This is a genomic window from Shinella daejeonensis (genome assembly GCF_024281235.1).
GTDB classification, from domain to species: domain Bacteria; phylum Pseudomonadota; class Alphaproteobacteria; order Rhizobiales; family Rhizobiaceae; genus Shinella; species Shinella daejeonensis.
On sequence record NZ_JAHWXY010000001.1, the window covers coordinates 224,503 to 450,313 of the forward strand.

At 65.0% G+C, this 225,811-nt stretch carries 216 protein-coding genes, 1 tRNA gene and 3 riboswitches (1 of these 220 cut by a window edge); of the genes, 96 read left to right on the forward strand and 121 right to left on the reverse strand.

Annotated elements, in window-relative coordinates:
• Window positions 1-86: 86 nt before the first annotated feature.
• Entirely contained in the window at window positions 87-326 is a 240-nt protein-coding gene (locus tag KYK29_RS01115; protein WP_254689009.1) for a PepSY domain-containing protein, read from the forward strand.
• A gap of 3 nt (window positions 327-329) precedes the next feature.
• Window positions 330-815 carry an MgtC/SapB family protein gene (locus KYK29_RS01120; protein WP_254689010.1) on the forward strand — a complete coding sequence of 162 codons (486 nt, stop codon included), beginning with the start codon at window positions 330-332 and terminating at the stop codon, window positions 813-815.
• A gap of 77 nt (window positions 816-892) precedes the next feature.
• Here the strand turns inward: KYK29_RS01120 and KYK29_RS01125 are convergent.
• Window positions 893-977: transfer RNA gene (locus KYK29_RS01125), tRNA-Leu, on the reverse strand.
• A gap of 196 nt (window positions 978-1,173) precedes the next feature.
• Here KYK29_RS01125 and lipB point away from each other — a divergent pair.
• Window positions 1,174-1,893 carry a lipoyl(octanoyl) transferase LipB gene (gene lipB, locus KYK29_RS01130; RefSeq protein WP_254689011.1) on the forward strand — a complete coding sequence of 240 codons (720 nt, stop codon included), beginning with the start codon at window positions 1,174-1,176 and terminating at the stop codon, window positions 1,891-1,893.
• An 18-nt stretch (window positions 1,894-1,911) separates the two neighbouring features.
• On the opposite strand, the gene KYK29_RS01135 is transcribed toward lipB, so the two are convergent.
• Window positions 1,912-2,817, reverse strand: coding sequence for a DMT family transporter (locus KYK29_RS01135; RefSeq protein ID WP_437437222.1), 906 nt, complete (start codon window positions 2,815-2,817; stop codon window positions 1,912-1,914).
• Window positions 2,818-3,027: 210 nt separating this feature from the next.
• On the opposite strand from KYK29_RS01135, the gene KYK29_RS01140 reads away from it, so the two are divergent.
• From KYK29_RS01140 to KYK29_RS01165, 6 genes are all read left to right on the forward strand, one after another.
• On the forward strand, window positions 3,028-3,432 hold the full coding sequence (locus tag KYK29_RS01140) for a helix-turn-helix domain-containing protein (RefSeq protein WP_254689013.1): 405 nt from the start codon (window positions 3,028-3,030) through the stop codon (window positions 3,430-3,432).
• A gap of 81 nt (window positions 3,433-3,513) precedes the next feature.
• Entirely contained in the window at window positions 3,514-4,641 is a 1,128-nt protein-coding gene (locus KYK29_RS01145; protein ID WP_254689014.1) for an S-(hydroxymethyl)glutathione dehydrogenase/class III alcohol dehydrogenase, read from the forward strand.
• Window positions 4,642-4,750: 109 nt separating this feature from the next.
• Window positions 4,751-5,206, forward strand: coding sequence for a YaiI/YqxD family protein (locus tag KYK29_RS01150; RefSeq protein WP_254689015.1), 456 nt, complete (start codon window positions 4,751-4,753; stop codon window positions 5,204-5,206).
• Window positions 5,203-5,862, forward strand: coding sequence for a DUF1345 domain-containing protein (locus KYK29_RS01155; protein ID WP_437437206.1), 660 nt, complete (start codon window positions 5,203-5,205; stop codon window positions 5,860-5,862). Before KYK29_RS01150 ends, KYK29_RS01155 begins: the two co-directional genes overlap by 4 nt.
• 19 nt (window positions 5,863-5,881) lie before the next feature.
• The gene (gene fghA, locus KYK29_RS01160) at window positions 5,882-6,715 is read left to right on the forward strand and encodes an S-formylglutathione hydrolase (protein WP_254689016.1); all 834 of its coding nucleotides are present in this window, start codon (window positions 5,882-5,884) and stop codon (window positions 6,713-6,715) included.
• 165 nt (window positions 6,716-6,880) lie between these two features.
• A complete protein-coding gene (locus tag KYK29_RS01165; protein WP_254689017.1) occupies window positions 6,881-7,195 on the forward strand; it encodes a DMT family transporter in 315 nt (104 codons plus the stop codon).
• A gap of 63 nt (window positions 7,196-7,258) precedes the next feature.
• Here the strand turns inward: KYK29_RS01165 and KYK29_RS01170 are convergent, their stop codons facing one another.
• From KYK29_RS01170 to KYK29_RS01185, 4 genes are all read right to left on the reverse strand, one after another.
• Complete coding sequence (locus tag KYK29_RS01170) at window positions 7,259-8,044, reverse strand: ATP12 family chaperone protein (protein WP_254689018.1); 786 nt, start codon at window positions 8,042-8,044, stop codon at window positions 7,259-7,261.
• Entirely contained in the window at window positions 8,037-8,702 is a 666-nt protein-coding gene (locus KYK29_RS01175) for an HAD-IA family hydrolase (protein ID WP_254689019.1), read from the reverse strand. The genes KYK29_RS01170 and KYK29_RS01175 overlap by 8 nt, the downstream gene beginning before the upstream one ends.
• Complete coding sequence (locus KYK29_RS01180; protein ID WP_254689020.1) at window positions 8,702-9,697, reverse strand: RluA family pseudouridine synthase; 996 nt, start codon at window positions 9,695-9,697, stop codon at window positions 8,702-8,704. Before KYK29_RS01180 ends, KYK29_RS01175 begins: the two co-directional genes overlap by 1 nt.
• A gap of 81 nt (window positions 9,698-9,778) precedes the next feature.
• Window positions 9,779-10,015: an Lrp/AsnC ligand binding domain-containing protein gene (locus KYK29_RS01185; protein ID WP_254689021.1), complete on the reverse strand. Its 237-nt coding sequence runs from the start codon at window positions 10,013-10,015 to the stop codon at window positions 9,779-9,781.
• 212 nt (window positions 10,016-10,227) lie between these two features.
• On the opposite strand from KYK29_RS01185, the gene KYK29_RS01190 reads away from it, so the two are divergent.
• From KYK29_RS01190 to gcvP, 4 genes are all read left to right on the forward strand, one after another.
• Entirely contained in the window at window positions 10,228-10,515 is a 288-nt protein-coding gene (locus KYK29_RS01190; RefSeq protein WP_254689022.1) for a hypothetical protein, read from the forward strand.
• A 134-nt stretch (window positions 10,516-10,649) separates the two neighbouring features.
• A riboswitch (glycine riboswitch) is annotated at window positions 10,650-10,745 on the forward strand.
• Window positions 10,746-10,748: 3 nt separating this feature from the next.
• A riboswitch (glycine riboswitch) is annotated at window positions 10,749-10,826 on the forward strand.
• Between the two features lie 94 nt (window positions 10,827-10,920).
• Window positions 10,921-12,060, forward strand: coding sequence for a glycine cleavage system aminomethyltransferase GcvT (gene gcvT / locus KYK29_RS01195; protein ID WP_254689023.1), 1,140 nt, complete (start codon window positions 10,921-10,923; stop codon window positions 12,058-12,060).
• A gap of 83 nt (window positions 12,061-12,143) precedes the next feature.
• Window positions 12,144-12,506 (forward strand): glycine cleavage system protein GcvH, encoded by a 363-nt coding sequence (gene gcvH / locus KYK29_RS01200; protein WP_254689024.1) that lies wholly within the window; start codon window positions 12,144-12,146, stop codon window positions 12,504-12,506.
• Window positions 12,506-15,376, forward strand: a complete 2,871-nt coding sequence (gene gcvP, locus KYK29_RS01205) for an aminomethyl-transferring glycine dehydrogenase (protein WP_254689025.1) — start codon at window positions 12,506-12,508, stop codon at window positions 15,374-15,376. The genes gcvH and gcvP overlap by 1 nt, the downstream gene beginning before the upstream one ends.
• A gap of 113 nt (window positions 15,377-15,489) precedes the next feature.
• Here gcvP and sufA read toward each other — a convergent pair whose 3' ends face one another.
• The 7 genes from sufA to KYK29_RS01240 form a co-directional block, all read right to left on the reverse strand.
• Window positions 15,490-15,882, reverse strand: a complete 393-nt coding sequence (gene sufA / locus KYK29_RS01210) for a Fe-S cluster assembly scaffold SufA (protein WP_254689026.1) — start codon at window positions 15,880-15,882, stop codon at window positions 15,490-15,492.
• Window positions 15,883-16,014: 132 nt separating this feature from the next.
• The gene (locus KYK29_RS01215; RefSeq protein WP_254689027.1) at window positions 16,015-16,395 is read right to left on the reverse strand and encodes an SUF system Fe-S cluster assembly protein; all 381 of its coding nucleotides are present in this window, start codon (window positions 16,393-16,395) and stop codon (window positions 16,015-16,017) included.
• A gap of 11 nt (window positions 16,396-16,406) precedes the next feature.
• Entirely contained in the window at window positions 16,407-17,654 is a 1,248-nt protein-coding gene (locus tag KYK29_RS01220; protein WP_254689028.1) for a cysteine desulfurase, read from the reverse strand.
• Between the two features lie 21 nt (window positions 17,655-17,675).
• Window positions 17,676-18,950 carry a Fe-S cluster assembly protein SufD gene (gene sufD / locus KYK29_RS01225; protein ID WP_254689029.1) on the reverse strand — a complete coding sequence of 425 codons (1,275 nt, stop codon included), beginning with the start codon at window positions 18,948-18,950 and terminating at the stop codon, window positions 17,676-17,678.
• A gap of 22 nt (window positions 18,951-18,972) precedes the next feature.
• The gene (sufC, locus tag KYK29_RS01230; RefSeq protein WP_254689030.1) at window positions 18,973-19,728 is read right to left on the reverse strand and encodes a Fe-S cluster assembly ATPase SufC; all 756 of its coding nucleotides are present in this window, start codon (window positions 19,726-19,728) and stop codon (window positions 18,973-18,975) included.
• A gap of 77 nt (window positions 19,729-19,805) precedes the next feature.
• Window positions 19,806-21,275 carry a Fe-S cluster assembly protein SufB gene (gene sufB / locus KYK29_RS01235; protein WP_254689031.1) on the reverse strand — a complete coding sequence of 490 codons (1,470 nt, stop codon included), beginning with the start codon at window positions 21,273-21,275 and terminating at the stop codon, window positions 19,806-19,808.
• A 137-nt stretch (window positions 21,276-21,412) separates the two neighbouring features.
• The gene (locus KYK29_RS01240) at window positions 21,413-22,582 is read right to left on the reverse strand and encodes a cysteine desulfurase family protein (protein WP_254689032.1); all 1,170 of its coding nucleotides are present in this window, start codon (window positions 22,580-22,582) and stop codon (window positions 21,413-21,415) included.
• Window positions 22,583-22,797: 215 nt separating this feature from the next.
• Between KYK29_RS01240 and KYK29_RS01245 the strand changes: the two genes are divergently transcribed.
• Window positions 22,798-23,475 (forward strand): alpha/beta hydrolase, encoded by a 678-nt coding sequence (locus KYK29_RS01245; protein WP_254689033.1) that lies wholly within the window; start codon window positions 22,798-22,800, stop codon window positions 23,473-23,475.
• Between the two features lie 63 nt (window positions 23,476-23,538).
• Here KYK29_RS01245 and KYK29_RS01250 read toward each other — a convergent pair whose 3' ends face one another.
• Together KYK29_RS01250 and KYK29_RS01255 are read right to left on the reverse strand one after the other, a co-directional pair.
• Window positions 23,539-24,711: a GGDEF domain-containing protein gene (locus tag KYK29_RS01250; protein WP_254689034.1), complete on the reverse strand. Its 1,173-nt coding sequence runs from the start codon at window positions 24,709-24,711 to the stop codon at window positions 23,539-23,541.
• 83 nt (window positions 24,712-24,794) lie between these two features.
• Window positions 24,795-25,928 carry an anhydro-N-acetylmuramic acid kinase gene (locus KYK29_RS01255; RefSeq protein ID WP_254689035.1) on the reverse strand — a complete coding sequence of 378 codons (1,134 nt, stop codon included), beginning with the start codon at window positions 25,926-25,928 and terminating at the stop codon, window positions 24,795-24,797.
• A gap of 134 nt (window positions 25,929-26,062) precedes the next feature.
• Here KYK29_RS01255 and tyrS point away from each other — a divergent pair, with 134 nt between their 5' ends.
• Entirely contained in the window at window positions 26,063-27,316 is a 1,254-nt protein-coding gene (tyrS, locus tag KYK29_RS01260) for a tyrosine--tRNA ligase (RefSeq protein ID WP_254689036.1), read from the forward strand.
• 44 nt (window positions 27,317-27,360) lie between these two features.
• On the opposite strand, the gene KYK29_RS01265 is transcribed toward tyrS, so the two are convergent.
• Entirely contained in the window at window positions 27,361-30,750 is a 3,390-nt protein-coding gene (locus KYK29_RS01265; RefSeq protein WP_254689037.1) for a DUF3971 domain-containing protein, read from the reverse strand.
• 149 nt (window positions 30,751-30,899) lie between these two features.
• Between KYK29_RS01265 and KYK29_RS01270 the strand changes: the two genes are divergently transcribed.
• From KYK29_RS01270 to KYK29_RS01285, 4 genes are all read left to right on the forward strand, one after another.
• Window positions 30,900-31,367 (forward strand): peroxiredoxin, encoded by a 468-nt coding sequence (locus KYK29_RS01270; RefSeq protein ID WP_254689038.1) that lies wholly within the window; start codon window positions 30,900-30,902, stop codon window positions 31,365-31,367.
• A gap of 22 nt (window positions 31,368-31,389) precedes the next feature.
• Window positions 31,390-32,217, forward strand: a complete 828-nt coding sequence (locus KYK29_RS01275; protein WP_254689039.1) for a ferritin-like domain-containing protein — start codon at window positions 31,390-31,392, stop codon at window positions 32,215-32,217.
• An 87-nt stretch (window positions 32,218-32,304) separates the two neighbouring features.
• Complete coding sequence (locus tag KYK29_RS01280) at window positions 32,305-33,603, forward strand: M23 family metallopeptidase (protein WP_254689040.1); 1,299 nt, start codon at window positions 32,305-32,307, stop codon at window positions 33,601-33,603.
• 166 nt (window positions 33,604-33,769) lie between these two features.
• Window positions 33,770-35,257, forward strand: coding sequence for a DEAD/DEAH box helicase (locus KYK29_RS01285; protein ID WP_254689041.1), 1,488 nt, complete (start codon window positions 33,770-33,772; stop codon window positions 35,255-35,257).
• Between the two features lie 79 nt (window positions 35,258-35,336).
• On the opposite strand, the gene KYK29_RS01290 is transcribed toward KYK29_RS01285, so the two are convergent.
• From KYK29_RS01290 to KYK29_RS01320, 7 genes are all read right to left on the reverse strand, one after another.
• Window positions 35,337-35,672, reverse strand: coding sequence for a TfoX/Sxy family protein (locus KYK29_RS01290; protein ID WP_254689042.1), 336 nt, complete (start codon window positions 35,670-35,672; stop codon window positions 35,337-35,339).
• A gap of 3 nt (window positions 35,673-35,675) precedes the next feature.
• Window positions 35,676-37,292, reverse strand: a complete 1,617-nt coding sequence (locus KYK29_RS01295; RefSeq protein WP_254689043.1) for an NTP transferase domain-containing protein — start codon at window positions 37,290-37,292, stop codon at window positions 35,676-35,678.
• Window positions 37,289-37,987 (reverse strand): XdhC family protein, encoded by a 699-nt coding sequence (locus tag KYK29_RS01300; RefSeq protein ID WP_254689044.1) that lies wholly within the window; start codon window positions 37,985-37,987, stop codon window positions 37,289-37,291. Before KYK29_RS01300 ends, KYK29_RS01295 begins: the two co-directional genes overlap by 4 nt.
• The gene (locus tag KYK29_RS01305) at window positions 37,987-38,319 is read right to left on the reverse strand and encodes an XdhC family protein (protein ID WP_254689045.1); all 333 of its coding nucleotides are present in this window, start codon (window positions 38,317-38,319) and stop codon (window positions 37,987-37,989) included. The genes KYK29_RS01300 and KYK29_RS01305 overlap by 1 nt, the downstream gene beginning before the upstream one ends.
• Before the next feature lie 10 nt (window positions 38,320-38,329).
• Window positions 38,330-39,589, reverse strand: a complete 1,260-nt coding sequence (locus KYK29_RS01310) for a vWA domain-containing protein (protein ID WP_254689046.1) — start codon at window positions 39,587-39,589, stop codon at window positions 38,330-38,332.
• A gap of 3 nt (window positions 39,590-39,592) precedes the next feature.
• A complete protein-coding gene (locus tag KYK29_RS01315) occupies window positions 39,593-40,468 on the reverse strand; it encodes an AAA family ATPase (RefSeq protein ID WP_254690045.1) in 876 nt (291 codons plus the stop codon).
• 79 nt (window positions 40,469-40,547) lie between these two features.
• Window positions 40,548-41,045 carry a flavin reductase family protein gene (locus tag KYK29_RS01320; RefSeq protein ID WP_254689047.1) on the reverse strand — a complete coding sequence of 166 codons (498 nt, stop codon included), beginning with the start codon at window positions 41,043-41,045 and terminating at the stop codon, window positions 40,548-40,550.
• A 166-nt stretch (window positions 41,046-41,211) separates the two neighbouring features.
• Here KYK29_RS01320 and KYK29_RS01325 point away from each other — a divergent pair, with 166 nt between their 5' ends.
• From KYK29_RS01325 to purB, 5 genes are all read left to right on the forward strand, one after another.
• Window positions 41,212-42,285, forward strand: coding sequence for an ABC transporter substrate-binding protein (locus KYK29_RS01325; protein ID WP_254689048.1), 1,074 nt, complete (start codon window positions 41,212-41,214; stop codon window positions 42,283-42,285).
• Complete coding sequence (locus KYK29_RS01330) at window positions 42,231-43,295, forward strand: P1 family peptidase (protein WP_254689049.1); 1,065 nt, start codon at window positions 42,231-42,233, stop codon at window positions 43,293-43,295. Before KYK29_RS01325 ends, KYK29_RS01330 begins: the two co-directional genes overlap by 55 nt.
• 69 nt (window positions 43,296-43,364) lie before the next feature.
• A complete protein-coding gene (gene rpe, locus KYK29_RS01335) occupies window positions 43,365-44,042 on the forward strand; it encodes a ribulose-phosphate 3-epimerase (RefSeq protein WP_254689050.1) in 678 nt (225 codons plus the stop codon).
• Entirely contained in the window at window positions 44,039-44,773 is a 735-nt protein-coding gene (locus KYK29_RS01340) for a DUF2259 domain-containing protein (RefSeq protein ID WP_254689051.1), read from the forward strand. The genes rpe and KYK29_RS01340 overlap by 4 nt, the downstream gene beginning before the upstream one ends.
• A gap of 129 nt (window positions 44,774-44,902) precedes the next feature.
• On the forward strand, window positions 44,903-46,210 hold the full coding sequence (gene purB / locus KYK29_RS01345; RefSeq protein ID WP_254689052.1) for an adenylosuccinate lyase: 1,308 nt from the start codon (window positions 44,903-44,905) through the stop codon (window positions 46,208-46,210).
• A gap of 45 nt (window positions 46,211-46,255) precedes the next feature.
• Here the strand turns inward: purB and KYK29_RS01350 are convergent, their stop codons facing one another.
• On the reverse strand, window positions 46,256-47,062 hold the full coding sequence (locus tag KYK29_RS01350; protein ID WP_254689053.1) for a DUF2189 domain-containing protein: 807 nt from the start codon (window positions 47,060-47,062) through the stop codon (window positions 46,256-46,258).
• A 164-nt stretch (window positions 47,063-47,226) separates the two neighbouring features.
• Here KYK29_RS01350 and KYK29_RS01355 point away from each other — a divergent pair, with 164 nt between their 5' ends.
• Both KYK29_RS01355 and KYK29_RS01360 read left to right on the forward strand, forming a co-directional pair.
• Window positions 47,227-47,784 (forward strand): RBBP9/YdeN family alpha/beta hydrolase, encoded by a 558-nt coding sequence (locus KYK29_RS01355; protein WP_254689054.1) that lies wholly within the window; start codon window positions 47,227-47,229, stop codon window positions 47,782-47,784.
• Between the two features lie 83 nt (window positions 47,785-47,867).
• A complete protein-coding gene (locus KYK29_RS01360; protein WP_254689055.1) occupies window positions 47,868-50,453 on the forward strand; it encodes a sensor domain-containing protein in 2,586 nt (861 codons plus the stop codon).
• An 81-nt stretch (window positions 50,454-50,534) separates the two neighbouring features.
• Here KYK29_RS01360 and KYK29_RS01365 read toward each other — a convergent pair whose 3' ends face one another.
• Entirely contained in the window at window positions 50,535-50,855 is a 321-nt protein-coding gene (locus tag KYK29_RS01365) for a DUF1476 domain-containing protein (RefSeq protein WP_254689056.1), read from the reverse strand.
• Window positions 50,856-51,080: 225 nt separating this feature from the next.
• Here KYK29_RS01365 and purC point away from each other — a divergent pair, with 225 nt between their 5' ends.
• From purC to KYK29_RS01415, 10 genes are all read left to right on the forward strand, one after another.
• Window positions 51,081-51,845: a phosphoribosylaminoimidazolesuccinocarboxamide synthase gene (purC, locus tag KYK29_RS01370; RefSeq protein WP_254689057.1), complete on the forward strand. Its 765-nt coding sequence runs from the start codon at window positions 51,081-51,083 to the stop codon at window positions 51,843-51,845.
• A gap of 26 nt (window positions 51,846-51,871) precedes the next feature.
• Entirely contained in the window at window positions 51,872-52,114 is a 243-nt protein-coding gene (gene purS / locus KYK29_RS01375; protein WP_254689058.1) for a phosphoribosylformylglycinamidine synthase subunit PurS, read from the forward strand.
• Window positions 52,115-52,227: 113 nt separating this feature from the next.
• Complete coding sequence (gene purQ / locus KYK29_RS01380) at window positions 52,228-52,899, forward strand: phosphoribosylformylglycinamidine synthase subunit PurQ (RefSeq protein WP_254689059.1); 672 nt, start codon at window positions 52,228-52,230, stop codon at window positions 52,897-52,899.
• A gap of 65 nt (window positions 52,900-52,964) precedes the next feature.
• A complete protein-coding gene (locus KYK29_RS01385) occupies window positions 52,965-53,351 on the forward strand; it encodes a hypothetical protein (RefSeq protein WP_254689060.1) in 387 nt (128 codons plus the stop codon).
• 16 nt (window positions 53,352-53,367) lie between these two features.
• The gene (gene arsC, locus KYK29_RS01390; RefSeq protein ID WP_254690046.1) at window positions 53,368-53,715 is read left to right on the forward strand and encodes an arsenate reductase (glutaredoxin); all 348 of its coding nucleotides are present in this window, start codon (window positions 53,368-53,370) and stop codon (window positions 53,713-53,715) included.
• Window positions 53,716-53,817: 102 nt separating this feature from the next.
• Window positions 53,818-56,037, forward strand: coding sequence for a phosphoribosylformylglycinamidine synthase subunit PurL (purL, locus tag KYK29_RS01395; protein WP_254689061.1), 2,220 nt, complete (start codon window positions 53,818-53,820; stop codon window positions 56,035-56,037).
• Window positions 56,038-56,177: 140 nt separating this feature from the next.
• Window positions 56,178-56,411: a BolA/IbaG family iron-sulfur metabolism protein gene (locus tag KYK29_RS01400; protein WP_254689062.1), complete on the forward strand. Its 234-nt coding sequence runs from the start codon at window positions 56,178-56,180 to the stop codon at window positions 56,409-56,411.
• 7 nt (window positions 56,412-56,418) lie between these two features.
• The gene (locus KYK29_RS01405) at window positions 56,419-56,631 is read left to right on the forward strand and encodes a hypothetical protein (protein ID WP_254689063.1); all 213 of its coding nucleotides are present in this window, start codon (window positions 56,419-56,421) and stop codon (window positions 56,629-56,631) included.
• Window positions 56,632-56,812: 181 nt separating this feature from the next.
• Complete coding sequence (grxD, locus tag KYK29_RS01410; protein ID WP_254689064.1) at window positions 56,813-57,148, forward strand: Grx4 family monothiol glutaredoxin; 336 nt, start codon at window positions 56,813-56,815, stop codon at window positions 57,146-57,148.
• Window positions 57,149-57,273: 125 nt separating this feature from the next.
• Window positions 57,274-58,479 carry a multidrug effflux MFS transporter gene (locus KYK29_RS01415; RefSeq protein WP_254690047.1) on the forward strand — a complete coding sequence of 402 codons (1,206 nt, stop codon included), beginning with the start codon at window positions 57,274-57,276 and terminating at the stop codon, window positions 58,477-58,479.
• Window positions 58,480-58,545: 66 nt separating this feature from the next.
• On the opposite strand, the gene KYK29_RS01420 is transcribed toward KYK29_RS01415, so the two are convergent.
• The 8 genes from KYK29_RS01420 to KYK29_RS01455 all read right to left on the reverse strand — a co-directional run bounded on the left by KYK29_RS01420 (window position 58,546) and on the right by KYK29_RS01455 (window position 66,034).
• Window positions 58,546-59,367 carry an inositol monophosphatase family protein gene (locus KYK29_RS01420; protein WP_254689065.1) on the reverse strand — a complete coding sequence of 274 codons (822 nt, stop codon included), beginning with the start codon at window positions 59,365-59,367 and terminating at the stop codon, window positions 58,546-58,548.
• Complete coding sequence (ttcA, locus tag KYK29_RS01425; protein WP_254689066.1) at window positions 59,354-60,226, reverse strand: tRNA 2-thiocytidine(32) synthetase TtcA; 873 nt, start codon at window positions 60,224-60,226, stop codon at window positions 59,354-59,356. Before ttcA ends, KYK29_RS01420 begins: the two co-directional genes overlap by 14 nt.
• Before the next feature lie 53 nt (window positions 60,227-60,279).
• A complete protein-coding gene (locus tag KYK29_RS01430) occupies window positions 60,280-61,209 on the reverse strand; it encodes a glutaminase (RefSeq protein WP_254689067.1) in 930 nt (309 codons plus the stop codon).
• Window positions 61,210-61,296: 87 nt separating this feature from the next.
• Window positions 61,297-61,914 (reverse strand): 30S ribosomal protein S4, encoded by a 618-nt coding sequence (rpsD, locus tag KYK29_RS01435; RefSeq protein ID WP_254689068.1) that lies wholly within the window; start codon window positions 61,912-61,914, stop codon window positions 61,297-61,299.
• Window positions 61,915-62,139: 225 nt separating this feature from the next.
• On the reverse strand, window positions 62,140-63,651 hold the full coding sequence (locus KYK29_RS01440; protein WP_254689069.1) for an ATP-binding protein: 1,512 nt from the start codon (window positions 63,649-63,651) through the stop codon (window positions 62,140-62,142).
• A gap of 112 nt (window positions 63,652-63,763) precedes the next feature.
• Window positions 63,764-64,555, reverse strand: coding sequence for a glutamate racemase (gene murI, locus KYK29_RS01445; protein WP_254689070.1), 792 nt, complete (start codon window positions 64,553-64,555; stop codon window positions 63,764-63,766).
• Complete coding sequence (locus KYK29_RS01450) at window positions 64,542-65,375, reverse strand: RNA methyltransferase (protein ID WP_254689071.1); 834 nt, start codon at window positions 65,373-65,375, stop codon at window positions 64,542-64,544. The genes murI and KYK29_RS01450 overlap by 14 nt, the downstream gene beginning before the upstream one ends.
• A 74-nt stretch (window positions 65,376-65,449) precedes the next feature.
• Complete coding sequence (locus KYK29_RS01455) at window positions 65,450-66,034, reverse strand: hypothetical protein (RefSeq protein ID WP_254689072.1); 585 nt, start codon at window positions 66,032-66,034, stop codon at window positions 65,450-65,452.
• 219 nt (window positions 66,035-66,253) lie between these two features.
• On the opposite strand from KYK29_RS01455, the gene KYK29_RS01460 reads away from it, so the two are divergent.
• The 3 genes from KYK29_RS01460 (at window position 66,254) to KYK29_RS01470 (ending at window position 70,015) form a co-directional block, all read left to right on the forward strand.
• Window positions 66,254-67,468 carry an NADP-dependent isocitrate dehydrogenase gene (locus KYK29_RS01460; protein ID WP_254689073.1) on the forward strand — a complete coding sequence of 405 codons (1,215 nt, stop codon included), beginning with the start codon at window positions 66,254-66,256 and terminating at the stop codon, window positions 67,466-67,468.
• A 114-nt stretch (window positions 67,469-67,582) separates the two neighbouring features.
• The gene (locus KYK29_RS01465; protein WP_254689074.1) at window positions 67,583-68,212 is read left to right on the forward strand and encodes a glutathione S-transferase family protein; all 630 of its coding nucleotides are present in this window, start codon (window positions 67,583-67,585) and stop codon (window positions 68,210-68,212) included.
• A 132-nt stretch (window positions 68,213-68,344) separates the two neighbouring features.
• Window positions 68,345-70,015: a SulP family inorganic anion transporter gene (locus KYK29_RS01470; protein WP_254689075.1), complete on the forward strand. Its 1,671-nt coding sequence runs from the start codon at window positions 68,345-68,347 to the stop codon at window positions 70,013-70,015.
• A 137-nt stretch (window positions 70,016-70,152) separates the two neighbouring features.
• Here the strand turns inward: KYK29_RS01470 and alaS are convergent, their stop codons facing one another.
• On the reverse strand, window positions 70,153-72,813 hold the full coding sequence (gene alaS, locus KYK29_RS01475) for an alanine--tRNA ligase (RefSeq protein ID WP_254690048.1): 2,661 nt from the start codon (window positions 72,811-72,813) through the stop codon (window positions 70,153-70,155).
• A gap of 313 nt (window positions 72,814-73,126) precedes the next feature.
• Window positions 73,127-74,215: a recombinase RecA gene (gene recA / locus KYK29_RS01480; RefSeq protein WP_254689076.1), complete on the reverse strand. Its 1,089-nt coding sequence runs from the start codon at window positions 74,213-74,215 to the stop codon at window positions 73,127-73,129.
• 241 nt (window positions 74,216-74,456) lie between these two features.
• Between recA and KYK29_RS01485 the strand changes: the two genes are divergently transcribed.
• Window positions 74,457-75,404: a carbohydrate kinase family protein gene (locus tag KYK29_RS01485; RefSeq protein ID WP_254689077.1), complete on the forward strand. Its 948-nt coding sequence runs from the start codon at window positions 74,457-74,459 to the stop codon at window positions 75,402-75,404.
• 33 nt (window positions 75,405-75,437) lie between these two features.
• Window positions 75,438-76,364 (forward strand): pseudouridine-5'-phosphate glycosidase, encoded by a 927-nt coding sequence (locus KYK29_RS01490; protein WP_254689078.1) that lies wholly within the window; start codon window positions 75,438-75,440, stop codon window positions 76,362-76,364.
• Window positions 76,365-76,490: 126 nt separating this feature from the next.
• On the opposite strand, the gene KYK29_RS01495 is transcribed toward KYK29_RS01490, so the two are convergent.
• On the reverse strand, window positions 76,491-79,040 hold the full coding sequence (locus KYK29_RS01495) for a methyl-accepting chemotaxis protein (protein ID WP_254689079.1): 2,550 nt from the start codon (window positions 79,038-79,040) through the stop codon (window positions 76,491-76,493).
• Between the two features lie 266 nt (window positions 79,041-79,306).
• On the opposite strand from KYK29_RS01495, the gene KYK29_RS01500 reads away from it, so the two are divergent.
• A complete protein-coding gene (locus KYK29_RS01500) occupies window positions 79,307-80,212 on the forward strand; it encodes a DMT family transporter (protein WP_254689080.1) in 906 nt (301 codons plus the stop codon).
• Between the two features lie 87 nt (window positions 80,213-80,299).
• Entirely contained in the window at window positions 80,300-80,818 is a 519-nt protein-coding gene (gene mobB, locus KYK29_RS01505; protein WP_254689081.1) for a molybdopterin-guanine dinucleotide biosynthesis protein B, read from the forward strand.
• A gap of 48 nt (window positions 80,819-80,866) precedes the next feature.
• Here the strand turns inward: mobB and cckA are convergent, their stop codons facing one another.
• The gene (cckA, locus tag KYK29_RS01510; RefSeq protein WP_254689082.1) at window positions 80,867-83,494 is read right to left on the reverse strand and encodes a cell cycle histidine kinase CckA; all 2,628 of its coding nucleotides are present in this window, start codon (window positions 83,492-83,494) and stop codon (window positions 80,867-80,869) included.
• Between the two features lie 281 nt (window positions 83,495-83,775).
• Between cckA and KYK29_RS01515 the strand changes: the two genes are divergently transcribed.
• Window positions 83,776-84,780 (forward strand): flagellar biosynthetic protein FliO, encoded by a 1,005-nt coding sequence (locus KYK29_RS01515; RefSeq protein ID WP_254689083.1) that lies wholly within the window; start codon window positions 83,776-83,778, stop codon window positions 84,778-84,780.
• Between the two features lie 153 nt (window positions 84,781-84,933).
• Here the strand turns inward: KYK29_RS01515 and dksA are convergent, their stop codons facing one another.
• Window positions 84,934-85,353, reverse strand: coding sequence for an RNA polymerase-binding protein DksA (gene dksA / locus KYK29_RS01520; protein ID WP_437437207.1), 420 nt, complete (start codon window positions 85,351-85,353; stop codon window positions 84,934-84,936).
• 324 nt (window positions 85,354-85,677) lie between these two features.
• Here dksA and KYK29_RS01525 point away from each other — a divergent pair, with 324 nt between their 5' ends.
• The 4 genes from KYK29_RS01525 to KYK29_RS01540 all read left to right on the forward strand — a co-directional run bounded on the left by KYK29_RS01525 (window position 85,678) and on the right by KYK29_RS01540 (window position 89,515).
• Entirely contained in the window at window positions 85,678-86,202 is a 525-nt protein-coding gene (locus tag KYK29_RS01525) for a SixA phosphatase family protein (RefSeq protein ID WP_254689084.1), read from the forward strand.
• Between the two features lie 81 nt (window positions 86,203-86,283).
• On the forward strand, window positions 86,284-87,759 hold the full coding sequence (locus KYK29_RS01530; RefSeq protein ID WP_254689085.1) for a YcjX family GTP-binding protein: 1,476 nt from the start codon (window positions 86,284-86,286) through the stop codon (window positions 87,757-87,759).
• Window positions 87,756-88,820, forward strand: a complete 1,065-nt coding sequence (locus KYK29_RS01535; RefSeq protein ID WP_254689086.1) for a YcjF family protein — start codon at window positions 87,756-87,758, stop codon at window positions 88,818-88,820. The genes KYK29_RS01530 and KYK29_RS01535 overlap by 4 nt, the downstream gene beginning before the upstream one ends.
• Window positions 88,821-88,969: 149 nt before the next feature.
• Window positions 88,970-89,515, forward strand: coding sequence for a hypothetical protein (locus KYK29_RS01540; RefSeq protein WP_254689087.1), 546 nt, complete (start codon window positions 88,970-88,972; stop codon window positions 89,513-89,515).
• Between the two features lie 36 nt (window positions 89,516-89,551).
• On the opposite strand, the gene folK is transcribed toward KYK29_RS01540, so the two are convergent.
• From folK to folP, 3 genes are read right to left on the reverse strand one after another with little or no spacing between them, the layout of a single operon-like run.
• Window positions 89,552-90,070, reverse strand: coding sequence for a 2-amino-4-hydroxy-6-hydroxymethyldihydropteridine diphosphokinase (gene folK, locus KYK29_RS01545; protein ID WP_437437223.1), 519 nt, complete (start codon window positions 90,068-90,070; stop codon window positions 89,552-89,554).
• Window positions 90,057-90,425, reverse strand: a complete 369-nt coding sequence (gene folB / locus KYK29_RS01550; RefSeq protein ID WP_254689089.1) for a dihydroneopterin aldolase — start codon at window positions 90,423-90,425, stop codon at window positions 90,057-90,059. The genes folK and folB overlap by 14 nt, the downstream gene beginning before the upstream one ends.
• Before the next feature lie 19 nt (window positions 90,426-90,444).
• Window positions 90,445-91,317, reverse strand: coding sequence for a dihydropteroate synthase (gene folP / locus KYK29_RS01555; protein ID WP_254689090.1), 873 nt, complete (start codon window positions 91,315-91,317; stop codon window positions 90,445-90,447).
• Between the two features lie 128 nt (window positions 91,318-91,445).
• On the opposite strand from folP, the gene KYK29_RS01560 reads away from it, so the two are divergent.
• Window positions 91,446-92,057, forward strand: a complete 612-nt coding sequence (locus KYK29_RS01560; RefSeq protein WP_254689091.1) for a DUF922 domain-containing Zn-dependent protease — start codon at window positions 91,446-91,448, stop codon at window positions 92,055-92,057.
• 372 nt (window positions 92,058-92,429) lie between these two features.
• Here KYK29_RS01560 and KYK29_RS01565 read toward each other — a convergent pair whose 3' ends face one another.
• From KYK29_RS01565 to KYK29_RS01575, 3 genes are all read right to left on the reverse strand, one after another.
• Window positions 92,430-93,110 carry an NAD(P)/FAD-dependent oxidoreductase gene (locus tag KYK29_RS01565; protein ID WP_254689092.1) on the reverse strand — a complete coding sequence of 227 codons (681 nt, stop codon included), beginning with the start codon at window positions 93,108-93,110 and terminating at the stop codon, window positions 92,430-92,432.
• Window positions 93,111-93,135: 25 nt separating this feature from the next.
• On the reverse strand, window positions 93,136-93,456 hold the full coding sequence (locus KYK29_RS01570; RefSeq protein ID WP_254689093.1) for a 2Fe-2S iron-sulfur cluster-binding protein: 321 nt from the start codon (window positions 93,454-93,456) through the stop codon (window positions 93,136-93,138).
• Window positions 93,457-93,659: 203 nt separating this feature from the next.
• Window positions 93,660-94,028, reverse strand: coding sequence for an Hpt domain-containing protein (locus tag KYK29_RS01575; RefSeq protein ID WP_254689094.1), 369 nt, complete (start codon window positions 94,026-94,028; stop codon window positions 93,660-93,662).
• A gap of 512 nt (window positions 94,029-94,540) precedes the next feature.
• On the opposite strand from KYK29_RS01575, the gene KYK29_RS01580 reads away from it, so the two are divergent.
• Together KYK29_RS01580 and KYK29_RS01585 are read left to right on the forward strand one after the other, a co-directional pair.
• The gene (locus tag KYK29_RS01580) at window positions 94,541-100,288 is read left to right on the forward strand and encodes an apolipoprotein A-IV repeat region-like domain-containing protein (RefSeq protein WP_254689095.1); all 5,748 of its coding nucleotides are present in this window, start codon (window positions 94,541-94,543) and stop codon (window positions 100,286-100,288) included.
• Between the two features lie 216 nt (window positions 100,289-100,504).
• Window positions 100,505-101,491: a Tim44 domain-containing protein gene (locus KYK29_RS01585; RefSeq protein WP_254689096.1), complete on the forward strand. Its 987-nt coding sequence runs from the start codon at window positions 100,505-100,507 to the stop codon at window positions 101,489-101,491.
• Window positions 101,492-101,606: 115 nt separating this feature from the next.
• On the opposite strand, the gene KYK29_RS01590 is transcribed toward KYK29_RS01585, so the two are convergent.
• The 5 genes from KYK29_RS01590 to KYK29_RS01610 form a co-directional block, all read right to left on the reverse strand.
• On the reverse strand, window positions 101,607-102,185 hold the full coding sequence (locus tag KYK29_RS01590; protein WP_254689097.1) for an ABC-type transport auxiliary lipoprotein family protein: 579 nt from the start codon (window positions 102,183-102,185) through the stop codon (window positions 101,607-101,609).
• Between the two features lie 177 nt (window positions 102,186-102,362).
• Window positions 102,363-103,733, reverse strand: coding sequence for an MlaD family protein (locus KYK29_RS01595; protein WP_254689098.1), 1,371 nt, complete (start codon window positions 103,731-103,733; stop codon window positions 102,363-102,365).
• 8 nt (window positions 103,734-103,741) lie between these two features.
• Complete coding sequence (locus KYK29_RS01600; RefSeq protein WP_254689099.1) at window positions 103,742-104,578, reverse strand: ABC transporter ATP-binding protein; 837 nt, start codon at window positions 104,576-104,578, stop codon at window positions 103,742-103,744.
• Window positions 104,579-104,588: 10 nt separating this feature from the next.
• Window positions 104,589-105,740, reverse strand: coding sequence for an ABC transporter permease (locus tag KYK29_RS01605; protein ID WP_437437208.1), 1,152 nt, complete (start codon window positions 105,738-105,740; stop codon window positions 104,589-104,591).
• Between the two features lie 127 nt (window positions 105,741-105,867).
• On the reverse strand, window positions 105,868-106,698 hold the full coding sequence (locus KYK29_RS01610) for a UDP-2,3-diacylglucosamine diphosphatase (protein WP_367880961.1): 831 nt from the start codon (window positions 106,696-106,698) through the stop codon (window positions 105,868-105,870).
• A gap of 215 nt (window positions 106,699-106,913) precedes the next feature.
• Between KYK29_RS01610 and KYK29_RS01615 the strand changes: the two genes are divergently transcribed.
• Together KYK29_RS01615 and KYK29_RS22525 are read left to right on the forward strand one after the other, a co-directional pair.
• On the forward strand, window positions 106,914-109,229 hold the full coding sequence (locus tag KYK29_RS01615) for an NADP-dependent malic enzyme (protein WP_254689100.1): 2,316 nt from the start codon (window positions 106,914-106,916) through the stop codon (window positions 109,227-109,229).
• A 110-nt stretch (window positions 109,230-109,339) separates the two neighbouring features.
• A complete protein-coding gene (locus KYK29_RS22525; RefSeq protein WP_254689101.1) occupies window positions 109,340-110,443 on the forward strand; it encodes a DUF2865 domain-containing protein in 1,104 nt (367 codons plus the stop codon).
• 27 nt (window positions 110,444-110,470) lie between these two features.
• Here KYK29_RS22525 and KYK29_RS01625 read toward each other — a convergent pair whose 3' ends face one another.
• Window positions 110,471-111,301 carry a TolB family protein gene (locus KYK29_RS01625; protein ID WP_254689102.1) on the reverse strand — a complete coding sequence of 277 codons (831 nt, stop codon included), beginning with the start codon at window positions 111,299-111,301 and terminating at the stop codon, window positions 110,471-110,473.
• Between the two features lie 3 nt (window positions 111,302-111,304).
• Window positions 111,305-112,984: an NAD+ synthase gene (locus tag KYK29_RS01630; protein ID WP_254689103.1), complete on the reverse strand. Its 1,680-nt coding sequence runs from the start codon at window positions 112,982-112,984 to the stop codon at window positions 111,305-111,307.
• A gap of 286 nt (window positions 112,985-113,270) precedes the next feature.
• On the opposite strand from KYK29_RS01630, the gene KYK29_RS01635 reads away from it, so the two are divergent.
• From KYK29_RS01635 to KYK29_RS01645, 3 genes are all read left to right on the forward strand, one after another.
• Window positions 113,271-115,163 (forward strand): LTA synthase family protein, encoded by a 1,893-nt coding sequence (locus KYK29_RS01635; protein ID WP_254690051.1) that lies wholly within the window; start codon window positions 113,271-113,273, stop codon window positions 115,161-115,163.
• Window positions 115,164-115,335: 172 nt separating this feature from the next.
• Window positions 115,336-115,758 carry a TadE/TadG family type IV pilus assembly protein gene (locus KYK29_RS01640; RefSeq protein ID WP_254689104.1) on the forward strand — a complete coding sequence of 141 codons (423 nt, stop codon included), beginning with the start codon at window positions 115,336-115,338 and terminating at the stop codon, window positions 115,756-115,758.
• Window positions 115,759-115,760: 2 nt separating this feature from the next.
• The gene (locus KYK29_RS01645; RefSeq protein ID WP_254689105.1) at window positions 115,761-117,497 is read left to right on the forward strand and encodes a pilus assembly protein TadG-related protein; all 1,737 of its coding nucleotides are present in this window, start codon (window positions 115,761-115,763) and stop codon (window positions 117,495-117,497) included.
• An 83-nt stretch (window positions 117,498-117,580) separates the two neighbouring features.
• Here the strand turns inward: KYK29_RS01645 and KYK29_RS01650 are convergent, their stop codons facing one another.
• The 3 genes from KYK29_RS01650 to gor all read right to left on the reverse strand — a co-directional run bounded on the left by KYK29_RS01650 (window position 117,581) and on the right by gor (window position 120,976).
• Entirely contained in the window at window positions 117,581-117,976 is a 396-nt protein-coding gene (locus KYK29_RS01650) for a GFA family protein (RefSeq protein WP_254689106.1), read from the reverse strand.
• A gap of 121 nt (window positions 117,977-118,097) precedes the next feature.
• Window positions 118,098-119,471 carry a class II 3-deoxy-7-phosphoheptulonate synthase gene (locus tag KYK29_RS01655; RefSeq protein ID WP_254689107.1) on the reverse strand — a complete coding sequence of 458 codons (1,374 nt, stop codon included), beginning with the start codon at window positions 119,469-119,471 and terminating at the stop codon, window positions 118,098-118,100.
• 116 nt (window positions 119,472-119,587) lie between these two features.
• Entirely contained in the window at window positions 119,588-120,976 is a 1,389-nt protein-coding gene (gene gor, locus KYK29_RS01660) for a glutathione-disulfide reductase (protein ID WP_254689108.1), read from the reverse strand.
• Between the two features lie 247 nt (window positions 120,977-121,223).
• Here gor and KYK29_RS01665 point away from each other — a divergent pair, with 247 nt between their 5' ends.
• Window positions 121,224-121,559, forward strand: coding sequence for a hypothetical protein (locus KYK29_RS01665; protein WP_254689109.1), 336 nt, complete (start codon window positions 121,224-121,226; stop codon window positions 121,557-121,559).
• A gap of 31 nt (window positions 121,560-121,590) precedes the next feature.
• Here the strand turns inward: KYK29_RS01665 and KYK29_RS01670 are convergent, their stop codons facing one another.
• From KYK29_RS01670 to rpiA, 3 genes are all read right to left on the reverse strand, one after another.
• Window positions 121,591-122,481: a hypothetical protein gene (locus tag KYK29_RS01670; RefSeq protein WP_254689110.1), complete on the reverse strand. Its 891-nt coding sequence runs from the start codon at window positions 122,479-122,481 to the stop codon at window positions 121,591-121,593.
• Window positions 122,482-122,562: 81 nt separating this feature from the next.
• On the reverse strand, window positions 122,563-123,096 hold the full coding sequence (locus KYK29_RS01675) for a DUF2059 domain-containing protein (RefSeq protein ID WP_254689111.1): 534 nt from the start codon (window positions 123,094-123,096) through the stop codon (window positions 122,563-122,565).
• 17 nt (window positions 123,097-123,113) lie between these two features.
• On the reverse strand, window positions 123,114-123,812 hold the full coding sequence (gene rpiA, locus KYK29_RS01680) for a ribose-5-phosphate isomerase RpiA (RefSeq protein ID WP_254689112.1): 699 nt from the start codon (window positions 123,810-123,812) through the stop codon (window positions 123,114-123,116).
• A gap of 200 nt (window positions 123,813-124,012) precedes the next feature.
• On the opposite strand from rpiA, the gene KYK29_RS01685 reads away from it, so the two are divergent.
• Window positions 124,013-124,696 carry an HAD family hydrolase gene (locus tag KYK29_RS01685; protein ID WP_254689113.1) on the forward strand — a complete coding sequence of 228 codons (684 nt, stop codon included), beginning with the start codon at window positions 124,013-124,015 and terminating at the stop codon, window positions 124,694-124,696.
• A 91-nt stretch (window positions 124,697-124,787) separates the two neighbouring features.
• Here KYK29_RS01685 and KYK29_RS01690 read toward each other — a convergent pair whose 3' ends face one another.
• A complete protein-coding gene (locus KYK29_RS01690) occupies window positions 124,788-126,665 on the reverse strand; it encodes a L,D-transpeptidase family protein (protein WP_254689114.1) in 1,878 nt (625 codons plus the stop codon).
• A gap of 505 nt (window positions 126,666-127,170) precedes the next feature.
• Between KYK29_RS01690 and fumC the strand changes: the two genes are divergently transcribed.
• Together fumC and KYK29_RS01700 are read left to right on the forward strand one after the other, a co-directional pair.
• Window positions 127,171-128,562 carry a class II fumarate hydratase gene (fumC, locus tag KYK29_RS01695; RefSeq protein WP_254689115.1) on the forward strand — a complete coding sequence of 464 codons (1,392 nt, stop codon included), beginning with the start codon at window positions 127,171-127,173 and terminating at the stop codon, window positions 128,560-128,562.
• 149 nt (window positions 128,563-128,711) lie between these two features.
• Window positions 128,712-129,779: a GGDEF domain-containing protein gene (locus tag KYK29_RS01700; RefSeq protein ID WP_254689116.1), complete on the forward strand. Its 1,068-nt coding sequence runs from the start codon at window positions 128,712-128,714 to the stop codon at window positions 129,777-129,779.
• A gap of 15 nt (window positions 129,780-129,794) precedes the next feature.
• Here KYK29_RS01700 and KYK29_RS01705 read toward each other — a convergent pair whose 3' ends face one another.
• Window positions 129,795-130,169, reverse strand: a complete 375-nt coding sequence (locus KYK29_RS01705) for a gamma-butyrobetaine hydroxylase family protein (protein WP_254689117.1) — start codon at window positions 130,167-130,169, stop codon at window positions 129,795-129,797.
• Between the two features lie 207 nt (window positions 130,170-130,376).
• Here KYK29_RS01705 and moaA point away from each other — a divergent pair, with 207 nt between their 5' ends.
• Entirely contained in the window at window positions 130,377-131,363 is a 987-nt protein-coding gene (gene moaA, locus KYK29_RS01710) for a GTP 3',8-cyclase MoaA (protein WP_254690052.1), read from the forward strand.
• Between the two features lie 141 nt (window positions 131,364-131,504).
• Here moaA and KYK29_RS01715 read toward each other — a convergent pair whose 3' ends face one another.
• Window positions 131,505-133,481, reverse strand: a complete 1,977-nt coding sequence (locus KYK29_RS01715; RefSeq protein ID WP_254689118.1) for an OmpA family protein — start codon at window positions 133,479-133,481, stop codon at window positions 131,505-131,507.
• A 166-nt stretch (window positions 133,482-133,647) separates the two neighbouring features.
• Window positions 133,648-135,666, reverse strand: a complete 2,019-nt coding sequence (locus tag KYK29_RS01720) for an OmpA family protein (protein ID WP_254689119.1) — start codon at window positions 135,664-135,666, stop codon at window positions 133,648-133,650.
• Window positions 135,667-135,930: 264 nt separating this feature from the next.
• Here KYK29_RS01720 and KYK29_RS01725 point away from each other — a divergent pair, with 264 nt between their 5' ends.
• From KYK29_RS01725 to KYK29_RS01740, 4 genes are all read left to right on the forward strand, one after another.
• Window positions 135,931-136,707 (forward strand): ABC transporter substrate-binding protein, encoded by a 777-nt coding sequence (locus KYK29_RS01725; protein ID WP_254689120.1) that lies wholly within the window; start codon window positions 135,931-135,933, stop codon window positions 136,705-136,707.
• A 161-nt stretch (window positions 136,708-136,868) separates the two neighbouring features.
• On the forward strand, window positions 136,869-137,672 hold the full coding sequence (locus tag KYK29_RS01730; protein WP_254689121.1) for an ABC transporter permease: 804 nt from the start codon (window positions 136,869-136,871) through the stop codon (window positions 137,670-137,672).
• Window positions 137,669-138,499 carry an ABC transporter permease gene (locus KYK29_RS01735; RefSeq protein ID WP_254689122.1) on the forward strand — a complete coding sequence of 277 codons (831 nt, stop codon included), beginning with the start codon at window positions 137,669-137,671 and terminating at the stop codon, window positions 138,497-138,499. Before KYK29_RS01730 ends, KYK29_RS01735 begins: the two co-directional genes overlap by 4 nt.
• A gap of 161 nt (window positions 138,500-138,660) precedes the next feature.
• Window positions 138,661-138,927, forward strand: coding sequence for an usg protein (locus tag KYK29_RS01740; RefSeq protein WP_254689123.1), 267 nt, complete (start codon window positions 138,661-138,663; stop codon window positions 138,925-138,927).
• A 16-nt stretch (window positions 138,928-138,943) separates the two neighbouring features.
• On the opposite strand, the gene KYK29_RS01745 is transcribed toward KYK29_RS01740, so the two are convergent.
• Window positions 138,944-139,672, reverse strand: coding sequence for a DUF2270 domain-containing protein (locus tag KYK29_RS01745; protein WP_254689124.1), 729 nt, complete (start codon window positions 139,670-139,672; stop codon window positions 138,944-138,946).
• 148 nt (window positions 139,673-139,820) lie between these two features.
• On the opposite strand from KYK29_RS01745, the gene KYK29_RS01750 reads away from it, so the two are divergent.
• Window positions 139,821-140,636 carry a class I SAM-dependent DNA methyltransferase gene (locus KYK29_RS01750; RefSeq protein ID WP_254689125.1) on the forward strand — a complete coding sequence of 272 codons (816 nt, stop codon included), beginning with the start codon at window positions 139,821-139,823 and terminating at the stop codon, window positions 140,634-140,636.
• Between the two features lie 88 nt (window positions 140,637-140,724).
• Window positions 140,725-141,597, forward strand: a complete 873-nt coding sequence (locus KYK29_RS01755; protein ID WP_254689126.1) for an NAD(P)-dependent oxidoreductase — start codon at window positions 140,725-140,727, stop codon at window positions 141,595-141,597.
• 78 nt (window positions 141,598-141,675) lie between these two features.
• Here KYK29_RS01755 and KYK29_RS01760 read toward each other — a convergent pair whose 3' ends face one another.
• From KYK29_RS01760 to KYK29_RS01770, 3 genes are all read right to left on the reverse strand, one after another.
• A complete protein-coding gene (locus KYK29_RS01760; RefSeq protein ID WP_254689127.1) occupies window positions 141,676-142,161 on the reverse strand; it encodes an Lrp/AsnC family transcriptional regulator in 486 nt (161 codons plus the stop codon).
• A gap of 66 nt (window positions 142,162-142,227) precedes the next feature.
• Window positions 142,228-142,869 carry a uracil-DNA glycosylase family protein gene (locus KYK29_RS01765; protein ID WP_254689128.1) on the reverse strand — a complete coding sequence of 214 codons (642 nt, stop codon included), beginning with the start codon at window positions 142,867-142,869 and terminating at the stop codon, window positions 142,228-142,230.
• A 13-nt stretch (window positions 142,870-142,882) separates the two neighbouring features.
• Window positions 142,883-143,473, reverse strand: a complete 591-nt coding sequence (locus KYK29_RS01770; RefSeq protein ID WP_254689129.1) for a thermonuclease family protein — start codon at window positions 143,471-143,473, stop codon at window positions 142,883-142,885.
• A gap of 148 nt (window positions 143,474-143,621) precedes the next feature.
• Here KYK29_RS01770 and KYK29_RS01775 point away from each other — a divergent pair, with 148 nt between their 5' ends.
• On the forward strand, window positions 143,622-145,157 hold the full coding sequence (locus tag KYK29_RS01775) for a sensor histidine kinase (RefSeq protein ID WP_254689130.1): 1,536 nt from the start codon (window positions 143,622-143,624) through the stop codon (window positions 145,155-145,157).
• Window positions 145,158-145,165: 8 nt separating this feature from the next.
• Here KYK29_RS01775 and KYK29_RS01780 read toward each other — a convergent pair whose 3' ends face one another.
• Both KYK29_RS01780 and cobT read right to left on the reverse strand, forming a co-directional pair.
• A complete protein-coding gene (locus tag KYK29_RS01780) occupies window positions 145,166-145,555 on the reverse strand; it encodes a diacylglycerol kinase (RefSeq protein ID WP_254689131.1) in 390 nt (129 codons plus the stop codon).
• Between the two features lie 71 nt (window positions 145,556-145,626).
• The gene (gene cobT, locus KYK29_RS01785; RefSeq protein ID WP_254689132.1) at window positions 145,627-146,643 is read right to left on the reverse strand and encodes a nicotinate-nucleotide--dimethylbenzimidazole phosphoribosyltransferase; all 1,017 of its coding nucleotides are present in this window, start codon (window positions 146,641-146,643) and stop codon (window positions 145,627-145,629) included.
• 145 nt (window positions 146,644-146,788) lie between these two features.
• Between cobT and KYK29_RS01790 the strand changes: the two genes are divergently transcribed.
• The 3 genes from KYK29_RS01790 to KYK29_RS01800 are packed head-to-tail and all read left to right on the forward strand — an operon-like array spanning window position 146,789 to window position 148,532.
• On the forward strand, window positions 146,789-147,574 hold the full coding sequence (locus KYK29_RS01790) for an adenosylcobinamide-GDP ribazoletransferase (RefSeq protein WP_254689133.1): 786 nt from the start codon (window positions 146,789-146,791) through the stop codon (window positions 147,572-147,574).
• Between the two features lie 38 nt (window positions 147,575-147,612).
• Window positions 147,613-147,834, forward strand: a complete 222-nt coding sequence (locus KYK29_RS01795) for a DUF1289 domain-containing protein (RefSeq protein WP_254689134.1) — start codon at window positions 147,613-147,615, stop codon at window positions 147,832-147,834.
• Window positions 147,831-148,532 (forward strand): TIGR02281 family clan AA aspartic protease, encoded by a 702-nt coding sequence (locus tag KYK29_RS01800; protein ID WP_254689135.1) that lies wholly within the window; start codon window positions 147,831-147,833, stop codon window positions 148,530-148,532. The genes KYK29_RS01795 and KYK29_RS01800 overlap by 4 nt, the downstream gene beginning before the upstream one ends.
• 12 nt (window positions 148,533-148,544) lie before the next feature.
• Here KYK29_RS01800 and KYK29_RS01805 read toward each other — a convergent pair whose 3' ends face one another.
• From KYK29_RS01805 to KYK29_RS01820, 4 genes are all read right to left on the reverse strand, one after another.
• Window positions 148,545-149,306, reverse strand: a complete 762-nt coding sequence (locus tag KYK29_RS01805; RefSeq protein WP_254689136.1) for an ABC transporter permease — start codon at window positions 149,304-149,306, stop codon at window positions 148,545-148,547.
• Window positions 149,303-150,229 carry an ABC transporter ATP-binding protein gene (locus KYK29_RS01810; RefSeq protein WP_254689137.1) on the reverse strand — a complete coding sequence of 309 codons (927 nt, stop codon included), beginning with the start codon at window positions 150,227-150,229 and terminating at the stop codon, window positions 149,303-149,305. The genes KYK29_RS01805 and KYK29_RS01810 overlap by 4 nt, the downstream gene beginning before the upstream one ends.
• A gap of 93 nt (window positions 150,230-150,322) precedes the next feature.
• The gene (locus KYK29_RS01815; protein WP_254689138.1) at window positions 150,323-151,144 is read right to left on the reverse strand and encodes a sulfite exporter TauE/SafE family protein; all 822 of its coding nucleotides are present in this window, start codon (window positions 151,142-151,144) and stop codon (window positions 150,323-150,325) included.
• 372 nt (window positions 151,145-151,516) lie between these two features.
• Entirely contained in the window at window positions 151,517-152,608 is a 1,092-nt protein-coding gene (locus KYK29_RS01820; RefSeq protein WP_437437224.1) for an extensin-like domain-containing protein, read from the reverse strand.
• Between the two features lie 258 nt (window positions 152,609-152,866).
• On the opposite strand from KYK29_RS01820, the gene KYK29_RS01825 reads away from it, so the two are divergent.
• Window positions 152,867-153,253, forward strand: coding sequence for an acyl-CoA thioesterase (locus tag KYK29_RS01825; RefSeq protein WP_254689140.1), 387 nt, complete (start codon window positions 152,867-152,869; stop codon window positions 153,251-153,253).
• 12 nt (window positions 153,254-153,265) lie between these two features.
• On the opposite strand, the gene KYK29_RS01830 is transcribed toward KYK29_RS01825, so the two are convergent.
• Window positions 153,266-153,616 (reverse strand): DMT family protein, encoded by a 351-nt coding sequence (locus KYK29_RS01830; RefSeq protein WP_254689141.1) that lies wholly within the window; start codon window positions 153,614-153,616, stop codon window positions 153,266-153,268.
• Between the two features lie 170 nt (window positions 153,617-153,786).
• Between KYK29_RS01830 and uvrB the strand changes: the two genes are divergently transcribed.
• Complete coding sequence (gene uvrB, locus KYK29_RS01835) at window positions 153,787-156,684, forward strand: excinuclease ABC subunit UvrB (RefSeq protein ID WP_254689142.1); 2,898 nt, start codon at window positions 153,787-153,789, stop codon at window positions 156,682-156,684.
• Window positions 156,685-156,945: 261 nt separating this feature from the next.
• Here the strand turns inward: uvrB and KYK29_RS01840 are convergent, their stop codons facing one another.
• From KYK29_RS01840 to dusA, 4 genes are all read right to left on the reverse strand, one after another.
• Complete coding sequence (locus KYK29_RS01840; RefSeq protein ID WP_254689143.1) at window positions 156,946-157,158, reverse strand: hypothetical protein; 213 nt, start codon at window positions 157,156-157,158, stop codon at window positions 156,946-156,948.
• A gap of 367 nt (window positions 157,159-157,525) precedes the next feature.
• Window positions 157,526-157,735 (reverse strand): cold-shock protein, encoded by a 210-nt coding sequence (locus KYK29_RS01845; protein ID WP_254689144.1) that lies wholly within the window; start codon window positions 157,733-157,735, stop codon window positions 157,526-157,528.
• A gap of 372 nt (window positions 157,736-158,107) precedes the next feature.
• Window positions 158,108-158,722 (reverse strand): J domain-containing protein, encoded by a 615-nt coding sequence (locus KYK29_RS01850; protein WP_254689145.1) that lies wholly within the window; start codon window positions 158,720-158,722, stop codon window positions 158,108-158,110.
• A gap of 138 nt (window positions 158,723-158,860) precedes the next feature.
• Entirely contained in the window at window positions 158,861-159,946 is a 1,086-nt protein-coding gene (gene dusA / locus KYK29_RS01855) for a tRNA dihydrouridine(20/20a) synthase DusA (RefSeq protein WP_254689146.1), read from the reverse strand.
• Between the two features lie 108 nt (window positions 159,947-160,054).
• Here dusA and KYK29_RS01860 point away from each other — a divergent pair, with 108 nt between their 5' ends.
• The gene (locus tag KYK29_RS01860; RefSeq protein WP_254689147.1) at window positions 160,055-160,585 is read left to right on the forward strand and encodes a gamma carbonic anhydrase family protein; all 531 of its coding nucleotides are present in this window, start codon (window positions 160,055-160,057) and stop codon (window positions 160,583-160,585) included.
• A gap of 7 nt (window positions 160,586-160,592) precedes the next feature.
• Here KYK29_RS01860 and KYK29_RS01865 read toward each other — a convergent pair whose 3' ends face one another.
• The 3 genes from KYK29_RS01865 to KYK29_RS01875 are packed head-to-tail and all read right to left on the reverse strand — an operon-like array spanning window position 160,593 to window position 162,743.
• Complete coding sequence (locus KYK29_RS01865; RefSeq protein WP_254689148.1) at window positions 160,593-160,988, reverse strand: Fur family transcriptional regulator; 396 nt, start codon at window positions 160,986-160,988, stop codon at window positions 160,593-160,595.
• Window positions 160,985-161,815, reverse strand: coding sequence for a metal ABC transporter permease (locus KYK29_RS01870; protein ID WP_254689149.1), 831 nt, complete (start codon window positions 161,813-161,815; stop codon window positions 160,985-160,987). Before KYK29_RS01870 ends, KYK29_RS01865 begins: the two co-directional genes overlap by 4 nt.
• On the reverse strand, window positions 161,808-162,743 hold the full coding sequence (locus KYK29_RS01875) for an ATP-binding cassette domain-containing protein (RefSeq protein ID WP_254689150.1): 936 nt from the start codon (window positions 162,741-162,743) through the stop codon (window positions 161,808-161,810). The genes KYK29_RS01870 and KYK29_RS01875 overlap by 8 nt, the downstream gene beginning before the upstream one ends.
• 101 nt (window positions 162,744-162,844) lie before the next feature.
• Between KYK29_RS01875 and KYK29_RS01880 the strand changes: the two genes are divergently transcribed.
• A complete protein-coding gene (locus KYK29_RS01880) occupies window positions 162,845-163,948 on the forward strand; it encodes a zinc ABC transporter substrate-binding protein (protein WP_254689151.1) in 1,104 nt (367 codons plus the stop codon).
• 75 nt (window positions 163,949-164,023) lie between these two features.
• Here KYK29_RS01880 and mgrA read toward each other — a convergent pair whose 3' ends face one another.
• The 6 genes from mgrA to ccoG form a co-directional block, all read right to left on the reverse strand.
• Window positions 164,024-165,055, reverse strand: coding sequence for an L-glyceraldehyde 3-phosphate reductase (gene mgrA / locus KYK29_RS01885; RefSeq protein WP_254689152.1), 1,032 nt, complete (start codon window positions 165,053-165,055; stop codon window positions 164,024-164,026).
• Between the two features lie 223 nt (window positions 165,056-165,278).
• The gene (gnd, locus tag KYK29_RS01890; protein ID WP_254689153.1) at window positions 165,279-166,709 is read right to left on the reverse strand and encodes an NADP-dependent phosphogluconate dehydrogenase; all 1,431 of its coding nucleotides are present in this window, start codon (window positions 166,707-166,709) and stop codon (window positions 165,279-165,281) included.
• Window positions 166,710-166,908: 199 nt separating this feature from the next.
• The gene (gene ccoS / locus KYK29_RS01895) at window positions 166,909-167,064 is read right to left on the reverse strand and encodes a cbb3-type cytochrome oxidase assembly protein CcoS (protein WP_254689154.1); all 156 of its coding nucleotides are present in this window, start codon (window positions 167,062-167,064) and stop codon (window positions 166,909-166,911) included.
• Window positions 167,061-169,352 carry a cation-translocating P-type ATPase gene (locus tag KYK29_RS01900; RefSeq protein ID WP_254689155.1) on the reverse strand — a complete coding sequence of 764 codons (2,292 nt, stop codon included), beginning with the start codon at window positions 169,350-169,352 and terminating at the stop codon, window positions 167,061-167,063. The genes ccoS and KYK29_RS01900 overlap by 4 nt, the downstream gene beginning before the upstream one ends.
• A complete protein-coding gene (locus KYK29_RS01905) occupies window positions 169,349-169,849 on the reverse strand; it encodes a FixH family protein (RefSeq protein WP_254689156.1) in 501 nt (166 codons plus the stop codon). The genes KYK29_RS01900 and KYK29_RS01905 overlap by 4 nt, the downstream gene beginning before the upstream one ends.
• The gene (gene ccoG / locus KYK29_RS01910) at window positions 169,849-171,420 is read right to left on the reverse strand and encodes a cytochrome c oxidase accessory protein CcoG (protein ID WP_254689157.1); all 1,572 of its coding nucleotides are present in this window, start codon (window positions 171,418-171,420) and stop codon (window positions 169,849-169,851) included. Before ccoG ends, KYK29_RS01905 begins: the two co-directional genes overlap by 1 nt.
• A 199-nt stretch (window positions 171,421-171,619) precedes the next feature.
• Here ccoG and KYK29_RS01915 point away from each other — a divergent pair, with 199 nt between their 5' ends.
• Together KYK29_RS01915 and KYK29_RS01920 are read left to right on the forward strand one after the other, a co-directional pair.
• Window positions 171,620-172,039, forward strand: a complete 420-nt coding sequence (locus tag KYK29_RS01915; protein ID WP_254689158.1) for an SRPBCC family protein — start codon at window positions 171,620-171,622, stop codon at window positions 172,037-172,039.
• 141 nt (window positions 172,040-172,180) lie between these two features.
• The gene (locus KYK29_RS01920) at window positions 172,181-172,918 is read left to right on the forward strand and encodes a GGDEF domain-containing protein (protein WP_254689159.1); all 738 of its coding nucleotides are present in this window, start codon (window positions 172,181-172,183) and stop codon (window positions 172,916-172,918) included.
• Between the two features lie 81 nt (window positions 172,919-172,999).
• On the opposite strand, the gene ccoP is transcribed toward KYK29_RS01920, so the two are convergent.
• Genes ccoP through ccoN form a run of 4 tightly spaced genes read right to left on the reverse strand, consistent with a single transcriptional unit; the run spans window position 173,000 to window position 176,394 of the window.
• Complete coding sequence (gene ccoP / locus KYK29_RS01925) at window positions 173,000-173,863, reverse strand: cytochrome-c oxidase, cbb3-type subunit III (RefSeq protein ID WP_254689160.1); 864 nt, start codon at window positions 173,861-173,863, stop codon at window positions 173,000-173,002.
• Between the two features lie 2 nt (window positions 173,864-173,865).
• Window positions 173,866-174,018: a cbb3-type cytochrome c oxidase subunit 3 gene (locus KYK29_RS01930; protein WP_254689161.1), complete on the reverse strand. Its 153-nt coding sequence runs from the start codon at window positions 174,016-174,018 to the stop codon at window positions 173,866-173,868.
• A gap of 10 nt (window positions 174,019-174,028) precedes the next feature.
• Window positions 174,029-174,760 carry a cytochrome-c oxidase, cbb3-type subunit II gene (gene ccoO, locus KYK29_RS01935; protein ID WP_254689162.1) on the reverse strand — a complete coding sequence of 244 codons (732 nt, stop codon included), beginning with the start codon at window positions 174,758-174,760 and terminating at the stop codon, window positions 174,029-174,031.
• An 11-nt stretch (window positions 174,761-174,771) separates the two neighbouring features.
• Window positions 174,772-176,394, reverse strand: coding sequence for a cytochrome-c oxidase, cbb3-type subunit I (ccoN, locus tag KYK29_RS01940; RefSeq protein WP_254689163.1), 1,623 nt, complete (start codon window positions 176,392-176,394; stop codon window positions 174,772-174,774).
• 192 nt (window positions 176,395-176,586) lie between these two features.
• Between ccoN and KYK29_RS01945 the strand changes: the two genes are divergently transcribed.
• Window positions 176,587-177,066, forward strand: a complete 480-nt coding sequence (locus KYK29_RS01945) for a hemerythrin domain-containing protein (RefSeq protein ID WP_254689164.1) — start codon at window positions 176,587-176,589, stop codon at window positions 177,064-177,066.
• A 24-nt stretch (window positions 177,067-177,090) separates the two neighbouring features.
• Here the strand turns inward: KYK29_RS01945 and KYK29_RS01950 are convergent, their stop codons facing one another.
• The 6 genes from KYK29_RS01950 to KYK29_RS01975 all read right to left on the reverse strand — a co-directional run bounded on the left by KYK29_RS01950 (window position 177,091) and on the right by KYK29_RS01975 (window position 182,476).
• A complete protein-coding gene (locus tag KYK29_RS01950; RefSeq protein ID WP_254689165.1) occupies window positions 177,091-178,032 on the reverse strand; it encodes a lipid A biosynthesis lauroyl acyltransferase in 942 nt (313 codons plus the stop codon).
• 10 nt (window positions 178,033-178,042) lie between these two features.
• Window positions 178,043-179,071 carry a zinc-binding dehydrogenase gene (locus tag KYK29_RS01955; protein WP_254689166.1) on the reverse strand — a complete coding sequence of 343 codons (1,029 nt, stop codon included), beginning with the start codon at window positions 179,069-179,071 and terminating at the stop codon, window positions 178,043-178,045.
• A 13-nt stretch (window positions 179,072-179,084) separates the two neighbouring features.
• The gene (locus KYK29_RS01960) at window positions 179,085-180,371 is read right to left on the reverse strand and encodes a beta-ketoacyl-ACP synthase (RefSeq protein WP_254689167.1); all 1,287 of its coding nucleotides are present in this window, start codon (window positions 180,369-180,371) and stop codon (window positions 179,085-179,087) included.
• Window positions 180,372-180,381: 10 nt separating this feature from the next.
• The gene (locus KYK29_RS01965) at window positions 180,382-181,584 is read right to left on the reverse strand and encodes a beta-ketoacyl-ACP synthase (protein WP_254689168.1); all 1,203 of its coding nucleotides are present in this window, start codon (window positions 181,582-181,584) and stop codon (window positions 180,382-180,384) included.
• A gap of 2 nt (window positions 181,585-181,586) precedes the next feature.
• The gene (locus tag KYK29_RS01970; RefSeq protein ID WP_254689169.1) at window positions 181,587-182,069 is read right to left on the reverse strand and encodes a 3-hydroxyacyl-ACP dehydratase FabZ family protein; all 483 of its coding nucleotides are present in this window, start codon (window positions 182,067-182,069) and stop codon (window positions 181,587-181,589) included.
• A 122-nt stretch (window positions 182,070-182,191) separates the two neighbouring features.
• A complete protein-coding gene (locus KYK29_RS01975) occupies window positions 182,192-182,476 on the reverse strand; it encodes an acyl carrier protein (RefSeq protein ID WP_254689170.1) in 285 nt (94 codons plus the stop codon).
• A gap of 431 nt (window positions 182,477-182,907) precedes the next feature.
• Here KYK29_RS01975 and KYK29_RS01980 point away from each other — a divergent pair, with 431 nt between their 5' ends.
• Entirely contained in the window at window positions 182,908-183,636 is a 729-nt protein-coding gene (locus KYK29_RS01980) for a Crp/Fnr family transcriptional regulator (protein ID WP_254689171.1), read from the forward strand.
• Between the two features lie 9 nt (window positions 183,637-183,645).
• Here KYK29_RS01980 and KYK29_RS01985 read toward each other — a convergent pair whose 3' ends face one another.
• The 6 genes from KYK29_RS01985 to KYK29_RS02010 form a co-directional block, all read right to left on the reverse strand.
• The gene (locus tag KYK29_RS01985; RefSeq protein ID WP_254689172.1) at window positions 183,646-184,074 is read right to left on the reverse strand and encodes a L,D-transpeptidase; all 429 of its coding nucleotides are present in this window, start codon (window positions 184,072-184,074) and stop codon (window positions 183,646-183,648) included.
• 103 nt (window positions 184,075-184,177) lie between these two features.
• Entirely contained in the window at window positions 184,178-185,158 is a 981-nt protein-coding gene (gene cbiB / locus KYK29_RS01990; RefSeq protein WP_254689173.1) for an adenosylcobinamide-phosphate synthase CbiB, read from the reverse strand.
• A gap of 2 nt (window positions 185,159-185,160) precedes the next feature.
• Window positions 185,161-186,186 (reverse strand): threonine-phosphate decarboxylase CobD, encoded by a 1,026-nt coding sequence (cobD, locus tag KYK29_RS01995; protein WP_254690053.1) that lies wholly within the window; start codon window positions 186,184-186,186, stop codon window positions 185,161-185,163.
• Window positions 186,186-187,496, reverse strand: a complete 1,311-nt coding sequence (locus tag KYK29_RS02000) for a cobyrinic acid a,c-diamide synthase CobB (protein ID WP_254689174.1) — start codon at window positions 187,494-187,496, stop codon at window positions 186,186-186,188. Before KYK29_RS02000 ends, cobD begins: the two co-directional genes overlap by 1 nt.
• Window positions 187,493-188,332, reverse strand: a complete 840-nt coding sequence (gene cobA, locus KYK29_RS02005) for a uroporphyrinogen-III C-methyltransferase (protein ID WP_302795373.1) — start codon at window positions 188,330-188,332, stop codon at window positions 187,493-187,495. The genes KYK29_RS02000 and cobA overlap by 4 nt, the downstream gene beginning before the upstream one ends.
• Window positions 188,332-188,820 (reverse strand): cobalamin biosynthesis protein, encoded by a 489-nt coding sequence (locus KYK29_RS02010; protein WP_254689176.1) that lies wholly within the window; start codon window positions 188,818-188,820, stop codon window positions 188,332-188,334. Before KYK29_RS02010 ends, cobA begins: the two co-directional genes overlap by 1 nt.
• 269 nt (window positions 188,821-189,089) lie before the next feature.
• Between KYK29_RS02010 and KYK29_RS02015 the strand changes: the two genes are divergently transcribed.
• A complete protein-coding gene (locus KYK29_RS02015) occupies window positions 189,090-189,875 on the forward strand; it encodes a TSUP family transporter (protein WP_254689177.1) in 786 nt (261 codons plus the stop codon).
• 19 nt (window positions 189,876-189,894) lie between these two features.
• On the opposite strand, the gene cobO is transcribed toward KYK29_RS02015, so the two are convergent.
• The 8 genes from cobO to KYK29_RS02055 form a co-directional block, all read right to left on the reverse strand.
• Entirely contained in the window at window positions 189,895-190,536 is a 642-nt protein-coding gene (gene cobO / locus KYK29_RS02020) for a cob(I)yrinic acid a,c-diamide adenosyltransferase (RefSeq protein ID WP_254689178.1), read from the reverse strand.
• Between the two features lie 29 nt (window positions 190,537-190,565).
• Complete coding sequence (gene cobN, locus KYK29_RS02025; RefSeq protein ID WP_254689179.1) at window positions 190,566-194,315, reverse strand: cobaltochelatase subunit CobN; 3,750 nt, start codon at window positions 194,313-194,315, stop codon at window positions 190,566-190,568.
• A 109-nt stretch (window positions 194,316-194,424) separates the two neighbouring features.
• Window positions 194,425-195,474, reverse strand: a complete 1,050-nt coding sequence (gene cobW, locus KYK29_RS02030) for a cobalamin biosynthesis protein CobW (protein ID WP_254689180.1) — start codon at window positions 195,472-195,474, stop codon at window positions 194,425-194,427.
• A 4-nt stretch (window positions 195,475-195,478) separates the two neighbouring features.
• On the reverse strand, window positions 195,479-196,003 hold the full coding sequence (cobU, locus tag KYK29_RS02035; protein ID WP_254689181.1) for a bifunctional adenosylcobinamide kinase/adenosylcobinamide-phosphate guanylyltransferase: 525 nt from the start codon (window positions 196,001-196,003) through the stop codon (window positions 195,479-195,481).
• On the reverse strand, window positions 196,003-196,782 hold the full coding sequence (locus tag KYK29_RS02040; protein WP_254689182.1) for a CbtA family protein: 780 nt from the start codon (window positions 196,780-196,782) through the stop codon (window positions 196,003-196,005). Before KYK29_RS02040 ends, cobU begins: the two co-directional genes overlap by 1 nt.
• A gap of 11 nt (window positions 196,783-196,793) precedes the next feature.
• The gene (locus KYK29_RS02045) at window positions 196,794-196,970 is read right to left on the reverse strand and encodes a CbtB domain-containing protein (protein ID WP_254689183.1); all 177 of its coding nucleotides are present in this window, start codon (window positions 196,968-196,970) and stop codon (window positions 196,794-196,796) included.
• A gap of 43 nt (window positions 196,971-197,013) precedes the next feature.
• A riboswitch (cobalamin riboswitch) is annotated at window positions 197,014-197,380 on the reverse strand.
• A 91-nt stretch (window positions 197,381-197,471) separates the two neighbouring features.
• Entirely contained in the window at window positions 197,472-199,043 is a 1,572-nt protein-coding gene (locus KYK29_RS02050) for a peptidoglycan-binding domain-containing protein (RefSeq protein ID WP_254689184.1), read from the reverse strand.
• Window positions 199,044-199,158: 115 nt separating this feature from the next.
• On the reverse strand, window positions 199,159-200,619 hold the full coding sequence (locus KYK29_RS02055; protein WP_254689185.1) for a cobyric acid synthase: 1,461 nt from the start codon (window positions 200,617-200,619) through the stop codon (window positions 199,159-199,161).
• 244 nt (window positions 200,620-200,863) lie between these two features.
• On the opposite strand from KYK29_RS02055, the gene KYK29_RS02060 reads away from it, so the two are divergent.
• From KYK29_RS02060 to bmt, 4 genes are all read left to right on the forward strand, one after another.
• Window positions 200,864-201,007, forward strand: coding sequence for a hypothetical protein (locus KYK29_RS02060; protein ID WP_254689186.1), 144 nt, complete (start codon window positions 200,864-200,866; stop codon window positions 201,005-201,007).
• Window positions 201,008-201,523: 516 nt separating this feature from the next.
• A complete protein-coding gene (locus KYK29_RS02065; protein ID WP_254689187.1) occupies window positions 201,524-202,552 on the forward strand; it encodes a glycine betaine ABC transporter substrate-binding protein in 1,029 nt (342 codons plus the stop codon).
• 130 nt (window positions 202,553-202,682) lie between these two features.
• Window positions 202,683-203,726 (forward strand): quaternary amine ABC transporter ATP-binding protein, encoded by a 1,044-nt coding sequence (locus KYK29_RS02070; RefSeq protein WP_254689188.1) that lies wholly within the window; start codon window positions 202,683-202,685, stop codon window positions 203,724-203,726.
• Window positions 203,727-203,852: 126 nt separating this feature from the next.
• On the forward strand, window positions 203,853-204,872 hold the full coding sequence (gene bmt, locus KYK29_RS02075; protein ID WP_254689189.1) for a betaine--homocysteine S-methyltransferase: 1,020 nt from the start codon (window positions 203,853-203,855) through the stop codon (window positions 204,870-204,872).
• A gap of 27 nt (window positions 204,873-204,899) precedes the next feature.
• On the opposite strand, the gene KYK29_RS02080 is transcribed toward bmt, so the two are convergent.
• Both KYK29_RS02080 and KYK29_RS02085 read right to left on the reverse strand, forming a co-directional pair.
• On the reverse strand, window positions 204,900-206,033 hold the full coding sequence (locus KYK29_RS02080; protein ID WP_254689190.1) for an aminotransferase class I/II-fold pyridoxal phosphate-dependent enzyme: 1,134 nt from the start codon (window positions 206,031-206,033) through the stop codon (window positions 204,900-204,902).
• Window positions 206,030-206,668, reverse strand: a complete 639-nt coding sequence (locus KYK29_RS02085) for a helix-turn-helix transcriptional regulator (protein ID WP_254689191.1) — start codon at window positions 206,666-206,668, stop codon at window positions 206,030-206,032. The genes KYK29_RS02080 and KYK29_RS02085 overlap by 4 nt, the downstream gene beginning before the upstream one ends.
• A gap of 129 nt (window positions 206,669-206,797) precedes the next feature.
• On the opposite strand from KYK29_RS02085, the gene KYK29_RS02090 reads away from it, so the two are divergent.
• On the forward strand, window positions 206,798-207,145 hold the full coding sequence (locus tag KYK29_RS02090; protein WP_254689192.1) for a hypothetical protein: 348 nt from the start codon (window positions 206,798-206,800) through the stop codon (window positions 207,143-207,145).
• Here the strand turns inward: KYK29_RS02090 and KYK29_RS02095 are convergent.
• Complete coding sequence (locus KYK29_RS02095) at window positions 207,130-208,017, reverse strand: LysR family transcriptional regulator (RefSeq protein WP_254689193.1); 888 nt, start codon at window positions 208,015-208,017, stop codon at window positions 207,130-207,132. The genes KYK29_RS02090 and KYK29_RS02095 overlap by 16 nt on opposite strands.
• 122 nt (window positions 208,018-208,139) lie before the next feature.
• Between KYK29_RS02095 and KYK29_RS02100 the strand changes: the two genes are divergently transcribed.
• Entirely contained in the window at window positions 208,140-208,445 is a 306-nt protein-coding gene (locus tag KYK29_RS02100; protein ID WP_254689194.1) for a hypothetical protein, read from the forward strand.
• Here KYK29_RS02100 and KYK29_RS02105 read toward each other — a convergent pair.
• From KYK29_RS02105 to KYK29_RS02125, 5 genes are all read right to left on the reverse strand, one after another.
• Window positions 208,402-210,354 (reverse strand): vWA domain-containing protein, encoded by a 1,953-nt coding sequence (locus tag KYK29_RS02105; RefSeq protein ID WP_254689195.1) that lies wholly within the window; start codon window positions 210,352-210,354, stop codon window positions 208,402-208,404. The genes KYK29_RS02100 and KYK29_RS02105 overlap by 44 nt on opposite strands.
• A gap of 5 nt (window positions 210,355-210,359) precedes the next feature.
• The gene (locus tag KYK29_RS02110; protein ID WP_254689196.1) at window positions 210,360-210,896 is read right to left on the reverse strand and encodes an RNA polymerase sigma factor; all 537 of its coding nucleotides are present in this window, start codon (window positions 210,894-210,896) and stop codon (window positions 210,360-210,362) included.
• A 75-nt stretch (window positions 210,897-210,971) separates the two neighbouring features.
• Complete coding sequence (locus KYK29_RS02115; protein ID WP_254689197.1) at window positions 210,972-211,724, reverse strand: phosphodiester glycosidase family protein; 753 nt, start codon at window positions 211,722-211,724, stop codon at window positions 210,972-210,974.
• Between the two features lie 53 nt (window positions 211,725-211,777).
• Window positions 211,778-212,470 (reverse strand): ferredoxin, encoded by a 693-nt coding sequence (locus KYK29_RS02120; RefSeq protein WP_254689198.1) that lies wholly within the window; start codon window positions 212,468-212,470, stop codon window positions 211,778-211,780.
• A 107-nt stretch (window positions 212,471-212,577) separates the two neighbouring features.
• Window positions 212,578-214,149 (reverse strand): trimethylamine methyltransferase family protein, encoded by a 1,572-nt coding sequence (locus KYK29_RS02125; RefSeq protein WP_254689199.1) that lies wholly within the window; start codon window positions 214,147-214,149, stop codon window positions 212,578-212,580.
• A 340-nt stretch (window positions 214,150-214,489) separates the two neighbouring features.
• Between KYK29_RS02125 and KYK29_RS02130 the strand changes: the two genes are divergently transcribed.
• Window positions 214,490-215,188, forward strand: a complete 699-nt coding sequence (locus tag KYK29_RS02130) for a corrinoid protein (protein ID WP_254689200.1) — start codon at window positions 214,490-214,492, stop codon at window positions 215,186-215,188.
• 54 nt (window positions 215,189-215,242) lie between these two features.
• Here KYK29_RS02130 and KYK29_RS02135 read toward each other — a convergent pair whose 3' ends face one another.
• Window positions 215,243-215,401, reverse strand: a complete 159-nt coding sequence (locus KYK29_RS02135; RefSeq protein ID WP_254689201.1) for an entericidin domain-containing protein — start codon at window positions 215,399-215,401, stop codon at window positions 215,243-215,245.
• Between the two features lie 17 nt (window positions 215,402-215,418).
• Between KYK29_RS02135 and KYK29_RS02140 the strand changes: the two genes are divergently transcribed.
• The 6 genes from KYK29_RS02140 (at window position 215,419) to KYK29_RS02165 (ending at window position 221,691) form a co-directional block, all read left to right on the forward strand.
• Window positions 215,419-216,060, forward strand: coding sequence for a DUF1638 domain-containing protein (locus KYK29_RS02140; protein ID WP_254689202.1), 642 nt, complete (start codon window positions 215,419-215,421; stop codon window positions 216,058-216,060).
• A 263-nt stretch (window positions 216,061-216,323) separates the two neighbouring features.
• The gene (locus KYK29_RS02145) at window positions 216,324-216,626 is read left to right on the forward strand and encodes a virulence factor (RefSeq protein WP_254689203.1); all 303 of its coding nucleotides are present in this window, start codon (window positions 216,324-216,326) and stop codon (window positions 216,624-216,626) included.
• Complete coding sequence (locus KYK29_RS02150) at window positions 216,619-217,194, forward strand: methylenetetrahydrofolate reductase C-terminal domain-containing protein (RefSeq protein WP_254689204.1); 576 nt, start codon at window positions 216,619-216,621, stop codon at window positions 217,192-217,194. Before KYK29_RS02145 ends, KYK29_RS02150 begins: the two co-directional genes overlap by 8 nt.
• 3 nt (window positions 217,195-217,197) lie before the next feature.
• On the forward strand, window positions 217,198-218,292 hold the full coding sequence (locus KYK29_RS02155) for a methylenetetrahydrofolate reductase (RefSeq protein WP_254689205.1): 1,095 nt from the start codon (window positions 217,198-217,200) through the stop codon (window positions 218,290-218,292).
• A gap of 182 nt (window positions 218,293-218,474) precedes the next feature.
• Window positions 218,475-219,431 carry a methyltetrahydrofolate cobalamin methyltransferase gene (locus tag KYK29_RS02160; RefSeq protein ID WP_254689206.1) on the forward strand — a complete coding sequence of 319 codons (957 nt, stop codon included), beginning with the start codon at window positions 218,475-218,477 and terminating at the stop codon, window positions 219,429-219,431.
• A gap of 181 nt (window positions 219,432-219,612) precedes the next feature.
• On the forward strand, window positions 219,613-221,691 hold the full coding sequence (locus KYK29_RS02165; protein WP_254689207.1) for an ASKHA domain-containing protein: 2,079 nt from the start codon (window positions 219,613-219,615) through the stop codon (window positions 221,689-221,691).
• A gap of 119 nt (window positions 221,692-221,810) precedes the next feature.
• Here KYK29_RS02165 and KYK29_RS02170 read toward each other — a convergent pair whose 3' ends face one another.
• Window positions 221,811-222,728: a LysR family transcriptional regulator gene (locus KYK29_RS02170; RefSeq protein WP_254689208.1), complete on the reverse strand. Its 918-nt coding sequence runs from the start codon at window positions 222,726-222,728 to the stop codon at window positions 221,811-221,813.
• A gap of 115 nt (window positions 222,729-222,843) precedes the next feature.
• Here KYK29_RS02170 and KYK29_RS02175 point away from each other — a divergent pair, with 115 nt between their 5' ends.
• The 3 genes from KYK29_RS02175 (at window position 222,844) to KYK29_RS02185 (ending at window position 224,669) form a co-directional block, all read left to right on the forward strand.
• Window positions 222,844-223,089 (forward strand): YjiS-like domain-containing protein, encoded by a 246-nt coding sequence (locus KYK29_RS02175; RefSeq protein WP_254689209.1) that lies wholly within the window; start codon window positions 222,844-222,846, stop codon window positions 223,087-223,089.
• 62 nt (window positions 223,090-223,151) lie between these two features.
• Complete coding sequence (locus KYK29_RS02180) at window positions 223,152-223,346, forward strand: hypothetical protein (protein WP_254689210.1); 195 nt, start codon at window positions 223,152-223,154, stop codon at window positions 223,344-223,346.
• 312 nt (window positions 223,347-223,658) lie between these two features.
• A complete protein-coding gene (locus tag KYK29_RS02185; protein ID WP_254689211.1) occupies window positions 223,659-224,669 on the forward strand; it encodes a GlxA family transcriptional regulator in 1,011 nt (336 codons plus the stop codon).
• 33 nt (window positions 224,670-224,702) lie between these two features.
• On the opposite strand, the gene KYK29_RS02190 is transcribed toward KYK29_RS02185, so the two are convergent.
• Together KYK29_RS02190 and KYK29_RS02195 are read right to left on the reverse strand one after the other, a co-directional pair.
• Window positions 224,703-225,530: a response regulator gene (locus KYK29_RS02190; RefSeq protein ID WP_254689212.1), complete on the reverse strand. Its 828-nt coding sequence runs from the start codon at window positions 225,528-225,530 to the stop codon at window positions 224,703-224,705.
• Window positions 225,531-225,635: 105 nt separating this feature from the next.
• On the reverse strand, window positions 225,636-225,811 hold the 3' portion of the coding sequence (locus KYK29_RS02195) for a hypothetical protein (RefSeq protein ID WP_254689213.1). It continues 85 nt past the right edge of the window; only the last 176 of its 261 coding nucleotides appear in the window; its start codon lies beyond the right edge, outside the window — the gene reads right to left on this strand; it ends in the stop codon at window positions 225,636-225,638.

The window sequence follows — 225,811 nt, forward strand, 5'->3', positions numbered from 1 at the left end:
CTCCCCGCCGCCCTTGCGGCTTGTCGGTCGGCCCCCATGTATGATTACTTCAACCTCAGTCCTCAACCCCGATCCGGGAGATCACTATGCGCCCCATCCTAGCGTCCGCACTTTTGATACTGGCATCGACCGCCGCCCACGCTGCCGCGCCTGAGGGCGCGAAGCTCTCCGAGATCATCGCCAAGATCGAGCAAAATCCCGACGTCGAATATATCGATGAAGTCGATTGGAATGATCGTGGCTATTATGAAATCGAATACGTCATGAAGAACGGCGCGGAGGCCGAGATCAAGATCGATCCCAAGACCGGAGAAGCGGTAAGGTAGCGGATGGAAGAGTTCCTGGAGCGCTTCGGACAACAGACATGGCTGCCCTTTTCCGTCATCGCCGCAAGATTGTTCCTCGCGGCCCTGCTCGGCTCGCTGGTCGGCATGGAACGCGAATGGCGTAAACGGCCGGCGGGCCTCAGAACGCATATCCTCATTTGCGTCGCAACCGCCCTGATCTCGATCCTGGCCATCGAAATCACCCATGTCGACGTGTTCGCCGGGCAGGAGATCAGGATCGACCCGCTCCGCCTCATCGAAGCGACCACCGCGGGCGTCGCCTTCCTCGCCGCCGGACTCATTTTCTTCGCCAAGGGCGAGGTGCACGGCCTCACCACCGGCGCCGGCATGTGGCTGGCCGGGGCGATCGGCCTGGCGGTGGGCCTGGGATTCTGGCAGATCGCCGTTCTGGGGACGATCCTTGCCCTCGTCGTCCTCGGCCTGCTGCATATTTTCGTGGGCGACAGCGTCGAGCACGATTCCCGCTAGGTCCGACGCAAAGCGCGCCCCCCGCAACCGCAAGGAACGGTAATGAAAACAAAAAACCCGGCTCATGGCCGGGTTTTTGGTGCGGTCGAGAAGACTCGAACTTCCACGGGTTGCCCCACAGCGACCTCAACGCTGCGCGTCTACCAATTCCGCCACGACCGCATCGTGGTAGGCGCCGAATTGCTCCGGCGCGGCTGCATGTAGCAAAAGCCTCTGGGGTACACAAGGCCGGCCCGAAAGAAAAATGCGGAAAAGCGGAACAATTTCAGACGCTCTTTCAACGCCTTGGGGAACACCCTGAAATCCTTGCATCTTTGCCCCCATATCTGGCAGAACGGATGTAAAAAGGACCCTTTCCATGCAACGGCAGGACATCGATACATCGCTCTTTCCGGTTGCCGGCTTTCCGCCGGTGCGCTGGCGCGTCGCGCGCCATCTCGTACCCTATGATAGCGCCGTCGAAACCATGGAACGCGAGGCGGGCGCGATCGCGCGCGGCGAGGCCGACGAACTCGTCTGGCTGGTCGAACACCCCCCGCTCTACACGGCCGGCACCAGCGCCGATCCGGCGGACCTCGTGTCTCCCTACCGCTTCCCGGTGTTTTCCACCGGCCGGGGTGGGGAATACACCTATCACGGGCCCGGCCAGCGCGTCGTCTATGTGATGCTCGATCTCAAACGCCGCCGGCCGGACGTTCGCGCTTTCGTCGCCGGGCTGGAGGCCGTGGTGATCGATGCGCTCGCGTCGATGAATGTCCGTGGCGAACGGCGCGAGGATCGCGTCGGCGTATGGGTGCGGCGGCCGGACCGTCCGCCGCTGCCCGACGGTTCGCCGGCGGAAGACAAGATCGCCGCCATCGGCATCCGCCTGCGGCGCTGGGTGAGCTTCCACGGCTTTTCGCTCAACGTCGATCCCGACCTGGAGCATTTCTCCGGCATCGTGCCTTGCGGCATTCGCGGCTACGGCGTGACGAGCCTCGTCGATCTCGGCCTGCCGGTCATGACGAGCGATGTCGATATGCGCATCCGCACCGCCTTCGAACGAACCTTCGGCCCGACGATCCCGGACCGCGACTGAGCGCAAGCGGAAACGGCGTCAGTCGAAGGCCATGTCGGCCGAAGCCCGGCGGCGCGTCTTGTGCTCGCGCCAGATGATGAAAAGGCCGGAGGCGACGATGACGGCGATCCCCAGCCATTTCGAGGCGGTCGGGAAATCGCCGAAGATCGCATAGCCGAGCACCGTCGCCGAGATGATCTCGAAATACTGGAAAGGCGCCAGCAGCGACAGGGGCGCAAGACGAAAGGCGCGCACCACGAGAAGATGCGCGTAACCGGACAGCGCGCCGAGGATCAGCAGCAGGAGAAGACCGAGCCCTGTCGCCGGCAGCGAGGGCTCGAAATCGCCCACACCCGCCGAATGGCCGGCAAAGATGGCGCCTGCCATGAAGACCGTCCCTCCGACGCCGGCGATCGTCTGCATGGTCAGCGGCGAATCGGCATCGCCGAGCGCGCGGTTCATGAACAGATAGAGCGAATAGAGAAACGCACAGGCGACCGGCAACAGCGCCATCCAGCCGAACAGCAGGAAACTCGGCTGGATGACGATGAGCGCGCCGCCGAAGCCGACGAGAATCGCCAGCCAGCGTCGCCAGCCGACCTTCTCCCCAAGGAAGGCGGCCGACATCGCCGTGAGGATGAAGGGCTCGACGAAATAGATCGCGAAGACATCGGCAAGCGGCATGTATTTGACGGCGGTGAAGAACAGGAGGCTCGCCGCGCCGTGGATCACCCCGCGCAGGAGATTGAGCCAGGGCTGCCGCGCCCGGAACATCGCCGTTCCCGCGACCACCACCAGCGGCAGGGTACCGGCGACCTGGAAGAAGAAGCGATAGAAGGTGACCTGCGCCGGCGACATGTTCTCGAATGTCGCCATATATTTCGCAATGGCGTCCATGCCCGGCAGCATCAGCATTGCGAAAGCCATCAGGACAATGCCCTGCATGATGCCGCTATCCGCCGGATTGCGGCCTGCCGAAGATGCATTGCCCGTCATGATGTCTCCTCTTCCCGCCGTTCTGCTTAGCTCTTTTACAATTTCTGGCAATGTAGAAATTTTCATCGTCCTCACCCGCCACGCCATGCCACGACGCATTCCGGTCATCGCCCGCCGAAGACCGGCTGTAAGCTCGGCGGGAAGGAAAAGGAGCAAGCGATGACCCTTCCCGGCGATGGCAACACCATTCCCTTCCCCAGGCTTCGTCCCGACACGGACACGCTGGGCGGCCGGATCTGGCGCGCCCGCGATGCGCTCGGCCTGTCGTTGTGCGATCTCGCCGCCCGGCTGCACCTTCCCGAAGATCTGGTCAGCGGCTGGGAGCGGGACCGGGCCGAACCGCCCGTCGATGCGCTCTCGACGCTTGCCGGCGTTCTTTCGGTCTCGCCGGACTGGTTGGCGGCCGGCATCGGCAAGGCGCCCGCCGAACCCGTCACCCCGGAGGAGCAGACCCGGCTGTGGCTGAAACTGGCGCGCGTGCGCGAGTTGCACGCGGAGACGACGCGCGCCATCGCCGCGCTCGAATCCGAGATCACCCGCCTCGCCCGCCGTGGAAGAGCCTGATTTCTTCAACCGCGAGGCTTGAGACCTCAGGCCTGCTCTGCAATGGTCTGCCCGACGAGAATCCATTCAGGGAGTAAGGATATGGACGTACGCGCCGCCGTTGCGGTTCAGGCCGGAAAGCCGCTGGAACTCATGACCGTTCAGCTCGAAGGCCCGCGGGCCGGCGAGGTGCTGATCGAGGTCAAGGCGACCGGCATCTGCCATACCGACGAATTCACGCTGTCGGGCGCCGACCCGGAAGGTATCTTTCCGGCGATCCTCGGCCACGAGGGCGCAGGCGTCGTCGTCGACATCGGCCCGGGCGTCACCTCGCTGAAGAAGGGCGACCACGTCATTCCGCTCTATACGCCGGAATGCCGCTCCTGCCCGTCGTGTCTGTCCCGCAAGACCAACCTGTGCACGGCGATCCGCGCCACGCAGGGCCAGGGCCTGATGCCGGATGGCAGCAGCCGCTTCTCCATCGGCAAGGACAAGATCTTCCACTATATGGGCTGCTCGACCTTCGCCAACTACACGGTCCTGCCGGAGATCGCCGTCGCCAAGGTCAACCCGGACGCCCCCTTCGACAAGATCTGCTACATCGGCTGCGGGGTCACGACCGGCATCGGCGCGGTCATCAACACGGCGAAGGTGGAGATCGGCGCGACGGCCATCGTCTTCGGCCTCGGCGGCATCGGTCTCAACGTCATCCAGGGCCTGCGCCTTGCCGGCGCCGACATGATCATCGGCGTCGACCTCAACAACGACAAGAAGGAATGGGGCGAGCGCTTCGGCATGACCCATTTCGTCAACCCGTCGGAAGTGGACGGCGACATCGTGGCCTATCTCGTCAATATGACGAAGCGCGGCGCCGACCAGATCGGCGGCGCGGACTACACGTTCGACTGCACGGGCAACACCAAGGTGATGCGCCAGGCGCTCGAATCCTCCCATCGCGGCTGGGGCAAGTCGGTCATCATCGGCGTCGCCGGCGCGGGACAGGAAATCTCGACCCGTCCGTTCCAGCTCGTCACCGGGCGGACCTGGATGGGAACGGCCTTCGGCGGCGCGCGCGGCCGCACCGACGTGCCGCAGATCGTCGACTGGTACATGGAGGGCAAGATCGAGATCGACCCGATGATCACCCACACCATGCCGCTCGAAGACATCAACAAGGGCTTCGACCTGATGAACCAGGGCAAGTCCATCCGCAGCGTCGTCGTTTATTGACGACGCTTCCGGCTCCGGCCGATACGAGGAAAGGGCGGGGAGCGCATGCACTCCCCGCCGTCATGTTTCTGCCGTCGGGCCACTTGATGTCACGGGGAGCCGAAGCGTCATGATCTACGTCGATGCCGACGCCTGCCCTGTCAAGGCGGAGGTCCTGAAAGTGGCCGAGCGCCACGCGATCGGGGTGACCTTCGTCGCCAATTCCGGGCTTCGTCCCTCCCGCGATCCGATGGTCCGGAACGTCATCGTGCCGGGCTCCTTCGACGCCGCCGACGACTGGATCGCCGAGCGGGCCGGCGACGGTGACATCGTGGTGACCGCGGACGTTCCGCTTGCCGGGCGCTGCGTGGCTGGCGGCGCATTGGTGACCGGCCCGTCCGGCCGTATCTTCGACAGGACGAATATCGGCATGGCAACGGCCATGCGCGATCTCGGCGCGCATCTTCGCGAGACCGGAGAGAGCAAGGGCTACAACGCCGCCTTCACGCCGCGCGACCGGTCCGCCTTCCTGGAAACACTCGAAAGGCTTTGCCGGCGGGCCAAAGGCGGAGGCCCGAACGCGTGATGCGCAAGGCGGGGCGGCAGATGGCCACGATGGGGCGGCATACCCCCTTCTACGTGGGTGCGGTCGCCGCCGCCCTCGTCGTGCCGCCGGTCCTGTGGCTTGCGCCGGCCTATGGGGTCGAGGCTCCGGCCATCGTCTTCTTCCTGTGCTATCTCGTCCTGACCGCCTGCCGTTTTCCACGCCTGACAGCCGATCGTCTCGAAAGGCATATCTCCGAGGCGGATGAGCCGGTCTGGAGCATCTTCGCCGTAACGCTTGCGGCCGCCACGGCATCGATCGCCTCGCTGTTCATCGTCCTCAACCAGAAAAACACCGCTCCGGGCCTGCAAATCGCGCTTGCCTTTGCGCCCGTGGCGCTTGGCTGGATGACCATTCATGTCATGGCGGCCATGCATTACGCCCATCTCTACTGGAGCCCCTCGCCCCATGGCGGCGGCGCCGGCAAGGGTCTCGATTTCCCGCAGACCGAACGGCCGGCCGTTTATGACTTCCTCTATTTCTCCTTCGTCATCGGCATGACCGCCCAGACATCCGATGTCGCCATCACCGCGACGGCGATGCGCAAGGTGAACCTTCTGCACGCTATCGTCTCCTTCTTCTTCAATACGGTGCTGGTCGCCGCCGCCGTCAACACGGCGGTGACGCTCGCCACCTGAGCTTCCAGGAGTTTTCCTCATGAAAGTGATTTCCCAAAATCGCGCCTTCGGCGGTACGCAGGGCGTCTATGCCCATGACTCCGAGGCCTGCGGCTGCGAGATGACCTTCGCGGTCTTCGTGCCGCCGCAGGCGGCCGATGGGCCAAGACCGGTGTTGTGGTATCTCTCCGGCCTGACCTGCACTCACGCCAACGTCATGGATAAAGGCGAATACCGCCGCATGGCCGCCGAACTGGGCCTCATCATCGTCTGCCCGGACACCAGCCCGCGCGGCGATGCCGTCGCCGACGAGGCAACGAACTGGCAGATGGGCAAGGGCGCCGGCTTCTATCTCGACGCCACCGAAAAGCCCTGGGCGGATCATTACCGCATGTACAGCTACATCACCGGGGAACTGCCCGCGCTGATCGCCGAGAATTTCCCGGTCGACATGGCGCGCCAGGGCATTTTCGGTCATTCCATGGGCGGCCACGGCGCCATGACCATCGCGCTCCGGAACCCGGATCGCTTCAAGAGCTGCTCCGCCTTCGCGCCCATCGTCGAGCCCTCGACGGCGGACTGGTCCGCACCGGCTCTGGAAAAATATCTCGGCACGGATCAGGCGGCCTGGCGGCCCTACGACGCCTGCGCGCTGGTGGCCGACGGCGCGCGCTTCCCCGAATTCCTGATCGACCAGGGCAAGGCGGACGGCTTCCTCGAAAACGGCCTGCGCCCGTGGCTCTTCGAAAAGGCGGTGGAAGGCACCGGCATCGCGCTGACGCTGCGCATGCACGAAGGCTATGACCACTCCTATTATTTCATCTCCACCTTCATGGACGACCATCTGCGGTGGCACGCCGAACGGCTGGGATAACCGCGGCTTCCGACAGGACGCGGGTGCATGGCTGCCATGCACCCTTAGCCTTGCCTGCCGAAACGACTTTTGAAATAATGCGCGCGGCAGACGGCTGCCGCCGGGCGTTTCATCCGGTCACGATCGCGGGGACGGCCTCGCTCCCTTGAAACGGAGTCTGCCGTCATGTCCTGGATCCTTCTCACCCTTGCGGGCATTTTTGAAATCGGCTGGGCCGTCGGTCTCAAATACACCGAGGGTTTCACAAGGCCGCTTCCCACCGCCCTCACCGCCTTTTCGATGCTGATCAGCGTCGTGCTGCTCGGCCTGGCCGTGAAATCGCTGCCGATGGGCACCGCCTATGCGGTCTGGACCGGTATCGGAACGGTCGGAACCGTGATCCTGAGCATCTTCCTCTTTGCAGAACCCGCGACGGCCTTGCGCCTCGGCTGCATCGCGCTCATCGTCACGGGTATCGTCGGCCTGAAATTCGTCGGCTGAGGATCAGCCGGAGGGGAACGGTTCCCGGCGGGCAGCACTGCGCAATGTCACCGGGCGCCGCTCTCAGTTGCGGATTTCCGCGAGAATCCGGGCGGCGATCTCCATCTCCTCGCGCCGCATTTCGCGCCGGCGGAAAGCCTCCTCATCCGTGCCCCAATGCTCGATCTGCCAATCCTCGTCGATATGGGCGAGCGTCCAGGCGCGCTCGACATCGATAAAGCCCTCGGCCAGCGCCAGCGCCACGATGGCCGACCCGGTCAGCGTGGTGACCGTATGCAGGCAGGCGAGCGTCAGCGGCTCGCGATGGGAGGACAGCGCCGTCGCGAAGGCCTGAAGGGCGAGCACAGGCTGCTCCTGATGCATCACCCCTTCCACCAGGATAAAATGCGCGCCGTTCACATCCGCCGCCCAGCGGATCAGCGGATCCCAGCTCTCACGCTGACGGACGACGAGTTCGGCCGGCGAATCCGCCCGGTAGCAGAGAAGATCCGTGCCGGCAAAGCGCACGATCTCGTCGAACACCGCGTCCATATTGGTCGAAACGCCATCGATGGCGCTATTGACGAGCCGGGTCACCGGCATTTTTCCGGGATCGACCTCCTCGGCCTGCGCCTGCCATTCGGCACTGAGCCTTTCGGCGATCGCCCGCGAGGAAACGGCGAGCAGGTTCCTGGCCGGCGTGCGGACCGGACGGCCATCCAGAAGCACGCCGAAGCCGCCTTCCAGCGGACCGACGGCCGCTTCCTTGTAGAAACGCTTCGGCAGCGCCCGCTTCATCTGGATCTGTGCGCGGCGCACGGGATCAGCATCGCTCATCGCATCGGAAAGGTCGTCCAGAATGTCACGCATCGGAAATCTCCAGCCATTCGATGAGGTCGGCGGGCGTGCGCAGGATATGGTCCGCGCCCGCCTCCGCCAGTTCGGGAACCGTGGCGTAGCCCCAGGAAACGCCGACAGCCGTCGCGCCGGCCGCCTTGGCCATCTGCATGTCGTAGATCGCGTCGCCCACGACCACCGTGCGCACCGCGTCGATCCCGGCTTCGTTGCAGCATTCCGAAACCATGGCCGGATGCGGCTTGGATGGACAGTCGTCCGCCGTCCGAGACACGAAGAATGTACGCTCGAACCCGTGCGACTCGCGGATCAGGTCGAGCCCCCGCCGCGATTTCCCGGTCACCGCGCCCAGAATCAGCGCGTCCTCGCGCTCAAGCCGGTCCATCATGGTCGTAATGCCGGGAAACAGCGGCTCGCGGAAACCGGGCTCGGCGCGCACGCCGCCGTAGATCGCCTTGTAATGGGCGGTCATGGCGCTCGCCTCGTCGTCGACATGCGGCCGGCCGAGCAGCCGGGCGATGGCGATGTCGAGCGTCAGGCCGATGATCGATTTGGTCGCTTCGAGCGCCGGACGCGCATGGCCGTGATCGACGAAGGTACGGGCCATGACCTCGTGGATCAGCCCGGCGCTGTCGACCAGCGTACCGTCACAATCGAAAAGCACCAGTCGCATCACGTATCCTCTTCATCCGCGGCGTTCTGATCGAAGCCGAAGAGATTCCAGGTCTGCACCATGTGCGGCGACAGCGGCGCGGTCACCCGCAGCCGCCCGCCCGAAGGGTGCGGAATATCGATATGGCGGGCATGGAGATGCAGGCGGTTCTGGACGCCGCCCGGAAAATTCCAGTTCGGATCGGCCTCGAAATATTTCGGGTCGCCGAGGATCGGGTGGCCGATATGAGCGGCATGGACGCGCAATTGGTGCGTGCGCCCCGTATAGGGCTCCATCTCCAGCCAGGCGAAGGTCTGGCCCGCCTGTTCCACGATCCGGTAGTAGGAGACGGCATGATCGGCCCCCTCCTCGCCATGCCGCGCGATGCGCATGCGGTCGCCGTCCGGCGTCTGCTCCTTCACCAGCCAGGTGGAGATCTTGTCTTCGCGCTTGCGCGGCACGCCGGTCACCAGCGCCCAATAGGTCTTCTTCGTATCGCGCTCGCGGAAGGCGGCGGTGAGCTTCTGGGCTGCGCCGCGCGTACGCGCGATGACGAGGACCCCGGAGGTGTCGCGGTCGAGACGGTGCACCAGCCGCGGCTTCTCGCCCTTCTGGCTCGTCCAGGCCTCCAGCATCTTGTCGATATGCCGCGTGACGCCGGAGCCGCCCTGCACGGCGATGCCGGCCGGCTTGTTCAGCACGAAGACCTTGTCGTCCTCATGCAGCAGCATGCGCGAAAGCAGTTCCCCGTCCGGAGAGTGGCGAAGGTCCCGCCCGCCGATCGGTCCGCTTTTCACGCTCTTGGGATCCACGTCCATCGGCGGTATGCGAATGGTCTGCCCCAGTTGCACGCGGGTGTCGCTCTTGACGCGGCCGCCGTCGACCCGGACCTGGCCGGAGCGCAACAGCTTCTGCAACTGACCGAAGCCGAGGCCCGGATAATGCACCTTGAACCAGCGGTCGAGACGCATGCCCGCCTCGTCGCCGTCAACTGTCCTGTGTTCGATCCCTGCCATTGCCGCCTTCTTTCGTTGCGCCGTGCTTTAGCGCAAGTCGGACCGAAGGGGAAGTTTGCAAGGGTTGCGGAGCGGAATTGTTCAGAAGGCCCGGAAGGTGAGCGTCGTCAGCGACCGCACGATGCCCGGAATCGAGGCGACGTGATCGTTGATGAGCTTGCCGACGTCCTCGTCGCTTCCGACATAGATCTTCAGCAGCAAATCATACTCGCCGCTCGTCGAATAAAGCTCGGAAATCAATTCGGTAGCATAAAGAGCGTCAGCGACGTCGTAAGTCTTTCCGGGAGCACATTGCAGTTGAACGAAAATCGGCTTCATAAGACCCTCCGGCACCATGGCCGCACGCGTTGCGCCACCCGATTCCGCAGGCAGCCCGTATCCCTTCTTATGACGATATTCCGGCAGCATTGGCAAGCAAGCACCGAAACCGGCCATCTCGTTAAAATATCGCTAAAATACAACCTGAAATATTAGCACCAGGAAAACACACAGCGGCTAGATTGTGACGGAAGAGTAACAAAGCCGTCGCCATGACCCAGATCGTAACCGTATCGCCGCCGACCGCCGCCTATGTCGCGCAAGGGCTGAAGACCCATGTCCGCCCCGGCGCGTCCTCGCTCTTCGAGCAGCATATCGAAGTCTGGAGCGAGAAGGCCCGCCGCGCCGACGATGCCCATATCCGCAATCTCGTGACGGTGATCCAGCCGCCGGCGCTGGTTCTCGCCTTCATCACCGCCGCCCGGGAAAATCCGGCAGTGACGGTTGGCGAGGCCCTGCGCCGCTATGGCGAGAACGTGGCCCCACCCGGGCGGCCCTGAACCTCTCCCGATGCCGGAAACCGGCTTTTCAGGCTCCTTGCGGGGCCTTTTTTCGCGTAGGATAGCTACGACAAAAATTTGCTTTCAGGCGACACTTGGCTCTTGCCAAAGTTGCGCCGAGACCGTTATCTGGAACGACCTCGCTGGGAGAAACCGGCCGTCCGCAAGGAACCGGCCGGTGCCGAAGGAGCAACCGCCCCGGAAACTCTCAGGCAAAAGGACCAGCAAGGTGCCGACAGAACTCTGGAGAGAGGCGCGCAAGCGCCCGCCGAAGGGATAACAATCTCAGGCGAAAGGACAGGGGGGGCTCGAATATGCGACGCGCGATTAGGAAGATCGATTGCGTTGCTGGAGTGAGCCGGCGCCATCGTCTTTCAGGGGCGCCACAGGACTGGAGGGCGCCTTTTGGACGAAACGTCTGAACTCAAGAAAACCCCGCTTCATACGCTGCATCTGTCGCTTGGCGCACGTATGGTGCCGTTCGCCGGCTACGACATGCCGGTGCAATATCCGGCCGGCGTGCTGAAGGAACATCTTCACACCCGCAGCCAGGCCGGACTGTTCGATGTGTCCCATATGGGGCAGATCGTCCTGCGCGCCCGTTCCGGCGACAACGCCGACGCCGCCCGTGCCCTTGAAACGCTGGTGCCGGTCGATGTGCTCGGCCTTGGCGAGGGCCGCCAGCGTTATGCGCTCTTCACCAACGACCGGGGCGGCATCCTCGACGATCTGATGATCGCCAATCGCGGCGACCATTTCTACATCGTCGTCAACGCCGCCTGCAAGGATGCGGATTTCGCCCATATGCAGGCCGCCATCGGCGACCGCTGCGAGATCAAGATGCATGACGACCGTGCGCTGGTCGCGCTTCAGGGTCCCCGTGCCGAAGCCGTGCTGGGCGAATTCTGGTCCGACGTGACGGAAATGCGCTTCATGGACGTGCGCGCCTGCGATCTGCACGACGCCGACTGTATCGTCTCGCGTTCGGGCTATACGGGCGAAGACGGTTTCGAAATCTCCATTCCCGCCGATCAGGCGCATATCGTGTGCAGCCGCCTGCTCGATCATCCGGATGTGATGCCCATCGGTCTCGGCGCGCGCGATTCGCTGCGGCTGGAGGCCGGTCTCTGCCTCTATGGCAACGAGATCGATGCGCAGACGACGCCCGTGGAAGCCGCCCTCGAATGGGCGATCCAGAAGGTGCGCCGCAAGGGCGGCGAACGGGCCGGCGGGTTCCCCGGTGCGGACGTCATCCTCGGGCAGCTGGAAAACGGCGCGACACGCCGGCGCGTTGGTCTTCGGCCGGAAGGCCGCGCGCCCGTGCGCGGCGGCGTGGTCCTTTCCACCGACCCGGCCGGCGAGAACGCGGTCGGCACGGTGACGTCCGGCGGCTTCGGCCCGAGCGTCGAGGGTCCGGTCGCCATGGGATACGTCACGACGGACCAGGCCGTGATCGGCACGCAGCTTCACGCCGATGTGCGCGGCAAGGCCCTGCCCGTCACGATCGCCCCCCTGCCCTTCGTCAAAAGCACCGTCAAGCGCTGACAGGCCCCGCCTGCCCGCCGGAAACGGCGGGCATGATCACGGCACGAATACGAACGAAAACCTTCCCGGAGAGAGGAACCACCATGCTGAAATTTACCGAAGAACACGAATGGCTCCAGATCGACGGCGACATCGCGACCGTCGGCATCACCACGCACGCCGCCGAACAGCTCGGCGATCTCGTCTTCGTCGAACTGCCGGAAGTCGGCGGCACCCACGCCAAGGGCGGCGATGCGGCAACCGTCGAATCGGTCAAGGCGGCCTCAGACGTGTTTTGTCCCCTCGACGGCGAGATCGTCGAGATCAACGAGGCGATCGTCACCGATCCGTCGCTCGTCAATTCCGATCCGCAGGGCGCCGGCTGGTTCTTCAAACTGAAGCTCGCCAATCGGTCGGATGCTGACGCCCTGCTCGATGAAGCCGCCTACAAGGAGCTCGTGGGCTGATGACGCTGTCCAAGGATTTCGCCTTCACCGACTACCAGCCCTACGACTTCGCCAACCGCCGTCATATCGGTCCGTCCCCGGAAGAGATGGCGGCCATGCTGAAGACGGTCGGCTACGACAGTCTCGATGCGCTGATCGATGATACGGTGCCGCAATCGATCCGCCAGAAGACGGCGCTTTCCTGGGGGCCGGCGATGAGCGAACGCGAAGCCCTCGACATGCTGCACGAAACGGCGCGCCGCAACGTCAAGCACGTCTCGCTGATCGGCCAGGGCTATTACGGCACCATCACGCCGCCGGTCATCCAGCGCAACATCCTGGAGAACCCCGCCTGGTACACGGCCTATACGCCCTACCAGCCGGAAATCAGCCAGGGACGCCTCGAGGCCCTGCTCAACTATCAGACGATGATCTGCGACCTGACGGGCCTCGACGTCGCCAACGCCTCGCTGCTCGACGAGGCGACGGCCGCCGCCGAAGGCATGGCGATGGCGCAACGTGTCGCCAAGTCGAAGGCAACCGCCTTCTTCGTCGATGAGAACTGCCATCCACAGACCATCGCGCTGCTGAAGACCCGGGCCGAACCGCTCGGCTGGACCGTCATCGTCGGCGATCCTTTCGCCGATCTCGATCCCGTCGACGTCTTCGGCGCGGTCTTCCAGTATCCGGGCACCTACGGTCACGTCCGCGATTTTACCGGCCTGATCGCCCGCCTGCACCAGACCGGGGCGATCGCCGTCATGGCCGCCGATCCCATGGCGCTGGCATTGCTGAAATCGCCGGGCGAGATGAACGCCGACATCGCCGTCGGCTCGACGCAGCGCTTCGGCGTTCCGATGGGATACGGCGGGCCGCACGCCGCCTATATGGCGGTGAAGGACGCCTACAAGCGCTCCATGCCGGGTCGCCTTGTCGGGGTCTCCATCGACGCGCGCGGCAACCGCGCCTATCGTCTGGCGCTCCAGACGCGCGAGCAGCATATCCGCCGCGAGAAGGCGACCTCGAACATCTGCACCGCCCAGGTGCTGCTGGCCGTCATGGCCTCGATGTATGTCGTCTTCCACGGGCCGCAGGGCCTCAAGGCGATTGCCGAAGGCATTCACCGCAAGGCCGTTCGCCTTGCCGCCGGCCTCGAAAAGCTCGGCTACGCGGTGGAACCCGCCGCCTTCTTCGATACAATCACCATTCACGTCGGCAAGTTGCAGGCCGTCATCCTGAAGACAGCGGTCTCCGAGGGCGTGAACCTGCGCAAGATCGGCGACGACCGTATCGGCATCAGCCTCGACGAGCGGTCGCGCCCCTCCACGCTGGAAGCCGTCCTGCGCGCCTTCGGCGGCGATGAACAGGTGACGGATTTCTCCCCCGCCTCCCGCCTGCCGCAAGACCTGCTGCGTACCACCGACTATCTCACCCACCCGATCTTCCACATGAACCGGGCGGAAAGCGAGATGGTGCGCTACATCCGCCGCCTCTCGGATCGCGACCTCGCGCTCGACCGGGCGATGATCCCGCTCGGCTCCTGCACGATGAAGCTGAACGCCACTGCCGAGATGCTGCCGATCACCTGGCCGGAATTCTCGGAGATCCATCCCTTCGTTCCGGCCGATCAGGCGGAGGGCTACCGCTATCTGGTCGAGGATCTGTCGCGAAAACTCTGCGACATCACCGGCTACGACGCCTTCTCCATGCAGCCGAATTCCGGCGCGCAGGGTGAATACGCTGGGCTCCTGACGATCCGCGCCTATCACCGCGCCAACGGTCAGGCGCATCGCGACGTCTGCCTCATCCCCACTTCGGCGCATGGGACCAATCCGGCGTCCGCCCAGATGGCCGGCATGAAGGTCGTGGTCGTCAAGGTCTCGGATAACGGCGACATCGACATGGAGGATTTCCGCGCGAAAGCAGAGCGATATGCGGAAAACCTCTCGTGCTGCATGATCACCTATCCCTCAACCCACGGCGTTTTCGAGGAGAATGTCCGCGAGGTCTGCGAGATCGTGCACCGGCATGGCGGCCAGGTCTATCTGGACGGCGCCAACATGAACGCCATGGTGGGGCTTGCCCGGCCTGGCGACATCGGCTCCGACGTCAGCCATCTCAACCTGCACAAGACCTTCTGCATTCCCCACGGCGGCGGCGGCCCCGGCATGGGACCGATCGGCGTCAAGGCCCATCTGGCTCCCTACCTGCCGGGCCATCCGGAAGTTTCCGACCTCGGCGGCGCAGGCGCGGTTTCGGCCGCTCCCTTCGGCTCGACCTCGATCCTGCCGATCTCCTGGAGCTATTGCCTGATGATGGGCGGCGAAGGACTGACGCAGGCGACGAAGGTGGCGATCCTCAGCGCCAACTACATCGCCGCCCGGCTGAAGGGCGCTTACGACGTGCTCTACGCCTCCGCCAGGGGGCGCGTGGCGCATGAATGCATCATCGACACCCGCCCGCTCGTCGAAAGCGCGGGCGTGACCGTCGATGACATCGCCAAGCGGCTGATCGATTGCGGCTTCCACGCGCCGACCATGAGCTGGCCGGTTGCCGGAACGCTGATGGTCGAGCCGACCGAATCGGAAACCAAGGCGGAGATCGACCGCTTCTGCGATGCGATGCTGGCGATCCGCGAGGAGGCCCGCGCCATCGAGGAAGGCCGGATGGACCGGGAGAACAACCCGCTCAAGAACGCCCCGCATACGGTGGAGGATCTGGTCGGCGAATGGGACCGGCCGTATTCGCGCGAACAGGCCTGCTTCCCGCCGGGCGCGTTCCGGGTGGACAAATACTGGTCCCCGGTCAACCGCGTCGACAATGTCTATGGCGACCGCAATCTCGTCTGCTCCTGCCCGCCGCTGGAAGATTATGCGGAGGCTGCGGAATAGCCGCAAGCCTCTCGGACACGACGTCGCCCCGGCCGGTTTCATCCTACCGGGGCGTTCATCCGGCGCGGATTACGCGCGGGGAAAGTACACGGTGAAACGGCAGCCGGCGATATTCAGCCGACGCGGACGGTCGGGGCTCCGGACGCCGCAAGGGCCGCCAGATCGGCGGGCTTCAGTTCCACGGATTCGCCACAGCCGCAGGCCGACGTCTGATTGGGATTGTTGAAGGTGAATCCGGAACGCAGCGTCGTCACCTCGAAATCCATCTGCGTGCCGAGCAGATAAAGCACCGCTTCCGGCGCGATCCACACGCTCGCTCCGGCACGCTCGATCAGGTCGTCCTTGGGATTGGGATCCGTCACCAGGTCGATGGCGTATTCCATACCCGCGCATCCGCCCTTCTTGATGGCGATGCGGATACCTCTTGCCGTCCCGCCGGCATTCCCGACGATCGCCTTGACGCGATCGGCCGCCGCATCAGTCAGTGTCATCACAGCAAAGGCCATGGGTCCGTTCTCCTTCACCGGCCGGGTTGAAGGCCCGGCGGTTTCCGAATCCGAATTTAGTAACGACGGGTCGACGGATCAAGCCGTGACGGCGTCGGAAGACGGCCGCTCGCGCTGCCTTCGGGCCGCCCGTCAGTACCAGCCGACGGCCACCTGCGCTTCTTCCGACATGCGGTCGGGTGTCCACGGCGGATCGAATGTCATGCTGACCTCGACGCCGGAAACGCCTTCCACCGCGCCGACGGCATTTTCCACCCATCCCGGCATTTCGCCGGCCACCGGGCAACCCGGCGCGGTCAGCGTCATGTCGATCTTCACCATCCGGTCGTCCTCGATGTCGATCTTGTAGATCAGGCCGAGTTCGAAGATGTCGGCGGGGATTTCCGGGTCGTAGACCGTCTTCAGCGCTGCGATAATATCATCGCTCAGGCGCGCCACCTCGTCGGCCGGGATCGCCGAAGTGACGATGCCTTCGCGGGTGTCGTGATTGTTTTCCGTGGCTTCGGCAGACATGGAAGCACTCCTCAGGAAAAGAACTTGCGGGCATGATCGAGCGCATCGGCGAGAATGTCGACCTCCGCGCGCGTATTATACATGCCGAAGGATGCCCGGCATGTGGAGGTGACGCCGAAGCGCTTCAGAAGCGGCTGGGCGCAATGGGTGCCGGCCCGCACCGCGACGCCCGCCCGGTCGATGACCATGGAGACGTCATGGGCGTGGATCCCCTCCAGTTCGAAGGAGAAGATCGCTCCCTTGCCGGGCGCGGTGCCGAAAAGACGCAGCGCGTTGATCGCCGACAGGCGTTCATGGGCGTAGGCGGCCACATCGGCCTCATGCGCCGCGATCGCCGCGCGCCCGACGCTTTCCATATAGTCGAGCGCATAGCCGAGCCCGATCGCCTGGACGATCGGCGGCGTGCCGGCCTCGAAGCGGTGCGGCGGATCGTTATAGGTGACCATGTCTTCGGCCACGTCGACGATCATTTCACCACCGCCCTGGAAGGGGCGCATCTCGCGAAGGCGATCCGCCTTTCCGTAAAGGACGCCGATGCCGGATGGACCGTAAAGCTTGTGACCGGTCATCACATACCAGTCGCAGTCGATATCGCGCACGTCGACCGGCATGTGAACCGCGGCCTGCGACCCGTCGACCAGCACCGGGATGCCCCGCTCACGGGCGATGCGGCAGACGTCCTTGATCGGAACCACGGTTCCGAGCGCATTCGACATATGGGTGATGGCGACGAGCTTCGTGCGCTCGCTGAGGCACTTCTCGAAATCCTCGATGCGGAAGGCGCCGCTGTCGTCGACCGGCGCCCAAACGATCTTTGCGCCCTGACGTTCGCGAATGAAGTGCCAAGGCACGATGTTGGAATGGTGCTCCATGATCGACACGACGATCTCGTCGCCCTCGCCGATCTTCGGCATGCCGTAGCCGTAAGCGACCGTGTTGATCGCCTCGGTCGAGGATTTCGTGAAGATGATCTCGTCCACCGAGGCGGCGTTCAGGAAGCGGCGCACCTTCTCGCGCGCCGCCTCATAGGCATCCGTCGCCGCATTGGACAGGAAGTGAAGGCCGCGATGCACATTGGCGTATTCATCCGAATAGGCCCTGGCGATCGCATCGATCACCGCCTGCGGCTTCTGCGCCGACGCTCCGTTGTCGAGATAGACCAGCGGTTTGCCGTAGACGGTCCTCGACAGGATCGGAAAATCCCGGCGGATCGCCTCCACGTCATAGTCCTGCAAGGGTGTCGGCACTACGTGTTCCATCTCTGCATCCTCGTCGTTTCGTCAGGCGTGCTTTTCCAGCCAGCGGTCGATAACCGCCTCCAGCGCCTCGACGAGCGGCTCGTCTTCCAGTTCCTCGACGATTTCCGCCACGAAGGCGTTGACCAGCATCGCCCGCGCCCGGTTTTCGGGAATACCGCGCGCCATCAGGTAGAAGAGCTGCGTGTGATCGATGTCGATCACCGTCGCGCCATGGCCGCACTGGACGTCGTCCGCGAAGATCTCCAGTTCGGGCTTGGCCGAAAAATCGGCGTCGTCCGACAGGAGAAGCGTGTTGCAGGACATTTTCGCATCGGTCTTCTGGGCGTCCTGCGCAACGCAGATCTGCCCCTGGAAAACACCGTGCGCCCGGTCGAACACCACATTGCGGATGATTTCCGACGACGTCGTGTGCGGAACGTTATGGGCCGCGGTGAAGGTCAGGTCGTTATGCGTGTCGCCGCCGAGCAGGTTGATGCCACGCAGGATGAAGTCGGCTTCCTCGCCGGCCACCTCCACATGGACCTCCTGCCGCACCAGCTTGCCGCCGGCATTGACGACATAGAGACGAAGCTTCGATCCCGCCCCGAGCCGGATACGGACCTGGCCGAAATGGGTATCCGTCACGCCCTGCGCCTGGAGGATAATCCAGGTCACATCGGCATTGTCGTCCAGCGTCACGTCGCTGAGCGTGGTGACGAAGGCCGCGCCCTCGCCAAGCGCCAGATGGCGCTCGATGACGGTCGCCGTCGACCCCGCCCCGAAGGCGACGGGAAAGCGCGCATGGGTCTGTCCGCCGTTCTGAACCGTCTGCAACTCGATCGGCTTTTCCAGGGCCGCACCGGCCGGGACGTCGAGTGCGAAACCGCCACGAACGAAGGCGCCGTTGATTTTCCCGATAAGATCGTCGCGATTGCGGGCGGAAAGGCCCGCTGCCGCCGAACCGTCTGCCAGCGTCTCCGCGAGGGCGCGAACCTCGACGCCCGGCAAGGAAAAATCGCCCGCGACAAGACCGTTCTCGACCGAAAGCACCGTCGATCCCTCGACCAGCGGCTCCACCCTTGCGGCGGAGGCCACGGGCGCCCTGTCCGGCAGCGTGCGCAACAGCGCCTTGAGGTCGGTATAATGCCAGTCCTCGATCCGCCGGGTCGGCAGACCGCCGGCCTTGAATTCGCTGATGAGGCCATCGCGCGCCGTCAGCACCGCGGCGTCGCCCGGCAATTCCCCGACCGCATGGTCATAGGCCTCGCAGAGCGCCATTTCGGCGACGGATAGTTTCATGCCTGTTTGCATGTTCATGAAATCACTCCTTCACCACAAGTCAGGCGGCGTCGCCGATGATGTCCGCATAGCCATTCGCTTCCAGGTCGTGCGCCAGCGTCTTGTCGCCCGACTTGATCACCTGCCCCTTGTAGAGCACATGGACCGCGTCCGGCACGATGTAGTCGAGCAGGCGCTGATAGTGGGTGATGACGACGATGGCGCGATCCGGCGAACGCAACGCATTGACGCCGTCGGCGACGATCTTCAGCGCATCGATGTCGAGTCCGGAATCGGTTTCGTCGAGAATGCAAAGCTTCGGCTCAAGCAGCGACATCTGGAGGATTTCCGCCCGCTTCTTTTCACCGCCGGAAAAACCGACGTTGAGCGGACGGCGCAGCATGCTCTGCTCGATCTTCAGTTCCGCTGCGGCTTCCTTGACGCGGCGCATGAACTCCGGCGTCGTCAACTCGTCCTCGCCGCGCGCCTTGCGCTGCTCGTTCATCGCCACCTTCAGGAACTGCATCGTGGCGACGCCGGGGATCTCCACCGGATACTGGAAGGCGAGGAAGATGCCCTTGGCCGCACGCTCGGACGGATCGAGTTCGAGAATGCTTTCGCCGTTGTAGAGAATTTCGCCCTCGGTGACCTCGTAGTCCTCGCGCCCCGAGAGGATATAGGAAAGCGTCGACTTTCCGGAGCCGTTCGGCCCCATGATGGCGGCGACCTCGCCGGCCTTGACGGTAAGGTTCAGCCCGCGAATGATTTCGGTGCCGTCTTCGGCGATGCGAGCGTGCAGGTTCTTGATTTCAAGCATGAAGATATCCTTTTCGGACGTATTCCAACAATTGGCGCGCGAGCGACCGCGCGGCCGGATTTATTTGCAGCCGAACCTCAGCCGACCGAGCCTTCCAGCGAGATGCCGATCAGCTTCTGCGCCTCGACGGCGAACTCCATCGGCAGTTCCTGAATGACCTCCTTGACGAAGCCGTTGACGATCAGCGCAATCGCCGCTTCTTCGGGAATGCCCCGCTGGAGGCAGTAGAAGAGCTGGTCCTCGGAGATCTTCGAGGTGGTCGCCTCGTGCTCGAAATGCGCGGTGGCGTTCTTCGCCTCGATATAGGGCACGGTATGCGCGCCGCACTTGTCCCCGATCAGCAGCGAATCGCACTGGGTGAAATTGCGCGCGTTCTCCGCCTTGCGGTGGGCCGAAACCTGGCCGCGATAGGTGTTGCTGGAGAAGCCCGCGGAAATCCCCTTCGAGATGATGCGGCTCGACGTGTTCTTGCCGAGGTGGATCATCTTGGTGCCCGAGTCGATCTGCTGATGGCCGTTCGACACGGCGATCGAGTAGAATTCGCCCTGCGAGCCGTCGCCGCGCAGGATGCAGGACGGGTATTTCCAGGTGATCGCCGAACCGGTTTCGACCTGCGTCCAGGAAATCTTCGAGTTCCGGCCGCGGCAGTCGCCGCGCTTGGTGACGAAGTTATAGACGCCGCCCTTGCCTTCCTTGTCGCCCGGATACCAGTTCTGGACGGTGGAATATTTGATCTCGGCATCGTCGAGCGCGATCAGTTCGACAACGGCGGCGTGAAGCTGGTTCTCGTCGCGCTGCGGCGCGGTGCACCCTTCGAGATAGGAGACGTAAGCGCTGTCTTCCGCGATGATCAGCGTGCGCTCGAACTGGCCGGTGCCCTTCTCGTTGATGCGGAAATAGGTCGACAGTTCCATCGGGCAGCGAACGCCCTTCGGCACATAGACGAAGGAGCCGTCGGTGAAGACCGCGGAGTTCAGCGTCGCATAATAGTTATCGGTGGTCGGGACGACGGTGCCGAGATATTTCTTCACGAGGTCGGGATATTCGCGGATCGCCTCCGAGATCGACATGAAGATCACGCCGGCCTTCTTCAGCTCTTCCTTGAAGGTGGTCACGACCGAAACCGAATCGAAGACGGCGTCGACGGCGATCTTCGAGGTCTGGACGCCCGCCAGAATCTCCTGCTCGCGCAGCGGAATGCCGAGCTTCTCGTAGGTTCGCAGCAATTCCGGATCGACGTCGTCGATGGATTGCGGCCCGACATGATTCTTCGGAGCGGCGTAATAGTAAAGATCGTTGAAATCGATCTTCGGATAATCGACGCGGGCCCAGCCGGGCTCTTCCATCGTCAGCCAGCGGCGATAGGCGTCGAGGCGCCATTCGAGCATCCACTCCGGCTCGTTCTTTTTGTCCGAAATGAAGCGGATGATGTCCTCGGACAGCCCCTTGGGGGCCTTCTCCATCTCGATGTTCGTTTCGAAACCGTATTTATACTGGTCCACGTCAATCTGGCGGACCTGATCGATCGTTTCCTGCACCGCAGGCATAGCGTTCTCCAATCTTGCCGGAGACAAGGTCCGGCAGTTTGTCAACGTCTGGCGGTATCACCGCCGGTTATGTAAGCCTCAAAGGTGGCTTTTCCCACCTTCTGGCAAGGGAAAACTTGCATTCGCGCAAAATTCCCTCAGGCTGCGTCGGCTCTCCCGCGTCGGCGCGCAACGATCCGCGCGAAAGCCGCGAGGAATCGCTCCACGTCGGTTTCCGTCGTCGACGGGCCGATGGACACGCGAAGCCCTCCCGTCGAGGCGTCGAACCCCATCGCCGTCAGCACATGGCTCTGCCCCACCTTGCCGGAAGAACAGGCCGAGCCGGCCGAAAGCGCGATCCCTTCCAGGTCGAAGGCGATCTGCCCGGTCTCCGATTTCAGGCCCGGCAGGCTGAAGAAGACCGTATTGGAAAGCCGTTCCGTCCCGCTGCCGTAGACGATCGCCCCGTTGGCCACCCGCCGCATGCCGGCCTCCAGCCGGTCACGCAGCGCGGCGATGCGCGCATTGCGCTCCGCAAGACCGTCGAGCGCAAACCGGGCCGCGGCCGCAAAGCCTGCAAGCGCGGCCGGGTTTTCCGTGCCGGAGCGATGACCTTTTTCCTGCCCGCCACCGCGCACCAGCGCGGCCGGCATCAGCACCTCCCCGCGCGAGACCAGCGCGCCGGCTCCCTTGGGACCGCCGAGCTTGTGCGAGGACAGGATCAGGAAGTCCGCATCGAGAGCGGAAATGGCGATGGGCAGCCGCCCCGCCGCCTGCACCGCATCGATCACCAGAAGCCCGCCGTACCGGCGAACGATCTCCGCCACGGCGGCGACGGGCTGGACGATCCCCGTCTCGTTATTGGCGAGCATCACGGCGACCATGGGCATGCCGGCGGCCGTGTCGTGCGCCGCCAGAAGCGCATCGAGCGCGCCGGTATCCACGATACCGTCCGGCGTCACCGGCACGCCGGTAACGCTTTCGCGCGGAAAACGCCCCCCTTCGCGCACGGCCGGATGCTCGATCTCCGAGACGAAGAGCCGGCCGATCGACAGCGGCGTGCGCCCCATGCGGAAATCCGGTGTCAGCACCATGTTCGCGGCCTCTGTCGCGCCGCTGGTGAAGACCACATGCGCCGGCTCCGCCCCGACAAGCGCCGCCACATCCCGTCGCGCCGCCTCGACCAGCATGCGCAGCGCCCTGCCCTCGCCATGCACCGACGAGGGATTGCCGGTCATGCCGAGCGCGGCAAGCATGGCCTCACGCGCCTGCGGCAACAATGGCGCCGTCGCGTTCCAGTCCAGATATGTGCGCTCGAGTCTCGTCATTCCTCGCCTGTGATCGCTTCCGCCTGCCCCGGGTTTCACGGTCCGGACGCATTTTCCTTGTCTTTTCCGCCGGGCTTGTCTTATGACACAGGCACGCGGCCGTGTAGCCCGCAAAGTTTCGAATGGTTCTAAAGTAGGTTCTAGAAAAGCTGACTTGTTTAGTCAAGACTGCAATTGACAAGAACCCGTTCCAGAACTGAACATCCGGAGTGAGAATGCCCGAAATCATCTTCAACGGACCCGCCGGTCGCCTCGAAGGCCGTTACCAGCCGTCCAAGCAGAAGAACGCCCCGATCGCCATCGTCCTGCATCCGCATCCGCAATTCGGCGGCACGATGAACAATCAGATTGTCTACCAGCTCTTTTACATGTTCCAGAAGCGCGGCTTCACGACGCTGCGCTTCAATTTCCGCAGCATCGGCCGCAGCCAGGGCGAATTCGACCATGGCGCGGGCGAACTGTCCGATGCCGCCTCCGCGCTCGACTGGGTGCAGAGCCTGCATCCCGATTCCAAGAGCTGCTGGGTCGCCGGCTATTCCTTCGGCGCCTGGATCGGCATGCAGCTTCTCATGCGCCGGCCGGAAATCGAAGGCTTCATGTCCATCGCGCCACAGCCGAACATCTATGACTTCTCCTTCCTCGCGCCCTGCCCGTCCTCCGGCCTGATCATCAATGGCGACGCCGACAAGGTCGCACCGGAAAAGGACGTCAACGGCCTGGTCGAGAAGTTGAAGACCCAGAAGGGCATCCTCATCACCCATCGCACCTTGCCGGGCGCCAACCATTTCTTCAACGGCCATGTGGAAACGCTGATGGCCGAATGCGAGGATTATCTCGACCGGCGCCTCGCCGGCGAACTGGTCCCCGAGCCGGCCGCCAAGCGTATCCGCTGACGGCGCCAACGTCGGCATGAATCGAAAAAGCCCGGTGACACCCGTCGCCGGGCTTTTTCCGTCTCAGGCCTGCCTCAGGATTTCAACGACCGCCGGGCCGCCTGCCTCCCGCACGCAATTGCGTCCGGCATTCTTGGCCGCATAAAGGGCTTCATCGCAGCGCGCCATCGCGAAATGCAACGGCTCTCCCCGGCTGATCGCGGCAACGCCGAAGCTTGCCGAAACGCGGGCCTCCACCGGCAGGCCGCAAATGGAGGTCAACGCATGGCTCGCCCGCAGCGCCTGTGCGAAAAGTGCGGCGGCGGCCTGTTCCGTCTGCGGCAGGATAAGCGCGAATTCCTCGCCGCCGATCCTGGCGGCCAGCGCGCCTTCCGGCGCTGCCTCCCGCAACCGGGTCGAGAAGGCGCGAATGACCTGGTCGCCCGCCTGATGGCCATAGCGATCGTTGACGGACTTGAAGTTGTCGAGATCGCACAGGACGAGACTGTGGGAGCCCGGCTGCGCCAGCAGCATGTCGGCGCGACTGTCAAAGCCGCGACGGTTGAGAAGACCCGACAGCGGATCGATCTCCGCATTCCTGCGTTCCTGCGCCAGCACGTCGAGCACGAGCACCCAGAGGAGCGCCAGCCCGAGCGCCACGACCATGACGGCGGTCGTGCTCTGGGAGAAGAGTGCAAACCGGCTGGCGATATAGCCGCTCGCCGTGCCGCCGGCGCCGGCCAGAACGGCGAGAAAGGCCTTGGCGATGAAATGCAGGCTCGTCAGCGCCAGCATGACGACGAGCGCGCGGTCGACGCCGTGGCATTTTTCTGCCCGGCGCACCGCATCCATGCTCCAGGCCACCGCCACGGCGAAAGGCAGCTGATAAAGAATGGCATGCGGAAACGCCCCGCGCGGCAGATCGTAGATCGCGCAATCGAGCGCGACGAAAGCGACGAAGAGCAGCGCCAGAACGGCGAGGTTGGTCGAGGTCCCGTAAAGACGTCCGATGCCGACGCGCAGCAAAAGCAGGCCCGCAAGCAGGCTGGCGAAAGCGAGGATCGCCCAAACCCGGGTGAACGGCAGTATGGCGACCAGAAGTTCACAGATCGCCGACAGCGATGCGACGCTGAAAGCGGCGGCCAGCCAGCGCGCGGCAATACGATTACGGCTACGAACGGAAACCGCAAGAAAGGAAAGACAGAAACACTGGGCAATGAAAAAATTCACCGCCAGCAGGAAAGCCGCGCCACTCATGGACCATCCCAGGCAAGGCCGCCGGCCCGGACGATTCCGGTCCGCATCCGAACGATGCTAGCGGAGCTGAAACGAAAAAACCGTTAATCCTGCCGCGCCGGCTTTTTCGCCTGCAGGCCGCCCGTCACCGGCTTTTCGACGCCGGTCGTGCCGGGAAAGGTCAGCGGCAGGCCGGTGAGCGAGCGAACGGCGAGATAGGCCCAGGCCTCCGCCTCCATGCTGTCGCCATCGAACCCCGCGACTTCGGCGGACACCACCCGCGCGCCCTCCATCCCGGCCAGCCGGGCAAGGTCGCCCATGATCGTCCGGTTGAGCCTGCCGCCGCCGCTGACGACATAGAGCGACGGTCGCGCCGGCAGATGGCGCGCCGACAGGACGATCGCCGACGCCGTGACATGGGCAAGGGTCCGCGCGCCATCCTCAAGGGTTGCAGCGCTTCCCGCAGGCGGACGAAAATCGTTTCGGTCGAGCGAGCGCCTGACCGGATCGGTAAAGAACGAATGGGCGAGATAGCGCTCCGCCAGCGCCGTATCGACACGGCCTTCGGATGCGATCATGCCGTCCTGGTCGAAGGGAACGCCGGCATGGGCCTCCACCCATTGGTCGATCAGCGTGTTGCCCGGCCCGCTGTCAAAAGCGAGTATCTCGCCCGAGGCGCCGATGAAGGTCAGATTGGAAATTCCGCCGATGTTCACGAAGGCGACGCCCGCTTGCGGCCTCTCCGTCAGTCCGGCCGCCAGCGCCGCATGATAGACGGGGATCAGCGGCGCGCCCTGCCCGCCGTGGCGCATGTCGTTCGCCCGCATGTCGTAGACGACGTCGATCCCGGTCTTGCGGGCGAGCAGCGCCCCGTCGCCCAGTTGCACCGTCAGCCCTTCCATCGGCCTGTGCAGCACCGTCTGGCCGTGAAAGCCGATCACCGCCACGGCCTCCGCCGTCAGCTCGTTTTCTGCAAGGAAGCTCCGCACCGCCTCCGCATGGCGCAACGTCAGCTCCCGTTCGATTTCGGCAAGGTCGCCCGGACGTTCCTCGCGCCGCCCGATGGCCTTTGCGGTTTCCAGAGCCGCCTGCAACCGACGGCGGAAGGCGGCGTCATAGGCAAAGCTCGTCGCCGGCCCCCGCTCGACCATCCGCTCGCCGTCCGTGCGCAGCAACGCGATATCGATGCCGTCGAGGCTCGTGCCGCTCATCAGACCGATCGCCGTCCGCATCGTCATGGATTTCGCTCCCGAATCGTTCCAGCGCACTTTTAAAGTGATTATGCGCGGGAAGGATGCTAAACGCCCGGCGGTCCCGGCGGAAACATTTCCCAGCAGGCATTCCACAGGAAGCATCCCGAGAAAGACAGGCCATGTCCGAATTCAAGTCAGATTTTCTTCGCACGCTGAAAGAGCGCGGCTTCATCCATCAGATCTCCGATGAAACCGGCCTCGATGATCTTCTCGCCAGGGAAACCGTGACCGCCTATATCGGCTTCGACCCGACGGCGCCCAGCCTTCACGCCGGCGGCCTCATCCAGATCATGATGCTGCACTGGCTCCAGCAGACCGGCCACCGGCCGATATCGCTGATGGGCGGCGGCACGGGCATGGTCGGCGATCCTTCCTTCAAGGACGAGGCGCGCCAGTTGATGACGCCGGCGACCATCACCGACAATATCGCCGGCATCAAGAAGGTCTTCTCCCGGTATCTGACCTATGGCGACGGCCCCCGGGATGCGCAGATGGTCAACAACGCCGACTGGCTCATGACCATCAATTATCTGGAATTCCTGCGCGATGTCGGGCGACACTTCTCGGTCAACCGAATGCTTTCTTTCGACAGCGTGAAGCTGCGGCTCGAACGGGAACAGTCGCTCTCCTTCCTGGAATTCAATTACATGATCCTCCAGGCCTACGATTTCGTCGAACTGAACAAGCGCTACGACGTGCGGCTGCAAATGGGCGGCTCCGACCAGTGGGGCAACATCATCAACGGCATCGACCTCGGCCATCGCATGGGCACGCCCCAACTCCACGCGCTGACCTCGCCGCTGCTGACGACCGCCTCCGGCGCGAAAATGGGCAAATCACTCTCCGGCGCTGTCTGGCTGAATCCGGAAATGCTGTCCGCCTACGACTTCTGGCAATACTGGCGCAACACGGAAGACGCCGACGTCTCGCGCTTCCTGAAGCTCTACACGACGCTGCCGATGGACGAGATCGCGCGCCTCTCGGCGCTCGGCGGCTCCGAAATCAACGAAGTGAAGAAGATCCTCGCCACCGAGGTCACCGCCATGCTGCATGGCCGCGACGCCGCCGAACAGGCGGCCGAAACCGCCCGCAAGACCTTCGAGGAAGGGGCGATCGCCGAGAACCTGCCCTCCATCGACATCGCCGGGAGCGAGCTTGAGGCGGGCCTCGGTCTTCTCACGCTTCTGGTGCGCGCCGGCCTTGCCGGCTCGAACGGCGAGGCGCGGCGGCATGTGCAGGGCGGCGCCGTGCGCATCAACGACACGCCGGTTTCCGACGAGCGGCGCACGGTCGGTTCCGTCGACCTGACCGGCGACGGCGTGATCAAGCTCTCGCTCGGCCGCAAGAAGCACATCCTCGTGCGTCCCGCCTGAAGCAAAAACAGCAGGATCATGGAAAGTCGCCTTCGGGCGGCTTTTCACTGGAACTCGAAAATACCGCGAAAGACCCCTGGAGCGATGATCGACAGGGGATTGATCGCCAGTTGCGGCTTGTGCAACGCGCCGGTGAGCTTGAAGGTGATGCCGATCAGGCCGCGGTCGCGACCGTTGCCGAGAATGACGCCGATCAGCGGCAGTTCGGCAAAAAGCCGGTTGAGCCCGTAGGCGGGCATGAAGGTGCCGGTCATGTCGATCCGGCCATTGGCGTCGCGCACCGTGCCCTGGAAGGTCGCACCGACCGTCTGGCCCCGCAGGACGCCGCCGTCCAGGCTGAGCGCGCCCCCGCTGACGCGCAGCCGCGCAAACCCGCGCTGGAAACTGACGGCGCTCACATCGATATCGCGACGCACCGCATCGTTGAGGCTTTTTCCGCCCTCTCCGGCCGGTGTCGAGACGAGCGACCGCAGCCGCTCTTCCCCGACCAGCGAGAAACGGCGGATGTCCACGGAACCGATCCAGTCGTCGGCGGTGGTTTCCCGCAGACGCAGGTTGAGAAGCCCGCCCCGCATGTGACCATAGATGTCGGCGAAGCGGGCAAGCGCTCCTGCGTCGCCGCTGGTCAGTTCGATCACTTCCCCGTTACCGCGTCGCACAAGCGAGGCGATAACCGGCGCATTGCCGTCTGTAACGGCCGAAAGATCAAGGGCGGAGATCCGCCGGCCGGCGCTTTCGTAGCGAAGCTGCACGTTTGAAAGTCCCTCGCCATTGAAGCCGAGGGCGCGTTTGAGATCGAGGCGCACGGCCAGCGCCTGCGCCTTTCCGCCCGGCTTGCCATCGCCCGTGCTGTCCTTGATTTGCGCCAGCACGGGCCGCAGGTCGGCCGCCTCCCCCTCGGCCACCGCAAGATAGCCGCCCTTGTCCCGCGTCAGCCGCAAGCGGAAATTATCCTGCGCCGACAGCTTGACGGTCGAAAAACCGGCGCTGTCGAGCACGCCGCCGCGCAATGCAAGATCGCCCCCGATGCTGAAGCCGTCGCCGGAGAAGCTGAACTGCGACACTTTCGTGAGATCATTCTCCGTGGTGGCCGTAAAGGACGCGCGGGCGGCGATCCCCGCACCTTTCGTCCAGCCGATCCATGGCAGCGTGACCACCGCCTTGCCGAGGTCCGCCTCGATCAGGCTCACCCCGTCGCCTTCCTGCTCCATCCGCACCGCCATCGGTCCCCGGACGATATCCGCAAGTCCCGGCAGCAGCCTGCGGCGCGCCGCGTCGTCCAATGTGCCCGAAAGCGTGATCTGCCGCTCAGCGCCGGCTTCCCGGTCGACGGGCTCCGTCAGCGCGATATCCATGGCGACGCCGTCGATGCTTCCCCTGGCCTTGAGTTCGGCGCGGGCCGGCGTGATGGCGAGCGTTCCATCGATCCCGGCGACCGCGCGGCCGTCGATGGGCTTGTTGACATCGACCCCGTCGAGAACCAGATCCACCGTCCATTCGGGCGGCGGCGGATGATGCGCGGCGATCAGGCCGAAATGCGCCTTCACGTCCGCCTTGACCGTTCCGGAAAAATCATCCGGCGCAAAACCCGTCGAGGGCAGGACACGGATCGGGCGATAGGTCACCAGTTCGGCGACCGCGTCGGCATCCCCGGAAACGTCGATGTCCATATCCGCCATGAGGGGTTTGCGATAGCCGTCCGGCAGGACGAAGGTGCCTTCCTCCAGCGCCACCGTGCGGCCGGAGGGAAGATAGGCGGTGCCGCCACTGATCATAATTTCGGTGCGCGCGCCGCGCAGCCGGAACCGGCCTGAGGTATCGCGTATCGGCGGGATCTCGCCGGCCACATTCATGCGCGCGCCCTCGATATCGAAATCGATCTTCAACTCGTCGGCGTCGAGTTCGAGCTGCGTTCCCGGCTCGTACTCCCGGTCGGCGGACAGAAAAACCTCGATGCGGCCATTTGTGACCGTGCCGCCGAAAATATTCTTCGCCACCCAGCTGCGCGCGGTTTTCGCCATCCAGTAGGGCCAGAACTGCTTGACCGCCGCCGATTGCAGCCGGTCGGCGATCATCACGAAGCTGACCTGCGGATTGGCGTCGCCGAAATGGGTGGCGAGCGAGCCGGCGAAGGCTCCCTTTTCACTGGAAACCGCCAGTTCCTCGAAGAACAGGTCGCGGCTTGCCGGCAGATAGTAGCCGCTCACCTTCGCATCGAAACGGATCGGCGCTTCATCCGTATCGACGGGGCGGCTCACCGCATCGCGGAATACGAGGTCGATGGCGAAGCCCTTGTCGCGGCGATCCGATACCCGATCGAGATCGATCAGCCCGCCCGTGAAGGGGAAAAGCGATTGGCCGATCCCGACGGTCTTCGAGGCAAGCTCGATCGATCCCTTGTCGAAACTGTAGCTCGCGCGAACGGTGGCGGGCTTCACCTCGGCAGCGATACCGTCGGCGTAGAGCGTTCCCAACGACAGCGCGATATCCAGGCCGAGCGAAGGATCGCCCTTGCCCTTCCGGGCAGCATGGATACGGATATCGGCCATGCTGCTGAGGCCGATATGCGGTTCTCCCTCCGCATCGCGCATCAGCAGAAATGTATCGAGCGCCACACCGCGGACCGTCCCGTCCAGCATCGCCAGCGAGGCGTCGCGCTCCGAAGCCGTCAGGTCGATCTCGCCCGCACGGCCGTCGAGCGTGAAGCGGCCCTTGATCGCCATCGTGCCATTGCCGTCGCGCGTGAAGTCCACGCGTGGAACGGCCAGCGTCACCGGCCGGCCGCCGGGCGCCCGCATGGCGATGCTGAAATCGGAGATGCGCACGCGCTGCATGCCGTTGCCGACGATCAGCCGCCGCATGCCGTCGAGACGCTCGAAAGCCTGTTCCAGATAATCCGGCACGTCGGAAATCCGTATGGCCTCCAGATCGACCGGATCGCCACCGGGCAACAGCGCCGTATCGAATCGCGCTCCGTCGAGATCGAGCCGCGTGACGGCTATCCGGCCGGAGGCGAGCGCCAGCGGGTTGAACACCAGCGCCACGGACGCGGTGGTCGCCAGTTCCTGTCCCGTCTCCACATCGACGATGCGGGCGTTCTCGGCCTTGAGCGCCAGGCACCCGAGGCTTGAAAAACGCAGCACCGTGTGGTCGACCGAAGCGCTGTAGCGCGGGCCAAGAGCGGTGTTGAGCGCTGCGACCGCCCGCGCGTTCAGCGGACGGTCGAGAAAGCCCGTTTCGACGAGGCCGACCAGCAGCCCGCCAAAGAGGACGACGACCGCGACAAGGGCCGCCAAAACGCGGCAGACGATCCCCGTGCGGGAGCGTGTCGCGTGCAGCACGATCGGATCGATCGCTTGCGCGGACGGCAATTCATGCAAGGCGACCACGTCCTCCTTGCGGAACACCACCTTCTCGCCGCGGATTTCTCCCATGCCCTGACTGCGCCCTTTAAACCTTGCGTAAGCCGCATTCGCGCGAAATCGGCCCTTTGCATCGCTCGCCGCTAGACGATTCTGCCTGTCACTATATATGCGGGATGCCGGCCCATGACTCAAAAAGCCGGCCAAAGAAAGGAAATCCGATGGCGGTACTGGTTCCGGGCGCTGAAGCGCCCGATTTTACGCTTCCCCGTGACGGCGGCGGAACGATTTCGCTGGCCGGCTTTCGCGGCCGTCCGGTCGTACTGTTCTTCTACCCGAAGGACGACACCCAGGGCTGCACGCTGGAAGCCCGCGACTTCACCGCGCTGATGCCCGCCTTCGAAGCCGCCGGCGTCGGCCTGCTCGGGCTGTCCCCCGATCCGGTCACGAAACACGACCGCTTCATAGCCAAGCATGACCTTGCCGTCCCGCTCGCCTCCGACGAAACCCACGAGGTTCTGGAAGCCTACGGCGTCTGGAAGGAAAAGAGCATGTACGGCCGCCGCTATATGGGCGTGGAGCGCACCACCGTTCTCATCGACGCGGAAGGCCGCATCGCCAGGATCTGGCCGAAGGTGAAGGTCAAGGGCCATGCCGAGGCCGTTCTCGAAGCCGCTAAAACGCTTTAAATAAAGTCAGCAAAGAAATGGAATGCCTGAAAATTTAAAGATTGAAAGCCTGCGGGGCGGCGCCACGGCGGCCATCGCCGCATCCGACCTCGATTTCAAGACCGCGCTGACGCAGGAGACCGCGCGGCGATGGTTCGCCCGCACCCTTTCGATCCGGTCACCGCGCGATCCGGCCCTCGCCGATCGGCCGGGCCGGCCGGAAAGACCCGTCCTGATTCCGCCGAAACACATGGAAAAGCGCTCGCTGCACACCCTCAAGGGCCGCATCGCCCTGTTGCACGCGCTCGCCCATATCGAATTGAATGCGGTCGATCTGGCGCTCGATATCGTCGCCCGCTTCACGATGGAGCGGGTGCCCCATTCCTTTTTCGACGGCTGGATGCAGGTGGCCTTCGAAGAGGCCAAGCATTTCCGCCTCGTCCGCGACCGGCTGCGGGAACTCGGCGCGGACTACGGCGACCTGCCCGCCCACGACGGACTGTGGCAGGCGGCACAGGACACCCGCAACGACCTGACCGCGCGGCTCGCCGTCGTGCCGCTCATCCTGGAGGCCCGTGGCCTCGACGTGACGCCGGCCCTCCAGGCCAAGATGCGCGAGACGGGCGATCATGCCAGCGCCGCCGTCCTCGACATCATCTACAACGACGAGAAGGGCCATGTCGCCGTCGGCGCCAAATGGTTCCGGTTTCTCTGCGCGCGCGAGAAGAAAGACCCTTCGGCGACGTTCAAGGCGCTGGTGCGCGCAAATTTCCGTGGCCCGCTGAAGCCGCCCTTCAACGATGTCGCCCGTGCCGAGGCCGGCCTGACGCCGTCCTTCTATCGCGCTCTGGTTTCCGTCAGCCAGAGCTGAGGTGCGTGCGCAAGCAATGCTTTATTAACCCTAACGATGTGTAATTCCCCTCAGGGAGACCAGCAAGAATCGGTCGGGGAGTTCCTTGTGTCTGAGCGTTCTGAAAACCGCGTCTTCGGAAAACGCAAGCAACAGCATGTCGTGATCCTCGCAAGCGGTGACCGGATCCGCCACATGACCATCCGTCCGTGGATGACCGCGGTGGCCTTCTGCTGCACCGGCATGTTCGCCGTGGGCTATTTGGCCGCCACCTCCTATCTCGTGCTGCGCGACGACCTGATCGGAGCCACCATGGCCCGGCAGGCCCGCATGCAGCACGATTACGAGGATCGCATTTCCGCCTTGCGGGCGCAGGTCGACCGTGTCACCAGCCGCCAGCTTCTCGATCAGCAGGTGGTAGAGGAGAAAGTGGAGAAGCTGATGCGTCAGCAGCTTGCCCTTTCGGCCCGCCACGGCAAACTGGACGCCCTGCTCAACCGCGCGGAAAACGCCGGCCTCCCGACAACCGCCAGCGTGCCGGACCCGGAACGAAAGCCGGTCATCGGCGAACGGCAGGCCGATGCCGGCGGCGCGCTTCGCGCCATCGAGGTGATCACGGCAACGACATCGCCATCCGCGCGCAAGACCGCAAAGCTCGCCTATGCGGCCGAACCCCAGACCGTCGCCGATCGCGCCGACCGCCTGTTCTCCCGGGTCACGCTTTCGCTGAAAGACATCGAAAGCGAGCAGATCGTCCGCATCCAGTCGCTGGCCGCCGACGCCTCCGAAACCGCCGACGCGATCCGCACCATTCTGCGCCGCACCGGCGTCGAAGTGACGGAGCCCGACCAGAAGGACCCGGATGCCGATATCGAGGCGATGGGCGGCCCCTTCGTGGAGCCGGTGGCGCAGGAGACCTTCGAAGAATCCATCAATGACCTCGACATGGCGCTCGCACGCCTCGATACGGCCCGCAGGACCGCCCGGCAGCTGCCCTTCGGCAATCCCTCACCGGGCAGCGACATCAGCAGCCGCTTCGGCAACCGGACGGATCCGTTCCTCAAGCGGCTGGCGCTGCATGCCGGCATCGACTTCCGCGTGCGCAGCGGCACAAAGGTTCGCTCCGCCGGGGCCGGCACGGTGACCGTCGCCGGCCGCACCGGCGGCTATGGCAACATGGTCGAGATCGACCACGGCAACGGCCTGACCAGCCGCTACGCGCACCTTAAGCGCGTTCTCGTCAAGATCGGCGATTCCATCGACACCTCCGACATCGTCGGCCTGTCCGGCACGACGGGGCGTTCCACCGGTCCGCATCTTCATTACGAGGTTCGCCGCAACGGCAAGGCCATCGATCCCATGCGCTTCCTGACGGCCGGCATGAAGCTGACGACCTATATGGAGTGATCCGCGTTCGGCAGCCCGGATGCGCCCTTTCGCGAAAGAATTTCTGCTTTTCGCCGTTTTTCTTGACTTTCCGGCGCTTTGGGCATATGTGCGCTGCAACCCGTGGCGTCACGCCCTCGGAACTCCCCAATGTGTTCGCAAGAACCGGAACGGAACAGTTTTCCCTTTGACCACTTTTGCTGATCTTGGCCTGAGCCCGAAAGTTCTTTCTGCCGTCACCGACGCAGGCTATACGATCCCGACGCCGATCCAGGCAGGGGCCATTCCACTAGCCCTTTCGCGGCGCGATATTCTCGGCATCGCCCAGACCGGAACCGGCAAGACGGCCTCCTTCGTCCTGCCTATGCTGACCCTTCTGGAGAAGGGACGCGCCCGGGCCCGCATGCCGCGCACGCTGATTCTCGAACCGACGCGCGAACTGGCGGCCCAGGTGGCGGAAAACTTCGAGAAATACGGCAAGAATCACAAGCTCAACGTCGCGCTGCTGATCGGTGGCGTTTCCTTCGACGAGCAGGACCGCAAGCTGGAACGCGGCGCCGACGTGCTGATCTGCACCCCCGGCCGCCTGCTCGATCATAGCGAACGCGGCAAGCTCCTGATGACCGGCGTCGAAATCCTCGTCATCGACGAGGCCGACCGGATGCTCGACATGGGCTTCATCCCCGATATCGAGCGGATCGCCAAGCTCATTCCCTTCACGCGCCAGACCCTGTTCTTCTCGGCGACGATGCCGCCGGAAATCCAGAAACTCGCCGACCGCTTCCTCCAGAACCCCGAGCGGATCGAGGTGGCTCCGCCCTCCTCCACCGCCAAGACGGTCACCCAGCGCCTCCTCGCCGCCCACGGCAAGGATTACGAGAAGCGCGCCGCCCTGCGCGATCTCATCCGCGCCCAGGAGAACCTGAAGAACGCGATCATCTTCTGCAATCGCAAGGTCGATGTCGCCGATCTTTTCCGCTCCCTGAGCCGCCACGGCTTTTCGGTCGGCGCCCTGCATGGCGACATGGATCAACGCTCCCGCACGACCATGCTGGCCAACTTCAAGGACGGCAACATCCAGTTGCTCGTCGCCTCGGATGTTGCCGCCCGTGGTCTCGACATCCCGGACGTGAGCCACGTCTTCAACTTCGACGTTCCCATCCATGCGGAAGACTATGTCCACCGCATCGGCCGCACCGGCCGTGCCGGCCGCTCCGGCGCCGCCTTCACACTCGTCTGCAAGCGCGACACGAAATATGTCGATGCGATCGAAAAGCTGATCGACCAGAAGATCGAATGGCTGAATGGAAGCATCGACGCGCTGCCGCCGCAGGCCGAAAGTGAGGAGCACGAGCCCTCCCGCCGCGGACGGGGACGCGATCGCGACCGTTCGGGTAGCCGCCGGGGAGAAAGCCGCACGGCGACACCCCGCACCGGACAGAATGCAGCCGAAGAAAAGGTGGACGCCGTGAAAGCGGAACGCAAGCCGGAAAACCGCTCGCAGGAGCCCGCACGCAACCCGCGCGCCGTCAACCACAATGCGCCGCGCCCGGCCAATGACGATCATCTTCGCGACAGACGCAACCGCTATCGTCGCGACGAGGACGACGGCCCGACTCCCGTCGGTTTCGGCGACGAGATCCCGGCCTTCATGCTGGTTGCCGGCAAGGCCTGACAGGGGCCGGTGCAAGGCCGGCGAGAAACCGATGGCGGGATAGCCGCCGCCGGATTCCATGACGAACACGCGTCTGACCTTATCGCAATCCGCCCGATGCCGTCCGCAAGGCGGCCTCCCAGGCCCGCCGCACCCATAGTGCCATGATGTCGGGATCGTCGAACGCTTCCTCCGGAACGGACCAATAGGGCATGCGCACCGGCGCGCCGCCTTGCCGGCGGCAATAGGCCCATTGCCGGCAGCCGGCGGCGGAAAACGCCGGCGCGCTTCGGTCATCCGCCTTGAGCAGCATCTCCCCGTCGACCTCCAGCGCGAGGATGCGTCCCGCGTGATAGATTCCCTTGCCGCCGAACATACGTCTCACGGTCACGGGACCAAGCACCTGAAACATCTCCGCGATTGCCACCTCGTCCATCGCTCAGTCCTTCAGGATCCCGCCGGCCGCCAGAACGGCCTCCGGCGTGTCCACATCGATGCGCGCCGCCTCACCGATCTCCACATCGATGACCTCAAGGCCGGCGCTTTCGACGATATGACGCGCACCGACATCTCCCTCCAGCTGTAGAACCGCCGGAAAGACACGGCGCGGCAGGACCACGGGATTGCCCCGCTGCCCACCCGCAACCGCCCGGACGACGGCATGGCCGCCCGCCTGCCGGAAAGCCTCGATCAGCCGGAAGATATCCTTGCCGGTGACATTCGGCATATCGGCCAGCAGGATCACCGCGCCATGATAGTCCGGCGCCAATGCGGCGACGCCCGCTCCAAGCGAGGCCGACATGCCGAGCGCATGATCGCGATTACGGACGATTTCGACGGGAAGTCCGGAAAGCGCGGCCTCGATTTCCTCCGCCCGATGGCCGGTGACGACGACGACCTGTCCGGGCCGGGCGGCAAGCGCCGCCTCCGCCGCGCGGCGCACAAGTGCGATACCGTCGAATTCGGCAAGCAGTTTATGCCGTCCGTCCATCCGGCTCGCCGCGCCGGCGGCAAGCAGGATCACCGCGACCGGCAGCGGTTCCTGCGCGTCCGCCTTGCGCATGTCGCGTGGTTGCGGCCGGCCCGGAATTTCGGCAAGCAGCCCGCCGACCCCCATGCCGGCGATTTCATGGGCGCCCGGATTTTCGCCGGCGAAGATGCGCGCCAGAACCCAGTCGAAACCGTTTTCCCGCGGACTGCGGGCACAGCCGGGCGCACCGACGACCGGCACCCCTCCAAGCCGGCCGAGGACCAGAAGATTGCCGGGATCGACGGGCATTCCCACCCGCTCCACCGCACCGCCCGCCGCCCGGATCGCCGCCGGGATCACGTCGTTCGGATCGGAAGCCGCGGAAGCGCCGAAAATGACGACGAGGTCGCTTGCCGACACCGCGCCGGAGATCGCCGCAGCCACATCGGCCGTACGATGCGGCACCCGCGTTTCGCCGACCAGCCGGCTACCGGAGGGCTGGAGCCGCTGCTCGAAAAGCCGCCGCGTCTTGTCCATGACCGACGGCTTCAGCGACCGCAGTTCGGTGGCGATCATCGCGACGCGGCGGGGCGCGAAGGGCTTGACGCACAGGGCGTCGCTTCCCGCCACGACCGCCGCCGCCCGGCGCACCAGTTCGCCCGGCACCGCCAGAGGGATGATCTTGATCGTCGCCACCATGTCGCCTGCCGCCACGCTCGCATGATCCGCGACGGTGGCGATGGTGATCGCCGGATCGAGGCGATTGAAGCGGTCGACGAGCGCACGGTCCACCACGAACAGGCCGTTGGCGGCGGCATGCAGGTTGAGACGTCCCGTCGATGGCGGCGCAAGAACGAGGTGGTCCGGTGCAATCGCCTCGGCAATCGCCGCCGCTGCGGCATCCTCGTCGATATCGCCCGGTTCGAGGCGAACGGCGATGACGCTTTCGATGCCGGCCGCCGCCAGGGCGGCGCGGTCCGCAGCCGTTACCGCATGGCCCTTGCGCAAGGTCAGGCCCGCTGCGCGGATGCTGTGCGCAAGCCGCGTACCCTCGCTTTGCGAAACCGAAACCTCGCCGTAGATCATGGCGCGTCCTCCCGCAACGGCCGCCGGCGCAGCGACCGGATGATATCGGCAAGAATGGCCACGGCAATCTCCGGCGGGTTCGCCGCGCCGATATCGAGGCCGATCGGCGCGGAAATACGCGCGATGTCGGCAGCGTCAATACCGAGGGCCGTGAGCCTCTCCACCCGCCGGGCATGGGTTTTCCGGCTGCCGAGCGCTCCGACGTAGAAGCAGCCGGCGCGCAGCGCCTCGGCCAGCGGATGGTCGTCGATCTTCGGATCGTGCGTCACGGCGACAAGCGCCGTATAGCTATCGAGCGGACGGAGCTTCAATACGTCCTCCGGCCACTCCGCGACAAGATCGACGCCCGAGAACCGCTCTGCGGTGGCGAAGGCGCTGCGCGGATCCACGATCGTCACCGCAAAGCCGGTGCTCTCCGCCATGCCCGCCAGCGTCTGGCTGATATGGACGGCGCCGATGATGACGATTTTGGGAGGCGGCAGATGGATATTCAGGAAGAACGACCGCCCCTCGACCTCGGCCACGCCGGATTTTCCCGAGCGGAATGCCGCCGCCACGGCCTCGCCAAGCGCCCCGGCCACCGGATCGCCCTCACGGATCACCCGGTCGCGGCCCCCCTCTAGCTCGGTCAGGTGGAGGACGGCGCGCCGCGCGCGCCGCTCCCGGTTCAGCTTGCGCAGGAGATGCGGATCCATCAGCCCAGCCGCTCCACATAGACACGGATGCGCCCGCCGCAGGAGAGCCCGACCCGCCAGGCCGTCTCGTCGACGACACCGAAATCCAGCATACGCGGTTCCCCCGTCCCGATCACCTCCATCGCCTCGCCGATCACCGCCCCCTCGACGCAACCGCCCGATACCGAGCCATGGAAATTGCCGTTTTCATCGACCACCAGATGGCTACCGGCCGGACGGGGGGCCGAACCCCATGTGTCGACGACGGTGGCGATCGCCACCATGCGTCCATCATCCATCCATCGTTCGGCAATCGACAGCGGATCGAGATCGTCGTCTGCAATGCCCTCCATCGCCTCCTCCCTATCTCCGTGGCGCGAATCGTCGCGGATCGCCGCTCTCGCGCGCCGCCTTTCCCGAAAGCGCCGACACCAGATCGCCCATGGCTTCCAGATTGTGAACCGGGCGCAACTCGTCCACATGCCGCAGCATCGTCCGCACGCCGCGTGCCCGCGGCTCGAAGCCGTCGAAACGCAACAGCGGATTGAGCCAGACGAGCCTGCGGCAGGAGCGATGCAGCCGATCGATCTCCTTCTCCAGCAAAGCGACACCGTCGCGCTCCAGACCGTCCGTGATGACGAGAACCACCGCGCCCTGCCCGAGAACCCGACGGGACCAGAGCCGGTTGAACGTCTCCAGCGCCTCTCCGATACGCGTGCCGCCGGACCAGTCGCTGACGGCGCGGCTGCATGCGTCCACCGCTGCATCCGGATCGCGGCTTCGCATCTGGCGGGTGACATTGGTGAGCCGGGTGCCGAACAGGAAGGCATGCACGCGCCGCCGGCTTTCGCCGAGCGCATGCAGGAAATGCAGGAAAACCCGAGTATACTGGCTCATCGAGCCGGAAATATCGGCCAGCACGACAAGCGGCGGATGAACGGTCTTCGGCGCACGATAGCGCGGCACGATCAGGTCGCCGCCCGTGCGCAACGCCTGGCGCATGGTGGCGCGCGCATCGATCGCCGCCGGCCGGTTGGCGCGGCGAAAGCGGCGCGTCGGAACCTCGTCCATGGGCAACACGAGGCCGGCGATCGCCCGCTTCGCCGCCTCCAGTTCCGCCGCCGTCATCTGGGCGAAATCCCTGCGGCGCAGCGCCTCGCTGGCGGAAGTGGTGAAACGGGCGTCGATTTCGATATCCGGCTCCTCACGCGGCGGCCGCACATCAGGACGATTGCCGAACAATGCATCGGAAACCCGGGTCTCGCCGGCCTTCTTCTCCCGCTCCACAGGACGCGTCACCACCGGCGACATCATGGCGATCATCTTGCCGACGAAATCGCGCGGGCGCCAGAACAGCCGGAACGCCTCGTCGAAAACGGCGTCGTCTTCGTGGCGCTTCACCAGCGTGGCATGAAGGGCGGTGTAGAATTCCTCGCGGTCGCCGATGCCGATGGCCTCCACCGCCGCTATGGCGTCCGTCACGGCGGCAGGGCCGAGGCGCAGCCCCGCATTACGCAGGACCCGGGCGAAATAGACGATATTGTCGGCAAGCCGGCCCGCTCCCGCGGGCGTATCGGGAGAAAGCGCATCCGGTTTTCCATCAGGCAACGGTGCGCTCGCCATGGCTCACTCCGCCGCCGCCAGATCGGCCTTGACGGTCTCCAGCAGTTTGCGCCCTTCCGCCCCTTCGATCCGCGCGATGTCGTCCTGATATTTCAGGAGCGCGCCGAGCGTATCGGACACGGTCTCGGGATCGAGCGCCGTACGGTCGAGTTCCGTCAGCGCCGTCGCCCAGTCGATGGTTTCGGCAACCCCCGGATTCTTGAAGAGATCGAATGTCCTCAGCTTCTGGACATAGGCCACCACCTGCCGCGACAGCACGTCGTTGCAGTTCGGCACCTTGCGGCGGATGATTTCCAGTTCCTGCCCGGCCTGCGGATAATCGACCCAGTGGTAGAGACAGCGGCGCTTCAGCGCATCATGCACCTCGCGCGTGCGATTGGTGGTGATGATGACGATCGGCGGTTCGGCGGCGCGTATGGTTCCCAGTTCCGGAACGGTCACCTGGAAATCCGACAGAACCTCCAGCAGGAACGCCTCGAATGCCTCGTCGGTGCGATCGAGTTCATCGATCAGGAAGACCGGCGCGCGCCCGCCCGGAGCGGACAGCGCCTGCAACACCGGACGGCGGATCAGATACCGCTCGGAAAAGATATCCGCCTCGATACTGTCCCGATCCGTCGTTCCGGCCGCCTCCGCAAGACGGATTTCCAGCATCTGCGCCGGATAGTTCCATTCATAGACCGCCGAAGCGACATCCAGCCCTTCGTAGCATTGCAGCCGGATCAGCGGCCGGTCGAGGACGGCGGCGAGAACCTTGGCGATCTCCGTCTTGCCGACGCCCGCCTCCCCTTCGAGAAACAGCGGCCGCTTCATGCGCAGGCAAAGAAAGACCACGGTCGCAAGCGCGCGTCCGGCGAGATAGTTCCCGGCCGCGAGCATTTCCGCGGTTTCCGCGATCGTCGTCGGTTGACGGCCCGTTTCGTAAGCCACGCTGCGCCTCCGTCCTCAAGCCGGAAACTTACAGCGCGCGATAGCTCCGGTCCATATAGAGAAGCGCGGGTTTGTGTTCCCCGAAGGTCAGGCTCATCACTTCCCCGATGAGAATCATATGCGTGGCCACGACCTTCAGCTCGATCAGCCGGCAATCGAAGCTCGCAAGCGTTCCCTTCAGCACCGGCGCTCCGGTCACCAGCTCCTGCCAGTCGCCGATGGCGAAGCGCTGTTCGGACGTCAGCGACGGGTTGCGGCCCGAAAAGGTATTGGCAAGCTCGATCTGGTCGTCGGCAAGCGCATTGAGCGCGAAATTGCCGCTTTTGCGGAAGATCGCATTGCTCGGGTTGGAGACGTTGAGGCAGGCAAGCACGGTCGCCGGATTGTCGGATACCGAGCAGGCGGCGGTGATGGTCACACCGCGCCTTTCGCCCTCATGCGCCGTCGTCACGATTTGCACATGGCCGGCATAACGGCTCATCGCATCCCGATAGAGCGACGGTTCCGGCATCAGTCTGTCCAACACGGCAGTCTCCTTTTACACTGGAGATACAAGGGGAAAATGAAGAAAAATGTAACCCCTGCGACGGAATTTTCCGGTTCGGCGAAAATGCTGCGCCATAGCGGCCGATCTTTTGCTTTGACGGCGCGGATGCGATCCTTACAAGGAACGGGATGATTACGGAATAGCGATGAAGACCGCCCTCCTTTTGCCGGTTGCCCTTTGCCTGCTTGCCGCTCCGGCCTTCGCCGACGGGCTGACGCTCGCCGTCGTCGCACCGGTCGAGGGGCCGCTGGCGATCCTCGGCCGGCAGATCCTCGACGGCGCACGCTTTGCGGCCGAGGCGAACGGCGACCGGATCGCCGTGATCCCCGAAGCCTGCGACGAGGAAAGGGACAGCGGCCTTGCCGCGCAAATCCGCGCCACGGGCGCCGACGCGGCCATCGGCTTTCTCTGCACCGAAGGGCTTGCGCACGCCCTGCCCGCCCTTGCCGAAGCGAAGGTGCCGGCGATCACGCTCTCGGTGCGCTCCGGCATCCTCATGGAGGACGCGCTCAAGAAGGGCAGGCCGCTCTTTCGCATGGCCCCCGATCCGAAGGCGGAAGCGACGAGGGCCATCGAGGTCATCGCAAGGGACTGGGCGGCCGAGCCTTTCGCCCTGATCGACGACGGCACCATCCACGCCCGCGAACTGGTTGAGGCGATCCGGCTCCGGCTGGAGGAACGCGGCCTGAAGGCGACCTTCGTCGACACCTTCCGGCCGGGACAGGAGCAGCAGATCGCGCTGGTGCGGCGTCTTGCCAAAACCGGGGTGACCCGCGTCTTCATCGGCGGCGACCGCGCCGACACCGCCGTCATCGCCCGCGACGCGGCCGCCGAGAAGAGCAGACTGCGCCTTCTGGGTTCGGAAGCGCTGATGGCGCCCGATCAGGGCGTTCCGCTTGCCGACGGCGTCGAGGCCATCGCGCTTCCGGATCATGCGGCGCTGCCGGAAGGCGAAGCGGTCGCGCGCGCCATGCGCGAAAGCCGGATCGTTGCCGAAGGCTATGTGCTGCCGGCCCATGCCGCCGCGACGCTGGTCGCCGCGGCGGCGGCGAAAGGCGGCGACCTCGTCGAGGCCATCACCGGCGGCCGCTTCGAAACCGCTATCGGACCGGTCGCTTTCGACGCCGATCACGAATTGCGCGACAATCCCTATCGCCTGCTGCAATGGCGGGGGACCGCCTTCGTCCCGGTCGACGACCGGCCGGAGGACACGCCGTGAAGCCCGGAGCCCGCAACAGCATCACCGATGTCGCGGGGCTTCTGGTCGGCAACGCCGGCGATACCGCCCTGAAATCCGGCGTCACGGTCATCGTCGCGGAAGAACCGGCGACCGCCGCCGTGCAGGTGATGGGCGGAGCTCCCGGCACGCGGGAAACCGACCTGCTCGAACCGCATAACACCGTCGCGGCCGTGGATGCGGTGGCGCTGTCCGGCGGCTCCGCCTTCGGCCTCGATGCCGCCTCCGGCGTGCAGGCGGCGCTGCGCGAGGCCGGCCGCGGCTTTGCCGTCGGCCCGGTCCGCGTCCCGATCGTCCCTGCGGCGATCCTCTTCGACCTCATCAACGGCGGCGACAAGGCCTGGGGCCGCTATCCGCCCTATCGCGATCTCGGCCATGCCGCGACCCGGGCCGCCGCCCGGGATTTCGCGACGGGAAGCGCCGGCGCGGGCCTGGGCGCGCTCACCGCCACCTTCAAGGGCGGGCTCGGCACCGCCTCCGCCGTGCTCGAATGCGGTTTCACGGTCGGCGCGCTCGTCGCCGTCAATGCGCTCGGTTCGGCGACCGTCGGCAGGACCCGCCATTTCTGGGCCGCCCCCTTCGAGGAGAACCGCGAATTCGGCGGCCTCGGCCTTCCGCATCCCTTTCCGTCCGAGGCGCGCAATCCGCTCACCAAGATGTCGCAACAGCCGACATCGGTGGAAAACACCACCATCGCGGTGATCGCCACCGACGCGCCCCTGACCAAGGCGGAAGCCAAACGGCTCGCCATCGCCGCCCACGACGGTTTTTCCCGCGCGCTGTGGCCGTCCCATACGCCGCTGGACGGCGATCTCGTCTTCGCGCTTGCCACCGGCCGCCAGCCGCACCCGCCGGAGGCCGCCGACTTCATCGCGCTCTGCGCAGCGGCGGCGGCGACCATGGCGCGGGCGATCGCGCGCGGCGTCCACGACGCCGTCCCGCAGCAAGGCGATCTCCTGCCCGCCTGGTCGCAAGCGCCCGCCCTGCGGTGATTTCGTCCGTTGTTCCCCTTTGCCGGGGATGATATGCCCACGGCAAACCCACCCTGAACGGAGCCTGCCATGACCCGTCCCATCCGGATCGCCCCCTCCATCCTCGCCGCCGACTACGCCCGGCTCGGAGAAGACGTCCGCGACGTGGTCGCCGCCGGCGCGGACTGGATCCATCTCGACATCATGGACGGTCATTTCGTTCCCAACATCTCCTTCGGCCCCGACGTGGTGAAGGCGCTGCGCCCGCATACGGACGCATTCTTCGACTGCCATCTGATGATCGCGCCGGCCGACCCCTATCTGGAGGCTTTCGCCAAGGCGGGCTGCGACGGCATCACCGTCCACGCCGAGGCCGGTCCGCATCTCGACCGCTCGCTCCAGGCGATCCGGGCGCTCGGCAAGCGCGCCGGCGTCGCCATCAATCCCGCGACCCCGGAAAGCGTGCTCGATTATCTCCTCGACAAGATCGACCTCATCCTCGTCATGACCGTCAACCCCGGGTTCGGCGGTCAGAAGTTCATTCCCGCCATGGCGGAGAAGCTCCGCCGCGTGCGGGCGCTCGTCGGCGACCGGCCCATCGATATCCAGGTGGACGGCGGCATCGCGCTCGACACCATCGCCACGCCGGCCGGCGCGGGTGCGAATGTCTTCGTCGCCGGATCGGCGATCTTCGGCGGCGGCGATGTCGACGCCTATCGCAAGACGATCGCGACGCTGCGCGCCAATGCCGAAGGCGCTGTCCCGTGACGGCCCCGGTCAGGGCGTTCGCCGGCCTCGTCCTGTTGCTGCTCCTTGCCGGAGGGGCGACGGCGGGCGATTTCTCGACCTTCCGGCCGATCGGCTTTTCCGATGACGGTTCGGTCTTCGCCTTCGAGGAATTCGGCATCCAGGACGGATCCGGCTTCCCCTACTCCAATATCTATTTCATCGACACGGAAAAGGACGCTTTTCTGGCCGGCACCCCGATCCGCATACGCCTCGACGACGAGGCCGCCGGCCTTGATGACGCCCGCGCCGAAAGCCGGGAAAAGGCCCGGCCGCTCGTCGAGCGCCATCGGCTGTTTTCCAATCCCGGCGTGCTCGCGGCCTTCAATCCGATGGGCGAGATCACCGCTGACCGTCACAGGATAGAATATCTGCCGCATGCCGTTGAGCCCACGCCCGGCGGCAGCTATGCGCTCGCGCTGGACGAAATCGCGCTCGATCTGCCGGAAAAATGCACCAACCTCACCCCGGAAGGCGGCAAGGGATTTCGCCTGCGCCTCGTCCGGCGTGACGGCGAAGACATCGACCGGACGATCCACGAGGACGCGCGCATTCCCGACAGCCGCCATTGCCCGCTTTCCTACCAGATCGCCGGCGCGATGACCCATCACGCCTTCGGCAGCGATCCGGTGCATATCGCGCTGGTGCTCGTGCGCAGCTTCGGCTTCGAAGGCAGCGACGGCCGCTGGATCGCCGTACCGTTCAAACCCTGAGCGCAAGGCCCGGGCGCCGGCTGCTTCCGGCAGCCGCAAGCCTGTGGCTTGCCCGGCCAATGCGTTGAGCTTGGCGGCCATCTTTGCTAAAGCGGCGCAACATCCACCCCCAAGGAAAGTCTAGAACCGATGATCCCTCGCTATTCCCGACCCGACATGGTCGCGATCTGGTCGCCCGAAACGAAGTTCCGCATCTGGTTCGAAATCGAGGCGCACGCCTGCGACGCGCTGGCCGAACTGGGCGTCATCCCGAAGGACGCGGCCCGAAACATCTGGGAAAAGGGCGGCGCAGCCACCTTCGACGTCGCCCGCATCGACGAGATCGAGGCGGTCACCAAGCATGACGTCATCGCCTTCCTGACGCATCTGGCCGAGATCGTCGGTCCCGACGCCCGCTTCGTGCATCAGGGCATGACCTCTTCCGACGTGCTCGACACCTGCTTCAATATCCAGCTCGTCCGCGCCACCGATATCCTGCTTGCCGATCTGGACCGGCTTCTGGCGGCGCTGAAGCGCCGCGCCTTCGAGCACAAGGACACCATCACCATCGGCCGCTCGCACGCCATCCATGCCGAACCCACGACCTTCGGCGTGAAGATGGCGCTGGCCTATGCCGAGTTCGAGCGTTGCCGCACCCGCCTCGTCGCGGCGCGGGAGGAAATCGCCACCTGCGCCATTTCCGGCGCTGTCGGCACCTTCGCCAATATCGATCCGCGCGTCGAGGAGCATGTCGCCCGCGCGCTCGGCCTTGCCCCCGAGCCGGTCTCCACGCAGGTCATCCCGCGCGACCGCCACGCCATGTATTTCGCCACGCTCGGCGTCGTCGCCTCCTCGATCGAGCGGCTGGCGACCGAGATCCGCCATTTGCAGCGAACCGAAGTGCTGGAGGCCGAGGAATATTTCTCCCCGGGCCAGAAGGGCTCCTCGGCGATGCCGCACAAGCGCAACCCGGTACTGACGGAAAACCTGACGGGTCTTGCCCGCATGGTCCGGGCTTTCGCGATCCCCGCGATGGAGAATGTCGCCCTCTGGCACGAGCGTGACATCTCGCATTCGTCGGTCGAGCGCATGATTGGCCCCGATGCCACGGTGACCCTCGACTTCGCGCTGGCGCGGCTCACCGGCGTTATCGACAAGCTTCTCGTCTATCCCGAGAACATGATGAAGAATCTCGACAAGTTCCGCGGGCTCGTCCATTCGCAACGCGTGCTCCTGGCGCTGACCCAGGCCGGCGTCTCGCGCGAGGACAGCTATCGCCTCGTCCAGCGCAACGCCATGAAGGTCTGGGAAGAGGGCAAGGATTTCCTGGAGGAGCTCCTGGCCGATTCCGAGGTCCGGGCCGCTCTTTCGGAAGAGGAAATCCGGGAGAAATTCGACCTCGGCTACCATACCAAGCACGTCGATACGATCTTCCGCCGGGTCTTCGGCGCGGTGTGACACGATCACCCGACGGGCGGCGGTGACCGCCGCCCGTCGGCGCCCTTATCGTGTCCGCTCGTCGACGACGATCTTGCGATAGAGATGCCAGGTGGCATGACCAAGGATCGGCATGACGACGGCGAGGCCGACGAAAAGCGGAATGGTGCCGACAATCAGCAATGCGGCCACGATCAGCCCCCAGCAGACGATCGGCAGCGGATTGACGAGAGTGGCGCGCAGCGAGGTTTCCACCGCCACGACCGCACCGACATCGCGGTCGATCAACAGCGGAAACGCGATCACCGAGGTCGCCAGCACCACCAGCGCGAAGCAGAAGCCGATGGCGTTGCCCGCCAGCATCAGCAACTCGCCGTTTTCCGTGCCGAAGACCGAGGCGAGGAAGAGCGAAAGCGATTGCGGCGGCTGCGGACCGAACAGGCTGACATAGAGCGCCTGCGCCGTCAGCAGCCAGACGAGAAACAGCACGAGCAACATCGCACCGACCGCCAGGATCGCCGGCAGCGCCGGTGAATGACGCAATTCCAGCGCATGACGCCATGAAGCGTCGAGCCTCAGTTCGCGCCGGCGGCTGATCTCGTAGAGCCCGACCGCCAGAAGCGGCCCGAGCAGCGCAAAACCCGCAATCAACGGAAAGACCAGAGGCAGCATATTCGCCCCGGAACTCCAGGTGACGAGCACGACGCCGCAGATGGGATAGATCAGGCTTATGAAGACATAATGCGAGGGCTTGGCGAGAAAGTCGTCCAATCCCAGCGACAGCGCCTCGCGCACGTCGTCGAGCCCGATCCGCCGGATTACCGGACGCATCACCGTTTCGTCCGGTCCCGCCATTACATGAAATGTCGTCATGAACGCTTCTCCTTGCCGGCTGTGCCGCCACGAGAACCGCGGGAAACGGACATCCGCCACCACGCTGAACCGCGACTGGCCTTGTCATTCGTCAATCATACAGGAAAGGCGCAGAATGTGCTGCCCTCTTGACTTCAGGACTTCGTGATCGCACATGCCAGGGCATGAAAGCCTCCGAAGCCGATATCCTGATCGTCCCCGGTTACAAGAATTCCGGACCCGACCACTGGCAAAGCCGCTGGCAGTCGAGGCTCCGCACGGCACGGCGGGTCGAGCAGGCGGAATGGGCAAAGCCGGTGCGCGAGGACTGGATACGCCGCCTCGTCGAGGACGTCGAAAAGGCGACAAGGCCGGTGGTGCTGGTCGCCCATTCGCTCGGCGTCGCCGCCAGCATCCACGCCGCGCCGGAAATCGCCGGCAAGGTGGCCGGCGCATTCTTCGTCGCGCCGCCGGATGTCGCCAACCCGAAAATCCGGCCGAAGCACTTCATGACCTTCGGCCCCTACCCGCGCGAGCCGCTCCCCTTCCCCTCGGTCGTCGTCGCCAGCCGCAACGATCCGTTCGGCTCCTACGAGCATGCCGACGACATCGCCGCCGCCTGGGGTTCCCTGCTGCTCGATGCCGGTCATTCCGGTCATATCGATACCGATTCCGGCCACGGCCCCTGGCCGGAGGGCACGATGGTCTTCGCGCGCTTCCTCTCGCGCCTCAGGCCCGCCTGAAAGGCCGCCTTACACCATTAAGGGGAACTTCATAGAGTTTTGCCAGTCTCCCGGCGTCGAGTCACGAGCAGGCATCGCGCTTCATGGTAAAATCGCCCGGCCCCGCCGCCATTGCCACACCGGATGCGGCGGACCTCCGCGAAACCGGCGCCCCTTTTTCCCGATCCGCCTTTGGATTTGCGACACTGTCGGCCGACGGGCGCATTCTTTATGCCAACGCCGCCTTCCTGCGCGCCCTGCATCTGCAAGCCGGCAGCGATCTTCCCCTGCTTGAGGACATCGTCTCGCCGAAGGACCACGCGGCGCTGGAACAGGCGCTGGAAGACCGGCAGGCCGAACAGGCCCCCTGGGAAATCCGCTTCCGGCGCGCCGATCGCAGCGAATTCTGGGTGCTCGCATCCTTCACATCGGCCGGAAAGGCGGACGCGGACCGGGGCGTTGCCCGTCTTCTCCAGACGGTGGATATCGACGAGCGCAAGCGCAACACCCTTGAACTCTGCGAACGCGAGGCGCGCTGGAACCAGGCGCTTGAATCGGCCGGCCAGGGCGTATGGGACCATGACTTCGCCCGAAACTCTCTTTTCTATTCCCGCCAGTGGCGTTCCATCCGCGGGATCGACGCCGACGAACAGCCGGATTTCTCCCTTTCCAACTGGATCGGCAATGTTCACCCCGACGATCGGGCGCATGTCATCGCGGAAATCAACCGGCAGGAAAGCGGCGAGACGCCGTTCAACGTCTTCGCCTATCGCGAGAAGCATCGCGACGGCCACTGGATCTGGATCGAAAGCCGTGGCGCGGTCGTTGAATATGGCGACGACGGCAAGCCGAGCCGGACCGCCGGAACCGATACGGACATCACCGATCGCAAGGAGGCCGAGGAACGGCTCGCCCAGCTTTCGCATCGTCTCGCCCTGGCGTTCCAGGTCTCGAATTTCGGGGTTTTCGACGTCAACCTGCGGACCGGCGAAGTGAAATGGGATGACCGGATCATGGAAATCTACGGCATGACGGAAACGCCCGACGCCACCAGCTGGGAAGCAGCGCTGCACCCGGAGGATCGCCGGAAGGCGGTGACGAAGGTCGAGCGCGGCCTTGCCAGCCGTCGGGATTTTCCCAACGCCTTTCGCATCATCCGCGGTGACGGCGAAATCCGCCACATTCGCGGGCGCTCCACCCATTATATCGATCTGGCCGGCATACCGCACCTCATCGGCGCCAACTGGGACGTCACGGAGGACGTCCGGGTCCAGGAAGAACTCAAGCATGCCCGGGATCTCGCAGAGGCGCGCAACGTCGAGCTTGAGGCAGCCCGGGACCGGATCGAATATACGGCGCTGCACGATCATCTGACCGGCCTTCCGAACCGCCGCTACCTCGACCGCGTCATCGGGGCGGCCGCCGGCGAGGCGCGGCACACCGGCGAGCGGCTTGCCGTCCTGCACATTGACCTCGACCGTTTCAAGGAAATCAACGACACGCTCGGCCATCTCGCCGGCGACCGCATGCTGAGCCATGCTGCAGCCGTGCTGACCTTGCTGAAGAGGCCCGACGATTTTGTCGCCCGCATCGGCGGCGACGAGTTCGTCTTCCTCGCACGCGGCGCGGCAAAGAGAAATCTCTCCGCCCTCGCCGACCGGATCGTCACCGAAATGCGCAAGCCCGTGCCCTTCGAGGGCCATGTCTGCCGCTTCGGCGCAAGCGTCGGCATCGCCAGTCAGGCCGGCGAGGCCATCGATCCCCGCCAGTTGCTCCTCAATGCCGATCTGGCCCTCTACCGCGCCAAGAATCGCGGCCGCGGCCGGCATGAATTCTTCACGAACGATATCCAGGCGCAGATCATCGTCACCAAGCAGACGGCGGACGACATTCTCGCCGGCATCGAGCAGCGACGCTTCCTGCCCTATTATCAGCCGCAATTCTGCGCCAGGACACTCGATATCGTCAGCCTCGAGACGCTGGCGCGCTGGAACCATCCCACACGCGGCATCCTTGGCCCGGACGCCTTCCTGAAGATCGCCGAGGATCTCGATTGCGTGGCGACGATCGACGGGATCGTGCTGGAAAAGGCGCTTGACGATTTCGCCCGCTGGGAGGAGCGCGGTCTCGGCATCCACCGGATATCGACCAACGTCTCGGCAAAGCGCCTGCATGATCCCGAATTGCGCCACACCCTGCGCCGCCTTCCCATCCGGCCGCAGACCCTTTCGTTCGAATTGCTGGAATCGATTTTCCTCGATGATTGCGACCGCACCGTGCTGGAAAACCTCGCGGAAATCCGCCGTCTCGGCATCGATATCGAGATCGACGACTTCGGCACCGGCCACGCCTCGATCATCAGCCTGCTGAAACTCGGCCCCCGCCGGTTGAAGATCGACCGCCAGCTGGTGAAGCCGGTCAACCGCTCGCCGGGCCAGCGCAAGCTGGTCGGCACGATCATCGAGATCGGCCGCTCACTTGATATCGAGGTCATCGCCGAGGGCGTAGAGACCTCGGCGCATGTCGCGATCCTGCGGGACCTCGGATGCAACATCCTTCAGGGGTTCGCCCTTGCCCGCCCGCTTCCCGCCGAGGCGATAGCGGATTTCGTCTTGGGCCAGCAGTGGCGTGAGGCCGCCGCCGTCTACCCTTTCCCGCCCGATCTGCGCCGGACGCATGCTCGCCTTTGAACGGGGCGAGCCCGTGAAAAAGCCGCCCGGCTGAACCGAGCGGCTTTTCGATGTCTGTCGATGCGACCGTGACGCGAGGCGTCAGTCGGCTTCCAGCTGGGCGATGGCGACGGCGAGCAGTTCGATCAGCTGCGTGCGGATGTCGTCCTCGCTGCGGGCGATGCCGGCGGCGTCGAAATCCGCCTTGATCTTGCGCACGACGTCCTCGTGGCCGGCCTCCTCGAAATCGGCGGCCACAACCTCTCTGGCATAGGCGTCGGCGGCTTCTCCCGTCTTGCCGAGCAGGCCGGCGGCCCAAAGGCCGACAAGCTTGTTGCGGCGGGCCTCGGCCTTGAAGCGCAGTTCCTCGTCAAGCGCGAACTTGGCTTCATAGGCCTTCATGCGATCCTGCAAATTGGTCATCTGGGACTCCCGTAGATTCTCTTTCCCGAAGGGTTGCTTTCCCCATAAAACAAAACCCCGGCAAAAGTGCAAATAGGAAGTTTGTGACCGGCGCAACAGCCCGAAAAGCCTGAAATGAGGGGATGGCACGTCACGCCGATTGTTAAACTCCGGCATTTCGTTTAAGGGAGCGCGAAAGACCGACAGCGGCGCGCGCCCAAGCGCGCCAGAACAGAGATAAAATCCATGAACCGTCGCCGCCGTATCTACGAGGGCAAGGCCAAGATTCTTTATGAGGGTCCTGAGCCGGGCACCCTGATCCAGTTCTTCAAGGATGACGCCACCGCGTTCAACCGCAAGAAGCACGACGTCATTGACGGCAAGGGTGTGCTGAACAACCGGATTTCCGAATATATCTTCACGCAGCTCAACAAGATGGGCATCCCGACCCATTTCATCCGCTGCCTCAACATGCGCGAGCAACTGATCAAGGAAGTGGAGATCATTCCGCTCGAGGTCGTCGTGCGCAACGTGGCGGCCGGCTCGCTCTCCAAGCGCCTCGGCATCGACGAAGGCACGGTCCTGCCCCGCTCGATCATCGAGTTCTACTTCAAGGCGGATGCGCTTGAGGATCCGATGGTTTCCGAAGAGCACATCACCGCCTTCGGCTGGGCGAGCCCGCAGGAACTCGATGACATCATGGCGCTCGCCATCCGCGTCAACGATTTCCTCTCCGGCCTTTTCCTCGGCGTCGGCATCCAGCTCGTCGATTTCAAGATCGAATGCGGCCGCCTCTACGAGGGCGACATGATGCGCATCATCATCGCCGACGAGATTTCCCCCGACAGCTGCCGCCTCTGGGACATCGCGACCCAGGAGCGGATGGACAAGGACCGCTTCCGCAGCGACATGGGCGGACTGGTCGAAGCCTATCAGGAAGTGGCCCGCCGCCTCGGCATCATGAATGCGAACGAACCGCTGCGCGGCACCGGGCCGGTTCTCGTCAAGTAAACGTCCCAACACTGGAAGAGTAGAACATGATCAAGGCACGTGTAACGGTGACGCTCAAGAACGGCGTGCTCGACCCGCAGGGCAAGGCCATCGAAGGCGCGCTCGGCAGCCTCGGCTTCGAGGGCGTTCATCAGGTCCGCCAGGGCAAGGTCTTCGATCTGGAACTCGACACGGCCGACCGCGCGAAGGCCGAAGCCGACCTCACGGCGATGTGCGAGAAGCTTCTGGCCAACACGGTGATCGAAAACTATACTATCGCCTTTCCCTGAGGGTTGAAGGGACCGAGGGCGGACTCCGGTTTCGCAAAGCCGACACCCGGGCTCCGACCGTATCGACAACCGCCTCGAACAGCAGAGGCCCAGGCAAGGTTTGAGCCACACCCATGAGATCCGCCGTCGTCCAGCTTCCCGGCCTTAATCGCGACCGCGACATGATCGCGGCGCTGACCAAGATTTCCGGCACCGCTCCGGTCACCGTCTGGCAGACGGAAACCGAGCTGCCCGATGTCGATCTCATCGTCATTCCCGGCGGCTTTTCCTATGGCGACTATCTGCGCTGCGGCGCGATCGCCGCGCGCATGCCGATCATGCAGGCGATCAAGGCCAGGGCCGAAGCCGGCGTGAAGGTGCTCGGCGTCTGCAACGGTTTCCAGATCCTGCTTGAAGCCGGCTTGCTGCCGGGCGCGCTAATGCGCAACGCCTCGCTGAAATTCGTCTGCCGCGAGGTGAAGCTGGAGGTGGTTAACGCCGAGACCGATTTCACCCGGGCCTATGCGCAGGGCCAGATCATCCGCTGCCCCGTCGCCCACCATGACGGCAACTATTTTACCGACGCGGAGACGCTCGCGGCGATCGAAGGCAACGGTCAGGTCGTCTTCCGCTATGCGGAAGGCACGAATCCGAACGGCTCGATCAACGATATCGCCGGCGTCATGAACGCGAAGGGCAATGTGCTCGGCCTCATGCCCCATCCGGAAAACCTGATCGAGGCCGCTCACGGCGGCGGCGACGGCCGCGGCCTCTTCGCCTCCGCCCTGAACGTCATCGCCGCCTGATCCTTCCTGCACGTCCCGCCCCGCGGCAAGCCAAGGGGTGCATGTCCCGTCATCAAGGAGCCGCCATGCGCCTCGCCCCGACGAAGCTCCTCGTGACGCTCGCGACAGCGGCGGCCCTTGCCGCCTGCCAGTCGAAGGCGCCACCCGCGGTCGACCGGGCGGCCCTGCCCACCATGGAGCGGGTCGCGCTCGGCGCCAGCGCCTGCTGGTTCAAGTCGGGCGACGCCGCCTTCAAGGCCTATCGTCTCGCACCGGAACTCAACTCCTTCACCGGCCGGCCGCGCATCCTGCTGGTCCATCGCAACGCACCGGAATCCCGCCCCCTTCTCGTGGTCCAGGCGGAAGGCAATCCCGCCAGGCTCGACGCCTTCGGGCCGCTGATGGGCGAGCCGGCGGCCGCCCGCATCGAAACCGATGTCAAACGCTGGGCGTCCGGTGGTAAAAACTGCTGAGGAGCGTCCGACGATGATGAAAGCCCGAATTCTGCACAATCCGCGCTGTTCCACCTCACGCGCCGTCCTCGAGCAACTTCGCGCTGCCGGTATCGAGCCGGAGATCGTGGAATATCTGAAGACGCCGCCGTCACGCGAGGAGCTTCTCGCCATGCTGGTGGCGATGGAAGCCGGCCCCCGCGACATCCTGCGCGCCAGGGAGCCGCTGGCGGCCGAACTCGGCCTTCTCGCCCCGGAGCGCTCCGACCGTGAATTGCTCGATGCGCTTGCCGACAATCCGGTGCTGATCGAGCGGCCGATCGTCATCACCGAGAAGGGCGTCCGCCTGTGCCGCCCGGCCGAACGGCTACAGGAAATCCTCTGACCGCCGGGCGGTCTGCCGAATGCGGCATTTTCCTGTCGCGCCAGGGGGCGGCATAGGCTAAAGAGACCGCAAAGCCAGCCCTCCTAGACAAGACGAGCGACGATGACCATTTCCAACACCCGCCCGATCACCCCGGAGTTGATTGCCGCCCACGGATTGAAGCCCGATGAGTACGAACGGATCCTCTCGCTGATCGGCCGTGAGCCGACCTTCACCGAGCTTGGCATCTTTTCGGCCATGTGGAACGAGCACTGCTCCTACAAGTCCTCCAAGAAATGGCTGCGCACCCTGCCGACCACCGGCGCGCGCGTCATCCAGGGGCCGGGCGAGAACGCCGGGGTCGTCGATATCGACGATGGCGACTGCGTGGTCTTCAAGATGGAAAGCCACAACCATCCGTCCTATATCGAACCCTATCAGGGCGCGGCGACAGGCGTCGGCGGCATCCTGCGCGACGTCTTCACCATGGGCGCGCGGCCGATCGCCGCGATGAACGCCCTGCGCTTCGGTGAGCCCGACCATCCGAAGACCCGTCATCTCGTTTCCGGCGTCGTCTCCGGCGTCGGCGGCTACGGCAACGCCTTCGGCGTGCCGACCGTCGGCGGCGAGGTCGAATTCGACGCGCGCTACAACGGCAACATCCTCGTCAACGCCTTTGCCGCCGGATTGGCGAAGTCCGACGCGATCTTCTATTCCAAGGCGGAGGGCGTCGGCCTGCCCGTCGTCTATCTCGGCGCCAAGACCGGCCGCGACGGGGTCGGCGGCGCAACCATGGCGTCCGCCGAATTCGACGAATCCATCGATGAAAAGCGCCCGACCGTTCAGGTCGGCGACCCCTTCACGGAAAAATGCCTTCTGGAGGCCTGCCTCGAACTGATGCAGACCGGCGCGGTCATCGCCATTCAGGACATGGGGGCGGCCGGCCTCACCTGCTCCGCCGTCGAGATGGGCGCCAAGGGCGACCTCGGCATCGAACTGACGCTCGACCATGTGCCGGTGCGTGAAGAACGGATGACGGCCTACGAGATGATGCTGTCGGAAAGCCAGGAGCGCATGCTCATGGTGCTGAAGCCGGAGAAGGAAGAGGAAGCCAAGGCGATCTTCGTCAAATGGGGCCTCGACTTCGCCATCGTCGGCAAGACCACGGACGACCTGCGCTTCCGCGTCCTGCACGAGGGCGAGGAGGTCGCCAACCTTCCCATCAAGGAACTGGGCGACGAGGCTCCCGAATATGACCGCCCCTGGCGCGAGCCGAGCCGGCCCGCCCCGCTGCCGGCCTCGCTCGTCGCCGAGCCGGAAGACTACGGCCTCGCCCTTCTCCAGCTGGTGGGCTCGCCCAACCAGTCGAGCCGCCGCTGGGTCTACGAGCAGTACGACACGCTGATCCAGGGCAATTCGCTCCAGCTTCCGGGCGGCGACGCGGGCGTCGTCCGGGTCGAGGGCCATCCGACCAAGGCGCTGGCCTTCTCCTCCGACGTAACGCCGCGCTATGTCGAGGCCGACCCCTTCGAGGGCGGCAAGCAGGCGGTCGCCGAATGCTGGCGCAACATCACGGCGACGGGGGCCGAACCGCTCGCCGCCACGGACAACCTCAACTTCGGCAATCCCGAGCGGCCCGAGATCATGGGCCAGCTGGTCAAGGCGATCGAAGGCATCGGCGAGGCCTGCCGCGCGCTGTCCTTCCCCATCGTCTCCGGCAACGTCTCGCTCTATAACGAGACCAACGGCGAGGGAATCCTGCCGACCCCGACCATCGCCGGCGTCGGTCTCCTGCCCGACTGGTCGCGGATGGCGCGCATCGGTTCGGCGCATGACGGCGACCATCTGGTCCTGATCGGCGGCGACGGCACGCATCTCGGCCAGTCCGTCTATCTGCGCGACGTGCTCGGCATCGCCGACGGTCCCGCCCCGGAGGTCGACCTGCATGCCGAGCGCCGCAATGGCGACTTCGTACGCGCGGCGATCAACAACGGGCAGATCACCGCCTGCCACGACATCTCCTCGGGCGGCCTTGCCGTCACGCTGGCGGAAATGGTCATGGCCTCCGGCAAGGGCGCGCAGATCGATCTTTCGGCGGCCGGCGGCCCGGCGCACGCGCTGCTGTTCGGCGAGGATCAGGCCCGCTACGTGATCACCGTCCCGGCGGATCTGGCGAATTTCATCTGCGCCAATGCCGAGGGCATGGGCGTTCCCTTCCGCCGCATCGGCAAGGTGGGCGGCGACGCGCTGACCGTCACGGGCCTCTTCTCCGTGACGATCCCGGACCTGCGCGATGCGCACGAATCCTGGTTCCCCGCCTTCATGGACGGCAAGCCCGCCTGACGGCATCGAGACCGCGGGCAAACCCTTAAAACAGGCCCGTCCCCCTTGCGGGGATGGGGATGCCCGGTGCGGCATGGTTGACCTTTACCGACCGAACCTCCTATCCTTGCAGGGAAACAACGAAGCAGGAGAGTATCACCGTGGCAATGCAGGCCGGCGACATCGAGAAACTCATCAAGGAAGGCATCCCGGGCGCCAAGGTGATCATCCGCGACCTTGCCGGCGACGGCAATCACTACGCTGCCGAAGTCGTGGCGGAAAGCTTCCGTGGCAAGACACGGGTGCAGCAGCACCAGATGGTCTATGAGGCGCTGAAGGGCAATATGGGCGACGTTCTTCACGCCCTGGCGCTTCAGACGTCCGCGCCGGACTGAAGCCGCCGTGGCCGGACTTGTCGGCAGCTTCCTCCGCAGCGTGGTCAATGCCGCGCTGAAGGAGGTTTTACGCAAGACCACCGCAGGAACGGGCCGCTCTCGCGGCAGGTCCGGCGGTGGCGGCCTTCTCGGCGGCATCCTCGATGCCGTCCTGAAACCGGCGCGCAAGCCGCGCAGGCAGACCACCCGAAAGCGGTCTTCTTCAACCCGCCGCCGTTGACGCGATCCGGACAGGGCCACCTTGATGGAAAGATGCCGGAAGACCGATGGCCGGAGGCGGCAAGGCGGACGTTAACGGGTTTTTTGCCCGTCGCTGCTGGTAATCCCCGGGCCGGGTTGCTATCTAGATCGGACAGTTCATCGCATCGGCCCTTGACGCCGACTTGCCAAGGAATAGCGCTATGAGTGGCATCCACGATTTCATCGCCAACGAAGTAAAGACCAACGACGTCGTCCTGTTCATGAAGGGCACGCCGGAGTTTCCACAGTGTGGTTTTTCCGGTCAGGTCGTCCAGATTCTTGATTATGTGGGGGTCGATTACAAGGGCATCAACGTGCTTGCCGACGCCGATATCCGCCAGGGCATCAAGGACTATTCCAGCTGGCCGACAATTCCACAGCTCTATGTCAAGGGCGAGTTCGTCGGCGGTTGCGACATCATTCGCGAAATGTTCCAGGCGGGCGAATTGCAGTCGCACCTCCAGCAGCAGGGGATCGCTCTCAAGGGCGCTGCCTGATTACGCCCGACGGGCTTTCGAACAGCTTTTAAAAAGGCGCCGCTCCCAACGGCGCCTTCTCTCTTTCATGGAAAAAAATTATTATGTCAGCACTCTCGCCCGAAGCTGCCCAGCGTTTGAAGGGAATGGGCAAGATCGAGTTCATCGCCCTGATGGCGTTCCTGATGGCGCTCAATGCGCTGGCGATCGACATCATGCTCCCCGGCCTTCAGGAGATCGGCGCAAGTCTCGGCGTCGAGAATGAAAATCATCGCCAGTACGTTATATCCGCCTATCTGATCGGCTTCGCCTTCGCCCAACTCGCCTACGGCCCGATCTCCGACCGCTTCGGCCGGCGCGCACCGATGTTCTGGGGCCTTGCCATCTATATCGTCGCATCGCTTGCGGCGGTGCTCGTACCGACATTCGCCCTGCTGCTGACCGTACGCTTCATTCAGGGCATCGGTTCAGCCGCGACCAGGGTCATCACGGTCTCCATCGTCCGGGACGTTTTCGGCGGCCGCGCCATGGCCGAGATCATGTCGCTGATCATGATGGTCTTCATGGTCGTGCCGGTCATGGCGCCCGGCACGGGCCAGATCATCATGCTGTTCGGCGAGTGGCATCTGATCTTCATTTTCATGGCGGTGATAACGGCGCTCGTCTGGGCCTGGATGGCGCTGCGCCTGCCGGAAACGCTGGCCCCCGAGGACGTCCGTCCCTTCACGGCCAGATCCGTCATCGCAGGCTTCCGCATCGTTCTGACCAATCGCATCGCGCTTTGCTATACGCTCGCCAGCACCTTCATCTTCGGCGCGCTGTTCGGCTTCATCAATTCGGCGCAGCAGATCTACGTCGGCATCTACGATCTCGGCGTCTGGTTCCCCGTCGCCTTCGCCGGCGTGGCGACCTTCATGGCCTTGTCTTCCTTCGTGAATGCGCGCTTCGTCGGCCGGTTCGGCATGCGCCGCCTTTCGCATGGCGCGCTTGTCGGCTTTCTCTCCATCAACGGCCTGTGGCTGGTCCTGACGCTCCTTTGGACAGGGCCGCTGCCCTTCCCGATATTCATCACCCTCTTCGCGCTGGCGATGTTCCAGTTCGGCTGGATCGGCTCGAACTTCAATTCGCTCGCCATGGAGCCGCTCGGGCATGTCGCCGGAACCGCATCGTCGGTCCTCGGCTTCATGGGCACGGCCGGCGGCGCGGCGATCGGCGGGGTGATCGGCCAAGCCTATGACGGAACGTCGCTTCCCCTCGTCGCGGGCTTCTTCAGCGTTTCGGTAATCGGCCTCTTCTTCGTCCTGCTGGCCGAGCGCGGGCGGCTCTTCCAGCCGCACAGCAAACCGGTCTGAACGCAGCCCACGGACGGCAAAAGACCCGGCCGCATGTTCCTTGCGGCCGGGTCTTGATTTTATTCCTCAGTCGACGAAGACCTCGCGGCGTAGCAACTCCCAGCTTTCCCTGTCGGGCGCGAGCAGCAGGCCGCCCTCGACGTGATGCGGATGGTATTCCGACCCGTCGAGTCGGGCTGCATAGGCGCCTGCCTCCTGCGCGATCAGCGTCCCGGCGAGATGATCCCAGGGCATCAGCTTGTTGTACATCAGATAGTGCAGATTGCCGCCGGCGAAGGTGCGGTATTCATGCGCCGCGCAACGATAGCTGGCGGCGAAAGCCACACGGGACAGGTTCTGCATCACCCGCGCGCGCCGCTCCGGGTGGAGGGAGCCCGTGGAGGCCATTCCGGTCATCGCATCCAGCGGCACGGCGTCGCAGGCCCTCAGCCGCACGGAAGGCTTGTGGTCGCCCGTCTGCCAGGCCCCGCCGCCTTTTTCCGCAATGACGAAATCGTCGCCCATCGGATCGTAGATGACGCCGGCGACGGTCTCTCCGCCGGAAACCACCGCCGCCATGACGCCGAACAGCGGCACGCCCGAAGCGAAGTTGAACGTGCCGTCGATCGGATCGACGACGATCGCGAGATCGGCCTGTCCGAGCTTCGGCAGCAGGGACGGATCGGCGGCGACCGATTCCTCTCCCACAAACAGCGCCTCCGGGAATTGCGCCGCCACCTCACGCCCGATGAAGCGTTCCGCCGCCTCGTCGGCTTCCGTCACCAGATCGTTGGCGTCCGCCTTGGTGCGGATATCGTCCTTTGCAAGCGCGCGGAAGCGCGGGCGGATTTCCGCCGCGGCCGCCTGCGCCAGAATGAAGGCCAGGGCATTGATATCAATCGTCGTCATTGCGCTTTACCGTTTCGAGGGAGGAAAAATCGAACAATCCGGGATCGAGGAGATGCGAAGGTTTGGCGTGACCGAGCGCCCGCAGGATGGCGTCCTTGCGGCCCGGCATCCGTGCTTCGATATCGGCGAGCATCGCCTTCATGGCGTTGCGTTGCAGGCCATCCTGCGAGCCGCAAAGATCACAGGGAATGATCGGGAAACGCATGGCGACCGCGAATCGCGCCAGATCCTCCTCCGCGGCATAGGCCAGCGGACGCAGCACCATCAGGTCGCCCTCGTCATTGACGAGCTTCGGGGGCATCGTCGCAAGCCGTCCGCCATGAAACAGGTTCATGAAGAAGGTTTCGAGAATATCCTCGCGATGATGGCCGAGAACGAGCGCATCGCATCCTTCCTCCCGGGCAATGCGATAGAGATTGCCGCGCCGCAGCCGCGAGCAGAGCGAGCAATAGGTCGCTCCGGCCGGCATCTTTTCCTTCACGACCGAATAGGTGTCGCGATATTCGATCCGGTGCGGCACGCCGAGGGAGGCGAGATACTCCGGCAGGACATGCTTTGGAAAATTCGGCTGTCCCTGATCGAGATTGCAGGCGACGAGTTCGACCGGCAGCAGGCCGCGCCATTGCAGGTCCATCAGCAGCGCCAGCAGGCCGTAGCTGTCCTTGCCGCCGGAAAGGGCGACGAGCCAGCGCTTCTGGCCCTTCAGCATGGAGAAATCGTCGATGGCCTGCCGCACCTGCCGCAGCAGCCGCTTGCGCAACTTGTTGAACGAAACGCTGGAAGGCGCGTCGGCGAAAAGCGGGTGGCGTGGCGCCGCCTCCGCGCTGTCGTCTTCCGCCTCGGTGAATGCGAGCGTCATGGGCCGGTGTCCATCCTGATTGGGTTTTGCAATGCCCCGAACCGGCCGCGTAATCAAGCCCCGAAGACGGACCAGCCGGTTCGGGCGGCAAGCATTTCAAGCGCCAGCGATCCCAGCAGCGAATTGCCGTTCTCGTTGAGCCCCGGCGACCAGACGGCGATCGACGCCTTGCCGGGCGCAACGGCGAGAATGCCGCCGCCGACACCGCTCTTGGCGGGCAGCCCGACGCGATAGGCAAAGTCGCCCGAGCCGTCGTAATGACCGCAGGTCAGCATCAGCGCGTTGATGCGCCGCGCCCTCAGGTGGGAAACCACCCGGTGTCCCGTCAGGGGGTTCCTGCCATTGGCGGCAAGGAACAGGCCGGCGCGGGCAAGCTGCCGGCAACTCATGGCCAATGCGCATTGATGAAAATAGACGCCGAGCACCAGTTCCGCCGGATGATCGAGCCGGCCGAAAGCGCGCATGAAGTTGGCGAGCGCGAAATTACGGAACCCCGTGGCCTGTTCCGAACGCGCCACCGCCTGATCGACGATGATGTCGTCCTCGTCGGCGAGATAGCGCACGAAGCGAACGATCTCGCCGATCGCTTCCTTCGGCGTATGGCCGGCCAGCACCAGATCGGTCACGGCGATCGCCCCGGCATTGATGAACGGGTTGCGCGGCAGCCCCTCCTCCCGTTCGAGCTGGACGATGGAATCGAACGCTAAGCCCGATGGCTCCCGCCCGACCCGCTTCCAGAGCGCCTCACCATGCTTGCCGAGCGCCAGTGTCAGCGTGAAGACCTTGGAGATGCTCTGGATGGAGAACGGCTCCTCGGCATCGCCGGCAAGATGGACCGCGCCGTCGACTGTGACGACGGCGATCCCGAATCGCCGCGCATCGACATGCGCGAGCTGGGGAATGTAGTCGGCCACCCGGCCCTCGCCGCGCCGCGGCAGGAGCGCCGCATGGATGTCTTCCACGATGGCCTGAAGATCCGTCACGCCCACCCTCCGAAGACTATGGCCGAGAAAAGAAAAAGCCGCCCGTTTGTGGGCGGCTTCTCCGGATTTGGCAAGCTCGGCTCGCGATTAGCGCGAGTAGAACTCGACGACCAGGTTCGGTTCCATGATGACCGGGTACGGAACATCGGAAAGGGCCGGAACGCGAACGAAGGTCGCGACCATCTTGTTGTGGTCGGCATCGATGTAGTCCGGAACGTCGCGCTCGGCGAGCTGGACGGCTTCCAGCACCGAGACGAGCTGCTTGGACTTTTCGCGCACTTCGATGACGTCGCCCGGCTTGCAGCGGTAGGAACCGATGTTGACGCGGACGCCGTTGACCTTGACGTGGCCATGGTTGACAAACTGACGGGCGGCAAAGACCGTCGGAACGAACTTGGCGCGATAGACGATGGCGTCGAGGCGCGATTCCAGAAGACCGATCAGGTTTTCACCGGCGTCGCCCTTGCGACGGTTGGCTTCGACGTAGATCGCGTGGAACTGCTTCTCGCGGATATCGCCATAGTAGCCCTTCAGCTTCTGCTTGGCGCGAAGCTGAACGCCGAAGTCCGACATCTTGGACTTGCGGCGCTGGCCGTGCTGGCCGGGGCCGTATTCGCGGCGATTGACCGGGGACTTCGGACGGCCCCAGATGTTTTCGCCCATGCGGCGGTCGATTTTATACTTGGATGCAGCGCGCTTGCTCATCGCATTTCCTTATCAGTAGGTTAGTCCGGTTTATTTCCAAACCGGTTCAAGGAAACACGCCCTCCTCTGAATCCCTTTTTCAAGCGATTCTGACAGGTTTCTCACGATCGCGACCGGAGAAGCCACGGGACATGTCAAATGAAATACCGGACATCGCTGCCCGGTATCGGCGCGTCAGTAGGCGGATTTTCGTGCTTTGTCAACGCGCACAGCCCGAAATCCCAGCTATTCCGCCGCATCGCGGTGGCTTTGCGCCCTGTCCGGCGCGTTGGCGTCGCCGGGAAGCGTTTCGCAACCGAGGTCCGGAAAAGCCACGATCCTGTGACCGGCCAGATCGCTATGCACGACCACAAGCCCCTGCTCTTCGAAATAGCCGAGCAGGCGGCGCGCGCGGCGGGCCGAATGGGTTCCGTAGGCGCGGGCGATCATCGCGTCCGAAGGGCAGGAAAGCCCGCGCACCGCCGCCTGGGCGACCAGCAGGAACACGCCTTGCAGATCTTCGCTCACCCGGCCGGAAAGATCGAGAGCCGTTTTCCAGCTGTCGGTCGCGGCGGTTTGCGCATCGACGCCCGACCGGGCGATCGCGACCTTGCGGCGAAAAGCGGGAAGCGCCGGCGGCGCGCCCGGCACGCGCCGGATACGGCAGCGCACGAGAAAATCCTGAAACAGCTCGGCATCGGAGCGAAAGGCGGCATCGGGACCGTCGAGCACTTCGGCAAGGGCCTGTTCGATCAGGCTTTCGCGTTCCTCCGCAGAGATTTCGACAGCCGGCGCGCGCGCCGGCTCCGTCACCTGTTCGGGTCGCGCCCGGGAAAGTTCGGCAAGAATATCCGTGGTCGGCCGTGGCGCGGGCGCGACGCGTCGCGCGACGGGCCGGGAAAATTCTTCCGGATCGGGTGTGAAGATCAGGTCCTCGACATCGTCCATCTTGTCCGGCAGCGGCATCAGTTTCGGGCTGGTGGAGCGCGCCGAGGTTTCGACGGGGCCGATCGTCACCGGCAGCGGCCGGCGGGACAGCGCCGGGCCGAGCGCCACGAAAGCGCCGCGCTGGAGATCGCGGAACATTTCCGCCTGCCGGCGGTCCATGCCGAGAAGATCGGCCGCCCGCGCCATATCGATATCGAGGAAAGTCCGCCCCATCAGGAAGTTGGAGGCTTCCGCCGCCACGTTCTTGGCCAGTTTGGCGAGCCGCTGGGTCGCGATGACGCCGGCAAGCCCTCGCTTGCGGCCACGACACATCAGGTTCGTCATCGCGCCGAGAGACAGCTTTCGCGCCTCTTCCGAGACTTCCCCGCCCACGGCGGGCGCGAAAAGCTGCGCCTCGTCAACGACCACGAGCACCGGATACCAATATTCCCGGTCCGCCTCGAACAGCGCATTGAGAAAGATGCCGGCCGCACGCATCTGCTCGTCGGCCTCCAGTCCTTCCAGCGAGAGCACGCAGGAAACGCGATGCTGGCGGATCCGGTTGGCGATGCCGACAAGCTCGGCCTCGCTGCGCTCGCCATCGACGACGACATGGCCGAACCGATCCGAAAGCGTGACGAAATCGCCCTCCGGATCGATGATCACCTGCTGCACCCATTCCGCCGACTGCTCCAGCAGCCGGCGCAGCAGATGCGACTTGCCCGATCCCGAATTTCCCTGCACCAGCAGGCGCGTCGCCAGCAATTCCTCGATATCGAGCCTGGCCGGTGCGCCGCCCTGCACCGTTCCCATGTCGATGCCGACCTTCATGCCGTTCCTCGTTCCTGAAACCGTCGATTGCCCCGCAGCCGACCGGCGACCCTTAGCACTGAATCGCCCGCCGTTGCCGCCCGCTTTTTCTTAACCCACAGGAATGGCGACCTCAAACCACCCTGAGCCCGAACCCCTGCATCAGCCGGCAGGTGGCGAAATCGGGCTTGCCGGAGGTGAAGATCGCAATGTCCTCACCGGGGGCGGTATCGTCGAGCGGCGGCGTCAGGCGACGGATCTGGCGGGCAATCGCCTCGGCCGGGTCCAGCCAGTCGACCGGCCAGGGGGCGAGCCGACGAAACACATTGGCCATGAAGGGGTAATGGGTGCAGGCCAGCACCACGATATCCGTCTTGCGGCCATCCCGTTCGACGAAACAGGGAGCGATCTCGTCAAGCACGGCCGCATCGGCGATCGCTTCACCGCGGATATAGGCCTCCGCCATGCGCGCGAGATTTTCCGATCCGACGAGATCGACGTCGCAGCGGCGGGCGAAAGAGGAAATGAGATCGCGCGTATAGGCGCGCTGCACGGTGCCCGGCGTCGCCAGCACCGAGACGAGGCCGGAACGCGTCCGCTCCGCCGCCGGCTTGATCGCCGGCACGGTGCCGACGAAACGCATGCCGGGAAAGGCCGCGCGCAGTTCCGCGCCGGCAAGCGTGAAGGCCGTATTGCAGGCGATGACGCTAAGTTCCGGATCGTGGTCGGCAAGCAGCCGCTTGAAGAGCGCGATGAGATGCGCCCGCAGTTCCGTCTCCGGCCAGCCGCCATAGGGAAAGCCGGCGTCATCCGCGACATAGATGAAATGTCGCTCGGGAATCAGCACCCGCGCCTCGCGCAGGACAGTCAGCCCGCCGATGCCGCTGTCGAAGACCAGAACGGGCTTTGCGCTAGTCGCCGTCACGGGAAACCTTCGGACGCCGGTTGCGCGTGCGGTTCGGGTTGGTCATGCCGCGAGGCGATTCCCGCGTGAAACGGTCGAGACAGGAGATCACGCCGCGAAGGACCTGGATTTCCGAGCCGGTGAAGGACGGACGGGTGAGGATCGCACGCAGGTTTTCCACGAGTTTCGGCTTTTTGGCGGCAGGCCGGAAATATCCGCGGGCGTCCAGCGTCTCCTCGACGTGATCAAAAAGCCCTTGCAGCTCATCCTTGCGCGCCGGCCGCTGCGGCAGGGCACCGAACGGCGTGGCCTCGACCGAGGAAAGTCCGCTCTTCATCCATTCGTAGCTCATCAGGAGAACGGCCTGCGCCAGATTGAGCGAGGCGAAGGCCGGGTTGACGGGGAAGGTCACCAGTTCGTCGGCAAGGGCGATCTCCTCGTTGGTCAGCCCCGTGCGCTCACGGCCGAAGAGGATGCCGGTCTTCTGTCCGGCCCGGAAACGTCCGCGCAGGTCATCGGCGGCGACGACCGGCGAACGCACCTCCTTGAAGCCGTAGCGATCACGCGCCGTCGTCGCATAGACGAACTCCAGATCGGCGATGGCCGTCTCCAGCGAGGGATAGACGCTCGCCGCCGCGATGACGTGATCGGCATTACTGGCCGCCGAAATCGCCTTCTCGCTCGGCCAGCCGTCCCTCGGGTTGACGAGCCGCAATTCGGCCAGGCCGAAATTCGCCATCGCACGCGCCACCATGCCGATGTTTTCGCCCAGTTGCGGGTGAACGAGAATGATCGCCGGTCCTTCGGCGATCAGCGTGCGTTCGCTGTTCGTGCCTGCCATGCCTGTCCGTCCTTGAGGGTTGCGGTTCAGTGGCACAATTGCCGGAAAATGAAAAGCGGCGATCCGCGCCGCGATCACTCCGCTCCGTCGTCCGGCATTACCTCCTGCTCGCGTCCCTCCATCCCGGCGGCGGTGATTTCCTGCATTTCCGCCTTCAGCGAACCGCCGCCTTCCGTATTCTCGCGGTCGATATCGTCGATCACCGGCCGTCCGTCTTCCTCGATCAGCGAGAAGACGAGCGTCACCGGCTTCCAGCCGGCGTCGCGGTTCTCCTCGAAGCAATAGGTATTGTCGAACGTCACGGTGACCTGCGTTTGCCCGTCCCCGGCAACCGCCTCGCCGATCGTCAGGTCCTTGAGCGCGCATCCGTCCTGCCCGCCGATGATCGGATCATAGGCGAAGGGCGAACCGTCGTCCTCATAGGCCGGATATTTCGCCGCCTGGCGGTATCTTGCGACAAAGTCGCGGCTGTAGAGCCGCTTGAGCGCATCCTCGCTGAAATAATCGACATAGGCCGGCGGTTCTTCCGAGGCGGCGTCGAAGTCCACCCAGTTGCTGGTGGCGGCGGCCATGATTTCCCTTACCGGCGCTGTCGCATCCGCGGCGAACGCCGGCAGAGGCAGGATGAGAACGAGCGCAACGAGACCGGAACGCAGCATGTATTTTCTCCCGATGGAATGAACGGCGACGCGGCGGGCCGTGGCGACTCGCCTCGATCCAACGCCGACGCGAATCGAACTTATACCGGCAGGCGGCGAAAATAAGCCCTCCGCGACCCTGGTCGGCTTTGCCTTGCGCACACGCGATGCTATAGGGCCAGTCGGCTTTCAATGCCCACGATCCGGGGCACCCTGCCCCTACAAATAACGAGGCTCCCCATGGCAAAGATCAAGGTCGCGAATCCGGTCGTCGAACTCGACGGCGACGAGATGACGCGCATCATCTGGCAGTTCATCAAGGACAAGCTGATCCACCCCTATCTGGATATCGATCTCGAATATTACGATCTGGGCATGGAAAACCGCGACGCCACCGACGACCAGGTGACGATCGATGCTGCCAACGCCATCAGGAAGCACGGCGTCGGCGTCAAATGCGCGACGATCACCCCGGATGAGGCCCGCGTCGAGGAATTCAAGCTGAAGAAGATGTGGAAGTCGCCGAACGGCACGATCCGCAACATTCTCGGCGGCGTCATCTTCCGCGAGCCGATCATCTGCAAGAACGTCCCGCGCCTCGTTCCCGGCTGGACCAAGCCGATCATCGTCGGCCGCCATGCCTTTGGCGACCAGTATCGCGCCACCGACTTCACCTTCCCCGGCAAGGGCAAGCTCTACATGAAGTTCATCGGCGAGGACGGCCAGGAAATCGAGCACGAAATCTACGACGCGCCCTCGGCCGGCGTGGCGCTCGGCATGTACAATCTCGACCAGTCGATCACCGAATTCGCCCGCGCCTCGTTCAACTACGGCCTTCAGCGCAAGGTGCCGGTCTATCTTTCGACCAAGAACACCATCCTCAAGGTCTATGACGGCCGCTTCAAGGATATCTTCCAGAAGGTCTTCGACGAGGAATTCGCCGAAAAGTTCAAGGCCGAAAAGCTCTGGTACGAACATCGCCTGATCGACGACATGGTCGCTTCGGCGCTCAAGTGGTCGGGCGGCTACGTCTGGGCCTGCAAGAACTACGACGGCGACGTGCAGTCGGATATCGTCGCGCAGGGCTTCGGCTCGCTCGGCCTGATGACGTCGGTGCTGATGACGCCGGACGGCAAGACGGTGGAAGCCGAAGCCGCCCACGGCACGGTAACGCGCCACTACCGCCAGCACGAGCGCGGCGAGGAAACCTCCACCAACTCCATCGCCTCGATCTTCGCCTGGACGCGCGGCCTCGCCCATCGCGCCAAGCTCGACGACAATACGGAACTGGCGAAATTCTCAGAAACACTGGAGCGGGTCTGCATCGAGACGGTCGAATCCGGCTTCATGACCAAGGATCTCGCGCTGCTGATCGGTCCCGATCAGCCCTGGCTTTCGACAACCGGCTTCCTCGACAAGATCGACGAAAACCTGAAAATCGCCATGGCGGCCTGACCCGGCCCCAGCGCCAACCGACGAAAGCCCGGCCCGCGCCGGGCTTTTTCATTTCTCCCGTTGTCTCCGCCCGTCTCCGGCCTATTCTTTTTCAGAGCGCATGGAGGAGATGGCATGGCCGACGAACTGGTTTTCTATACCCATCCGATGTCGCGGGGCCGCATCGTCCGCTGGATGCTCGAAGAAACAGGTGCGCGCTACCGCACGGAAATCCTCACCTTCGACGGCTCCATGAAGGAAGCCGGCTATCTGGCCGTCAATCCGCTCGGCAAGGTTCCCGCCATCCGCCACGGCGAAACGGTCGTGACCGAGGCGGCGGCCGTCTGCGCCTATCTCGCCGACGCCTTCCCTGCCGCCGGTCTTGCGCCGCCGCCGGCCGAAAGGGGCGATTATTATCGCTGGCTGTTCTTCGCCGCCGGGCCGCTGGAAATGACGGTCGCGCTGAAATGGCTGGACGTCAAGGTGCCCGACGATCGCCGCCGCGCCATCGGGTGCGGCGATTATCCGGCCGTGATGGACAGCCTGGCGCTTGCCGTCTCCCGTCATCCCTATGTGGCGGGGGATCGTTTCACCGCCGCCGATGTCTATGTGGCGTCCCACATCGCCTGGGGAACGCATTTCGGCGGCATAGAGTCCCGTCCGGCGTTTCTTGCCTATCTGGAGCGTCTGGCGACCCGTCCCGCCGCCATCCGCGCCGCCGCGCTCGACGACGCGGAGGCCGCCCGCCTGCCGGAAGCCGGATGAGCACGGCGCAGGAACCGCCGGGCGCCTGATCCGCAGCCGCAGCACGGTGCACGGCGGCCGCATTGCAAATCCGTGCGACTCGGGCTGAGATACGGCCGCCGCGATCCTTTCCCCTCGCGGCCCGGGGATGCCATGAACGATCTATTGATGCCCAAGCTCGCCACCGTCGTCAGGGAGGGCTACGGTCCCGCGCGCCTGAAGGCGGACGTGCTGGCGGGGTTGACCGTCGCGATCGTCGCCCTGCCCTTGTCGATGGCGATCGCCATCGCCTCGGGGGTCACGCCCGACCGGGGGCTCTATACCGCCATCATCGGCGGTTTCCTCGTCTCCGCGCTCGGCGGCAGCCGTTTCCAGGTCGGCGGCCCGGCCGGAGCCTTCATCGTGCTGGTCGCCGCCACGGTCACCCGGCACGGCGTGGAAGGCCTGCTGCTGGCGACGTTTTTATCCGGCCTCATGCTGACGCTCGCCGGCTATCTCCGCTTTGGAAAATACATCAAGCTCATTCCCTATCCGGTGACGGTCGGCTTTACGGCCGGCATCGCAGTCATCATCTTCGCAAGCCAGATCGCGGAACTCTTCGGTCTTCGGCTTGCCGGCGGCGAGCCGGGTCCGATCGTGGAGAAGGTGCCGGCCCTCTGGGCGGCGCGCGACAGCTTCAATCCGGCCGCCCTCGGCGTGGCGGCGCTCACCATCGGCGTCATTCTCGTTTTACGGCGGTTGCGTCCCTCCTGGCCGAACCTGCTGATCGGCGTGGCCGTCGCCGCGGCCGCCACAGCCCTGCTAGCCCTGCCGGCCGACACGATCGGGACGCGCTTCGGCGGCATTCCGCGCGGATTGCCGGTTCCGGCCCTGCCCGCCTTCTCGCCCGGCCTCGTGCTCGCCGTCCTGCCGGATGCGGTCGCCTTCACCATTCTCGGCGCCATCGAATCGCTGCTTTCCGCCGTCGTCGCCGACGGCATGACCGGACGGCGGCATCGCTCCAGCATGGAACTGATCGCCCAGGGCATCGCCAACATCGGCTCCGCGCTCTTCGGCGGCATCTGCGTGACCGGCACCATCGCCCGCACCGCGACCAATGTACGTTCCGGCGCGACGAGCCCGGTTTCGGGCATGCTGCATTCAGCCTTCCTGCTCGCCTTCATGCTTCTTGCCGCACCGCTGGCGAGCTATATCCCGCTCGCCGCGCTTGCCGGCGTGCTGGCCGTCGTCGCCTTCAACATGATCGAGCGGCCAGCGATCGCCGCCCTCATCCGCGCCTCGCGCGGCGACGCGGCCATTCTGGCCGTCACCTTTTTCCTGGTGGTGCTGCGCGACCTGACCGAAGGCATCGTCGTCGGCTTCCTGCTCGGCGCGGTGCTGTTCATCGACCGGATGGGCAAGGCGGTGGACATCCGTGCGGAAACCGTGCCCCGGACAGTGCGCGCCATGGAGAACGCCGGGGAGGATTTCGGGCAGCCGGAATCTCCCCTCGTCGCCGACGATCCGGCGACCGTCATCTACCGTATCAGCGGCGTCTTCTTCTTCGGCGCGGCGGCCAGCGTCGGCAGCGTGCTCGACCGTATCGCCGACCGGCATCGCAATTTCGTGATCGACTGCACCGAGGTGGCCCTGCTCGACTCCACCGCCGCCAGCATCGTGGAGGGCCTGATGCGCAAGGCGAAGCGCAACGGCACGCGCATCTTCATTTCCGGCCTGCGGCCGGACATGCGCCGCCTGCTGGAAGCCCACGGCATCCGGCCCCCGCATGTCACCTTCACCGACACCACCGACGAGGCCACCGCGCTCATCGCCGCGGCCGGCTGACGCCCCGACGCCTCACACCAAGACGGCGGGAAACCCGCCCGCCGTCTTTAGCGCGATTGATCCCGTTTCGGGACCGGGACAGGGGAGAAAACACAAAGCTGAAGCGACGATGCGAACAGCAAACGCCGCGACACGCCTCAGCTTGCCAAGGCGCCGGCAACGGCGTCGATCGCCTCGGCGGCTTTCGCGCCTTCCGGCCCGCCGGCCTGCGCCATGTCGGCACGGCCGCCGCCGCCCTTGCCGCCCAGCGCCTCCGAGGCGCGCCGCACCAGATCGACCGCGCTGATGCGGCCTGTCAGGTCATCGGTCACCGCGACGACGGCGCTTGCCTTGCCATCCGGCGATACGCCGACGAAGGCGACGACGCCGGAGCCGAGGCTCTTCTTGCCATCGTCGGCGAGGCTCTTCAAATCCCTCGGCTCGACGCCGGTCACCACCTTGCCGAGGAATTTCAGACCGGCAACCTCCCTGACGCCGTCATCGCCGCCGCCCGGCCCGGCCGAAAGCGCCAGCTTCTTGCGGGCGTCCGTCAGTTCGCGTTCGAGCTTGCGCCGCTCGTCGACAAGCGCCTCGACGCGGGCGATCAGTTCGGCGGGCTGCACCTTCAGGCTGCCGGCAAGCGACTTCACCCGCTCGTCCTGCTCTGCGAGATAGGCGCGGGCCGTCTCGCCCGTCAGCGCTTCCAGCCGCCGCACACCGGAGCCCACCGCGCTTTCCGAAACGATACGGACAAGGCCGATCTCGCCCGTCGCCCCGACATGGGTGCCGCCGCAGAGTTCGACCGAATAGGCCCGGCCCGCCTTGACGCCGCGCACGCCGGTGCCCATGGACACCACACGCACCTCGTCACCGTATTTTTCACCGAACAATGCCATCGCGCCCTCGGCGATCGCATCGTCGACAGTCATCAGCCGCGTCGTCACCGGCGCATTCTGGACGATGATTTCATTGGCCATGTCCTCGATGCGGGCAAGCTCCTCCCCCGTCATCGGCTTGGGATGCGAGACGTCGAAGCGCAGGCGCTCGGGCGCCACCAGAGAGCCCTTCTGGGCGACATGGGTGCCGAGAACCTCACGCAGCGCCTCATGCAGCAGGTGCGTCGCCGAATGGTTGGCCCGAAGCCGCGACCGGCGGGCGTGATCGACGGCGAGAAGGGCAGCGTCGCCAACCTTGATCACCCCGTCTTCCACCCGCACGCTGTGGACGAAAACGCCCTCGCCCTTCTTTTGCGTATCGGTGACGACGAGACGGGCATCGTCGGTGGAAATCACACCGCTGTCCCCCATCTGGCCGCCCGATTCACCGTAAAACGGCGTCTGGTTCAGCACGAGTTGAACGCTCTCGCCCGCCGAAGCGCTATCGACGACCTTGCCGTCGCGAACGATCGCCTGCACCACGCCCTCGGCGGTCTCGGTATCGTAGCCGAGGAATTCCGTGGCCCCGACCTTCTCCCCCAGTTCGAACCAAACCGTCTCGGTCGCGGCCTCGCCGGAACCCGCCCAATGGGCGCGCGCTTCCGCTTTCTGCCGCTCCATCGCATCGGTGAAGCCGGAAAGATCGACGCCGATGCCGCGGCCGCGCAGCGCATCCTGCGTAAGATCGAGCGGGAAGCCATAGGTGTCATAGAGCTTGAAGGCGGTTTCCCCGTCCAGCGTCGCGCCCTTGTGAAGGGTCGACGTCGCCTCCGACAGCAGGGTCAGGCCACGCTCCAGCGTCGTGCGGAAACGGGTCTCCTCCAGCTTCAGCGTCTCGGAGATCAGCGCTTCGGCGCGTTGCAATTCCGGATAGGCCCGGCCCATCTCGCCGACCAGCACCGGCAGCAGCCGCCACATCAGCGGATCCTTCGCGCCGAGAAGCTGGGCATGGCGCATGGCGCGGCGCATGATACGGCGCAGGACATAGCCGCGACCGTCCTTGGCCGGCAGCACGCCGTCGGCGATCAGAAACGCCGAGGACCGCAGATGGTCGGCGATGACGCGGTGGCTGGCCCTCGCCTCGCCCTCCGCCGCGACGCCGGTCGCCTCGACGGAAGCGGCAATCAGCGCCTGGAACAGGTCGATGTCGTAATTGTCGTGCTTGCCTTGCAGCAAGGCCGCGACACGCTCGATCCCCATGCCGGTATCGATCGAGGGACGCGGCAGGTCGACGCGCTGCTCCTTCGTCACCTGCTCGTATTGCATGAAAACGAGGTTCCAGATTTCGATGAAGCGGTCGCCGTCCTCGTCCGGCGAGCCGGGCGGGCCGCCCCAGATGTGATCGCCGTGATCGTAGAAGATTTCCGAACAGGGACCGCAGGGGCCGGTATCGCCCATCGCCCAGAAATTGTCGCTCGTCGGGATCCGAATGATACGGTCGTCCGACAGACCCGCGATCTTTTTCCACAGGTCGAAGGCCTGATCGTCCGTGTGATAGACCGTGACGAGCAGCCGGTTCCGGTCGATGCCGAACTCCCGGGTGATCAGGTTCCACGCAAGCTCGATCGCCTGCTCCTTGAAATAATCGCCAAAGGAGAAATTTCCGAGCATCTCGAAGAACGTATGGTGGCGCGCGGTATAGCCGACATTGTCGAGGTCGTTGTGCTTGCCGCCGGCACGCACGCATTTCTGCGCGGTCACCGCCGTGGAATAGGGACGCGTCTCGAGACCGGTGAAGACGTTCTTGAACTGCACCATTCCGGCGTTGGTGAACATCAGCGTCGGGTCGTTTCTCGGAACGAGCGGGCTGGACGGCACGATCTCGTGTCCGTTCTTGCGAAAATAGTCGAGAAACGTCGACCGGATTTCATTCACGCCGCTCATCTTGCGTCCTTCATATTGCATCGAAGGCGCCTGAACGCGGCGCTTCGCCCACCAGTTTTCCGGCACGGAGGAAAAACGTCCGCCGGCCCGGGCGCGCGCCGGAAAGACCGCCATCCGGTCCTTCCTTATGCGTATCCCGTCGAAAGCACATACGGTTTCGAGCGCCGCCGGAATGACGGGCTTGCCCGCATGTGCGAGAATTCAAGGCTTTTATCGTTCGCCTCGACGGCTGTCCAGAGACGAAAAACCGGCCCGTTCCGAAGGAACAGGCCGGCCATTCAAGGTTCTTCATCCGGGTCGCCCCGGTTCTGAATTACAATTCCGCCGCGTCGTCGCCGTCGTTCGGATCCGGCCCGCCGTTCTCCAGGAACCGGTCGGCGATGAGCCCGGCATTCTGGCGCAGCGCCGTCTCGATCTCGCGGGCGAGATCGGGATTGTCGCGCAGGAAGTTCTTGGCGTTCTCCCGGCCCTGCCCGAGGCGCTGGCTGTTATAGGAAAACCAGGCGCCCGACTTCTCGACGATGCCGGCCTTGACGCCGAGGTCGATCAATTCGCCGGTCTTGGAAACGCCCTCGCCATACATGATGTCGAATTCGACCTGCTTGAAGGGCGGAGCCATCTTGTTCTTGACGACCTTGACGCGGGTCTGGTTGCCGATCACCTCGTCGCGCTCCTTGACCGCGCCGATACGGCGGATGTCGAGGCGGACCGAGGCGTAGAACTTGAGCGCGTTGCCGCCCGTCGTGGTTTCCGGCGAACCGAACATCACGCCGATCTTCATGCGGATCTGGTTGATGAAGATCACCATCGTATTGGATTTGGAGATCGAGGCGGTCAGCTTGCGCAGCGCCTGGCTCATCAGACGGGCCTGAAGGCCCGGCAGGCTGTCGCCCATCTCACCCTCGATTTCGGCGCGCGGCGTCAGCGCCGCCACCGAGTCGATGACCAGCACGTCGATCGCGCCGGAGCGCACCAGCGTATCGGTGATCTCCAGCGCCTGCTCGCCGGTGTCCGGCTGGGAGATGAGAAGGTTCTCAAGGTCGACGCCCAGCTTGCGGGCATAGACCGGATCGAGCGCATGCTCCGCGTCGACGAAAGCGCAGATGCCGCCCTTCTTCTGCGCCTCGGCGATCGTTTGCAGCGCCAGCGTCGTCTTGCCCGAGCTTTCCGGCCCGTAGATCTCTATGATACGCCCCTTCGGCAGGCCACCGACCCCAAGCGCGATATCGAGGCTGAGCGAGCCTGTCGGGACCGTCTCGATCTCGACCACGCTGTCCTTGGAGCCGAGCTTCATGATGGAGCCCTTGCCAAAGGAGCGCTCGATCTGGGAGAGCGCCGCTTCGAGTGCCTTGCTTTTGTCCACTGCTTTATCCTCTACGAGCCGCAAAGTGTTCTGTGCCATTCTGTCCACCTTTAGGTTATTGGAACAAGACAGGCAATGAACCCGCCGATACACGCTATGTACACCCTTTGTTCTCATTCCGCAAGAGAGCTACATCCGGTTGAATCGTTTCATAAATCCCATGTATGTTCTTTTTTTGTTTCAAACCGCGCAAAAGGCGGGGAAATTCGCCACCGATTCGCCGTTGCAGCCGTCTGAACGGCGCGAATCGGCCGGAGGCCGCGACGATTGAGGGACGACGATGACGGGCAGAACGATCCTGGTCATGGGCGGCGCGCATGTGGACCGCCGCGGGCGCATCGCCGGCGACACGGCGCCGGGAGCCAGCAATCCCGGCTCCTGGCTCGTTGAAGCCGGCGGCGGCGGCTTCAATGTGGCGCGCAATCTCGCCCGTCTTCGGCATGCGGTGCGGCTGGTGTCGCCCCGCGGCGGCGATCCGGAAGGCGAACTCGTCGCGACGGCCGCGCTTGCCGCCGGCGTCGAGGATACGCCTTTCGTCTTCCTCGACCGGGCGACGCCGAGCTATACGGCGATCATCGAGCGCAACGGCGATCTGGTGATCGCGCTTGCCGACATGGATCTCTACCGGCTCTTTTCTCCCCGCCGTCTGGAGCAGCGCGCCATGCGCGCGGCCATCGCCGCCGCCGACCTCGTGGTGACCGACGCCAACCTGCCGGCCGAAACGCTGACCCGGCTGGCACATGCCGCGAAGGCGGCGCATACGCCGCTTGCCGGCATCGCCATTTCCCCGGCGAAGGTCGGCCGGTTCCGCGCGGCGCTGGACTCGCTTGCCTTTCTTTTCATGAACGAGGCGGAGGCGCGGGCCCTGACGGGCGCGACACCGGCTGAAACCGCCGGCTGGCCGGACCTGCTGCGAAAGTCGGGTCTTGCCGCCGGCGTCGTCACGCGCGGCAGCCGCGAGGCCGTCGCCTTCGACCGGCAGACGGCCGTCCTCGTCCGGCCGCCGCAGATTGCCGGGCTTTGCGACGTGACCGGCGCGGGCGATGCGCTCGCTTCCGGCTTCCTCGACGCCTGGCTGGCCGGCGGTCCGCCGGGCGAGGCCCTGCGCCGCGGGGTCGCAGCGGCGGCCATTGCGCTGCGCTCGCCCCGCGCCGTCGCCGAAAACATGTCCGGGGACGCGATCGCCGCGGCACTCGCCCATGTACCGCCGGCCGAAATTCTGCCATGAGACTCTTTTGCCGACATTCCGCGAGGATATCGTATGACCAGATCCGCCTCCCCCGCCCTGCCGATCGCATATTCGCAGGAGGTCGCCGCCGCCCGGGCCCGCGCCGCGCCGCTCGTCGCGCTCGAATCGACGATCATCACTCACGGCATGCCCTATCCCGGCAATCTTGACATGGCGCGCAGCGTGGAGAGCATCATCCGCGCCGAGGGCGCGGTGCCGGCGACCATCGCGGTCATCGACGGCGTTCTGCATATCGGTCTCGAGACCGCGCAACTGGAAGCGCTGGCGCAGACCGACGGCGCGATGAAGCTGTCGCGCGCCGATCTCGCCTTCGCCATCGCCGAGCGGCGCACCGGCGCGACGACGGTCGCCGCCACGATGATCGCCGCCGCCCGGGCCGGCATCCGGGTCTTTGCGACCGGCGGCATCGGCGGTGTGCACCGCAAGGCCGAGGAAACCTTCGATATTTCCGCCGACCTCGAGGAATTGTCGCGCACCGGCGTCATCGTCGTCTGCGCCGGCCCCAAGGCCATCCTCGACATTCCGAAGACGCTGGAGGTCCTGGAAACGCGGGGCGTGCCGGTGGTCAGCTACGACAGCCCGGTTTTCCCGGCCTTCTGGTCGCGCGATTCCGGCCTGCCGAGCCCGCTGATGCTGAACAGCCCCGCCGCCATCGCCAATTTCCAGAAGACACGCGACCAGCTCGGGGTGGACGGCGGCATGCTGATCGCCAATCCCGTACCGGCGGAAAGCGAAATCCCGCGCGAGGAAATGGAGATCTATATCACCCGCGCATTGGACAATGCCGAACGCGACGAGATCGCCGGCAAGGAGGTCACCCCCTATCTGCTCGACGCGCTGTTCCGCCTGACGGACGGCCGGAGCCTTGCGACCAATATCGCGCTGGTGGAAAACAACGCCCGCCTGGCGGCGGAAATCGCGGTGGCCCTGAGCGAATAGTCCTTTCCGAAGGCATGCATGAAAGAGGCCGGGGAACGCTCCCCGGCCTCTTTCTGCTTGACGATATCCGTTTCGCCTTTGGGTCCTTGCTCCGTGTAGCCGGAAGGCGGCCCGCAGAACCTGCGCTCAGGCGGCGGCGCCCGCGCGGCGGTCGGTCAAGCCGCCGCCATAGCCCTGCGGATCGCGCGTGCGGAAATGGTCGATCTTGTCGGTCAGTTCCTCCACCCGGCGACGCAAACCGTGGATTTCGGCGGTGTTTTCCTCGACCATGGCGGCATTCTGCTGCGTGATGAGCTCGACCTCTTGAACCGCCTGGTTCACCTCGTTCAAGCCCTGATACTGCTCGGCCGCCGCCGCCTCGATGCCACCGACGAGTTCGTGGATCGAGGAGATCTGCGCGTTGATCACGGTCAGCGCCTGACCGGTCTCGGTGACGAGCGCCACGCCGTTCTTGACCTGTACGGAGCTGTCGGAAATCAGCCCCTTGATCTCGCGGGCCGCACCGGCGCACCGCTGCGCGAGTTCACGCACCTCCTGCGCGACGACGGCGAAGCCGCGCCCCGCCTCGCCGGCCCGGGCAGCCTCCACGCCGGCATTGAGCGCCAGCAGGTTGGTCTGGAAGGCGATCTCGTCGATAACGCCGATGATCGTGCCGATCCGCTCGGAGGAATGCCTGATCTCGTCCATGGCGCTGACCGCTCTTGCGACCACCTCGCCGGAACGGATCGCGTAATCATGCGTCTCGTCGACGGAAGCCGCCGTCTTTTGCGCGCTTTCAGCCGTGGTCCGGACGATATCGGTCAGTTGGCGCAGCGCCCGCGAGCTTTCCTCCAGCGCCGCCGCCTGCTGTTCGGTACGGCGCGCGAGATCGTCGGCCGAAGCGGCGAGGTTCCCCGTACCGCCGTTGATCTCCACCGTCGCCGCACGCACGTCGGAGAGCGTGGCGCGCAGCGCCTCCACGGCATTGTTGTAAGTGCGGGCCATGGCGACGTAATCGGCCGCCAGCGCCTCGGTCATGCTTTCTTCCAGATTGCCGGCGGCAAGCTGGCCGAGCACATCCGACAGCGCCGTCAGCGCCTCGTTCTGCTCCGCTTCGATACGCGCCCGCTCCGCGGCGCGGCGTGCCTCATCCTCGGCGGAGAGGCGGCGCTGCGTCTCGGCCGCCTCTTCTAGGCGGATATTCTCCCGCGCCGCATCGCGGAAGACGGCGACCGAGCGCACCATGTCGCCGATCTCGTCGCCGCGATGACGGCCGTCGATACGGATATCAAGGTCGCCGCCGGCCAGCCGCGACATGGCTTCGGTCACGCGCTTGAGGGGCCCGCGCAGCGTTTCTACCAGCATCAGACCGCCGATGACGGCAAGAATCGTTCCAGCGATCATCGCGAAGATCGACACATTGGCGGAGCGCTCGCTATCCTGCCTGCCGGCCTCCTGCGCACTGGAGACGAAGTTTTCCAGCGTCTGGCTGGCTTCGGCCACGAGCCCGTGGGCTTCGGCGCGCGCCGCCCGCCATTTCTCGCCCACGGCGATAAGCTGCTGCGTCCCGTCCTCGATGCGGTCGAGCGAAGGCGCAAGCTTGCCGGAAAGCCCGTGGAGCGCGGCGTTCTTCGCGCCGCGCTTGGATAGTTCCGCCGCAGTGGCCGAAATCCGGGTGATGGCCGAAAGAACCGCCTCACGCGTCTCGTCCCCGAGATGGCGATGCAGTTCGCTGATATGGAAGCGGGTATCGTCGACGCCCTTGAAGGTGCTGCTCATCAGCCCGATCAGCGTCTTCAACTGCGAAATTTCCGCATCCATGCCGACGAAACGCCGCGCGGCGGTGTCGGAATTCTCGCCCGCCGCCTTGACGAAGTCGGCCTCGAATTTCGACAGCTTTGCAAGCACCGGTACGAAGGCCGATTTCTTCGCGTCCAGATCGTCGCTGCTGGCGAGAATGGACTTGATGGCCGCGATCTCGGCATCGAGCGGTTCGATCCCCTCCAGCGCCTTCGGCGAGGCGATCGATTTGGATTCGGCCAGTTGCTTGACGAGATGCGGCAGATAGGTGTCGGCCGCCTTGACCTTGTCCTCCGGCTTCATGGCGAGCGCGACCGGCTTGCGGAGCTTGCCGATGCGCTCGGCAAGCCCCTGATAGGCGGCGGCATCGAAAAGCAGCGTCTTGGCGAAAACTTCCTTGGCGTTCGATTCGCTGCGCAGCACCGCGATCTGCTTTTCCGCAAATTCACTGTCGTGCATCATCGTGGCAAGCGCATCGTCGAGCGCGGCCGTGACGGCGCGGCGCTCCCCGTCCACCGCCCACAGCGTTTCGGTCTGCGCCCGCATCCTGTCGGCAAGCGCCACGACGGAGGCGATCTTCTCCCGTTGCGCATCCTCATGCAACAGGTCCTCCAGCGACCGGATGCCGGCCTCCTGCTCGTCGATGCGCCCGATAAGGACGTCGCGTGTCTCCGGCCCGGGCCGGTCGATAAAATCCTGAAGGCCGGTGCGCAGATTCTGGAAATCGGAAAGACTTTTGATCGTCTCGCGCGTCACGGTCATATGCCCGTTCAACGTGCGGGCCGTGAAGAGGCCGGCAAGGCCCACTCCGGCGATAAGCACGACGAGCGGCACCACGAAAAGCAGCACTTTCGTGACGATCCGCCGCTGCTGGAGCAATCGGTCGATGAAAGACATGGGGTTCCCCGGGTTCTTCTTTGTTTTTTCATGATCCCGCCGGGCGGCGCGAAAAGCCGTTGGAGGCCGCACCCGTCGCATCATGCGAGGTCAGTCCGGGATTGCAAGACGATAGAGAGGGAAGCTTAATGAAACCCTTCGCGCAAACCACCGGATTTCCGGGCATCGCGCCCCTCAGTCCATCTTTTGCATAGCCCGTCGTTCTGGCCATGGCGCAAAGCCGGAATTGTGCCTATGAGTGAAGAAAATCGCTCGGAATCATCTCCATGGCTCTTGACGGAAATGCCAGAGGCGCGCTGTTCATGGTGATCGCCATGGCGAGCTTCACCTGCAACGACGCATTCGTCAAATCGGTGACCGGCGAGTTACCGGTCGCGCAGATCATGTTCGTCCGTGGCGCCATGACGACGGCGATCGTTCTGGCGATCGCCCTCTGGATGGGCGCGCTGGCGCCGCTGCGCTCCATCCTGCAACCGGCGATGGCGCTGCGGGTCGTGGCCGAAATCGTGGCCTCCCTCACCTATATTTCCGCCCTCGGCGCGATGCCTTTCGCCAATACCGTGTCAATTCTACAGGCGCTGCCGCTCGCCGTTACCCTCGGCGCAGCGCTCTTTCTCGGCGAGATCGTCGGCTGGCGGCGCTGGCTTGCCATCTTCGCCGGCTTTGCCGGCGTCCTCATCGTCATGCGGCCGGGACCGGAAGGTTTTTCCATGGCGTCCTTCTTCGTCGTCGCCTCGGTTATCGGCGCAGCCACGCGGGACCTGTGTACACGACGCATCCGCCGCGACATTTCCTCCCTCTTCATCAGCCTGACCACGGCCGTTTCGCTAACGCTGACGAGCGCCTTGCTGATACCGGTGACCGGTGGCTGGCAGCCGCTGTCCGGCGAAGCCTTCTTCAAGCTCGCAGGCGCAAGCGCACTGCTCTTCGTCGGCTATCAGACCATCGTTTTCGCCATGCGCGTCGGCGATATCTCCTTCGTCGCCCCGTTTCGCTACACCAGCCTGCTCTGGGCGCTGACGATCGGCTTCCTCGTCTTTGCCGAAGTGCCAGACCTCTGGATGATCGCGGGCGTCGCGATCATCGTGGCCTCCGGCCTCTACACGTTCTACCGTGAAAACCGCCGGCGCGTGAAAGGCGTCGCGCAGGCATGCGAACCACGCTCGCCATGATGTTTCCGGTGGTGGAGATCCCTTTTTCAACATCGGTCTGTCGGGCAATCCCGCCGATACGGAAATCCGGTTATGGTTTTTGAAACGATGAGCACACCGAAAATCTTCGGCATTGCCGGATGGAAGAACTCCGGCAAGACCGGTCTGGCGGTCCGGCTGGTCAGCGAACTGGTGGCGCGCGGCTATCGCGTCTCGACGATCAAGCACGCCCATCACGATTTCGACATCGACAAGGTGGGGGCGGACAGCTTTCGCCACCGCCAGGCCGGCGCCCATGAGGTGACGATCGTCTCCGGCACCCGCTACGCCATCATGCACGAATTGCGCGGCGCGCCGGAACCGGCCTTCTCGGAAATCCTGGCGCGGATCGCGCCCTGCGACATCGTGCTGATCGAAGGCTACAAGCGCGAGCCGATCCCGAAGATCGAGGCACGCCGGCGGGAGGCCGCCAACCGCACGCCGCTTGCCGACGAAGATCCGCATATCGTGGCGATCGCCGCCGACCATCCGGTGACCGGCACCGCGCTTCCCGTCTTCGATCTCGACGATACAGTCGCAATTGCCGATTTCGTGGTGGCCGTCACCGGATTGGCGAAGCCGGACTGAATGCGCCATCGGGCGCGGGGCTCCCGCCGGCGCCTGCCGACCGAAAGCTTACGAATCCAGCATTTCCCGCACCGCCTCGGCCAGTTGTTTCAGCGAGAAGGGTTTCGGCAGGAAACCGAATTTGGCCTCGGCCGGCAGGTTGCGCGCAAAAGCATCCTCGGCATAGCCGGAAACGAAGATGAACTTCAGGTCCGGATAGGACTTGCGCAATTCGCGCAGCAGTGTCGGCCCGTCCATCTCCGGCATCACCACGTCGGACACGACGATATCGACCGCGCCGCCGAGTTCCTCCATGATATCGAGCGCCTCGATGCCGGATCCGGCTTCATGAACGGTATAGCCGCGCGTTTCGAGCATCCGCTTGCCGCCGCGCCGGACGGCTTCCTCGTCCTCGACGAGCAGAACCACCGCCGAATCGCCCGTCAGATCGCGCGGCTCCTTCTCGGGACCGCCGGACGCCGACCCCGTACCGGCCGAAGTCCCGGTCCCGGCCTGATCAACGGCCAGGGACGCGACGTCGGTTTCCGCCGGCAACGCCTCTTCCTCATGCCGCGGCATGAGGATGCGGAACGTCGTGCCCTTGCCCACGTCCGACTCGAGATAGATATAGCCGCCCGATTGCCGGACGATGCCGTAGACCATCGAGAGGCCGAGGCCCGTGCCCTTGCCCACCTCCTTCGTCGTGAAGAAGGGCTCGAAGATCTTGTCGATGATTTCCTGCGGAATGCCGGTTCCCTCGTCGGCGATCTCGACCTCCACGAGATCGCCCGGCGGCAGGTCGCGCAGGTTGCGCGCCATGGCCTCCGTCTCCGGAACGTTGCGGGTGCGGAATGTGAGGGTGCCGCCGTCGGGCATCGCATCGCGCGCGTTGACCGCCAGATTGATCAGCACCTGTTCGAACTGGCCGAGATCGGTCTTCACCGGCCAGAGGTCGCGGCCGTACTCCACATTGATCTTGACGTTCGTGCCTGTCATGCGGTCGACGAGCATGCGCAGGTCGCCGATGACGTCGGTCAGGTTGAGCACGGTCGGGCGCATGGTCTGCTTGCGCGAGAAGGCGAGAAGCTGGCGCACCAGAACCGCGGCGCGATTGGCGTTGCGCTTGATCTCCATCAGGTCCGCGAAGCTCGCATCGGACGGACGCGCCGAAAGCAGCAGGTGATCCGACGACAGCAGGATCGCCGTCAGCACGTTGTTGAAGTCATGCGCGATCCCGCCGGCGAGCGTTCCGACGGCGTTCATCTTCTGCGTCTGCGCCATCTGTGTCTCGAGCGCCTTCTGCTCGGTGGTCTCGACCGCATAGACGATGGCCGCCTCTTCCGGCGCCTCGTCGCTCTGGTCGATGACGGCGTTCACATAGAAGCGGAAATGCCGCCCGTCGTCGGACGGATGCAGGGAGTCGATCGGCGCGATGTCGCTCTGCCGGTCGCGCGCGGCGTCGAGGCCGGCCTGCATGCGGGCCCGGTCGGCCGGATGGATGATGGAATCGATGCGGATGCCGCGATCGATATCGTCCCGCGTGACGATGCCGGAAAACAGTTTCAGGAATGGCGCGTTGGTCCGCAGGATACGCCCGTCGCCATCGACCGAGGCGATGGCCATCGGCGTATTGTTGAAAAAGCGCGTGAAGCGCATGGAGGCGATCGAGGCGGATTGGTCGCGTTCGCCGCCTTCCTCGCGCGCCAGGACGATGGTGCGGCTTTCGCCCGGTGCGCCGTCGCGCGTCGTCGAAACGCGATGGACGAGACGCACGGGCAGGCTGCGGCCGTTCGACTTGCGCAGGTCGAGATCGAGCGTTCCGGTCTTCTTGAGGCCGGGCTCGGCCTGCACCGACTGGATCAGCGCCAGCCCCTCGCCCGCCACCAGATCGCCGATGGCGAGCGATCCCGGCTGGAACTTCGCCAGGTCGATGCCCAGCCATTCGGCGAGCGTGGCGTTGAGATAGACGACCTCACCCTTGCGGCCGGCCGAGAAGAAACCGGCCGGCGCGTGGTCGAGGTAATCGATCGCGTTCTGCAATTCCTTGAAGAAGCGCTCCTGATCCTCGCGCTCGTAACTGATGTCGGAGACCTGCCATATATAGAGCGGCGGCCCCTTTTTCTGCCGGTCGGGAAGAACCCTGGCCTTGAGGCGATACCAATGCGCGCCGGTGGCGCTGCTGGTCTCGGGGTTCAGCGGCTTCATGAGGCGGAATTCCTCAGCCCCTTCCTTGCCCTCGTGCAAACCGTTGGTCAGCCGGTAGACGGCCTCGGTCGAATCCCGGTTGCGCGACAGCAGTGTCTCCAGCGTCTGCACGTCCGCCTCGCCGGTCGCTCCCGTCATCGCCCCATAGGCGGCGTTGGCATAGACGACACGGCCCTTGCGATCGGTGATCAATGTGCCGTCGGGATGGGAATCGAGAAAACGGCGCGCCAGTTCGTCCGAGCCTTCAGACTGCGGCATGACCTCGATAAAGCCGATCAGCGCCGAAACGACGAAGAAGATGCCCGCCATCGCGAGCACGCCCAGAACGCCCAGCACGATCTCGTTTTCAAGCTGGTTCTTGAAGACGATGAAGGCGCCGGCCGAAGCCGTCAGCACGATGGCCAGAAGAACGATGCGCAGCACCAGCGCCGGCCGCACGCCGCGGTCCACTATGGGCGAGATGTCCTCGCCAGGCCGCCTGTTCTTCGTCATCGATCCCTCGTCCAAGAGTCTGCCCGCTGGCGTTTCCCGCCGGGCCTGCCTCCAGAATCATGTTTATCTGCCCGAGGGAAGCGCAAAAAGCCGCCAATGGGAAGCAAGAGGGCGAATTCACAGGGAATATTACACCGGCAGCACCGGAAATTCCCGACGGCTCAGGCGCGATCCACCGATGGACGGGGACAATCCGCGCTGGACAACCGCGTCCGGCGGCTTGTAGGAGCCCGAAAAAAGCCGTCAAATGCCGCCACTGTGCCGAAAAGGAGCCCCACCCCATGTTCGAACAGATTCTTGCCGACAACGGCACGAAATTCGCGGTCGCAGCCGTCGTGGTGCTGCTCGGCCTTCTCTGCCTGGCGCTGGTGCTGTGGATCGTCCGGGGACGCCCCTCCTCTCCCTTCATCCGCGGCGGCCGCAACCGCACGCCACGTCTCGCCGTGCTGGACGCCGCCGCCATCGATACGCGCCGGCGGCTCGTTTTGCTGCGCCGCGACGACGTCGAGCATCTCGTCATGATCGGCGGCCCGACCGATATCGTGATCGAAACACGGATCGTCGGCGCATCGCCCGCGACGGTGGTGGCCGAGGCTCAGCCTGCCGCGGCGGACGCTCCATCCGCCCGCCCGCCGGCGGCCGCCAGAACAGCGGCGCGCATCACGCCGCGCCCCGTCCAGACGCCTGAAACCGTCTCCGGCATGGGGAAGGTGCTTTACGCCGGCGACGAGACCGAGGCATCCCACCCATCGCGCATACCGGCACCGGCACCGGCGCAGGCCCCGACGCGCCCGCAGCCCGTCTCGGGGCCACCCCCGGCCCAGTCCGCGCCGCGGGAAGCCGTTCAGCCGCCGCCCGCCGCGACATCCGCACGTCCGCCTGCCGATCCGCTTCGGCCCGGCGCCTCCATGCCGGAACGCCGGGCCGAAGCGATGCTGGAGGAAGCGCGGCAGCGCGTTCTGCCGACCGGCCCCGCGCCGCAGGCCGCTTCACCCCGTCCGGCTCCGCCTCATGCATCCGCCGCCGCTGCGGCCGCCCCTCAGGCGGCAATCACCAATCCCGCCGCCAGCGCCGCCGACAATCCGGCCCTCGTCAGCGAGTTTGAAAAGATGCTCGAAGCGGAAATGGAAGCCGCCGCGCCACGCCTGACGCCGCAGCAGATTCAGGCGACCGCGCTCGGGGCGGCGAATGCCGCAAACAGCCAGCCCGACGCAAGAACACGCGAAGAAACCGAAGCGGAGATGGCCCGCCTGCTGGGCGAGATCGCCGTCAACCGAAAGAACTGATCCTCGACGACCCGCAACCAAAAACCGGAATGCCGCCCGGCCGAGCCGGGCGGCATTCTTTTCCGGGATGGCGTTCGATATCCATCGCCTCCCGCCGTTGCCGGCGGCGGGCATGAAAGACGGGCGCGCCGCTTTTCGCCGCGCCGTGACCCTTCACTCGTCGCGATACACCTTTTCGCGGCGCTCGTGACGCTCCTGCGCTTCGATCGACAAGGTGGCGATCGGCCGGGCGTCGAGGCGCTTGAGGCCGATCGGCTCGCCGGTCTCCTCGCAATAGCCGTAGGTTCCCTCGTCCAGACGCTGCAACGCCGCATCGATCTTGGAGATCAGCTTGCGCTGCCTGTCACGCGCGCGCAACTCGATGGCGCGGTCTGTTTCGGAGGAAGCCCGGTCGGCGAGATCCGGGTGGTTGGCGCTTTCTTCCGCCAGATGGTCGAGGGTTTCGCGCGCTTCGCGCAGAATGTCGTTTTTCCAGGCGTTGAGCTTTGCTCGGAAGTAAGCCCGCTGGCTGACATTCATGAAATCCCCACCCTCATCCAGGACGGCATTTCTAAGATCGATCTTCTCACTCACGCGATTCTCCTGAAGAACATCTCAAGGGGCGCTGTATATCCCCACAGATAATGCGATTCAAGCCTTCCGGGGATTGCCCACGCATTTATGATCTGCCCGTTTCTTCACCTCCAAACGACCAATATTTCATCACGATTACAATGGGATGGCAAATCGATGAAAAAGCGGAAGCAAAACTGTGGATTTTCATCGCCTGAAGACCGCCGCGGCGGGCCGGCCCTGGTGAGGGACACCGGCCGGCCGCAGTGCGAAAGCGGTTGATCTTTTCCGGCAGGAACGACAGAAATCACCGGGAGCGCATTCCGCGCCGCATGGAGAAACGCCTTGGCAACGCTCGGCAGCCCTGCATTCCGCCTCTATCTCCTGCGTCATGCCCGCAGCGCCCCGGGCCGGCCGGGACAGCGGGATTTCGACCGGCCGCTCGATGACGAAGGCTTCGCGGAAGCCGAGGTCATCGCCGAGGAGGCGGCCGATCAGGGCTATCGGCCGGATGTGATCATCTCCTCCACGGCCGTGCGATGCCGCCAGACGGCCGCTCCCTTCCGGCGGACCATGAGCGAAGAACTGCCCGTCGAATATATCGATGCGCTCTATTCCGGCGCGGTCGGCGCCTATGCGGAAATCGCCTTTGCCGGACGGCGGGAAAAATCCGTGATGCTGGTCGGCCACAATCCGATGATCGAGGAATTCTTCCATCGCCTTGCCGGAGATGCCGTCATCGCCGCCGCCATCCCGCTCGGCTATCCGACGGCGGGCCTGGCGATCATCGACTTCGACACACGACCGACCGAGACGGAACACGGCGGCGGACGCTTTTCCGGTTTCGTCACGCCGCACGGCAAGGGTTAACCTCGCAGGAACAGGAGATCGCGCACCCCTTTTCTATTCCCGGCGCGCATCCTATATCGTTTGTGATGCTGGAAAGAGACCTTGCCGCCTAGACTGACCACCCTTACCGACGAGGCCCGCCTGGCGCTCGACACGCTTGCCGGACGTGCGGCCAGCCTCGTCAGCCCTTCCGTCCGCCTCGGTGTGACCGGCCTTTCGCGTGCCGGCAAGACCGTTTTCATTTCCGCCCTTGTCCACAATCTCCTGAACGGAGGCCGCCTGCCGCTCGTCGAGGCGATCCGTTCCGGCCGCGTCTCCCGCGTCCGCCTCGAACCGCAGCCTGACGACGCCGTGCCGCGCTTCCAGTATGAGGATCATATCCACGCGCTGGTCACCGACCGCATCTGGCCGGATTCCACCCGCGCGATCTCGCAGCTTCGCATCACGCTCGATTACGAAAGCGCCAGCGGCTGGGGCCGCCTGCTGTCGCCGGGGCGGCTGTCCATCGACATCGTCGACTATCCGGGTGAATGGCTGCTCGACCTGCCGCTGCTCACACAGGATTATCGCACCTTCAGCAAGAATACGGCCGCGCTTGCCGGCGGCGGCATCCGGGCGGAACTCGCCCGCGACTGGCTCGCCCTTTCCGCAACCGTCGATCCCGAGGCCACGGCCGAGGAAGCCACGGCCCGCAAGCTGGCGGAAGCTTTCACCGGATACCTGAAAGCCTGCAAATCCGACGAGCGCTCGCTTTCCACCCTGCCCCCCGGCCGCTTCCTCATGCCCGGCGACCTGGAGGGCTCGCCCGCCCTCACCTTCGCGCCGCTCCCCGCCCTTGCGGACGGCCGGCCGGGGAAAGATTCGCTGCACGCGATGATGGAACGCCGCTACGAGGCCTATAAGACGCATGTCGTGCGTCCCTTCTTCCGGGAGCATTTCGCCCGGCTCGACCGGCAGATCGTGCTGGTCGACGCGCTTCAGGCGGTCAATCGCGGTGCGGAGGCGGTCCATGATCTGGAGCGGGCGCTCGGCGACGTGCTTGCCTGCTTCCGTCCCGGCGCGAACAGTTTCCTGTCGTCGCTGCTCACAAGGCGCATCGACCGCGTCGTCATCGCCGCCACCAAGGCCGACCACCTGCACCACGAAAGCCACCCCCGGCTGGAGGCGCTGACCCGCCGTCTCGTCGAGCGCGCCATCGACCGCATCGGCATGAGCGGCGCGGGCATCGAGGTCATGGCGCTCGCCGCCGTGCGCGCCACCCGCGAGGCGACCGTCCGGCATGACGGGCAGGACCTGCCGGTGATCGTCGGAACACCGATCGCCGGCGAGACGATCAATGGCGAGACCTTCGACGGCGAAAAGAAAACCGCCATATTTCCCGGGGACTTGCCGGAAAGTCCGGATTCACTTTTTCAGGCGCTTGAATCGATTCCTGAAGGGGATGCTCCCGCATTGTTCAACTTCGTGCGGTTCCGGCCGCCGCCGCTCGAAGAGACGGGCGGCGGACTGAGATTATCCGTGCCGCACATCCGCCTCGACCGGGCACTGCAATATCTGATCGGAGACCGGCTGGCATGAACGATCGTCCCCGCAAGCCCGCCGCCTTCCCGCTGCCGGACGATAGCCCGGCCGAAGCGCCATCGGCCCGCAAGCCGCGCATGCCCGCCACCTTCGACGATGCCGTGACGCTGACGCCCGACGCCGAAGATCCGTTCATCGCCACGACGGCGGACCTGCCTGGACTGACGCCGCCGGTCGCAACGCCGCGCCGGCGACGGCTGACGCTCGGCCGTATCGCCGCCGGCGCCCTCGGCCTGCTGGTCTCGCTAGCGCTCGGTCTGTGGATCGATGCGCTGATCCGCGACCTCTTCAGCCGCAACGACTGGCTCGGCTACCTCGCCGTCGCGGCCGCCGGGACGGCGGCGCTCGCGCTTCTCGCCATCGTGCTGCGCGAACTGTCCGGCCTGCGCCGGCTCGCCGCCGTGCAGGATCTCAAGCAGGCGGTGACGGAGGCCGCGCAGGCCTCCTCTCCGGCCGGCGGCAGGGCCATCGTCGACCGTCTCGTGCATCTTCTCGCCGCCCGTCCGCAGACGGCGCGCGGCCGCGCCCGGCTTGCCGAAACGACGGACGAGATCATCGATTCGGCCCATCTCGTGGATCTTGCCGAACGCGAGCTCATGGCCCCGCTCGACCGCGAGGCGCGCGCCCTCATCCTCGGCGCGGCCAAGCGCGTCTCCATCGTCACGGCCGTCAGCCCGCGCGCGTTGATCGACCTCGGCTACGTCCTTTTCGAATGCAGCCGGCTGGTGCGCGCCATGGCCGAACTCTATGGCGCACGGCCGGGACGCATCGGCATGCTGCGGCTGATGCGCGACGTCGTCGCCCATCTCGCCGTCACGGGATCGATCGCCATGGGCGACGGACTGGTGCAGCAGGTGCTCGGCCACGGCCTTGCCTCGAAGCTTTCCGCCCGCCTCGGCGAGGGCGTGGTGAACGGCCTGATGACCGCGCGCATCGGCATCGCCGCCATGGACCTGTGCCGGCCCATGCCTTTCCGGGCGCTGCGTCGCCCCGGCATCGGCGATTTCGTTTCGGACCTGACGCCACGGGGAAACGCCGAGCTGCGCGACCGGGCGTGACCGGACTGCAACACCCCGCCGATCATCGCCGGAAATCACCGCGCAACCGGGGCCGCGACGGCCATCCGCAAACCGTTCATTAACCATTTTCGCGCAAACCTGCGGCATCCAGAGCAGGCCGCAAGGCCGATGCCCATCAAGGAACGTTCATGTATTCGCGCACCTCTTTGATCGCCGGCCTCTCCGCCACGGCCATGCTTGCAACCGCCTTCGCCGCGCCCGTCTTCGCCGGGTCGCGCGACAAGGCGTTCTTCGAGCAGGTCGCCGGAAGCTGGTCCGGCCGCGGCGAGATCGTCGCCGGCAAGTACAAGGGCACCAAATTCAATTGCGACCTGACCGGTGATTCGAGCCCGGAAAAGACGGTCGGCATCAAGCTGGACGGCTTTTGCCGGGTCGGTGTGTTCAAGCAGCCGATGTCGGCGCTGATCTCGCAGGCGGGCAGCACCTACAAGGGCAAGTTCCTCGACGGCGCGGCCGGCAAGGGCATGGATATCACCTCCGGCCAGGTCAAGGGCAACAAGGTCGTCGTCGGCATCAACCGCCAGAAGCTGAACGGCGCGATGGTCGCCAGCCTCGACGATGCCAACACGATGAACATCACCATCTCGGTGAAGGTCGAGGATCGGATGATCCCCGTCATCGGCATGTCGCTCAACCGCGACCTCGACACGATCGCCGTCGGCTCGATCAAATAGGCGTCGCGTCGGAATGAAGATCAGGGCGGGACCGTTTCAGTCCCGCCACCAGTCCGGCCCGGCGTCTGCCGGTTCGATCCCCGTCACATCCGCCCGCGAAAGCCACTCCCGCACCGTCCTGCCTTCGACGACAAGATCGGGCGCGATATCGCAAAGCGGCATCAGCACGAAGCCGCGCCCGCTCATGCGCGGATGCGGCAGTTCCAGCCGTCCGCCGGTCTGCTCCACGCCCTCGTAGGTCAAGACGTCGATATCGATGGTGCGCGGCCCCCAGCGCTCGGCCCGCACCCGCTTCATGGCCTTCTCGATATCGAGACAGGCGTCGAGAAGGGATTCCGGTCCAAGCGTCGTGTCGACGAGCGCGCAGGCGTTGAAGAACCAGTCCTGATCGGTCTTTCCCCACGGCGGCGTGCGATAGAGGCGCGAGACGGCGAAGACCCGGCAGTCGGCCCGTGCGTCGATGCAACGCAACGCTTCCGCCATCGCCCGCGCCGGATCGCCGATATTGCCGCCGAGACCGAGCGCGGCGCGGCGCCAGCCGTCAGACGACATGATCGACGGTCACCTGCACATAGTCGAGCACGCCCGGCACCGGTGCATTGGGCTTGCGCACGGTGATGCGCGCCCGGCCGATCTGCGGAAACCGCTGGACGAGCACCGTCGCGATCTCCTGCGCCAGCGCCTCGATGAGATAACGGCGGCGGCCGGTGACGATCTTCTCGATTTCCTGGAAGGCGACGCCGTAATCGACGGTGGAATCGATCTCGTCGTCCGACAACGGCTTCAGCGGCCGCACCTCCAGTTCGGCATCCACGAAGAAGCGCTGGCCGAGGAATTCCTCCGCGTCATGCAGCCCGTGCCGCGCGAAGAAGGCGCAATTCTTGAGCAAGATCGTATAGGTGGTGGTCATCGGTTCATCCTGTCTCGCCTCAGCCGCGGCTCTCGCGCGCCTTCACCTTGCGTCCGGCCTCCAGCATAGCATCCGCCATGCGGAGCGCATCCCTGTTGATTGCGACATCATGCACCCGGAAGATCGCCGCGCCGGCCTGACGCAACAGCGCCGTGGCGGCCGCCGTGCCCGCATCCCGCTCCGCCAGGTCGCGGCCGGTCACCGCCCCGATGAAGCGCTTGCGCGAGACGCCGGCGAGCATTGGCAGTTCAAAGCCGAAAAGCTCGCCGAAACGCGCCATCAGTTCCAGATCCTCCGCCGTATCCTTGGCGAAACCGAAGCCGGGATCGAGCACGATCGCCTCCCTGTTCACGCCGGCTTCCCGCGCGATTTCCAGCGAGCCGTTGAGGAAGTAGTAATGATCTTCCACCAGGTCCGGCAATTTTTCACGGTCGCGCCCCGTATGCATGATGCAGAGCCCCGCCCCGGTTTCGGCCGCAACACGGGCGATCTCCGGCTCGCGCTGCAATCCATGCACGTCGTTGACGATATGCGCGCCCGCCGCCACCGCCAGACGGGCGGTCCCGGCGCGATAGGTATCGACGGAAATCAGAGCGTCGGTGGTCTTCGCCAGCGCCTCGATGACCGGCAGGATACGCGCCTGCTCCTCCTCGGCGCTGACAGGCGCGCCCCCCGGTCGCGTCGATTCTCCGCCGATATCGAGGATTTCCGCCCCCTCTTCGACACAGAGGATCGCCCGCGCGACCGCCCTGTCGGCGCTGTCAAAGCGGCCTCCGTCGGAGAAGGAATCCGGCGTAACATTGACGATCGCCATCAACACGCCGCGCGGCCCCAGTTCCAGATCGCGGCCATGGGCCAGCCTCCAGCGGAAAGGGGCGGACGGAGAAAACATGTCGGTATCCTTCGGCGGCCGGCCAGGGGACCGGAAAGGGTGTTGCGCTCGCGGTGGCTATGCCTCAAGCTTAAGCGAAGTTCAACCGGCGACCCAAGCCGCCGGTGACGAAAGGAATACGGACAAGAATGAATTATGTCGCGCGTCTGCTCGTTCTCGCCACCCTCGCCTGTCTCCCCCTCCAGCCAGCCCGCGCAGAAACGGTCATCACCAAAAGCTTTTCCTATTTTCCTGTTGGCGGGAAAACCGCCGCGGAACTCGATGCGGAACTCGCCAGGCGGGGTCCGGTCATGAGGCGGAACGGCGCTCGTCATCCCGGTGCGACACGCATCAAATGGGGCGGCTCGGTCACCTATGTGCGCCGCGGCACCCGTTGCGCAGTTGGCGAGGCGACGGTCACGCTGTCCACGCAGATTATCCTGCCGCGCTGGAAGAACCGGCGGCGGGCCGAGCCCTCGCTGGCGCTCGTCTGGGACACGCTGTCCCGGGATATCAAGCGGCATGAGGAGCGTCATGCGGAAATCGCCCGCAATCATGCCCGGGCGCTGGAACGCACCCTCACCCGGCTGCCCGCACAGGCCGACTGCGCCCGCATGCAGACGCGCGTCGACCGCGCCACGGCGGATGCCGTCGCCGCCCATGACGCCGATCAGGCCCGCTTCGACCGGGTGGAGGCGAAAAACTTCGACGCCCGCATGATGCGGCTCCTGACCTATCGGCTGAAGGGCCAGACGCAGTAAGCGCCGGCTGCATGCAATGCCCGGAGCATCCGGACTTGCCGTAGCGCACGCATTCCGAATCGAATTCCGGCCGCCCTATGTATTGATTAACAAGAGATTAACGAATCTCTCCCATATCGCGGAAAACCGGCCATTTTTCACGGAAAATACTGGTGAATTCTAGCGATAGCAGACATTCGTCAAGCGCTCTATTGTCGATACAACGAGATGCGCGGGAAGGAACTCACGCGATCCCCGCAGTCTCCAGATCGTTTTGATACAGGTTCTCCCGGCGCATCCCCGGTATGCAGCAGGTTTCTCCTCCCTCCCTGTTGCGATGCGCCCTCCTTGCCTCGCTCGCCCTAACCGGTCGGCGAGGCATTTTTTTCGTGGTCATTCCTCACCGGCCGCCGCGCCGCGAAGCTTTTTCGCCACCCGTGTCGAGGTCGTATATTCGAGCGTCGTGCGCCCACCACCGGCAAGGCGTCGCCGCACGGCCTGCGTCATCAGCGCCGCCTCGTGGAAGCCGGACAGGATGAGCCGCAGCTTTCCGGGATAATGGCAGGCGTCCCCGATGGCGAAGACGCCGGCCGTCGTGGTCTCGAAGGTTTCCGCCCCGACCCGGAAGGCATCGCCCGTCCGGGCAAGCGGCCAGTCGCGGGAGGGGCCTGGCCGGAGACACGCCTCGCCGTCCTCCCGATGAAAGGCGCCAAGCCCCGTTGCAAGGACGACGGTCCGCGCCGACAGGCTCTCCGCGCCGTCCAGCAAGACGCGCAAGCGCCCGTCCTCTTCCGCCGCAAACCCGGAGACGGTCCGGCCGAAGGAGAAGGTCGGAGAAAAAGGTGCGATCTGCGTCATCAGCCGCGCCGTCAGTTCCTCGCCGTCGATGGCGGGAAAGCCGGGAACGTCGTGGATCGGCTTGTCGGGATAAAGCGCGATGCACTGGCCGCCCGCCCGGTCGAGACTGTCGACGAGATGGCACGTCAGCCCGTAGAGACCGAGCTGGAATACGGAAAACAGCGCGACGGGACCGGCCCCGATCAGAACCACATCCGCATCGGCAAGCCCGGCCATGAAAACTCCTGTCGGCGCGGTGACGTCAGGCCTGACGCTCGGGAACGTGAACCACGAGCCCGTCCAGCGCATCCGACATCTTGATCTGACAGGAAAGGCGCGAGGTCGGGCGAACCTCATAGGCAAAATCCAGCATGTCTTCTTCCATTGCCGCCGGCGGCCCGACCACCTCGGTCCAGGCATCGTCGACATAGACGTGACAGGTCGCACAGGCGCAGGCGCCGCCGCATTCCGCCTCGATGCCGGGCACGGAATTGCGGACGGCATTCTCCATGACCGTGGTGCCGGGGGCGACATCCAGTTCGTGGCGCGCGCCATCGAAGGCGACAATGATGAGTTTGCTCATGTCTGGTTCCGGATCCTGTGGATGCCCGTGCCGGGCCGTGTGGAGAGAGCCGGCGGCGGCCCCGAAAGGCCGGATCACCGGTATTTCGGGGTTACTTCCACGAAAAACCCGCCGCAGTCAACATGAGGAAGCGCCGGCGCGACGGTCGGTCCGTCCGCGCCTTCCGCCATCTCGCATGCGCCGGTGCTTCGGCGGGACGGCCCTCAGCGGCAGAGCTTGAGAATGAAGTTTTCCGCCTCGATCACCGCGGCGGCGGTCGCCGAAAGCGTGCCGGCATCGTCGGGCTGGTCTTCAAGCGCCTGTGCGGCCTGGCTGACCCGGCCTGCGCCGACCGCCTGCGCGGATCCCTTGAGCCGATGGGCCGCCGCCGCCCGCGCCGCGCCGGAGGATCCGGAAAGTTCCTTCATGCTGGCGCGCGCCTGACGCGCAAAAAGCTGCAACACTTCCAGTTCCAGCGCCTTGTCACCCAGCGTCTGGCGGGCGATATGCTCGAAATCGATCGGCCTTTCGGAAAATTGCCCGCTGCCGCCGCCGTTGTCCGGCGCGTCGAACGCAATACTCAGTGCCGCCATTGCCAGGTCTCCTTGCTGTGCCGTTGTGGCGCATGCCCACTCTGTCCGCCGGCGTTTTCCGGGGCCGGAGCCCGTCCGCACGTAAGACCAGTCTGGCCTGCGCAATGCGGCTATTCCCCTAAAAGACGGCAGTGTGAAGGCGGGAATCGCAAACTATGGTTAACGGCGCCAAAATTGCCGTTTTTGCAGTTAATCCAGAATGATACAGCCGCGCCCGCATTAACCTTCCGTTAAGTTTCGCGGGAAGGGAGATCGCAACGAATTGTGTGATACCGGGGAATGTGTCACTACGATACGGTCGGGAAAGTCCCGGTGGATAAGCCGCTTTCGGAGATACTTCCATCCCCGGTTTCGGTTTATCGAGCAAGTTTGGAATGAAGGGGGACCGGACGCCGTACGACCATGAGGGTTTACGGCAAGACCGGGCCGCCATCCGAACCGGTTCGCACATGCCTGAGCAGCGGCGGGACGTGTGGGAAGCGAATTCGGACATGGTAACGAGGCGTATCCGCATGGCGACGAACAAGTCCACCGAGTCGATCGACGACAAGGCCTTTCAGGCCCTTGAAGAGGCCCTGAGAATCGACTTCGACGATTTTGCGCCAGAGACGCCCGCGAAGAAGGACGCGTCGGAGGCTCGTATGTCTGAACCCGCAAGCCGCAGTCCGAACACGCCGGCGGAAAGCACCGCCGAAGCACCGCCGCGCGGTCCCGATCCGGCTCCCCGCGCCCCGGTTTTCGCGCCGGCCAATGACGGCTCGCGCAAGTCTCCGGCCGCCATCCTCAAGTCGCTGGACGTGCGCTCCGGCCGCGGACCGCTGCGCATGGCGACGCTGGTCTCCACGCTCTGGATCATCGGCGGCCTCGGCGTCGCCAATCTTCTCTACGCACCCCAGATCTGGCAAATCCGCTCCATTGGAGAGATCGTCGCGCTGCCCGGCGTGGTCGGGCTCGCCGTGGCGATCCTCATGCCGGTCCTCCTGTTCTTCGCCTTCGCGACAATGATCTCGCGCGCCCACGAATTGCGCAGCGCCGCACGGTCCATGGCGGAGGTGGCCCTGCGCCTCTCCGAACCGGAAACCGTGGCGACCGACCGCATCATGTCCGTCGGTCAGGCTGTCCGCCGCGAGGTCTCGGCGATGAACGAGGGTATCGAGCGCACGATCGCCCGGGCGACCGAACTCGAAACCCTGGTCCATTCCGAGGTCAACGCCCTCGAACGCAGCTATGCCGACAACGAGATGCGCGTGCGCACGCTGGTGCAGGAGCTTGGCAACGAGCGCGAGGCGATCGTCAGCCACGCGGAACGCATCCGCTCGTCCATTTCCGGCGCGCATGAGCAGTTGAAGGAAGAACTGGCGACCGCCGGCGAAGACATCGCCGGTCGTCTCGCCACCTCCGGCGAGGCCTTCGCCTCGCTCCTCGACACCCGCGCCGCCATGCTGATGGAGAAATCCGACGCCGCGTCGCAATCGATCGGCGACATGCTTTCGGCCCGCACCGACAGCCTGCTGTCCACCCTGAGTTCCTCCGGCCTGGCGCTCGCCAACGAATTCGACAACCGTCTCGAACAGCTCGCCGGCACGCTGGACACCCGGGGCCAGGCTCTGTTGCAGCAATTCGAAACGCGCGCCTCCACGCTCGACGCCAATACGGAAAAGCTCAACGCCGCGCTGAACGAGCGCGCCCGCCAGCTCAACGAGACGCTGATCGCCCGCACCCGCGAGATCAGTGAGAGCCTCTCCGTCGGCCAGCACGCCGTCACCGACGGGCTCGATACCGTCATCCAGTCCATGAACGCCGCTCTCGACGAAAAGGGCGCGCAGTTCCGCCAGAGCCTGAAGAACGCCGCCGACGACACGATCATGGATCTCGATCTGCGCACCGGCTTCTTCGACGAGCGCATGCAGGCGACCGTCGGCCAGATCGCCGGCGCCTTCGACCAGCGGGTCGAGGAATTCACCCAGGCCTTCGACCGCCGTGCCGGCTCTCTCGACTCCAAGCTGATGGAAAGCCTCGCCCGCATCAATGAGACCGTGGCGAGCGGAAGCGAATCCATCGAAGGCATCCTGGCCTCCAGCATCGACCATCTCGGCACGACGCTGACCGACCAGTCGCTCGCGCTGGCCACCACACTCGGCACCAGCCAGGAGGTCTTCGAAAGCTCGGTTTCCGGCCATGCCGAAGCTATCGGCAACGCCGTCTCCGGGGCGCATGCGCGTATCGGTTCGGTGCTTTCGGAAAAATCCACCGCCCTTCTCGGCGGTCTCGCCGAGGTGCAGAACCGCATCGAATCGGGCTTTGCCGCCCGCGCCGACGCGCTGGCCGACATCGTAGCGGGAAGCGAACGCCGCCTGACCGAAACGCTTCAAACACACGGCTCGGCGATAGCCGACAGCATCGCCGCCGGACACGATCGCATCGACGCCGCGCTTGCCGAGCGCAGCGCCGCCCTTTCGGGCATGCTCGACCGCACCGGCGGCCAGCTCGAACAGACCGTCGGCGCCGCCGCCCAACGCATGGAGACAGCCGCCTCCGACGCCGCCCGCCAGATCGACGATCTGGTGACCGCCCGCACCACGACGCTGGCCGGCACGCTCACCGAAAGCACGGGTGCGCTGCACGGCGTCATCAGCGCCGCAGCCGACCGCGTCGAAACGGCCCTAACGGAAGGCAGCCGCGAGCTTGGCGGTGTCCTGCAAGGTCAGGCAACCGAATTCGCCGATGCCTTCTCCGGCCGCGCCGCCGATATCGCCGAAACGCTGTCCGGCCGTGCGGCGGAGCTTGCCGGCTCGCTGGTTTCCACCCACGAGCAGATCCGGACCACGCTCGACGAGCGCATCGACGTCATTCGCACGACGATCGCCACCGGCCGCGAACAGCTCGCCGAAACGCTGAACGATCAGGCCACCAGCATCGGCACGTCGATCGCCACCAGCGCCGGCATGCTGGAACTGTCGCTCGAACAGCACGAGGAAGCCCTTCGCCGCGCCATCGACGGCAGCGCCGCCTCGCTCGACCAGCGCGTCCGCGACAGCGCCGGCGCCGTCGCCGGCCGCCTGGATGAAACCTCGCGGCAGATCGCCGCCGCCGCCGACGCCTTCGGCGAGCGCATGAACCAGACCCTCGACGGCGTCTCCGGCCGCTTCGACAGCGTCGGCGGCCAGCTCGACGAGCACATCGGCAAGCTCGAAGCCCGCGTCGGAAGCAGTGTCGACACCGTGTCCGGCATCGTCGACACCGCTGCCGCACGCATCTCCGATACGCTGGCGGAACGCCTCGCCGATCTCGACCAGGTCGGCAGCGACGTGTCGCTGCGCATTTCCGACGCCATGTCCCGTCCGCTTTCCGAAGTCGACCGTATCGGCGACGAGACGACAGCCCGCATCGCCGCAGCGCTTGCCGGCCGCGTCACGGATATCGAACGCGTCAGCGCGGCCGCTTCCGAACGCATCGAGACATCGCTTTCCAGTCATGCCGAAGCAATCGCACGGGCCGGAAACGATGTCGCCGGCCGCATCGACGACGTCCTCACCGGCCGCGTCGGCGATATCGAACGGGTCACCGACGAAGCGAGCCGGCGGATCGACGGCGCACTAGACGGCCGTGTCGACGCCATCGAGAAGGCGGGCGACGAGATCGCCGGACGGATCGAGAGCACGCTTGCAAACCGGGTCGGCGACATAGAGCGCGTCGCGGCCGAGGCCGGCGACCGGGTCGATAGCGTGCTGACCGGCCGCATCGGCGATCTGGAGCGCGCTACCGGCGACGCCGTCCAGCGCATCGCCACCTCCATGGACGAGCATACCGGCCGCATCGACGAACGCCTCGGCACGATGGATCGCGCCCTGACGATCGGCCTCGAAAACGTCAATGCCACCATCGACGGCAAGGCCGCCGGCCTTGCCCAGACGCTGCGCGTAGCGGTTTCCCAGGCAGCACAGGATCTCGACGCCGAGGCCCTTCGCTCCGCCCAGTCGCTTGCCCGCACCGGCGAGGAATTCACCAATCTCAGCAACTCCCTGCGCGGCGCCGTCTCGCGCGCGGCCCAGGAAATGGGAACGGAAGCCCAGCGTGCGGCCGAGACCATGGCCCGCACCGGCGAGGAATTCGCCGGCAACCTGACGGCGCGCAACGAGGCTTTCGCCCGCACGGTGGACGAAACCACCGCCGCCGCCGTCGCCCGCTTCGCCGAGACGGAAGGCAAGCTGGAAGGCCAGGCGGAGGCGATCCGCACCGGCCTGAGCGACGTCGAGAAAGCGCTGGAGGCGCGCGGCGCGTCCATCCGCACGACGCTCGACGATCGCACCCGCGAACTGAACTCGATGCTGGCCAGCCGCACCGAGGAACTCTCCCGTCTCATCGATGAGGAAGCACGCCCGGTCGTCGAACGCTATGCCGCGACCGGCCGCGAAGCCGCCGACAATCTCGCCAGTGCGGCCCGTGAAGGCGCGGAGCGCCTGCGCAACGAGAATACGGCGCTGATCGAGGCGATCACCGCCCGCACCTCCGATACGCTCGCAGCGATCAGCAGCCGCACCGAGGAGGCCGCCGGCGCGATGCGCGATATCGAGAACGGCTTGCAGGCCAATGTCCTCAGCCTCATCTCCCGCCTCTCCCAGAGCAATGGCGCCATCGCCGGCCTCGTGAGCGAGGCAAGCGAGACGCTGTCGGCCGTCGACCAGACCCTGACCGCCGGTTCCGAACGCTTCTCCGCCTCTGCCGAACGCGCCGCCGACATGGTCTCGACCTCGTCGCGGCTGCTGGAAGGCAAGGTCGACCGTCTCACCGATATCTCCACCGGCACCCTGTCGCAGATCGGCGGCATCGTCGGCCGTTTCGAGGATCACTCCAAGATCCTCTCGCAGGCCTCGGACCTGCTGGCCGCCGCCCAGTCGAACCTGGTCTCCACGCTCGAGGAACGCCAGGACGCCCTGCGGACCCTGTCCGTCGGCCTGGTGCAGCGTTCGGAGGAAATCGAGAACACCATGCGCGGCCTCGAAGGCATGGTGGAAGGCGTCTTTACCCGCGCCGAGGAGCGTTCCGGCCAGATCGCCGGCAACCTGCGCGGCGGCATCCAGAACACCTTCACCCAGGTCGGCCATATTCTCGGCGAGACCGAGAAGCGCGCCGAAGCCGCCGCCAGCACGCTGCGCGAAGCGCTCGTCAAGGCAGGCGAGGAAGCGGGACAGTCCGTCGAGGGCGCTTTCCTGCGCGCCGAGGAGCGCACCAGGGATGTCGCAGACCGCCTGCGCGGCAGCGTCGGCGCCTCGCTCTCCGACGTCAATCGCCTGATCGACGAGTCCGGCAAGAAGTCGGAGGCCGCCACCAGCCAGATGCGCGACGCGATGCGGCTGGCGGTCGAGGAAGCCGTCGGAAAATTCTCCGGCGCGACCGAGGAGATCCGCCGTGCCGCCTCCGATATCCGCCGCGAACTCGACGAGACGCGCGGAGAGCTGAAGCGGGGGGCGTTCGACCTGCCCGAGGAAGCCAAGGAAAACGCCGCCCAGATGCGCCGCGCCGTCAGCGAGCAGATCAAGGCCTTGCAGGACCTGTCCGACATCATCGGGAAATCCTCCTCCGCCCTGGAAGTCTCGCGCCCGATCCCGGCCGCGGCCCCCGCCCCTGCTCCGCAACCGCCGGCCGTCAATCGCGAGCCCGCCCCGGAAGCCCGGCCGCAGCCGCGCCGTGAGGACAGCCCGCCGCTGCGCGGCAGCCTGGGGCTCGAGCGCGCAGCCGCGGCGGTGCCGCAGCAGCGCGTACAGCCCCCGTCCGCAGAGCCGGAAACCCGGCCGTCCGGCGAAGGCGGCTGGATGCGCGACCTGTTGCGCAATGCTTCGCGCGAGGAAGGCCAGTTCGGCCAGCCGCGCACCGAGGCCCAGCCGGCCCGCCCGGCCGACAACCGCAACCCGCGCCATGTGGTGGAATCGCTGAACTCGCTGTCGGTCGACATCGCCCGCGCCATCGATCACGATGCCTCCGTCGATCTCTGGCGACGCTACCAGCGCGGCGAGCGCGACGTCTTCACCCGTCGTCTCTACACGCTGAAGGGCCAGCAGACCTTCGACGAGATCAAGCGCAAATACGAACGCGAGCCGGAATTCCGCACCGCCGTCGACCGCTATATCTCGGACTTCGAGAAGCTGCTCGCCGATGTCGCCCGCAACGATCGCGACAAGACGATGACGCAGACCTATCTCACATCCGATACGGGCAAGGTCTACACGATGCTCGCCCATGCCGCGGGGCGCTTCAATTAAAACAATCCCGGAACGGCTCCCGGGAAGCGCTTGAAAAACGATGATCGACGGCCGCCTCCGGGCGGCCGTTTCCGTTCATGGGGCCGCTCGCTCGCCTCCTGCCCGGCCAAGCTGGCAAACCAGCCGCGCATATTTCACCGGCCGCCCTTATAATTCGCGGCGGTATTCTCTATATGCCGGGGACCTATCGGAAAACCGGGTAACAAAGGGGCGGAAATGATTTTCATACAAGGCTTTGGGCGCGTGCTGGCCATGCTCTCGGTGGCGCTCATGGTGATCGTGACGACGGTGGACGTGGCGGAAGCCCGCCGGGGCGGCGGCGGTTTCGGCAGTCGCGGCAGCCGCACATTCTCGACACCGTCGACGACGCGCACGGCGCCGACGCCGGCACAGCCGATCGACCGGACCATGACGCGCCAGCAACCCGGCCAGCAAGCAGCACAGCCCGCCGCGGGCCGCAACGCCGCCGGCGCCACCCAGCGCTCCGGCTTGCTTGGCGGCCTGGGCGGATCGCTTCTCGGCGGCCTCATGCTCGGCGGTCTCGTCGGCATGCTGCTCGGACACGGCCTTGGCGGCGGTCTCGGCTTCCTCGGGCTAATCGTGCAGCTGCTGCTCGTCGCCGGCCTGTTCATCGCGCTTCGCCGCCTGTTTGCCCGGCAGAACACCCCCGCCTATGCCGGAAGCGCCCATGCGCGTACAGCCGCCGGCGGCAACGCTCCAGGCTTTGAAATCCCGCGCATCGGCGGCAACCGCCAGACGCCGGCCCCGGCAGCCGCGTCCGGCGACGAGATCGGCATCGGCCCGGAGGATCTCGACCGTTTCGAGACGATGCTGAAGGAGGTCCAGGCCGCCTATGCGAGCGAAGACTTCCGCCTGCTGCGCCAGCTCACGACACCGGAAGCCATGTCCTATCTCGCCGAGGAAATCGGCGACAACGCCACGCAGGGCCTGCGCAACGAAGTGCGCGACATCCACCTCGTCCAGGGTGACGTCGCCGAAGCCTGGCGCGAAGGCGACGACGAATACGCCACCGTCGCCATGCGTTACGAAAGCATCGATGTGATGCGCGACCGGACCTCCGGCGCACTCGTCTCCGGCGATCCAGACAGGCTTACGGAATCGGTGGAAGCCTGGACCTTCCTGCGGCGTAACGGCGGCGACTGGAAGGTATCCGCCATCCAGGGCGCCCAGGACGACGCCTGACGCAAAAGGGGCGCGCCGCCCAGGAGCATTTCCAGCAAAAGCATGAAGCGGTTTTGCGTCCGGAAATGCTCCTGGGCGGCGCGCCCCTTTCCGTTTGCCGCGAAGGCCGGATCGATCAGATCGACGCCAGCGTCCAGCCGACGATATCGGCGACCACCGCCTGAAACGCGGTATCGAGCCCTTTCACGAAGGCCGCATTGCCGGAACCCCGCACGGGCGCGGTGGCGCGAAACACCTTCTGCGCCCTGACGGTTCCGTTGCGGTCATTGAGCAGCTTGGCCGAAATCTCCACGATTGCCGTGGCCGGACCGCCCATCCGCACCTCGAAGGCCCGGATGTCCGTCACCACCTGATAGTCGATGGCGAGCCCCTCGCCCGGCTTGCCGACGCCGCCGAGCCGGCCGCTGTTTTCAAAGGCCTGCACGAGCTTCGCCTGAACCATCTTCGTCAGGCTGTCGCTCCATTGCGAACTGGCGAGATACTGGATTTCCGCGGCCGTCGGCCGGATGACGATCTGCTCGCTGTCGAGCGCCTTCAATGCGGAAGGCTGCGGCACGAGAATCTGCCGGTTCCGCGCCGAAGGCCCGGAAATCTCGCCCACGCCGGAAAGCCCGAACGTGTCGTTACGCGCCTGCCCGCCGGCGCAACCCGCCAGCGCCGCCACGAGGGCGGCCATGACAGCCGGACGCGACATCGCGTTGTTCCGCCACCACTGCCTCACCGATGCCGTCATGTTTTCTCGAACCCGTTGCAATCCTGTGTGGCAGTCGCCGCTGCATTCCGCTCCCGGCAACCATGAAGGGTTAGGACAATTTCAACCAATCGCCAAGCCCCGCGCGGATGAATGCGGACGGGCGCCCGCCGGTTCCGCTCACCGCCGTGTCCGTCCGTCATACTGCTTCACCGTCTCGCCCCCGAAAATCAGGCGTTGCGGGTTGCGTTCGAACCCCGAGATCGCGCTATCGAGATTCTGGATGGTGCGGCGGGTATCGGAAACGAGCGATTCGACATCGCGCAGTCCGCTGCCGGAAAAGCGCTGGAGATTTTCGGCGATCGGACCGATTCGGGCATTCAGCGTGTCGGCCGCCTGCTTGATCGACTGGAGCGTCGCCTTCGCCTCGGCAAACAGCGATTCGGAATCGCCCTCGCCGAGGAAGCCGTCCAGCTTGGCGAGAATGCCGTCGACGCGGCTCGACGCGGCATTGAGCTTGTTGGTCATCTGCTGCGTGTCGGAGATGATGGCGTCGATATCCTCCTCCCGCGCGCCGATCCGGTTGGCGACACCGGTGACGGAGGCGATCGCCTTGCGGGCGTCCGCGCTGGCGACCGAGATATTGTCGACGGCGCCGCTCACCTTCTGCGTATCGACGGCGGCGATCAGCGTATCGAACCGGTCGAGCGTGGCGCTGGCGCTCTTGCCGAAGGTGTCGAAGGTCGCCGCGGTGCGGCGAATGCCCTCGATCGTTTCCCGGACCTCTCCTGACGCATCCGCAAGATCGCTCGTCACCTTCTCGACATTGGAGACGACGTGATCGACTTTCTTCGCATCGACCGACCTGATCAGCGTCTCGACGGCGGAAAGCGTGCTGTCGAGCCGGCCGGACAGGCCGTTGAACGTATCCGAAAGGCCGCCGACGCTCTTCAGGAAGGCATCGATATTGGCGGCGTTGCGGGTCAGCGCGCCGGAGAAGTTCTCGGCATTGCGGATCGTATTGGTGAGCGGCTGGCGCGCGTCCTTGACGAAGCCCTGGAGATCGGAAATGGCGTCGTCCGCCTTGCGCAGGATCCGGTCGGCCGTCGCAAGGATATTGGTGACGCCGGATTGCTGGGCTTCCAGAACCGCCGTCGTCTCCGTTTCGATGGCCTGTTGCAGGATATTGGGATCGGAGGCGTTGCCGCCGCTGAGCTCGACATAGGCGGCCCCGGTCAGCCCCTGAACTTCAAGAACGGCGGTGGTCGAGCTCTTGACCGGCGCGGTCGTCGAGACCTCGGTCAACGCCACCGAAAAGCGCGGGTCGTTCGGATCGATCGCCAGACTGCGCACCGAACCCACCGGAATGCCGTTGAACCGCACGGGCGAGCCGATGCTGAGGCCGTTGGCGGAGCCGGGGATGCGGATCGCCAGAGAGGCCATTTCACCGCCCCGGCCGTATTGCGACATCCAGTAGACGAAGCCGAAAGCGGCGGCGATGACGAGGACGGTAAAAAAACCGACGAGGGCGTAGTTGGCTTTGGTTTCCATGGTTCCGGCTATCCCGCGTTTTCATCCGTCAGCGGCCTTGAGGCCGGCAAGGACGCATCTCGGGCGTCGCGCACGATGGAGCGGGCGCGCTTGCCCTGGAAATAGGACTGCACCCAGGCATCGTCACAGGCCAGCATGTCCTCGATCGTTCCCTCGACCAGAACCTGCTTCCGTCCGAGAACCGCGATGCGGTCACAGACCGAAAACAGGCTGTCGAGATCGTGTGTCACCATATACACGGTCAATCCCAGGGTGTCGCGCAGTTTGGCGATCAGGTCGTCGAACTCCGCCGCGCCGATGGGATCGAGGCCGGACGTCGGCTCGTCGAGGAACACCAGCGCCGGGTCGAGCGCCAGCGCACGCGCCAGCGCCGCCCGCTTGATCATGCCGCCCGAAAGCTCGGAAGGAAACTTGTCCGCCGCCTCCGGCGCAAGCCCCACCAGTTCGATCTTCAGCCGCGCCAGTTCGTCCATCAGGTCTTGCGGCAGGTCGAGATATTCGCGCATCGGCACCTGGATATTCTCGCGCACCGTCAGGGCGGAAAACAGCGCCCCGTGCTGGAACAGCACCCCGAGCTTCATATCGAGACGCAGCCGCTCTTCCTCGCTCGCCTTGTCGAAGTCGATGCCGAAGATGCGGATCGTGCCGCCGCGGCGGGGCAAAAGCCGCAGCACGGTGCGCATCAGCACGGATTTCCCGGTGCCGGACGCTCCGACGAAGCCGAGGATCTCGCCGCGATAGATATCGAGGTTGAGCTTGTCGAGCACGATGTTGCTGCCGAACCCGACCGTCAGGTCCTTGACCGACAGCATCACCTCGTCCTGTTGCGTCCCGCTCGCCTCCATACCGCCTCCCCTAGAAATTGATCGCGGCATAGAACATGGCGAAGAGCCCGTCCATGAGGATGACGACGAAGATCGATTTCACCACGGATGCGGTCACCCGGCGGCCGAGCGATTCGGCGCTGCCGCCCACCTTCAGCCCCTCCACCGAGGCGACGATGCCGATGATCAGCGCCATGAACGGCGCCTTGATCATGCCGGCGAGCACCGTGGACAGATCGACCGCCTCGCGCAGGCGCGACAGGAACGTTTCGAAGGTGATCCCCGAATAGGACCAGGCGACCACGGCCGCGCCGAACAGCGCCGCGAAATTGGCGATGATGGTGAGAAGCGGCAGCGCCACCGTCAGCGCGACAAGGCGCGGGAAGACAAGAACGCCGACGGGGCTGAGCCCCATCACCTTCAACGCGTCCACCTCCTCGCGCATCTTCATCGAGCCGATTTCGGCGGTGATGGCGCTGCCGGAGCGTCCGGCGATCATGATGGCCGTCAACAGCACGCCGATCTCGCGCAACTGGAGGATGCCGACGAGATCGACGACGAAGACCTCGGCCCCGAAATAGCGCAGCTGGAATGCGCCCTGCTGTGCGATGATCGCGCCGATCAGGAAGGACATCAGCGTGATGATGGGAACGGCGCGCACGCCCATGCGGTCGATCTGATGCACGATGGCCGCCGGTGAAACAGCGCTCTGACGGCCGAGCTTGAGCTGTGCGCCGCGCACGGCGGAGCCGAGGATGAACATCGCCGCCACGACATCGTCCCAGATCGCCATCATCAACTCGCCGAGTGGCGAAAACAGCTGCTGGAAGCGCGTATCATAGGCCGGCCGGTCCGCCTTCGGTTCCGAAAGCCGCTCCGGCAGCGCCGCGATAAGGTCAGCGTAGCGACCGTTATCGCCCGGCGTGAGATGCACCTCGCCGCCGCCTTCGCGCCGCTTCCCGATGGCGCGACGCAACAGCCATGCCCCGGCCGTATCCATGGCGCGGACGCCGCTGAGGTCGATTTCCAGCCTGCCGCCGTTTGCGGCCGTATCGGCCAGCCGCTTGCGGATGGCGATGGCGGTCGCATTGGTCCAGTCGCCGGAAAGGCGCCATACCTCTCCCGCGCCGTCCGGCAGCGTCTCGCTCGCGATGTCGGCCTGGCTCTGGGCTGCGGCGCTCAAATCTTCTGCATCTTCCCGGCTGCGGATAAAACCTGAGGTCTCTCATACCGGCTTGCCGGCGCTCTGTCACCGAACGAACCGATGAAAGCCCCGTCGTCCCGCAATTTTTGACGTCTGGCGGTTCCGGTCAGGCAGCTTTGGCGCGCAGGATGGACGTCAGCGCCTTCGTTTCGCCGTCGATATCCTCCGGCCTCTCGGTCGCCTTCTGCCAGGTGATCAGTTCCATCCGTCCGTCCTGGTGCTCGGCAATCGCCGTGCAGCTCTCCACCCAGTCGCCGGTGTTGATATAGCGGATGCCGTCGATGTCCGCGATGACGGCGTGGTGGATATGACCGCAGATGACGCCGTCCGCCTCGTGGCGGCGCGCCTCATCGGCCACGGCCTGCTGGAACGCCCCGATGAAATTGACCGCCGTCTTCACCTGCTGCTTGGCCCAGCAGGAAAAGGACCAGTAAGGCAGCCCGAGCCGGCGGCGCACCGCCGCAAAGGCGATATTGAGGCCGATCGCCAGATCATAGGCCCAGTCGCCGAGATAGGCGAGCACCCGGGCATGACGCACCACCACGTCGAATTCGTCGCCATGCAGCACCAGATAGCGCCGCCCGTCGGCCGCCTCGTGGATGATCCTCTGCGCGACCTCGACGCCGCCGAAATGCACGCCGGGAAAATCGCGCAGGAATTCGTCGTGATTGCCGGGGATATAGATGATCCGCGTGCCCTTGCGCGCCTTGCGCAGCAGCTTCTGGGTCACATCGTTGCAGACCTGCGGCCAGTACCAGTTCCGCTTCAGTCGCCAGCCGTCGACGATGTCGCCGACGAGCACGATGGTCTCGGCCTCGTGATGACGCAGGAAATCGATGAGGAAATCCGCCCGCGCCGCCCTTGATCCCAGATGCACGTCCGAGATGAACAGCGTGCGGAAGTGGCGGACATCGGGAACGACGGGGGTCACGGTCATGATCGGGCATCTCCCTCGGGCTTCCGCCGCCGGCAAAGGCGGCCTTGCGGCCTGAAAAGCAGAGTCCTGTTTCAGGAAGATGACAACCGGCCCGCCGACATCGGCGGCACGGCCGTTGCAAGAGCGGCCATTTGCGGATTTAACCTTGGGCGGCTTCACGTAGGGACGCTTCCATGCGAGGAAGAGCCGATGATCATGAAAGGTGGCAGGAGACGATGAGTACGGGCGACAAATCCAGGGGAAATCCGGTTCCCACCAGCGGGGATATCGACCAGCAGGCCTTGTTCTTCCATCGCCATCCACGCCCCGGCAAGCTGGAAATCAACCCGACCAAGCCGCTCGGCAACCAGCGTGACCTGGCGCTCGCCTATTCTCCGGGGGTCGCGGCCCCATGCCTGGCGATTCGCGACGATCCGAACGCGGCCGCCGATTACACCGCCCGCGCCAATCTCGTCGCCGTCATCTCCAACGGCACGGCCGTCCTCGGCCTCGGCAATATCGGCCCGCTCGCCTCCAAGCCGGTGATGGAGGGCAAGGCGGTGCTCTTCAAGAAGTTTGCCGGCATCGACGTCTTCGACATCGAGATCGACGCCCCCACGGTCGACGAGATGGTCGAGGTGATATCGGCGCTGGAACCCACCTTCGGCGGCATCAACCTGGAAGACATCAAGGCGCCGGAATGTTTCGAGGTGGAACGCCGCCTGCGCGAGACGATGGACATTCCCGTCTTCCACGACGATCAGCACGGCACCGCGATCATCGTGGCGGCCGCGGTCCTCAACGGGCTGGGGCTGGCCGGAAAGTCCCTTTCCGAGGCGAAGATCGTCACCTCCGGCGCCGGCGCGGCGGCCATCGCCTGTCTCAACCTGCTCGTTTCGCTGGGTGCGAAGATCGGCAATATCTGGGTCCACGACATCGAGGGTCTGGTCTATCAGGGCCGTGAAGAACTGATGGACGAATGGAAGGCCGTCTATGCGCAGGCAAGCGACAAGCGCCGGCTTTCCGAGACCATCGACGGGGCCGATGTCTTCCTCGGCGTGTCGGCGGCCGGCGTGCTCAAGCCGGAGCTGTTGCAGCGCATGGCGGACAATCCGCTTATCCTGGCGCTTGCCAATCCGACCCCCGAGATCATGCCGGAACTGGCCCGCAGCGTCCGGCCGGACGCCATGATCTGCACCGGCCGTTCGGATTTTCCGAATCAGGTCAACAACGTCCTGTGCTTCCCCCATATCTTCCGCGGCGCGCTCGATTGCGGCGCCCGCACGATCAACGAGGAGATGAAGATGGCGGCGGTCCAGGCGATCGCCGCGCTCGCCCGCGAGGAGGTTTCCGACGTCGCCGCCCGCGCCTATAGCGGCGATACCCCGAGTTTCGGCGCGAACTATCTAATCCCCTCGCCCTTCGACCAGCGGCTGATCCTGCGCATCGCGCCGGCGGTGGCCCGCGCGGCGGCCGAAAGCGGCGTCGCCACGCGGCCGATCGCCGATTTCGACGCCTATCTCGACCAGTTGAACCGTTTCGTCTGGCGCTCCGGCTTCCTGATGAAGCCGATCTTCGTCGCCGCCAGGAAGGCCACGCGCAACCGCGTGATCTTCGCGGAAGGCGAGGACGAGCGGGTGCTGCGCGCCGCGCAGGTCCTGCTGGAGGAGGACATCGCCCGGCCGATCCTCGTCGGGCGGCCGCAGATCATCGAGACCCGGCTGAAGCGCTATGGCCTGCGCATCCGTCCCGAGACGGATTTCGAGGTCGTGAACCCCGAGGGCGACCCCCGCTACCGCGACTATGTGGACGACTATTTCCGCATCGTCGGACGCCAGGGCGTCACCCCCGAGGCCGCCCGCACCGTGGTGCGCACCAACCAGACCGTCATCGGCGCGCTCTCCGTCCGGCGCGGCGAGGCCGATGCGCTGATCTGCGGCGTCGAGGGCCATTACGCCAAACATCTGCGCGATGTGCGCCAGATCATCGGCAAGCGCGAGGGCGTGCTCGATTTCTCGGCGCTGAGCCTGCTGATCTCGCAGCGCGGCGCCACCTTCTTCACCGACACCTATGTCAAATTCGACCCGACGGCCGAGGAGGTCGCGCAGATGACGGTGATGGCGGCCCGCGAGATCCGTCGCTTCGGCATCACCCCGCGCGCCGCCCTCGTCTCGCATTCGAATTTCGGCTCCCGTGATTCCGTCAGCGCCTTCAAGATGCGCCGGGCGATGGAACTGGTGCGCGAGGCGGCGCCGGATCTGGAGGCGGACGGCGAGATGCATGGCGATTCGGCGATCTCCGAAGTGCTGCGCCAGCGCGTCATGCCGCACACGACGCTGACGGGCGAGGCCAATCTGCTGGTCTTCCCGAACCTCGATGCGGCCAATATCACGCTCGGCGTGGTCAAGAGCATGACGGACGGCCTGCATGTCGGGCCGATCCTGCTCGGGGCCGCCATGCCCGCCCATATCCTGTCGCCGTCCGTCACGTCGCGCGGTGTCGTCAACATGGCCGCGCTCGCCGTCGTCGAGGCTTCCAACCCGACGGCCTGATCCATTCGTTCTCCCGCAAACGTTAATCACGAATGCGGGAGAATGTTGCTTTGCGCGTTGCCGGGCCTATCATGCGGGGATCATCCAGTCCTGCCATCGGGGTTCGTAACGTGAGAGCGGCAGCCCGCCTCGTCATCGCCGGTCTTTCCTGCCTGCCGCTGCTGTTGTGGGGCGATGCGGCGATGGCCGACCGTTGCGACCGCCTCCGGACCGAACTCGCCAACCTGCCTCGTGTCGTCGCCGATACGAAGGGCGCGCGCAAATATGCCAGCGCCATCGCCCGTCAGAATATCCAGCTGCGCAAGGCGAAGGACCAGATGCGCCGGCTTGGTTGCAGCGGCGGCAGCATCGTCGTCTTCGGCGGCCGCAACGCAGCGGCCTGCGGCACGCTGGCCGACGCCGCCGACCGGATGCAGCGCAACCTCCAGGTCCTCGACAGCAAGCGGCGCGAACTGGCCGCTGGAAAGTCGAACAACGGCCGGCGCACCCGGCTTCTCGCCGCGCTGGAAACCGGCCGCTGCAACGAACGAAAGGTCGACGTGATGCCGGCGGCGACCACCGAGACCCTCCGCGCGCTCACCGACGAGGGAAAGAACGGCCAGGGCTTCGGCATGCTTCCGGAAGGCGGCGACCGTCTCGGTCTGCGCCCGCTCGGCACGCCGCGCGGCCACGGCAACCTGCGCACCGTCTGCGTGCGCACCTGCGACGGCGGCTTCTTTCCGATCTCCTCGGGCGCGACCCCGCTCGATTTCCGCCGCGACCAGCAGGTCTGCGCCATGATGTGCCCGCAGACCGAAACGGAACTCTTCTATCATCCGCTGACCGGTATGCAGGGAACCGAACAGATGACGTCGAGCGTCACGGGTCGCCGCTATTCGGAACTGCCCAACGCCTTTGCCTACCGCACCCGCGACCTTTCCCGGCCGGATACCTGCGGCTGCAATCTGGGCGCCTACCATCGGGAGATGATCCGGCGCGAAAAGGCGCTGAAGGGGGAAGACGCGCCCGCCGGAAACCACAGTTCCATCACGCATGTCCGCGGCACGTTGCCGCCGGAAGCCGTAGCGCAGGACGACATGCCGGCCTCGCCGCCCGCGCCGGTTGTCGAGCGCGCCTACGATCCGGACGCAAGGAAGGTCCGCATCGTCGGTCCGGTCTTTCTGCCGGCCGATACGTCCTCCATCGATCTCCGCCATCCCGCCGGCGTCAACTGATCGCACCGGCCCGCGACGAACCCCGTTTCAGCGCGGGACGGGCGCGTAGCGCACATAGGCGAAGCGACGCCCGTCGGGGGACCAGTTCGGTACGTTCATCGTCCCCTGCCCGCCGAAAAGCGTGAACAGCACCCGGTCGTCGCCGCCATTCATGTCCATGAGACGCAAGCGCACGTCGAGGTCGCGGGGATGATCGAAAACGTCGCCATCATAGGACAGCACAAGAAGGTTGCGCCCGTCCGGCGAAGGATGCGGGAACCAGTCGCCATAGGGGCTGTCGGTGATGCGCGTCGGGGCGCTGCCGTCGGGGCGCACGCGCCAGATCTGCATGCGGCCGGTGCGGCTGGAGTTGAAATAGATCCATTCTCCGTCCGCCGACCAGTCCGGCCCGTCGTTGCGGCCCTCGCCGAAGGTCAGGCGGCGTTCCTCGCCGCCATCGACGGCGATCGTGTAGATATCGAAGACATCGTCGCGGATGCCGCAATAGCTGATCTGCGAACCGTCGGGCGACCAGCCATGCCAGTAGGACGGCCGGTTCGGCGTCACCGGACGCGGCGTGCCGCCCTCGACCGGCAGCACGTAGATCGCCGCCTGGCCGAACTCGGCCTTGTCGGTGATCGCCAGCAGGCGGCCGTCGGGCGACAGCCCGTGATCGTTGTTGCAGCGGGTGGCGAAACCCGTATCGATCCGCTCCGGCTCGCCGCCATCGATCGGCAGCCGATAGATCAGTCCGTCGCCGTTGACGACGAGGAAGCGGCCGTCCCGTGAAAAATTCGGCGCTTCCAGCAGCCGCTCCGTCCGCCACACGACCTGCGTCCGGCCGATCGCGATATCATGGATCTCGACGGAGCTTCGCATGGATCAACCGCGATCGCGGAAACGGTTGGTGATCGGATAACGGCGATCGCGGCCAAAATTCTTCTTGGTGATCTTCACGCCGGGAGCGGACTGGCGGCGCTTGTATTCGGCGATATAGAGCAGATGCTCGATACGGTGCACGGTCGCCTCGTCATGGCCGCGCCCGACGATGTCCTCGGTGCTCATCTCCAGTTCCACAAGGCATTCGAGAATATCGTCGAGGACGGGATAGGGCGGCAGCGAATCCTGGTCCGTCTGGTTGGGCCGCAATTCGGCGGAGGGGACCTTGTCGATGATGTTTTGCGGAATGACCTCGCCCGTCGGCCCGAGGGCGCCCGGCGGCATATGCGCGTTGCGCCAGCGCGACAGCGCATAGACCTGCATCTTGTAGAGGTCCTTGATCGGATTGAAGCCCCCGTTCATATCGCCGTAAAGCGTGGCGTAACCGACCGACATCTCCGACTTGTTGCCGGTCGTCACCACCATCGAGCCGAACTTGTTGGAGATCGCCATGAGGATGGTGCCGCGCGCGCGGCTTTGCAGGTTCTCCTCGGTGATGCCCGTTTCCGTACCCTCGAACAGTTCCGCCAGCGAGGACAGGAAGCCGGCGACCGGCGCCTCGATCGGAACGATGTCATAGCGGCAGCCGAGCGCGCGGGCGCAATCGGCCGCGTCCTTGAGCGATTCCTCCGAAGTATAGCGATAGGGCAGCATGACGCAGCGGACCCGCTCCTCGCCGAGGGCATCCACCGCGATGGCCGCGCAGATCGCCGAATCGATACCGCCCGACAGGCCGATCACGACGCTTCGGAAACCGTTCTTGTTCACATAATCGCGGAAGCCGAGCATGCAGGCGCGATAGTCGGCCTCCTCCCGTTCGGCGATATGCGCCATCGGCCCCCGGTCGCAGACCCAGCCCTCGCCGCGTTTCCTCCAGGTGGTGAGCGCGACGGTCTCCTCGAACTGGCTCATCTGGAAGGCGAGCGTCTTGTCGGTGTTGAAGGCGAAGCTCGCGCCGTCGAACACCAGTTCGTCCTGCCCACCGAGCTGGTTGGCGTAGAGAACGGGCAGGCCCGTCTCGATCACCTGCTTCAGCACGACCTGATGGCGCACGTCGACCTTGCCACGATAATAGGGCGAACCATTCGGCGACAGCAGGATTTCCGCACCGCTTTCCGCCAGCGTCTCGCAAACGCCGAGATCCCCCCACAGGTCCTCGCAGATCGGAATGCCGATGCGCACGCCACGGAAGTTGACCGGTCCGGGCATCGCGCCTTCGTCGAAAACACGCTTCTCGTCGAACTCGCCGTAGTTCGGCAGGTCCACCTTGTCCCGCACGGCGACGATCTCGCCGCCATCGAGCACCGCGACGGAATTGTAGCGGCCGGTCTCATCCCGGCGGGGAAAGCCCACGATGACGCCGGGGCCCCCATCGGACGTGTCGGCGGCAAGCGCATCGAGCGCGCCGCGGCAGGCGTGGAGGAAAGCCGGCTTCAGCACCAGATCCTCCGGCGGATAGCCGGACAGGAAGAGTTCCGTCAAAAGCAGCAGGTCCGCGCCCTGCCCTGCGGCTTCGGCGCGGGCGGCGCGGGCTTTTGCAAGATTGCCGGCGATATCGCCCACCGTCGGGTTCAATTGCGCGACCGCGATGCGCAGCGTCGTCTTTTCAGCGTCTGAAATCATGTCCGCGACCGTCTCCATCCTTGGCCGGCGCCAAGCCGTCGTAGCGGCCGGCAACACGCTCCTTAGAGCATGCGGCGGCTTTTGGAAATGCGTCAGCCGATGAACGTGGCGATGCGGTCCGAATGACGGATCGGCCGCATGAAGCGTTTAAAAACCGTTCATCCCCTGTTCAACACGCCCCCTTTATGACAGTTCAATGACATTCAAATGACAGTTTTGTAACGATCCGGAGACGGCATTGGCCCTTTGGACTTCCCAGACGACGGCAGTCGCCACGAGCGAGACGATCACGCTCGAAAACGGCGGTGAAGCAGGCTTTCTCCAGCGCCACGCCCGCAGCGTTGCCGTCCTCGGCTCCCTTGCAGTCTCCATTCTTCTTTCCCTTCTCACCGTCATCGGCATCGAATGGATCACCCGCGGCTCGCTACGCGAGACCTACGGCTTCCTGACCAATCCCAACCAGCCCGGCTGGACGACGCTCGGCGTCTTTTTTCTGCTCTATCTCGCCATCGACGCGCTGATCGGACGGCAGCACAAAGCGGTTCTGCTCGTCTCGCCGCTCGTCCTGCTGATGGGCGTCGTCTCGCAGCAGAAGCAGGTGTTCCTGACCGACCCGCTCTATCCGACCGACCTGCTGTTCGGCTGGCAGATCGTCGAACTGCTGCCCGTCCTCATCGAGGACCGGCCGTGGACGGCGCTGGCGCTCGGCCTAGGCGTCGTCGTCGCATGCGTCGCCCTTGTCTTCCTGTGGGTCTTCGCCTGGCGGCATTTCCGGCCGCTCACCCGTACGGAACGGCTGCTGCGGCTCGTCATCGCGCTTCCGATTCTCGCCGGCTTCGTCTCGGTGATGGACTACAACCATTTCTCCTGGGTCCGCGACAGGATGAAAGTCTATCCGATCCTCTGGGACCAGGCCGAAAACTACCGCCATAACGGCTTCACCATGGCCTTCGCCATCAATCTGCCCATGGCGAATGTTCATGCGCCGGCGGGCTATTCGACCGCCGCCATCGACGCTATTCCCGCAAAGCTGCTGCCCGCCGGAACCTCGCACCGTTCCAAACCCGACGTCATCGTCGTCATGAGCGAATCGCTGTGGGATCCGACCCGGCTCGACGGCATGACGCTTGCGCCCGATCCGATGCCGGTTCTGCGCGAGAACCTGAGCGGCGGCGTCTTCTCTCCGGAATTCGGCGGCCTGACCGCCAATGTGGAATTCGAGGCGCTGACCGGCTTTTCCAATGCGTTCCTGCCGACCGGAAGCATTCCCTATCAGCAATATATCCGCAATCCGCTCCCCTCGCTCGCCACCTTCTTCCGCGCCGAAGGTTATAGCGCGCAGGCGATGCACCCTTTCCGTGGCTGGTTCTGGAACCGCACGAACGTCTACGAGGCCCTCGGCTTCGAGACCTTCCGGGATTCGGACGCCATGCCGCCGCTTCAAAAGCGCGGAAAATTCGTCTCGGACGAGGCGCTGACCCGGGAAATCATCCGCGAGGCGGACAGGCAGAAGGCGCCGTTCTTCTTCTTCGCCGTAACGCTACAGGGCCACGGCCCCTATGAGGCCGGCCGTTATGCCCGCAACACCATCACGGTGGAGGGCGGTCTCGACGCCCGCGACAGCCAGATGCTCGCCACCTATGCCCAGGGCGTGAAAGAGGCGGACGACAGTCTGAAGATGCTGATGGACTGGGCCGCTACACGTGACCGTGAAACGATTATCGTCACCTTCGGCGATCACCTCCCGCCCCTCAACACCGTCTACAGGAACACCGGTTTCATGCCCGGCGTCACCGCCTCGCGCAAGGGCACGCCCGAACAGATGACGCGGGAGCATGAGACCCCGCTCGTCATCTGGTCGAACCGCGGCGGCGCGCAAAAGGACGTCGGCCCGGTCAGCCCCGCCTTCCTGCCCTATTATATCCTGACGGCCACCGGCTTCGAGCACCCCTATTACACCGGCTTCCTCGGCGATCTGCGGGAGAAGTACCGGGTGATCGACCGCTACCTGCTGATTGGCGACAAGGGCGACACCCAGCAGGACTGGGCACGCAAGAAATCGGTCGATCCGCTGGTGCACGATTTCCGCCTGCTCCAGCACGATATCCTGTTCGGCAGGCAGAAAGGACTGGAGCGCTTCTTCACGTCCCATGCCGACGTCGCCGAAGCCGGCGTCTGACATAGGCCGATCCCTCAAGTCCGTTACACCACAGGCGCAAGCAATAGCTGTATTCCTAAAAAATACAATCTAAAGGAGAAATTAAGACTCTCGGGACACCATCAGGCTGTATCCGTCATCGACACGGTACGGGAAATGCTTCGCTCTCGGACAATTCCAGGGAGGAAATGTCATGCATGCCTTGTCCCGCCTGATGAAAGAACGTTCCGGCACATCGGCGCTGGAATTCGCGATTGTCGCGCCGCTCTTCTTCCTCGCCCTCTTCACGCTGATCGCCTACGGCGTCTACCTGAGCGTCACCCACTCGGTACAGCAGATCGCCGCCGACGCCGCACGCACCGCCGTCGCCGGGCTCGACGCCGGGGAGCGGGTCCAGCTCGTCAACCGCTATCTCGACGCCTCCGGCTTCGATTACAGCTTCATCGACCGGCGCAAGATGCAGGTCACCGTCGCGGAGGACCCGAACAATCCCGACCAGTTCACCGTCCGCATCGCCTATGACTCGGGCGACCTGCCGATCTGGAACCTCTTCACCTTCGCCTTGCCGCAGGAACGGATCGAACGCTATGCGACGATCCGCATCGGGGGGATCTGACGATGCCGCATCCGTTCGTCCATCGCTTCCGTCTTTCCCGCCTCCTTCCGGCCCGTGAGGGCAACATCGGCACGCTCGCCGCCCTCACGTTCCCGCTGATGGTCTTTTCCACCGCACTCGGCGTCGACTATGGCTACCTGACGCTGCAACAGCGCCGGTTGCAGGCCTCCGCCGACCTTGCCGCCATCGCCGCCGCCGCGCGCATCTCGACGGCGGAAGAGGCGGTCGCCCGTCATTTCGCCGACAACGGCGAGCCCGTCAGCGTCCTTCGTCCCGGCGGCGGTGTCATCCCGCCGGAAAGCGTGCCGGGCGGGCTCACGGATACCGCCACCGCTTACGTCGAACGCGGCCGTTATATCGCCGATCCGGCCATCGATCCGGCGGATCGCTTCACGCCGGCCGGGGCCGACGCGGACGCGGCGCGCGTAAACCTCAGCCGCCGGGCCGATCTCTTCATCGCCACCTTCTTCAATGCCGAGCCTCCCATGCTCGCCGCGACGGGCGTCGCCGCCCGCCAGAAGGTCGCGGCCTTTTCCGTCGGCACGCGCCTTGCCAGCCTCAATGCCGGGCTGCTCAACGCGCTTCTCGGCGAGATGCTCGGCACGACGCTCTCGCTGAACCTCATGGACTATCGCGCCCTCATCGACGCGGACATCGCCGTTCACCCGTTTCTCAAGGCCGTCGCCGCCGATCTCGACCTGACGGCCGCAACCTACGACGAGGTTCTGGCAGCCGACCTGACCGTCCCGCAACTGGCGGGCGTCATGCGCGGCGTAACGGGCCTGTCCGGCCCCGTCCGCTCGGCGCTACGCGCAATCGAGCAGGCGACCGCCGGCAGCCGCACGACGTTTCCGCTTTCGCACCTGCTCAACATCGATCCGAAACGGGGACTGGCGATCACCTCCGGAGGCGACTGGGCCATGTCCGTGAACGTCCTCCAGATCATCTCGGCCGCCGCAGGCCTTGCCAACGGTTCCGAACAGATCAGCCTCGATGTCGGCGCGTTCCTTCCCGGCATCGCCACCACCACAATCCGGCTGGCGATCGGCGAGCCGCCCGTCGAAACGCCGGCCCACCGCCTCGGCGCCCCCGGAAGCGCCGTCAGGAGCGCCCAGACGCGTCTTTCGGTGGAAGCCGGCATTGACGGATTGTCGCTGCTCGCCGGCCTGCGCATCAAGCTGCCGCTCTATATCGAGGTCGCGGCCTCGGAGGCGAGGCTTGCCGATATCCGCTGTCTTGGCGGGAGCCCGCATAACGCCGGCGTTTCCATCGATGCCGTGCCGGGCCTTGCCGAGATCGCAATCGGAAAGGTCGATCCGTCCGTCCTGTCGGACTTCTCCAGCGAGGCGCGGGTGAAAAAGGCGCGAATCGTCGATTCCCTGCTCCTCTCGATCGACGCGATCGCCCATGTGGAGGCGAAGAACATGACGCGTTCGCGAATATCCTTCACTCCAACGGAGATTTCGGCAGGCGCCGTGAAGACGGTCTCGACCCGTCACGCGCTGACCTCCGTCACAAGGACCCTGCTCGACAATCTCGATCTCGACGTGAATGTGCTGATCCTCACCCTCGGCACGCCGAAAGCCGTGACGTCGGCGCTCGCCGCAACGCTCGGTTCCGTCACGCCGGCCCTTGACGAACTGGTCTATAATCTTCTGCTGGTCGTCGGCGTGCGCATCGGGGAGGCCGATATACGGGTCACCGGCGCGGAATGCCGGCGGCCGGCACTGGTACAATAGGGCGGTTCCGGTTTTCACAGGTTCGGCAGAACCGCTCTATCTCTTTGTTCCAGACGTATTTCCAGGTCATCGCGGCTGGCAGGTCAGGGGCGGCCCGCCGGATATTGCTCGGCATCGGCCGGAATATCGTAATAGTCGCCCTTGTCGGCGCAATAGATATGATAGCCGATCGTCAGTCCTGTCGGCCCGTCGAAGGCTCCGGCCAGGATCGACGTGTAGTCGAGATCGTCAGCCTTCCAGAACAGGGCCGATCCGCACACACGGCAGAATCCCCGCCCCGCCGCCGCACTTGCCCGATACCAGGTGACATTCTCTCCGCCCTCGACCGAAAATTCATCGTCGCGCACATTGGTCGCCGCATAATGATGCCCCGTCTGCCGCCGGCACTGGCTGCAATGACAGGCGATGACCGCGCGCAATGTCCCGAAGGTGCGAAACCGCACCGCTCCGCACAGACATTGTCCGTGATGCTCTTCCATGGCCCCTCCCAAAAGAAAACCGGGCCAGCTTCATCAGCCGGCCCGGTCCTGTCAAATCCGGTTTTCTGAACCTTCGGATCATTTTACCTGATCGAAGGATCAGAAGGTGAACGAAAGACGATCAGCCGTTCACCACCATGCGCTTCTCGTCGCGTCCGCCCTTCATGCGCTCGGCAAGAAGGAAGGCGAGTTCCAGCGCCTGATCGGCATTGAGACGCGGATCGCAATGGGTGTGGTAACGGTCGGCGAGATCGTCGCCCGACAGCGCCCGCGCCCCGCCCGTGCATTCGGTCACGTCGTTACCGGTCATCTCGATATGGATGCCGCCCGGATGCGTGCCCTCGGCGCGATGGATCTGGAAGAAGCTCTCGACTTCCGACAGGATCCGCTCGAAGGGCCGCGTCTTGTAGTTGTTGAGCGTGATCGTATTGCCATGCATCGGATCGCAGGACCAGACGACCTTCTTGCCTTCCCGCTCGACGGCGCGGATGAGGCGCGGCAGGTTCTCCGCCACCTTGTCATGGCCGAAACGGCAGATCAGCGTCAGCCGGCCCGCCTCATTGGCCGGGTTCAGCAGGTCGATCAGTTCCAGCAGGCCGTCACCGGTCAGCGACGGGCCGCACTTGAGGCCGATCGGGTTCTTGATGCCACGGCAATATTCCACATGCGCATGGTCGGGCTGGCGCGTGCGGTCGCCGATCCAGATCATGTGGCCGGACGTCGCATACCAGTCGCCCGACGTCGAATCGACGCGCGTCAGCGCCTGCTCGTAGCCGAGCAGCAGCGCCTCATGGCTGGTGAAGAAATCGGTCTCGCGCAGGCTCGAATTGTTCTCCGAGGTGATGCCGACGGCCTTCATGAAGTCCATCGTCTCGGAAATCCGGTCGGCAAGCTTGCGGTAGCGCTCGGCCTGCGGCGAGTCCTTGACGAAGCCCAGCATCCACTGATGCACGTTCTCCAGATTGGCGTAGCCGCCCATGGCGAAGGCGCGCAGCAGGTTCAGCGTCGCCGCCGACTGGCGATAGGCCATGATCTGGCGTTCCGGATTCGGGATCCGCGCATCTTCCGTGAATTCGATACCGTTGATGATATCGCCGCGATAGGACGGCAGCGCCATGTCGCCCTGCTTTTCCATCGGCGAGGAACGCGGCTTGGCGAACTGACCCGCGATACGGCCGACCTTCACCACCGGCTGCTGCGCGCCGAAGGTCAGGACAACCGCCATCTGGAGGAAGGCGCGGAAGAAATCGCGGATCGTGTCGGCGCCATGCTCGGCGAAGCTCTCGGCGCAATCGCCGCCCTGGAGCAGGAAGCCGTTGCCCTCGGCCACATTGGCAAGCGCGGTCTTGAGGCGGCGCGCCTCGCCCGCGAAAACGAGCGGCGGGTATTTCGCAAGGCGTTCTTCGGTCGCCGCCACCGCGGCGAGATCGGGGTATTCCGGAACCTGCTGGATGGGCTTGTCCCGCCAGCTGCTCGGGGTCCAATTCTGTGCCATTCTACTCACCTGTCCTCAGGCGCCCGACCGCAAGCGTGCGCCTCCTGCAATTGAAGATGCGGGCTTATAGACCCTTCGGAGTGTCTTGCATAGCCGCAGTTCCGGCGTCCGGCGGCTCAAACCCGCTCGCCGTCGCGGATTCGATAGCTCGGCTGATACATCGTCACCAGTTCTTCCGCCGCCGTCGGATGCACCGCCATGGTGCGGTCGAAATCGTCCTTGGTGCAGCCGGCCTTGAGGGAGATGCCGAGAAGCTGCGCCATCTCGCCCGCGTCATGGCCGAGGATATGCGCGCCCACGACCTTGCGGTCGGCGGCATTGACGATCAGCTTCATGATCGTCTTTTCGGCCCGCCCCGAAAGCGTCGCCTTCATCGGGCGGAACTCGGCGCGATAGACCTCCAGTTCCGCGTGAGCCTGGGCCGCCGCCTCTTCCGTCAGGCCGACCGTGCCGATCTCCGGCTGCGAGAAGACCGCCGTCGCGATCAGGTCGTGATCGGGCGAGACCGGGTTGCCGCGCAGTTCGGTTTCCACGAAGCACATCGCCTCATGAATGGCGACCGGGGTGAGCTGAACGCGATCGGTGACATCGCCGAGCGCGAAGATGCCGGGGACATTGGTGCGCGAATAATCGTCGACGAGGATCGCACCGCGCGCATCTGTCTTCACCCCCGCCGCCTCCAGGCCGAGACCCGCGGTATTCGGCGCACGCCCGAGCGCCAGCATCACCTGATCGACGGCGAGCGTGTCGCCGGTCTTCGTTTCCGCCAGGCGCCGGCCGTCGTCCGTCAGCGTCACCGCCTTGATGACATCCTCGCACAGGATGCGGATTCCCTTCGCCTCCATGGCCGCATGCAGTCCGCGCCGCATGTCGCCATCGAAGCGCGAGAGGATCTCCTTGCCGCGATAGATCAGCGTCGTCTCGACGCCGAGGCCATGGAAGATATTGGCGAATTCCACCGCGATATAGCCGCCGCCGGCGATCAGGATCGACTTCGGCAGCTCCGGCAGGTCGAAAGCCTCGTTGGAGGTGATGCAGTGCTCGTGACCCGGCAGATCCGGGTGCGGCGTCGGATGACCGCCGACGGCGATCACGATGCGCTCCGCGGTCACCGTTTCTCCGGTCGCCAGCAGCTTCACGCTGTTGGGACCCGTCAGGACCGCCCGGCTTTCGAGAATGGTCGCACCGGCATTGTCCAGCCCCTTGCGATAAAGCCCCTCCAGCCGCGCGATTTCCCTGTCCTTGGCCGCGACGAGCGCCTTCCAGTCGAAGCGGCTTTCGCCGACCTGCCAGCCGAAACCGGCGGCATCCTCGAAATGCTCGGAGAATTGCGATGCATAGACATAGAGCTTCTTGGGCACGCAGCCGCGAATGACGCAGGTGCCGCCGTAGCGGAATTCCTCCGCGATCGCCACCTTCCGTCCCATCGATGCAGCCAGCCGCGCGCTGCGCACGCCGCCCGAGCCTCCGCCGATGACGAAGAGGTCGTAATCATATGCGGTCATGGATGATCTCCCGGAAACGAGGTGGACCGGTCCGGTCCGGATGAAGGCGGCGGCCGAATCCGGCCTGTCGACCACAGATATAGGGACTGGCCGGGCAAAAGGAAAAGGCCGTCTTGCCCCGGCCCGCCACAACCGCGACCGATCGGGCCAGAAATGGGTAATGCCGGCGTCACCTTTGCTGTTTACGTCCGCCGACTTCTTCGCTTAGAACTGCTACGCTCAATAATGGGCTAACCGGATGATAGATATGAATATTTTCAAACTGTCGGCCATCGCCTCGGCTGTGGTCGCGATGTTTGCCGTCCCGGCGCATGCCGACGATCTCACCTTCACGCTCAAGAACGGCACCCAGTCGATCCTGACCCACTTCTATACCTCGCCGGTCGGGACCGACGACTGGGAGGATGATGTGTTCGGCAACCAGATCCTGAATCCGGGCGAAACGATGGAGATCACCATCGCCGACGGCCGCCGGGTCTGCCAATACGATATGCGTTTCGAATTCACCGAGGATTCCGACCTCGACACCACCACGGACACGCAGAACCTCTGCGAACTCGGCAGCTATACGCTCCACGAGTGATCTGGAGCCGGGAAAGGCGCCGGCGCGGTTTTTAGCCGGCCGGCGCCTGCTGCGCCATGCGAAAGCTTTTCGAGACCGCCGCGAACTTCAGCGCCTGCCAGCGACGATAATCCTCCACCAGATGCGGCGAGACCCAGCAGTCCCCGCGGTTTCCCGGCCTGTCCCAGCCGATCAGCCCCGCATCGCGCGCCCGCGCAAGGATGCGCGCCGTATGGCTCTGGGAGATGAGATATCGACCCGAAATGCCGTTGGAACTCACCGGTCCGACGGGAACCCGTTCGCCGCCCCATCGCCATGGCGCCCGTGACACGAGATCGTGAATGACGTTGCTGCCCGATTCCGCCCGCGTGAAAAGCCCGACCGAACAGGGCGGGTCGTACCAGCCCGCATCGGCCAGAAGCAGGCGGGCCATTGCAGGCTGAGCCCGGTCGATCAAATGGGGACTGGCGTCGAGCGCCGCTGCTCTTGCGCCGCCGTCCATGACATCCAGCGCATGAAGATGCGTTCCATACCAGCGGCGGATCAGATCCTCGCTGTGCGGCGGCGCGACGAAGGCCTTGCGGCGACGGTCGCCTGCCGCCGCAGGCTCGATAAGCCGGTAATAACCAAGCTCGCCGAGAAAGGCGATCACCGTATTACGGCTGGCAATCACCGTATTACGGCTGGCAATCACCGTGCCGGAAAGAAGCCGCAGAAGCGCGCTTGGCGAAATCGGCGGGCAGGCCGGATCGCCCTTGTGCTCGAAATGCAGAACGAAGATCGCCTGGCTCAACAGCCATTTGCGCAGGTCGGCCAGATAGCGGACCTCGCGCGGAATTTCGCGATGCGTGGCCAGAAGCGACTCGACGGAGGTCGTCAGACACTCGTGAAACCGGGGCTGCGCAAGCAGTTCTTCCGGGACATAAGCCTTGAATAACGACACGATGAAACTCGAAGAACGCGCGGAACGCGCCCATGCCCGACAGGTGGCGGGCCGGAAAAGACGGCCCGCGCCGGATTTGGCCTACTGCTGCTGCTCCGGCGCCGGCGCGGCATCGGCCCCGAGAACGGTCTGAAGCTTCTTCTCGCTTTCGGTGGCCAGATCGCGCTGGATGCCGGAAGCCCAGATTTCGGCCGCCTTCACCAGTTCGCGGGTCGCGATCGGTCCGTCCTTCAGCAGCTTCTTGCCGACCGCCGAACCGTAGAAATCGCCGATCGCCTTCAGTTCGTCCTGGGTAAAGGTCTTGGCGTAGATCGTGGCGGCTTCCCGCTCGAGGTCGGCACGGCGCGCCGCCAGCGTCAGGGCCTGCTCGTCGACGACCGCGTTGATCTCGGCTTCATGATTGGGCGAGGCCTGAATCAGGGTCGCCTTCAGCCGCTCGGCAATGCTCGGCAGGATATTGTCGAAATTGATCGTCGCATTCAGCGCATCGATCGCACTGCGGGCGGACTGGATCTGTTCGTCGGTCACGTCCTGCGCCTTGACCGCACCGGCAAGGCTCGCCGAAACGATGAGGGTCGCCGCGAGAGTCCGGCCGAAACCAGCAAACTTGATCATGGTGTCAGTGCTCCTGTCTATTCTTTCGCCGTAAGCGTGCGCGCGCCAGCAGGTCCCGCAATGATGGCAAGCGATGCCATATTGATGAAGAGCCCGTGTTCGACGACGCCGGGTATGGTGTTGAGGCTGCTTGCCAGCGCATCTGCATCAGGAATGAGGCCAAAAGATGCGTCGAAAATATAATGGCCGCCGTCCGTCGTGAACGGGCCGTCGCCGGAACGGCGCAGGATCAACTCGCCGGAAAGCCCGAGCCGCGCAGCCACCTTCTCGATGGCCAGCCGGGTCACGGTCAGGCCGAACGGATTGACCTCGATCGGCAGCTTGAACGCGCCGAGCGTCTCGACGACCTTGCTTTCGTCGGCGATCACGATCATCCGCGCCGATGCGCTCGCCACGATCTTCTCGCGCAGGAGCGCGCCACCGCCGCCCTTGATCAGCCGCAGGCGGCCATCCACCTCGTCGGCGCCGTCGATCGTCAGGTCGAGTTCCGGCATTTCCTCCAGCGATTTCAGCGGCACGCCCAGTTCCAGGCAGAGCCGCGCGGTGCGCTCCGACGTCGGAACGCCCGCCACCGTCAGCCCGCCGGCGACCCGTTCGGCCAGAAGCCGCACGAACTCCTCGGCGGTCGATCCCGTACCGATACCGAGGCGCATCCCGTCCTCGACATGGGACAGGGCCGCTTCGGCGGCCTTTATCTTCATTTCGCGGGCGTCCATGCGCCACACACTCCCCTTGTTTATTATCGTTCGGCCGTCATTGCGCCGGCCACAGATTCCGGTGAGACACTTACACGCCCTCCACCGCAAACGAAAGCCAAAATCGCCTCGCCCCTCCGCCGTCAAAGACGATTGCAAAACCCGGCTCTATCGCCTACCCCGAAAGCCCACCCCGAAACCTCCCAGCCAGGGTCCCTGCCATGTCCGCTCCCCTCGTCGTCTTCGATCTCGACGGCACCCTCGTCGATACCGCCGGCGATCTTGTCGCAAGCCTCAACCATACCATTGGCCTGGAGGGGCTGGAGCCCGTCGGCTACGATGACCTCACCTGGCTCGTCGGCCACGGCGCGCAGGTGATGATCAGCCGCGCCTTCGCGCTGCGCGGCCGCGAACTCTCCGACGGCGATCTCGCCCGCATGCTCGCGGTCTTCGTCGATCACTACGCCGAAGCCATGCCCGGCGTTTCGAAGCCGTATCCGGGCCTGCTGGCCGCCATGGACCGGCTGGCAGCAGCCGGAGCCGGCCTTGCCGTCTGCACCAACAAGCTGGAGCCGCTCGCCCGCCGGCTGATCGACGGCCTCGGCCTGTCGCCGCGCTTTTCCGCCATCACCGGAGGCGACACCTTCGCGGTGCGCAAGCCGGATGCCGAACATCTGCTCGGAACGGTGCGCCTTGCCGGCGGCGATCCCGCCCGTACCGTCATGATCGGCGACAGCCTCAACGACATGGCCGTTGCCCGCAATGCCGGCATTCCCTCCATCGGCGTGCCCTTCGGCTATTCCGACGTACCGGTGGCCGAACTCGAACCGACCCGCATCATCGCCCATTTCGACGAACTGACGCCCACTCTCGTCGAGGATCTTCTGGCGACCCGCCGGTCGTAAACGTCGCGGCCCCGGCCCTTCCGGAAACGGAAAAGAGCGGCCGGAGCCGCTCTTTGACCGCCTGAACACGTCAGCTGACAGACGCCGGCTGTCAGCCCTGCGCCTCGCGCGCCGTACGCGTGGCGGCGAAGGCCTTGCGGACATAGTCGTCGCGGCCATAGACGTCGTCGAAATACTCGACCTTGCCGTCCTTGTTCGGCCAGGCGGTGAAATAGGCGATATAGATCGGAATATCCGCCTCGACCCTGGCAGCCCGGTTGCCGCCCTTCGCGATCTGCGCGCCGACATCGTCCGTCGTCGTTCCGAGCACCGCCGCCGCCATCCGGCGCGGGTCGGCAAGGCGCACGCAGCCATGGCTGAGCGCCCGCATGTCCCGCTTGAAGAAACCCTTCGACGGCGTGTCGTGCATATAGATGGCGTGACTGTTGGGAAACAGGATCTTCAGTTCGCCAAGCGCATTGTCGCTGCTCGGCGGCTGGCGGACGGAGACGCCGGCCGTCGATCCATACCAGTCGATCGACGACGACGGCACCGCACGGCCGCCGACCGCCACCTCATAGCCGAGCCGGTCGAGATAGGACGGATCGTTGCGCAATCTTGGCAGCATCTCGTTGATGATGATCGATTGCGGCACGCCCCAATAGGGATTGAACTCGACCGTCTGGATGCGATCCTGGAAAAAATAGGTCTGGTTCGATTTCGTGCCGATCACCACGCGCATGGAAAACTGTTCCACGCCATCTTCGTGGTAATAGACTTCGTAGGCCGGCTGGTTGATCAGCACATAGCGCGCGCCGAGGTCCGGCGGCAGCCAGCGCGCCTGTTCCATGGCGACCTCGATCTTAGCGATCTTCGAGGCCACCGAATCGCCGCCGGTCAGCAGACGGATCGACGCGTTGCCGACGATACCGTCGGGCTTCAGCCCCTTCTCCTTCTGGAAGGCCTCGACCAGCGACACCAGTTCCGGCGTATAGTCGGGCGTTCCCGCGTAGTCGACGAGGGTCAGCGCATGATCGGTCTTCAGCGCATCCGAACCGTAACGGATGATCCCCTTGACGATGTGAGCAAGCTCGGCGCTGCTCTGGCCGGGCTTCAGCAGCGTGCCGGGAGCGATGATGATCTCTTCCTGCGCCTCCGACGAAACCTTCAGGCGGGCAAGCTCGGCCTTGAGCGCCTGAAAGTGCGCCCCGCGCGGCGAGCGGCTTTCCAGATAGGCCCTGACGTCGCCGCTGATCGCGACGTTCTTCAGAGCCGCGACGAGGTTCACCGTCTTGCGTTCGAAATCGTGATATCCGGAAATCCGGTTAGGATCGATCCGGCCTCGCGTGGCGTCGAGCACATAGGTGGCAACGGCGGCCGACAGCTCGATTTCGAACTGGGCCAGCGCCTCCTCGCGGCTGATGGCGGCGTCGGAAGACGGCATCGCCACGGCGTAATCGGCGGGATCGAGGCCCACCGCCGCCGCATCGGCAAGAACGGCAAGCGCCGCGCGCGCCCGCGCATTGGGGGCCTGCCCGTCGACCCAGACCAGCCGCTCCTGTTCGCGATAGAAGCTTTCCAGGGCCTGCGCGCTTTCTGCCGGCGCGCTGACGTTCACCGTGGCGAAGGCGGCGCGGATGGCCGCCGCGCCCGTGAGGTCGACATTCGATGGATCGCCTCCGACCGAACCCGTCACCATGGGATCGGTCAGCTTGTCGGCGGCGACACGCGTCAGGCCGGCGGCCTTGTAGGTATAGTAGCGGGGACCGGTAACGCGTGGCAGCGGCTTTGCCTCGCGCTGCGCCTGGCGGGCGTCGCGGGCAGCCTGGTCGGCTTCCGGCGAACCGGTCTGCGGCTCGCTCGCCCGCGTCCTGCCGCGCAGCATGTCCATGATCGTCAGGGAGCCGGCCGAGGCGGGCGTCGTATCGATGGTGACGAAGGCGCAGGACAGGGCCAGCGCGGCCGCCGCCGCAGTCGTGAGTGATTTCATCCGTATTCCATTCCCCGTATCCTGGAGAGCGCGAGATATCCGGCGGCGCCGAGCCGGTAGTTATAAGAAAGGACGGCAAGTTATAAGAAAGGATGGTGAATGAAAAGAAAACGCACGCTTTCGACGTGGTCCGGCCGCCGCAGGGCCGCAATTTCCGACGCCCCCCGCAGCCTCTTGTAACAATTCAGGTTTCCGCTTCGAGGCCCGCGCATTCCCTTCCCGTTCCCTGCCGATGCAAAAAATACGCCGCAACCTGTCGTCGATCGTGGCCGAAAAAACACAAACGGCGAAAGCCGCACCTCACGGGCCTAATCGATTTTAGTCGGAGGTCGCCCCTTGCGGCCGTCCCCACCCCTTTACAAGCGCCCCCCGGATGGGTCAGAGAAAGGCCCGATTTCGCACCGGCGGGCTTCGTCTGAAGACCCGTCAGTCCGGTTCGTCGCCCGCCATGCGGCGGCGCGGCCGGCGGCATGACGAAGCGCATGGCTGAAAGCGGGAAACAGTGATGACGACTACGCGCACCGAAACGGATACATTCGGCCCCATCGAGGTGGACAACAGCCGCTATTGGGGCGCCCAGGCCCAGCGCTCGCTCGGCAACTTCAGGATCGGCTGGGAAAAACAGCCCCTTTCCGTCATCCGCGCCCTCGGCATCGTCAAGCAGGCCGCCGCCCGCGCCAACGCGGAACTCGGCCGCCTCGATCCGCAGATCAGCAAGACGATCGTCGCCGCCGCGCAGGAGGTGATCGACGGCAAGCTCGACGACCATTTCCCCCTCGTCGTCTGGCAGACGGGCTCCGGCACCCAGTCCAACATGAACGCCAACGAGGTCATCTCCAACCGGGCGATAGAAATGCTCGGCGGCGTCATGGGCTCGAAGACGCCGGTGCACCCGAACGACCACGTCAACATGAGCCAGTCGTCGAACGACACCTATCCGACGGCCATGCACATCGCCTGCGCCGAGCGCGTCGTCCATGACCTGCTGCCGGCGCTGAAGCACCTTCACGCCGCCCTCGAAGCCAAGGTGAAGGCCTTCGATCACATCATCAAGATCGGCCGCACGCACACGCAGGACGCGACCCCCCTCACCCTCGGCCAGGAATTCTCCGGCTATGCCGCCCAGGTCGCCTCGTCCATCGCGCGCATCGAGATGACGCTGCCGGGCCTGTGCGAACTCGCCCAGGGCGGCACGGCCGTCGGCACCGGCCTCAACGCCCCGGTCGGCTTCGCCGAAAAGGTCGCCGAGCATATCGCGCAGATCACCGGCATCGGCTTCAAGACCGCGCCGAACAAGTTCGAGGCGCTCGCCGCCCACGATTCGATGGTCTTCTCCCATGGCGCGATCAACGCCGCTGCCGCCGCGCTCTTCAAGATCGCCAACGACATCCGCTTCCTCGGTTCCGGCCCCCGCTCGGGGCTCGGCGAACTGTCGCTGCCGGAAAACGAGCCCGGTTCCTCCATCATGCCGGGCAAGGTCAACCCGACCCAGTGCGAGGCGCTGACGCAGGTCTGCGTGCAGGTATTCGGCAACCATGCCGCCCTGACCTTCGCCGGCAGCCAGGGTCATTTCGAGCTGAACGTCTACAATCCGCTGATGGCCTACAACTTCCTGCAATCCGTGCAGCTTCTCTCGGACTCGGTCATCTCGTTCACCGACAATTGCGTCACGGGTATCGAGGCGCGGGAAGACAACATCAAGGCCGCGCTCGACCGCTCGCTGATGCTCGTCACCGCGCTGGCGCCGAAGATCGGCTATGACAATGCCGCCCGGATCGCCAAGACCGCCCACAAGAACGGCACGACGCTGCGCGAGGAAGCCGTCGGCGGCGGCTATGTCACCGATGCGGAATTCGACGAGGTCGTCCGGCCCGAAAAAATGATCATGCCTGGCTGATCCTCCATTCGGGAAGGCCGTGGACGCTGGCGTTCACGGCCTTCCGGTCTTTGCCCGCAAACATGACGAAGGCCAATCTTCGTTAATCCTTCTCAAAGTATTTGCTTCTTATTTTAGCTTCAGGACACACGCCCTCCAGGAGCATTGCCATGACCTCCGCAACCGTACAGAAAGTATCGGTGCCGGATATAGCAGCGCAGGTCACCCATGCGATGCGCATCATGGGCGTCGCTCCGATCCCCCGCAATTACGAGCTCTTCTACGAAGCCTATATCGGCTCCAACCCGAAGCTGACGCGCGAACTGGCCGCGCTCGGCAGCAGGGCCGCGCAGGAAGAACTGGACGTGATCGGCGCCCAGTATTTCGGCCACCACCGCGTCGAGGCCATCAACGGCGCCCATACCAGGATCGTTGGCGAACTGGAGGCGCTGCTGCAACTGCTCCGCCAGGAGCAGTCTTCACTCGAAAGCTACAACCAGCTTCTGGACGAGACCTATGTACGGATTTCCGGCAAAAACGCGGCCAGCAACGAAATCCTGAAAAGCGCCATAGACGTCCTCAGCGAGGCGACCGGCGACACGCTCTCCTTCGGAAAGGAGATGGTCGAGAATGTCACCCAGAGTTCGCGTGAAATGGATGTCGTGCGCCGGGAACTGGATGAATACAAGCGCATCGCCAGCACCGATTCCCTGACGCAACTGGCCAATCGCCGGGCCTTCGACGACAAGCTCGCCGCGGTCTTCAATTCGCCGATGACGCTCAATGTGACGGCGCTGGTGCTGGCCGATATCGATCATTTCAAGAAGATCAACGATACCTACGGCCATCCGGTGGGCGACAAGATCCTCGCCTCGGTCGCCAGCCTGCTGCGCACCCATCTGCGCAAGGATATTTTCATCGCGCGCGCCGGGGGCGAGGAATTCGCGATGATCATCGAGGGCAACACGATGGAGGAAGCCCGCACGATTGCCGAGCGCATCCGCGTCGCGCTGGAAAATACCCCCTTCAAGAACTCCCGCACCGGGGTCAACTACGGGCCGGTCACCATCTCCCTCGGCCTGTGCATGGCCTCGGAGGCGGACGGTCCGGGCGAACTCTATTCCAATGTCGATATCGCGCTCTATTGCGCCAAGAACGGCGGCCGCAACCGCACGGTCGTCTACGACGACGGCATGAAGAAGGATTTCGCCAAGAACTGGCTGATCTATCGGCGGTAAATCGGGCGCCGGCAGTTATCGCGGCTTTTCCGAACGGTCCCGGGTCATCCCTTTTTCCGCAAGCTCCCGCTCGTAGTCGGAAAAAAGCGCCTCGCCGTTCTCTCCCAGTTCACGCAGATAGGACCAGCTGTAGATGCCGGTATCGTGGAAATCATCGAAGCCGATGCGCACGGCGTAATTGCCGGTCGGGATCATCGAGATGATCGCGACGTTGCGTTTGCCGGGAACGGTCACGCGCTGGCCGGGACCATGTCCCTTCACTTCCGCCGAAGGCGACAGGACCCGCAGGATTTCGGCGGAAAGATCGAAGCTGGCACCGTCGTTGAAGCTTACCTGCAACCGCTGCCGGTCCTTGGAGACGCGCAACTCCGTCGGCCAGAATTCGCTCATCGTTTCGCCTTCCCTTTCCTGCACGCGAAGGACTATGCCGCAAGGCGGGGATGTGCAAGCGCAAAAATGATGTCATAATCGGCCTGTCGTCTGTCGGCCGGACGTTGCCTCATCTGCGGGCACGCCGGTCGTTCTGGAGAACATGCCGTGAATACCCATACCGGACCGTTCCGCAGCCCCGTCGCAATCGAGCGCTCTGCCGCACCGATGATCGATCCGTTCGGACGCGCGATCACCTATCTGCGCGTCTCGGTCACCGACCGCTGCGATTTCCGCTGCACCTATTGCATGTCGGAGCACATGACCTTCCTGCCGAAGAAGGACCTGCTGACGCTGGAGGAACTGAACCGGCTCTGTTCCGCCTTTATCGCCAAGGGCGTGCGCAAGCTGCGACTGACCGGCGGCGAACCGCTGGTGCGCAAGAATATCCTGTTCCTGGTGCGCGCGCTCGGCGAGCATGTTCGCGACGGCCGGCTCGACGAGCTGACGCTGACGACCAACGGCTCGCAGCTGGCCCGCCATGCCGCCGAGCTCGTCGATTGCGGCGTGCGGCGCATCAACGTGTCGCTCGATACGCTCGACCCGGAAAAATTCCGCGCCGTCACCCGCTGGGGCGATCTGTCGAAGGTGATGGAAGGGCTCGACGCCGCCCGCAAGGCGGGACTGAGCATCAAGATCAACACGGTCGCGCTCAAGGATTTCAATGATCGGGAGATACCCGCCCTCCTGCGCTGGGCGCATGGGCTCGGCATGGACCTGACACTGATCGAGACCATGCCGATGGGCGAGATCGAGGAGGATCGCACCGACCGCTACATGCCGCTGTCGCAGATGCGCGCCCGGCTTTCGGAAGAATTCACGCTGACGGACGACCCCTATCGCACCGGCGGCCCCGCCCGTTACGTCCAGGTGGCCGAAACCGGCGGCCGGCTCGGCTTCATCACGCCGATGACCCATAATTTCTGCGAGAGCTGCAACCGCGTCCGGCTGACCTGCACCGGCACGCTCTACATGTGCCTCGGACAGGAGGACGCGGCCGATCTGCGCCTGCCGCTGCGGGCAAGCACGGATGACGCGCTGCTGTCGAGGGCAATCGACGAGGCGATCGCCCGCAAGCCGAAGGGGCACGATTTCATTATCGACCGCCGCAACCGGCCCTCCGTTTCCCGCCATATGAGCATGACCGGCGGCTGAGTTCCCGTATCCGCGGGCCGGGTGCCAGGAAGGCCGGTCGAAAACACAAAGGTGGAACCGTTCGCGTTTACGAGTTCAGGCCGATTCGACCTGAACTCATCGCGATTTGGGGCATCGAAGCCGTGCCGGTGCCGGCCGGCGCTACCGTTCCAGCGACGCCGGCTTCACCAGCGGCGTGACGCGGCGAATGGTGACGCGGCGGTTCAGTTGCTCCGGCCCGTCCGTGTCGATCTTGAGGAAGCGCTCGCCATATCCCTGGGTGGCGAGATTTTCCGGCGGGATGTCATAGACATCCGTCAGGACGTCCGCCACGGTTTCCGCCCGGTGATCGGAAAGAACGAGGTTGGATTCGTCCGACCCGACCGCATCGGTATGGCCCTCGATCAGGAAAGTCTCGCCCGGATCCTCGTCAAGGATGGCGTTGATGGCGTCGGCGACCCCGCGTAGCGTCGAGGCCTGATCCATCGACACGTCCGCACTTCCCGTTGCGAAAGTGATCGTATCGAGATCGATACGCCGCACCTTGTCGCGAAGACGCGCGGAATAGCGCACCTCGTCCAGCGTATAGACCCGCTCGACCGGCTCGACAGGCGGCTGCTCCAGAAACGCGCGATAATCCCGCGGCGCATCGGAGGACGTGTCGATGATATAGTCGGAAAGCGGCACGCCGAGACGCATCGGCGGCAGATGGAGGCCTGGATCGACAAAGTCACGGCGGTTGTCGTAGTCCGTGGCCGGCGCATAGAACATCACATATTCGCGCCCCGACCGATCGATGCGCGAACGCTGGATGACCTCGCCATAGCGATCGCGGATGGTGACCACCCGGTCGCCGTTCGGCCGCACGATGACCTCGCGCACGCGTCCGTGCGGCAGATCCTCGTAATAGGTTTCGGCGGCGCGGCGGGCGAGCCTGCGGTTGTCGTCCGAGCGGACGATAATGCGGTTGTCGATCTGAATCAGCACGCGATTGTCGACACGGCGCTCGACATGCCAGCCATCGCGCCGGTCGAAGTCCGGCCGCCGGTCACGCCGCTTGCCCCGCTCATGTTCGGCGGATTCGTAACGCACCGGCGGACGGCGCTTGCCGTCGCGGCCAACCTGCGCATCCCGGTCCGAGCGTGGAACGACGACTTTGACCTTGCTGCGCTCTTCCGCCCGCTTGCGGCGCATTTCTCCGCGCGAAAGGTCGCGCCGGTTGTCCCAGTCCTTGTCGCTGTCGAGCACCGCCGCCCCGCCTTCGAAGGGCAGTTCGATGGTGTCGACCGTCTTCGACGGGTCACGGGCGATGCGCTCACGCTCGGCGTCCCGCTTGCGTGGCCGGCGCTCGGCGCGATCTTCCGGCTTCTTCTGGCGATCCGTTCCTGCCTCGCGCTGGCGCTGCTCCTCGCGGGCCTTGCGCTCCGCATCGCGCTGCTTGTCTTCCGTGGCCTGACGCTGCTTCTGCCGGTCGTCTCGGGCTTTTTCATCCTGACGGCGCTGCTCGCGCTCGGCGTCGCGCTGCTTCTGCTTGCCTTCGTCCGCCTGCCGCTGCTTCTGCTGGCGCTGTTCCTCGCGGGCCTTGCGCTCCGTATCGCGCTGCTTGTCTTCCGTGGCCTGACGCTGTTTCTGCCGGTCGTCACGGGCTTTTTCATCCTGACGACGCTGCTCGCGTTCGGCATCGCGCTGCTTCTGCTTGCCTTCGTCCGCCTGCCGCTGCTTCTGCTGACGCTGTTCCTCGCGAGCCTTGCGCTCCGTATCGCGCTGCTTGTCTTCGCCGGCCTGACGCTGTTTCTGCCGGTCGTCACGGGCTTTTTCATCCTGACGGCGCTGCTGTTTCTGGCCTTCGTCCACCTGACGCTGTTTCTGCTGGCGCTGCTCCTCGCGAGCCTTGCCGCCGCCCTCCTTGCCCTGTTGCTGGCCTTTCTCCCTTTTTTCCTGACGTTGCTTCTGCCGCTCCTGCTGCTTCTTGCGGCGCAGCAGCTCTTCCGCATCGGTGTTCTGCGCCTGCACCGTCTTGACGTCGGACGCCTGAACAGGAGAAAGCACCGGCCCGATCGGCGCAGCGTATACCGGCTGCCAGACGAGCGAAGCGATCGGCAGCGCCACCGTAGCCAGAAGTCTTATCCGTTTACCCATGGAGAAATTCCTCGTGCGTTGTCGTGACTGCAAGTTTCGGAGCGGGGTCGACCTGCATTTTCATCGGGCTTCCCGATCATGCCGTCAGGCTAACACCCGCGCCTGAACTTGCGATGAACCGGAAACACGCAAGGCCGCCGGAGAGTTCCGGCGGCCTTGCGACGGTTCAGCGCAATTCGGCCACGGGGCGGATGAGCGTCGACACACGGCGGATCGTCACGCGCCGGTTCTGCTGTTCGGCGGCCTCCGTGCGGACTTTCAGGAACCGCTCGCCATATCCCTGTGTCTGGAGATTTTCCGGCGGAATGCCGTAGACGTCGGTCAAGAGGTCGGCGATCGACTCGGCGCGCCGGTCGGACAGGACGAGATTGGACGCATCGGATCCCACCGCGTCCGTATGACCCTCGATCAGGAAGGTCTCGCCGGGGTCCCGGTCGAGAATCTTCTGCATCGCCTCGGCGACGCTGCGCAGGGTGCGGGCCTGCGACAGCGGAACCTCGGCGCTGCCGGTTGCAAAGGTGATCGTATCGAGGTCGATCCGCCGGACCTTGTCGCGCAGGCGCGCCGACTGCTTCACCTCGTTGATCGAATAGACCCGCTCCACCTGCTCGACCGGCGGCTCGGAGAGGAAGTCGTAATAGTCCCGGTCCGGATCGCTCGACGTGTCGATGATATAGTCCTCGACCGGAATGCGCAGCCGCATCGGCGGCAGTTCGTAACCGACGTCGACGAGATCCGCGCGACGCCCGCCCCCTTCCCGCTCCGGGAAATAGGCGAGAACATATTCCCGCCCGTCCCGGCCGACGCGCGAGCGCTGGATGACGTCGCCATAGCGGTTGTAGACCGTCACGATCCGCACGCCGCCTGCGCGCACGATGGTCTCGCGCACGCGGTCGCGCGACAGATCGTCATAATAAACCTCCTCGGAATCGCGGCGCAGGCGCGGGCGGTCGTCGCCGCGCACGATCAGCCGGTCGCCGACCTGCAACACCGTACGGTTGTCGACCCGGTCGCGCACACGGACCGCACCCATCCCGTTATTGATTGTGGTGTTGTTGACCGTCGTATTGTTGATCACCGTGTTGTTGACGATGTTGGTGGTCTCCGGGAGGGCGAAGTCGGGCGCTTCACGGACGCGCCGGCCCTCCTCCTGGATTGCCGCCTCGATCCTTTGCGGCACCGCCTCCCGCACGCTTTCCGAAATATCGGCCTGTGCGCCGGCATCCGAATCGGGCAGCCGGGTCTCCTCCTCCCCGCGCAGTTTCTCACGCGCCTTGCGACGGGTTTCGCGACTTTCCGCGCCGCCGCTGTTGTCGGCATCCTTGTCGCTGTCGAGCACCGCCGCGCCGTTCTCGACAGGAAGCACCACCGTCTCATCGGTCCCGGACGGATCGGCGGCGATCGCCTCCTTTTCCGCAGCACTACGGGCATCGTCGATCGCCGGCAGCGGTTCGGCCGCAGGGGCTTCGGTCGCCTGCGGTTCCTCCATCCCGGTCTGAGGGACCGGAACGGGAGCCTCACCAGGCCCGGCAGTTCCCTCTCCGCTCTCCGTCTCGCCTTGCCCGCCGCCGGCAGGACCGGCCTCTTCGGGTGCCGCCGGCCGTTCTTGCGGCACGGGCTCCACCGGCGGCTGTTCCGCATCCGGCGCATTTGGCTCACCACCGGCTTCCGGTTCCGTCGGAACGGGAACGGGTTCCTCCGCGGCGGCGGCGGGCGGCTCATCGGCAGGATCGGCCGCCGCCGGCGGTTCTTCCGCGGGGACATCCGGCTCGGCAACAGGCGGCGGTTCTTCCGTCTCCGGGCGCGGCTCCGGCACCGGCTGCTCCGCCGCATCAGGCGATGGCCGATCCTCACCATCCGACGCTTCGGGCGCGGGCGGCGCTTCTTCCGGCTGGGCCTCCTCGACCTGCGGCTCCTCCGCAGCCGGCGCGGACGCCTCAGCCGGTGGCTCTTCCTCCGGCGGTACGGGCGCTTCCGCCTCCGAGGCCCCGGCTGGGCGCTGATCGTCTTGCGGAGCCTCCTGCTGCTGCAAAAGCAGGTCTTCGTCGGGCACGACACCGCCTTCATCCTGCTGCGCCAGCTCGAAGGATTTCGTCAGGGCATCGGCAAGCGTCGGGGTCGCGACGAGGGAACTCGCCAGAATGGGTAGCGCGACGGTGGCGAAAAGTCTGGATCTGAAAGTCATCGTGTCATCCTCACGGGCGTCCCGTCCTGTTTCGTTGCGACCGGCAACCGGATTCTGCGGCCGTTTGCGCGCGCGGTCGATTTTTTCCGCCGTGGCTCGCGGTCAATGAGCTTTGCCGTCGGATAGCGGCTGAAAAGCGGCGCGAATTCTGTTGATTTTCTGGCGGAAAAAGGCCGATGATCGCGTTAAGCGGGAAAGACCTCCGCTTCAAAATCGGGCCGGAGAACAAGAACACACCGCCGGCCTTCAACAGAGAGGAAGAAAATGCGTATTTCGAAACGTATCATGCTGGCGGCTTCCGCCGCAGCGCTCGCGCTGTTTTCGACACAGGCGATGGCCGACAAGATCGTGATCGGCACCGAAGGCGCCTATCCGCCCTTCAACAACCTGGAAACCGACGGCACGCTGACGGGCTTCGATATCGATATCGCAAAGGCGCTCTGCGAGGAAATGAAGGCCGAATGCACCTTCGTCACGCAGGACTGGGACGGCATGATTCCCGCGCTGATCGCCAAGAAGTTCGACGCCATCATCGCCTCCATGTCGATCACCGAGGAGCGCAAGCAGCAGATCGACTTCTCCAAGAAATACTACAACACCCCGCCGGCCATCGTCGTGCCGAAGGATTCGGACCTTACGGAAGCGTCCTACGAAGCCTTCGACGGCAAGTCGCTGGGCGCCCAGTCCTCCACCACGCACGGCAATTATGCCGAAGCGCATATGAAGGGCGCGGACATCAAGCTCTATCCGACCGCCGAGGAATACAAACTCGACCTCGTCAACGGTCGCATCGACGGAGCGATCGACGATGTGGTGGTGCTGTCGGAATGGCTGAAGACGGACGAAGGCGCCTGCTGCAAGATGCTCGGTACGCTGCCGGTTGACGTGGCGATCAACGGCGAAGGCATCGGCGTCGCGGTTCGCAAGGGCGAAACGGATCTCGCCGATCGCTTCTCCAACGCCATCGCCGCAATCCGCGACAACGGCAAGTATCAGGAAATCAACGCCAAGTACTTCCCGTTCGACGTCTACGGCGAGTGAGGCGGAGGAAAAGACGCTTCATGCGTTTTTTTTCTGATCCAATCATCACAATGCAAGGACGGGAGGGGTTGCCCTCCCGTCCGTTTTGCTTGAGAACGGGCACATAAGGCGCGAAAAGCGCCGCGATAAGAAGCGCAAAGCGCATCGGGGGTTCTTTTGGCATGAGCGGATTTTTCGCTGCCGTTGCCGAGGCGGTATCCGCGTTCCTGGGGGTGGTCGACCCTCTTTGCGGACCGGTCGGCATCTTCTCGCTCTTTGCGAAAAACACACTCCTGTCGTGCGGTGATGCGGGCTGGGGCGACGAGATCGCCTACGGTTTCCTCGTAACCGCGAGCCTGGCGCTGGCGACGCTGCCGGTGGGCCTTGCCGCCGGCTTCTTCATCGCGCTCGCCAAGCAATCGGAGGAGAAGTCGCTGCGACTGGCGGCGAATATCTACACCACGCTCTTTCGCGGCCTGCCGGAGCTGCTCACGCTTTTCATCGTCTATTACGGGCTGCAAATCCTCGTGCAGAATCTGATGACGGCCATCGGCTACGACGGCCGGGTCGAGATCAACGCCTTCTTCGCCGGCATGATCGCGCTCGGCGTGGTCTTCTCGGCCTATTGCTCGGAAGTGCTGCTGTCGGCCTTCAAGGCCATACCGCGCGGCCAGTACGAAGCCGGTTACGCGCTGGGCCTGCGCCACGGGAAGACCATGCGGCTGATCATCCTGCCGCAACTCGTCCGCGTCGCCCTGCCGGGCCTTGGCAATCTCTGGATGGCGCTGCTCAAGGACACGGCCCTCGTTTCGGTCATCGGCCTGCCCGATATCCTGCGCCAGACCGGCATCGCCGCGCGCATCACCAAGCAGGCCTTCGAATTCTATTCGCTCGCCTGCCTCCTGTTCCTGGTCCTGGCCTTCCTGTCCTCACTGGCCTTCTCGGCCATCGAGAACTGGACGAAACGCTCGGAGGCCACGCGATGAGCCACACCGCCACGCTCATTCCGCCGCAGGCGCCGCCGCCGGTCCCGCCCCGCCCCTTCACCGCCGCCCGGTTTTTCGGCAACGCCTTCATGGGGGTCTGGCTGGCGCTGACCGTCGGCGTGTTCCTGATGATGGCCGGCGGCTGGGATCCGCAGAAAATCACCCGCTACGGACCGGGATATCTTTCCGGCCTCGGCGTCACGCTGCTTCTCGTCGGCCTGTCGGTGGTGCTCGGCGGCCTGCTGTCGCTGCCGCTCGCCTTCGCCCGCATGTCGAAGAACCGGATCTTTTCCGGCTTCGCCTATGTCTATGTCTATTTCTTTCGCGGCACGCCGCTCCTGACGCAGCTTTTCCTCGTCTACTACGGGCTCGGCAGTTTCTCGGCCGAACTGAAGGCGATGGGGCTGTGGTGGTTCTTCCGCGACGCGTGGAACTGCGCGCTTCTCACCTTCACCCTCAACACCGCCGCCTATCAGGCGGAGATCCTGCGCGGCGCCATCGAGAGCGTGCCGCGCGGCCAGCACGAGGGCGCGGCCGCGCTCGGCCTGCCCCGTTCCGTCGCCTTCCTCAAGGTGATCCTGCCGCAGGCGCTGATCGTGGCGCTGCGCCCCTATGGCAACGAGATCATCCTGATGATCAAGGGGTCGGCCATCGTCGCCATCGTCACGGTCTTCGACCTGATGGGCGAGACCCGCCGCGCCTTCTCGCGCACCTTCGACTATCAGGCCTATCTCTGGGCGGCGCTGCTCTATCTTCTGGTGGTGGAGATCCTGCGCAACCTCTGGACCTGGCTGGAAAACCGCCTGACACGCCATCTCAAGCGCTGATTTTCACTGGCGTTGACCTTGCTGGCAGCGCTCGCGGATGAGGGCTGCCAATTCATTGAATAAAAAGAATATTCTTCGTAGAAGGCCAAAAATAAACGCTTGATTAACCCTGCTGTCGTTTCATCATAGGGACCATCATTCAAGACGAAATGAGGTCCGGAATGACAAACGACCTGTCGATACAGCTGAAGGGCTACGGCCTGACGACGGCGCAAATCCTCTACCGCATGCCCGATCATCCCAGCCTGCTGCAAAGCTACACCTGGCAGCACTACGACCTCGCACCCGATTTCCCGGAGATGCGCGGCTTCCTGAAATTCTGGCAGGAGACGCTGGACGGCCCGCTCCATTCGGTGCGCTATGTCCACAGCAAGCTGATCTCGGCGACCGAATGGCGCGCGCTGAAGGGAGAATTCGTCATCAACTGAGTGTCAGGCCGGCCGGTCACACATGCACAGATCCATGCGTCAGCTCGCTGTCGGACATATCGACCCGCAGGGAGCCGTAGACGATGAGCGCATAGAACAGCGCCACGGCGACCAGAACGACGACGCCGCCGATCGGCCCCAGCGCGGCATGGGCCACGACATTCTCGAAGGCGAGCGCGATGTCCCGGCCCGACGAGCCCTGCGCCTGCATGCTGGAGGACGAGATCTTCAATGCCCAGGCGAGAAGCAGGATCAGATACATCCAGCAATAATTCCGCCGCAGCCGCCGGCAGAGCGCCGCCCGATAGCCGATCAGGAATTCCGGTTCGCGCAGGCTGTTGGCGATCGGCGCCGCCCAGTCGGTGGCGAGTGCTCCGCGCGGATTGAGGATTTCGGCGAAATAGAAACGCTCGAGCTGCCGCACCCGCGCCCGATAGACATCGAAGAACCGATAGCGCCGCGCCTCGATCAAAAGCAGCAGCGTCACGAGCAGCATGGCGAAGAGCAGCACGCCGTGGTGCGAGGTGGACGTCGACAGAGAAACGGAAAGCAGCGCCGCGACCACCGTGATCGCCCAGTTGCTCGTGCGGTCGATCCGGTCGCGCCAGCCGGCCATCCGGCCGAGTTCGCCGCGATAGTAGTGGACCATCGTGTTGATGGTCTCGACCGGCGTCGAAGGAAGGGCGGGACTGCCCCGCGCGGCGGCTTCAGCGCGAAGCGAAAGCGATGGCATATCGGCGGGCATGCATTCCTCCTCCCGGTCTTTTTGGTCTTGCGGCGATCATGCGCCCGTTTCATCGATTGATAAACGCCTATTTGGGGCCTAAGAGGGCGGAAAGACGCACGGACGGATTGCCCCTGAAGGGCCTGACCGGATTTTCCAAGAGACCAATATGAAGAAGATCGACGAAGACGCGCTCGCGGACGCCTACAACCGCGCCCTCGCCCTGGAGAAATCCGGCGATTTCGACGCCGCCGCGGCGGCCTATGCCGACGTCCTCGCCCTCGATCCGGAGGATCACGGCGGCGCGGCGGTGCGGCTTGCCTCCATGGGGCGCGGCGAGACGCCGGAGAAGGCGCCGGACGCCTATGTCGCCACCCTCTTCGACCAGCATGCCGAAGTCTTCGACGATGTGCTCGTCGAACAGCTCGGCTACTGCGTTCCGCTGCTGGTGCGCCAACGTTTCCAGGCGCTCGGCCTCGGCCCCTTCCCGCGCGTTCTGGATCTCGGTTGCGGCACCGGGCTGAGCGGAGGCGCACTGCGCGACATGGCCGAAGATATCACCGGCGTCGACCTTTCCGAGAACATGGTCGAGATCGCGCATGAGAAGGATCTCTACGAGACGCTTTATGTCGCCGAGGCCGTCGACTTTCTGGACGATAACGACGAGGTCCCCTTCGACCTCGTCATCGCCACCGACGTCCTGCCCTATCTCGGCGCACTGGAGGCACTGTTCTTCGGCGCGGCCGACAATCTCGTCGCCGGCGGCCTCTTCGCCTTTTCCTCGGAAACCTTGCCGGAAGACGCTTTCGCCGGACAGCCGTTCCGGGTCGGCCCGCATCAGCGCTTCGCCCATGCGCCCGCCTATCTCCGCCAACGCCTCGACGAGACCGGCTTCGATCTCGTCGAGATCGGCGACATCACCGTGCGCATGGAGGAAGGCGAGCCCATCCCCGGCCATCTGGTCATCGCGAAATATCGCGGCTGAGGGAAAACGTCGCTTCTGCCGTCAAAGGCTTCCGCCGGGGTCGATGATCCGCTACATCTCCCATAATGCAAGGACGGGAGGTCACGGCATGGCAAAAGTTGCATTCATCGGTCTCGGCGTCATGGGCTATCCCATGGCGGGTCATCTCAAGGTCAAGGGCGGCCATGACGTGGCGGTCTATAACCGCACCTTCGCCAAGGCCGAAAAATGGAGCGCCGAATTCGGTGGCGAGGCCTTCCATACCCCGGCCGAGGCCGCCGCGGACGCCGATTTCGTCTTCACCTGCGTCGGCAACGACGACGACCTGCGCGCCGTGACGACCGGCAAGGGCGGCGTCCTGGAGGGCATGAAGCAGGGGGCGATCCTCATCGACAACACCACCGCTTCGGCGGAAGTCGCCCGCGAACTCGACGCGGCGGCGAAAGCCAGAGGCTGCGGTTTCATCGACGCCCCCGTCTCCGGTGGCCAGGCCGGCGCGGAAAACGGCGTTCTGACCGTCATGTGCGGTGGCGACGAAGCCTCCTTCGAAAAGGCCCGCCCCGTGATCGAAGCCTATGCCCGGATGATCGGCCTGATGGGGCCGTCGGGCGCCGGACAGCTCACCAAGATGATCAACCAGATCTGCATCGCCGGTCTGGTGCAGGGCCTTGCCGAAGGCATCCATTTCGGCAAGCGTGCCGGTCTCGACATCGAGAACGTCGTTTCGGTGATCTCCAAGGGCGCCGCCGGCTCCTGGCAGATGGAAAACCGCCACAAGACGATGAACGCCGGCCAATACGACTTCGGCTTCGCGATCGACTGGATGCGCAAGGATCTCGACATCGTGCTGGCCGAAGCCCGCCGCAACGGCGCGACGCTCCCCGTCACCGCCCTCGTCGACCAGTTCTATTCCGACTTGCAGGCCATGGGCGGCAACCGCTGGGATACGTCCTCGCTGCTGGCGCGGCTGGAACGGGACTAAGGCCAGCCGCGCAAAAAATGCGCTGCGGTTTTGCCCTAACGACGGGCGGGAATGCGCCTGAAGGATCGCGCGTCCCGCCTACTCCTCGCCGCTCCGACTGTCGACGATCAGGTAATCGAGCGGCAATTCCGTCGTATATTTGATCTGTTCCATCGCGAAGGCGGAGGAGACGTTGCGGATTTCGATGCGCGCGATCAGCCGCTTGTAGAACGCGTCATAGGCCGCGATATCGGGCACGACAACGCGCAGGAGATAATCCACGTCGCCACTCATGCGATAGAATTCGACGACCTCCGGAAATTCCGACACCACTTCGGAAAAACGCTTCAGCCATTCCATCGAATGGGCATTGGTACGGATAGAGACGAAGACCGTCACCTTGGTGTTGACCTTGACCGGATCGAGCAGCGCCACGCGCTTGCGGATGACGCCGTCCTCCTCCATCTTCTGGATGCGCCGCCAGCAGGGGGTGGTCGATAGGCCCACCTTCTTCGCCAGGTCGGCGACGGCGAGCGTGGAATCTTCCTGCAAAAGACGCAGGATCTTGCGGTCCAGTCGGTCCATGGATGCCCTCAATGAAAATTCATTCCATCATACCCCGTTATAAACGGAAACCAAAAGAATCTCATTTCACTCGATAAGGGTTTTCACCTGCTTTCGCAATTCCGGCAGCACATCCTCGCCAAACCAGGGATTGCGCTTGAGCCAGGCCGTGTTGCGCCAGCTCGGATGCGGCAGCGGCAGCACGCCCGGCCCGTCGTTGCGGCCGAGGTGGCGACGCCAGTCGCGCACCGTCTCCGTCATGCTCGCCGCCCTGGCGCTTCCCAGATGCCAGGCCTGCGCATATTGCCCGATCGCCAGCACCAGTTCGATCTGCGGCATGGCGGCCATCACCCGCCCCCGCCACAGGGGCGCGCATTCGCGCCGCGGCGGCAGGTCGCTGCCCTTGGCGTCGTAGCCGGGAAAGCAGAACCCCATCGGAACGATCGCGAAGCGGTCTGGATCGTAGAAGGTCTCCCGCGACACCCCCAGCCAGTCGCGCAGCCGGTCGCCGGAGGCGTCGTTGAAGGGAAGGCCGCTCTCATGCACGCGCAGGCCCGGCGCCTGTCCGGCGATCAGGATGCGGGCGCGCGCGGAAATCACCGCCACCGGCCGGGGTTCATGCGGCAGCCGGTCGCCGGGGCCGCGCGCCGGCGCGTCGCGGCAAATCCGGCAGGCGGCGATAGCGGCGCGCAGATCCGCCAGATCATCCCCCTGTTCCGCGTCCGCCATGACCTTCCCTTCGTCAATCAAGCCCGACAAGCGCCCCGATCCATCCCATGAAGCCGGACTTCACGACATGCCCTTCTTCCTCCGGCCGGCCGTTGCTGCGTCGCCAGGCCTGCGGCATGTCGAACTGCGCGCCCCAAAGTCCCGCCCGTTCGGCCCGCGCCAGCAGCTCTATATCCTCATAATCGCCATAGGCCACGGCAAGTCCCTCCCGCACCAGCCGTGCGCCGATATCGCCCGCCGCCGCAGTCTCACAGCGCGAAAGCAGGCGGGCGTATTTGTCCGTAGCCTGCCCGACGCAGGTCACGGGACCGGCATGCAGCAGTTCGGCCAGCCGCGCACGGGCGGAGGCGCCGCAGCCCCAGGACGCACCGTCGCGCATGCAGGTCTGCGCCAGTTCCGGCGCATCCATGCCAAGAAGACGGATGCGCTTGCCGCCAAGTGTCAGCGTATCGCCGTCCGCCGCCCGGGCAATCCCTGAGAGCGTTTCCCCTTCCTCCCCGCCGAGCCGTGCCACCACCAGCGTCACCAGTACGAGAATGGCGATGGCAACGCCCACATCGCGCAGCCGTGCCCTTATCCCCATTGCGTTTGCCTTCCTCATCATGAGCGATCCTGCCCGGCCGGCGAATCCGGCCGCCGCAATCGTCTTTGCGCAAAACACGGGAATGGTTCGCAAACGGTTTATTCCCGGCAGCATCTTCTTAAGATTTCACACCTAATATCCGATCCCAACCGCAACTGTCACAACCGTAATGAATACCGGCGTCAGCACATCGACCGACAAGATCATCGTCGACAAATCGCGCAGCCATAGAAACAAGGCTGTTTCGCGGGCTGTACGCGCGACCCGCGAGCGATTGCAGACGACCGGCGGCGTTTCGCCGGGCTTCGAACGCGAGATGCTGAACCTGCATCTTGCTTCCGCCATGCAGAATGCCCTCACCGTGCCGCTGGTCGTGGCGCTGGTGGCCGGTGTCGGCGTCTACCTCACGCAGGAGACGGGGCTGATCGCCTGGGCGCTTCTGGCGCTCAGCGTGCATGCGATCGGCCTGATCGTCGTCCGGCGCGCGCGCGGCCAGGGGATCACCGCCGAAAACGCCGCCCGCTGGCAGCGGCGCTTCCTGATCGCCCAGGCGCTGATGGGCATCGCCTGGGCCGCCTTCGCCCTGCAGGATTGCGGCGCCTGCGGCGGCGTGGCCTTCCCCTTCTACAAAGGGTCGTCCCTGCTGGTGGCGCTCGCCGTCACGGCCGCAAGCACCCTGATGCTGCGCCATGCCGTGCTTTTCGCCTTTGTGCCGACCGTCCTCGTTCTTGCCACAGCCGCCATCCTCAGGCCCGATCCGGCCACCATCGGCATGGCGGCCATTATTCCCGCCGCCCTCGTCTTCCTGCTCTTCATGACGCGGCGGCTGCGCCATACCAGCGCTCTTCTTCTCTCCTTCAAATCCGAGAAGGACGACCTGATCGCCGAACTGGAAGTCGCCAAATCGATGTCCGACGAGGCCCGCCGGCGCGCCGAGGAGGCCAATCTGGCGAAATCCCGCTTCCTCGCCTCCATGTCGCACGAGTTGCGCACGCCCCTCAACGCCATCCTCGGCTTTTCCGAGGTCATGTCCTCGGAGATCCTCGGCCCGCTCGAAAACCCGGTCTACAAGGAATATACCACCGATATCCACCGCTCGGGCCAGCACCTGCTGGACCTCATCAACGAGATCCTCGATCTTTCCCGCATCGAGGCCGGAAAATACGACCTTTCGGAAGACACGGTCCATCTCGTCGACATCGCCGAGGACTGCATCGGCATGGTGCAACTTCGCGCGGGCGCGAAGAACCTGACGATCCAGCAGCAGTTTGAAACCGGCATGCCCGCCGTCTGGGCGGATGAAAAAGCGATGCGGCAGGTCGTTCTCAACCTCCTGTCCAATGCGGTGAAGTTCACGCCTCAGGGCGGCGAGATCTTCGTCAAGGCCGGCTGGACAGCGGGCGGCGGCCAATATGTCTCCATCCGCGACAACGGCTCCGGCATCCCGGAGGAGGAGATCCCGATCGTGCTCTCGGCCTTCGGCCAGGGCTCGATCGCCATCAAGAGCGCGGAACAGGGCACCGGCCTCGGCCTGCCCATCGTGCAGGCCATCCTCGCCAAGCACAACGGCGAGTTCATCCTGAAATCGAAGCTGCGCGAGGGCACGGAAGTCATCGCCATCCTGCCGGCCAAGCGCGTCCTCCAGAGCCTTCCCGCCGTGGAGGAGATCGAGGCCGTCAAGCCGCGCCGCAGGAGTTTCGCCTGAGCCCCCCCCTACAGGGAGGGATACAGAAGGTTGGAAAAAACCACATAGCCGGCATAGCCGGCATTGGCGATGATCAGGCAGAAGCAGGCAAACGAGCCGAGATCCTTGGCGTGCCTGCCCATATCGGAGATTTCGGGAGAGACCCGGTCGACGATTTCCTCGATGGCGGTGTTGATCGCCTCGAAGGCCATCATCAGGAGGAACAGGATGGCCATGACGACGAATTCGAAGAAATGCGCGCCCACCAGCAGGAAGACCACCATCGCGAAGGCAAACGCCAGCAACTCGTGGCGGAAGGCGGCCTCGCCCAGCAGGCGGCGCAAACCGCCCGCCGAATAACGCGCCGCGGCGACGAGATGGTCGAAGCCGGCCTTCTTCTGGATCGGTCCCTTGTTCATTGAAGCATCCTGTTTTGCCGCCCGCGCCCGAAAGCTCTTCGCTCCCGTGGCGCAACACCCTTGCGCAAGGACTATGAACGGTTGCTGACACCAGCCTGAACGAAGGTCGCCATGCCGGAATGGCAGGCTGCCGCCGCCTTGACGATACCGGCGGCAAGTGCGGCCCCCGTACCCTCGCCCAGTCGCATGCCGAGCGCCAGAAGCGGCGTCTTGCCGAGCTTCTCGATGGATTTCAGATGCCCCGGCTCCGCCGAGACATGACCGATCAGGCAATGGTCGAGCGCGCCGGGGTTCATGGCGCGCAGCACCGCGCCGGCGGCCGTAGCGACATAGCCGTCGATGATCACCGGGATCTTCTGCATGCGGGCGGCGAGAATGGCTCCCGCCATGGCGGCGATCTCCCGGCCGCCGAGCCGGCGCAGAACCTCCAGCGGATCGGACAGATGCGCCCTGTGCAGCGCCACGGCCTTTTCCACCGCCGCGATCTTGCGCTCCAGCGTCTCGCCTTGGGATCCGGTGCCCGGTCCCACCCATTCCTCCGCCGTGCCGCCGTAGAGCGCCAGGTTGATGGCGGCGGCGACGGTCGTATTGCCGATGCCCATCTCGCCCACGCACAGCAGGTCCGTGCCGCCGGCGATGGCCTCCATGCCGAACGCCATGGTGGCCGCGCAATCCCGCTCCGACAGCGCCGCCTCCTGCGTGATGTCGGCGGTCGGATAGTCCAGCGCCAGGTCGAACACCTTGAGGCCGAGATCATGCGTCACGCAGATCTGGTTGATCGCCGCGCCGCCGGCGGCGAAATTCTCCACCATCTGCGCCGTGACCGAAGACGGATAGGGCGTGATGCCCTGCTGCGTCACGCCGTGGTTGCCGGCGAAGATGGCGACGAGCGGTCGTGTCACGGCCGGGGGACGGCCGGTCCAGGCGGCAAGCCAGAAGGCGATTTCCTCCAGCCGGCCGAGAGCCCCCGGCGGCTTGGTAAGCTGTGCGTCGCGCTCGCGCGCGGCAACCAGCGCGGCCGAATCCGGCCCCGGCAGATTGCGCAGCAATTCACGGAAATCATCGAACGGCAGGCCGCTGGCACTCATCTTGGGGAATTCCTTAAGTTTCGGCTTTCAAAGGCGGGGCTTTGGTGTCTCCTAATAGAGGCCGGGCGTGAGTCCGACAACCGCATTTGCGGCAGGCACCGCCGCCTTTTGCGGCGGCGCGGCCAGAACGACGGAGAGCTCGAGCGTGACGACCATCCAGGATTACATCAACGACACGGCGCGCTCCGTCGCCTTCCTGTCCCGCCTGCCGCTGCCGCAGCGCTATTTCACCGGCTATGACGGCAGGCTCTCGCGGGCGGTTCGGGCCTTTCCGCTGGCCGGCGTCATCGTCACGCTTCCAGCCGCGGTGCTTGCCGCCCTTCTGTCCGCGGCGGGCGCCCCGCCCCTTCTCATCGCTTTTGCGGCGCTGACGCTGGTGACGCTGACGACCGGCGCGCTGCATGAGGACGGGCTTGCCGACTGCGCCGACGGCATCGGCGGCGGACGCGACCGCGACAGCGCGCTCGCCATCATGAAAGACAGCCGCACCGGTTCCTACGGCGTGGTCTGCCTGGTGCTGGTCTTCGGCCTGCGCGCCGCCGCCATCGCCGCCCTTGTCCCGGCGCTTACGCCCTCGGGCCTTGGCATGACCCTCCTCGCCGTCGGCGCAGCCAGCCGTGCCGCCATGGCCTGGCACTGGTCACGGCTTCCTCCCGCCCGCCGCGAGGGCGTCGCCGCTTCCGTCGGCGAGCCGGATGGCGGCGCGGTCCTATTCGCGCTGGCAAGCGGGATCCTCGCAGCCATCCTCCTCACGCTGCCGCATGTCCCGCTCGCTGCCCTCGTTCTGGCCCTCGTGCTGGTGATCGGCGTCGTACTTCCGTTCAATCGCGTCGTGATCGGCAAAATCGGCGGCCACACCGGGGATACGATTGGAGCGACGCAACAACTGGCCGAGGCCGCGACGCTCTTCGCCCTTGCACTGGCGGCCTGAGCCGCCGATATAGAGCGTCGGGCCCAAGCGGAGGAACCATGGAATCCCCCTGCATTCTCGTCTGTTCGATCGACATGAAGACCGGTTACTGCTTCGGCTGCGGCCGCACGAGCGACGAGATCGGCCAGTGGACGCTCTACACGCCGGAGCGACGCCGGGCGATCATGGCCGAATTGCAGGCCCGCCTCGCCACCGTCGAACGCAAGCCCCGGCGCGAGACCCGGCGCACGCGCATGGCGCGGGAACGTGGAGAGACATGAGATATTACGCCCTCCTCGGCCTTGTCGGCATCGGGCTCCTGCTGCTTTTGCTGAACCACGACAACGGCCAGACCTTCGGTCTCGACAATGACGCCTTCGGCCGCTTCGTGAAGCTTTCGGCGGTCGGCGCGCTGATCGGCAGCGGCTTTCTCATCGCCGGCCGCCGCAGGCTCGGCGAAAGCCTGCGGCAGGCGGCCATCTGGCTCCTGATCATCCTGGCGCTTTCCACCCTCTATCTCTATCGCTTCGATCTCCAGCAAACCGCAAGCCGGTTGACGGCCGGCCTCATTCCCGGCCGCGCGGTGGTCACGACCGGGGCGGACGGCAGCCGCGTGCTGGTGATCCACAAGGGGCTTGGCGGCCATTTCCAGACGCAGGTCGCCATAGACGGCATGCCGCTTTCCATGCTGGTCGATACGGGAGCCAGTTCCGTTGTCCTGTCCTGGGAGGACGCGGAGCGCATCGGCGTCGATCCGCAGGACCTCGTCTATTCCGTCGAGGTTTCCACCGCCAACGGCCGCGCCCGCGCGGCCCCCCTGACGCTCGACGAAGTCGCCATCGGTCCGATCCGCCGCCAGAAGGTGCGCGCGCTCGTCACGGAAGAGGGCCGGCTCGACCAGAGTCTGCTCGGCATGACCTTCCTGGAAACCCTCGGCTCCATCGAGATTACCCGCGATGAACTGCGGTTGCGGGATTGAGAAAACCCGCCGTCAGCTTTTCAGCTTATATCCCGTCTTGAAGATCCATGCCGTCACCGACAGGCAGGCGACGAGGAAACCGACGACGATCGCCAGGCTCACGGCCGGATTGACGTCGGCGATCTCGTAGAAGCTCCAGCGGAAGCCCGAGACCAGATAGAGCACCGGATTGAAGTGGCTCACCGTCTGCCAGAACGGCGGCAGCATGTTGATCGAATAGAAGCTGCCGCCGAGGAAGACCAGCGGCGGGATGACGAGCATCGGGAAAATGTTCAACTGCTCGAAATCCTTCGCCCAGATGCCGATCATGAAGCCGAACAGGCTGAAGGTCACGGCGGTCAGCACGAAGAACAGCGCCATCAGGAACGGATGCGCGATGGAGATGTCGACGAAGGCCGAGGCGGTCAGCAGGATGATCGTGCCGACGATCAGCCCCTTCGTCGCCGCCGCGCCGACATAGCCGATGAGGATCTCGGCCGTCGAAATCGGCGAAGAAAGGATCTCATAGATCGTGCCGGTGAATTTCGGGAAATAGATGCCGAAGGAGCCATTGCCGATGCACTGGTTGAGCAACGTCAGCATGATGAGCCCCGGCGCGATGAAAGCGCCGTAGGAGATGCCGTCGACTTCCTGCATGCGCGACCCGATCGCCGCGCCGAAGACGATGAAATAGAGCGAGGTGGTGATGACCGGCGAAACGACGCTCTGCAACAGCGTCCGGCGCATGCGCGCCATTTCAAACAGATAGATGGCCCGGACGCCTTCGATGTTCATCTATCTTCTCCCACCAGTTCCACGAAAATATCCTCCAGCGAGCTTTGCTCGGTGGAGACGTCCCTTACCCTCAGTCCCGCCTGCGACAGCGCCGACAGCAGGGAGGAGATCCCGGTGCGCTCGCCGGTCGTGCTGAATTCGTAGACGAGCCTTTCGCCCGTCCCGGCAAGCGCCAGCCCGAAGGGCGCAAGCGACGGCGGGATGGCCGCCAGCGGCTCCGCCAGTTCCACGGTGAGCTGCTTGCGGCCGAGCTTGGTCATCAGCGCCTTCTTGTCCTCGACGAGCAGGATCCGGCCGCCGTTGATCACACCGATCCGGTCGGCGATCTCCTCGGCTTCCTCGATATAATGGGTCGTCAGGATGATGGTGACGCCGGCAGCGCGAAGCCGCTCGACGAGTTGCCACATGTCCTTGCGCAGGCTGACGTCGACGCCCGCCGTCGGTTCGTCGAGGAACAGCACCTTCGGCTCGTAGGACAGCGCCTTGGCGATCAGCACGCGCCGGCGCATGCCGCCGGAAAGATGGCGCAGCATCGTGTCCTTCTTGTCGTAGAGCGACAGGTCCTTGAGGATGCGCTCGATCAGCGCCGGATCGGGCTTGCGCCCGTGCAGTCCGCGCGAGAAGGAAACCGTGCTCCAGACCGTCTCGAAGGAATCGAGCGTCAATTCCTGCGGCACCAGACCGATGATCGAGCGCGTCTTGCGGTAATCGGCGAGGATATCGTGTCCCGCGACGGTCACGGTCCCGCCCGACGGCGTGACGATGCCGCAGATGATCGAGATCATCGTCGTCTTGCCCGCGCCATTGGGGCCGAGAAGCGCGAGGATCTCGCCCTCCTCGATATCGAGATCGACGCCTTTCAGCGCCGTAAACCCCGTCGCGTAGCGTTTGGTGAGATTGCGAATGGAAACGATGGGCGCCATGGGATGGTCCGGAATTGAGGGGCGTTCACAGGGAAGGACACCCTATATGGCGCATCCCCTGACGATTTTCACCTGCCGGAGCGAAAAATGCGCTCAGGTATAGATGCTGAAGAGAAAACGCGCCGCCACGAAGATCAGGAAGACGCCGAATCCCACTTCAAGTTGCCGCTTGCTCAGCGAATGCGCCAGCCGCACGCCGAGCGGCGTGACGACGAGGGCGATAGGAATGATCAGCGCCACGGCGACCCAGTTGATGAACCCGGTGGAAAAGGGCGGCAGGCCGGGCAGGCCCCAGCCGGCCCACATATAGCCGAGGATGCCGGGAATGGAGATCAGCACGCCGACGCCGGAAGACGTCGCCACCGCCTGGTGGATCGGCCGGCCGAAGGACGTCATATAGGTATTGTTCAGCACGCCGCCGCCGATCCCCATCAGGCCGGACAGCGTTCCGATCACCACGCCTGCGAACTGGCTGGCGATGCCGGTCGGCAATTCGTCGCCGACACGCCAGCTGTCGCGGTTGAACAGCATACGCACGGCGACCAGCAGCGCGATGGACACAAAGACAAGGCGAAGCCCGATGCTGGAGATCATCGCCGCGATGACGGAAGCGAGGATCGCCCCCAGCGGCAATGCGACGATCCAGCTCTTCAGCAGCGCCACGTCCACGGCCCCGCGCTTGCGATGCGAGGTGAAGGAACGGATCGAGGTCGGAACGATGATGGCGATCGAAGTGCCGACGGAAAGATGCATCCGCACCGCCTCCGGCACGTCCAGATAGCCGAAAACCTGATAAAAGACCGGCACCAGAACCGCCCCGCCGCCAATTCCGAAGATTCCGGCCAGCAGACCGGAGACGACGCCGGCCGCAACGAGCGCCAGGGCGAACAGGGCAAGGTCTGCGATGGGTGGCATGGAGACGTTCCTCGGTACAAACGGGGGATAGCGATTCGCGCTGACGCTGCGACGGGCCGCAACTGTCATCAAGCCGTGACACTTTTCAACCATTGTCCGGCCGAGGCCATGATGGAAACCGCAACTTTCCGCCAGTCCGGAGCCCCCCTGCCCCGGCACGGCCGGCCTTCTCCCGTCTCAGGCGGGAGCCTTGCAACGCCTGTGGCCAGTCACCGGGTCCCGGGCGCGGAATGTGACATTCCACGGCGGCGGCGCTCCTGCCCCGTCGCTTTTTTGGCCGGCGTCCCCCGCCGGCCCTTTTTTTGCCCGATCGTCAGGGGAGCGCGGACACCTGCATTTACGGGGGCGTTTTGCAGGCTCCCGCTCCGGCGCTCACAGGCTGCAATGCCGGTAGCCGGACTTGCGAACGCGCAGGTCGAAATGAAAATGGTCCTTGTGATAGCGATCGCTGCCCGGCCCGAGCACGGTGGAGAAATATTTGCAGCTGTCGCCACGCACCGATTTCAGCAGGCCCTTTTCGCGAAAGGCGAAGAAGCCCTTCGGCTCGATGGCGATGGCCTTGCCGTTCTTCAGCACGATCTTTCCGACATCGATGGCGTTCCCCCGGGCGTGTTCCGACATGGCCGCGCCGCGCCGGGAGTTCATCGTCCGGCAGGAATAGGAGGACATCTGGTGAACGGCCGCGACGCCGGAGAGATAGCGCACGCGCGTGGACGGCACGAGTTCCTGCTTCACCCAGCGGGCGAACGCCTCGGTGATCTGGCAGTTCACCTGCGCGGCCGGCTTGATCTCGATGCCGCCGGCAAGTCCGGAAAGCTCCACGGGCCAGTCGATACCGCAGGATTTCCCCCGCGAGATGCGCGGCACGTCGCGGTAGCGAACCCCGAGCTTTTGCAGCCGGAGCCGGCAGGCCTTTTCCGCCGCCGGCATGCCGCCGGAACTTTCGGGCGTCTGCATGGGACTGGAAGCGCGGGGCAGGAAAGCGATTTTCTGCTCGCCGCCGGTCATTGCCGGAGCGCGCTCGCCCATCTCCGGCATGGGCAGCGAGCCGATCTGCCGGGGCGAATCGGTGCCGATCCCGCCAACGACCACCTGCGTCGCCTCGCCTTCGGCGATTTCGGCGGCCTGCGCCTCGGCGAGCCCCTGTACCCGCCCCACGCCGAGCCCCTCGTCCATATTGACGCCGCCTTCGGGGATCGCCAGCCCGCCGGCGGAATCCCCTGCCGGCTGGCCGATGGCCATCGCCTCCTCGCTGTCGATCATCGGCAGGGCCTGGCGCGGCGCGGCCGTCTCAGCGGGAGGCGTGTCGATTCGCGGCCCGTCGCTATGCGCAGGCCGGATCGCACCGACGCCGACGCCGTCGATATCGTCGGGCGGAACGAAAGAGCCGCCCGAACAGGCGACCAGTATTGCCGGGAAAACAAGCAGCCCGAGCGTTCTGCGCAGGCGGAAAACAGACGCGATACCCATTGTTCCTTCCGCTTCGAGCCGTGCGCGCTCAGTGTTGCGGACGCAGGCGATTGTCCGGTCATGGTGCATGGCGGCTTTGGCCGTATTCGGACGGCCCGGTCCGCAAAGGAGCGCCACCCGCCCATGCTCTTGCGAATGCGCGGTATTTTATCGCCTCATGGTAAACGAAGGGTTTGTCCCTTCCCCGCATCCCCCTTTTTCCCGCAAGCGCCTTGCGTTACATCGGAAGGAACGATGGAGAGGATCCGCCGCATGATCGAAACGCCCCAGCCAAACGGACAACTCACCCTGCGCACGCTTGCCATGCCCGCCGACGCCAACGCGGCCGGCGATATTTTCGGAGGCTGGGTCATGGCCCAGATGGACCTTGCCTGCGGTATCCGCGCGGCCGAGCGCGCAAGCGGCCGCGTCGTCACCGCGGCGGTGAAGGAAATGGCCTTCGAACTGCCGGTGAAGATCGGCGACACACTCAGCATCTATACCGACATCACCCGCGTCGGCCGCACCTCGATCACCCTGTCGGTGGAAGCCTGGGCGCAGCGTTACCTGACGACGACGCTCGAAAGGGTGACGGGCGCCACATTCGTCATGGTCGCGCTCGACAGCGACGGGCATCCGACGCCGGTTCCGGTGGAATGACCGTCCACCAACCTATCCCTTGAACACGAAAGCCGCCCCGAGCGCGATCAGCGCGAAGCCGACGGCGTGATTCCACGTCAGGCTTTCCTTGAGCCAGAAGACGGAAAAGCCCGCGAAGACCACCAGCGTGACGATCTCCTGGATCGTCTTCAACTGGGCTGCCGAATAGACCGCGTGTCCCATCCGGTTTGCCGGGACCGCGAGGCAATATTCGAAAAAGGCGATGCCCCAACTGGCCAGGATGACGACGAGAAGCGGCGCGGACTTGTATTTCAGGTGGCCGTACCAGGCAAACGTCATGAACACGTTGGAAAGGCAAAGCAGCAGGACCGGCCAGATGGCGGCGGAGAGACCGAGGGGCATGGCTGAAAATCCGGTAAGAGAGGGAACTGGAAAAGCGCATAGCGAAACCCGCGCCGCCGTCAAGACGGCGTTGCGACAAGCCGCCGCGCACGGCAAGGCGACTGGCTGTTCGTTTCCCTTTTGTACCCGTCCCCCTTCCCTTTCGCGTTGACTCTCTCCATATTCCCCCCATGGCCAGATCATCGAAGAAATCCACCCCCCCGACCCCAGGTTTCGAGGAAGCTCCGCAGTCTGCCCTCGAAGGCGCGCCGCTTTCCGGCGGCGTTTCCGACTGGGTGAAGCAGCTTGAGGCCGAAGCGGAGGCCGAGAGTTTCGAGAGCCGGCGCGAGGTCGCCTCCAGGGCCGGCCGGCATCGCAAGACGGTGGAAAACGCCGCGCGCCGCCAGTCGGAGAAGGTGACGGCCTCCAAAACGTCCCGCGGCGTCTCCATCGGCGGATCGTCCGACCCGAAGACACGCGCCGCCGCCGGCCTCAATCCCGTCGCCGGCCTCGATGTGTCGCTGGAAGAGGCCTCGTCGCTCAATGCCGGCTCCGGCGTCACCGCCACCGTCGAAGCGCTTTCGAAACTGATCGAGAGCGGCAATCCGCTGTTCAAGGACGGCAAGCTGTGGACCCCGCACCGCCCCGCGCGGCCGGAGAAGTCGGAAGGCGGCGTCCCGATCCGCATGGTGACGGAATACAAGCCCTCCGGCGACCAGCCGACCGCCATCCGCGATCTCGTCGAGGGACTTTCGTCCGGCGAGCGGTCGCAGGTGCTGCTCGGCGTGACCGGCTCGGGGAAAACCTTCACCATGGCCAAGGTGATCGAGGAGACCCAACGCCCCGCCGTCATCCTCGCGCCGAACAAGACGCTCGCCGCGCAACTCTATTCCGAGTTCAAGAACTTCTTCCCGGAAAACGCGGTGGAATATTTCGTTTCCTACTACGATTACTACCAGCCGGAAGCTTATGTGCCGCGTTCGGACACCTATATCGAGAAGGAATCCTCGATCAACGAGCAGATCGACCGCATGCGCCATGCTGCGACCCGATCCCTGCTCGAACGCGACGACTGCATCATCGTCGCCTCGGTCTCCTGTATCTACGGTATCGGCTCGGTCGAGACCTATACGGCCATGACGTTCCAGATGCAGGTCGGCGACCGGCTCGACCAGCGACAGCTCCTGGCCGATCTCGTGGCGCAGCAATACAAGCGCCGCGACATGGATTTCCAGCGCGGTTCGTTCCGCGTGCGCGGCGATACGATCGAAATCTTCCCCGCCCACCTGGAGGACGCGGCCTGGCGCATCTCGATGTTCGGCGACGAGATCGACGCCATCACCGAATTCGACCCGCTGACCGGCGGCAAGACCGGCGACCTGCAATCCGTGAAAATATACGCCAATTCGCACTATGTCACGCCGCGCCCGACGCTGAACGGCGCGATCAAGGCGATACGCGAGGAACTGAAGCAGCGTCTTGCAGAACTGGAGAAGGCCGGGCGGCTGCTGGAGGCGCAACGGCTCGAACAGCGCACCCGCTACGATATCGAAATGCTGGAGGCCACGGGCTCCTGCGCCGGCATCGAGAATTATTCGCGCTATCTGACGGGCCGCAAACCCGGCGAGCCGCCGCCGACGCTCTTCGAATATATCCCCGACGACGCGCTGATCTTCATCGACGAGAGCCACGTCACCATTCCGCAGATCGGCGGCATGTACCGGGGCGACTTCCGCCGCAAGGCGACACTCGCCGAATACGGCTTCCGCCTGCCCTCCTGCATGGACAACCGGCCATTGCGCTTCGAGGAATGGGACGCCATGCGCCCCGACACGATCGCCGTTTCGGCCACGCCCGGCAACTGGGAAATGGAGCAAGCCGGCGGCGTCTTCGCCGAACAGGTCATCCGCCCGACCGGCCTCATCGATCCGCCCGTCGAGGTGCGCTCCGCCAAGACCCAGGTGGACGACGTGCTGGGCGAAATCCGCGAGACCGCGCAGGCCGGCTATCGCACCCTCGTCACCGTCCTCACCAAGCGCATGGCCGAGGACCTGACCGAATATCTGCACGAACAGGGTATTCGCGTGCGCTACATGCATTCGGATATCGACACGCTGGAACGCATCGAGATCATCCGTGACCTGCGTCTCGGCGCTTTCGACTGCCTCGTCGGCATCAACCTGCTGCGCGAGGGTCTCGACATTCCCGAATGCGGCTTCGTGGCGATCCTCGATGCCGACAAGGAGGGCTTCCTGCGCTCCGAAACCTCGCTTGTCCAGACGATCGGCCGCGCGGCGCGAAATGTCGACGGCAAGGTCATCCTCTATGCCGACACCGTCACCGGCTCGATGCAGCGGGCGATGGACGAGACCAGCCGCCGGCGCGAAAAGCAGGTGGCCTATAACGAGGAAAACGGCATCACGCCGGAATCGGTGAAGGCGAAGATTTCCGATATTCTCGATTCGGTCTACGAGCGCGACCATGTGCGCGCCGACATTTCCGGCGTCTCCGGCAAGGGCTTCGCCGACGCCGGACATCTCGTCGGCAACAATCTCAAGGCGCATCTCGAAGCGCTGGAAAAGCAGATGCGCGACGCCGCCGCCGATCTCGACTTCGAAACCGCCGCCCGTATCCGCGACGAGATCAAGCGGCTGAAGGCCGCCGAACTCGCCGTCATGGACGACCCGATGGCGCGGCAGGAGGCGAGATCGCAGGAGGGCGGCCGCAAGGCCGCTTCGAAATCCCTGTTCCAGAAACCGTCGCTGGACGACATGGGTCCCGGCACGGACGTCGCACGCCCTCTCGGCCGCAACGGCGCGCAGGAGGAAACCGGCTACTTCAGGAAGAACAGCCTCGACGAAATGACGGTCGGCCGCACGGAAAAGCCGGTCGACAGGCGGCAGGAAACCCGGGCGGAATCCGATAGCGCTCCAAAGCGCTTCCCGCATCCGTCCGCGGGCGATGCCGCGGCGGGCGACGGTCCCGGTCAGACACGCCGGGGCAAGATCGGTGTCGGCAGCTACGAGGATCCGGCCGAGCAGAAGCGCAAGGGACGAACCAAAGGCAAGACCGGACGTCCGGGGAAATAGCGGCAGACCTCACCGGCCGCCGGCAACGGACGGTTCCGCGAGGATCGGGGTCTTGACGGCGATTTTCGCGCGATCGTCCAGACGGCGATGGCGCTTCTACGTGGGAGACTGCGAGACTTGCGGTCGATCAGCACCGGCAGACAGCGATATCCCTATGTCCGGCCCTTGCAGACGAATGTCGAAATATCGGCTTGACGGCCGGCATCGGCGCGTCACCGCCGCCGCCTCTTCCGCTGCTTTCTCACCGGGCCGGAATTGCCTCTACCCTTGCTTACGCTTCCGCACCGGCGCCGGCGTGGGGGCGGGCTCCATGGTTTCCCGGGCAAGACGCTGCGCCCGCAGCCTCTCGGTCTTCTTGTCGCGGTCAGCCGCCTCCTGGGCAATGATGCCTTTCGCGATGGAGTTCGTGTCCTCCGCCTTCTTTGCGGCGCTGGCCTTGGTCGGCTTGAAAAATTGCTGTCGGGTTGCTGTCATCGGTCGCTCCTCTGCCGCAGATAGCGGCTTTGCGTCGTCACCCGGTTCCGCCTTGAAATGGCTTCCCCCGGGCTGCCGGAAGGCTCCCTCCTTCAGAGCGGTTCCGGTTTCACAGGATCGGTAGAACCGCTCTATCTCTTTATTCTAGCCGCATTTCCGCACGCAAAACCGCTTCGCACTTTTGCTGGAAATGCTCCGGAAGACCGCGCCGGGTCTCCGATCCTTTAAGGCGCCCGGCTCATGGCGGCGCCATGGATAATTCATACGGGCCAAAAAACAAAAAGGCCGGGCATGACCCGACCTCTTCCTGTCGATCACCGTCACCGCTGCCAGTACATCCGTGGTCAGCGATGCGGTACGACAATTCTTATACGGCGCGCAGGTTGTCGGCCGAGCTCTTGCCGGACTTGCGGTCCTGGACGATGTCGTAGCTGATCTTCTGACCTTCGTTGAGGGAACGAAGACCGGCGCGCTCAACGGCCGAGATGTGAACGAAGACGTCGTTCGCGCCGTCGTCCGGAGCGATGAAGCCGAAACCCTTGGTGCTGTTGAACCACTTGACTGTGCCTGTATTCATAACGATATCCTTCCAATCGTTTGAGAAAGCGGCCCGAGAGCCGCAGGTAGATCGACGATGAGAGGAAATCTGACCGAGCCGAAGAGGCAAAAGACAAAGGTCACTAGCAAAGTTCGATAGCACTTAAATAGGCTGTTATCGACCAATAGGCAAGGCCATTCTTTTCAGCCACACACTTTCGTCCGCGGGATACCGATGAAATATTCAATATAATCAAACGGATATATGGCGATATAATTTTCAGCGCCCGCATCGCCCCCCTCTCCTGGAAGGCCGCGCGATCTCAAAATCCGGAGCAAAAGGCCCGGCGCTGGCCGGCGTCACCGGACTCCTTGACGGACCATGGGCGATATGCCGCTGCCGGCCGGGCGGCTATTCCGCCGCCTCGCCTTCGAGCGCCTCGACGGGAGCGGACGTGCCGATCCCGGACGCCGCAAGCTCATAGGAATAGCCTTCCAGCATGGCATAGGCCTGCTCGATGGCGCCGATCTGGCTTTCGGCGTTGCGGATCGCCTCGCCGATCGACTGCGAGCGGGCGCGCAGCATGGAGCCCAGAAAATCGGTGCCGGCCTTGCGGCCGAGCCGGTCGATGTGCTGGCGCACACGGTTGCGGTGGCGCTCCAGCTCGAGAATGTGGAACCGGCTCTTGACGATGTCGTCGGAAAGCTTCCGGCGCATCGCGGCCAGGGGATCGAAGCTGCCGGGCTCGCGCTCGTCGAGGATGACGTCGTTGACCAGCGGCTCGAGCAGCATCAGGCCCTTGAGATCGCGCGGATCGGCAAGCTGCGGATCGAAACCGGTGTCGTCATAGACTTTCCGCCGCACGGGATCGCGCAACAGGTCGTAGCAGGCCTGCAAGCGCGCGAACTGATCGGCGTCGCCGCCGGAATCGGGATGCATGCCCTTGGCGGCCTTGCGATAGGCGGTCTTGACGGTCTGTTCGTCGGCATCGCGTGCAATGTCGAGCGTGGCATAGGGATCGATCACCCGGTCACCTGTATCGTCTTCGTTCCGGTCTTGCCCACACCTAGCCGCCCGAGGGGCGGGCATCAAGGGTGAAGCGGCGCAAGTTTCGGCCGCCGAGGCGACGAAATTGTGGTCGCGCGGCGGCCGTGCACAGGAAGATCACTCGGCCGCCTGCGCCGCCGGCCGGGCGGAAAGGACGGCGTCGAAAGCGGCATGGATCACCTCCGGCCCCGCGCCGGGCCGCGTCGCCTCCGTCGAAAGGATCTGCCGGTAGCGCCGCGCGCCGGGAAATCCCTGGAAAAGCCCGATCATGTGGCGCGTCACATTCGCCACCCGCCCCCCTTCGGCCATCACCTCCGCGGCATGGGTGGCCATGGCGTCCCGGACCGCCTCCCAGCGGGAAGCCGGCAGGCTGCGCGGATCGCCCGGCAATCCGGCGGAAACGAAGGCTTGCGGTTGCAGCGGATGGGGGAAAAGCCCGTCCACCCCGGTCAAAAGCCCGCTATCCTGATAGGCGGCCCGCCCGAGCATGACGCCGTCGAGGCCTTCCATCGCGGCCACCGCTTGACTCAACGTATGAAGCCCGCCGTTCAGCCCTATGAAAAGTCCGGGATTTTCCGCTTTCACCTGGCGAACGAGACCATAGTCGAGCGGCGGAATATCGCGGTTTTCCTTCGGCGAAAGCCCCTGTAGCCAGGCCTTTCGCGCATGCACCCAGACCGCATCCGCTCCGGCGGCGGCGACCCGGGAGACAAGCGCGCGCAACGCGACCTCCGGCTCCTGGTCGTCGACGCCGATCCGGCACTTGACGGTGACGGGTATGGACACCGCCGCCCGCATCGCCGCCACGCATCTGGCGACCGTTTCCGGTTCGAGCATCAGGCAGGCGCCGAACGTACCGGATTGCACCCGGTCCGAGGGACATCCCACATTGAGGTTGATCTCGTCGTATCCGAACCCGGCTCCGATCCGCGCCGCCTCGGCAAGCTTTTGCGGGTCGCTGCCGCCGAGCTGGAGGGCGACGGGATGTTCCGCCGGACGACAGCCGAGCAGCCGCTCCCGATTGCCCCGCAGGATAGCGTCGGCGACGATCATTTCGGTATAGAGCAGCGCGTTTTTCGTGAGCTGGCGCGCGAAATAACGGTAGCGGGAATCGGACCAGTCGATCATCGGCGCGGTGGCGAAGATCTTCGTCCCGCCGCTCACGGCGCGGTGATAGAATGTGTTGCGCGACGTCTGCATCATGGGCGGCACATACTCCATCCTGACTGCGAAAACCACCCTTGCGCCTTGCCCCGGACCGCAGGTCGCATGCTAAGGTCCGGAATCAACGCCTCTTGCGGAGTTTCGCCCATGCCGCTCTATATGCTCGACGACATTGCACCGACGCTGCCGCCGGAAGGCCGCTACTGGATCGCGCCGGACGCCCATGTCATCGGCCGGGTCGTTCTCGGCGAGGATGTCGGCATCTGGTTCGGGGCGGTGCTGCGCGGCGACAATGAACCGATCGTCGTCGGCGCCCGCTCGAACATCCAGGAAGGCGTGGTCGTTCACACCGACCCCGGAAAACCCGTCACCATCGGCGAAGGCTGCACCATCGGCCACCGCGCCATCATCCATGGCTGCACCATCGGCGACAATTCGCTGATCGGCATGGGCGCGACCGTGTTGAACGGCGCGGAAATCGGCAGGAACTGCCTCGTCGGCGCCAATGCGCTGGTGACGGAAGGCAAGGTCTTTCCCGACAATTCCCTGATCGTCGGAGCGCCGGCCAGGGCCATCCGCCAGCTCGACGAGGCGGCCGTCGAGGCATTGCGCCAGTCGGCGGAAAGCTACGTGCGCAACTGGCAACGCTTTTCCGGCGGAATGAAGCGGATCGACTGATCCGCCGTCAGGCGCATCCCGCGCACTGGCCGCGGATCTCGATCGTCGTCTTGTCGGTCTTGAAGTTCCGGGCGCGGGCAAAGCCCTTCAGCCGTTCCTCCAGCACATGATCGTGGAACTCCGTCACCTGGCCGCAGGTTTCGCAGATGATGAAGGCGGTCACGCCATGAGCATGGCAGTCTTCCTCCGGATGCGCGCAGGCCACGAAGGCGCTGATGCTTTCCAGCCGGTGCACGATGCCGATTTCCAGAAGCTTGTCCAGCGCCCGATAGACCTGCAACGGAGCGCGAAATCCGTCCCCCCGCAACTTGTCGAGGATCGTATAGGCGCTGAGCGGCGCTTCCGCTTCGCTCAGCACGTCGAAGACCAGCGCCTGATTGCGCGTGAGCCGATGTGTGGTCATGCCCGACCTCCCTGGCTGGTTCCGGACTGGTCCGCCACCCGCGTTCCCGCTTTCGAAACGAGGCTTGCGATGAACAGCGCAAGCGCTGCGACGACGATGGACGGGCCGGAAGGCGTATCGAATTTCAGCGAGCCGAACAGCCCGCCCGCGACCGCGAGCGCGCCGATCACCGAGGCGGCGGTGGCCATGGTTTCGGGACTACGCGCGAAACGGCGCGCGGTGGCTGCCGGAATGATGAGCAGCGACGTGATGAGCAGGATGCCGACGATCTTCATGGCAATAGCGATGACAAGCGCCATCAGCAGCATGAAGGCAAGCCGCGCCTTCTCCGGCTCCAGCCCTTCGGCCGCCGCCAGTTCCGGATTGACGGTCGAGGCCACCAGCGGCCGCCACAGGCGGATGACGGCGAAAAGCACGAGAATGCCGCCGCCCCAGACGAGTTGCACATCGGCCAGGCTGACGGCGAGAATATCGCCGAAGAGAAAGCCGACGAGGTCGATGCGCACCCACGTCATGAAGGAAACGATGACGAGGCCGACGGCGAGCGTGGCATGCGAGAGAATGCCGAGCAACGCGTCGGTGGACAGAGTTCCCCGTTTCTGGAGAAGGAGCAGCAGCAGCGATACCGCCGTGGCGACGGCGAAGACGCTCAGCGTCAGGTTCAATTCCATCAGCAGCGACAGGGCGACGCCGAGAAGCGCCGAATGGGCCATCGTATCGCCGAAATAGGCCATCCGCCGCCAGACCACGAAACAGCCGAGCGGCCCGACCGTGAGCGCCAGTCCTATGCCTGCGGCAAGCGCCCGTATGAAGAAATCGTCAAACATCGCGCCGCGCCTCCGCCGCTTCGGAGCCTTCCGCCGGGCCGTGATCGTGCCCGCAGGCGCAATCCGGGCCATGGGCGTGGACGATACGCATCGGACCGGCGCGGCCATTGGGCAGGACCTGCTCGTGATGGCCGTCATCGGGCCGGCAGCTATCGGTGATCGAGCCGTCGGCATGCAGGACGCGGCCGTCCGGCAGGTGGGTGTGATCGTGATGATGGCTGTAGAAGGCCAGCGTTTCGCTCGCCCGCACGCCGAAAAGCTGGCGATATTCCTCGCTCCGGCTCACCGTTTCCGGCGTGCCGCGGCAGCAGACGTGGCCGTTGAGACAGATCACCGTATCGGTCTCGGCCATCACCACATGCAAATCGTGGGAAATCAGCAGGATGCCGCAGCCGGTCCGGTTGCGGATCGTCTTGATCAGGTCGTAGAGCGCGATCTCGCCGGAAAAATCGACGCCCTGCACCGGTTCGTCGAGCACCAGCAAATCCGGCTTTCGGGCGATCGCCCGAGCGAGCAGCGCGCGCTGGAACTCGCCGCCGGAAAGATGCTGCACCTCCGCGCGCGCGAGGTGAGCAATTCCGGTCGCGGCAAGCGCGGCCTCCGTCTCGGCTCCCTTCAGCGGCCCGGTCAGCGTCATCAGCCGCTCGACGGTGAGCGGCATGGTCCAGTCGATCGCCAGCTTCTGCGGCACATAGCCCACGCGCAATCCAGCTCGCCGCTCCACCCGGCCCTCGTCGGGCCTGAAGACGCCGATGGCCGCCTTGGCGGTGGTGGACTTTCCCGAGCCATTGGGGCCGATCAGCGTCACGATCTCCCCCGGGGCAATGGAGAAATCCACATCGCGGACCAGCCAGCGCCCCTGACGGCGCACCCCCATCCCGGCAAGCGAGACGAGCGGTGAAAGATTTCCTGCATTCGTTTGCAACATCGATTTTTCCAAGCCGGCTGTTGCCACTTGCTATGACACACGTTATAGCATTACGCAATAAATGTAATAACATTACCAACGCAATCAAGATGGACCCGCTCATGAACAAGGCCTTGCGCATCTTCCTTCTCACCACGGCTCTCACTGCGACGGGCGCGATCGCCGCCCGGGCCGGGACGCCGGATGTGGTCGTCTCGGTCAAGCCGATTCATTCGCTCGTCGCCGCGATCATGCAGGGCGTCGGCGAGCCGGGGCTGATCGTCGAGGGTGCCGCTTCGCCGCACACCTACTCCATGAAGCCCTCCAACGCGACGGCCCTGCAAAAGGCGGATCTGGTGTTCTGGGTCGGCCCGGGACTCGAACCTTTCCTTGAAAAGCCGCTTGAAACGCTCGGCGTCAAGGCCACGGTGGTCGAACTGGAGGATGCGCCCGGACTGGAAAAACTCCCCTTCCGTGAGGGCGGTCCCTTCGAGGACCATGATCATGGACACGCGCACGCCGAGGACGAGCAGCACGCCCATCAAGACGGTCACGACCACGGCACGGAAACCGGGGAAAACCACGACCATGAGAAAGAGGCCGGACACAAAGACCATGAGCATGGCGAGAGTGAAGGCCACGAGCATGGCGAGACGGAAGGCCATGAACATGCCCACGAAGAAGGCCACGATCACGATCACGGCGCCTTCGACAGCCATCTCTGGCTCGATCCGCAGAACGCCCGCGCAATGGCTGCGGAAATCGCCAGCAAACTCGTCGAAAAGGACGCCGCCAACGCCCCTTCCTACGAGGCCAATCTTGCAGCGCTCAATGAGCGGCTGGATGCCCTCGACCGGGAAATCGTCGAGATCGTCGCGCCGGTCAGGGACAAGCCGTTCATCGTCTTCCACGACGCCTATCAATATTTCGAGCACCGCTACGGCGTACGCACGGCAGGCTCGATCACGGTCAGCCCGGAATCCCTGCCGGGCGCCGACCGGCTTTCGAAAATCCGCCAGAAAGTCGTCGACCTCGGCGCGACCTGCGTCTTCGCCGAACCGCAATTCGAGCCGAAGCTGGTGAATGTCGTTCTGGAGGGAACCCCGGCGAAATCCGGCACGCTCGATCCGGAAGCCGCCACCTTCGATGCCGGTCCGGAGCTTTATTTCACGCTGATGAAGGGCATCGCCACATCGCTGCGCGATTGCCTCGGCGAACCCGGCTGACGCGGATTATCCCCCTTCCCGCCTGTCCGGGAAGGGGTCGTCCGGCGGAACACGGGGTGTCGCCGCACCCTCGCCTCAGTCGCGCTCGGCGGAACGCTTCCACAGGTTGATGTCGGCTTCCCGGGCGTAATTGTCGATCTCCGCCAGTTCCGCAGCCGTGAAGTCCAGATTTTCCAGCGCCTTGACGCAATCGACGATCTGCGAGGAACGGCTGGCGCCGATGAGCGCCGAGGTGACGCGGCCGCCCCGCAGCACCCAGGCGATCGCCAGTTGCGCCAGCGTCTGGCCACGCCCTTCGGCGATGGCGCTGAGCTTGCGGATATTGTCGATGATCTCGGGACGGATGAAGTCCTTCTTCAGGAAATGATTGAGCGCCGCACGGCTGTCTTCCGGAATGCCTCCGAGATATTTCGACGTCAGCATCCCCTGCGCCAATGGCGAAAAGACGATGGACCCGATGCCGAGATCGTCGAGCGCGTCGAGCAGGCCGTCGTCCTCGACCCAGCGGTTAAGCATGGAATAGCTCGGCTGGTGGATGAGGCAGGGCGTGCCGAGATCCTTGAGGATCGCCGCCGCTTCACGGGTTCGCTGCGAATTGTAGGAGGAAATCCCGACATAGAGCGCCCGGCCCGAGCGCACGATATGATCGAGCGCGCCGCAGGTTTCCTCAAGCGGCGTATCGGGATCGAAGCGGTGCGAATAGAAGATGTCGACATAGTCGAGCCCCATGCGCTTCAGGCTCTGGTCACAGGAGGCGATCAGATACTTGCGGCCGCCCCATTCGCCATAGGGACCCGGCCACATATCGTAGCCGGCCTTGGAGGAAATGATCAGCTCATCGCGCAGACCGGCAAAATCCGTGCGCAGGATCTCCCCGAAGGCGATTTCCGCCGTGCCGGGCGGCGGGCCGTAATTATTGGCGAGGTCGAAATGGGTGATGCCCAGATCGAAGGCCGTCCGGCACATATCGACCTTGCGCTCATGCGGCGTGTCGTCGCCGAAATTGTGCCAGAGACCGAGCGAGATCGCCGGCAATTTCAGGCCGGAGCGCCCCACGCGGTTATAGGTCATGGTATCGTAACGATTGTCGGCCGGCTGCCATGCCATGGTCTTCTCCTCCACGTCGATCCGTTGTCGTTTCGCGTCCCGCCCGTCAGGCTGACGGGGCATTTTATCCGCATGTCTGGCGCGACAGCGCCCGTGCCGGCATGGCGAGGTCGAAATGCGTCAAACGATTCCTCCCTCGCCCCCTCCTCCGTCCGGCCATCTGCCAAAACGCACGCGGCCCGACCATTCGGCCGGGCCTTGCTCCTTCGCTCCGCAGTATGCCTCAGGCGTTGAGGCCGGAACCCCAGGGGCCATGATGGCTGTCGGCACCATCGACGCGGTCGAAACCATGCGCGCCGAAGAAATCACGTTGCGCCTGGATGATGTTCGCCGTGCCGCGGGCGCGGCGATAGCTGTCGAAATAGCCGAGCGCCGAAGCAAGCGCCGGCGTCGGCAGACCGGAAAGCGCCGCCGTCGAAACGACGCGGCGCAGCGCGCCGTCCGTTTCCTTCACCATCGAGGCGAAGGCCGGGGTGACGATGAGGTTCGCCACGTCCGGCGCTTTCGTGAAGGCGCTGGTGATCTCGTCGAGGAACTGCGAGCGGATGATGCAGCCGGCACGCCAGATCTTCGCGATCGTCGGCATCGGCAGGTTCCAGCCATATTCCTTCGAGGCCGCGGCCATGACGGCGAAGCCCTGCGCATAGGCGCCGATCTTGCCGGCGAGCAGCGCATTTTCCAGATCCTTGATGAAGGCGGCCCTGTCGGCCACCTTGAGTTCGGGAACGTCCGGCAGGCCGAGGATCGTCTCCGCCGCCTCGCGCTCGCCCTTCATGGAGGAAATCGAGCGGGCCGCGACCGCCGCCTCGATCCCGGTCGCCGGGACGCCCATGTTCTGCGCTTCGATGGCGGACCACTTGCCCGTGCCCTTCTGGCCGGCCTTGTCGAGGATCATGTCGACCATCGGCGTGCCGCTGATCGGATCGGCGGCGGCCAGAACCTTGGCGGTGATCTCGGTGAGATAGGATTCCAGCCGCCCCTTGTTCCATTCCGCAAAGACCGCGCCGATCTCGTCGGCGCTCATCTTCAGTCCGTCCCGCAGGATGCCGTAGATTTCGGCGATCATCTGCATGTCGGCATATTCGATGCCGTTATGGATGGTCTTGACGAAATGGCCCGCGCCGTTCTCACCGAGCCAGGCGACGCAGGGGTCGTCCTTGTACTTGGCGGCGATCGAGGTCAGAACCTTCTCGACGCGCTTCCAGCTTTCCTCGGTCCCGCCCACCATGATCGACGGCCCGTGGCGCGCGCCTTCCTCGCCACCGGAAACGCCCATGCCGATGAAGGTGAGGCCGGAATCCTTGAGCGCGTCGAAGCGGCGCATCGTGTCGCGGAAATTCGCATTGCCGGCATCGATCATGATGTCGTTCTTTTCGAGATGGGGGCGCAGCAGTTCCATCTGCTGGTCGACCGCGGCACCGGCCTGGATCATGATGATGATCGGGCGCGGCGGACGGATGGCGGCGACGAATTCCTCGATGGTCTCGCAAGGAACGACCTGGTCCTTCAGCGCGCCGGCTTCCGCGTAGAATTCCTTCGTGCGGGCGGCGGTGCGGTTGAACACCGCGATCCTGTTGCCCTTCTCGGCAATGTTGAGCGCCAGGTTCGACCCCATGACGCCGAGACCGATAAGCCCGATTTCCGCCTGTGCCACGTCTATACCTCCGTAGGAAGGCGCAGCGCCGGAGAAAGGGAGCGTTCGTCCGCAACGCTGCGCAGGAATCTGGATGAGGAGCCATGGTGATCGATCCGGCCAACCACGCTCCATCGGTTCGTGTTTTGGCACTCAAATCGATTAAGTACAAGCAATTGTTTGCTCGCGCGGGGCATTTTGCCGCCGCCAGGCCGGCGGCCTAGGTGTCCGGCCGGTCGTCGCCATCGTCCAGCACGCGCCAGGACGCGCCGTCGATATCGTCGTACTGGCCGTTTCTGACCGACCAGAGAAAAGCGACCAGACCCATCCCGCCAAGAAACAGCGCGATGGGAATGAGGTAGAGCAGCGTGTTCATGCGGCCTCGGCGAGTGGGGTTTGCGGCGCATCGGCGGTCTTGCGTCGGCTGAAGGCCGGCGGTGCCCCGCGCAGCCGCAGCGAATTCGCCACGACCACGATCGAAGACGTCGACATGGCGATGGCGGCGATCAGCGGCGTGGCATGACCGAGCAGCGCGATCGGGACCGCAAGCACGTTGTAGCCGATGGCCAGGGCGAAATTCTGGCGGATGCCCCGGCCGGCCCGGCGCGCCGTCTCGATCGCGAAAGGCAACGCCTCGAAACTGTCATGCAGGAAGACGAAGTCGGCGGCCTGCCGCCCGACATCGGCGGCCGTCGCCGGCGCCATGGAGACATGCGCCGCCGCCAGCGCCGGCGCATCGTTGATGCCGTCGCCGACCATCAGCACGCGATGTCCCGCCGCCGCCCGGTCGGCCACCCGCTCGGTCTTTTCGCGCGGCGAAAGGCCCGCCTGCCAACGCTCGATGCCGAGCTGGCCCGCAATGCGCGCCACCGCCGGCGCGCGGTCCCCCGACAGGATCGCCATGTCAATACCGCCGGCGCGCAGCTGTGCGACGGCCTCCTTAGCGCCGGGCCTCAGCGCATCCTCGAAACGGAACGTCTCGATCAGCCTGCCGTCGCGCGACAGAACGACCTCGGAAAGAGCATGATCCCCCTCGCCCTGCGCCGCCGCGCCGCAGGCAAAGGCGCGGTTGCCGAGCCGCAGAAGCCCTTCCGGCGTTTCGGCCTCCATTCCGCCGCCGGCGATCTCGCGCACGTCGTCGAGAAGCCGCACCGGCCCGGCGTGGGCCGCCGCCAGCGCTTCCGAAAGCGGATGGCGGGAACGGATCGCCAGGGCTGCGGCAAGCGCGAGATTCGAGCGATCCACGCGCTCGCGCCCGACAAGGCGCGGCCGTCCGAGCGTCAGCGTGCCGGTCTTGTCGAAGATGGCGGTGTCGATCTCGGCGAGGCGCTCCATGGCGGAGCCTTCCTTCACCATGACGCCGCCGGCAAAGAGGCGTCCGGCCGCCACGACCTGCACGACCGGCACGGCGAGCCCCAGCGCGCAGGGGCAGGTGATGATGAGGACGGCGATCGCCACGAGCATGGCATGCTTCCAGTCGCCGTCATAAAAGCCCCAGCCGAGGAAGGCGACGAGCGCCAGAATATGCACGACGGGCGAATAGATCTGCGCGGCGCGGTCGGCGATACGGCGATAGCGCGCCCGGCCGCCCTCGGCCGCTTCCATCAGCGCGATCACCTCGGAAAGGAAGGAATCGCGCGCCGTGGCGACAGCCTCGACGAGGAGCGCGCCGGTCAGGTTCATCGCGCCCGCCTCCAGGCGCGTTCCCGCCTCGACGGAGACCGGCGCGCTTTCGCCGTTGACGATCGAGCGGTCGACGTCGCTCGCGCCGGACAGCACGCGACAGTCGAGGGGAATGCGCTCGCCGGCCGCCACCGAGAGATGCGCGCCGATGGCGATCTCCTCGACCGGCCGATAGTCCCGCGCGCCGTCCGCCGTCACCACCATCGCCCCGCGGGGCGACAGCCGGGCAAGGCTCGTGACGGCGGAGCGGGCGCGGTCGCGCATCACGTGATCGAGCGTGCGGCCGATCAGCAGGAAGAAGAGCAGGCTCACCGTTGCGTCGAACCAGACATGTTGCGCGCCGTGCAGCGTCTCCCACAGCGAGACGACATAGGAAAGCGTGATGGCGAGCGCGATCGGCACGTCCATATTGGTACGCCCGTGCCGGAGCGCGTTCCATGCCGAATAATAGAAGAAGCGGCCCGAATAGAGGAGCGTCGGCCCGGCGATCAGCGCGGAGATCCAGTGGAACAGATCGCGCGTCGCCGCATCCGCGCCGGACCATACCGAGACGGAGAGCAGCATGATGTTCATCGAGGCGAAGCCGGCGACCGCCAGCGCGCGGATCAGCTGGTTGCGCAGCCTGTCGTGGCCTTCCGCCGCCAGCGAGAAGAGATGGGCGTCGTATCCCCTGTCCCGGATGGCGCGAGCAAAGCCCTGCGGGTCCGTCGTCCGGCCGTCCACGCTTTCCCGCCACACCACCGAAACGCGCCGGGAGGAAAGGTTGACACGGGCCTGCACGACTTCGGGGAGCGCCTTGAGCGCGCTTTCGATCGTCGTGATGCAGGCGCCGCAATGGATGCCCGGCACGCTGAGATCGCTCTGCCTTTCGCCCTCGTTGACGATGCGGCTCGCCAGTATCAGTTCTTCGGTCGAGGGAAGCGCCTGCGCGGCACGGGCGATTTCGCCCGCCGCTTCCACACCCGGAGCACAGCAGCTCATGTCCCGTCTCCCCCGACGACGGTGCGGATCGTCTGGTGGAACACTGGCCCGCCCTCGTGCCCGGCGCTGATATCGACGATCCACTGCCCCGGAGCGATCTGCCGTTCCCCGGTGAAGAGGCCGTCGGCGGCGGGTGAAAGCGACAGCGTGAAATCCGCCCGCTCGTCCACCGGCCGCTTGAAACGTGCGCTCACCTCGTCGGCGACGACCGGCATGCCCTGCGCGTCGACCAGGCGATAGGCGACCTTGCCGCCCTCGATGGTGAGTTCGCCCTCCATTCCGCTTGCCGCCAGCGCGCGCGCCGCCGCCACCTTGCCGTTGAACTGCTGGCTGGCGACATAGGTATTCTGCACGACGAGACCGCTCCAGGTCCGCGAGGCATTCCACGCCATGACCAGATTGACGGTAATGATCGTGCCGAAGAACAGCAGCATGATCACCAGCATATGCCAGCCGGTGAAGACGAAACCGTCCGGCCGGCGATCCAGTTTTTCCATTATCGTGCTCCCGGGATATTGAAACGAGCGGAATAGACGTCGCGTTCGTGACCCTGACGGTCCTCGGCGATCAGTTCGAATCCATCGGTCGCTTCTGCGAGATTGTCTTTCGGCAGTGTAACGAAAACACGCAGCGCCGTCACCTTGTCGGGGTCGACCGGGACCGCGACAAACCGTCCGTCCACGCTGTCGTGGCCGCTCACCCGCATCGTCGCGCCGGGCAGTCCCTCCAGCGAAAGCGTGATGACGCGCGGCTCGGGGATCATGTTGAGAAGCTTCACGGCGTAGCCGTTGCGGATCGATCCGTCCGATTCGACGACGAACTGCGGATTGCGGTCGTGGATGACGTTGAGTTCCAGCCGCTCGCGCGCCAGCAGCGCGACGAGCAACCCGACGCCAGCCAGCGACCAGATGCCGAAATACACCAGCGTGCGCGGCCGGAAGATCACACGCCAGTTGAAATGACGCACGGCGCTCGACAGGTTGCCGTTCTCGTCGCGCATCCGGGCGGGGTCGATCGTCGCCGCCCCGCCAGCCGTCGCCAGCGCCATATTGGCGGAATAGTCCGAAAGCGTGGCGTAGTGGATCAGCCCCCGTTCCTTGCCGATCCTGTCCATGACGTTGTCGCAGGCGTCGATGCAGAGCGCACAGGTGATGCATTCGAGCTGCTGGCCGTCCCTTATGTCGATGCCCATGGGACAGACGGCCACGCAGGCGTTGCAATCGACGCAATCGCCGACGCTTTCGCCCGCCGCAAGCGCCCTCTTGGAATGACGCGAGCGGGGCTCGCCGCGCCAGTCGTTATAGGTCACGACCAGCGAATTCTCATCCAGCATCGCCGCCTGGATGCGCGGCCAGGGGCACATATAGGTGCAGACCTGCTCGCGCATCAGCCCGCCGAAGACATAGGTCGTCGCCGTAAGGATCGCGACGGTGATATAAGCGACCGTCGGCGCCTGGAACATCACGAAATCGATGAGCAGCGTCGGCGCGTCGGCGAAGTAGAAGATCCATGCGCCGCCGGTGGCGACCGCGATGAACAGCCAGACCGCATGCTTGCTTGTCCGCTTCCACAGCTTGCCGAACGTCCAGGGCGCGGTCTCCAGCTTGATACGCGCATTGCGATCGCCCTCGATCGCCCGCTCCACGACGAGGAACAGGTCGACCCAGACCGTCTGGGGACAGGCGTAGCCGCACCACGCCCGCCCGACGGCGGAGGTGACGAGGAACAGGCCGAACCCCGCCATGACGAGAAGTCCCGCCACGAAGAAGAATTCCTGCGGCCAGATCTCAATGAAGAAGAAATAGAACCGGCGGCCGGCCAGATCGACGAGAACGGCCTGATCCGGCGCGTGCGCGCCGCGATCCCAGCGAATCCACGGCGTCAGATAGTAGATGCCGAGCGTCACCAGCATCACCAGCCACTTGAAACGGCGGAAACGGCCCTCCGCCCGTTTGGGGAAGATTTTCTTGCGCTTTTCGTAGAGAGGCTTTCGGGCCTTCGCCGAATTGACGGGCTCCGCCTCCAGCCGCTCGATGGAATTGTAAACTGTGGTGGTCCCTTGCCGCATCGTCCTGGCCGCATGTCACGATATAACGGGACAATGCCGTCAACGGGCGCGCCTATCGTTGATCCATGTCAATTTTTGCATTTGTCAGGGCGCGGCGGGTTGCCGCACGGCCGGCAGGCGGGTTATCGGAAGGACCGCGTTCCGTTTTCGCGTGAAAACCGTCGCCCGCACCGACCGGCTCACCGCAAGGAGAACACCGATGCCAATCATGCCCGCCCGGATCATCCATCGCACCATCGCCCGCGACTGGCGCGACGTCTATGCTTTCGCCAGCCGCCCGGAGAACATGCCGGCCTGGGCGTCCGGCCTTGCTGCGGGACTGACCCGCAACGGCGACGAATGGATCGCCGACGGCGGTCCCATTGGCGCGGTGCGCGTCCGTTTCGCCCCGGATAACGATTTCGGCGTCATCGATCATAGGGTGACGCTGCCGGACGGCGGCATCGTCGAAAACGCGCTGCGTGTCGTACCGAACGGCGATGGCGCGGAAGTGATGTTCACCCTGTTGAAACAGCCGGGCATGGATGAGGCCGCCTTCGAGGCGGACGCCGCCCATGTGGCCCGCGACCTCGACGCTCTCGCCAGCCTGCTTGAGATAACGCCGGGCCGTAGCGCCTAGCGGCTTCGGAAGCGCCAACCGACGCCGATGCACCGCGCAGGCCGCTGGAGACGACGGCATTTTAACGATCGCATTCAATCTTTCTCAACGGATAGCTTCTAGGCAGGTCCCGCACCCTCCCAAACGGCCGGCTTTCCTGCGATGTTCAGACTCTTCCTCAAGGCGCTCGCCGTCGGCATAGCCTCGACGCTCGCCTCGCTCGCCATCAGCCTGATCTTCGTTCCGCTCATGGGCGGCCGGGTGGCCGGCGCCGGCCTCGTCATGACGATCGTCTGCCCGCTCGCCATTTCGATCCCCGTCTCGCTGTTCCATTTCCACCAGGCCGGCAAACTGCGCGCCGCAAACCTTGCCCTGGCCGAGGCGCGCGACAAGCTCGACGCGGCCTATCGGCTGCTGCAAAGCCAGTCGCGGCGCGATCCCCTCACCAGTCTTCTCAACCGCGCCGCCTTCATGGCCGAGCTGCAACTGCTCAGCAACGCCGGCGCCCATGGCGGGCTGCTGTTTCTCGATATCGATCACTTCAAGTCGATCAACGACCGCTTCGGCCACGCCGCCGGCGACGAGGCCCTGCGCCGGACCGGCGTCCTGATCGCGCGGCTCGCCGGCAACGACAATCCGGCCGGCCGGCTCGGCGGCGAGGAGTTCGCCGTCTTCTTCGGCGGTGTCTCCGATCACGAAATGATGGAACGGTCGCAACACATACGCCGCGCGGTCGAGGCTCTCGACCTGCGGGCCCCGGACGGAACGCCCATCCTGCTCAGAATGAGCATCGGCGCATTCCACTGCGGGCCGCGCTTCGATCCGGAAAAGGCGCTCGCCGCCTCCGACCGCAATCTCTACCGCGCCAAGTCGATGGGCCGGAACCGCGTCGTCGCCTGAACTCTTCCCCGCCCACAACGAAAACGGGGCGCGACCATGCGGCCGCGCCCCGTTTTTCCGTTACCGGCAAAAGCAGTGCCGCTATTCGCCGCCGCCCAGCGAATGGACGAAGATTGCGAGCTGCTTGACGGTCGGCTCACCGAGCCTGCCGAGCCAGGACGGCATGACGCCATGCTTCGGCGCGCGCACCTGCGCGACGACGGACGCCTCGTCCCCGCCGTAAAGCCAGATCGCATCGGCAAGGTTCGGAGCGCCGAACTCCCGGTCGCCACGCGCATCCTCGCCATGGCAGGACGCACAATTGGCGGCGAACACCTCCTTGCCGGGTTCGATTATTTCCGGTTTTGCAGGCGTCGCCGTGAGGCTCACCACATAGGCGGAAACCTGCCTGATTTCCTCCGACGACAGGATATCGGCGAAGGCCGGCATCTCGGCGAAGCGCGTGTCGTCTTCACCGGGGTGACGCACGCCATGCGCGATGGTGTCGAAGATGTCCTGGGCGGAGCCGCCCCAGATCCAGTCGTCGTCATTCAGGTTCGGATAGCCCGGAGAGCCCGCCGCGCCCGAACCGTGGCACTGGACACAGTTGACGCGGAACGCCGCCGCGCCGCCGCTGATGGCGAATTGGGACAATTGCGGATCGGCGAGAATGTCGTCGAGCGGCATTTCCACCACCTGCGTCAGAAGCGACGCCTGCGCCTGCCGGGCATCCGCCAGTTCGACAGCGACATTGGCGCGGCTGGACCAGCCGAGCAGGCCGCTGGTGGCGTCGGAGATCAGCGGCCAGGCGGGAAAGGCGATCGTGTAGCCGATGGCCCAGACGATCGTGACATAGAAAGTCCAGACCCACCACCGGGGCATCGGGTTGTTCAGTTCCCGAATACCGTCCCATTCGTGGCCCGTGGTCTCGACGCCGGAAATCTCGTCGATATGCTTTTCAGCCATGATCAGTCCTCCTTGAGAGGGATAGCGGCGGCCTCGTTGGCCGCCTTGCGCGCGCCGGGCCGGAAGACGAAGAGAACGACGCCGATGAAGAACAGCGTCATGGCCAGAAGGCCCCAGCTATCGGCGAAGTGCCGCATGGCGGTATAGGTTTCCATCCCGGCCTCCTCAGCGATAGCCGCTGGCGTCGTCATAAGTGGAGAAGTCCACCAGCGTGCCGAGAATCTGGAGATAGGCGACGAGCGCATCCATTTCCGTCAGCCTGGCCGGATCGCCGTCGAAATCGCCGATCTTGGCTTTCGGATAGCGCGCCTCCACGCCGCTGGTATCGGCGTTCGGGTCCGCCTGGGCCTTCAGATCGGCCTCGGCGTTTTCAACCATCTCGTCGGTATAGGGCACGCCCACGCGCCGGTTGGCGGAAAGATGCATGCCGACATCCCTCACCTCGACCGGCGTTTCCTTCAGGAAGGCGTAGCTCGGCATGATGGATTCCGGCACCACCGAGCGCGGTTCGATCAGGTGCTGGACATGCCACTCGTTGGAATAGCGATCTCCGACGCGGGAAAGGTCCGGGCCGGTTCGCTTCGAGCCCCACTGGAACGGATGGTCGTACATCGATTCCGCCGCGAGCGAGTAATGCCCGTAACGCTCGACCTCGTCGCGGAACGGCCGGATCATCTGGCTGTGACAGGTATAGCAGCCTTCCCGGATATAGATGTCGCGGCCGGCAAGCTCGAGCGGCGAGTAGGGCCGCATGCCCTCCACCTTCTCGATGGTGTTCTCCAGATAGAAGAGCGGCGCGATCTCGACGATGCCGCCGATCGTGACGACGAAGAACGAGCCGACCAGAAGAAGCGTCGCGTTGCGTTCGAAGATGACGTGTTTGTCAAGAATGGACATCGGTCCACCTCCTATTCGGCCGGCTGGAGACGCGGCGCGGCGCCCGGGATCGGGGCCTCGTCACGCTCGTAGCCGAGGATTGTCATGGTCACGTTGTAGGCCATGATCAGCGCGCCGAGCAGGAACAGGCCGCCGCCGATCGCGCGCGTCACATAGTAGGGGAACATCGCGGACACGGTTTCGGCGAAGGAATAGACCAGGAAGCCCTGCTCGTCGTATTCGCGCCACATCAGGCCCTGCTGGATACCGGCCACCCACATGACGGCCGCATAGACGACGATGCCGAGGGTCGCGAGCCAGAAGTGCCAGTTGACCATGCGGATCGAATAGAGCCGTTCCCGCTTCCACAGCTTGGGCACGAGATAGTAGATCGCGCCGAAGGTGATGAGGCCGTTCCAGCCAAGCGCCCCCGAATGCACATGGCCGATCGTCCAGTCGGTATAATGGCTGAGCGAATTGACCGTCTTGATCGACATCATCGGCCCTTCGAAGGTCGCCATGCCGTAGAAGGCGACGGCCATGACCATCATGCGCACGATCGGATCGGTGCGGATCTTGTCCCAGGCGCCGGAAAGCGTCATCAGGCCGTTGATCATGCCGCCCCAGGAGGGCATCCACAGCATGATGGAGAACACCATGCCGAGCGTCTGCGCCCAGTCGGGCAGCGCCGTGTAGTGCAGGTGGTGCGGACCCGCCCAGATATACATGAAGATCAGCGCCCAGAAGTGGATGATCGACAGCCGGTAGGAATAGACCGGCCGGTTCACCTGCTTGGGAATGAAGTAATACATCATCCCGAGGAAACCGGCCGTCAGGAAGAAGCCCACCGCGTTGTGGCCGTACCACCACTGGGTCAGGGCGTCCTGCACCCCGGAGAAGGCCGAGTAGCTCTTCGAGCCGAGGAAGGAGACCGGGACCGCCAGATTGTTGACGATGTGCAGCATGGCGATCGTAACGATGAACGACAGGAAGAACCAGTTCGCCACATAGATATGCGGCTCCTTGCGGGTGGCGATCGTGCCGAGGAAGGCGACCAGATAGGCGACCCAGACGATCGTCAGCCAGATGTCGACATACCATTCCGGCTCCGCATATTCGCGGCTCTGGGTGATGCCGAGCAGATAGCCGGTCGCGGCCATGACGATGAAGAGCTGATAGCCCCAGAACACGAACCAGCCGAGATTTCCACCGAACAGCCGCGCACGCGAGGTCCGCTGCACGACATAGAAGGAGGTCGCGATCAGCGCGTTGCCCCCGAAGGCGAAGATCACCGCCGAGGTGTGCAGCGGACGCGTGCGGCCGAAGTTGAACCAGGGCTCGACGTTGAGGTCGGGGAAGGCGAGCTGGAGCGCCACGAGCACCCCGACCAGAAAGCCGACGACGCCCCAGAAGACGGTGGCGATGACGCCATAGCGCACGACGTCGTCGAAATAGCCGTCGGCGTCTTCACCGGACTTTTTGGCGGCGGCCGGCGCGAAGGACACCCGCCGCAGCATGAAGACCGTGCTGGCGAGCAGCACGAAGAAGAGAACCCACATATGGGCCTCGAAAAACCTGTCCCGGGCGAAGGCCGCGCCGAGCAGCGCGACGAAGGCCCCGATGGCCAGGACTATCGTAGGTGTTACAAAATTCATCGTTGGCTTCCCCCAACCCGGACAGACCCGCAGAAGGTCGAATCCCTCGCGGACCGACCTATGCGCTCGCAGCACGGATCGCAGATCGCCCGGGCCGTCTCCTTGATTTGAATCAAGGCAAGCCCTGCCTGCTGTGGGCATCTGGAACGGGATGGCGCAGCCGCCGCGCGGCGCGTGGACGGAGTGCTCGATATGACGGATGACTATGGCATCCTGCGGCTATTGTCGGACTGCCCGACCGGGGCCGTTTCGCTGGAATGGCTGGAACGCGCCTATGAGGTGCAACTTGCGATCTGCGACACCTTGGAGGAAATCGCCGACAGTCTGCCCGCCAATGTCGATCCCCGGAAATGCCTCGACGTCGCCCGCGTGCTGCTGCCGCTGGTCATGGACGTCCACCGCTACGAGGAAGACACGCTTTTCCCGACCGTCACCGCCCCGGACGGCGAGGAAACGCTGACGGCCTCCCTCGCAAGGCTTCGCTTCGAGCATGTCGAGGACGAATGTTTCGCGGAGGAACTGACGGATACGCTCAATCGCCTCGGCCGCGACGACCGGACGGTGAATGCGGAAGCCGCCGGCTACATGCTGCGCGGCTTTTTCGAATCGATCCGCCGCCACATCGCCTTCGAACGCCAGTTCGTGCTGAAGGGCACCGCCCCGGCGCCATGATGCCGGAACGCCGGCAACCGGCCGTCACGCCTTCCGGAAATCCGCAAGGCTGCGCTTGATGTTCCAGCGGTCGTGATACCACAGCCACTGACCCGGATATTCCCGCACCCATTGCTCGACCTTGTCGTTGAGAAGCTGCGCGGTCGCCTCGACGTCGACGCTGCCGTTGTCACGGCGGGGGATCGTCAGGGCCGGTTCCAGTTCCAGCCGGTAACGGTTGCCCGGCAGGCGGATGCAACGGGCCGGATAGACCTCGCAGCCGAACTGCCGCACCAGCTTGGCAAGCAGCGGGTTGGTCTGCACCTCGCGCCCGAAGAACGTCGTATGCAGCCCCTTGTTGAACTTCTGGTCGACCAGAACGCCGACCGGGCCGCCCGCCTCCAGCTTGCGCGCCAGCGTGAAGGAGGAGCCCGCATGCGAAGGCACCAGATGGCCCATGCGCTGGCGGCGGAACTCGAAGACCTTCTCGGCGATATAGGGATTGTTCGGCGGCCGGAACAGCACCGTCACAGAAAGCCCGAAGGCGGCGCCGGCGACAGGCAGGATCTCGAAATTCCCGGTATGGGCCGTAAAGACGATGAAGGGTCGCGGATTGTCGCGCAGATCCATGAAAAGCGGGATGCCGGCGACTTCCACGCGGCCGGGAGCCGGACGCTCGGGATCGAAGTCGAACAACCGGTCGAGGAAGACATATTCGGCGGCAAGCCGGCCCATGTTGCCCCAGGACTCCAGCGCGATCGCCTCCAGCTCCGCCTCCGGCTTGTCCGGAAAGGCGTTGCGCAGGTTGGTGAGCATCAGCCCGTGCCGCCGGGTCTTCGGGCCGATGCGGCGGGCGAAGCGGTCGGCGAAATTGAGCGCCCCGTCGGCGGGAAAGAGCTTCAGCAGGTTGAGCAGGCCGAAAGCGAATTGCGCCACGAGCCACTGCTTGGTTTTCCTCAGCGCCAGAACGAGGCGTGTGACGAACATCCGCAAGGCGTCAATCCAGCTTCAGGACGATCTTGCCGAAGACCTGGCGGGTTTCCATCCGTTCCAGCGCCGTGGCGATACCGTCGAAGGTCACTTCCGTGTCGATGACCGGCGAAACCAGGCCGCGCGCCATCTTCTGCATGGCGTTCGCCATGTTTTCCATCCGGCAGCCGAAGGAGCCGAAGAGCTTCAATTGCTGCTGGAACAGCATCATCAGGTTCATCTCTGTCGAGACGCCCGACGTGGAGCCGCAGGTGACGAGCCGCCCTCCCCGCTTCAGGCACAGCATCGAGCCCGCCCAGGTATCCTTGCCGACATGTTCGAAGACGACGTCGACGCCCTTCTTCTTCGTCAGCTTGCGCACCACGCCTTCGAAACGGTCCTCGCGGTAATTGATGACATGGTCCGCGCCCAGCGCCTTCGCCTTCTCGACCTTGTCGTTCGAACCGACCGTGGTGATGACGGTGCAGCCGATTTTCTTCGCAAGCTGGATCGCCGCCGTGCCGATGCCGGAGCCGCCGGCGTGGACGAGGATCGTCTCGCCGGGTTCGAGCCTCGCGTTGTCGAACAGCATATGCTCGACGGTGCCGAAGGTGACGGGCGCCACCGCCGCGCCGACCGCATCGACGCCGGGCGGGGCCGGCACCAGCAGCCGGGCCGGAAGGTTCACCTTCTCCTGCGCGAAACCGTCGAGATGAAAGCCGTGCACCCCGCCGACGTGCTCGCAGAGATTGTCCCGGCCCTCGCGGCAGGCCTTGCAGAGACCGCAGGTGCGCGCGCCATAGATCGAGACCAGCTGGCCCGGCAGCACATTGGAAACGCCCGGACCGAGCGTCTCGACCACGCCGGACGCTTCCGCGCCGATGACCAGCGGCATCTTGCGCTTGGCGAACGCCATGCCGCGCCAGCCCCAGACATCGATATGATTGAGGGCGACGGCCTTGACGCGCAGCGTCACCTCGCCGGGGCCGGGTGCGTCCGGTTCGGGAATGTCGGTGAGTTCAAGCTTGCGGTCGTCGAGAAGCTGGAGGGCGCGCATGGCTACTTTCCTGTCAGGCGGGTTCCGCCGTCATCACGAGGCTGGCGTTCTGGCCGCCGAAGCCGAAGGAGTTGGACAGAACCGCCGTCACCGGCGCATCGCGCTTCACGTTCGCTACGACGTCGAGAACGATGGCAGGATCGGGGTTCTGGTAATTGATCGTCGGGGGCAAGGTGCCGGTCAGCATGGTCTGGATCGAGAACACCGCCTCGACCGCGCCGGCCGCCGTCAGCGTATGGCCGATCATCGACTTGTTGGACGAGACCGGAATATCCGCCAGCGCCTCGCCGAAAACCGTCGACATGGAGAGATACTCCATCTTGTCGTTTTCCGGCGTCGACGTGCCGTGGGCGTTGATATAGCCGATGCCGCTCTCGTCGATGCCGGCGTCTTCCAGCGCCGCGCGGATCGTCGCGATGGCCGGGCCGCCGTCCGGCGAGGAGCGGGTGCGATGGAAGTGATCGGCCTTCTCGCCGCACCCCTTCAGGATGCCGAGCACGCGGGCGCCGCGGGCAACCGCCGATTCCAGCGATTCCAGCACCAGCGTCGCCGCCCCTTCCGCGATGACGAAGCCGTCGCGATCCTTGCTGAACGGCTTCGACGCCTTCTCCGGCGGATCGTTCTGGGTGGAGAGCGCGGACAAAAGCGCAAAGCGGATCAGCGCCTCCGCCGTCACGGAACCGTCGGTTCCGACCGTCAGGGCCCGGTCGGTGCGCCCCTGGCGGATCGCCTCCACGCCAAGCTGGATGGCGGTGGCGCCGGAGGCGCAGGCCGTCGAGAGCGTGACCGGCAGGCCACGCGTGCCGTAGCGATCGGAAAGCCGTTCGGAAATCGCGCCGAAGGCCCAGGCCTCGTGCAGCTTCGGATCGGGATTTTCCCGCAGCACGGCAAAGAACCGGTCATAGGCGTCGCCCGGCCGCTGCGAGGGAGCGGCGCGGTCGGCAAGCGCGAAACGGTCGCGCCAGTCCGGCTCGATCGGCGGCGCGGCGAGGAAAAGCGGTCCGCCGAATTCACCGGCAAGGCCGGCCTGCGCCAGCGCCTCGTCCGTCGTCTCGCGGGCATAGGCATAGGAGCGTTCGACGGGATTTTCGACGGGAACCCCGATAAAATCGACCATGCCGGAAATGCGGGTGTTCAACCCGTCGACCGGAAAGCGGGTGATGCCGTGGATCCCGGAGACGCCGCCGGTGAGCGCGGCCCAGTTATCCTCGACCCCCTGCCCCAGCGAGGTGACGACCCCCATGCCGGTGACGGCGACGATGGGACGACCGAGATGATCCCTGAAAGCGGATTTCGTCATGGCCGGAACCTCACGTCTCTGCCGAAAGGATGGCGAGGCCCTCGCCGCGCGCATGGCCGACGGTCGTGACCACCGCCGTCGTGGCGGGGCCGGGCATCGGCGTCTCGGCATGGGCATCGAAAGGCGGAACGGGCTGGCCGTTGCCGAGCGCCAGCGCCGCCAGCGCCAGGCCCAGCGGAAATTGCGCCTCCAGCGCCTGCCCCGTGACGGCGCTGTAGCCGCGCAGCGCACTGCCGGCGAAGCGCCCGCCGGCCCAGGCTTTTTCCCGCGCCGTCAGGTCGTGCGCGCCGGATGCGCCGGAAAAGACGACGGTTCCCGCCGGATCCGCGTCGAGATCGCCGGCAAGCCGGTCGAGCCGCGCTTCCAGCCGGCCCGCCTCGCGATTGCCGCGATCGCCGCCGATGGCGTCGATCGTCGCATAGATGCGCGCACCCCGCGCCTCGGCGTTCTGACGGGATTCCAGCACCAGGAAAGCGGCGGCCGACCCGGTAATGATGCCGCCGCCAGCACTTTCGTCACGCGACCACAAGGGCGTCCAGCCGCCGGTCGCATGGGCGCTGATGGCCTCGTAGAGAAGGATGACGTCCTGCCGTTCCGCCACAAGCGCGCTGCCGACGAGCGTATGCGTCGACTGGCCGGCGCGAATCCGGTGAAAGGCGGTTTCCACGGCGCTGATGCCGGCGGCTTCCTCTCCCATGAAGGTGCGGGAAGAACCGGTGACCTTATGCACGATGGAAATATTGCCGGCGAGAAGATTGGAAAGCTGCGCGAGGAACAGCGTCGGCCGCAGTTCGGTCGTCAGTTTCTCGTTCAGCAGCCGCTCGCGGTCATTGCGCTTCAACGCCTCGTCGACGATCAGCGAATCGACCGCGATATCGCGTTCGCCGCCGCCCGCCGCCACGATCATGTCCATCGAGCCGCAGGCGTCCGCATCGTCCTTGAACCCGGCGTCGTCAAGCGCGAGCCCCGCGGTGAAGACGCCGAGACGCTGCCAGTTTTCCATCTGCCGCTGGTCGCCGCGCCTGGCGATCTGCTCGCTCCAGTCGATCGCCGGCAGCGGATGCACCGGATAGGGCGAAAAGCGTTCGGTATCGATCTTCAGCACCGGCGCGTCGGCAGCCGAAAGCATGGCGGCATGCGCCCCGGCTCCGACGCCCTGACAGCTCACGATCCCGATGCCGGTGATCACCACGTCGTTGCCTGCCCTGGTCATGGTCAATTCTCCCCGGCCGTCGCGGCCAGCGCATCGAGCAATCCGACCTCGTCGGCACGCTTGCGCACGATCGCCGCCAGCGGCACTTCCGCGAAAGGCATGGTGCGCAGCTTCAGCTGCGCGTCGCAGACCTTCTTGCCCGCAGACGAGATTTTCGCCTTCGTCACCGCATAGCCCGATCCGTCGTGCTCCAGCACCGCTTCGATGTCGAGCACCGCATCGGGTTCGACGAAGGCGCGCATCTTGGCCCCGTCGACGCTCATCAGGAACGGCATGGCGGCGAAATCGCTTGCCGCGAGCACGAGAAAGCCCGAGGCCTGCGCCATGGTTTCGATCAGCAGGACGCCGGGAACGAGCGGCATGCCGGGGAAATGTCCCTCGAAGACCGGGCTTTCCGCCGGCACGACCGAGCGGGCCTTCAGCACGCGGCGCGCGCCATCGACGGCCTCCACACGATCGATCATCTGGAAATATTCTAGCAGCATCGGATATCATGCCTCCGGCGAAATCCGGAAATCGAAAGGCCTGCCGCAAACGGCAGGCCGCAAGCCAATCGCGCCGGCTTCATCCGGCGCAACACCGCGCGGGGCGGCCTGTCGCTGTCGTGTCAGGCCTTGGCGGCCCTGAGTTCGTCGATCTTGGCGCAAAGGTTCTTCAGGACGAAATATTCCTCCGTCCCCACCTTGCCTTCATTGACTTCCTGGGTCCACTGTTCCAGCGGAATCTTGATGCCGAATTCCTTGTCGATCGCAAAGACGATATCGAGAAAATCAAGACTGTCGATACCGAGATCGTCGATCGTGTGGCTATCGGGCGCGATCGTCCCGCGATCGATCTCGCTCGTCTCGGCGATAATGTCGGCAACCTTGTCGAATGTAGCAGTCACGCCCATACCTCATAAATCTTCAGTCGGGCGATCCTATATGGAAAAGCGACGCCGTTGCCAATGGGCTTGATGACAGGCCAGGGGATTCCGCCTTGCAGTGTTGCGCAAACAGCATGTGACGGACGGCGATCGAACACCTTCTCCGGCCCCTGACACGACAGGCGTCGAACGCCGCACCCCTTTCAGACAGGCTTCCACCGGCTCGCAGCGCAAGATACGCTTCCCACGGTAGGCATGGAGCCGGCCGGCAAAAAGCAGGAAGCGTTTGATTTTGATCAAATCACCGGCCGCAGGGCCCGTTAGTTTGACAAGTGTCAGGAAGCGCCACTTTGCCGCGAGACACACCGCTTTATAAGCGCGCCGGCGTACATTAGGTATGGTCTTGCGCGTGGCGTTCGACGAACGACCCGCATACGTGACGAACGGAAGGAAACGGCATGGGAATTCTGCATCGGGATATCCGCTCCTCCTCCGACGTTCCGCTCGTCTGCCGGGCCTGCGAGGCGCGACACGGCGGTGTCTGCGCCGCCCTGTCGCCGGAGCAGCTGTCCGAGCTGAGCAGGCGCTCCACCCGCCATCGGCTCGATGCCGGCACGGAAGTCGTCGGCCAGGGCGAATCCATGGAGCGCTACTCGAACATCGTCCGTGGCGTCGTCAAGCTGACCAAGGTCATGGCGGACGGTCGCCAGCAGATCGTCGGCCTGCAATTCGCGCCGGATTTCCTCGGGCGTCTGTTTCTGTCCGAAAGCGCCGTCGCCGCCGAAGCCGCCACTGATACGGAAATCTGCTCCTTCTCGCGCGGAACGCTCGACCAGCTCGTCACCAGGACGCCGGAACTGGGAGAGAAGCTGCATCGCCAGGCGCTGAAGGAACTGGACGAGGCGCGCGACTGGATGCTGACCCTCGGCCGCAAGTCGGCACAGGAAAAAGTCGCCAGCTTCCTCCATCTGATCGCCGTCAACATCGATCCGGAAAACGACAGCACCGCGTCCTTCGACCTGCCGCTGTCGCGCGCCGACATCGCCGACTTCCTCGGCCTCACCATCGAGACCGTGAGCCGGCAGTTCACCAGGCTGCGCAAGGAAAACGTCATCCGCCTCGTCAATAACCGTCAGGTCACGGTGCCGGACATGGCGCTGCTCACCCGCCTTGCCGGCAACGATTGACCGCAAGCCTCAGCGCGCCACCACGATACGCGTATTGGCAAGGCCGGCGGCCCGGGCGAGACGGAAGAAGGTCGCCGCATTGTCCGGATGCAACCGTACGCAACCATGCGAAGCCGGCCGTCCGAGACGTTTCGTGTCATAGGTGGCGTGAACGGCATAGCCGCCATTGTAGAAGACGGCAAAGGGCATGGGCGCATTGTTGTATTTGCGCGAACGATGATTGCGCGAGAGCCATTTGGCCGACCAGGTCCCCTTCGGCGTGCCATAACCCTTCCGTCCCGTGGAAACCGGCCAGCGATACTTGACCACGCCGTTCTGGCTGACGGTCATCGTCTGGCCGGACACGCTCACCCGCGCGACCAGAGTGGCGGCGGAAGCGCTGACGGCCTGGAACTGGACAAGAAGAATTGCGGATAAGACCAGTAATACCCGGCGCATGCCTCCCCCTCTTCACCATTCATGATGGCTTTTCATGATCCCCATTTCCGGGGACTGAGAATATTCTGAAAGATTAAAGATTTGACGAAGCCTGCGGATCGGATCAACCGCAGTTGAGAAGGACAGCCAGCCCCGCGACGATGACGGCGAGCGCCGTGCAGGCGCCGGAAAAGACAGACAGGGCCGTCTCCATATCCGCCACGGTGACCGCCGCCCGTCCGGCGGCGTTCATCATCGGCTCATCGACCAGCACGCCGCCATAGATGCGCGGCCCGGCAAGCCCGATGCCGAGCGCGCCCGCCATCGCCGCTTCCGGCCAGCCGGAATTGGGCGAGCGGTGCAATCCGCTATCGCGCAACGCCGCGTCCAGCGCGTCGCGCGCCGCCGGCCAGCCCCGGCGTCCCCAGGCTCCAAGCGCCAGAAACAGGATGGAAAGACGCGCCGCCGGCCAGTTCGCGACATCGTCGAGCCGGGCCGCCGCACGGCCGAAATCGATATATCTCGGGTTTTTATGGCCGATCATCGAATCGGCCGTATTGAGCATCTTGTATGCGAAGAGGCCCGGCAGGCCGAAGACCACGTACCAGAGCGCCGGCGCCACGACGCCGTCGGAAAAATTTTCAGCAAGGCTTTCGATGGCGGCGCGGCAGATCGCCGGTTCGTCGAGCGTCGCCGGATCGCGGCCGACGATCATCGCCACGGCCCGCCGCCCGCCGTCGAGCCCCCCGGCCCGCAACCCCTCGGCCACCGCGCGCACATGGTCGTACAGGCTTTTCTGCGCAAGAAAGACGGCGACGACGACCGCCTCGACAAGCAGGCCGGCCCAGCCGAGCCGCAGGAGAAGCCCGTGGAGCGCGAGGCCGAGGCCGACGCTTGCCACCAGCAACACCACGATGCCGGCCGCGCCGTTGAAACGTCGCATCCGGCCACTCGACGCGGCGACGTTGAAGACGCGGTCGAAAACACCGATCGCCCGTCCGAACAGCGCCACCGGATGGGGCAGCCGCCGCCAGACGCGATCCGGGTCACCGACGATGCGGTCCAGCACGAGCGCGAGAAAGAGGATGAAAAGGGTCGCGGCCATCGTCACTCCGCAGCGCCGGCAAGCGCCGCCGCCAGCCGCGCATCCCCCGCCACATCCGGCGAGAGACCGAAACGCAGCCAGCGCGGATCGTAGTCAAAGGAGCGCACGAGGATATGATGCCGGCAAAGCCTTGCATGGATCGCCGCCGCATCGGCCCGCTCGACCAGCGAAAACAGCGCCGTGCCGCCGACGACCGGCAGGCCGGCTTCCGCCAGAACCCTGTCGAGCGCGCGCTTGCGCGCCTCGATCGTCGTGCGGATCGCCGCCGTATCGCCGGCCATGAGTTGCGTCGCGATGGCAAGGGCCGGGCCGGAAACCGCCCAGGGGCCGAGCCAGTCCTCCATCCGGTCGAGCGTCGCCGGCGCGCCGATCACGAAACCGAGGCGCAGGCCGGCAAGGCCGAAGAACTTGCCGAAGGAACGGAAGACGACAAGCCCCGGCCGGCCCGCTCCGGCAAAGCCCGCGACGCTCTCGCGCGGATCCATGTCGCCGAAGGCTTCGTCGACGACGAGGACACCGCCATCCGCCGCCACGCGGTCATGGAGTTCCAGAAGCGCGTCGCGCGCCAGCAACCGGCCATCGGGATTGTTCGGATTGACGGCGACGACGAGTCCATGGGCGGGCGTCACGGCATAGGGCGAAGCGACACGGTCGACCGCAAGCCCGGCATTGCCGAGCACGCGGGCATATTCGCCATAGGTCGGCGACAATACCGCCACGCGGCGCTTCGCGGGAACGAGACGCGGCAGCAGCTGGATGACGGACTGCGTCCCCGGCACGGGAAGCGGCAACGCGCCCACCGTCCCGTAATAGCCGGCGGCAGCACGGCGGGCCGCCTCCTGGCGATGCGAATCCGGCAACCGGTGCCAGGCGGCGATATCGACCGGCGGCAGCGCGACGGGATTGGGGTTGATGCCGGTGGAAAGGTCCAGCCAGTCCTCCGGCCGGCCGCCGTGGCGGGCCGCGGCGGCGGCGATCCCGCCGCCATGCGCGATCCGGGGCGCACCCGTTTTCTCCATCAGCCGCATCACGCCGCCTCCGGCAGAAGGTCGATGAGATGCAGATAGGAGCCGGAAACCGCGCCGCGCCGCAGTCCCACCGAGCCGAGCGGCGCGCCCGTCGCGTCGGTTGCCGAAAACAGGCGATCCGCCGGCCCTTCCTCGATGACCGTGGAATAGTGAAACTCATGCGCGCTCATCGGCCGGTCGAAGCCCGCGCCGGCAAGCGGCGTCACGCGGCGGTATCCGAGATGCCGGCGCCTTTCGGCAAAGCTGGTGACGAGCGGCAGCAGCCCGAGCATCGCATGACGCGTCCCGTCCGCCGCCACGAGCCCCTCCCCGAGCGTCATATAGCCTCCGCATTCGCCGTAGATCCGGACGCCCCGTTCGACGGCCCCGGTCATGCCGTGGCGAAAGTTTCCCGCTCCCGCAAGCGTACCGCCGTGCAGTTCCGGATAGCCGCCGGGAAGATAGACGGCATCGGCGGCGGGATCCGGCCCCTCGTCGGCAAGCGGGGAGAAGAAGGAGATTTCCGCCCCGGTCGCCCGCCAGCCATAAAGCAGGTGATCGTAGAGAAAGGCGAAGGCGCGGTCGCGGGCAATGGCGATACGCTGGCCAGGCGGCGCGATGCGCGCCCCGGTCCCGGCCGCCGGCGGCAGGAACGCCTGCGTGGCGGCCAGCGCCGCCAGAGCGTCGAGATCGCAGGCCCGTGCGACCGCCGCCGCCGCGCCGGCGATGAAACCGTCCAGCGCCTCATGCTCGCCCGCCTGAACCAGTCCGAGATGGCGTTCCGGCAGGACGAGCGCCGGATCCTGCCGGAGGACACCGAAGACGCGGAGCCCCGCGCCTTTCAACGCATCGAGAAGCATCGCCTCGTGACGCGCGCTTCCCACCTTGTTGAGGATGACGCCGGCCACACGCACATCGCTGCGGAACTCCGCATATCCCTTGACCATCGCCGCCACCGATTGCGACAGACGGCTGCAATCCACCACGAGAACGACCGGCAGGCCGAGGATGACGGCAAGATCCGCCGGCGAGCCGGAGCCGTCGGCGGCCCCATCGAACAGCCCCATCATCGCTTCGATCAGCAGCAGTCTGCCGCCTCCGGCCTGCATGGCGGCATTGGCGCGAAGATGCTCCGGCCGCATCGCCCAGGGATCGTAATTGAGGCAGACGCTGCGGCTGGCGGCGGCGTGAAAGGCCGGGTCGATGTAATCCGGCCCCGCCTTGCCGGACGAAAGCGGCACGCCGGCGTCCGAAAGCGCCCGCGCCAGCCCGAGCGTCACCGTGGTCTTGCCGGCGCCGGAGGCCGGCGCGGCGATCAGCAGGCCGCTCATGCGGGATCCTTCAGCACGGGGTGGAAGGGATCGGGCGCAAGCCTGCGCCCCTCGGTCAGCGCCCCCAGCCAGTCGAGCGACGGACGCAGGCGCACCACCTCTCCGACCACGACGACGGCCGGAGGCTCCATGCCGGAAGCGGCGACATCGGCCTCCGCGCGGGCAAGCGTCGTTTCCAACACCCGCTGTTCCGCCGTCGCGGCATTGCAGACGAAGGCGACCGGCTCGTCGCCGGCGCGGCCGGCCGCCATCAATTCGGCGGCGATCCGGCCGATATGTTTCATCGCCATATACATGACGATGACCGGGGAGCCGCGGGCGATCCCGTCCCAGTCGATCCTGTCGGGGACCGCGCCGGAGGAATCGTGGCCGGTCAGGAAGGTGACGGCATGGTTCACCTCGCGGTGCGTGGCCGGAATGCCCGCATAGGCAAGACCGCCGATACCAGCCGTGATGCCCGGCACGATACGGAAGGGAATACCGTTTTCGGCAAGCGTCAGCGCTTCCTCGCCGCCCCGGCCGAAAACGAAGGGATCGCCGCCCTTGAGCCGCAGCACGCGCGCGCCGGCGCGCGCCAGCTCCACCAGCCGCAGCGAGATATCGCGCTGCTTCGCCGAGGGCTTTCCGCCCCTCTTGCCCGCATATTCGATCAGCGATCCCGGTCGGGCGAGCGCAAGGCATTCACCATTGACGAGCGCATCATGGACGATGACATCGGCCTGCCGCAGGGCGTTGACGGCATGAAGCGTCAACAGTCCCGGATCGCCGGGCCCGGCCCCCACCAGCCAGACGGTCCCCTTCTCCATCGCCGGAAGGGAAGAAAGCAAGGCGTCCATCACAGCCGCTCCGCAGATGAATCGAAACATGAAGACGTGGAATCACTTCCTGAACCTTCGCCCGCAAGCGACTGGAACGATTCGCCAATCGCCGCCGTCGCTCGCGCCGACAGGGTCTTTTCCACCAGCAGCCGGCCGCCCTCGCCCGCCGCCGCCAGAGCCGCCGCCTCGGCGACGCCGTGGCATCCCGTATGGGAGAAGACGACCGTCGAAGGATTGGCGAGGCGCGGCGTTTCCGCCTCCAGCCGCGGCGCATCGAACGTCACGAGCGGCACGCCGTAACGACGCGCGACGGCGAGCATCGCCGGCTCTTGCGCCCTGATATCGAGCGTGGCGACGGACGCCAGCCGTCCGGCACCGCAGCGCGCCAGAACCTTTTTCGAAAGAGCGAGCAATTCGTCCGCCGGCGTCCCGCGTTCGCAGCCGAGGCCGAGCACGAACCGCCGCGCATTCTGCTCCGTATCTGGTGAGAAGGCATCTTCGGGCATCCCGGTCCTCGCGAAATTTCCATGCGAAAGGCCCGGCTTCACCGTAACCGACGATTCCGGATCTGGCCCCGTTTTGGGTCGGCCGCACCGGACACCGCTCGGCCTGCAATCCGCAGGCACCGTCGCTTTCTCCTGTGTAGCCGAGCGGCCGGAACCGGTCAAACCGGATTGCGCCACCGGCAGGGCCGTATGCGGCATCGCCGGAGGTCTATGCAAGATGCGACGGAAGGAATATGGAAGGCCGATTGCCCCGTCCCATGGGAACCGCCTTGGCCGACCTCACCCTTCATCTTCTCGTTTTCCTGTTCATCGCCGCCTTTATCGCCGGTTTCATCGATTCCATTGCCGGCGGCGGCGGCATGATCACCATTCCCGCCATGCTGCTCGTCGGCATCCCGCCGCTTGAAACGCTCGGCACCAACAAGTTGCAGGCGCTGTTCGGTTCCGGCTCCGCCACGCTGGCCTATACGCGAGCCGGGCATATCCGCCTCACGGAACAATTGCCGATGGCGGCCCTTTCGCTGGCCGGATCGATGGCCGGCGCCTTTCTGGCGACCGTGCTGCCAAGCGATGTGCTCAAGGTGGCCCTGCCCTTCCTCCTCGTCGGCATCGCACTCTATTTCGGCTTCAAGCCGAACATCGGCGATCTCGACAGCCACCGCCGCATGGGTGTTTTTGCCTTCAGCGCGACGGTGGTGCCGATGATCGGCTTCTACGACGGCGTCTTCGGTCCGGGTGCCGGTTCGTTCTTCATGCTGGCCTTCGTGTCGCTCGCCGGCTTCGGCGTGCTGAAGGCGACGGCCCATACGAAACTCCTGAACTTCGGCTCCAATATCGGCGGTTTCGCCGTTTTCCTGTTCTATGGCGTGGTGCTGTGGAAGGTCGGGCTCGTCATGGGCGTCGCCCAGTTCATCGGCGCGCAGGTCGGCTCGCGCCTGGCGATGAAGAACGGCGCCAGGATCATCAAGCCGCTCCTCGTTCTCACCTCCATCACCCTCGCCGTCCGGCTGATGGCCGATCCCGGCCATCCGCTGAGGTTATGGGCAGGCTGGTGAGGACATCGCGCCCTGCGGGCTAGAACTCGACGCCCTGCTGCGCCTTGATGCCCGAGCGGAAGGGGTGCTTCACCAGTTCCATCTCCGTCACCAGATCGGCGATCTCGATCAGGCCGTCCTTCGCGTTGCGGCCCGTCAGAACCACATGCGTCATCGCCGGCTTCTCGGTCGTCAGAAACGCCACGACCTCGTCGAGATCGATATAGTCGTAGCGCAGGGCGATGTTGATCTCGTCCAGCAACACCATGGAATTGCGTTCGTCGCGGATCAGGTCCTTGGCCTTTTCCCAGGCTTTCCCCGCCATGGCCATGTCACGGGCGCGGTCCTGCGTTTCCCAGGTGAAGCCTTCGCCGAGCGTGTGGAACTGGCAGAGATCGGAGAAATGGGCCTCGATCAGTTCCCGTTCGCCCGTCACCATCGCCCCCTTGATGAATTGTACGACGGCGCAGGGCATTCCATGCGCGATATGGCGGAAGATCATGCCGAAACCGGCGGTCGACTTGCCCTTGCCCTTGCCGGTATGAACGATCACCAGACCTTTCTCATCGGTCTTCGTCGCCATGATCTTCTCGCGCGCCTGCTTCTTCTTCGCCATCTTTTCCGAATGGCGCGCCAGTTCGGCTTCGCTCATGCCTGCGGTTTCGTCGTGGTTGTCGGTCATCTTGTCTTCCCTTCGGTCCTGATCGGTCGTCATGAGGCCTTAAGCCCGCCCAGCATGTCGAGGTCGAAGCGCGCGGAATTGGACCGCGGCGTCCAGAGGCCCCGATCGATCGCCTCGGCGAAGCGCGCCGCCATTTCGGCGAGCGCGGCCGGGTTCTTGCGCAAAAGGAAATCGCGGACCTTCTCGTCGAGCAGATAGGCCCGATAGGCCGCCTCGAAATGATGATCCTTCACCGCGCCGGTCGTGGCGGCGAAGGCGAACATGAAATCCACCGTCGCGGCGATCTCGAACGCGCCCTTGTAGCCGTGCCGCATCACGCCCTCTATCCATTTCGGATTGACGACGCGCGCGCGCACCACCCGGCCGATCTCGTCTTCCAGCGTACGCACCACCGGTTTTTCCGGCCGCGACAGATCGTTGTGATAGACGACGGGCTGCCGGCCCGACAGATGTCCGGCCGCCGCCGCCATGCCGCCCTCGAACTGGTAATATTCATCGCTGTCGAGCAGGTCGTGCTCGCGGCTGTCCTGATTCTGCACCACCGCCTGAAGCGTCCGCATGCGGGCCTCCAGCCGCTCGCGCATCGGCACGCTGTCGCCATCGCCGTCATAGGCATGCGCGCCCCAGGCAAGCCAGGCCTCGGCAAGATCGCCGCGATCGGTCCACAGCCCCTCGTCCATCATGGTCTGGAGGCCGGCGCCGTAGCTGCCCGACTGCGCGCCGAAAACGCGGAAACCCGACTGCCGCTTCGCCTCCTCCGCCGAAGCGCCCCGCGCCGCCAGCATGGCCGCCTCGGCGCGCATCCGCGTGGCGATGGGATTGTCGGCGCCGTCCTCATCGAGTGCGCCGACGGCGCGCACCGCCCGGTCGAAGAGCGCGACCTGCTCGGGGAAGGCGTCGCGGAAGAAGCCGGAAATGCGCAAGGTCACGTCGACGCGCGGATGGCGCAGCACCGCGGTCGGCATGATCTCGAACCCCGTGACCCGGCGCGACGCCATATCCCAGGTCGGCTTGACGCCGATCAGCGCCATGGCCTGGGCGATATCGTCGCCGCCGGTGCGCATGTTGGATGTGCCCCAGGCGGTGATGCCGAAGGAGGTCGGCCATTCGCCATGGTCCTGCGCATAGCGGGTCACCATGAGCTCGGCGGATTTCCGCCCCAGTTCCCAGGCCGCCGGCGTCGGCACGGCGCGGCTGTCGACGGAGTAGAAATTGCGGCCTGTCGGCAGCACGTCCGGCCGCCCCCGAGTCGGCGCGCCGGACGGGCCAGGCTCGATGAAGCACCCGTCGAGCCCCCGCATCAGCGCCGAGATCTCCGCCGGCCCGCAGGCGACGATGGCCGGACGGATGGAGCTTTCGACGGTCGCGAGAACGGCAAGGGTGGCCTTCCAGTCCGGCGGACAGGCCACACGCCGCTCCACCAGCTTTGCCGCCAGCAGTTCGATACGCTCCACCGTGTCGCCGTGGCTGCGCCAGGGGTCGTCGGACTGCATGGCGAGGATCGGCGGCCGGGACCCCGTCCACGGGTCGGAAGCAAGACAATCGAGCGGATCGAAGGCCGGCTCCGCCGCCCCCAGCGCATCCGCCGCGATCGCCCGGTGGAGGCTTGCGTCTCCGCCCTCGCCCTCACCGCGCGGCAGGCGGGCAAGCGCGACCGTCAGATCGGCAAGAAGCCGGCCCTCCGGCGAGACGCCGAAGATGTGCAGGCCGTCGCGGATCTGCATTTCCTTGAGGTCGCAAAGATAGGCGTCGAGCTTTTGCAGCGCCGCCGCCTCGCCGTCGGAAACGGCGATCCCGGCATCGCGGTCGAGGCCGATATCCCGCACGAGGTCGAGAATCTGTCTGGAAAGCAGTTTCAGGCGTCGCGGATCGCCGCCGGACGCGTCGTAATATTCGTCCACCAGCGCTTCCAGATCCTTGAGCGGCCCATAGGTCTCGGCCCGCGTCAGGGGCGGCGTCAGGTGATCGACGATGACGGCGGCGGTGCGCCGCTTGGCCTGTGTGCCTTCGCCCGGATCGTTGACGATGAAGGGGTAGAGATGCGGCAGCGGACCGAGAACGGCCTCCGGATAGCAGGCTTGCGAGAGTGCCAGCGCCTTGCCCGGCAGCCATTCGAGATTGCCGTGCTTGCCCATGTGCACGATCGCGTGGGCGCCGTAGTGGCGGCGGAGATAGGCGTAGAAGGCGATATAGCCATGCGGCGGCACGAGATCCGGCGAGTGATAGCTGTCCTTCGGATCGATATTGTAGCCGCGCGCCGGCTGGATACCGACCACGGTTTCGCCGAAGCGGCAAAGCGGCAGCGCGAAAATGTCGTCGACAACGAAGGGATCGTTTTCCGGCGCACCCCAGCGCGCCGTCACCTCATCCTGAATCGAAGCAGGAAGGGAGGAAAAGAACACCTTGTAATCACTTACGGAAATCCTCTCGCGAATTTCACGGCCGTCGCTTGCCGAATTGGTCGGGCCGGCCATCAGATGGGCGATCAGCGCATCGCCGCCTTCGGGCAGGCCGGCGACCGGATAACCGTCCGCCGCCATCGTCCGGAGCACCTGAAGCGTGGCGGCGGGCGTATCGAGGCCGACCCCGTTGCCAAGCCGGCCGTCGCGGTTCGGATAATTCGCCATGATCAGCGCCACACGCCGGCGGGTCGGCGATGTCCGCCGCAGCCGCGCCCAGCCGGCAGCGAGTTTCGCAACGAAGCGGATGCGATCCTCGACCGGATCGAGGCCGACGATATTCGCCTCGACACACTCGTCGTAGCGGGCGGTCGCCTTGAAGGAGACGGCGCGCGTAAGCACCCGTCCGTCCACTTCCGGCAGCGCCACGTTCATGCCGAGATCACGCGCCGTCAGTCCCTGCCCCGAGCCCTCCCAGGCCGCGCGCGAGGAACCGGAAAACACCATCTGGAACACCGGCGATCCGGTCTCGTCCAGCACGGTCGGCTTGCGGTCGGCGCCCGGCGCGGAGACGGCGAAGCTGGTGGCGTTCAGCACCACCTCCGGGCGGACCGCCGCAAAAGCGGCGCGCACCAGCGCCATGGAAGCCGGCTCCTTGAGGCTGGAGACGAAGATCGGCAACGCCCGCACCCCTTCGGCGGCAAGCGCCTCGATCAACATCTCCACGGGCCGCGTCTCGCCGCTCTGGACATAGGCGCGGTAAAAGCAGATCGCCGCCGTGGGCAGCGAGGCATCCTGCGCGCACCTTTGCCATGCCGCGACGTCCGTCACGCCGGATCCCGGCCACCAGATGCCGGCCTTCTCCAGCGGCGTGGCCGCAGCCGGCTTGTCGCCGCCATGCACCAGCGCATCGGTATAGGCAAGGAAGCGATCCGCGTTCTCCGCTCCGCCCTCGTTGAGATAGGCCCAGAGCCGCAGGCGGTCGGCCTCGTCGATACGGTTGAAGGGCGACAGCCCGTCATCCGGCCGGTCGTCGCCCGGCAGCACGACGAGCCCGATACCGTTGGCGACGGCCGTCGCCAGCAGCGCCTCTAGCACGTAGCGGAAGTAACTGGTGCCGCCGAGCGCCCGCACGACGATCAGCTTGGCATGCCGCGCCGTGCGCTCGACATAGGTATCGACCGACATGGGATGGGCGAGCGTGGCAAGGCTTACGAGCCGCAGCCGCGTCTGCGAGCCTCGTCCGCGATGGGCGGCAGCGATGGCGGCCAGTTCCGTATCGGCGGCCGAAAGAAAGAGCACGTCTCCCGGCGTCTGGCCGAGATCGATCGCCTCGCCGCTCTCGGCGATCGTGCCTTTCTGGGCTAGGAGAAGATGCATGGCGCGCCTCCCCGGCCAACGGGAGGCATCCGCTCTTCCGCTCGCCGGGTCTCTGGTCCGGAGCGAGGCAAGCCGGGGCCGCCGAAGGTTCCGTGTCCCGTCACAGCGATCACACCGCTGCGGCGATGGCGGCGCGCACGGCGGCTTCGTCCATATCGTGCAGGCCGATGACGACGAGACGGGTGGCGCGCATCTCGCCGGGCGCCCAGGCGCGCTCGAAATACTGGTCGACACGGCTGCCGACAGCCTGCACGAGCAACCGCATCGGCTTGCCGGGCACATCGGCAAACCCCTTCAGGCGCAACACGTCATGCGCGGCGATCACCGGCTTGAGGCGTTCGACGAAGGCGGCGGGATCGGCAATCGGTCCAAGCTCGACGACGAAACTGTCGAATTCGTCATGGTCGTGCTCCTCGCCGTTCTCATGGTCCAGATCGTGGTGCGACTTGCGATTGGCGATATCGTCCTCGGTGCCGACGTTGAGACCGAGCAGCACGGCGGCCGGAACATCGCCGTTGCGCGCCTCGATCATCGACGGCTTGCGGGCGATGCGGGAGAAAACCTCCTCGCGCACCGTCTTCAGCCCGGCGGCGTCGACAAGGTCCGCCTTGTTGAGAACGATGAGGTCGGCGGCGGTGAGCTGATCCTCGAAAAGCTCCTCCAGCGGGCTTTCGTGATCGAGGTTCTCATCGGTGACGCGCAGCGCATCCACCCGGTCGTGATCGTCGGCGAAACGGCCGGCCGCAACGGCGGCGCTGTCCACCACCGTCACGACGCCGTCGACCGTCACCTGCGTCTTGATCTCCGGCCAGTTGAAGGCGGCGATGAGCGGTTGCGGCAACGCGAGACCGGAGGTCTCGATGACGATATGATCGGGCCGGTTCTCCCGCTCCAGAAGCTTCGTCATGGTGGGGATGAAGTCATCGGCGACGGTGCAGCAGATGCAGCCGTTGGTGAGTTCGATGATATCGTCTTCCGTGCAGGTCTCCACGCCGCAGCCCTTGAGCACGTCGCCGTCGACGCCCAGATCGCCGAATTCGTTGATGATGAGCGCGATGCGCTTGCCTTCCGCGTTCTGGAGCAGATTGCGGATCATCGTCGTCTTGCCTGCGCCGAGGAAGCCGGTGATGACGGTCGCGGGGATCTTCTGTTGCAACATGGGGTCAACCCTTCATTTTCAGCGGCAATCCGGCCGCGATGAAATAGACATCTTGTGCGAGCGCCGCCACCTGCTGGTGCAGTCGCCCGGCATGGTCGCGAAAGTCGCGCGCCATGCGGTTTTCGGGAACGATGCCGAATCCGACCTCGTTCGAAACGATGACGACCGGTCCCTCTGCGCGCTCAAGCGCTGCGTCAAGACCGGCGAAAGCCGCCGCGATATCGCGGTCCTCCAGCATCAGATTGGTGATCCAGAGCGTCAGGCAATCGATCAGAACGGCCCGGTCGGGCCGCACTGTGGCGGTAATCCGTTCCGCCAGCGCCAGGGGCTCCTCATGCGTCACCCATCCGTCGCCACGGTCGCGCCGGTGCTTCGCGATGCGGTCGCGCATCTCGTCGTCGAAGGCGCGGCCGGTGGCGATATAATGCCGCGAAAGGCCGGTCTCGACGACCAGCCTTTCGGCGAAGGCGGATTTTCCGGAACGGGCGCCGCCCAGAACGAGGACCGTCCGGGACGGCGTCATTCGCATCAGGCGTCCTTGGCGATCTTCTGGTTGGCGAAGCCCATCGACAGGCCGAGCACGATCCAGAAGAACAGCGTCGTAGCCAGCGCCGCCACGGCGAATTCCGCGCCGAGAACGGCCGGAACGTCGCTCGATATGTCGGTCGGCTGCGGCGCGCCATAGATCTGCGGCGCGGCGATCAGCACGAGACCGGCGATCTTGGCGACGATGCCCGGCTTCAGGAACAGGAGATAGAGGCCGGCCGCCGACAGAAGGACGGTGACCACCCACCAGAGCTGACGGTCGCCAAGTTCGGCCGCCGGGAAGCCCGGAAGCTCCGGCGGCAACCCGATGGCCGGCAGCAGATGCACGGCAAGCCAGCCCGCCGCCCCCCAGAGCGCGCCATTGGCCACTGTCACCGGATGGCCGGAAATCAGGCTGATGCCGGCGAGCAGCAGCGCAAAACCCGCGCCGGTGACGAGATTGGCCAGCAGCGTTCCCGAAAACCGGCTCATGCCGAACAGGATGCCGCCGTCCTCATGGTCCTCGCCCGCATGAGCATGCGCCACCGAAACCGGAGACAGATAGGCGGCGACCTGGGAAAGCGCGCTGCCGAGCGAGGAATGCTCATGCGACTGCCCCTCGGCGGCGGGCGCGGCGTCCTCGGCCGCCGGCGTCTCGTCGCCGCCTTCATATTCCTCCGCGTGGAGAATGAGCGGGACGACACGCGCTTCCTGGGCCAGCGTCATGAAGACGCCCGAAAACAACCCGGCCACCAGCGCGGCCAAGAGATATCTGACAATCATGTCGCTACTCCTTAGTGGCAGGGAAAGCCGTAAGAGTGGCGGGTGTCATGCGCCGTATCGTGCAGGACGGACGAATTTGCCAGACCCGCGCCGAACACCAGGAAGGCGCCGATGATAAGCGCGATCACGCCGGCCGTGAGCCGGTCGCTTTGCGTAAGAGAGATAGAAGACGTATTCGAAACAGCCATGACAACCTCCGTGCTGGCAGCGGGATTCCTCCCGGGCGGGCGACATGCCCTTCAGCGGATGGCAGGTTTCCTGGCTCGTGGTTTCAGGCGGTCTCACGCCTGCGGGATATTCTCGCCTTCCCGGGATCTGTTACATGACGAAAGGCGGACGATTCGTAGAAAAAGAGGCGTCCAGCCCGGCTCATCGCCATGTCCCCAGTGGCTTTTCCGCTGGCTGCGAGCCCTGCCCCGGGAAAGCACGATTGCTTCTTTCGAACGGGGCCCCCTGCCAGCCGGATGAATGTCCCTCGCCACTCTACAGTCGCGGGGTCGGCCGTGATTACGATGCCCTGCATGGGTCCATCGCGTCACATTCCCATTTACTCCCCGTTCCGTCTCCGGCCCGGGGAACCATCCAACTCATCGATGAATATGCCTCGCATGAGACGGTGTCAATGAGCCGGCAGCGGCACGGGCTTTGTCGAAACCGCCAGTCCTCGGCCTCGCCGATAACCGGACCTGTCAATAGCCAGGTATGATCACGACGCCGCCGCCGCGGTAGTATCCGCCGCCCTCGTAATAGGGATCGACCGGATAGCCGTCACGGGGACCTTCGAGGATCTCGTATCCGCGCCGGTAGCGGTTTTCCCGCGCCGTGACATATTGCGCGGCTTCGCGCAGCGCGCGGTACTGGCGGCGGCCCAGATATCCGTCGGCCCGGAAACCCGCCGACCGCTGCCAGCCGGAGATTGCCGCACGACTGCGCGGCCCGAACACCCCGTCCGCGCCGCGGGTGTCGAATCCGAGCAGCGTCAGCCAGCGCTGCGCCTGCGCGCGGCTTGCCCTGTCGAGGTAGGCTTCCCGGCTGTCCACCACCGGCCGGCGCTCGGGCGCGGGCCGCTCGGCTTGCGCCCTGTCGTCCGGTTTTGCTCTTTCGGCCAGCGCCGCGAGACGTTGACGGGCATCCTTGACAAAACGTCCCGACGGGAAGGCCCGCAGATAGGCGCGGAAATCCTCGGTCGATCCGCTCGCCACCGCCTTGCGCCAGATCTCGTCCTCGCGCTTTTCCGCAGCCGCTTCGGCCGCCTCCCCGCGATCGGCAGCACCCTTGAGGTCCTCGCCGGCAAGTTCCCGCGTTCCGGCGGCCTTCGGCTCGTCCGCAGCCTTCGCCTCCGCCTCGTCCCGGCCTTCCTGCGCCACGGCAGTTTTGCCGGCCTGGCGGGCCGCCTCATCGGCAAGGCGGGCGGCGTCAGCGGCTCTCGCCTCCGCCTCCGCTGCCGCTTTCACGGCCTCGGCCTTCAACCGTTCCGCCTCGGCGGCCTTTTCCTCGGCAAGCTTGCGGGCTTCGTCCACCTCGCGCTCCAGCCGCGCCCGATCCTCGGCCACCTGCTGCTCGGCCTCTCGGCGGGCCGCAGCCTCCTGATCGGCCCGCGCTTTTTCAGCCGCGGCGGCTTCCTCTGCCTGCCTGCGCTCGGCTTCGGCCTTGAGGCGGGCCTCCTCCTCCGTCTTCGCCTTCGCTTCCGCCGCCTCGGCCGCAGTCTTCAGGCGCGCGGCCTCCGCCGCCGCCTTCTCATCGGCAAGCTTGCGGGCGGCCGCTTCCTGTTCCGCTTTTTCGGCCTCACGCCGCAAGGCCGCTTCGGCACGCGCTTTTTCCGCCGCCTCGGCCTTCGCCTTTTCAGCCTCGGCACGTTTCTGCGCCTCGGCGTCAGCCGCCTTGCGTTCCGTTTCCGCCTTCAGCGCCGCAGGATCGCCCGCCGGTGTCTCCGTCGCGACATTCTTATCCGGTGTTTTTTCGGCGGAGGCGGCCGTGCTCTTCGCCGCCGCCTGCAATTCGGCGATCCGCAGCCGGGCCATGGAGGCGAACGTACCGGTCGGATACTGTTTCAGATAATCTTCATAGGCGGCAATGTCGGTCCCCGAGGAGACCTTCTGCCACATAGAGAATTCCGTTTCCCAGCGTTTGCCGGCATTGGCCGCCGGTTTGCCGGCGTCCTGCGCGACGCCCCATCCCGGCGCGCCCGCAAGCGAGAGGCCGAGGAGGCCCGCAAGCCCGATGCGCATCCACATCCCAGGAGCAAGACGTCCAGAACTCATTTCGTCACCCTGCCTTGAAGCCGCGCCGGTTGCGCGGACGGAGTTTCACCACTTTTCGCACCAGAATCTGGCGCAACTTTGGTGCCGCCCAGCGGGCGTCCTTCCCGAAGCCCCATCAGGGTCCGGCCAGAAGCCGTTCGAGCCAGCCACGGTCGAGCACCGTCTCCAGTTCCGCCGCAACGGCATCCAGCGCTTCATCCACGCTGCGGCGATAATCGAAGCCGCCCCCTGTCACGCCGAAATCCGACAGCAACCGCGCCCGGAAGTCGTTGCTGGAGAAAAGCCCGTGCAGATAGGTACCCATGACCCGCCCGTCCGGTGAAACCGCTCCGTCCGGCCGGCCGTCGATCATGACGGCAGGGCGCAGGGCATCCGGTCCCGTGGACCGGCCAAGATGGATCTCGTAGCCTTCCAGCGGCACGTCATAGGGCACGGATCGCGCGCGGCTGTTGCGCACGACCTTTTCCGGAGCCATCTCCGTTTCCACCGCCAGCAGCCCGAGCCCCTCGACCGTCTGCGGGCGCCCCTCGATGCCGAGCGGATCGCCGATGCGCGTTCCCAGCATCTGATAGCCGCCGCAGATACCGATCACCCGGCCGCCGCGGCGCATGTGCAGGGCGAGATCCGCATCCCAGCCGGCGGCGCGCAGATCGGCAAGGTCGGCGATGGTCGATTTCGAGCCGGGCAGGACGACAAGCCCGGCGTCCGCCGGCAGGCGCTCGCCCGGACGCACGAAGACCAGATCGACCTCCGGCTCCGCCTTCAGCGGATCGAGATCGTCGAAATTGGCGATGCGCGGCAGAAGCGGAACGGCGACCCTGAGCGCCCCTCCCGCCCCGCCGGCAAGCCGCTCCAGCACGACGGAGTCTTCCGCCGGCAGGCGCGCGGCCGGCTTCAGCCAGGGCACGACGCCGAAACAGGGCCAGCCGGTGAACCGGCCGACCGCCTCGATGCCCGCATCGAACAGACTGACGTCGCCGCGAAACTTGTTGACGAGATAGCCGGTCACCATCCGCCGGTCTTCTTCCGAAAGGATCGTATGGGTGCCGACCAGAGAGGCGATCACGCCGCCCCTGTCGATATCGCCCACGAGAACGACGGGCACGCCCGCGCGCGTCGCAAATCCCATATTGGCGATATCGCCGGCGCGAAGGTTGATCTCGGCCGGCGACCCGGCGCCTTCCACGACCACGAGGTCCGCCCCTTCCGAAACCCTGGCGAAACTGTCGAGTACGGCATCCATCAGCTTCGGCTTCAGCGCCTGATAGTCGCGCCCCCGCGCCTCACCCGCGACCTTGCCCTGCACGACGATCTGGCTGCCGGTTTCCGACTGCGGCTTGAGCAGCACGGGGTTCATATGCACCGAGGACGGCACGCGGGCGGCAAGCGATTGCAGCCATTGCGCCCGGCCGATCTCGCCGCCGTCGGCCGAAACGGCGGCATTGTTGGACATGTTCTGCGGCTTGAAGGGCCGCACCTTGAGGCCGCGATTGGCGGCGATACGGCACAGGCCCGCCACCAATACCGTTTTTCCGACATCGGAACCGGTTCCCTGCAACATGATCGTTCGTGTCATGCCCGCTCCTAACATTCCGCCGGCAGCCCGGAAAGAGCTGAAATTCCGCATTCCCGCCACATTTCACACTGCCGGGAGAATGCGAGGCCGCCCTTCCCCGCCGCAGGCCCGGCGACCTTTTGACCCCATGTCCCGTTTGCGACATCACGCGCCGGGAACAGTCGTCGTTTCCGGCATGGACGGCCCTATATCCGGCTTATCGGACGGCCGGGGCGGATGGCCCCGGAATTCAAGGAAAATGACCATGCTGTTCATCTTCAGCAAGCCCAATTTCGTCCAGATCGCCTGGAATGGCCGCGCGCCGAAAAACCAGTCGCGCGAACGCAATATCGTCATGGACGCCCCCTTTGGGCCGCTTCACGTCGTGCGCACGCGCAATATCGGCTGATCGCCTCCCGCGCCGCTGCTCCGACACGCCGCCTCTTCCGGGAGGCGGCTTTTGGCGCCTCGAACGGCAAAAGCCGTGCATCGCGAAGATGCACGGCCTGCCAATGATACGCATGGCGACTTCCGACAAAAACGCGTCGAAGCCTGGTCACCCCGGTACGCAAGACCTTTCCGGGGCGGGCGGCGGTGTCCCCCGCCGTGGGAGAACAATTAGCGGCACATCCTTACCGGACCGTTATCGAGACCTTAAGCAATGATGAATCGGCCGTATTTTTTGCAAGGTGTCCGACATTTCGAAAAACCTGCCAAACGCCGGGAAAAACCGCGAAAAATCAGCCGCGCGATCATGCTTCGGTCACAACTGCGGACAATGAAGGAACGTCGGCAGGCGGTTGATTTATCTTGAGGATCCCTTAGGCTTTCTACCGACGCAAGGGCTTTTCCGCCGGCGGCGCCCGCGCCGGCCCACAACAACGGCCCGGCGGCGCGGCAACCGGGCCCGGGAGGGCTGACCCCCATGAAGAAGCTGCTGGCTTCGGCAATTCTGGCGCTGTTTTTTTCCGGCTTCACCTCCGGCACGCAAGCGGCCGAATGCGGCACGGTGTCGATCGCCGAAATGAAATGGCCGTCGGCGGGGATCGCCGCGCATGTCGACAGAATGGTGCTCGAGGCCGGCTACGGCTGTTCCGTGACCCTGGTGTCGGGCGACACGATCCCGACCTTCGCCTCGATGAACGAGAAGGGCACGCCGGACCTTGCGCCGGAGCTCTGGGCGAACGCGGTGCGCGGGCAACTCGACAGGGCGATTTCCGAAGGCCGGTTATTGCAAATGGCGCCGATCCTTTCGGATGGCGGCATCGAGGGCTGGTGGATCCCGAAGTTCATCGCCGACGAGCATCGCAATATCCGGACGGTGGAGGACGCGCTCAAGCATCCGGAACTCTTTCCCGCGCCCGGCAATCCGGAAAAGGGCGCGGTCCATACATGCCCGCCGGACTGGAGTTGCCGCGCGGCGACCGACAATCTGTTTCATGCCCTCAACGGTACGGCGGCCGGATTCGACCTGATAAGCCCCGCCACACCCGCCGAATTCGACAATTCGATCGTCCACGCCTTCGAGGCGAAAACCGGATGGCTCGGCTATTACTGGGCGCCGACGGCGCTTCTCGGCAAATATGAAATGGTCAAGCTTTCCTTCGGCGTCGGCCACGACCGGATGGAATGGGAGCGCTGCACCGCCATTGCCGACTGCCCCGACCCGAAAGTGAATTCCTATCCGATTTCCGACGTCTTCACCGTCGTCACCAAACGCTTCTCGCAGAAGGCCGCCGTGACGATGGATTACATGAAGGTGCGCAAATGGGATAATGCCACCATCGGCAAAGTCATGGCCTGGATGGACGAAAACGGCGCCACGACCGAGGAGGCCGCCCGTCACTTTTTCGAGACCTATCCCGACCTCTGGCGAACCTGGGTAACGCCGGACGTCGCCGCCCGCATCAAGGCGGCGCTGGACGAGGGAGGAAAAAAGCAGGGAACCGAATAGCTCCTGAACGTCGAAAAAGTCGCAAACAGTCAAATATTTTCCCCCCGCTCATGCGATGAAGGAACGGCGCGGCGGCGGGACAAAGCATAAAGACAACGGAACAATGCTGCCGAAGCATGGGAGGGAACATATGGTCAGTCACGCAATCGAGGTGCGCAACCTCTACAAGATCTTCGGCCCCCGCAGCGCCGATTATGTCGATGCCGTCAAGAGCGGCATGAGCAAGGCCGAACTGAACCAGAAACACGGGCATGTGCTCGGCCTCAGCGACATCAACATCTCGATGCCCGCCGGCGGCATCATGGTGGTCATGGGCCTTTCCGGATCGGGTAAATCGACCCTCATCCGCCACATCAACCGGTTGATCGACCCGACGGCGGGCGAAGTGCTCTACGATGGCGTCGACGTCTGCCGGATGAACGAAAAGGACCTGCGCCAGTTCCGCCGCCACAAGACGGCGATGGTCTTCCAGAAATTCGCGCTGCTGCCGCATCGCACGGTTCTGGAAAACACCGTCTACGGCCTGGAGGTTCAGGGCGTTCAGTCCGCCGAGCGTGAAAAGCGTGCGCATCAGTGGATCGATCGGGTCGGCCTCGCCGGTTTCGAGAACCACTATCCGAACCAGCTTTCAGGCGGCATGCAGCAACGCGTCGGCCTCGCGCGCGCGCTGACCAACGATGCCGACATCCTGCTGATGGACGAGGCCTTTTCCGCGCTCGACCCGCTGATTCGCGTCGACATGCAGACCGTGCTTCTCGACCTGCAAAAGGAGCTGAAGAAGACCATCGTCTTCATCACCCACGATCTCGACGAGGCGCTGCGGCTCGGCGACAAGATCGCCATCCTGCGCGACGGTCTGGTGGTTCAGCAGGGAACCGGGCAGGAGATCGTGCTGAATCCCGCCGACGAATATATCACCGCCTTCGTCAAGGAGGTGAACCGCGGCCGGGTGGTGAATATCGAAACCATCATGTCGCCGCCGGCCGGCGAGCCGGAGGGCCTGGCCATCCCGCGCGGCACCGTGCTCGAAAGCGTCGCGCGGCAGATGACGGAGGCCCATCAGACCAAGGCTCACGTCGTCGACGAGGCGAACCGTCCGATCGGCGCGGTGACGCTCAGCACCGTCATCGCCGGCATGGTGTCCCCCATCGGCCACGAACAGACCGCGGCCTGAGGGGCCGCTCCGCCGTCCTTTCCGGGCGCAACGTTCCGCATGCTGCCGGTCGCCCGGATCCGGCCGGCAAAACGTTGCAATCGCATAAGGAAAGCTTTATATGCGGGGAAAACAAAGGATACGCTCATGACCGCGACGAACCCGCTTGCCCGGCTTCTGGCCGAAAAGCCTTTCCTGCTGGCCGATGGCGCGACGGGAACATCGCTTTTCGCCATGGGACTGGAGGCCGGGGAAGCGCCGGAACTGTGGAACGAGAGCCGTCCGGAAAACATCACCAAGCTGCATCAGGATTTCGTCGACGCCGGCGCGGACATCATCCTGACGAACACCTTCGGCGGCACCCGCCACCGCCTCAAGCTGCACCGGGCCGAGGACCGCGTCTTCGATCTCAACCGCCGCGCCGCCGAGATCGCCCGTGCGGTCGCGGACAAGGCTTCGCGCACCGTCATCGTCGCCGGATCGGTCGGCCCGACCGGAGAATTGCTGATTCCGCTGGGCGCGCTGACATATGAGGACGCCGTATCGGCCTTTGCCGAACAGATGGAAGGCCTGAAGGCCGGTGGCGCCGACGTCGCCTGGATCGAGACCATGTCGTCGCCCGAGGAAATCCGGGCCGCCGCCGAGGCCGCCGTCAAGGTCGGCCTGCCCTTCGTCTATACGGGTTCCTTCGATACGGCCGGCAAGACGATGATGGGCCTGCATCCGAAGGATATCCATGCCGTCGCCGGCGATATCGGCGAAGGGCCGCTTGCCGTCGGCGCGAATTGCGGCGTCGGCGCGTCCGATATCCTTTCCTCGCTGCTCGACATGACCGGCGCGGATCCCGCCGCGACCGTCGTCGTGAAAGGAAACTGCGGCATTCCCGAATATCGCGGCGCGGTAATCCATTATTCCGGCACGCCGCCGCTGATGGCGGAATACGCGCGGCTCGCCCGCGACGCCGGCGCACGCATCATCGGCGGCTGCTGCGGCACGTCCTGCGAACATCTCGCCGCCATGCGCCAGGCACTCGACTCCCATGAACCGCGGCCCCGGCCGACGCTGGAGGCGATCATCGGGACGATCGGCCCGATGCGCAACAAGACCGCGGCCGAAAGCGCGGCCCAGCCCACCCGCGAACGCGGCGGCCGCCGGCGCCCGGCATAATCTGCGAAAACAGCGAGAAATTCGTCCTCACCTGCCGTCGAGATAGTCCCGCCAGGCGGCAAGGCCCGGCTCGATGTTTCGACGGCCGAAGCCGACACGGAACCGGTCCATCGGCACCGGCAGCAGGTCGGAGAGATAGAGGCTTGCCGGCAGCAGGAGAACGCCCTTCTCCTCCACCAGCCGGCGGCAGTGCTCCTCCACGCCATCCGCCCCCTTGTAGCGTGCAAAGGCGACACAGCCGCCATCGGGCGCCGACCAGTCGTAAAGATCCGGATAGGCGGCAAAGAAAGCCCCGAGCTTCTCGAGGTTTTCCGCGCAGAGCGCGCGATTGCGGTCAAGGATCGTCTCACGCCCCTTGAGCGCAATGCCGGCCAGCACCTCGGACGGGGCGGCGTTGCAGATCGAAAGATAGTGTTTCATCTTTTCCATCCGCGCGAGAAGCGCATGATCGCGGCTGGCGATCCAGCCGATGCGCAGGCCCGGCAGACCATAGGCCTTGGACATGACGTTAAGCGACACGCCGCGCTCGTAAAGCTCGGCGGCCTGCGGCAGCCGGCGCGCCGCATCCCGTTCCAGCCCGCGATAAACCTCGTCGGAAAACAGATGGATGCCGCGGTGAGCGCAAAGATCGACGATCTGCCGGAAAACCGCCTGATCGGCGATCACTCCGGTGGGATTGTTCGGGAAATTGACGGCGACGACCTTCGTTTCCGGCCGAAGCGCCGCACGCAGATCATCGGGATCGGGCTGCCAGCGGTTTTCGGGCCGCAGCGCCACGCCCGTCACCTGACCGGAAATGGCCACTGGCATGGTTTCCATCGACTGGTAGTTGGGGACGGTGACCACCGCATGGTCGCCCGGACCGAGCAGCGCCAGCATGGCGCAATAAAGCCCCTCCTCCGCGCCCGCGAAGGTCAGGATATCGGCTGCGGAAAGGCCGTCGTAGGTATCCGCGATGATGTCGCGCAGCGACGGCGCGCCCCAGGTCTGCGTGTAGCCGAGCGCCAGACGATCCCACGCCTCGCGGTCCTCCGGCCCGGCGAGCGACAATAGCTCGGCCATGGTCATGGTCTCGGCATCGCTCGCCGTCATATGATGACGCGCCTGGAACTCCCAGCGCGAAAAATGGGTTTCGAGGCGGAAATCCGGCAATAGGGTCACGGCGTCCTGTCCTTATCGTTCATGCGCCGGGCATCGGCGAGATAATTGTAGATGGAGGCGCGGGATACCCCGAGAAGCGCCGCCAGATGATCGACCGCATTCCGGGTATGGAAAAGGCCACGCGTATCGAGCGCCGCGGTCAACGCCACCCGATCATCGCGCCGCAACCCCGGCAGGGAAAGCCCTTCCGCCCGCAGCCAGACATGAACCGCATCATCGATCGCCGCGCGCCAGTCGCCGGAAAAGAGTAAAGCCGGACGGGGCGCGGGCGCTCCGACGAAGGCGGCAAGTAACGCCGCCGCCGCATCGAAGCGCGAAACATCGAGATTGATGCAGAGAAGGCCAACCGGCTGTTCCGTCCCATCCCGCAGGACAGCGGTCACCGACTTGATCTTCCGGCCGTCGGCCTCCGTTTTCTCATAGGGGCCGAGGACGGCGGACGCGCCCGTGAAATCGGGCTCCACGAGCGATTCCATACCGGGCTTGCGGCCGGAAAAGGCGTTCCACAGCCCGGCAATCCTGCCGGTCGCCAGATCGTGCAGCACCACCTCGCCATGGGGATCGAGAAGCGCGGCAACGGCTGCGGCGGTGGCCCCGTGGACCTTCAGTAGGGATTCGGAAGTCTTGCTCGTCATTCTGGATAATTCATCCAGAATTATACTTATTGTCAATATTGAAATGAAGCCTTCCAACACCTTCCCCGGGTTGCCGACAGCGGGCGGGCGCTTTATCCAGAGTGGTGACGATTCTTGACGGAGGTGGAGATGAACGCGGAACCCGTCGCCTTCCCGGATCGGGGCACCGTTGCCGACCGGCTGGCCCGCCTCGATGAAAGCGACCGCGCCTGGCTGGAACTGCTGATGGAAAATCCACCGCAGGACGAGGCCTTTCTGGAAGGCATGCACCATGCCCTCGACCGCGCGGCGACGGCGCGCTTCCTCAATTCCCTGAAACTGGAAAAACTCGGGGAATGGCTGGGGGCCGTCGCTCCGACACGGCTGCAAATCCGGCTCACGGAAATCGCCCGATCCAGCCAGCACCCCGCCTATGCGGCATTGCGCGCCGGCCTTTCCCGCTCCGGCGGGCTCGAAAAAGCCTATCCAAGCGCCTGAACCGGTTCGGCCGGCGCAAGCGGCGCGAAGGCTTTGCGGATCACGTCGACCAGCCCGTCGATGGCGGGTCCGCCGCGCCGGGGATTGCGCTTCAGCACGACCTGCGAGGTATCGATCTGCGAGAAACCGTCCTCGATCGTCAGTTCGCGCGTGCCCGGCGGCAGCGTGCTGCGCGACAGGGGCGCGATGGCCAGCCCGCTCGTGATGGCGGACCGCAGGCCCCCGCTCGTATCGCAGGTATAGGCGATACGCCAGGGAATGGCGTGCAGGTCGAGCGAGCGCAATGCGAAGTCGCGACACCAGCTTGAGCGCCAGTAGACAGCGACCGGCACGGGGCGTTCGAGATAGCGGTCATGGCTGACCGACGTGACCCAGACGGTTGGATCGATGGCGAGCAGTTCGCCGGAGACGCCCTCACGCCAGTCGAAGATGACGGCCAGATCGAGCTTGCCTGCCTCCAGCGCCTCCATCTGCTGGGCGGTATAGCCGCACATGACCGTGACTTCCGTCGCCGGATGGGTTTCGGAAAAGGCGGCCAGCGCGCGCGGCAGGATCGTCTGGCTGTATTCCTCCGGGATACCCACCCGCACAGGCCCGTCGAGGGGCTTCATCCGCATCGCCGCCGTCGTCTCGTCGACGAGCCCGACGATACGCCGCGCATAAGGCAGCAGCCGCTGCCCCTCCATCGTCAGCGACACGCCGCGCGGCCCGCGTTCGAACAGCGGCGTGCCGACCGATTCCTCCAGTTTGCGGATCTGCATGCTGACGGCCGACTGGGTGCGGCCGAGCGTATCGGCGGCGCGCGTCACATTCTCCGCCTGGGCCACGGTGGCGAAGATCCGCAGAAGATCGCTTTCAAGGGGAGGGAACATATTGCCATCTCTTTTTCTGATGGCAGCCATAATCGCTATTCGTTTGTCAAATGTCCATGGCTTTGCTTGGCTGGTGGCAGCAAACAGGAAAGGCGACGGTCATGGGTGTTCCCGGACATTGGATGCAGACAATCGGAAAGGCCGCGAAACGGCTCCGCCAGCAACGGGCGGAGCGTCAGGCGATGCGATCCGTTCTCTCGCGCGACAGCGCCCGCCTGCTGCGCGACGTCGGGCTTGAGGCCGGGGAGCCGTTGCCGCTCGCCGTCCTTTCACGGCCAGGCGCAACGGCCACGCCACACCCGCTGGCGCAGGAGGAAAACGGGGCGACGGAGCATCGCGCGCTGGCGGACAAGCAGCGCGACGCCCGTATCCTGCCCTTCCCGACTATTGCGCTGCTTCCTCCGCAAGACCGGCGGCGAGCCGGGTGAGCGTCAGGAATTCCGCGCGGTAGCCGAAAGGATCGTTACCCCGCGCCGCCTCGGCCAGCCCGAGGATCGATCCATAGGCATAATCCTGAAGGGCGGGCACGCCCTTCAGTTTCTGCCCGAAGGCGGCGACAGCCACCGAAAAACGCACATCCTGCGGAACGCTGTCCGGATCGGCAACCACGTCGGCGTCGGTCACCGGCAGGGTGGAAAGCTCGCTGCGTTCGGCATCCGGCTTTTTCCAGCTCAGCTTGAGAAAGGCGAGTTCCGAACGGTCGGCCGGGGCCGCCGCCCCCTCCGCCTTGTCGGCGTAGCGCAGCGGATCGTTGAGGACGGCGGGGCTACCCTTGGGGGTGATCTCGTAAATCGCCGTCACGCGATGGCCGGATCCGATATCGCCGGCGTCCACCCGGTCGTCGTTGAAATCCTCGCGATTGAGCGCCCGCGTCTCATAACCGATCAACCGGTATTCCGCGATGCGCGCGGGATTGAACTCGATCTGGAACTTCACGTCGCTGGCGATGGGAAAGAGCGTCGAACCCGCCTCTTCCACCAGCGTCTTCTCCGCCTCGGCCAGCGTATCGATATAGGCGGCCGTGCCGTTGCCGTTCTGCGCCAGAGCCTGCATCGCGCCGTCGTTGTAATTGCCCCGGCCGAAGCCGAGCACCGAGAGGAAGATGCCCTGCCGGCGCTTCGCCTCGATCAGCGCCTTCAGGTCTTCGTCGCTCGACGGCCCGATGTTGAAATCGCCGTCCGTCGCCAGCATCACCCGGTTGACGCCGTCCTTGCGGAAGGCTTTGGCGGCCAGCGCATAGGCCGCCTCGATACCGCCGGCGCCCGCCGTCGAGCCGCCCGGCCGCAGACCATCAATGGCGGCGAGGATCGCTGCCCGGTCCTTCGCGGCAGTCGGCTCCAGAATCGTTCCCGCCTCCCCGGCATAGGTGACGATGGACACGGTGTCGCTGTCCTTCAGCTTGCCGACCAGCAGGCGGAAGGCGCTCTTCAGAAGCGGCAATTTGTCCGGCTGATCCATCGAACCGGAAACATCGATGAGAAACACCAGATTGGCCGCAGGCTGCCTGTCCGGCGTGGCTTCAAAGCCCTTGATGCCGATATGCAGCAGTTCCGTATCCTTGTTCCAGGGCGTCGGCATGACGGTGACGGCGGCGTGGAAGGGTATTTCCGCCGTGTCCGGCCCCTTCCAGTCGTAAGGGAAGTAATTCACCATTTCCTCGACACGCACCGCGTCGCGATCCGGCAGACTGCCGGCCAGCAGAGACCGGCGGACATAGGAATAGGAGGCGGTGTCGACATCCGCGGAGAAGGTCGAGACCGGGTCGCTGGCCACGCTTTTCACCGGGTTGGGGTCGGCCGCGGTGAAGCGTTCGCGGTCTTCCCGCTGCGGCAGCGGGCGCGCCATCTCCGGCGCCTCGCGCGTCAGGGAAAGAGCGTTGCGCGCCGCATGATGCGCTTGCGGCACGGCGCCGCCGAGTGCGGCAACCCCATCCTGCCGTGCGGGCAGCGTCAACATCCGCCGGCCCTCTGCGGCCGGCGGCGCGGAGGCCATGGTTTCCGCCGCAGGCGCGCCGGCGATCGTATCGGCGGGCGCGGGCGTCGACAGAGAGATCGGACCGCTGCGCATCAGCTCATAGGTGAGAAGGCCGGCGGCCGGCACGACAAGAAGCGTGGCCAACGCCGATCCGGCGAGAAATCTGCGGTTCATGACAGGGCTCCATATCCGGTTGAACATGGCGCTTCGACGTCCGCCGGCGGTCGATCCTTGGGGCGAATGGAGATTTTCCTGGTCCGCGTCGAAAGCCTGCATGGCCGCGGAGAGCGCACGGGCGCGTGCATCGGCGTCGGGAGCCGGCGGGCGGCGGGCGGCGAGTTTCTCGAAATCGGCATCGGTCATCGTCTTCATCCTTCCGTCACGGACGCACCGGCACGAAGCAGCACCTTCAGGCGTTTTCGGGCTTCGTGCACATGCCAGGACATCGTGGTTTCGGCGCAGCCCAGCACCTCGGCTGCGGCCGCGTGGGTCAGTCCCTCGCCATAGATCAGCAGAACCGCGTCGCGCTGCCGGTCCGGCAGTTGCCCGACAGCAAGCCACAGCGCCTCGCCGCCGTCGTCTTCCGCCTCGCCGGCCGAAAGCGTCGTCTGCTCGCGCAGCCATGCCGCATCGCGCCCTTGCGCCCGGCGGCGCTGGCGCAACTGGTCGCGCGCGGCGTTCAGGGTAATCGCGTAGATCCAGGTGGTGAAGCGGCTCGTCCCCTTGAAGCCGCGGATGGCCGACGCCAGACGGATGCAGACCTCCTGCGCGACATCTTCCGCATCCTGCCGATTCCCGCACCACCGCCAGGCGACGGCATGGATGAAATCATAGCGGCTTTCGACGAGACGGGCGAAAGCCGCCCTGTCACCCGACGCCGCCTTTTCCACGAGTTCTGTTTCCAAGAGCCCATTCCGGTTGCATGTATTCCGTTCTCGGACGTCACCCGCATCGTAATCCTTGGGGCAGTCCCCGAAAAATTACCAGGGCAGGCCGCGCACCACGGCGATGATCGTTCCCATGACGGCAAGACGATCGCGCCGGCGCACCTCAGGCGAATATAGGCTGGAAATACTGCCATCGAGGAAAAGCGCGTCACGGCAACCGAGCCGGTCGCGGAAAAGCGTCGCAAAATCATGAAAACGCACGCGATTCTTCGAAATCACAAAGGCGACCCGCCCGTCGGGCAGGATTCCGACGCCATTGCGGATTTGCAGGCTGGTGCCATCGGGCAGGAATTTCGGATGGATCGCCCCGTCGATCACCAGCATCGGGCCGGACTGCGTCGCGGCGTGCGGCGCAAGCGCGGCCTTCTCATAGGCCTGCGTTTCCATCACCCCGGCCCTGCCGTCGCCGACCCAGAACACGCCGTTCGGCTTCAGAAAGAAGTTGCCGGCCGCCGCCGCCCGATTGAGCGCGCCGATCTCCCGCCCCTGCTCGACCAGGAGGCCAACCGGCCCATAGCCGGGGTGATACATGCCGCCGTTCATGGCGAAGGTGGTATATTCGCCGTTTCGCAGCAGATGCGTATTGAGCCGGTCATAGGTGGCACCGCCGCCGCCAAGCGTCGCCGCACCATAAAGCCGGATGTCGTCGACGGCGGGGTCGAAGGTGCAGACGAGATAACGGCCGGAAAGATGCTCGATCGGCGCGCATTTGGGCGGCTCGGCCATGGCGTCACGCGGGCCGGCGAGAAGGAGAAGGACGACAAAGGCAACCGGCAGGCATCGCATTCAGACCGCTTCTTTCCCGAATGCGCCGATTTTAGGGGGAAGCCGCGGCAAAATCAAAGCGACAGCGCCGCCATGTGGAAACGCAACTGGTCACCGCCATAGCGATAGTCCGCACCGACCGGACAGGCGGCGCGGGCAAGACAGCCGGCGATCATGCAATCCGCCTGTCCCCGAACGCCGCGCAGATGATCGCGGCAGGCCGCGACATCGAAGCCGCCCGCCCGCACCGCGCCGGCCGGACAGGTCGAAAGACAGGGCTTTTCCACGCAGGCTTCACAAGGATGCGGTCCCGCCGGCTCCGAAGCGGCCTCCAGCCGGTCTTCGAACCCCAGCGCACCACGATAGCCGTGCCAGAGGCCGTAGACCGGATGGATGAGAATGCCGAGCGGTGACGGGCGCAGCCCTTCCGCCCGCATCGCCCATCGCTGGAAAGGCTGCCAGGGCGGGTCGGATGGGAACCAGGCCGTCGCGTCGAGCCGTGCCGCCAGCGGCCGGATTACCGTCTTCGACCAGTCGTCGAGCGGATTTTCCCCGCCGTCATCGGCACGCCCGCGCCGCCACTGCCGAAAGGCCGGCCACATCGATCCGCCGATATTGCCGATGAGCGCAACGCTTGCGGCGGGACGCCCGCAAGCAAGGCGCGGCGCATCGGCGGCCCCGTCGAAAGCCACGACGCCACGCAAAAAAAGTCCGTGCGGCGCAAGAGCCGCACGGACTGTCTCGATATCGGGGCGACCGTCCGTCACCGGGTCGGATCCCCCTTCAGTTCATAATGCGGGCGCCAGACCTCCTTCTGGATCATGTCGGCCACCCGCGCCGCTCCGCCTTGCTCCCTGGCGCGATCGGGACCCTTTCAAGTGAAGGCGTCGGGCATCGACTCCTTGCGCCTGGCGATGAAGTCGAGGAGCGCCTCGTCGATCGCCGGGTCGAGATGCGGCGCCTCGTAGCTTTCCAGCCAGGTGCGGCAGAGGGCGTTGGCGCGCTCCTCGATACGCTTCGAGCCTTCGATCTCCCACTGCTCGAACGAGTTGTTGTCGGCAAGCGGCGAGCGATAGAAGGCGGTCTGGAAATTGGCCTGCGTGTGGGCGCAGCCGAGATAGTGGCTGCCGGGACCGACTTCGCGGATGGCGTCCAGCGCCTGCGCGTTTTCCGAAAGATCCACGCCCTCCGCCATCTTCTGCATCATGCCGAGCTGGTCCTGGTCGATCATGAACTTCTCGTAGGACGAGACGAGGCCGCCTTCCAGCCATCCCGCCGCATGAAGCACGAAGTTCGTGCCCGCAAGCAGCGTCATGTTGATCGTATTGGCCGACTCGTGCGCCGCCTGCGCGTCCGGCACCTTGGAGCCGCAGAGCGATCCGCCGGTTCTGAACGGCAGGCCGAGGCGGCGGGCGAGCTGCGCCGCGCCATAGGAGACGAGCGACGGCTCCGGCGTGCCGAAGGTCGGCGCGCCCGACTGCATGGAGATCGAGGCGGCGAAGGTGCCGAACAGCACCGGCGCGCCCTTGCGGATCAGCTGGGTGAAGGAGGCTCCGGCGAGAACCTCGGCAAGGATCTGCGTCAGCGTGCCGGTTACCGTGACCGGGCTCATCGCGCCCGACAGGATGAACGGCGAGACGACGCAGGCCTGATTGTGACGGGCGTAGACCTTCAGCGCGCCCACCATGGTCTCGTCGAAGACCATCGGCGAATTGGCGTTGATGAGGTTCAGCGTCACCGTATTCTGCTCGACGAAGTCATCCCCGAAGACGAGCTTCGCCATGGCGATCGTGTCCTCGGCGCGTTCCGGCGCGGTGACCGAGCCCATGAACGGCTTGTCGGAATATTTGATGTGGCTGTAGATCATGTCCAGATGGCGCTTGTTCACCGGCACATCCACCGGCTCGCAGACCGTGCCGCCGGAAGAATGCATGGACGGCGCCATATAGGCGAGCTTCACGAAATTGCGGAAGTCCTCGATCGTCGCATAACGACGGTTGCCTTCGAGATCGCGCACGAAGGGCGGGCCATAGACCGGCGCGAAGACGGTGGCCTTGCCGCCGATATGGCAATTGCGGTCGCCGTTGCGGGCGTGCCAGGTGAAATCGGAAGGCGCGGTCTTCAGCAGTTCCCGACAAAGCCCCTTGGGGAAATGCACCCGCTCGCCCCGAACGTCCGCGCCGGCGTCCTTCCACAAGGCAAGCGCCTCGGGATCCTCGCGGAATTCGATGCCGATCTCCTCCAGGATACGATCGGCATTGGCCTCGATGAGGTGAAGACCCTCGTCGTCGAGAACCTCGTACTCCCTGATCTTGCGCTGGATATAGGGCAAGGACGGCCCCGGACCGCCGCCGGTGCGCGACGCGCGCCTTGCAGCGGCGCCCCGCCCCTCGCGCGAGCGGCGCCCGCCACCCTCCCCTTCAACCTGCCGGATTTCCTCATTCATGATGCGCGTTTCCTCATTGTCGCCAGTGTCTTCGGACACCCTGTCTTATGCTAGCAAGCCGCCGGAACAGGGCGGGTCTTTATGCGCCAAGCGATGGCGCACGCTGGATACCGTCCATACAGGCCAGCATAGCCCCGAAACGGCCGCGCTCGTAGCCGTCTTCCATATGTTTGCACTGTCAATTCACGGCTTTGCGGGTTATGCATGGGAAGGTGGCGACGGGTCGCTTTCATCATCGGCGACGTCGCATTCAAAAGGGAGGGCGGTGCCGGTTGAAGGGTATCAATGATACGACACGCCTGCCGAACGCCGCAGCGCCGATGGAGCCGAGGAACCAACCATGTCTGACGATGAAATCATTCTCGCCGATCTCTCCGACGAAGAGCTCGTGCAGCAGATGCATGACGACCTTTACGACGGCCTGAAGGAAGAAATCGAAGAAGGCACCAATATCCTGCTCGAACGGGGCTGGATCCCCTACGATGTGCTGACGCAGGCGCTCGTCGAGGGCATGCGCATCGTCGGCATCGATTTCCGCGACGGCATCCTCTTCGTGCCGGAGGTGCTGCTTTCGGCCAATGCGATGAAGGCCGGCATGGCCATCCTGCGCCCGCTTCTGGCCGCCACCGGCGCCCCCAAGCAGGGCAAGATGGTCATCGGCACCGTCAAGGGCGACATCCACGACATCGGCAAGAACCTCGTCGGCATGATGATGGAGGGCGCCGGCTTCGACGTGATCGACCTCGGCATCAACAATCCGGTCGAAAACTATCTGGAAGCCCTGGAGCGTGAACAGCCCGACATCCTCGGCATGTCCGCGCTGCTCACCACCACCATGCCCTATATGAAGGTCGTCATCGACACGATGAAGGAAAAGGGCCTGCGGGACGACTATATCGTCCTGGTCGGCGGTGCGCCGCTCAACGAGGAATTCGGCAAGGCGGTGGGCGCCGACGCCTATTGTCGCGACGCGGCGGTCGCCGTGGAGACGGCGAAGGAATTCATCAAGCGCAAGCACAACATGCTTGCCGGCGCCTGAGCGTTCTTGAAGATCCCACACGGCGCGACCCTGCGCCGTGTGGAAGCAATGCTGCTATTCGGCAGCCCGCGAGACCCGGTTTCCGGCATCTTGCGTAGCATCGACGGCATTGGCCGTATCCTGACCCATGCCGCGGATGGTGTTGCCGCAGGCGCTCAGCGCCAGAAGCGCGGCGAAAACAATGCCGATACGGGAAATCTGTGTCGCGATCATGGTCGGGAGTCCTCTTCATGGATAAGATTGAAACGCAGGCCGGGCAAAATATCCCCATCGATCAACGCGCGAAAGCGGAAAAAGTTCGCATCATCGCCTGCGGCGCGATCGCCCGCGAGATCGTCGCCATCCGGGAGGCGAATGGCCTCGACCATATCGACCTTCAGTGTCTTCCCGCCATCTGGCACGCCCACCCGCAAAAAATCACCCCCGGCGTCGAACAGGCGATCGCGGAGGCGCGCGCCGAGGGATATTCGCGCATCTTCGTCGGCTATGCCGATTGCGGCACGGGCGGCCTGCTCGACAGGCTCTGCGAGCGGGAGGGCGTCGAGCGCATCGCCGGTCCGCACTGTTACTCCTTCTTTGTCGGCAACGAGGCCTTCGCCGCGAAGGACGACGACGTGACGGCCTTCTTCCTGACCGATTTCCTCGCCCGCCAGTTCCACTCTTTCGTCATCGAGCCGCTGGGGCTCGACCGCCATCCGGAACTGAAGGAAATGTATTTCGGCAATTACACCCGCCTCGTCTATCTCTCGCAGGTCGAGGATGAAGCCCTGCAACGCAAGGCGCGCGAAGCGGCCGACTACCTCGGCCTCGTCTACGAATATCGCTATACGGGCTATGGCGACCTTACGGCCGAACTGCTAAGCGCCCGCTAAGGTTTTTCAGCCGCATCGGGCCGGATCGTCATCGAGACGACGGGCGACGCATCCCGGCTCCCCAAGATTTTGAAAACAGCGCCTCCGGCAGGAATGGCGGGATGACCGTTCCGGCGCGCATTACACAACGGCGTTAAGAGACGGCATCTGGCGATCCGTCAAGGCCAGCGGATCGCGCGTCGTTTTTGAACATGGGGCAGTCGTGGCGAGTGAAGCCCGCGCCGCGGCTGCAAAGCATTGTCAACGCGAGGAGAACTTTCGACATGGCTGACCGCATCATCGTCTACTGGCGCGACATCCCCGCCCAGGTCATCATCAAGCAGGGCCGCAAGAACGCCAAGCGGGAATTGTCGCTGCGTTTCACCGAGGCCATCGACATGTGCGCCATGCGCACCGGCGCGGCCGAGACGGACGACTATCTCGCCGAATGGCGCAAGGCCGATCCGGTTCCGGTTTCCGACGACCTGGAAGCCGAGGCCGACAAGGCCGTGGCCGAACTGGAAGCCGCCTTCGACCGCGAGCGCCTCGTCGCCCTCGTGAAGGCCGGAGGCCGCGACAATGGCTGACCCGAAGCCCGGCAACGCCGCGCCGGCGAGAAAGGCCGCGACCGGGGCATACACGCCGGTCGAGGTCTCGCCGAACCGGCGCGCCCGCCGCAAATATACCGTACGCCTCTGGGCGGTGCGCCATTCCCGCTTCTTCGAGTGGTTCTACACCCGCTTTGCAGAGGCCTTCCTGCTTTTGCACCCGGTCTGGAACCTCTTCGGATACCAGCGCGTGGAGCGGCCCGTCACCTTCGTGGAGCGCCATGTGAAGGGCTTTCTCTTCGATTGTCGCATGTGCGGCCAGTGCGTGCTGTCCTCCACCGGCATGTCCTGCCCGATGAACTGTCCCAAGCAGCTTCGCAACGGCCCCTGCGGCGGCGTTCGCGCCAACGGCAATTGCGAGGTGGAGCCCGACATGCCCTGCGTCTGGGTCCAGGCCTGGAAGGGCTCGCAGAACATGGCGAGGGGAAATACCATCATGAACGTGCAGAAGCCGGTGAACCAGTCGCTGCGCGAAACATCCTCCTGGCTGCGCGTGACGGCGGAAGCCGCCGCGGCGAGGCAAACGGCCGCCGGAAAGGACGCCTGAACCATGGCGCATTTCGACGAGAACCCGCTCGGGCCTCACCTGCCGCTCGATCCCCTGCCCGGCCATTCCTCGCCCGGGCGTCTCGAACGCGTGCTGCGGCGCGGCGAATTCGCCGTCACCGCGGAACTCAACCCGCCCGACAGCGCCGACCCCGAGGACGTCTACGAGCGCGCGGCGATCTTCGACGGCTGGGTGGACGGCATCAACGCCGTCGACGCCTCGGGCGCCAACTGCCACATGTCGTCGGTCGGCATCTGCGCGCTTCTGACCCGCATGGGCTACGCCCCGATCATGCAGATCGCCTGCCGCGACAAGAACCGCATCGCCATCCAGGGCGACGTGCTCGGCGCAGCCGCCATGGGGGTGTGCAATATCATGTGCCTGACCGGCGACGGCGTGCAGGCCGGCGACCAGCCGGGCGCCAAGCCCGTCTTCGACCTCGATTGCATGTCCCTGCTCGAAACCGTGCGGATCATGCGGGACAATGCGAAATTCCTCTCCGGCCGCAAGCTGACCACGCCGCCGAAGGTCTTCCTCGGCGCGGCGATCAATCCCTTCGCGCCGCCCTACGACTTCCGCCCCTTCCGTCTCGCCAAGAAGATCGAGGCGGGGGCGCAGTTCGTGCAGAGCCAGTATTGCTTCGACGTCCCCATGTTCCGGGAATACATGAAGAAGGTGCGCGACCTCGGCCTCCACGAGAAATGCTTCATCCTCGTCGGCGTCGGCCCGATGGCCTCCGCCAAGACCGCGAAATGGATCCGCTCCAACGTTCCGGGCATTCATATTCCCGACGCGATCATCAAGCGGCTCGAAGGCGCAGAGGACCAGAAGAAGGAAGGCAAGCAGCTTTGCATCGACATCATCAACGAGGTGAAGGAGATCGAGGGCGTGGCGGGCGTTCACGTCATGGCCTATCGCCAGGAGGAATATGTGGCGGAGATCGTCCACGAATCCGGCGTCCTGAAGGGTCGACAGCCTTGGAAACGCGAGCCGAATCCGGTCGACCAGCTCGTCGCCGAGCGTATCGAGCAGACCCGTGAGGGCGTCGAACAGAACCAGCAGCAGATGGCCGAAGTCGCCGCCCAGCAGCCCCATTGACCGGAAAGCCGATCATCCATGCCGGAGATTCCCGTCATCCGCCCGCCGGCCGCGTCTCCCGGTGGGCAACAGGTGGCCCGAAGGGTCGCGAGAGGGGATTGCCGCTCCGGCCGCCGCCAGCATTGCAACAGTGAAAATCGCACGCTAGATCAAATCCAGCGCCCTGCCCCAGAGGAAACTATATGACCCGCACCATCGTCGCCTCGGCCACCCGCGAAATCGTCATCGGCTTCGACCAGCCGTTCTGCGTCATCGGCGAACGCATCAATCCCACCGGCCGCAAGAAACTCGCCGCCGAGATGATCGAGGGCAATTTCGATACGGTGCGGAAGGACGCGCTCGAACAGGTCGCAGCCGGCGCCACGATGCTCGACATCAACGCCGGCGTCACCTCCGTCAACCCGAACGAGACGGAGCCCGGCCTGCTGGTGCAGACGCTGGAGATCGTCCAGGGCCTCGTCGACATCCCGCTCGCCATCGACAGTTCGGTGACGGCGGCCATCGAGGCCGGCCTCAAGGTCGCCAAGGGCCGCCCGCTGGTCAATTCGGTCACCGGCGAGGAGGAGAAGCTTGAAGCCATCCTGCCGCTCATCAAGAAATACAACGTACCGGTCGTCGCCATCTCGAACGACGAATCGGGCATCTCCATGGATCCCGACGTGCGCTTCGCGGTCGCCAAGAAGATTGTCGAACGCGCCATGGATCACGGCATCAAGCCGGAGGACGTGGTGGTGGATCCGCTGGTCATGCCGATCGGCGCGCTCGGCGACGCCGGCCGCCAGGTCTTCGCGCTGCTGCGGCGGCTCCGCGAGGAACTGAAGGTCAACACGACCTGCGGCCTTTCCAACATCTCCTTCGGCCTGCCACACCGCCACGGCATCAATGCCGGCTTCATTCCGATGGTGATCGGCGCCGGCATGACATCGGCCATCATGAACCCGTGCCGGCCCCAGGAGATGGAGGCCGTGCGCGCCGCCAACGTGCTGAGCGGCACGGACGCCAATTGCACCAACTGGATCATGACCTATCGCGATCACAAGCCGGCAGAGGCGGGCGGAGCGGCAACGGCCGCCGCGCCTGCGGCAGGCCGACGTGGCGGTCGCGCCGCGCGCACCGGCGCGGGCGCGCGCGGGGAATAGGCGCAAACGCCATTTCCCCTTACCACGAGGCCCGCCCGGCAAGGCCGGAGGGGCCGGCAACCACGGATCACCTTGCGCCGGCCCGCAAGGTGATCTTTCGATGTCGGGAATTGACCAGCCTCCGTTCCATTTCCGGTCCACTCTGGCGGTAATGGCCGGCCGGCCCGGGAGAGCGAGCAAAATGCGTTTCGACGGCACCTCAGAGAACCAGAACACCATGAGCGAATCCTCGGCGAAAGACCCTCTCGTCCTCTTCATGCCTTCCGGCAAGCGCGGCCGCTTCCCCATCGGAACCCCGGTTCTGGACGCGGCGCGAAAGCTCGGCGTCTATGTCGAGAGCGTCTGCGGCGGCCGGGCCACCTGCGGACGCTGTCAGATCGAGGTGCAGGAAGGCAATTTCGCCAAGCACAAGATCGTCTCCTCGCTCAACCACATCTCACAAAAGGGTCCGAAGGAGGAGCGTTACGAGAAGATCCGCGGACTGGCCGATGGCCGCCGCCTGTCCTGTTCCGCCCTGATCCTCGGCGATCTCGTCGTCGATGTGCCGCAGGACACCGTGATCAACGCGCAGGTCGTGCGCAAGGCGGCGACGGATCGCCATATCGAGCGCAACCCCGCCGTCCAGCTCTGCTATGTCGAGGTGGAAGAACCCGACATGCACAAGCCGCTCGGCGATCTCGACCGTCTCAAGGCGGCGCTCGAAAAAGACTGGGGCTGGAAGGATCTGCTGATCGCCCCCCATCTCATCCCGGCGTTGCAGTCGATCCTGCGCAAGGGCGAATGGGGCGTGACCGCGGCGATCCACCGCGACACGGATACCTCCCGGCCCTTCATCATCGGCCTCTGGCCGGGCCTCAAGAACGAGGCCTACGGGATTGCCTGCGACATCGGTTCGACGACGATCGCCATGCACCTCGTCTCGCTGTTGTCGGGCCGTATCGCCGCCTCCTCCGGGACATCGAACCCGCAGATCCGCTTCGGCGAGGACCTGATGAGCCGCGTGTCCTACGTCATGATGAACCCCGACGGCCGCGAGGCGATGACGAAAGCCGTTCGCGAGGCGGTCAACGGGCTGATCGGCAAGGTCTGCGAGGAAGGCGCCGTCGACCGGCACGACATTCTGGACATGGTCTTCGTCGCCAACCCGATCATGCACCATCTCTTTCTCGGTATCGACCCGACGGAACTCGGCCAGGCTCCCTTCGCGCTGGCGGTCTCCGGCGCGCTGCAATATTGGGCGCACGACATTGAAATCGACGTCAACCGCGGCGCGCGGCTCTATCTTCTGCCCTGCATCGCCGGCCATGTCGGAGCGGATGCGGCCGGCGCGACGCTGGCCGAAGCACCCTACAAGCAGGATCGCATGATGCTGCTCGTCGATGTCGGCACCAATGCGGAAATTGTGCTCGGCAATCGGAACCGCGTCGTCGCCGCGTCCTCCCCCACCGGACCGGCCTTCGAAGGCGCGGAAATCTCCTCCGGCCAGCGCGCCGCCCCCGGCGCAATCGAACGCGTGCGCATCGACACCGAAACGCTGGAACCGAAGTTCCGCATCATCGGCGTCGACAAATGGTCCGACGAGGAGGGTTTTGCGGAGGCCGCCGCCACCGTCGGCGTCACCGGCATCTGCGGCTCGGCGATCATCGAGGTCGTGGCCGAAATGTATCTTGCCGGCCTCATCTCGGAGGATGGCGTGATCGACGGCGCGATGGCGGCCAGGAGCCCGCGCGTCCTCCAGAACGGCCGCACGTTCTCCTATCTGCTGCATGACGGCGAGCCCCGCATCACGGTGACACAGGGCGACATCCGCGCAATCCAGCTTGCAAAGTCCGCACTTTACGCGGGCATCAAGCTCCTGATGGAGAAACAGGGCGTCGAGCATGTCGACATGATCCGCTTTGCCGGCGCCTTCGGCACCTTCATCGATCCGAAATACGCCATGGTGCTCGGCCTCATTCCCGATTGCGATCTCGCCGAGGTCAAGGCGGTCGGAAACGCATCCGGAACCGGCGCGCTGATGGCGCTGCTCAATCGCGACCACCGTCGCGAGATCGAGCAGGAGGTCAACCGCATCGAGAAGATCGAAACGGCCCTCGAACCCAAGTTCCAGGAGCATTTCGTCAACGCCATGGCCCTGCCGAACAAGGTCGACGCCTTTCCGAACCTCACCCGCGTCGTCACCCTGCCGGAGCGCAAGGTGCTGGCCGAGGACGGCGGCGGCGAAGGCGGCGGCCGGCGGCGGCGACGCAGCCGGGAATAGAGCATTTCCAGCAAAAGTGCGGAGCGGTTTTGCATCCGGAAATGCGGCTCTCTCAAAAAGATAGAGCGGTTCCGCCGCTTCTGTGAAAACCGAAACCACCCTGGAAGGCACGCACCGCCTCAGCAGGCCACCGGCAAAGCCTCCATCGGCCGCTGTTCGATACGGGCGAAAGCGGCGCGGATATAATCGGCGACCGCAAGGGCCGGAGCGTCCGCGCGTTCCGCCACCACCTGCCCGATCTGGTAGTGGCCGAGATCGGGCAGCCCGTCCTTCTCGCCAAGCGCCACCATATCCTCGCCGACCAGAAAGCGCGCCAGCGGCGCAACTGCCAGATCGGCGCGGATGGCGGCTCGCTGGCCCATGTGATGGGCGCAAAAATAGGCGATGCGGAACTCGCGGCTGGACCGGCTGAGTTCTTCCAGCGCGCGCGCGCGCCAGATACAGCCCTCTTCCCAGATCGAGATCGGCAGCGGCCTTTTCAGATGGGCCGTGCCGCATCTGCGCCCGGCCCAGACCAGTTGCTCGCGCATCAGGATTTCACCGGCGGCCGGCACGGCGCCGTCGGCCGCATTGAAGACCGCAAGATCCAGCCGCCGCTCGGCCACGCCCCGCCGCAGATCGCTGCTCGAACCGATCGAAACATTGACCGCAATGGAGGGATAGGTCTCCGCAAAGCGTTTCAGAACGTCCGGAAGGATCAGTTCCCCCACGTCGTCCGGCGCTCCGAGCCGCACGATACCGCTCATTTCCGGCATCATGAAGCGGGACACCGCCTCGTTGCTGAGGGCGAGCAGCCGCCGGGCATAGGACAGCAGCATCTCCCCGTGATGGGTCAGCGTCACCGATCGCGCGTCGCGGCGGAAAAGGACGCAGCCCAGCTGGTCCTCCAGCTTCTTGATCTGCATCGAAACGGCCGAAGGGGTGCGATGCACCGCCCCGGCCGCCGTCGTGAAATTGCCGGTCTCGGCGATCGCCACGAAAGTCTTGAGCACATCGAGTTCAAGCAATGGCAGGGCCGGGCGCGTCAGCAGGCTCATGGTCGCCTCCAAGGATCAGAAAATATGAACCATATCGTCATTCCATTTCGTTTGATTGAATATCCACTGAGAGCGATAGTCAAGTCACAAGCCAACCGAACGAGAGGAAATAGCCATGAGCCCGCATAAAGCATCCTCCGGCGACACAGATCTCGCCGTTCGCGTCGAGGGAAAAGGCTTCTACTACGCCATCCGCCATTTTCTGGGTGAGATCACCGAAGAACGGCGCCAGCGCCGGCTCGCCCGCCGCACGCTGGCGGAACTCTCCACCATGCCGGATCACATGAAGGACGACATCGGCTGGACCGACTTCCAGAGAAAGGCGCGCTGCGGCCCGCCGGCAACCGGAGCACACCGGTAATCCCGGTGGGTTCCCCAAGACAAAGTTCATCTGCCCCGGTCGCTATTCTGAAGGAGACCGTCATGACCACGATTCCCGGCTATCCTATTGCGCACGGCCAACTCCCCCGCTGGAGGCCCGTCCACCCGTTAAACCAGCTTTTTGAACGGCTTGCCTGCCTGCGGAAGGCGCGCCGCCGCCGCAACGACATGGAGCGAATGCCCTATGCCCTGCGCAAGGATATCGGCTTTCGCACCGCCGACCCCTGCGACCGCTAGATCGTTCGTCGTTTCGCGAAAACGGCGAAGCGATCCAAGCCTTTGTTTTTACGCAAGTCCGGACGGAAAGCCATTTCGCGCTTTTCCTGGAATTGCTCTTGCACCATCCCGGCGGGGGCGTTTCCGCGTCCGCCGGAGTCGCAAATGCGCAAGCACCGCCACGCCGCCCCAATTTCGCCTGAACCTACTGACATTTCAATGAAACGGGAGCCCGTGCAGTCGTATCCATCCTTGCGAATGTCGCAAAAATGTTAGTCTTGCCGCGCACCGCGAGCGACCATTGTGGCAGGCCTCGAGCATGGATGTCGTCGGATGAACAAGCAGAACGTCAAGAAGCGGTCCCTGGTGTTTTTCCTGGTGCCCAATTTTTCGATGCTGCCCTTCTCGGCCGCCATCGAGACGCTGCGTATCGCCAATCGCATGCTCGGCTACGACGCCTATACGTGGCGGCTCGCGTCGACCGATGGCCAGCAGGTGCTCGCCTCCAGCGGCATCGGCATCGAGGTCAACGCCTCGCTTGCCGACGAACGCAAATATCTTGCCGGCGAAAATCGCCCTTCGATGGTGCTGGTCTGTTCGGGCGTCGATGTCGAGGGGTTTGTCAACCGGTCGGTGAACGCCTGGCTGCGCGAGGTCTATAACCGCGGCATCGCCGTCGGCTCCCTGTGCACCGGCGCACATGTGCTGGCGCAGGCCGGACTGCTGAACGGAAAGCGCTGCGCCATTCATTGGGAGAACCTGCCCGGCTTCGCCGAAGCCTTCCCGCAGGTCGACGTCTATGCGGATCTCTACGAAATCGACGGCAATATCTATACCTGCGCCGGCGGCACCGCCTCACTGGACATGATGCTGAGCCTGATCGATCAGGACTTCGGTGAAACCCTCGTCAACAGCGTCTGCGAGCAGGCGCTGACCGACCGCGTGCGCGGCCCGCACGATCGCCAGCGCCTGCCGCTGCGCGCCCGCCTCGGCGTGCAGAACGCGAAGGTCCTGTCGATCATCGAACTGATGGAGAGCCACCTGTCGGAACCGCTCTCGCTGCTGGAGATAGCCGACAGCGTCGATCTCTCCCGGCGCCAGATCGAGCGCCTGTTCCGCCAGGAGATGGGCCGCTCGCCCGCCCGCTACTATCTGGAGATACGCCTCGACCGCGCCCGCCACCTGCTGGTGCAATCCTCCATGCCGGTGGTCGAGGTCGCCGTCGCCTGCGGCTTCGTCTCCGCGTCGCATTTTTCCAAGTGTTATCGCGAGCTTTACAACCGCTCGCCGCAGCAGGAGCGCGCCGAGCGCAAGCTGACGCTTTCGGCCGCCGCCGCGCGGTAACGCGACGGGGGCCGCCGCCGCAGCCATTTTCCTTCAGCTGGCCAGACGCTGTTGCGCCGCCCGGATCTGCGTCAGCGTGTCGAGGTTCTGGTTGACGCGGCAGTAGAACTCCTCGTCGATGAACGGCCGCATGATGAAATCATTGCCGCCGGCCTTGAGGAACCGGGCCGAAAGCAGCCGGTCGGTCGATGACGACACCCCAATGATCCTGAGACGATGCGAGCCGATCGCGCCGCGAATGCGTCGCGTCAGCTCGAAACCGTCGATATCCGGCATATGGTAGTCGGTGATCATCAGACCGATATCCGGATTGTCCTTCAGCAGCGCCAGCGCGGATGCGCCGCTGTCTGCCGTGCTGACGCGGAAATTGTAGCGCTTGAGACGGCTCGACAACAGGGCGCGGGCCGTGGCGCTATCGTCGACGATCAGGACATGGTGCTGATGGTTGGTCAGGAACCGGCAGACCGATTCCACCAGCAGTTCCACCGCGAAGATATTGTCCTTGATGATGTAGTCGACAATCTCCCGTGACAGAAGCTCGTCGCGGGTCGTCTGCTGGAAGGTCCCGGTGAAGACGATGGTGGGAATGCTGAGATCGACGAGATAGCCGAGCGCCTCGCCGTTTTCCGCACCCGGCAGATTGATGTTGGAGATCGCCAGCGTCACCTTCTCGACGGATTTGTCATAGGCAAGTTCGAGATCCTCGAAACTGCGGCAGATATCGACATCGATATCGAACAGTTCCTTGAGCCGCTTCGAAATCATCGAGGTGAAGACATTCGAATCTTCCGCAAGGAGGATGCGGTGATGCGAAAGAGACGCGCCGGAATACTGCATCCCGGAAATGCCGATAAACGCCATGACTTGCCTTTATTATCAGAAATATTCCCCGTCTCAGGGGTAGCGGCAACGCTTTGCCAAAGCGTTAAGCCACAGGGGCAAATCCCGGCGACACTGGCGGTTCCGTTACTTGACCGAGGCGGTTCCGCTCTCGATCTCGATGGTCTCGCCGCCCGTCAGCGCAATACGGTCGCCGCTGGGAAGCGTCACGAAGCAACCGGCGGGACAGATCGTCTCCGTCATCCCGGCCTCGACGGCGATTTCCATGCGGCTGCCACCCTCGGTGACGACCAGAACATAGG

Coding starts and splice junctions, on each gene's coding strand:
- KYK29_RS01115 (WP_254689009.1), top strand. CDS start 87: ATGCGCCCCATCCTAGCGTCCGCACTTTTGATACTGGCATCGACCGCC.
- KYK29_RS01120 (WP_254689010.1), top strand. CDS start 330: ATGGAAGAGTTCCTGGAGCGCTTCGGACAACAGACATGGCTGCCCTTT.
- lipB (WP_254689011.1), top strand. CDS start 1,174: ATGCAACGGCAGGACATCGATACATCGCTCTTTCCGGTTGCCGGCTTT.
- KYK29_RS01135 (WP_437437222.1), bottom strand. CDS start 2,817: ATGCAGGGCATTGTCCTGATGGCTTTCGCAATGCTGATGCTGCCGGGC.
- KYK29_RS01140 (WP_254689013.1), top strand. CDS start 3,028: ATGACCCTTCCCGGCGATGGCAACACCATTCCCTTCCCCAGGCTTCGT.
- KYK29_RS01145 (WP_254689014.1), top strand. CDS start 3,514: ATGGACGTACGCGCCGCCGTTGCGGTTCAGGCCGGAAAGCCGCTGGAA.
- KYK29_RS01150 (WP_254689015.1), top strand. CDS start 4,751: ATGATCTACGTCGATGCCGACGCCTGCCCTGTCAAGGCGGAGGTCCTG.
- fghA (WP_254689016.1), top strand. CDS start 5,882: ATGAAAGTGATTTCCCAAAATCGCGCCTTCGGCGGTACGCAGGGCGTC.
- KYK29_RS01165 (WP_254689017.1), top strand. CDS start 6,881: ATGTCCTGGATCCTTCTCACCCTTGCGGGCATTTTTGAAATCGGCTGG.
- KYK29_RS01170 (WP_254689018.1), bottom strand. CDS start 8,044: ATGCGTGACATTCTGGACGACCTTTCCGATGCGATGAGCGATGCTGAT.
- KYK29_RS01175 (WP_254689019.1), bottom strand. CDS start 8,702: ATGCGACTGGTGCTTTTCGATTGTGACGGTACGCTGGTCGACAGCGCC.
- KYK29_RS01180 (WP_254689020.1), bottom strand. CDS start 9,697: ATGGCAGGGATCGAACACAGGACAGTTGACGGCGACGAGGCGGGCATG.
- KYK29_RS01185 (WP_254689021.1), bottom strand. CDS start 10,015: ATGAAGCCGATTTTCGTTCAACTGCAATGTGCTCCCGGAAAGACTTAC.
- KYK29_RS01190 (WP_254689022.1), top strand. CDS start 10,228: ATGACCCAGATCGTAACCGTATCGCCGCCGACCGCCGCCTATGTCGCG.
- gcvH (WP_254689024.1), top strand. CDS start 12,144: ATGCTGAAATTTACCGAAGAACACGAATGGCTCCAGATCGACGGCGAC.
- gcvP (WP_254689025.1), top strand. CDS start 12,506: ATGACGCTGTCCAAGGATTTCGCCTTCACCGACTACCAGCCCTACGAC.
- sufA (WP_254689026.1), bottom strand. CDS start 15,882: ATGGCCTTTGCTGTGATGACACTGACTGATGCGGCGGCCGATCGCGTC.
- KYK29_RS01215 (WP_254689027.1), bottom strand. CDS start 16,395: ATGTCTGCCGAAGCCACGGAAAACAATCACGACACCCGCGAAGGCATC.
- KYK29_RS01220 (WP_254689028.1), bottom strand. CDS start 17,654: ATGGAACACGTAGTGCCGACACCCTTGCAGGACTATGACGTGGAGGCG.
- sufD (WP_254689029.1), bottom strand. CDS start 18,950: ATGAACATGCAAACAGGCATGAAACTATCCGTCGCCGAAATGGCGCTC.
- sufC (WP_254689030.1), bottom strand. CDS start 19,728: ATGCTTGAAATCAAGAACCTGCACGCTCGCATCGCCGAAGACGGCACC.
- sufB (WP_254689031.1), bottom strand. CDS start 21,275: ATGCCTGCGGTGCAGGAAACGATCGATCAGGTCCGCCAGATTGACGTG.
- KYK29_RS01240 (WP_254689032.1), bottom strand. CDS start 22,582: ATGACGAGACTCGAGCGCACATATCTGGACTGGAACGCGACGGCGCCA.
- KYK29_RS01245 (WP_254689033.1), top strand. CDS start 22,798: ATGCCCGAAATCATCTTCAACGGACCCGCCGGTCGCCTCGAAGGCCGT.
- KYK29_RS01250 (WP_254689034.1), bottom strand. CDS start 24,711: ATGAGTGGCGCGGCTTTCCTGCTGGCGGTGAATTTTTTCATTGCCCAG.
- KYK29_RS01255 (WP_254689035.1), bottom strand. CDS start 25,928: ATGACGATGCGGACGGCGATCGGTCTGATGAGCGGCACGAGCCTCGAC.
- tyrS (WP_254689036.1), top strand. CDS start 26,063: ATGTCCGAATTCAAGTCAGATTTTCTTCGCACGCTGAAAGAGCGCGGC.
- KYK29_RS01265 (WP_254689037.1), bottom strand. CDS start 30,750: ATGGGAGAAATCCGCGGCGAGAAGGTGGTGTTCCGCAAGGAGGACGTG.
- KYK29_RS01270 (WP_254689038.1), top strand. CDS start 30,900: ATGGCGGTACTGGTTCCGGGCGCTGAAGCGCCCGATTTTACGCTTCCC.
- KYK29_RS01275 (WP_254689039.1), top strand. CDS start 31,390: ATGCCTGAAAATTTAAAGATTGAAAGCCTGCGGGGCGGCGCCACGGCG.
- KYK29_RS01290 (WP_254689042.1), bottom strand. CDS start 35,672: ATGGACGAGGTGGCAATCGCGGAGATGTTTCAGGTGCTTGGTCCCGTG.
- KYK29_RS01295 (WP_254689043.1), bottom strand. CDS start 37,292: ATGATCTACGGCGAGGTTTCGGTTTCGCAAAGCGAGGGTACGCGGCTT.
- KYK29_RS01300 (WP_254689044.1), bottom strand. CDS start 37,987: ATGGATCCGCATCTCCTGCGCAAGCTGAACCGGGAGCGGCGCGCGCGG.
- KYK29_RS01305 (WP_254689045.1), bottom strand. CDS start 38,319: ATGGAGGGCATTGCAGACGACGATCTCGATCCGCTGTCGATTGCCGAA.
- KYK29_RS01310 (WP_254689046.1), bottom strand. CDS start 39,589: ATGGCGAGCGCACCGTTGCCTGATGGAAAACCGGATGCGCTTTCTCCC.
- KYK29_RS01315 (WP_254690045.1), bottom strand. CDS start 40,468: ATGCTCGCGGCCGGGAACTATCTCGCCGGACGCGCGCTTGCGACCGTG.
- KYK29_RS01325 (WP_254689048.1), top strand. CDS start 41,212: ATGAAGACCGCCCTCCTTTTGCCGGTTGCCCTTTGCCTGCTTGCCGCT.
- KYK29_RS01330 (WP_254689049.1), top strand. CDS start 42,231: ATGGCGGGGGACCGCCTTCGTCCCGGTCGACGACCGGCCGGAGGACAC.
- rpe (WP_254689050.1), top strand. CDS start 43,365: ATGACCCGTCCCATCCGGATCGCCCCCTCCATCCTCGCCGCCGACTAC.
- purB (WP_254689052.1), top strand. CDS start 44,903: ATGATCCCTCGCTATTCCCGACCCGACATGGTCGCGATCTGGTCGCCC.
- KYK29_RS01350 (WP_254689053.1), bottom strand. CDS start 47,062: ATGACGACATTTCATGTAATGGCGGGACCGGACGAAACGGTGATGCGT.
- KYK29_RS01355 (WP_254689054.1), top strand. CDS start 47,227: ATGAAAGCCTCCGAAGCCGATATCCTGATCGTCCCCGGTTACAAGAAT.
- KYK29_RS01360 (WP_254689055.1), top strand. CDS start 47,868: ATGGTAAAATCGCCCGGCCCCGCCGCCATTGCCACACCGGATGCGGCG.
- KYK29_RS01365 (WP_254689056.1), bottom strand. CDS start 50,855: ATGACCAATTTGCAGGATCGCATGAAGGCCTATGAAGCCAAGTTCGCG.
- purC (WP_254689057.1), top strand. CDS start 51,081: ATGAACCGTCGCCGCCGTATCTACGAGGGCAAGGCCAAGATTCTTTAT.
- purS (WP_254689058.1), top strand. CDS start 51,872: ATGATCAAGGCACGTGTAACGGTGACGCTCAAGAACGGCGTGCTCGAC.
- purQ (WP_254689059.1), top strand. CDS start 52,228: ATGAGATCCGCCGTCGTCCAGCTTCCCGGCCTTAATCGCGACCGCGAC.
- KYK29_RS01385 (WP_254689060.1), top strand. CDS start 52,965: ATGCGCCTCGCCCCGACGAAGCTCCTCGTGACGCTCGCGACAGCGGCG.
- arsC (WP_254690046.1), top strand. CDS start 53,368: ATGAAAGCCCGAATTCTGCACAATCCGCGCTGTTCCACCTCACGCGCC.
- purL (WP_254689061.1), top strand. CDS start 53,818: ATGACCATTTCCAACACCCGCCCGATCACCCCGGAGTTGATTGCCGCC.
- grxD (WP_254689064.1), top strand. CDS start 56,813: ATGAGTGGCATCCACGATTTCATCGCCAACGAAGTAAAGACCAACGAC.
- KYK29_RS01415 (WP_254690047.1), top strand. CDS start 57,274: ATGGGCAAGATCGAGTTCATCGCCCTGATGGCGTTCCTGATGGCGCTC.
- KYK29_RS01420 (WP_254689065.1), bottom strand. CDS start 59,367: ATGACGACGATTGATATCAATGCCCTGGCCTTCATTCTGGCGCAGGCG.
- ttcA (WP_254689066.1), bottom strand. CDS start 60,226: ATGACGCTCGCATTCACCGAGGCGGAAGACGACAGCGCGGAGGCGGCG.
- rpsD (WP_254689068.1), bottom strand. CDS start 61,914: ATGAGCAAGCGCGCTGCATCCAAGTATAAAATCGACCGCCGCATGGGC.
- KYK29_RS01440 (WP_254689069.1), bottom strand. CDS start 63,651: ATGAAGGTCGGCATCGACATGGGAACGGTGCAGGGCGGCGCACCGGCC.
- KYK29_RS01450 (WP_254689071.1), bottom strand. CDS start 65,375: ATGGCAGGCACGAACAGCGAACGCACGCTGATCGCCGAAGGACCGGCG.
- KYK29_RS01455 (WP_254689072.1), bottom strand. CDS start 66,034: ATGCTGCGTTCCGGTCTCGTTGCGCTCGTTCTCATCCTGCCTCTGCCG.
- KYK29_RS01460 (WP_254689073.1), top strand. CDS start 66,254: ATGGCAAAGATCAAGGTCGCGAATCCGGTCGTCGAACTCGACGGCGAC.
- KYK29_RS01465 (WP_254689074.1), top strand. CDS start 67,583: ATGGCCGACGAACTGGTTTTCTATACCCATCCGATGTCGCGGGGCCGC.
- KYK29_RS01470 (WP_254689075.1), top strand. CDS start 68,345: ATGAACGATCTATTGATGCCCAAGCTCGCCACCGTCGTCAGGGAGGGC.
- alaS (WP_254690048.1), bottom strand. CDS start 72,813: ATGAGCGGCGTGAATGAAATCCGGTCGACGTTTCTCGACTATTTTCGC.
- recA (WP_254689076.1), bottom strand. CDS start 74,215: ATGGCACAGAACACTTTGCGGCTCGTAGAGGATAAAGCAGTGGACAAA.
- KYK29_RS01485 (WP_254689077.1), top strand. CDS start 74,457: ATGACGGGCAGAACGATCCTGGTCATGGGCGGCGCGCATGTGGACCGC.
- KYK29_RS01490 (WP_254689078.1), top strand. CDS start 75,438: ATGACCAGATCCGCCTCCCCCGCCCTGCCGATCGCATATTCGCAGGAG.
- KYK29_RS01495 (WP_254689079.1), bottom strand. CDS start 79,040: ATGTCTTTCATCGACCGATTGCTCCAGCAGCGGCGGATCGTCACGAAA.
- KYK29_RS01500 (WP_254689080.1), top strand. CDS start 79,307: ATGGCTCTTGACGGAAATGCCAGAGGCGCGCTGTTCATGGTGATCGCC.
- mobB (WP_254689081.1), top strand. CDS start 80,300: ATGAGCACACCGAAAATCTTCGGCATTGCCGGATGGAAGAACTCCGGC.
- cckA (WP_254689082.1), bottom strand. CDS start 83,494: ATGACGAAGAACAGGCGGCCTGGCGAGGACATCTCGCCCATAGTGGAC.
- KYK29_RS01515 (WP_254689083.1), top strand. CDS start 83,776: ATGTTCGAACAGATTCTTGCCGACAACGGCACGAAATTCGCGGTCGCA.
- KYK29_RS01535 (WP_254689086.1), top strand. CDS start 87,756: ATGAACGATCGTCCCCGCAAGCCCGCCGCCTTCCCGCTGCCGGACGAT.
- KYK29_RS01540 (WP_254689087.1), top strand. CDS start 88,970: ATGTATTCGCGCACCTCTTTGATCGCCGGCCTCTCCGCCACGGCCATG.
- folB (WP_254689089.1), bottom strand. CDS start 90,425: ATGACCACCACCTATACGATCTTGCTCAAGAATTGCGCCTTCTTCGCG.
- folP (WP_254689090.1), bottom strand. CDS start 91,317: ATGTTTTCTCCGTCCGCCCCTTTCCGCTGGAGGCTGGCCCATGGCCGC.
- KYK29_RS01560 (WP_254689091.1), top strand. CDS start 91,446: ATGAATTATGTCGCGCGTCTGCTCGTTCTCGCCACCCTCGCCTGTCTC.
- KYK29_RS01565 (WP_254689092.1), bottom strand. CDS start 93,110: ATGGCCGGGCTTGCCGATGCGGATGTGGTTCTGATCGGGGCCGGTCCC.
- KYK29_RS01570 (WP_254689093.1), bottom strand. CDS start 93,456: ATGAGCAAACTCATCATTGTCGCCTTCGATGGCGCGCGCCACGAACTG.
- KYK29_RS01575 (WP_254689094.1), bottom strand. CDS start 94,028: ATGGCGGCACTGAGTATTGCGTTCGACGCGCCGGACAACGGCGGCGGC.
- KYK29_RS01580 (WP_254689095.1), top strand. CDS start 94,541: ATGGCGACGAACAAGTCCACCGAGTCGATCGACGACAAGGCCTTTCAG.
- KYK29_RS01585 (WP_254689096.1), top strand. CDS start 100,505: ATGATTTTCATACAAGGCTTTGGGCGCGTGCTGGCCATGCTCTCGGTG.
- KYK29_RS01590 (WP_254689097.1), bottom strand. CDS start 102,185: ATGTCGCGTCCGGCTGTCATGGCCGCCCTCGTGGCGGCGCTGGCGGGT.
- KYK29_RS01595 (WP_254689098.1), bottom strand. CDS start 103,733: ATGGAAACCAAAGCCAACTACGCCCTCGTCGGTTTTTTTACCGTCCTC.
- KYK29_RS01600 (WP_254689099.1), bottom strand. CDS start 104,578: ATGGAGGCGAGCGGGACGCAACAGGACGAGGTGATGCTGTCGGTCAAG.
- KYK29_RS01610 (WP_367880961.1), bottom strand. CDS start 106,698: ATGACCGTGACCCCCGTCGTTCCCGATGTCCGCCACTTCCGCACGCTG.
- KYK29_RS01615 (WP_254689100.1), top strand. CDS start 106,914: ATGAGTACGGGCGACAAATCCAGGGGAAATCCGGTTCCCACCAGCGGG.
- KYK29_RS01625 (WP_254689102.1), bottom strand. CDS start 111,301: ATGCGAAGCTCCGTCGAGATCCATGATATCGCGATCGGCCGGACGCAG.
- KYK29_RS01630 (WP_254689103.1), bottom strand. CDS start 112,984: ATGATTTCAGACGCTGAAAAGACGACGCTGCGCATCGCGGTCGCGCAA.
- KYK29_RS01640 (WP_254689104.1), top strand. CDS start 115,336: ATGCATGCCTTGTCCCGCCTGATGAAAGAACGTTCCGGCACATCGGCG.
- KYK29_RS01645 (WP_254689105.1), top strand. CDS start 115,761: ATGCCGCATCCGTTCGTCCATCGCTTCCGTCTTTCCCGCCTCCTTCCG.
- KYK29_RS01650 (WP_254689106.1), bottom strand. CDS start 117,976: ATGGAAGAGCATCACGGACAATGTCTGTGCGGAGCGGTGCGGTTTCGC.
- KYK29_RS01655 (WP_254689107.1), bottom strand. CDS start 119,471: ATGGCACAGAATTGGACCCCGAGCAGCTGGCGGGACAAGCCCATCCAG.
- gor (WP_254689108.1), bottom strand. CDS start 120,976: ATGACCGCATATGATTACGACCTCTTCGTCATCGGCGGAGGCTCGGGC.
- KYK29_RS01665 (WP_254689109.1), top strand. CDS start 121,224: ATGAATATTTTCAAACTGTCGGCCATCGCCTCGGCTGTGGTCGCGATG.
- KYK29_RS01675 (WP_254689111.1), bottom strand. CDS start 123,096: ATGATCAAGTTTGCTGGTTTCGGCCGGACTCTCGCGGCGACCCTCATC.
- rpiA (WP_254689112.1), bottom strand. CDS start 123,812: ATGGACGCCCGCGAAATGAAGATAAAGGCCGCCGAAGCGGCCCTGTCC.
- KYK29_RS01685 (WP_254689113.1), top strand. CDS start 124,013: ATGTCCGCTCCCCTCGTCGTCTTCGATCTCGACGGCACCCTCGTCGAT.
- KYK29_RS01690 (WP_254689114.1), bottom strand. CDS start 126,665: ATGAAATCACTCACGACTGCGGCGGCGGCCGCGCTGGCCCTGTCCTGC.
- fumC (WP_254689115.1), top strand. CDS start 127,171: ATGACGACTACGCGCACCGAAACGGATACATTCGGCCCCATCGAGGTG.
- KYK29_RS01700 (WP_254689116.1), top strand. CDS start 128,712: ATGACCTCCGCAACCGTACAGAAAGTATCGGTGCCGGATATAGCAGCG.
- KYK29_RS01705 (WP_254689117.1), bottom strand. CDS start 130,169: ATGAGCGAATTCTGGCCGACGGAGTTGCGCGTCTCCAAGGACCGGCAG.
- moaA (WP_254690052.1), top strand. CDS start 130,377: ATGATCGATCCGTTCGGACGCGCGATCACCTATCTGCGCGTCTCGGTC.
- KYK29_RS01715 (WP_254689118.1), bottom strand. CDS start 133,481: ATGGGTAAACGGATAAGACTTCTGGCTACGGTGGCGCTGCCGATCGCT.
- KYK29_RS01720 (WP_254689119.1), bottom strand. CDS start 135,666: ATGACTTTCAGATCCAGACTTTTCGCCACCGTCGCGCTACCCATTCTG.
- KYK29_RS01725 (WP_254689120.1), top strand. CDS start 135,931: ATGCGTATTTCGAAACGTATCATGCTGGCGGCTTCCGCCGCAGCGCTC.
- KYK29_RS01730 (WP_254689121.1), top strand. CDS start 136,869: ATGAGCGGATTTTTCGCTGCCGTTGCCGAGGCGGTATCCGCGTTCCTG.
- KYK29_RS01735 (WP_254689122.1), top strand. CDS start 137,669: ATGAGCCACACCGCCACGCTCATTCCGCCGCAGGCGCCGCCGCCGGTC.
- KYK29_RS01740 (WP_254689123.1), top strand. CDS start 138,661: ATGACAAACGACCTGTCGATACAGCTGAAGGGCTACGGCCTGACGACG.
- KYK29_RS01745 (WP_254689124.1), bottom strand. CDS start 139,672: ATGCCCGCCGATATGCCATCGCTTTCGCTTCGCGCTGAAGCCGCCGCG.
- KYK29_RS01750 (WP_254689125.1), top strand. CDS start 139,821: ATGAAGAAGATCGACGAAGACGCGCTCGCGGACGCCTACAACCGCGCC.
- KYK29_RS01755 (WP_254689126.1), top strand. CDS start 140,725: ATGGCAAAAGTTGCATTCATCGGTCTCGGCGTCATGGGCTATCCCATG.
- KYK29_RS01760 (WP_254689127.1), bottom strand. CDS start 142,161: ATGGACCGACTGGACCGCAAGATCCTGCGTCTTTTGCAGGAAGATTCC.
- KYK29_RS01765 (WP_254689128.1), bottom strand. CDS start 142,869: ATGGCGGACGCGGAACAGGGGGATGATCTGGCGGATCTGCGCGCCGCT.
- KYK29_RS01770 (WP_254689129.1), bottom strand. CDS start 143,473: ATGATGAGGAAGGCAAACGCAATGGGGATAAGGGCACGGCTGCGCGAT.
- KYK29_RS01775 (WP_254689130.1), top strand. CDS start 143,622: ATGAATACCGGCGTCAGCACATCGACCGACAAGATCATCGTCGACAAA.
- KYK29_RS01780 (WP_254689131.1), bottom strand. CDS start 145,555: ATGAACAAGGGACCGATCCAGAAGAAGGCCGGCTTCGACCATCTCGTC.
- cobT (WP_254689132.1), bottom strand. CDS start 146,643: ATGAGTGCCAGCGGCCTGCCGTTCGATGATTTCCGTGAATTGCTGCGC.
- KYK29_RS01795 (WP_254689134.1), top strand. CDS start 147,613: ATGGAATCCCCCTGCATTCTCGTCTGTTCGATCGACATGAAGACCGGT.
- KYK29_RS01800 (WP_254689135.1), top strand. CDS start 147,831: ATGAGATATTACGCCCTCCTCGGCCTTGTCGGCATCGGGCTCCTGCTG.
- KYK29_RS01805 (WP_254689136.1), bottom strand. CDS start 149,306: ATGAACATCGAAGGCGTCCGGGCCATCTATCTGTTTGAAATGGCGCGC.
- KYK29_RS01810 (WP_254689137.1), bottom strand. CDS start 150,229: ATGGCGCCCATCGTTTCCATTCGCAATCTCACCAAACGCTACGCGACG.
- KYK29_RS01815 (WP_254689138.1), bottom strand. CDS start 151,144: ATGCCACCCATCGCAGACCTTGCCCTGTTCGCCCTGGCGCTCGTTGCG.
- KYK29_RS01825 (WP_254689140.1), top strand. CDS start 152,867: ATGATCGAAACGCCCCAGCCAAACGGACAACTCACCCTGCGCACGCTT.
- KYK29_RS01830 (WP_254689141.1), bottom strand. CDS start 153,616: ATGCCCCTCGGTCTCTCCGCCGCCATCTGGCCGGTCCTGCTGCTTTGC.
- uvrB (WP_254689142.1), top strand. CDS start 153,787: ATGGCCAGATCATCGAAGAAATCCACCCCCCCGACCCCAGGTTTCGAG.
- KYK29_RS01840 (WP_254689143.1), bottom strand. CDS start 157,158: ATGACAGCAACCCGACAGCAATTTTTCAAGCCGACCAAGGCCAGCGCC.
- KYK29_RS01845 (WP_254689144.1), bottom strand. CDS start 157,735: ATGAATACAGGCACAGTCAAGTGGTTCAACAGCACCAAGGGTTTCGGC.
- dusA (WP_254689146.1), bottom strand. CDS start 159,946: ATGATGCAGACGTCGCGCAACACATTCTATCACCGCGCCGTGAGCGGC.
- KYK29_RS01860 (WP_254689147.1), top strand. CDS start 160,055: ATGCCGCTCTATATGCTCGACGACATTGCACCGACGCTGCCGCCGGAA.
- KYK29_RS01865 (WP_254689148.1), bottom strand. CDS start 160,988: ATGACCACACATCGGCTCACGCGCAATCAGGCGCTGGTCTTCGACGTG.
- KYK29_RS01870 (WP_254689149.1), bottom strand. CDS start 161,815: ATGTTTGACGATTTCTTCATACGGGCGCTTGCCGCAGGCATAGGACTG.
- KYK29_RS01875 (WP_254689150.1), bottom strand. CDS start 162,743: ATGTTGCAAACGAATGCAGGAAATCTTTCACCGCTCGTCTCGCTTGCC.
- KYK29_RS01880 (WP_254689151.1), top strand. CDS start 162,845: ATGAACAAGGCCTTGCGCATCTTCCTTCTCACCACGGCTCTCACTGCG.
- mgrA (WP_254689152.1), bottom strand. CDS start 165,055: ATGGCATGGCAGCCGGCCGACAATCGTTACGATACCATGACCTATAAC.
- ccoS (WP_254689154.1), bottom strand. CDS start 167,064: ATGAACACGCTGCTCTACCTCATTCCCATCGCGCTGTTTCTTGGCGGG.
- KYK29_RS01900 (WP_254689155.1), bottom strand. CDS start 169,352: ATGAGCTGCTGTGCTCCGGGTGTGGAAGCGGCGGGCGAAATCGCCCGT.
- KYK29_RS01905 (WP_254689156.1), bottom strand. CDS start 169,849: ATGGAAAAACTGGATCGCCGGCCGGACGGTTTCGTCTTCACCGGCTGG.
- ccoG (WP_254689157.1), bottom strand. CDS start 171,420: ATGCGGCAAGGGACCACCACAGTTTACAATTCCATCGAGCGGCTGGAG.
- KYK29_RS01915 (WP_254689158.1), top strand. CDS start 171,620: ATGCCAATCATGCCCGCCCGGATCATCCATCGCACCATCGCCCGCGAC.
- KYK29_RS01920 (WP_254689159.1), top strand. CDS start 172,181: ATGTTCAGACTCTTCCTCAAGGCGCTCGCCGTCGGCATAGCCTCGACG.
- ccoP (WP_254689160.1), bottom strand. CDS start 173,863: ATGGCTGAAAAGCATATCGACGAGATTTCCGGCGTCGAGACCACGGGC.
- KYK29_RS01930 (WP_254689161.1), bottom strand. CDS start 174,018: ATGGAAACCTATACCGCCATGCGGCACTTCGCCGATAGCTGGGGCCTT.
- ccoO (WP_254689162.1), bottom strand. CDS start 174,760: ATGTCCATTCTTGACAAACACGTCATCTTCGAACGCAACGCGACGCTT.
- ccoN (WP_254689163.1), bottom strand. CDS start 176,394: ATGAATTTTGTAACACCTACGATAGTCCTGGCCATCGGGGCCTTCGTC.
- KYK29_RS01945 (WP_254689164.1), top strand. CDS start 176,587: ATGACGGATGACTATGGCATCCTGCGGCTATTGTCGGACTGCCCGACC.
- KYK29_RS01950 (WP_254689165.1), bottom strand. CDS start 178,032: ATGTTCGTCACACGCCTCGTTCTGGCGCTGAGGAAAACCAAGCAGTGG.
- KYK29_RS01955 (WP_254689166.1), bottom strand. CDS start 179,071: ATGCGCGCCCTCCAGCTTCTCGACGACCGCAAGCTTGAACTCACCGAC.
- KYK29_RS01960 (WP_254689167.1), bottom strand. CDS start 180,371: ATGACGAAATCCGCTTTCAGGGATCATCTCGGTCGTCCCATCGTCGCC.
- KYK29_RS01965 (WP_254689168.1), bottom strand. CDS start 181,584: ATGACCAGGGCAGGCAACGACGTGGTGATCACCGGCATCGGGATCGTG.
- KYK29_RS01970 (WP_254689169.1), bottom strand. CDS start 182,069: ATGCTGCTAGAATATTTCCAGATGATCGATCGTGTGGAGGCCGTCGAT.
- KYK29_RS01975 (WP_254689170.1), bottom strand. CDS start 182,476: ATGGGCGTGACTGCTACATTCGACAAGGTTGCCGACATTATCGCCGAG.
- KYK29_RS01980 (WP_254689171.1), top strand. CDS start 182,908: ATGGGAATTCTGCATCGGGATATCCGCTCCTCCTCCGACGTTCCGCTC.
- KYK29_RS01985 (WP_254689172.1), bottom strand. CDS start 184,074: ATGCGCCGGGTATTACTGGTCTTATCCGCAATTCTTCTTGTCCAGTTC.
- cbiB (WP_254689173.1), bottom strand. CDS start 185,158: ATGGCCGCGACCCTTTTCATCCTCTTTCTCGCGCTCGTGCTGGACCGC.
- cobD (WP_254690053.1), bottom strand. CDS start 186,186: ATGCGGCTGATGGAGAAAACGGGTGCGCCCCGGATCGCGCATGGCGGC.
- KYK29_RS02000 (WP_254689174.1), bottom strand. CDS start 187,496: ATGAGCGGCCTGCTGATCGCCGCGCCGGCCTCCGGCGCCGGCAAGACC.
- cobA (WP_302795373.1), bottom strand. CDS start 188,332: ATGGACGCCTTGCTTTCTTCCCTTCCGGCGATGGAGAAGGGGACCGTC.
- KYK29_RS02010 (WP_254689176.1), bottom strand. CDS start 188,820: ATGCCCGAAGATGCCTTCTCACCAGATACGGAGCAGAATGCGCGGCGG.
- cobO (WP_254689178.1), bottom strand. CDS start 190,536: ATGACCGACAACCACGACGAAACCGCAGGCATGAGCGAAGCCGAACTG.
- cobN (WP_254689179.1), bottom strand. CDS start 194,315: ATGCATCTTCTCCTAGCCCAGAAAGGCACGATCGCCGAGAGCGGCGAG.
- cobW (WP_254689180.1), bottom strand. CDS start 195,474: ATGTTGCAACAGAAGATCCCCGCGACCGTCATCACCGGCTTCCTCGGC.
- cobU (WP_254689181.1), bottom strand. CDS start 196,003: ATGCGAATGACGCCGTCCCGGACGGTCCTCGTTCTGGGCGGCGCCCGT.
- KYK29_RS02040 (WP_254689182.1), bottom strand. CDS start 196,782: ATGATTGTCAGATATCTCTTGGCCGCGCTGGTGGCCGGGTTGTTTTCG.
- KYK29_RS02045 (WP_254689183.1), bottom strand. CDS start 196,970: ATGGCTGTTTCGAATACGTCTTCTATCTCTCTTACGCAAAGCGACCGG.
- KYK29_RS02050 (WP_254689184.1), bottom strand. CDS start 199,043: ATGAGTTCTGGACGTCTTGCTCCTGGGATGTGGATGCGCATCGGGCTT.
- KYK29_RS02055 (WP_254689185.1), bottom strand. CDS start 200,619: ATGACACGAACGATCATGTTGCAGGGAACCGGTTCCGATGTCGGAAAA.
- KYK29_RS02060 (WP_254689186.1), top strand. CDS start 200,864: ATGCTGTTCATCTTCAGCAAGCCCAATTTCGTCCAGATCGCCTGGAAT.
- KYK29_RS02065 (WP_254689187.1), top strand. CDS start 201,524: ATGAAGAAGCTGCTGGCTTCGGCAATTCTGGCGCTGTTTTTTTCCGGC.
- KYK29_RS02070 (WP_254689188.1), top strand. CDS start 202,683: ATGGTCAGTCACGCAATCGAGGTGCGCAACCTCTACAAGATCTTCGGC.
- bmt (WP_254689189.1), top strand. CDS start 203,853: ATGACCGCGACGAACCCGCTTGCCCGGCTTCTGGCCGAAAAGCCTTTC.
- KYK29_RS02085 (WP_254689191.1), bottom strand. CDS start 206,668: ATGACGAGCAAGACTTCCGAATCCCTACTGAAGGTCCACGGGGCCACC.
- KYK29_RS02090 (WP_254689192.1), top strand. CDS start 206,798: ATGAACGCGGAACCCGTCGCCTTCCCGGATCGGGGCACCGTTGCCGAC.
- KYK29_RS02095 (WP_254689193.1), bottom strand. CDS start 208,017: ATGTTCCCTCCCCTTGAAAGCGATCTTCTGCGGATCTTCGCCACCGTG.
- KYK29_RS02100 (WP_254689194.1), top strand. CDS start 208,140: ATGCAGACAATCGGAAAGGCCGCGAAACGGCTCCGCCAGCAACGGGCG.
- KYK29_RS02105 (WP_254689195.1), bottom strand. CDS start 210,354: ATGACCGATGCCGATTTCGAGAAACTCGCCGCCCGCCGCCCGCCGGCT.
- KYK29_RS02115 (WP_254689197.1), bottom strand. CDS start 211,724: ATGCGATGCCTGCCGGTTGCCTTTGTCGTCCTTCTCCTTCTCGCCGGC.
- KYK29_RS02125 (WP_254689199.1), bottom strand. CDS start 214,149: ATGAATGAGGAAATCCGGCAGGTTGAAGGGGAGGGTGGCGGGCGCCGC.
- KYK29_RS02130 (WP_254689200.1), top strand. CDS start 214,490: ATGTCTGACGATGAAATCATTCTCGCCGATCTCTCCGACGAAGAGCTC.
- KYK29_RS02135 (WP_254689201.1), bottom strand. CDS start 215,401: ATGATCGCGACACAGATTTCCCGTATCGGCATTGTTTTCGCCGCGCTT.
- KYK29_RS02140 (WP_254689202.1), top strand. CDS start 215,419: ATGGATAAGATTGAAACGCAGGCCGGGCAAAATATCCCCATCGATCAA.
- KYK29_RS02145 (WP_254689203.1), top strand. CDS start 216,324: ATGGCTGACCGCATCATCGTCTACTGGCGCGACATCCCCGCCCAGGTC.
- KYK29_RS02150 (WP_254689204.1), top strand. CDS start 216,619: ATGGCTGACCCGAAGCCCGGCAACGCCGCGCCGGCGAGAAAGGCCGCG.
- KYK29_RS02155 (WP_254689205.1), top strand. CDS start 217,198: ATGGCGCATTTCGACGAGAACCCGCTCGGGCCTCACCTGCCGCTCGAT.
- KYK29_RS02160 (WP_254689206.1), top strand. CDS start 218,475: ATGACCCGCACCATCGTCGCCTCGGCCACCCGCGAAATCGTCATCGGC.
- KYK29_RS02165 (WP_254689207.1), top strand. CDS start 219,613: ATGCGTTTCGACGGCACCTCAGAGAACCAGAACACCATGAGCGAATCC.
- KYK29_RS02170 (WP_254689208.1), bottom strand. CDS start 222,728: ATGAGCCTGCTGACGCGCCCGGCCCTGCCATTGCTTGAACTCGATGTG.
- KYK29_RS02175 (WP_254689209.1), top strand. CDS start 222,844: ATGAGCCCGCATAAAGCATCCTCCGGCGACACAGATCTCGCCGTTCGC.
- KYK29_RS02180 (WP_254689210.1), top strand. CDS start 223,152: ATGACCACGATTCCCGGCTATCCTATTGCGCACGGCCAACTCCCCCGC.
- KYK29_RS02185 (WP_254689211.1), top strand. CDS start 223,659: ATGAACAAGCAGAACGTCAAGAAGCGGTCCCTGGTGTTTTTCCTGGTG.
- KYK29_RS02190 (WP_254689212.1), bottom strand. CDS start 225,530: ATGGCGTTTATCGGCATTTCCGGGATGCAGTATTCCGGCGCGTCTCTT.